The sequence below is a fragment of the Aeromicrobium erythreum genome, assembly GCF_001509405.1.
In the GTDB taxonomy this organism is placed as follows: domain Bacteria; phylum Actinomycetota; class Actinomycetes; order Propionibacteriales; family Nocardioidaceae; genus Aeromicrobium; species Aeromicrobium erythreum.
This window is the reverse complement of the sequence record NZ_CP011502.1, coordinates 1-224,790: the sequence shown is the minus strand read 5'-3', so window position 1 is coordinate 224,790 and position 224,790 is coordinate 1. Positions and strand designations below refer to the sequence as shown.

The 224,790-nt window shown below is 72.6% G+C and carries 212 protein-coding genes, 3 tRNA genes, 1 pseudogene and 1 riboswitch (1 of these 217 only partly in view); of the genes and pseudogenes, 79 read left to right on the top strand and 137 right to left on the bottom strand.

Going from position 1 to position 224,790, the window contains the following annotated elements:
* Positions 1-875, top strand: partial view of a PucR-like N-terminal domain-containing protein gene (locus Aeryth_RS01075; protein WP_144433622.1) — the 3' portion only. It extends 373 nt beyond the left edge of the window; the window shows 875 of its 1,248 coding nt (coding positions 374-1,248); the start codon falls outside the window, past its left edge; its stop codon occupies positions 873-875.
* A 170-nt stretch (positions 876-1,045) separates the two neighbouring features.
* Here the strand turns inward: Aeryth_RS01075 and Aeryth_RS01070 are convergent, their stop codons facing one another.
* The 5 genes from Aeryth_RS01070 to Aeryth_RS01050 form a co-directional block, all read right to left on the bottom strand.
* Positions 1,046-1,696, bottom strand: a complete 651-nt coding sequence (locus Aeryth_RS01070; protein ID WP_144433621.1) for a hypothetical protein — start codon at positions 1,694-1,696, stop codon at positions 1,046-1,048.
* An 89-nt stretch (positions 1,697-1,785) separates the two neighbouring features.
* Positions 1,786-2,433: a hypothetical protein gene (locus tag Aeryth_RS01065; protein WP_144433620.1), complete on the bottom strand. Its 648-nt coding sequence runs from the start codon at positions 2,431-2,433 to the stop codon at positions 1,786-1,788.
* A 71-nt stretch (positions 2,434-2,504) separates the two neighbouring features.
* A complete protein-coding gene (locus Aeryth_RS01060) occupies positions 2,505-3,152 on the bottom strand; it encodes a hypothetical protein (protein ID WP_067853494.1) in 648 nt (215 codons plus the stop codon).
* 82 nt (positions 3,153-3,234) lie between these two features.
* Positions 3,235-3,870 carry a hypothetical protein gene (locus Aeryth_RS01055; protein ID WP_067853491.1) on the bottom strand — a complete coding sequence of 212 codons (636 nt, stop codon included), beginning with the start codon at positions 3,868-3,870 and terminating at the stop codon, positions 3,235-3,237.
* 182 nt (positions 3,871-4,052) lie between these two features.
* Positions 4,053-4,688, bottom strand: a complete 636-nt coding sequence (locus tag Aeryth_RS01050) for a hypothetical protein (RefSeq protein ID WP_067853488.1) — start codon at positions 4,686-4,688, stop codon at positions 4,053-4,055.
* Positions 4,689-5,019: 331 nt separating this feature from the next.
* Here Aeryth_RS01050 and Aeryth_RS01045 point away from each other — a divergent pair, with 331 nt between their 5' ends.
* Positions 5,020-6,123 (top strand): hypothetical protein, encoded by a 1,104-nt coding sequence (locus Aeryth_RS01045; protein ID WP_144433619.1) that lies wholly within the window; start codon positions 5,020-5,022, stop codon positions 6,121-6,123.
* A 110-nt stretch (positions 6,124-6,233) separates the two neighbouring features.
* Here Aeryth_RS01045 and Aeryth_RS01040 read toward each other — a convergent pair whose 3' ends face one another.
* Both Aeryth_RS01040 and Aeryth_RS01035 read right to left on the bottom strand, forming a co-directional pair.
* Positions 6,234-6,704 carry a hypothetical protein gene (locus Aeryth_RS01040; RefSeq protein WP_067853482.1) on the bottom strand — a complete coding sequence of 157 codons (471 nt, stop codon included), beginning with the start codon at positions 6,702-6,704 and terminating at the stop codon, positions 6,234-6,236.
* 225 nt (positions 6,705-6,929) lie between these two features.
* Positions 6,930-10,751 carry an LPXTG cell wall anchor domain-containing protein gene (locus tag Aeryth_RS01035; protein WP_144433618.1) on the bottom strand — a complete coding sequence of 1,274 codons (3,822 nt, stop codon included), beginning with the start codon at positions 10,749-10,751 and terminating at the stop codon, positions 6,930-6,932.
* Between the two features lie 443 nt (positions 10,752-11,194).
* Between Aeryth_RS01035 and Aeryth_RS01030 the strand changes: the two genes are divergently transcribed.
* The 3 genes from Aeryth_RS01030 (at position 11,195) to Aeryth_RS17505 (ending at position 15,046) form a co-directional block, all read left to right on the top strand.
* Entirely contained in the window at positions 11,195-12,382 is a 1,188-nt protein-coding gene (locus Aeryth_RS01030) for a PucR-like N-terminal domain-containing protein (RefSeq protein WP_067853476.1), read from the top strand.
* Complete coding sequence (locus Aeryth_RS01025) at positions 12,379-13,818, top strand: HAD family hydrolase (RefSeq protein WP_067853473.1); 1,440 nt, start codon at positions 12,379-12,381, stop codon at positions 13,816-13,818. Before Aeryth_RS01030 ends, Aeryth_RS01025 begins: the two co-directional genes overlap by 4 nt.
* A 187-nt stretch (positions 13,819-14,005) precedes the next feature.
* Entirely contained in the window at positions 14,006-15,046 is a 1,041-nt protein-coding gene (locus Aeryth_RS17505; protein WP_067853470.1) for a helix-turn-helix domain-containing protein, read from the top strand.
* A 2-nt stretch (positions 15,047-15,048) separates the two neighbouring features.
* Here the strand turns inward: Aeryth_RS17505 and Aeryth_RS01015 are convergent, their stop codons facing one another.
* From Aeryth_RS01015 to dnaK, 4 genes are all read right to left on the bottom strand, one after another.
* Positions 15,049-15,444, bottom strand: coding sequence for a heat shock protein transcriptional repressor HspR (locus Aeryth_RS01015; protein WP_067853467.1), 396 nt, complete (start codon positions 15,442-15,444; stop codon positions 15,049-15,051).
* On the bottom strand, positions 15,441-16,580 hold the full coding sequence (gene dnaJ, locus Aeryth_RS01010; RefSeq protein WP_067853463.1) for a molecular chaperone DnaJ: 1,140 nt from the start codon (positions 16,578-16,580) through the stop codon (positions 15,441-15,443). Before dnaJ ends, Aeryth_RS01015 begins: the two co-directional genes overlap by 4 nt.
* Before the next feature lie 81 nt (positions 16,581-16,661).
* Entirely contained in the window at positions 16,662-17,267 is a 606-nt protein-coding gene (locus tag Aeryth_RS01005; protein WP_067853460.1) for a nucleotide exchange factor GrpE, read from the bottom strand.
* Positions 17,264-19,105 (bottom strand): molecular chaperone DnaK, encoded by a 1,842-nt coding sequence (gene dnaK / locus Aeryth_RS01000; RefSeq protein ID WP_067853457.1) that lies wholly within the window; start codon positions 19,103-19,105, stop codon positions 17,264-17,266. The genes Aeryth_RS01005 and dnaK overlap by 4 nt, the downstream gene beginning before the upstream one ends.
* A 256-nt stretch (positions 19,106-19,361) precedes the next feature.
* Here dnaK and Aeryth_RS00995 point away from each other — a divergent pair, with 256 nt between their 5' ends.
* The 3 genes from Aeryth_RS00995 (at position 19,362) to Aeryth_RS00985 (ending at position 22,516) form a co-directional block, all read left to right on the top strand.
* Positions 19,362-20,531 carry an HNH endonuclease gene (locus Aeryth_RS00995; protein ID WP_067853453.1) on the top strand — a complete coding sequence of 390 codons (1,170 nt, stop codon included), beginning with the start codon at positions 19,362-19,364 and terminating at the stop codon, positions 20,529-20,531.
* A 129-nt stretch (positions 20,532-20,660) separates the two neighbouring features.
* The gene (locus Aeryth_RS00990; RefSeq protein ID WP_144433617.1) at positions 20,661-21,854 is read left to right on the top strand and encodes a sensor histidine kinase; all 1,194 of its coding nucleotides are present in this window, start codon (positions 20,661-20,663) and stop codon (positions 21,852-21,854) included.
* On the top strand, positions 21,851-22,516 hold the full coding sequence (locus tag Aeryth_RS00985) for a response regulator (protein ID WP_083516161.1): 666 nt from the start codon (positions 21,851-21,853) through the stop codon (positions 22,514-22,516). Before Aeryth_RS00990 ends, Aeryth_RS00985 begins: the two co-directional genes overlap by 4 nt.
* A 19-nt stretch (positions 22,517-22,535) precedes the next feature.
* Here Aeryth_RS00985 and Aeryth_RS00980 read toward each other — a convergent pair whose 3' ends face one another.
* The gene (locus Aeryth_RS00980; protein ID WP_067853447.1) at positions 22,536-22,850 is read right to left on the bottom strand and encodes a hypothetical protein; all 315 of its coding nucleotides are present in this window, start codon (positions 22,848-22,850) and stop codon (positions 22,536-22,538) included.
* Positions 22,851-22,973: 123 nt separating this feature from the next.
* Between Aeryth_RS00980 and Aeryth_RS00975 the strand changes: the two genes are divergently transcribed.
* Both Aeryth_RS00975 and Aeryth_RS00970 read left to right on the top strand, forming a co-directional pair.
* Positions 22,974-23,744 carry an ABC transporter ATP-binding protein gene (locus tag Aeryth_RS00975; RefSeq protein ID WP_067853445.1) on the top strand — a complete coding sequence of 257 codons (771 nt, stop codon included), beginning with the start codon at positions 22,974-22,976 and terminating at the stop codon, positions 23,742-23,744.
* Entirely contained in the window at positions 23,741-26,170 is a 2,430-nt protein-coding gene (locus Aeryth_RS00970) for an FtsX-like permease family protein (RefSeq protein WP_144433616.1), read from the top strand. Before Aeryth_RS00975 ends, Aeryth_RS00970 begins: the two co-directional genes overlap by 4 nt.
* Positions 26,171-26,269: 99 nt before the next feature.
* Here the strand turns inward: Aeryth_RS00970 and Aeryth_RS00965 are convergent, their stop codons facing one another.
* The 5 genes from Aeryth_RS00965 to Aeryth_RS00945 form a co-directional block, all read right to left on the bottom strand.
* Positions 26,270-28,324: a vWA domain-containing protein gene (locus Aeryth_RS00965; protein WP_083516160.1), complete on the bottom strand. Its 2,055-nt coding sequence runs from the start codon at positions 28,322-28,324 to the stop codon at positions 26,270-26,272.
* Between the two features lie 4 nt (positions 28,325-28,328).
* Positions 28,329-29,756 carry a sigma 54-interacting transcriptional regulator gene (locus Aeryth_RS00960; protein ID WP_236749790.1) on the bottom strand — a complete coding sequence of 476 codons (1,428 nt, stop codon included), beginning with the start codon at positions 29,754-29,756 and terminating at the stop codon, positions 28,329-28,331.
* Positions 29,749-30,765 carry an aldo/keto reductase gene (locus tag Aeryth_RS00955; RefSeq protein ID WP_067853436.1) on the bottom strand — a complete coding sequence of 339 codons (1,017 nt, stop codon included), beginning with the start codon at positions 30,763-30,765 and terminating at the stop codon, positions 29,749-29,751. The genes Aeryth_RS00960 and Aeryth_RS00955 overlap by 8 nt, the downstream gene beginning before the upstream one ends.
* A gap of 98 nt (positions 30,766-30,863) precedes the next feature.
* Positions 30,864-31,280, bottom strand: a complete 417-nt coding sequence (locus Aeryth_RS00950) for a DUF6157 family protein (RefSeq protein WP_067853433.1) — start codon at positions 31,278-31,280, stop codon at positions 30,864-30,866.
* 31 nt (positions 31,281-31,311) lie between these two features.
* Positions 31,312-31,872, bottom strand: a complete 561-nt coding sequence (locus Aeryth_RS00945) for a TIGR03086 family metal-binding protein (protein ID WP_067853431.1) — start codon at positions 31,870-31,872, stop codon at positions 31,312-31,314.
* A gap of 47 nt (positions 31,873-31,919) precedes the next feature.
* Between Aeryth_RS00945 and Aeryth_RS00940 the strand changes: the two genes are divergently transcribed.
* The gene (locus tag Aeryth_RS00940; protein WP_067853428.1) at positions 31,920-32,450 is read left to right on the top strand and encodes a hypothetical protein; all 531 of its coding nucleotides are present in this window, start codon (positions 31,920-31,922) and stop codon (positions 32,448-32,450) included.
* 46 nt (positions 32,451-32,496) lie between these two features.
* Positions 32,497-33,117 (top strand): hypothetical protein, encoded by a 621-nt coding sequence (locus Aeryth_RS00935; protein WP_067853425.1) that lies wholly within the window; start codon positions 32,497-32,499, stop codon positions 33,115-33,117.
* Positions 33,118-33,120: 3 nt separating this feature from the next.
* Here Aeryth_RS00935 and trhO read toward each other — a convergent pair whose 3' ends face one another.
* Both trhO and Aeryth_RS00925 read right to left on the bottom strand, forming a co-directional pair.
* Entirely contained in the window at positions 33,121-34,002 is an 882-nt protein-coding gene (gene trhO / locus Aeryth_RS00930) for an oxygen-dependent tRNA uridine(34) hydroxylase TrhO (RefSeq protein WP_067853422.1), read from the bottom strand.
* A gap of 31 nt (positions 34,003-34,033) precedes the next feature.
* The gene (locus Aeryth_RS00925; RefSeq protein ID WP_067853420.1) at positions 34,034-34,555 is read right to left on the bottom strand and encodes a 2'-5' RNA ligase family protein; all 522 of its coding nucleotides are present in this window, start codon (positions 34,553-34,555) and stop codon (positions 34,034-34,036) included.
* Positions 34,556-34,580: 25 nt separating this feature from the next.
* Between Aeryth_RS00925 and Aeryth_RS00920 the strand changes: the two genes are divergently transcribed.
* Positions 34,581-35,999: an amidase gene (locus Aeryth_RS00920; RefSeq protein ID WP_236749789.1), complete on the top strand. Its 1,419-nt coding sequence runs from the start codon at positions 34,581-34,583 to the stop codon at positions 35,997-35,999.
* A gap of 106 nt (positions 36,000-36,105) precedes the next feature.
* On the opposite strand, the gene Aeryth_RS00915 is transcribed toward Aeryth_RS00920, so the two are convergent.
* Together Aeryth_RS00915 and map are read right to left on the bottom strand one after the other, a co-directional pair.
* Positions 36,106-39,114 (bottom strand): zinc-dependent metalloprotease family protein, encoded by a 3,009-nt coding sequence (locus Aeryth_RS00915; protein ID WP_067853417.1) that lies wholly within the window; start codon positions 39,112-39,114, stop codon positions 36,106-36,108.
* A 135-nt stretch (positions 39,115-39,249) separates the two neighbouring features.
* On the bottom strand, positions 39,250-40,020 hold the full coding sequence (gene map, locus Aeryth_RS00910; protein ID WP_067853414.1) for a type I methionyl aminopeptidase: 771 nt from the start codon (positions 40,018-40,020) through the stop codon (positions 39,250-39,252).
* Between the two features lie 154 nt (positions 40,021-40,174).
* Between map and Aeryth_RS00905 the strand changes: the two genes are divergently transcribed.
* Positions 40,175-42,292, top strand: coding sequence for a PhoX family protein (locus Aeryth_RS00905; RefSeq protein ID WP_202967694.1), 2,118 nt, complete (start codon positions 40,175-40,177; stop codon positions 42,290-42,292).
* Between the two features lie 152 nt (positions 42,293-42,444).
* On the top strand, positions 42,445-43,002 hold the full coding sequence (locus tag Aeryth_RS00900; protein WP_067853411.1) for a hypothetical protein: 558 nt from the start codon (positions 42,445-42,447) through the stop codon (positions 43,000-43,002).
* A 13-nt stretch (positions 43,003-43,015) separates the two neighbouring features.
* Here Aeryth_RS00900 and Aeryth_RS00895 read toward each other — a convergent pair whose 3' ends face one another.
* The 11 genes from Aeryth_RS00895 to Aeryth_RS00845 form a co-directional block, all read right to left on the bottom strand.
* Positions 43,016-43,399 (bottom strand): hypothetical protein, encoded by a 384-nt coding sequence (locus Aeryth_RS00895; RefSeq protein WP_067853408.1) that lies wholly within the window; start codon positions 43,397-43,399, stop codon positions 43,016-43,018.
* Between the two features lie 109 nt (positions 43,400-43,508).
* Positions 43,509-44,330 (bottom strand): SDR family oxidoreductase, encoded by an 822-nt coding sequence (locus Aeryth_RS00890; RefSeq protein WP_067853405.1) that lies wholly within the window; start codon positions 44,328-44,330, stop codon positions 43,509-43,511.
* 13 nt (positions 44,331-44,343) lie between these two features.
* On the bottom strand, positions 44,344-45,570 hold the full coding sequence (locus Aeryth_RS00885; protein ID WP_067853402.1) for an acyl-CoA dehydrogenase family protein: 1,227 nt from the start codon (positions 45,568-45,570) through the stop codon (positions 44,344-44,346).
* A gap of 1 nt (position 45,571) precedes the next feature.
* Complete coding sequence (locus tag Aeryth_RS00880; protein WP_067853399.1) at positions 45,572-46,030, bottom strand: MaoC family dehydratase; 459 nt, start codon at positions 46,028-46,030, stop codon at positions 45,572-45,574.
* A 94-nt stretch (positions 46,031-46,124) separates the two neighbouring features.
* Entirely contained in the window at positions 46,125-46,850 is a 726-nt protein-coding gene (locus Aeryth_RS00875) for a CbiQ family ECF transporter T component (protein WP_067853396.1), read from the bottom strand.
* Complete coding sequence (locus tag Aeryth_RS00870) at positions 46,847-48,184, bottom strand: ATP-binding cassette domain-containing protein (protein ID WP_417864585.1); 1,338 nt, start codon at positions 48,182-48,184, stop codon at positions 46,847-46,849. The genes Aeryth_RS00875 and Aeryth_RS00870 overlap by 4 nt, the downstream gene beginning before the upstream one ends.
* Before the next feature lie 110 nt (positions 48,185-48,294).
* A complete protein-coding gene (locus Aeryth_RS00865) occupies positions 48,295-48,930 on the bottom strand; it encodes an ECF transporter S component (RefSeq protein WP_067853390.1) in 636 nt (211 codons plus the stop codon).
* Positions 48,920-49,030: riboswitch (TPP riboswitch) on the bottom strand. (Overlaps the previous gene by 11 nt.)
* A gap of 9 nt (positions 49,031-49,039) precedes the next feature.
* The gene (locus Aeryth_RS00860) at positions 49,040-49,393 is read right to left on the bottom strand and encodes a hypothetical protein (protein WP_067853388.1); all 354 of its coding nucleotides are present in this window, start codon (positions 49,391-49,393) and stop codon (positions 49,040-49,042) included.
* Positions 49,394-49,597: 204 nt separating this feature from the next.
* A complete protein-coding gene (locus Aeryth_RS00855) occupies positions 49,598-53,269 on the bottom strand; it encodes an Ig-like domain repeat protein (RefSeq protein ID WP_067853385.1) in 3,672 nt (1,223 codons plus the stop codon).
* A 231-nt stretch (positions 53,270-53,500) separates the two neighbouring features.
* Entirely contained in the window at positions 53,501-53,899 is a 399-nt protein-coding gene (locus Aeryth_RS00850; protein ID WP_067853382.1) for an ankyrin repeat domain-containing protein, read from the bottom strand.
* Between the two features lie 124 nt (positions 53,900-54,023).
* Complete coding sequence (locus Aeryth_RS00845; protein ID WP_158509155.1) at positions 54,024-54,725, bottom strand: GAF and ANTAR domain-containing protein; 702 nt, start codon at positions 54,723-54,725, stop codon at positions 54,024-54,026.
* 78 nt (positions 54,726-54,803) lie between these two features.
* Between Aeryth_RS00845 and Aeryth_RS00840 the strand changes: the two genes are divergently transcribed.
* From Aeryth_RS00840 to Aeryth_RS00825, 4 genes are all read left to right on the top strand, one after another.
* Positions 54,804-55,454 (top strand): GOLPH3/VPS74 family protein, encoded by a 651-nt coding sequence (locus Aeryth_RS00840; RefSeq protein ID WP_067853376.1) that lies wholly within the window; start codon positions 54,804-54,806, stop codon positions 55,452-55,454.
* Between the two features lie 53 nt (positions 55,455-55,507).
* On the top strand, positions 55,508-56,053 hold the full coding sequence (locus tag Aeryth_RS00835; protein ID WP_067853374.1) for an NUDIX hydrolase family protein: 546 nt from the start codon (positions 55,508-55,510) through the stop codon (positions 56,051-56,053).
* Positions 56,054-56,102: 49 nt separating this feature from the next.
* A complete protein-coding gene (locus tag Aeryth_RS00830; protein WP_236749788.1) occupies positions 56,103-57,287 on the top strand; it encodes an MFS transporter in 1,185 nt (394 codons plus the stop codon).
* Positions 57,288-58,321: 1,034 nt separating this feature from the next.
* Positions 58,322-61,456, top strand: a complete 3,135-nt coding sequence (locus Aeryth_RS00825) for a heterodisulfide reductase-related iron-sulfur binding cluster (protein ID WP_067853371.1) — start codon at positions 58,322-58,324, stop codon at positions 61,454-61,456.
* Between the two features lie 63 nt (positions 61,457-61,519).
* On the opposite strand, the gene Aeryth_RS00820 is transcribed toward Aeryth_RS00825, so the two are convergent.
* The 11 genes from Aeryth_RS00820 to Aeryth_RS00770 form a co-directional block, all read right to left on the bottom strand.
* Positions 61,520-62,263, bottom strand: a complete 744-nt coding sequence (locus tag Aeryth_RS00820) for an MBL fold metallo-hydrolase (RefSeq protein ID WP_067853369.1) — start codon at positions 62,261-62,263, stop codon at positions 61,520-61,522.
* A gap of 87 nt (positions 62,264-62,350) precedes the next feature.
* The gene (locus Aeryth_RS00815; protein WP_144433615.1) at positions 62,351-63,103 is read right to left on the bottom strand and encodes a hypothetical protein; all 753 of its coding nucleotides are present in this window, start codon (positions 63,101-63,103) and stop codon (positions 62,351-62,353) included.
* Between the two features lie 31 nt (positions 63,104-63,134).
* Positions 63,135-63,467: a hypothetical protein gene (locus tag Aeryth_RS00810; protein ID WP_067853362.1), complete on the bottom strand. Its 333-nt coding sequence runs from the start codon at positions 63,465-63,467 to the stop codon at positions 63,135-63,137.
* 137 nt (positions 63,468-63,604) lie between these two features.
* Positions 63,605-64,507, bottom strand: coding sequence for a carbohydrate kinase family protein (locus tag Aeryth_RS00805; protein WP_067853359.1), 903 nt, complete (start codon positions 64,505-64,507; stop codon positions 63,605-63,607).
* 3 nt (positions 64,508-64,510) lie between these two features.
* Positions 64,511-65,419, bottom strand: a complete 909-nt coding sequence (locus tag Aeryth_RS00800; protein ID WP_067853356.1) for a pseudouridine-5'-phosphate glycosidase — start codon at positions 65,417-65,419, stop codon at positions 64,511-64,513.
* A gap of 19 nt (positions 65,420-65,438) precedes the next feature.
* A complete protein-coding gene (gene dcd / locus Aeryth_RS00795; protein WP_067853353.1) occupies positions 65,439-66,014 on the bottom strand; it encodes a dCTP deaminase in 576 nt (191 codons plus the stop codon).
* 17 nt (positions 66,015-66,031) lie between these two features.
* The gene (locus Aeryth_RS00790) at positions 66,032-66,454 is read right to left on the bottom strand and encodes a hypothetical protein (protein WP_144433614.1); all 423 of its coding nucleotides are present in this window, start codon (positions 66,452-66,454) and stop codon (positions 66,032-66,034) included.
* Positions 66,451-67,584, bottom strand: a complete 1,134-nt coding sequence (locus tag Aeryth_RS00785) for a molybdopterin-dependent oxidoreductase (RefSeq protein WP_067853347.1) — start codon at positions 67,582-67,584, stop codon at positions 66,451-66,453. The genes Aeryth_RS00790 and Aeryth_RS00785 overlap by 4 nt, the downstream gene beginning before the upstream one ends.
* A gap of 5 nt (positions 67,585-67,589) precedes the next feature.
* Entirely contained in the window at positions 67,590-68,225 is a 636-nt protein-coding gene (locus Aeryth_RS00780; protein ID WP_067853344.1) for a methyltransferase domain-containing protein, read from the bottom strand.
* Positions 68,222-68,917 carry a TIGR04282 family arsenosugar biosynthesis glycosyltransferase gene (locus Aeryth_RS00775; protein WP_067853341.1) on the bottom strand — a complete coding sequence of 232 codons (696 nt, stop codon included), beginning with the start codon at positions 68,915-68,917 and terminating at the stop codon, positions 68,222-68,224. The genes Aeryth_RS00780 and Aeryth_RS00775 overlap by 4 nt, the downstream gene beginning before the upstream one ends.
* Positions 68,914-69,582 (bottom strand): glycosyltransferase family 2 protein, encoded by a 669-nt coding sequence (locus tag Aeryth_RS00770; protein WP_067853338.1) that lies wholly within the window; start codon positions 69,580-69,582, stop codon positions 68,914-68,916. Before Aeryth_RS00770 ends, Aeryth_RS00775 begins: the two co-directional genes overlap by 4 nt.
* A gap of 84 nt (positions 69,583-69,666) precedes the next feature.
* Between Aeryth_RS00770 and Aeryth_RS00765 the strand changes: the two genes are divergently transcribed.
* Both Aeryth_RS00765 and Aeryth_RS18225 read left to right on the top strand, forming a co-directional pair.
* Entirely contained in the window at positions 69,667-70,611 is a 945-nt protein-coding gene (locus Aeryth_RS00765; protein WP_067853334.1) for a hypothetical protein, read from the top strand.
* Complete coding sequence (locus Aeryth_RS18225; protein WP_067853331.1) at positions 70,608-71,024, top strand: hypothetical protein; 417 nt, start codon at positions 70,608-70,610, stop codon at positions 71,022-71,024. The genes Aeryth_RS00765 and Aeryth_RS18225 overlap by 4 nt, the downstream gene beginning before the upstream one ends.
* Positions 71,025-71,050: 26 nt before the next feature.
* Here Aeryth_RS18225 and Aeryth_RS00755 read toward each other — a convergent pair whose 3' ends face one another.
* Genes Aeryth_RS00755 through arsB form a run of 4 tightly spaced genes read right to left on the bottom strand, consistent with a single transcriptional unit; the run spans position 71,051 to position 74,444 of the window.
* The gene (locus tag Aeryth_RS00755) at positions 71,051-72,106 is read right to left on the bottom strand and encodes an NAD-dependent epimerase/dehydratase family protein (protein ID WP_067853327.1); all 1,056 of its coding nucleotides are present in this window, start codon (positions 72,104-72,106) and stop codon (positions 71,051-71,053) included.
* Positions 72,103-72,909, bottom strand: a complete 807-nt coding sequence (locus Aeryth_RS00750; RefSeq protein WP_067853324.1) for an S-methyl-5'-thioadenosine phosphorylase — start codon at positions 72,907-72,909, stop codon at positions 72,103-72,105. Before Aeryth_RS00750 ends, Aeryth_RS00755 begins: the two co-directional genes overlap by 4 nt.
* A 48-nt stretch (positions 72,910-72,957) precedes the next feature.
* Positions 72,958-73,359 carry an arsenate reductase ArsC gene (locus Aeryth_RS00745; protein ID WP_067853321.1) on the bottom strand — a complete coding sequence of 134 codons (402 nt, stop codon included), beginning with the start codon at positions 73,357-73,359 and terminating at the stop codon, positions 72,958-72,960.
* Complete coding sequence (gene arsB, locus Aeryth_RS00740; RefSeq protein ID WP_067853318.1) at positions 73,356-74,444, bottom strand: ACR3 family arsenite efflux transporter; 1,089 nt, start codon at positions 74,442-74,444, stop codon at positions 73,356-73,358. The genes Aeryth_RS00745 and arsB overlap by 4 nt, the downstream gene beginning before the upstream one ends.
* 79 nt (positions 74,445-74,523) lie before the next feature.
* Here arsB and Aeryth_RS00735 point away from each other — a divergent pair, with 79 nt between their 5' ends.
* The gene (locus Aeryth_RS00735; RefSeq protein WP_067853315.1) at positions 74,524-74,889 is read left to right on the top strand and encodes an ArsR/SmtB family transcription factor; all 366 of its coding nucleotides are present in this window, start codon (positions 74,524-74,526) and stop codon (positions 74,887-74,889) included.
* Between the two features lie 3 nt (positions 74,890-74,892).
* On the opposite strand, the gene Aeryth_RS00730 is transcribed toward Aeryth_RS00735, so the two are convergent.
* Positions 74,893-76,398, bottom strand: coding sequence for a SulP family inorganic anion transporter (locus Aeryth_RS00730; RefSeq protein WP_067853312.1), 1,506 nt, complete (start codon positions 76,396-76,398; stop codon positions 74,893-74,895).
* Between the two features lie 172 nt (positions 76,399-76,570).
* Here Aeryth_RS00730 and Aeryth_RS00725 point away from each other — a divergent pair, with 172 nt between their 5' ends.
* Positions 76,571-76,966, top strand: a complete 396-nt coding sequence (locus Aeryth_RS00725) for a MerR family transcriptional regulator (RefSeq protein WP_067853309.1) — start codon at positions 76,571-76,573, stop codon at positions 76,964-76,966.
* A 319-nt stretch (positions 76,967-77,285) separates the two neighbouring features.
* On the opposite strand, the gene Aeryth_RS00720 is transcribed toward Aeryth_RS00725, so the two are convergent.
* The 7 genes from Aeryth_RS00720 to Aeryth_RS00690 all read right to left on the bottom strand — a co-directional run bounded on the left by Aeryth_RS00720 (position 77,286) and on the right by Aeryth_RS00690 (position 81,986).
* Positions 77,286-77,356 (bottom strand) — tRNA-Gly (locus tag Aeryth_RS00720).
* A gap of 108 nt (positions 77,357-77,464) precedes the next feature.
* Complete coding sequence (locus Aeryth_RS00715) at positions 77,465-77,803, bottom strand: P-II family nitrogen regulator (RefSeq protein ID WP_067853306.1); 339 nt, start codon at positions 77,801-77,803, stop codon at positions 77,465-77,467.
* 1 nt (position 77,804) lies between these two features.
* Positions 77,805-79,046: an ammonium transporter gene (locus Aeryth_RS00710; RefSeq protein ID WP_067853292.1), complete on the bottom strand. Its 1,242-nt coding sequence runs from the start codon at positions 79,044-79,046 to the stop codon at positions 77,805-77,807.
* An 87-nt stretch (positions 79,047-79,133) separates the two neighbouring features.
* The gene (locus Aeryth_RS00705; RefSeq protein WP_067861151.1) at positions 79,134-80,108 is read right to left on the bottom strand and encodes a heme-dependent oxidative N-demethylase family protein; all 975 of its coding nucleotides are present in this window, start codon (positions 80,106-80,108) and stop codon (positions 79,134-79,136) included.
* Positions 80,109-80,122: 14 nt separating this feature from the next.
* Positions 80,123-81,070 carry a PDR/VanB family oxidoreductase gene (locus Aeryth_RS00700; protein ID WP_067853289.1) on the bottom strand — a complete coding sequence of 316 codons (948 nt, stop codon included), beginning with the start codon at positions 81,068-81,070 and terminating at the stop codon, positions 80,123-80,125.
* Positions 81,067-81,606 (bottom strand): dimethylamine monooxygenase subunit DmmA family protein, encoded by a 540-nt coding sequence (locus Aeryth_RS00695; protein WP_067853287.1) that lies wholly within the window; start codon positions 81,604-81,606, stop codon positions 81,067-81,069. Before Aeryth_RS00695 ends, Aeryth_RS00700 begins: the two co-directional genes overlap by 4 nt.
* Complete coding sequence (locus Aeryth_RS00690; protein WP_067853284.1) at positions 81,603-81,986, bottom strand: cupin domain-containing protein; 384 nt, start codon at positions 81,984-81,986, stop codon at positions 81,603-81,605. Before Aeryth_RS00690 ends, Aeryth_RS00695 begins: the two co-directional genes overlap by 4 nt.
* 173 nt (positions 81,987-82,159) lie before the next feature.
* Between Aeryth_RS00690 and Aeryth_RS00685 the strand changes: the two genes are divergently transcribed.
* Both Aeryth_RS00685 and Aeryth_RS00680 read left to right on the top strand, forming a co-directional pair.
* The gene (locus Aeryth_RS00685) at positions 82,160-82,849 is read left to right on the top strand and encodes an SGNH/GDSL hydrolase family protein (RefSeq protein WP_067853283.1); all 690 of its coding nucleotides are present in this window, start codon (positions 82,160-82,162) and stop codon (positions 82,847-82,849) included.
* A 22-nt stretch (positions 82,850-82,871) separates the two neighbouring features.
* On the top strand, positions 82,872-83,624 hold the full coding sequence (locus Aeryth_RS00680) for an enoyl-CoA hydratase (RefSeq protein ID WP_067853280.1): 753 nt from the start codon (positions 82,872-82,874) through the stop codon (positions 83,622-83,624).
* A 121-nt stretch (positions 83,625-83,745) separates the two neighbouring features.
* On the opposite strand, the gene Aeryth_RS00675 is transcribed toward Aeryth_RS00680, so the two are convergent.
* Positions 83,746-84,642 carry a LysR family transcriptional regulator gene (locus tag Aeryth_RS00675; RefSeq protein ID WP_236749787.1) on the bottom strand — a complete coding sequence of 299 codons (897 nt, stop codon included), beginning with the start codon at positions 84,640-84,642 and terminating at the stop codon, positions 83,746-83,748.
* Between the two features lie 394 nt (positions 84,643-85,036).
* Between Aeryth_RS00675 and Aeryth_RS00670 the strand changes: the two genes are divergently transcribed.
* Together Aeryth_RS00670 and Aeryth_RS00665 are read left to right on the top strand one after the other, a co-directional pair.
* Positions 85,037-85,642, top strand: coding sequence for an HAD family hydrolase (locus Aeryth_RS00670; protein ID WP_236749786.1), 606 nt, complete (start codon positions 85,037-85,039; stop codon positions 85,640-85,642).
* 160 nt (positions 85,643-85,802) lie between these two features.
* Positions 85,803-87,680, top strand: a complete 1,878-nt coding sequence (locus Aeryth_RS00665; protein ID WP_067853273.1) for an acyl-CoA dehydrogenase — start codon at positions 85,803-85,805, stop codon at positions 87,678-87,680.
* A 70-nt stretch (positions 87,681-87,750) separates the two neighbouring features.
* Here Aeryth_RS00665 and Aeryth_RS00660 read toward each other — a convergent pair.
* Positions 87,751-88,005 (bottom strand): annotated as a pseudogene (locus Aeryth_RS00660) (EamA family transporter); the annotation flags it as partial.
* Positions 88,006-88,037: 32 nt separating this feature from the next.
* On the opposite strand from Aeryth_RS00660, the gene Aeryth_RS00655 reads away from it, so the two are divergent.
* The gene (locus tag Aeryth_RS00655; RefSeq protein ID WP_236749785.1) at positions 88,038-88,244 is read left to right on the top strand and encodes a type 2 periplasmic-binding domain-containing protein; all 207 of its coding nucleotides are present in this window, start codon (positions 88,038-88,040) and stop codon (positions 88,242-88,244) included.
* On the opposite strand, the gene Aeryth_RS00650 is transcribed toward Aeryth_RS00655, so the two are convergent.
* Entirely contained in the window at positions 88,234-88,644 is a 411-nt protein-coding gene (locus Aeryth_RS00650; RefSeq protein ID WP_067853265.1) for a DoxX family protein, read from the bottom strand. The two genes, Aeryth_RS00655 and Aeryth_RS00650, sit on opposite strands and share 11 nt — an antisense overlap.
* A gap of 125 nt (positions 88,645-88,769) precedes the next feature.
* On the opposite strand from Aeryth_RS00650, the gene Aeryth_RS00645 reads away from it, so the two are divergent.
* Both Aeryth_RS00645 and Aeryth_RS00640 read left to right on the top strand, forming a co-directional pair.
* The gene (locus Aeryth_RS00645; protein ID WP_067853262.1) at positions 88,770-89,285 is read left to right on the top strand and encodes a hypothetical protein; all 516 of its coding nucleotides are present in this window, start codon (positions 88,770-88,772) and stop codon (positions 89,283-89,285) included.
* Positions 89,286-90,080 (top strand): maleylpyruvate isomerase family mycothiol-dependent enzyme, encoded by a 795-nt coding sequence (locus Aeryth_RS00640; RefSeq protein WP_067853259.1) that lies wholly within the window; start codon positions 89,286-89,288, stop codon positions 90,078-90,080.
* Positions 90,081-90,090: 10 nt separating this feature from the next.
* On the opposite strand, the gene Aeryth_RS00635 is transcribed toward Aeryth_RS00640, so the two are convergent.
* A complete protein-coding gene (locus tag Aeryth_RS00635) occupies positions 90,091-90,894 on the bottom strand; it encodes a DUF4344 domain-containing metallopeptidase (protein WP_067853256.1) in 804 nt (267 codons plus the stop codon).
* Between the two features lie 52 nt (positions 90,895-90,946).
* On the opposite strand from Aeryth_RS00635, the gene Aeryth_RS00630 reads away from it, so the two are divergent.
* Positions 90,947-91,873: an oxidoreductase gene (locus Aeryth_RS00630; protein ID WP_067853253.1), complete on the top strand. Its 927-nt coding sequence runs from the start codon at positions 90,947-90,949 to the stop codon at positions 91,871-91,873.
* Between the two features lie 71 nt (positions 91,874-91,944).
* Here Aeryth_RS00630 and Aeryth_RS00625 read toward each other — a convergent pair whose 3' ends face one another.
* From Aeryth_RS00625 to Aeryth_RS00600, 6 genes are all read right to left on the bottom strand, one after another.
* Positions 91,945-93,240, bottom strand: a complete 1,296-nt coding sequence (locus tag Aeryth_RS00625; protein WP_067853250.1) for an MFS transporter — start codon at positions 93,238-93,240, stop codon at positions 91,945-91,947.
* 145 nt (positions 93,241-93,385) lie between these two features.
* The gene (locus Aeryth_RS00620; protein WP_144433612.1) at positions 93,386-94,177 is read right to left on the bottom strand and encodes an ABC transporter permease; all 792 of its coding nucleotides are present in this window, start codon (positions 94,175-94,177) and stop codon (positions 93,386-93,388) included.
* A complete protein-coding gene (locus Aeryth_RS00615) occupies positions 94,174-94,974 on the bottom strand; it encodes an ABC transporter permease (protein WP_067853244.1) in 801 nt (266 codons plus the stop codon). The genes Aeryth_RS00620 and Aeryth_RS00615 overlap by 4 nt, the downstream gene beginning before the upstream one ends.
* Positions 94,974-95,801, bottom strand: a complete 828-nt coding sequence (locus tag Aeryth_RS00610; RefSeq protein ID WP_067853241.1) for an ABC transporter ATP-binding protein — start codon at positions 95,799-95,801, stop codon at positions 94,974-94,976. The genes Aeryth_RS00615 and Aeryth_RS00610 overlap by 1 nt, the downstream gene beginning before the upstream one ends.
* A 7-nt stretch (positions 95,802-95,808) precedes the next feature.
* Positions 95,809-96,876, bottom strand: coding sequence for an ABC transporter substrate-binding protein (locus tag Aeryth_RS00605; protein WP_067853239.1), 1,068 nt, complete (start codon positions 96,874-96,876; stop codon positions 95,809-95,811).
* 122 nt (positions 96,877-96,998) lie between these two features.
* Positions 96,999-97,475, bottom strand: a complete 477-nt coding sequence (locus Aeryth_RS00600; RefSeq protein WP_067853236.1) for a nucleoside deaminase — start codon at positions 97,473-97,475, stop codon at positions 96,999-97,001.
* Between the two features lie 108 nt (positions 97,476-97,583).
* Here Aeryth_RS00600 and Aeryth_RS00595 point away from each other — a divergent pair, with 108 nt between their 5' ends.
* Positions 97,584-98,495, top strand: a complete 912-nt coding sequence (locus Aeryth_RS00595; protein ID WP_067853233.1) for an XdhC family protein — start codon at positions 97,584-97,586, stop codon at positions 98,493-98,495.
* 12 nt (positions 98,496-98,507) lie between these two features.
* Here Aeryth_RS00595 and Aeryth_RS00590 read toward each other — a convergent pair whose 3' ends face one another.
* The 11 genes from Aeryth_RS00590 to Aeryth_RS00540 form a co-directional block, all read right to left on the bottom strand.
* Positions 98,508-101,297 (bottom strand): molybdopterin-dependent oxidoreductase, encoded by a 2,790-nt coding sequence (locus Aeryth_RS00590; protein ID WP_067853230.1) that lies wholly within the window; start codon positions 101,295-101,297, stop codon positions 98,508-98,510.
* Positions 101,294-102,124, bottom strand: a complete 831-nt coding sequence (locus tag Aeryth_RS00585; protein ID WP_067853228.1) for an FAD binding domain-containing protein — start codon at positions 102,122-102,124, stop codon at positions 101,294-101,296. The genes Aeryth_RS00590 and Aeryth_RS00585 overlap by 4 nt, the downstream gene beginning before the upstream one ends.
* A 4-nt stretch (positions 102,125-102,128) precedes the next feature.
* Complete coding sequence (locus tag Aeryth_RS00580; RefSeq protein ID WP_067853225.1) at positions 102,129-102,992, bottom strand: MurR/RpiR family transcriptional regulator; 864 nt, start codon at positions 102,990-102,992, stop codon at positions 102,129-102,131.
* Positions 102,989-104,263, bottom strand: a complete 1,275-nt coding sequence (locus Aeryth_RS00575) for an allantoate amidohydrolase (RefSeq protein ID WP_067853222.1) — start codon at positions 104,261-104,263, stop codon at positions 102,989-102,991. Before Aeryth_RS00575 ends, Aeryth_RS00580 begins: the two co-directional genes overlap by 4 nt.
* Positions 104,260-105,459, bottom strand: coding sequence for a pyridoxal-phosphate-dependent aminotransferase family protein (locus Aeryth_RS00570; RefSeq protein WP_236749784.1), 1,200 nt, complete (start codon positions 105,457-105,459; stop codon positions 104,260-104,262). The genes Aeryth_RS00575 and Aeryth_RS00570 overlap by 4 nt, the downstream gene beginning before the upstream one ends.
* Positions 105,460-105,509: 50 nt before the next feature.
* The gene (allB, locus tag Aeryth_RS00565) at positions 105,510-106,847 is read right to left on the bottom strand and encodes an allantoinase AllB (RefSeq protein WP_067861147.1); all 1,338 of its coding nucleotides are present in this window, start codon (positions 106,845-106,847) and stop codon (positions 105,510-105,512) included.
* Positions 106,848-106,918: 71 nt separating this feature from the next.
* Positions 106,919-107,821: a factor-independent urate hydroxylase gene (gene pucL / locus Aeryth_RS00560; protein WP_067853216.1), complete on the bottom strand. Its 903-nt coding sequence runs from the start codon at positions 107,819-107,821 to the stop codon at positions 106,919-106,921.
* A gap of 2 nt (positions 107,822-107,823) precedes the next feature.
* Complete coding sequence (gene uraH / locus Aeryth_RS00555) at positions 107,824-108,129, bottom strand: hydroxyisourate hydrolase (RefSeq protein WP_067853213.1); 306 nt, start codon at positions 108,127-108,129, stop codon at positions 107,824-107,826.
* Positions 108,126-108,617, bottom strand: coding sequence for a 2-oxo-4-hydroxy-4-carboxy-5-ureidoimidazoline decarboxylase (gene uraD / locus Aeryth_RS00550; protein ID WP_067853211.1), 492 nt, complete (start codon positions 108,615-108,617; stop codon positions 108,126-108,128). Before uraD ends, uraH begins: the two co-directional genes overlap by 4 nt.
* A gap of 96 nt (positions 108,618-108,713) precedes the next feature.
* Entirely contained in the window at positions 108,714-110,240 is a 1,527-nt protein-coding gene (locus tag Aeryth_RS00545) for an AtzH-like domain-containing protein (RefSeq protein WP_067853208.1), read from the bottom strand.
* Entirely contained in the window at positions 110,237-111,331 is a 1,095-nt protein-coding gene (locus Aeryth_RS00540) for an acetamidase/formamidase family protein (protein WP_067853205.1), read from the bottom strand. Before Aeryth_RS00540 ends, Aeryth_RS00545 begins: the two co-directional genes overlap by 4 nt.
* 84 nt (positions 111,332-111,415) lie before the next feature.
* Between Aeryth_RS00540 and Aeryth_RS00535 the strand changes: the two genes are divergently transcribed.
* Positions 111,416-112,108 carry a YoaK family protein gene (locus tag Aeryth_RS00535; protein WP_067853202.1) on the top strand — a complete coding sequence of 231 codons (693 nt, stop codon included), beginning with the start codon at positions 111,416-111,418 and terminating at the stop codon, positions 112,106-112,108.
* Positions 112,109-112,118: 10 nt separating this feature from the next.
* Complete coding sequence (locus Aeryth_RS00530; RefSeq protein WP_067861146.1) at positions 112,119-112,754, top strand: DUF1684 domain-containing protein; 636 nt, start codon at positions 112,119-112,121, stop codon at positions 112,752-112,754.
* Between the two features lie 140 nt (positions 112,755-112,894).
* Here the strand turns inward: Aeryth_RS00530 and Aeryth_RS00525 are convergent, their stop codons facing one another.
* From Aeryth_RS00525 to pdhA, 3 genes are read right to left on the bottom strand one after another with little or no spacing between them, the layout of a single operon-like run.
* The gene (locus Aeryth_RS00525; protein WP_067853198.1) at positions 112,895-114,262 is read right to left on the bottom strand and encodes a dihydrolipoamide acetyltransferase family protein; all 1,368 of its coding nucleotides are present in this window, start codon (positions 114,260-114,262) and stop codon (positions 112,895-112,897) included.
* Positions 114,263-114,274: 12 nt separating this feature from the next.
* Positions 114,275-115,291, bottom strand: coding sequence for an alpha-ketoacid dehydrogenase subunit beta (locus tag Aeryth_RS00520; RefSeq protein ID WP_067853195.1), 1,017 nt, complete (start codon positions 115,289-115,291; stop codon positions 114,275-114,277).
* Positions 115,288-116,448: a pyruvate dehydrogenase (acetyl-transferring) E1 component subunit alpha gene (gene pdhA / locus Aeryth_RS00515; protein ID WP_067853193.1), complete on the bottom strand. Its 1,161-nt coding sequence runs from the start codon at positions 116,446-116,448 to the stop codon at positions 115,288-115,290. The genes Aeryth_RS00520 and pdhA overlap by 4 nt, the downstream gene beginning before the upstream one ends.
* 176 nt (positions 116,449-116,624) lie before the next feature.
* On the opposite strand from pdhA, the gene Aeryth_RS00510 reads away from it, so the two are divergent.
* Positions 116,625-118,355, top strand: a complete 1,731-nt coding sequence (locus Aeryth_RS00510; protein WP_067853189.1) for an NAD(P)/FAD-dependent oxidoreductase — start codon at positions 116,625-116,627, stop codon at positions 118,353-118,355.
* 385 nt (positions 118,356-118,740) lie between these two features.
* Here the strand turns inward: Aeryth_RS00510 and hisC are convergent, their stop codons facing one another.
* Entirely contained in the window at positions 118,741-119,811 is a 1,071-nt protein-coding gene (hisC, locus tag Aeryth_RS00505) for a histidinol-phosphate transaminase (protein ID WP_067853186.1), read from the bottom strand.
* A 77-nt stretch (positions 119,812-119,888) separates the two neighbouring features.
* Between hisC and Aeryth_RS00500 the strand changes: the two genes are divergently transcribed.
* The 10 genes from Aeryth_RS00500 to Aeryth_RS00455 all read left to right on the top strand — a co-directional run bounded on the left by Aeryth_RS00500 (position 119,889) and on the right by Aeryth_RS00455 (position 128,364).
* Positions 119,889-120,854, top strand: coding sequence for an EamA family transporter (locus Aeryth_RS00500; RefSeq protein ID WP_067853183.1), 966 nt, complete (start codon positions 119,889-119,891; stop codon positions 120,852-120,854).
* Between the two features lie 59 nt (positions 120,855-120,913).
* On the top strand, positions 120,914-121,297 hold the full coding sequence (locus tag Aeryth_RS00495) for a phage holin family protein (RefSeq protein ID WP_067853181.1): 384 nt from the start codon (positions 120,914-120,916) through the stop codon (positions 121,295-121,297).
* A 3-nt stretch (positions 121,298-121,300) separates the two neighbouring features.
* Positions 121,301-121,807, top strand: a complete 507-nt coding sequence (locus Aeryth_RS00490) for a low molecular weight protein-tyrosine-phosphatase (protein ID WP_144433611.1) — start codon at positions 121,301-121,303, stop codon at positions 121,805-121,807.
* Between the two features lie 10 nt (positions 121,808-121,817).
* Entirely contained in the window at positions 121,818-122,696 is an 879-nt protein-coding gene (locus tag Aeryth_RS00485; protein WP_067853178.1) for a fructosamine kinase family protein, read from the top strand.
* A 64-nt stretch (positions 122,697-122,760) separates the two neighbouring features.
* Positions 122,761-123,453 (top strand): response regulator transcription factor, encoded by a 693-nt coding sequence (locus tag Aeryth_RS00480; protein ID WP_067853175.1) that lies wholly within the window; start codon positions 122,761-122,763, stop codon positions 123,451-123,453.
* On the top strand, positions 123,453-124,892 hold the full coding sequence (locus Aeryth_RS00475) for a sensor histidine kinase (RefSeq protein WP_236749783.1): 1,440 nt from the start codon (positions 123,453-123,455) through the stop codon (positions 124,890-124,892). Before Aeryth_RS00480 ends, Aeryth_RS00475 begins: the two co-directional genes overlap by 1 nt.
* 97 nt (positions 124,893-124,989) lie before the next feature.
* Entirely contained in the window at positions 124,990-126,516 is a 1,527-nt protein-coding gene (locus Aeryth_RS00470) for a S1C family serine protease (protein WP_067853172.1), read from the top strand.
* 178 nt (positions 126,517-126,694) lie between these two features.
* On the top strand, positions 126,695-127,624 hold the full coding sequence (locus Aeryth_RS00465; protein WP_236749782.1) for a DMT family transporter: 930 nt from the start codon (positions 126,695-126,697) through the stop codon (positions 127,622-127,624).
* 18 nt (positions 127,625-127,642) lie between these two features.
* Positions 127,643-127,855, top strand: coding sequence for a hypervirulence associated TUDOR domain-containing protein (locus Aeryth_RS00460; RefSeq protein ID WP_067853169.1), 213 nt, complete (start codon positions 127,643-127,645; stop codon positions 127,853-127,855).
* Between the two features lie 89 nt (positions 127,856-127,944).
* A complete protein-coding gene (locus Aeryth_RS00455) occupies positions 127,945-128,364 on the top strand; it encodes a hypothetical protein (protein ID WP_067853166.1) in 420 nt (139 codons plus the stop codon).
* A gap of 136 nt (positions 128,365-128,500) precedes the next feature.
* Here the strand turns inward: Aeryth_RS00455 and Aeryth_RS00450 are convergent, their stop codons facing one another.
* Positions 128,501-130,405: a chorismate-binding protein gene (locus tag Aeryth_RS00450; RefSeq protein ID WP_067853163.1), complete on the bottom strand. Its 1,905-nt coding sequence runs from the start codon at positions 130,403-130,405 to the stop codon at positions 128,501-128,503.
* Positions 130,406-130,612: 207 nt separating this feature from the next.
* Here Aeryth_RS00450 and Aeryth_RS00445 point away from each other — a divergent pair, with 207 nt between their 5' ends.
* The 4 genes from Aeryth_RS00445 to Aeryth_RS00430 are packed head-to-tail and all read left to right on the top strand — an operon-like array spanning position 130,613 to position 133,415.
* On the top strand, positions 130,613-130,816 hold the full coding sequence (locus tag Aeryth_RS00445) for a ribbon-helix-helix protein, CopG family (RefSeq protein WP_067853160.1): 204 nt from the start codon (positions 130,613-130,615) through the stop codon (positions 130,814-130,816).
* Entirely contained in the window at positions 130,813-131,187 is a 375-nt protein-coding gene (locus Aeryth_RS00440; RefSeq protein ID WP_067853157.1) for a type II toxin-antitoxin system death-on-curing family toxin, read from the top strand. The genes Aeryth_RS00445 and Aeryth_RS00440 overlap by 4 nt, the downstream gene beginning before the upstream one ends.
* Entirely contained in the window at positions 131,184-132,410 is a 1,227-nt protein-coding gene (locus Aeryth_RS00435) for an ArgE/DapE family deacylase (RefSeq protein WP_067853153.1), read from the top strand. The genes Aeryth_RS00440 and Aeryth_RS00435 overlap by 4 nt, the downstream gene beginning before the upstream one ends.
* Before the next feature lie 36 nt (positions 132,411-132,446).
* Positions 132,447-133,415, top strand: a complete 969-nt coding sequence (locus tag Aeryth_RS00430; protein WP_067853150.1) for a TAXI family TRAP transporter solute-binding subunit — start codon at positions 132,447-132,449, stop codon at positions 133,413-133,415.
* On the opposite strand, the gene Aeryth_RS00425 is transcribed toward Aeryth_RS00430, so the two are convergent.
* The 8 genes from Aeryth_RS00425 to Aeryth_RS00390 all read right to left on the bottom strand — a co-directional run bounded on the left by Aeryth_RS00425 (position 133,345) and on the right by Aeryth_RS00390 (position 147,684).
* Entirely contained in the window at positions 133,345-134,739 is a 1,395-nt protein-coding gene (locus Aeryth_RS00425; protein ID WP_067853147.1) for a HAMP domain-containing sensor histidine kinase, read from the bottom strand. The genes Aeryth_RS00430 and Aeryth_RS00425 overlap by 71 nt on opposite strands.
* Positions 134,736-135,407, bottom strand: coding sequence for a response regulator transcription factor (locus Aeryth_RS00420; protein ID WP_083516152.1), 672 nt, complete (start codon positions 135,405-135,407; stop codon positions 134,736-134,738). Before Aeryth_RS00420 ends, Aeryth_RS00425 begins: the two co-directional genes overlap by 4 nt.
* Before the next feature lie 83 nt (positions 135,408-135,490).
* Positions 135,491-136,828 carry an MFS transporter gene (locus Aeryth_RS00415; RefSeq protein WP_067861141.1) on the bottom strand — a complete coding sequence of 446 codons (1,338 nt, stop codon included), beginning with the start codon at positions 136,826-136,828 and terminating at the stop codon, positions 135,491-135,493.
* A 140-nt stretch (positions 136,829-136,968) separates the two neighbouring features.
* A complete protein-coding gene (locus tag Aeryth_RS00410; protein WP_067853140.1) occupies positions 136,969-137,913 on the bottom strand; it encodes an aminoglycoside phosphotransferase family protein in 945 nt (314 codons plus the stop codon).
* Positions 137,910-139,517, bottom strand: coding sequence for a metallophosphoesterase family protein (locus tag Aeryth_RS00405; protein ID WP_067853137.1), 1,608 nt, complete (start codon positions 139,515-139,517; stop codon positions 137,910-137,912). Before Aeryth_RS00405 ends, Aeryth_RS00410 begins: the two co-directional genes overlap by 4 nt.
* 146 nt (positions 139,518-139,663) lie before the next feature.
* Entirely contained in the window at positions 139,664-141,769 is a 2,106-nt protein-coding gene (locus Aeryth_RS00400) for a HelD family protein (protein ID WP_067853134.1), read from the bottom strand.
* 105 nt (positions 141,770-141,874) lie between these two features.
* Positions 141,875-146,224: a carboxypeptidase regulatory-like domain-containing protein gene (locus Aeryth_RS00395; RefSeq protein ID WP_067853130.1), complete on the bottom strand. Its 4,350-nt coding sequence runs from the start codon at positions 146,222-146,224 to the stop codon at positions 141,875-141,877.
* A gap of 89 nt (positions 146,225-146,313) precedes the next feature.
* On the bottom strand, positions 146,314-147,684 hold the full coding sequence (locus tag Aeryth_RS00390) for an alpha/beta hydrolase family protein (protein ID WP_067853127.1): 1,371 nt from the start codon (positions 147,682-147,684) through the stop codon (positions 146,314-146,316).
* A gap of 59 nt (positions 147,685-147,743) precedes the next feature.
* Between Aeryth_RS00390 and Aeryth_RS00385 the strand changes: the two genes are divergently transcribed.
* Both Aeryth_RS00385 and Aeryth_RS00380 read left to right on the top strand, forming a co-directional pair.
* Positions 147,744-148,676: a fumarylacetoacetate hydrolase family protein gene (locus Aeryth_RS00385; protein WP_236749781.1), complete on the top strand. Its 933-nt coding sequence runs from the start codon at positions 147,744-147,746 to the stop codon at positions 148,674-148,676.
* Positions 148,673-149,323: a TetR/AcrR family transcriptional regulator gene (locus Aeryth_RS00380; protein WP_067853124.1), complete on the top strand. Its 651-nt coding sequence runs from the start codon at positions 148,673-148,675 to the stop codon at positions 149,321-149,323. The genes Aeryth_RS00385 and Aeryth_RS00380 overlap by 4 nt, the downstream gene beginning before the upstream one ends.
* Positions 149,324-149,329: 6 nt before the next feature.
* Here Aeryth_RS00380 and Aeryth_RS00375 read toward each other — a convergent pair whose 3' ends face one another.
* The gene (locus tag Aeryth_RS00375; RefSeq protein WP_067853122.1) at positions 149,330-149,953 is read right to left on the bottom strand and encodes a DUF4232 domain-containing protein; all 624 of its coding nucleotides are present in this window, start codon (positions 149,951-149,953) and stop codon (positions 149,330-149,332) included.
* Between the two features lie 175 nt (positions 149,954-150,128).
* Between Aeryth_RS00375 and Aeryth_RS00370 the strand changes: the two genes are divergently transcribed.
* A complete protein-coding gene (locus Aeryth_RS00370; protein WP_067853119.1) occupies positions 150,129-150,959 on the top strand; it encodes a hypothetical protein in 831 nt (276 codons plus the stop codon).
* A 13-nt stretch (positions 150,960-150,972) separates the two neighbouring features.
* Here the strand turns inward: Aeryth_RS00370 and Aeryth_RS00365 are convergent, their stop codons facing one another.
* The 6 genes from Aeryth_RS00365 to Aeryth_RS00340 form a co-directional block, all read right to left on the bottom strand.
* Positions 150,973-151,719, bottom strand: coding sequence for an enoyl-CoA hydratase-related protein (locus tag Aeryth_RS00365; RefSeq protein WP_067853117.1), 747 nt, complete (start codon positions 151,717-151,719; stop codon positions 150,973-150,975).
* A gap of 141 nt (positions 151,720-151,860) precedes the next feature.
* Entirely contained in the window at positions 151,861-153,024 is a 1,164-nt protein-coding gene (locus Aeryth_RS00360) for an acyl-CoA dehydrogenase family protein (RefSeq protein ID WP_067853114.1), read from the bottom strand.
* A complete protein-coding gene (locus Aeryth_RS00355; protein ID WP_067853111.1) occupies positions 153,021-154,955 on the bottom strand; it encodes an acetyl/propionyl/methylcrotonyl-CoA carboxylase subunit alpha in 1,935 nt (644 codons plus the stop codon). The genes Aeryth_RS00360 and Aeryth_RS00355 overlap by 4 nt, the downstream gene beginning before the upstream one ends.
* 307 nt (positions 154,956-155,262) lie before the next feature.
* Positions 155,263-156,852: an acyl-CoA carboxylase subunit beta gene (locus Aeryth_RS00350; RefSeq protein ID WP_417863925.1), complete on the bottom strand. Its 1,590-nt coding sequence runs from the start codon at positions 156,850-156,852 to the stop codon at positions 155,263-155,265.
* 10 nt (positions 156,853-156,862) lie between these two features.
* A complete protein-coding gene (locus Aeryth_RS00345; RefSeq protein WP_144433610.1) occupies positions 156,863-158,044 on the bottom strand; it encodes an acyl-CoA dehydrogenase family protein in 1,182 nt (393 codons plus the stop codon).
* Positions 158,041-159,789 carry an acyclic terpene utilization AtuA family protein gene (locus tag Aeryth_RS00340; protein WP_236749780.1) on the bottom strand — a complete coding sequence of 583 codons (1,749 nt, stop codon included), beginning with the start codon at positions 159,787-159,789 and terminating at the stop codon, positions 158,041-158,043. The genes Aeryth_RS00345 and Aeryth_RS00340 overlap by 4 nt, the downstream gene beginning before the upstream one ends.
* A gap of 88 nt (positions 159,790-159,877) precedes the next feature.
* On the opposite strand from Aeryth_RS00340, the gene Aeryth_RS00335 reads away from it, so the two are divergent.
* Positions 159,878-160,408, top strand: coding sequence for a putative immunity protein (locus Aeryth_RS00335; RefSeq protein ID WP_067853109.1), 531 nt, complete (start codon positions 159,878-159,880; stop codon positions 160,406-160,408).
* 230 nt (positions 160,409-160,638) lie between these two features.
* The gene (locus Aeryth_RS00330; protein ID WP_067853107.1) at positions 160,639-160,974 is read left to right on the top strand and encodes a hypothetical protein; all 336 of its coding nucleotides are present in this window, start codon (positions 160,639-160,641) and stop codon (positions 160,972-160,974) included.
* A gap of 22 nt (positions 160,975-160,996) precedes the next feature.
* Here Aeryth_RS00330 and Aeryth_RS00325 read toward each other — a convergent pair whose 3' ends face one another.
* Together Aeryth_RS00325 and Aeryth_RS00320 are read right to left on the bottom strand one after the other, a co-directional pair.
* Positions 160,997-161,806, bottom strand: coding sequence for a TIGR03084 family metal-binding protein (locus Aeryth_RS00325; protein ID WP_067853105.1), 810 nt, complete (start codon positions 161,804-161,806; stop codon positions 160,997-160,999).
* A gap of 1 nt (position 161,807) precedes the next feature.
* Positions 161,808-162,404, bottom strand: coding sequence for a TetR/AcrR family transcriptional regulator (locus Aeryth_RS00320; RefSeq protein WP_236749779.1), 597 nt, complete (start codon positions 162,402-162,404; stop codon positions 161,808-161,810).
* A 157-nt stretch (positions 162,405-162,561) separates the two neighbouring features.
* Between Aeryth_RS00320 and Aeryth_RS00315 the strand changes: the two genes are divergently transcribed.
* Together Aeryth_RS00315 and Aeryth_RS00310 are read left to right on the top strand one after the other, a co-directional pair.
* The gene (locus tag Aeryth_RS00315; RefSeq protein ID WP_067853102.1) at positions 162,562-164,337 is read left to right on the top strand and encodes a DUF3352 domain-containing protein; all 1,776 of its coding nucleotides are present in this window, start codon (positions 162,562-162,564) and stop codon (positions 164,335-164,337) included.
* A 39-nt stretch (positions 164,338-164,376) separates the two neighbouring features.
* Complete coding sequence (locus Aeryth_RS00310; protein WP_067853100.1) at positions 164,377-164,778, top strand: VOC family protein; 402 nt, start codon at positions 164,377-164,379, stop codon at positions 164,776-164,778.
* A 30-nt stretch (positions 164,779-164,808) separates the two neighbouring features.
* Here the strand turns inward: Aeryth_RS00310 and Aeryth_RS00305 are convergent, their stop codons facing one another.
* On the bottom strand, positions 164,809-165,174 hold the full coding sequence (locus Aeryth_RS00305) for a hypothetical protein (RefSeq protein WP_067853097.1): 366 nt from the start codon (positions 165,172-165,174) through the stop codon (positions 164,809-164,811).
* Positions 165,175-165,275: 101 nt separating this feature from the next.
* On the opposite strand from Aeryth_RS00305, the gene Aeryth_RS00300 reads away from it, so the two are divergent.
* Positions 165,276-166,301 (top strand): hypothetical protein, encoded by a 1,026-nt coding sequence (locus Aeryth_RS00300; RefSeq protein WP_067853093.1) that lies wholly within the window; start codon positions 165,276-165,278, stop codon positions 166,299-166,301.
* Positions 166,288-166,893 carry a class F sortase gene (locus tag Aeryth_RS00295; RefSeq protein WP_158509154.1) on the top strand — a complete coding sequence of 202 codons (606 nt, stop codon included), beginning with the start codon at positions 166,288-166,290 and terminating at the stop codon, positions 166,891-166,893. Before Aeryth_RS00300 ends, Aeryth_RS00295 begins: the two co-directional genes overlap by 14 nt.
* A gap of 31 nt (positions 166,894-166,924) precedes the next feature.
* On the opposite strand, the gene Aeryth_RS00290 is transcribed toward Aeryth_RS00295, so the two are convergent.
* From Aeryth_RS00290 to Aeryth_RS00280, 3 genes are all read right to left on the bottom strand, one after another.
* Positions 166,925-167,140 carry a hypothetical protein gene (locus tag Aeryth_RS00290; protein ID WP_067853088.1) on the bottom strand — a complete coding sequence of 72 codons (216 nt, stop codon included), beginning with the start codon at positions 167,138-167,140 and terminating at the stop codon, positions 166,925-166,927.
* Positions 167,141-167,258: 118 nt separating this feature from the next.
* On the bottom strand, positions 167,259-168,548 hold the full coding sequence (locus tag Aeryth_RS00285; protein ID WP_067853085.1) for an alpha/beta hydrolase: 1,290 nt from the start codon (positions 168,546-168,548) through the stop codon (positions 167,259-167,261).
* Positions 168,549-168,596: 48 nt separating this feature from the next.
* Complete coding sequence (locus Aeryth_RS00280) at positions 168,597-169,250, bottom strand: SIMPL domain-containing protein (protein WP_083516148.1); 654 nt, start codon at positions 169,248-169,250, stop codon at positions 168,597-168,599.
* Between the two features lie 126 nt (positions 169,251-169,376).
* Here Aeryth_RS00280 and Aeryth_RS00275 point away from each other — a divergent pair, with 126 nt between their 5' ends.
* Positions 169,377-170,696 carry an ATP-dependent 6-phosphofructokinase gene (locus tag Aeryth_RS00275; protein ID WP_067853081.1) on the top strand — a complete coding sequence of 440 codons (1,320 nt, stop codon included), beginning with the start codon at positions 169,377-169,379 and terminating at the stop codon, positions 170,694-170,696.
* Positions 170,697-171,303: 607 nt separating this feature from the next.
* Here Aeryth_RS00275 and Aeryth_RS00270 read toward each other — a convergent pair.
* Entirely contained in the window at positions 171,304-171,756 is a 453-nt protein-coding gene (locus Aeryth_RS00270) for a GNAT family N-acetyltransferase (RefSeq protein ID WP_067853078.1), read from the bottom strand.
* Between the two features lie 124 nt (positions 171,757-171,880).
* Between Aeryth_RS00270 and Aeryth_RS00265 the strand changes: the two genes are divergently transcribed.
* Both Aeryth_RS00265 and metX read left to right on the top strand, forming a co-directional pair.
* The gene (locus Aeryth_RS00265) at positions 171,881-173,170 is read left to right on the top strand and encodes a bifunctional o-acetylhomoserine/o-acetylserine sulfhydrylase (protein ID WP_067853075.1); all 1,290 of its coding nucleotides are present in this window, start codon (positions 171,881-171,883) and stop codon (positions 173,168-173,170) included.
* A complete protein-coding gene (metX, locus tag Aeryth_RS00260) occupies positions 173,167-174,282 on the top strand; it encodes a homoserine O-acetyltransferase MetX (protein WP_067853072.1) in 1,116 nt (371 codons plus the stop codon). Before Aeryth_RS00265 ends, metX begins: the two co-directional genes overlap by 4 nt.
* A 75-nt stretch (positions 174,283-174,357) precedes the next feature.
* On the opposite strand, the gene Aeryth_RS00255 is transcribed toward metX, so the two are convergent.
* Positions 174,358-175,053, bottom strand: coding sequence for a TetR/AcrR family transcriptional regulator (locus tag Aeryth_RS00255; RefSeq protein WP_067853069.1), 696 nt, complete (start codon positions 175,051-175,053; stop codon positions 174,358-174,360).
* A 131-nt stretch (positions 175,054-175,184) separates the two neighbouring features.
* On the opposite strand from Aeryth_RS00255, the gene Aeryth_RS00250 reads away from it, so the two are divergent.
* Positions 175,185-176,099 carry an NAD-dependent epimerase/dehydratase family protein gene (locus Aeryth_RS00250; RefSeq protein WP_067853067.1) on the top strand — a complete coding sequence of 305 codons (915 nt, stop codon included), beginning with the start codon at positions 175,185-175,187 and terminating at the stop codon, positions 176,097-176,099.
* Positions 176,100-176,144: 45 nt separating this feature from the next.
* On the opposite strand, the gene Aeryth_RS00245 is transcribed toward Aeryth_RS00250, so the two are convergent.
* The 4 genes from Aeryth_RS00245 to Aeryth_RS00230 all read right to left on the bottom strand — a co-directional run bounded on the left by Aeryth_RS00245 (position 176,145) and on the right by Aeryth_RS00230 (position 179,298).
* Positions 176,145-176,903: an SDR family oxidoreductase gene (locus Aeryth_RS00245; protein WP_083516146.1), complete on the bottom strand. Its 759-nt coding sequence runs from the start codon at positions 176,901-176,903 to the stop codon at positions 176,145-176,147.
* Position 176,904: 1 nt separating this feature from the next.
* Positions 176,905-177,720, bottom strand: a complete 816-nt coding sequence (locus Aeryth_RS00240) for an SDR family oxidoreductase (RefSeq protein ID WP_067853064.1) — start codon at positions 177,718-177,720, stop codon at positions 176,905-176,907.
* Between the two features lie 203 nt (positions 177,721-177,923).
* Positions 177,924-178,772, bottom strand: a complete 849-nt coding sequence (locus tag Aeryth_RS00235) for a rhomboid family intramembrane serine protease (protein WP_067853061.1) — start codon at positions 178,770-178,772, stop codon at positions 177,924-177,926.
* 1 nt (position 178,773) lies between these two features.
* Complete coding sequence (locus Aeryth_RS00230; protein ID WP_067853058.1) at positions 178,774-179,298, bottom strand: peptidylprolyl isomerase; 525 nt, start codon at positions 179,296-179,298, stop codon at positions 178,774-178,776.
* A gap of 118 nt (positions 179,299-179,416) precedes the next feature.
* On the opposite strand from Aeryth_RS00230, the gene Aeryth_RS18450 reads away from it, so the two are divergent.
* Positions 179,417-179,539, top strand: coding sequence for a hypothetical protein (locus tag Aeryth_RS18450; RefSeq protein WP_257721383.1), 123 nt, complete (start codon positions 179,417-179,419; stop codon positions 179,537-179,539).
* Positions 179,536-180,318 (top strand): enoyl-CoA hydratase/isomerase family protein, encoded by a 783-nt coding sequence (locus Aeryth_RS00225; RefSeq protein ID WP_067853057.1) that lies wholly within the window; start codon positions 179,536-179,538, stop codon positions 180,316-180,318. Before Aeryth_RS18450 ends, Aeryth_RS00225 begins: the two co-directional genes overlap by 4 nt.
* A 3-nt stretch (positions 180,319-180,321) precedes the next feature.
* Here Aeryth_RS00225 and Aeryth_RS00220 read toward each other — a convergent pair whose 3' ends face one another.
* The 5 genes from Aeryth_RS00220 to Aeryth_RS00200 form a co-directional block, all read right to left on the bottom strand.
* Entirely contained in the window at positions 180,322-180,660 is a 339-nt protein-coding gene (locus Aeryth_RS00220; RefSeq protein ID WP_067853056.1) for a DUF3817 domain-containing protein, read from the bottom strand.
* Positions 180,657-181,475: an SURF1 family protein gene (locus Aeryth_RS00215; RefSeq protein WP_067853053.1), complete on the bottom strand. Its 819-nt coding sequence runs from the start codon at positions 181,473-181,475 to the stop codon at positions 180,657-180,659. Before Aeryth_RS00215 ends, Aeryth_RS00220 begins: the two co-directional genes overlap by 4 nt.
* Before the next feature lie 2 nt (positions 181,476-181,477).
* Positions 181,478-182,752 carry a serine hydroxymethyltransferase gene (gene glyA, locus Aeryth_RS00210; protein ID WP_067853050.1) on the bottom strand — a complete coding sequence of 425 codons (1,275 nt, stop codon included), beginning with the start codon at positions 182,750-182,752 and terminating at the stop codon, positions 181,478-181,480.
* Between the two features lie 110 nt (positions 182,753-182,862).
* Positions 182,863-183,513 carry a response regulator gene (locus Aeryth_RS00205; RefSeq protein ID WP_067853047.1) on the bottom strand — a complete coding sequence of 217 codons (651 nt, stop codon included), beginning with the start codon at positions 183,511-183,513 and terminating at the stop codon, positions 182,863-182,865.
* A gap of 29 nt (positions 183,514-183,542) precedes the next feature.
* Positions 183,543-185,165: a sensor histidine kinase gene (locus Aeryth_RS00200; protein WP_067853046.1), complete on the bottom strand. Its 1,623-nt coding sequence runs from the start codon at positions 185,163-185,165 to the stop codon at positions 183,543-183,545.
* A 268-nt stretch (positions 185,166-185,433) separates the two neighbouring features.
* Between Aeryth_RS00200 and Aeryth_RS00195 the strand changes: the two genes are divergently transcribed.
* From Aeryth_RS00195 to Aeryth_RS00165, 7 genes are all read left to right on the top strand, one after another.
* Positions 185,434-186,993 carry an ABC transporter substrate-binding protein gene (locus tag Aeryth_RS00195; RefSeq protein ID WP_236749778.1) on the top strand — a complete coding sequence of 520 codons (1,560 nt, stop codon included), beginning with the start codon at positions 185,434-185,436 and terminating at the stop codon, positions 186,991-186,993.
* A gap of 84 nt (positions 186,994-187,077) precedes the next feature.
* Positions 187,078-188,172 (top strand): ABC transporter permease, encoded by a 1,095-nt coding sequence (locus tag Aeryth_RS00190; protein WP_083516144.1) that lies wholly within the window; start codon positions 187,078-187,080, stop codon positions 188,170-188,172.
* Positions 188,172-190,823 (top strand): ABC transporter ATP-binding protein/permease, encoded by a 2,652-nt coding sequence (locus tag Aeryth_RS18220; RefSeq protein WP_083516143.1) that lies wholly within the window; start codon positions 188,172-188,174, stop codon positions 190,821-190,823. The genes Aeryth_RS00190 and Aeryth_RS18220 overlap by 1 nt, the downstream gene beginning before the upstream one ends.
* Before the next feature lie 242 nt (positions 190,824-191,065).
* Positions 191,066-191,926 carry an oxygenase MpaB family protein gene (locus Aeryth_RS00180; protein ID WP_067853044.1) on the top strand — a complete coding sequence of 287 codons (861 nt, stop codon included), beginning with the start codon at positions 191,066-191,068 and terminating at the stop codon, positions 191,924-191,926.
* Between the two features lie 96 nt (positions 191,927-192,022).
* The gene (locus Aeryth_RS17500) at positions 192,023-192,436 is read left to right on the top strand and encodes a hypothetical protein (RefSeq protein WP_067853043.1); all 414 of its coding nucleotides are present in this window, start codon (positions 192,023-192,025) and stop codon (positions 192,434-192,436) included.
* Positions 192,433-192,822 carry a phage holin family protein gene (locus tag Aeryth_RS00170; protein ID WP_067853040.1) on the top strand — a complete coding sequence of 130 codons (390 nt, stop codon included), beginning with the start codon at positions 192,433-192,435 and terminating at the stop codon, positions 192,820-192,822. The genes Aeryth_RS17500 and Aeryth_RS00170 overlap by 4 nt, the downstream gene beginning before the upstream one ends.
* On the top strand, positions 192,819-193,022 hold the full coding sequence (locus Aeryth_RS00165) for a DUF3618 domain-containing protein (RefSeq protein ID WP_067853038.1): 204 nt from the start codon (positions 192,819-192,821) through the stop codon (positions 193,020-193,022). The genes Aeryth_RS00170 and Aeryth_RS00165 overlap by 4 nt, the downstream gene beginning before the upstream one ends.
* Positions 193,023-193,025: 3 nt before the next feature.
* Here Aeryth_RS00165 and Aeryth_RS00160 read toward each other — a convergent pair whose 3' ends face one another.
* Entirely contained in the window at positions 193,026-193,517 is a 492-nt protein-coding gene (locus Aeryth_RS00160) for an FBP domain-containing protein (protein WP_067853035.1), read from the bottom strand.
* Between the two features lie 81 nt (positions 193,518-193,598).
* On the opposite strand from Aeryth_RS00160, the gene Aeryth_RS00155 reads away from it, so the two are divergent.
* The gene (locus Aeryth_RS00155; protein WP_067853032.1) at positions 193,599-194,174 is read left to right on the top strand and encodes a TetR/AcrR family transcriptional regulator; all 576 of its coding nucleotides are present in this window, start codon (positions 193,599-193,601) and stop codon (positions 194,172-194,174) included.
* Positions 194,175-194,186: 12 nt separating this feature from the next.
* On the opposite strand, the gene Aeryth_RS00150 is transcribed toward Aeryth_RS00155, so the two are convergent.
* Positions 194,187-194,825 (bottom strand): MBL fold metallo-hydrolase, encoded by a 639-nt coding sequence (locus Aeryth_RS00150; RefSeq protein WP_067853031.1) that lies wholly within the window; start codon positions 194,823-194,825, stop codon positions 194,187-194,189.
* A complete protein-coding gene (locus Aeryth_RS00145; protein ID WP_067853030.1) occupies positions 194,825-195,913 on the bottom strand; it encodes an S-(hydroxymethyl)mycothiol dehydrogenase in 1,089 nt (362 codons plus the stop codon). The genes Aeryth_RS00150 and Aeryth_RS00145 overlap by 1 nt, the downstream gene beginning before the upstream one ends.
* 266 nt (positions 195,914-196,179) lie before the next feature.
* On the opposite strand from Aeryth_RS00145, the gene Aeryth_RS00135 reads away from it, so the two are divergent.
* The gene (locus tag Aeryth_RS00135; protein WP_067853026.1) at positions 196,180-196,644 is read left to right on the top strand and encodes a PGPGW domain-containing protein; all 465 of its coding nucleotides are present in this window, start codon (positions 196,180-196,182) and stop codon (positions 196,642-196,644) included.
* Positions 196,645-196,663: 19 nt separating this feature from the next.
* Here Aeryth_RS00135 and Aeryth_RS00130 read toward each other — a convergent pair whose 3' ends face one another.
* The gene (locus Aeryth_RS00130) at positions 196,664-197,008 is read right to left on the bottom strand and encodes a GNAT family N-acetyltransferase (RefSeq protein ID WP_067853024.1); all 345 of its coding nucleotides are present in this window, start codon (positions 197,006-197,008) and stop codon (positions 196,664-196,666) included.
* A 26-nt stretch (positions 197,009-197,034) separates the two neighbouring features.
* Positions 197,035-198,024, bottom strand: coding sequence for a pirin family protein (locus Aeryth_RS00125; protein WP_067853022.1), 990 nt, complete (start codon positions 198,022-198,024; stop codon positions 197,035-197,037).
* Between the two features lie 82 nt (positions 198,025-198,106).
* Here Aeryth_RS00125 and Aeryth_RS00120 point away from each other — a divergent pair, with 82 nt between their 5' ends.
* A complete protein-coding gene (locus tag Aeryth_RS00120; RefSeq protein ID WP_067853018.1) occupies positions 198,107-198,934 on the top strand; it encodes a DUF3152 domain-containing protein in 828 nt (275 codons plus the stop codon).
* 204 nt (positions 198,935-199,138) lie between these two features.
* Here Aeryth_RS00120 and Aeryth_RS00115 read toward each other — a convergent pair whose 3' ends face one another.
* Both Aeryth_RS00115 and Aeryth_RS17215 read right to left on the bottom strand, forming a co-directional pair.
* The gene (locus Aeryth_RS00115) at positions 199,139-200,053 is read right to left on the bottom strand and encodes a cation diffusion facilitator family transporter (RefSeq protein ID WP_067853017.1); all 915 of its coding nucleotides are present in this window, start codon (positions 200,051-200,053) and stop codon (positions 199,139-199,141) included.
* Positions 200,053-200,448: an ArsR/SmtB family transcription factor gene (locus tag Aeryth_RS17215; RefSeq protein ID WP_083516142.1), complete on the bottom strand. Its 396-nt coding sequence runs from the start codon at positions 200,446-200,448 to the stop codon at positions 200,053-200,055. Before Aeryth_RS17215 ends, Aeryth_RS00115 begins: the two co-directional genes overlap by 1 nt.
* 129 nt (positions 200,449-200,577) lie before the next feature.
* Between Aeryth_RS17215 and Aeryth_RS00105 the strand changes: the two genes are divergently transcribed.
* Positions 200,578-201,135, top strand: coding sequence for a copper resistance CopC family protein (locus Aeryth_RS00105; RefSeq protein WP_067853010.1), 558 nt, complete (start codon positions 200,578-200,580; stop codon positions 201,133-201,135).
* 21 nt (positions 201,136-201,156) lie between these two features.
* Here the strand turns inward: Aeryth_RS00105 and Aeryth_RS17495 are convergent, their stop codons facing one another.
* From Aeryth_RS17495 to Aeryth_RS00080, 5 genes are all read right to left on the bottom strand, one after another.
* Positions 201,157-201,765, bottom strand: coding sequence for a response regulator transcription factor (locus Aeryth_RS17495; protein WP_067853008.1), 609 nt, complete (start codon positions 201,763-201,765; stop codon positions 201,157-201,159).
* Positions 201,762-202,883, bottom strand: a complete 1,122-nt coding sequence (locus Aeryth_RS17490) for a sensor histidine kinase (protein ID WP_067853007.1) — start codon at positions 202,881-202,883, stop codon at positions 201,762-201,764. The genes Aeryth_RS17495 and Aeryth_RS17490 overlap by 4 nt, the downstream gene beginning before the upstream one ends.
* Positions 202,884-202,900: 17 nt before the next feature.
* A complete protein-coding gene (locus Aeryth_RS00090) occupies positions 202,901-203,716 on the bottom strand; it encodes an ABC transporter permease (RefSeq protein ID WP_067853006.1) in 816 nt (271 codons plus the stop codon).
* Positions 203,713-204,630, bottom strand: coding sequence for an ABC transporter ATP-binding protein (locus Aeryth_RS00085; protein WP_067852998.1), 918 nt, complete (start codon positions 204,628-204,630; stop codon positions 203,713-203,715). Before Aeryth_RS00085 ends, Aeryth_RS00090 begins: the two co-directional genes overlap by 4 nt.
* A gap of 88 nt (positions 204,631-204,718) precedes the next feature.
* A complete protein-coding gene (locus Aeryth_RS00080) occupies positions 204,719-206,602 on the bottom strand; it encodes a penicillin-binding transpeptidase domain-containing protein (protein ID WP_067852995.1) in 1,884 nt (627 codons plus the stop codon).
* A 106-nt stretch (positions 206,603-206,708) separates the two neighbouring features.
* Here Aeryth_RS00080 and Aeryth_RS00075 point away from each other — a divergent pair, with 106 nt between their 5' ends.
* From Aeryth_RS00075 to Aeryth_RS00065, 3 genes are all read left to right on the top strand, one after another.
* Positions 206,709-207,536, top strand: coding sequence for a COG4705 family protein (locus tag Aeryth_RS00075; RefSeq protein WP_202967693.1), 828 nt, complete (start codon positions 206,709-206,711; stop codon positions 207,534-207,536).
* 35 nt (positions 207,537-207,571) lie between these two features.
* Positions 207,572-208,045 (top strand): GNAT family N-acetyltransferase, encoded by a 474-nt coding sequence (locus Aeryth_RS00070; RefSeq protein WP_067852988.1) that lies wholly within the window; start codon positions 207,572-207,574, stop codon positions 208,043-208,045.
* A gap of 135 nt (positions 208,046-208,180) precedes the next feature.
* Positions 208,181-209,656, top strand: a complete 1,476-nt coding sequence (locus Aeryth_RS00065) for a M4 family metallopeptidase (protein WP_083516140.1) — start codon at positions 208,181-208,183, stop codon at positions 209,654-209,656.
* Between the two features lie 321 nt (positions 209,657-209,977).
* On the opposite strand, the gene Aeryth_RS18535 is transcribed toward Aeryth_RS00065, so the two are convergent.
* The 7 genes from Aeryth_RS18535 to gyrB form a co-directional block, all read right to left on the bottom strand.
* Positions 209,978-210,238 (bottom strand): AbrB/MazE/SpoVT family DNA-binding domain-containing protein, encoded by a 261-nt coding sequence (locus Aeryth_RS18535; RefSeq protein ID WP_083516139.1) that lies wholly within the window; start codon positions 210,236-210,238, stop codon positions 209,978-209,980.
* A gap of 159 nt (positions 210,239-210,397) precedes the next feature.
* Positions 210,398-211,150 carry a DUF3800 domain-containing protein gene (locus Aeryth_RS00060; protein ID WP_236749902.1) on the bottom strand — a complete coding sequence of 251 codons (753 nt, stop codon included), beginning with the start codon at positions 211,148-211,150 and terminating at the stop codon, positions 210,398-210,400.
* Between the two features lie 131 nt (positions 211,151-211,281).
* A tRNA-Ala gene (locus tag Aeryth_RS00055) sits at positions 211,282-211,354 on the bottom strand.
* A gap of 151 nt (positions 211,355-211,505) precedes the next feature.
* Positions 211,506-211,583: transfer RNA gene (locus Aeryth_RS00050), tRNA-Ile, on the bottom strand.
* A 73-nt stretch (positions 211,584-211,656) separates the two neighbouring features.
* A complete protein-coding gene (locus Aeryth_RS18215; protein ID WP_236749777.1) occupies positions 211,657-212,502 on the bottom strand; it encodes a DUF3566 domain-containing protein in 846 nt (281 codons plus the stop codon).
* Positions 212,499-215,117: a DNA gyrase subunit A gene (gene gyrA / locus Aeryth_RS00040; RefSeq protein WP_067852980.1), complete on the bottom strand. Its 2,619-nt coding sequence runs from the start codon at positions 215,115-215,117 to the stop codon at positions 212,499-212,501. The genes Aeryth_RS18215 and gyrA overlap by 4 nt, the downstream gene beginning before the upstream one ends.
* 55 nt (positions 215,118-215,172) lie before the next feature.
* Positions 215,173-217,203 (bottom strand): DNA topoisomerase (ATP-hydrolyzing) subunit B, encoded by a 2,031-nt coding sequence (gene gyrB / locus Aeryth_RS00035; protein ID WP_083516138.1) that lies wholly within the window; start codon positions 217,201-217,203, stop codon positions 215,173-215,175.
* A 220-nt stretch (positions 217,204-217,423) separates the two neighbouring features.
* Between gyrB and Aeryth_RS00030 the strand changes: the two genes are divergently transcribed.
* Positions 217,424-218,266 carry a phosphatase PAP2 family protein gene (locus tag Aeryth_RS00030; protein ID WP_067852978.1) on the top strand — a complete coding sequence of 281 codons (843 nt, stop codon included), beginning with the start codon at positions 217,424-217,426 and terminating at the stop codon, positions 218,264-218,266.
* Between the two features lie 656 nt (positions 218,267-218,922).
* Here the strand turns inward: Aeryth_RS00030 and Aeryth_RS00025 are convergent.
* The 5 genes from Aeryth_RS00025 to dnaA form a co-directional block, all read right to left on the bottom strand.
* On the bottom strand, positions 218,923-219,441 hold the full coding sequence (locus Aeryth_RS00025) for a DciA family protein (RefSeq protein WP_067852977.1): 519 nt from the start codon (positions 219,439-219,441) through the stop codon (positions 218,923-218,925).
* A gap of 1 nt (position 219,442) precedes the next feature.
* Positions 219,443-220,576, bottom strand: a complete 1,134-nt coding sequence (recF, locus tag Aeryth_RS00020) for a DNA replication/repair protein RecF (protein ID WP_067852976.1) — start codon at positions 220,574-220,576, stop codon at positions 219,443-219,445.
* Between the two features lie 3 nt (positions 220,577-220,579).
* On the bottom strand, positions 220,580-221,500 hold the full coding sequence (gnd, locus tag Aeryth_RS00015; RefSeq protein ID WP_067852974.1) for a phosphogluconate dehydrogenase (NAD(+)-dependent, decarboxylating): 921 nt from the start codon (positions 221,498-221,500) through the stop codon (positions 220,580-220,582).
* Between the two features lie 45 nt (positions 221,501-221,545).
* Entirely contained in the window at positions 221,546-222,688 is a 1,143-nt protein-coding gene (gene dnaN / locus Aeryth_RS00010; RefSeq protein ID WP_067852972.1) for a DNA polymerase III subunit beta, read from the bottom strand.
* Between the two features lie 451 nt (positions 222,689-223,139).
* Positions 223,140-224,687, bottom strand: coding sequence for a chromosomal replication initiator protein DnaA (gene dnaA / locus Aeryth_RS00005; RefSeq protein WP_067852969.1), 1,548 nt, complete (start codon positions 224,685-224,687; stop codon positions 223,140-223,142).
* Positions 224,688-224,790 lie beyond the last annotated feature (103 nt).

Sequence of the window (224,790 nt, the reverse complement as noted above, 5' to 3'; positions counted from 1 at the left end):
TCGCGACGCAGGAGTCGTGGACCGACCTGCAGCTCGCGGCGAGCGAGCTGGGCCAGTCGGCCGAGGTCGTCAGCGCCCTCGGCGCGGGCCTGCTCGCCTACCAAAAGCGGCTCTTCGAGCACGCCGTGCGCGGGTTCGCCCGGGCCAGCGCCCGCGCTCGCCGCGACCACGACGAGGGGCGCGCTGCGATGCTCGTCGGGCTGCTGCGCGGCACCTGTCTGTCGGAGCTGGTGATGCTGGCGGAGCGATGTTCCTGGACGCTCCCCGACGAGGTCGTCGTCGCGGTCACCCGCGACACCGAGGAGACGACGCGCCTGGCCAGCACCTGCACCGGGGCACTCTCCGGCGTGCAGCACGGCCGACTCATCGTCGTGGCCGCGCCGGACGTCACCCGCGCGCTGGCCCGCGAGGTCGCGGACCGCACCGGCGAGGCCGTGGCGCTCGCGTGGAGCGTCCCCCCGGCCCAGACCCACCTGGCGTGCCGCTGGGCGTCGCGCGGCCTGTCGCTGCTGCAGGAGGGCGTGATCTCGACCGCCGCTGACGGCCTGGTGGAGGTGGAGCAGCACCAGGACCTGCTGTGCACGCACGCCGATCCCGCCCTGCGGCGCCTGCTCGACGAGCGCGAGCTCGCGCCGCTGCTCGCCCAGACCCCGAAGCGACGCATGGCGCTCGCCGAGACGCTCCTGCTGTGGCTGCAGACGCACCACAGCGCTCCGGCCCTGGCGTCCGAGCTGGGCGTGCACGACCAGACGGTGCGTCACCGCCTGCGTCGCCTGCGCGACCTCTTCGGCTCGCGCCTGGAGGACCCCACCCAGACGGCGACGCTCCTCAACGCACTGGAGTCGAGCATGCTGCGGTGGCGCCGCGCGGTCTGACCGGCGGGGAAGGTGGCGCGGGCCCGGGAGGCTGTCGTCTCGGCAGATCGGAAGGCGTTCCCGAGCCCGCGCCACCTTCAGGATACCGATGCGTAGCAGCCTGGAAAGGCTTCGTCCACGAGCCGTCCCCTAGCGTCGGCCGCCTGCTCGCCTCTGCCTCGGCTCGAGTCTCACGAGACGCTGATGTTGATATCGCCGTCCGGCGAGGTGAGTTGAAGCCTCATCGAGAGATTGATGGGCTGACCGTTCCGCACTTGCCCCAGGCAGCCGACGACACCGGACGTCGTGAGATCACCGGTGAAGCCCCTCTCATCGATGGCCAGCTGCTGCGTGGCCTCGTTGAAGGAGGCGGCGGCGCGACCGCTCACGGTGATCGAGCAGACGGCGTTCCTCCAGGTGAGACTGAGGTGGTCCAGGTGACCCTCCACCACGTCCGCCGCTCCGGACGTCGCAGGTCCGTCGGCATGGAACTGCCACTCGCCAGCCGTCGTGGTGGCCATGGCTCCGCCGGGGAACGTGCAGCCCCGGAAGTCGAACGTGGGGAACCGCAGGATGTCCGTGACCGGGTACCCGGCCTGCGCCGTGGCCAGAGCCGAGGCCCGCACGGTCGCCGAGGTGCAGCCCCAGGTGAGTGTGGGGGACGCCCAGCCGACGGACATCGTCGTCGTGGCGGTGATGGGGTGAGCAGCTGTCGCTGAGTTCCCACCGACGGCGACGCGGTAGGCGTTACCGGTCGCGACTGCCGGGCCCACTCCGGCGGCGAGGGCGAGAGCTGCGGCAGCGGCACCGAGGGCTCGTCGCGAGATGCGCGTGATCGCCATGAGTCCTCCTGGACTGAAAGGGATGGTCGGTCGGTGTCGCTAGGAGGCCACCAGCGGAACATCAGGCATCGGCAGCCGGCCGCCCGACCTCACGACCCGCTGATGTTGACGGCGCCGTCGGGCGAGGTGAGCTGCAGGGTCGTTCTCAGGTCCATCGCCTGACCGACCTGGACCAAGCCCAGACATCCCGAGACGCGGGAGACTTTGAACGCGCCGGAACGTCCTGACTCATCGATGGTCAGCTTCTGCGTGCTCTCGTTCAGGGACGCCCGCACGGATCCACTCACCGTGAAGTTACATATGGAGACGCCACCACTGATGACGAAGTCTTCGATGCGACCGTGAACGACATCGCTGCTGCCCGACGTGGCCGGGCCTGTGACCCGGAAGGCCGCCGGGCTACTCAATGCAGTCGACATCGTACCGCCCATCCATGAGCATCCCTGAAACAGCAGGCCGCGCAGCTGGAGGACGTCTCCGACCGACGCTCCGGACTGCACCTCGGACACCGGACTCGCCGGAACGGTGCCGCTTTGGCATGTCCAGACGGCGATCTGCGTCTCCATCTCGACGTGGGCGGTTGCTGCGGTGAAGGGGTGAGACCCGTCGGCGATGGACCCGCCGACAGCGACGGTGACACTGTTCCCCGTCGCAGCCGCTGGGCCGATGCCGGCGGCAAGAGCAAGAAGGGCGCCAGCAGCAGCGAGTGCTCGTGGCGAGGTACGCGTGAACGTCATGAGTCCTCCTGGATCGAGAGTGATGGCGAGAGTTGGTTCGCGGTTCCGCGGTTCCGAGCAGCCGGTCGGTCTCAGGAACCGCTGATGTTGATGGCGCCGTCGGGCGAGGTGAGCTGCAGGGTCATGCTGAGGTTCATCGCCTGGCCCACCTGCACCAGTTGCAGACAGCCCCGGACCTGGGAGATGCGCAGGTTCCCCGTGAAGTCGGACTCTTCGATCGTCAGCTTTTGTGTGCTCTCATTGAGCGACGCTCTGACAGAACCGGTGGCCGTGAAGTCGCAGATGGAGTAGCTGCCCTTGATTGCAAAACCCTCGACGCGGCCGTGAACGACATCACTGCTCCCCGACGTAGCCGGCCCCGTGACCCGGAAGGTCGCGGGAGAGATCAGTGCAGTCGGCATCGTGCCGCCCGGCCACGAGCACCCCACGAACGCCATGGCACGCACGGTCAGCACGTCCAACACGGAGGTGCCGGAGCTGATCTCGGACACCGGACTCGCCGGAACTTGTGCTTGTTGGCATGTCCATCTGAAGGTCTGCGTCGCCATCTCGACGCGGGTCGACGCAGCGGTGACCGCGTGCGACCCCTCGGCGCTGGACCCGCCAACAGCGACGGTGACGCTGTTCCCCGCCGCAGTTGCCGGGCAGAACCCGACGGAGAGGGCGAGGGCGGCGGCAACAGCCAGGATGGTGCGGCGTGCGGTGCGTGGGACGGCCATGAGGACTCTCCTTCTCGAGCAGTTCCGGAGCAGGTCGGCCCCGCGTCGGACGTGACGCGGGGCCGATCTGGACGAAGCGCGACTACTCCGCGATGACGCCGTTCGTCACCGTGATGTCGACGGTGTTGCCCGAGCCGGGCACCAGGCTGTTGATCAGCGGGGTGTTGATGCCGCAGTTCTCGAACTTGCCGATCGTGTAGGTGCCGACGAGCTCGCCGCCGTTGATGAGGTCGAAGCCCTCGTCCGGGCGCGTGCCGACGGGAATGGTGACGGGCACCTTGGTCTGGCACTTCGAACCTGCGAACGTCGGGAAGCCGGCGACCTTGATGTTCGACAGCTTCACGTAGTAGGTCGCGGTGGAGCTGACCTGCGCCTGCGTCTGCGTCAGGTTGATGTTGCCCGTCAACGGAGCGGCCTCGACGAAGTCGACGTTCGCCTTGACGGGCAGGAACCCGGCGATCTTGAACTCGGTCGAGGTGCCGGGCAGAGGCAGCGAGCCGGTGAAGTCACCGGTGTCGATGTCGAGGTCGGTGCGCAGCGTGGTGGGGCCGAGCGCGACGTCGGAGTTCGTCTTCGCGATGTGCGACGTGCCCTGGGCGTCGTAGTTGATGGTGACGATCGTTGCGGCGTGTGCCGCCAGGGGGACGAGGGCGACGGCAGCGCCGGTGGCTGCCACGGCAGCGCGCTTGCGCCAACGGGCGGTGGGGGTGGTGGTCATGTGTGCTCCTTGGGAGGTGGGCGCCCCTGGACCGCTGCGCGGACCGCGACGCGAAGGTCGAGCCGTGAGTTCTCGGAGGTGCTGGTGGGAGGCGTCGAGCGCGTGCTCCACGCCCCGTGGGGATGCGGGTGGGGCCGAGGTTTGCTCGACCCCACCCGACGTCCCTGGCGAGTCCGTCAGGTTCAGCTGACGTTGATGGCGCCGTCGGGCGACGTCACCTGGAAGTTGCCGGTGAAGTTCGCGGACTGACCGTTCTGCACCTGGCCGAGGCAGCCGGTCACGTTCGAGACCTTCAGGTTGCCCGTGAAGCCGGTCTCGTTGACGTTGAGCTGCTGGTTGGCCTCGTTGAAGCTGCCGGTGGCGGAGCCGGTGACGGTGAACCGGCAGACGGCGTTCGAGACGACGGCAGTGATGTTCTCCACGTGGCCGCTCACGACGTCGGACGAGCCGCTGGTGGCGGCGCTCGTGCCGTGCAGCTTCCACGACCCGCTGGTGGTGACCGTGAGGCTTCCGCCGGGGCCCGTGCAGCCGCTGAAGTTGATCTTGTTGATCGCGGCGATGTCGACCACGCCGGTGCCCGAGGACACCGTCGACGCGGGCGAGGACGGGACGGCCGCGCTGGTGCAGCCCATGCTGAGCGTCGGGACGGCGAAGCTGAGCGATCCCGTCGACGCGGCGGTGATGTTGTGCGTGCCAGCGGCGGAGCTGCCGCCGACCGCGACGGTGTAGGAGTTGCCCGTGGCGAGCGCCGGACCAGCCGCCGCGACACCCGCCAGGGCGAGAGCGGCGGTGCCGATGGCTGCGTGCTTGATCTTCATGGTGTTCCTTCCGATCTGCCGATGAGGTCTTGTGACCGCGGTCACGACGTCAGTACGCACGGTGCCACGAACATTTGGCAAGCCTTCCGAGCTCGGCGGCACGCAACACCGCGAAAAACTGTCATGCAGGTGACAACGCATGGGCGACCTCCGCGAGAGCGGGGCGGCGCGCGTCGATCGGCACGATCCGAACGCGAAAGCTTTGCGCGGTCGATCCTGGTGGTCCTCGCATCACGGAAACTTGTCACGCACGTAACAACGGTTTCCCGAGATCTGAAGGTCGCCGAGGGGATCCTTGACGCTCGAACGCTGCGGGCCTCACGGTTGGTTCATGGGCCCCTGGCGACGAGTCGCGATCCTCACCGCGTGCACGGTCATTCTCGGTTTCGCGATGTCCGCCTCGGCCTGGTCGGACGACAGCGACGGCAAGGGCAGGTTCCCGGGGCTTCCGTTCCTTCCCTGCGCGACAGACATCAAGGGGGAAGGAACGAATACGCCAAGTCTCGGCTGCGACTTCACCGGACCAAACTTCGTGAACGACTACACGTGGTTGAACTTTCCCCAAGTAGGACTGGCTGGGTCTGTGCCGGCCAAGCAGTGGGCGAGGATCCCCATCTCGATGATGGCGACGAGTATCGACCTCTCCTCGGAACCCCGACCGGACGAAGGGATCCAGAACGAGTACTGGTACAAGGTCCAGGCCTTCTTCGTGTCGCCGGACGGCTCCCCCGACAACTACGGGGATTCTCCCGAGATCGTCGTTCGGACCGTGGCCTTCGGTTCCATTCCCACAGAGGTCACGCTCCAAGTACGTCAGAAGCGAGACGCGAAAGGTCTGCCGCGTCCTCTTGTCTTTCGTCCACACGACGTGATCAAGCGGATCGGGCCAGGGAACACGACGGAACACACCGTCTACCCGGCGACCCTGGAGGACAACATCGACGTGTCAGTCAAATCGCTCAAGGTCGACGGTTCGGACGTTCGCTTGATCGATCGATGCTCTACGGGAACCCGCTCGCGACTGACCGTGTCGTCCAAGCCACTGTCCGTCATCACACCCGATGACTGGGACACCAGCAAGGGCCTTACGAAACTGGAGGCAGAGTTCGATCCGACCGAGTACCAGTACGGTCTCTACGGCGGGACCCTCTCCGGATCGGTGGACATCGCGTCGTTCAGAGGATGCCGGACCAGCACGGGCGACGATGTAGCTCCTCTTCTCACGTCCGCGATCTCAGGAGCGGGCAATCCGGTCTCCGTGCGTATCGGAGCGGCGGGAGGGTGCACGTTCCAGGACGAGCAAGGCCGAAGCCTCCCAGTGCCTCCGGGTGTCACGAAACCCGACGAAGCATGTCCTGTCAGGGACCTCGACATGCCGAACAAGAAGATCGTCGTCATCCCCGAGCCGTTCGCCATGCCGACCTCAGCACCATAGATCGGCACAGGCACAAGACTCTGACCCGAGGCGGACCGCCGTTGTGACGACGAGGTACGAACGAGATCCTCTTCGATCTCTTTGCTCGCGGTCGAGCCGGCCCGATGCCTTCACCTCACCGTGACGGCACCGTCCGGCGACGCGAGGTCGAAGGTGACCTTCCAGTCGACCGCCCCACCCTCGCGGATCTGCCCCAGGCATCCGACGACACCGCTCTGACGCAGGCGCCCAGAGCGTCCTGTCTCGACGACCTCGAGTCGCTGTGTCGTCTCGTGGAACCGCACACGAGCCTCGCCGACGACCGAGAACCGGCAGGCCGCGTTCGCCTGGTCGATGCGCACCTGCCGCAGCACGCCGTCGACGACGTCGGCACCACCTGCCGTCGCGGGCCCCGTGAGGTCGAGCTGCCACGTGCCGACGTGGACATGGCTGATGACGCTCAGCGGGCCGCTGCACCCGGTGCTCGACCCGCCTGGCACGACGACGAACGCACTGGAGCTCGCGCCCGACCGGACCGTCAGGTCGAGCCGGGTGCTGGAGCACCCGGTGCTCAGGGAGGAACCACTCTGCGTCTCGTACACCCACTGTGGCGACGCGATGCTCGTCGCGGTGACAGGGTGGTCGGACCCTGAGTCGCTTCCTCCCACGGCTACCTCATGGCTCTGGGACCAGCCTGGGACGGCGACGCTCGCCGACGCCACCGGCACGGCCACTCACAGCAACCCTCTCGTGTGACGGTGACAAGTCCTCACGAAGGCAGGGGGCGGCGGACCGTCCGGCCCACCACCCCACCCCTGCGTCCTACGTCAGCCCACCCGGTGCCGAGGGCGGCGACGGGAGCGGTAGCCGATTGCGCCCACCCCGACGAGCAGCAGTGCCGCGCCCAGGCCGATGAGCTGCGCGTCGACCGAGCTGCCAGTGTCCGGGAGGCTCGCCGCGCCACCGGCGCCGACAGCCCCTGTGCCGGAGCCGCCCGTGCCGTCGACCACGGTGATCGCCTGCCACGCGAGCAGCGCGCCCGACGCGGCGTCGTACACGGCGATCCGGTGTCGTCCGAGGTCGACGCCCTGCGGGATACGCACCCGCACCGTGCCGTCGGCCGCCACCGTGTGGGTGCCGAGGTTGGTGGGGGTCGAGAACAGCATCACGACGACCTTGTCGCCGGAACGCTTGGGGCTCAGCTGGAGCGTGAGCACGTCGCCGCGCTCCACCGTCGTCGAGCCCTGCACGATGTCCGTCGACGGCTGGCCGGCCGCCGGAGGCTTCGGGTCGGTGCCGCCACCCGGCGGAGTCGTCGGCGGGGTCGTGGGCGGGGTCGACGTGTCGGCCGCAGCCACCTTCCGGCTCGAGGCGTCCGACGTCTTCTGCTCGTCGATGCCGTCGACCGAGCGGCTCGCCGTGGCGCGGAACGTGATCACCGCGCCCTCGAGATCGGCGGTGAGCGGCAGCTTCAGTCCGCCCTGGTCGAGCTTCTGCCCGTCGGCCCACCAGGAGCCGTCGACCGTCAGCTCACCACCGGTGAACGTCGCGGGGGTGGCCGTCAGTGTCTTGCCGACCTGCGCCGTGCCCGACAGCTTCGTCGCGGTCTTCACGGCCACCTGCGCCAGCACCGGCCCGACCTGGCCCTCGCTCACGGACTCCGCTGTGGCGTCGTCCTCGGCACGTTCGGCGACGCTGACGTAGCGGATCGAGGCTCCGACGTGCTCGGCCGTGAGCGTGAGGGTCGTGCCGGTCGCCGTGGTGCGCTTGCCGTCGACCATCCAGTAGCTGGTCACGCTGGCCTCCGGGTCGCTGAACGTGGCCGGCGAACCGGTCACCGTCTGGCCGACGATCCGCTTGCCCTCGACGGTGGCGGGCTTCGTGACCGTCAGGTCGACCGGCTTGGCGCGCACGCTGCGCGGCTCCGACGTCGCCTGCGCGAGGTTGGCGCCCGGCTCGGTCGCGCCGTCGCGCGACACCGTCTGGCGGACCGTGACCGGCTTCCCGACGAGGGCGTCGGTGAGCACCAGGGTCTTCTCGGTCGCACCGTCGATCGGCTGACCGTCGGCGAACCACTGGAACGCGACCGTCGCGTCGTCGTCGCTCGACGGGGCGGGCGACGCGATGAGCGTCTTGCCCACCACGGCGTCGCCCTCGATGACGGGCAGCCCCGTGATCGTGAGCGCGGCCTTCGTGACCGGGCCGACGCCCGTGAAGTCGAACGAGTAGGCCGGGAACGCCTCACCCGGACGGATCGCCTCGGCGCTGTAGTAGATCGTCGAGCCGACGTCGTCCTTGGTCAGCGTGTACGTGTCTCCCTCACCGACCACGGTCACGAAGTCGCGGTACCACTTGTGCGAGATCGTCACGTCGGGCGAGTCGTCGTTGAACACCGCAGGCTTCGCGACCTTCAACGTCGAACCCACCTCAGGCGTCCCCTCGACCGTCGGCGGGGAGACCTCAGCCAGCTTCACCCGGACGGTCAACGGATCCGAGACCGACTCCACCTCCACGTCGTCGGCGAAGTAGCCCACCGTCACGAACCGGACCTTCTTGCCCACCATGTCCTCGGTCAGCAACAGCTCCTTCGCATCCGGCGTCCCCTGACCCGCGACCTTCTCCTCATCGACCAGCCAGTACGCCTCACGATCCTCCGGCTCCTCCGAGAAGCTCGCGAACGTCCCCTTGAGCGACACGTCCGGCGCACCGAACCCCTCGATCGCCGACCCCTTCACCACGCTCGGCTTGGCCGCCGTGACCGGACCGATGCCCGTGAAGTCGAACGAGTACGCCGGGAACGCCTCACCCGGACGGATCGCCTCGGCGCTGTAGTAGATCGTCGAGCCCACGTCGTCCTTGGTCAGCGTGTACGTCTCACCCTCACCGACCACCGTCACGAAGTCGCGGTACCACTTGTGCGAGATCGTCACGTCGGCCGAGTCGTCGTTGAACACCGCAGGCTTCGCGACCTTCAACGTCGAACCCACCTCAGGCGTCCCCTCCACCGTCGCCGGGGAGACCTCAGCCAGCTTCACCCGGACGGTCAACGGATCCGAGACCGACTCCACCTCCACGTCGTCGGCGAAGTAGCCCACCGTCACGAACCGGACCTTCTTGCCCACCATGTCCTCGGTCAGCAACAGCTCCTTCGCATCCGGCGTCCCCTGACCCGCGACCTTCTCCTCATCGACCAACCAGTACGCCTCACGATCCTCCGGCTCCTCCGAGAAGCTCGCGAACGTCCCCTTCACCGACACGTCCGGCGCACCGAACCCCTCGATCGCCGACCCCTTCACCACGCTCGGGCCCTCGGCCTTCACCACGCTGATCGTCGAGGAGTCCGAGACCAGGGGGTCGCCGGCGTCCGGGAAGGCGGCGCTGGTGCGGAAGGCGATCGTGCTGCCCACCTGGGCCGAGGTCACCGCGAACGTCGGCTGGTCCTGCGTCCCGGCGACCGGCTTGCCGTCGACGAGCCACTGGGTGGTCACGTCGTCGGAGGCCGGGTCGAAGGTCGCAGCCTTGCCCGTGAGCGTGTCACCGGGACGCGCGGCGCCGTTTGTGGCACCGGAGACCTGGGACGGCGCCGTGACCTTCGGGCCCGCAGGGGCCGCCGTGTCGGCGACGATGACCGCGCTGTGGCCGGAGGCCGTGCCGACAGACACGAGGTTCGCCCCCGACAGCCGAGTCGGGAGCTTGCGCAGCTCGATCATGACGCCGGTGTCGGGGCTCCAGCCGTCGAACTCCCCGTCGCGCGTGAGGTACTGGCCGGCGCCGGTGTCGGCGACGGCGACGTGCGCGAGCGGCTTGGCCAGCAGCGCCGGAGTGGCACCGCCGCGTCGCACGGGACGGGTCGGGGCCAGCTGGTCGTTGATCCCGAGGTCGAGGAAGGCGCCCGACGTCGTCAGCGCGGTGGCCGTCGTCAGGCTCGCCACCTGCTTGCCCTGGGTCACCGGGTTCTCCGACGCCGTGACGGGTGCGGTCGAGCTGGACGGTGCCCACTGCAGCACCTTCTGGTCCTTCGTCAGCACGCGGACGATCGGTCCGGCCGCACCGGACAGGAAGCCGCCCCGGACCTCGGTGACCTCGGGCAGGCCGGCGGGCACGCTCCACCGCACGCCGCTGCGGCCGAAGGCCTCGACCGAACCGTCCTCGCAACGCACCACCGCGAAGTCGACGGTGCCGCCGACCGAGAGCTGGGTCGCCGGGCACAGGTCAGCGGGCGGCTGCGGTGCGGGCTGGTCGCCCCCGAACCGGTTCCACGTCGTCACGTCGCCGCTCGCCGTCACGACGCCGAGGACCGGCCCGCTGACGTCGACGTCACGGACCGTCGACCCGTCGAGACCGGCAGGCACCTGCAGGTTCGACGACCCGTAGAAGTGCACCTCCTGACGGTCCGTCAGCGCCACGACGTTGTCCACGTTCGTGACGGGCAGGACCTCGGTGAAGCGCTGGCCCGACGGCGCGGGGATGTCGGCGCGCTGGACGACGCTGCTTCCCCCTTCGGAGTCAGCCACCGCCGACCAGTGCGCGATCCGGTCGCCGCTGGTCGGCAGCGCCGCCTGGCTGGGGGCCGCCACGACCACCAGGCCGGCCACCGCCAACACACCTGCAGCGACCGCGGCGGTCGTCCGTCGAGATCCGAGCCTCATGGGTGTCCTTCCGTACCGACATCGGGGGGCACGACGTCCCTGGGTGCGGGACGACGCGGACGCAGCACAGTGCGCTGGGTCACATGTCTGGCCAGACCGTGTCGTACGCGGCGGGTCGACGTCGCGCGTTCGGAGCCGGTGACGGCAAATCGGTCCGGTTCTTGTCACCCGCATGACAAGAACCGGTCGGGCAGAGCTCGGTCGGTCGCCGCTGGCGCGCGTCGTGGGGCACAGTCCTCGACGGGGGCGCGGTCCGGAGCGGACCGTCCGAGCGACGACAGGAGGGCACGGCCCTGCGCACCACGTCCGCCCACGGCCCGACCGCGTCGCAGCGTCGGCGCATCGTTGACGTGCGCCCGACGGCGGGGTAGAACTCGGTGCAGCCACACGAGTCATCGGAACGGGGAGCCGACGATGGGACCTGGACCGCACGGATCCGCGCCATGACGCTGTCCGCGGACCGCCCCACGTCCGACCTCGTCGCCTCCCACGCCCGACGCCTGCGTCGCGAGGTGCCCGAGCTGGCCGCCTCGATCGTCGACGCCGTCTGCGCGCGCATCGCCTACTACGGCGAGTCGCCCCGCCACCCGATCGTGGTCGAGGCGGTCACCACCGCGCTCCACCGCTTCCTCGACGAGCTCGACGGCGCACCCCACCGCGACCGCGGCCTCGACGAGATGTTCCGCTCGGTCGGTCGCTGCGAGGCGCGCGCGAGCCGATCCCTCGACGACTTCCACCTGGCGCTCGGCACCGGCACGCGCACGGCGTGGTCACGGTTCCAGCACCTGACGGTCGACGGCACGACGCCTGCGGTCGTCTCCGACGGCCTGCTCGCGTTCGTCGACCACCTCGTCGCGCAGGTGGAGGCCGGACACACCGAGACCGTGCGTCAGCGCGAGGCCGACCCGAACCGCGCCCGCGCCGTGCTCGCCGAGCAGCTCCTCACCGGCACGGCCGAGCCCGGCAGCGACACGGTCTGGCGGATCCCGTCCTCGATCGTGCTCGCCGTGGCCGAGCTCGGGGGCGAACGGCGCGACCTCGGGGCGCTCTCCCGCGAAGCGCTGCTGGTCGGCCACGACGACACCGTCGTCGTCATGGTCGACGCCGCGAGCCGCGACTGCATGACGACGGCGCTCGTCGACGCGGGCGTCCCCCGCGCCGCCGTCGGCTGGGCCGTCGAGCCCGCCGACGTGCCCTCGGCGTTCCGCTGGGCGCGGCGGGCGCTCGAGCTGGTGCGTCGCGGGGTGATCCCCGACGCGCAGGTCGTCGACTGCCGGGCGCACCGTACGCAGATCTGGCTGCACGCCGAGCCGACGCTGCGCCAGCAGCTCGGGCAGGAGCTGCTGAGCCCGCTCCTCGCCGAGACCCCGAACTCCCGCGAGATCCTCTCCGAGACGCTGCTCGTCTGGCTCGAGACCCGCGACAGCGCCCCGGCGATCGCCGCGCGCCTCGGGGTGCATCCGCAGACGGTCCGCTACCGCTGGAAGCGCATCAACGAGCTGTTCGGCGAGGCGATGCACGACACCGAGTTCCTCGTGCAGCTGACGATGCTGCTCAAGGCGAGCGTGCCGCTCTGGAAGGCCGGCGACCAGAGCGACTTCGAACGCTTCCGGGCGGAGGACGCCCCGTGACCGCGGCACACGCAGCCACCGGCCTCTCCTCACGCGGCCCACACCGGTGCCTCGCGCTCACCTTCGTCCTCGGGGCGCTGCTCACCGCGTCGACCGTCAGCGTGTCGATGGTGCCCGACCTGCACTTCGACGGCTGGCGCTGGGTGCTGGCCGGTGTCGCCGTCCTCGCCGCCGCGCTGGCCGTGCCGGTGCACCGCGAGGCGGCGGCCGAGCTGGCCCGCCGACGCCTCGGTCCCGGCGTGCTCGGCAGCCTCGGCCTCGTCGTCGCCCTCGCCGCCACCGTCGTCGAGACGTTCGTCGACGCCACCCCGACGATGGCCGTCGCCGTCGTCGCGTCGGCGGCCCTGCTCAGCGTCGTGCTCCGCTGGCGCGGGCAGCAGAGCCTCGTCGACCTGCCCAGCGCGGTCACCGTCGTGGTCACCGTCGGCGCCGTCGCGGCCGGCGCGGGATGGGGCGTCGCCGACAGCCCCGAGCGCGGGCTCCTGGTCGCGGCGGCGGTGCTGGTCGCCGCCGGACCGGCCGCCGCACTCAGTGCCGGACCCGCTGCCCTGCGGTCTGCACGGGCCGGCGTCGCCCGCCGCGACATCGGGCTGCCGAGCCCGACCGCCGTCGCCGAGGTCGCTGCCGCCGACGTCGTCCTGCTCGACAAGGACGGCACCGTCACCACCGGGGGCCTCCGGGTCACGTCGGTCGACCCCGTCGAGCCCGACCACGACCGCAACCTGCGCTGGTTCGCCGGCGCCCTGCAGCACGAGCGCGACGACCGGGTCGCCCGGGCGATCTCCCGACTCTCCGGCCGCGGCCGGGTCACCGAGGTGCAGAGCCATGGCGACGCGGGCGTCTCAGGTCGGGTCGACCGGCACCCGGTGCGCGTCGGCGACCCGACGTGGCTCGGTCTCGAGCCACGACCCGGCACCTGGACGACCCTCGCCGTCGAGGTCGACGCGCGCGTGCTCGGCACGCTCACCGTCGGCGACGACGTCCGCCCCGACGCCGCCGAGGGCGTGCAGGCCCTGCGCGACCTCGGCCTCGACGTCGCCCTCCGCTCCGCCGACACCGACGCCCGCACCCGCGAGGTCGGGCTCCAGGTGGGCGTCGTCGACGCTGCGGGCGACGTCGACGCGGCCGGGCAGGAGGCCGACGTCGAGACCCGCTCCCGTGAGGGCCAGCGGGTGCTGCACGTCGCGCCGTCGACGACGCTGGCCGACGACCTCGGTCTGCCCGACCTCGACGTGCTGCGGGTCGCCACCGCGCTGCGCGCGTCCCGCTCCGCCGTCAGGGCGGCGCGACGTGGGCTCGTCGTGGCGCTGACGTGCAGCGCGGTCGCGGGCGCCCTCGCCGCCGGGGGCCTGCTGGGTCCCGGTCTCGCGAGCGTCGCGGCCGGGCTCTCCGCGGGCGTCACGGCCCTGTCGTCGGGGTCTCGTACGGTCTCCTGACTTGTCACCCGCGTGACAAGTTTCCGCCCGCTTCGGGTCGGTCGGACGAAGTGCGTTGACTCGACCCTGCGGCCCCTGTGACCGTGCACCCATGACGACGACGGGAGAGGTGCACCCATCCCTCCCGCACCACCCGTCGAACTCCCTCCCTGACGGGGCGGGGTTGCGTGGCCAGGTCGAGAGACTCGTGCGCGACTCCGTCCCGAACGGAGCGGTCGTCAGCGCTCGGCTCGCCGGCGCGTGCGTCGACGCGTTCCTCGCGCACGACGGCGACCCCCGGACCGCCGCACAGGCGGTGGCCGCCGAGTGCACGCACTTCGGCGAGCTGCAGACCGTGCACGGGCTGACCGACGACGACCTCACGGTCGCGCTGCGCGCCATCGGGCGGGGCCTGCGCCGCCACGTCATGCCGGTGCTGCTGCACCAGCTCGACCAGCTCGACTCCGAGGCGTTGTCGCGGTCGGTGCAGGAGTACCTGATGCGCATCCTCGGGCACATCCGCCAAGGCATGCAGACGATGCAGCGCTTCCACGCGCTCGCGCCGGAGCGGCGTCGTCACGCCCTGTCCCGCGCCGCGTTCGGCGCGGGAGACGTCCGGACCCTGCGTGGCTTCGCCCTGGCCTGCGGCCTCGACCCAGCCGTCCGCCTCACGCCGGTCGTGGCGACCGACCCCGACGCGGCCCTCGACCCCGCCCTGCGCGAGCACGAGGACGTCCTCGCAGGGACGGCACCCGGCGAGAGCGCCGTGCCCGCCACATGGACCAACGACCAGGTGCGCCGACGCAGCGGGGTCGACGTCGCGCGCGGGCCCGTCGTACCCCTCGTCGAGCTACCCGAGGCCGCCCGCCTGACCCGCACGACCGCCGCCGTCGCCGTCCCGGGCGCGCCGGTCACGCAGACCCGCGACGTCCTGACGCAGGTGATGGTGCACGGCTCGCCCCTGCTCGCCGACCTGCTCACCGGCTCACGCCTCGGACCGTTCCTCGAGCTGCCCGCGGTGCGCCGCGCAGCCCTGGGGCGCACCGTCCTGGACTGGCTGGGGCACGGCACGCCCGTCAACGTGCTCGCCCGCCAGACAGGCACGCCTGCGCAGACCATCCACACGCGTCTCGCCACCGCGAAGCGCATGCTCGACGACCCGTTGACCGACCCCGACCGCCGCCTCGAGCTGCTCGTCGCCCTGCGCCTCGCCGTCCCGGGCTGGGAGGCGGAGGTCCAGAGCGCCTAGCCTCAGCGGCTGGGGCGGCGCCAGACGGTGAGCTGGGTCTGCTGCGCCAGCACCGGCAGGTTCTGCACCGTGCCGAGCGCGTGGTGCGCGGCCGCGAGCTCCGTCTGGAGCTCGGCGACCTTCTGCTGGAGGGCCAGCACCTGGTTCTCGAGCGCGATCACGCGCTTCACGCCCTCGAGGCCCAGGCCCTCGGCGGTGAGGCGCGCGACGGTGCGCAGGAGCTCGACGTCGCGCAGCGAGTAGCGACGACCGCCGCCCCCGGTGCGACCGGCCTCGACGATGCCGAGCCGGTCGTAGGTGCGCAACGTCTGCGGGTGCAGCCCCGACAGCTCGGCCGCGACGCTGATGACGAACACCTTCGCGTCGGGACCCGGCGGGGTGAAGGGCATGTCGGTCATGCCGTCCCGACCTCCTCGAACAGGCCGTCACGCGGGGTGGCGGCGCCGCGCGCCTGACGCAGGGCCTCGACCGCCGCGCGCTGGGCGTCGTCGAGGTCGGTGGGTACCTGCACCTCCACGGTGACCAGCAGGTCGCCGCGGGTGCCGGCCTTCGTGGCCGCGCCCTTGCCCTTGGCGCGGAACGTCCGGCCCGACGGTGTGCCCGCCGGGACCTTCAGCCGCACCGGGGGGCCGTCGAGCGTCGGCACGCTGATCTGCGCGCCGAGGGCGGCCTCGTCGAACGCGACGGGCACCGTGATGGTCAGGTGGTCGCCCTTGCGTCCGAACATCGTGTGCGGCTCGACGTGGACGAGCAGGAACAGGTCGCCGTCGGGCGCACCGCCCTCGCCGCGTCCGCCCTTGCCCTTGAGCCGGATCTTCTGGCCGTCCTTCACCCCGGCCGGCACCCGCACCTGCAGGGTGCGGCTCGACGGGGCACGGCCCGTGCCGCGGCAGGTGGCGCACTCGTGCTCCACGACCAGGCCGCGACCGCGGCACTGCGAACACGGCTCGGTCATCGCGAAGACACCACCGGACGCGCTCGTCTGCATGCCGCTGCCCTGGCACTTCGTGCACACCTTCGGCACCGTGCCGGGCTTCGCGCCCGTGCCGTGGCAGGTCGGGCAGGCCTCGTCGCTCGTCATCCGCAGCGGGAGGGTCGCGCCCTCGACCGCCTGCTGGAACGTGATCGTCGCCTCGGTCTCGATGTCGTCACCGCGACGTCCCTGCGGCGGGCGACGACGTCCGCCGCGACCCCCGCCGCCGAAGATGCCACCGAGCAGGTCGCTCAGGTCGAAGTCCGTCGCGTTCTGACCGCCGTAGCCGCCGCCGGGCTGGCCGAAGCCACCCTTGAACTGCCCGAACAGCGTCCGCTGCTCGTCGTACTGCTTGCGCTTCTCGGGGCTCGACAGGACGGCGTACGCCTCGGAGACCTCCTTGAAGCGCTCCTCCGCGGCCTTGTTCCCCGGGTTGGAGTCGGGGTGGTTCTCCCGCGCGAGCCTGCGGTAGGACTTCTTGATCTCGTCGGTCGACGCGTCCTTGGACACGCCCAGCGTCTTGTAGAAGTCCTTGCTCGCCCAGTCACTCGGGTTGCTCACGGCTCACCCCTTCCTCTCGTGTCGCGATGGTCTCTGGTGGTGCGGGCGGGGCGGCGACCGTGGTCGCCGCCCCACCGCCGCTCACTCGTCGTCGGAGGTCTCGGCCGACGTGGCCGGCGCGTCGCCCTCGGCGGGCTCGACGACCCCGACCTGCGCGTGCCGCAGGACCTCGTCGCCGACCTTGTAGCCGGTGCGCACGACCGGGCCGACCGACGTGACGCTCACCTCGGCGGACTCGCCCGCCGCGAACAGCGCCTCGTGCAGCCGGGGGTCGAACGGGTCGCCCTCGGCACCGAACGCCTCCAGCTTGTGCGCCTTGAGCGCCTGCGTGAGCGCGTCGGCGACGGCCTTGAAGCCGCCCGAGAGCTCACCGTGCTGCTCCGCGCGGCCGATGTCGTCGAGCACCGTCAGCAGCGAGCGCAGCACCGCGGCCTCGCCCTGCTGGCGAGCCTGCGCGCGGTCGCGCTCGACCCGCTTGCGGTAGTTGACGTACTCGGCCTGCAGCCGCTGCAGGTCGGCGGTGCGCTCCGCGAGCTGCTGCTCGGCGGTCGGTTCGGTCGGCGCGTCGTCGGACGCAACCTCCTCGACGACCTCCTCCTCGCCCGTCGGCACCTCCACGGCCTCGTCGGCCACTCCCTCGCCGGAGGTCTCCGGGGAGGGGGTGGTGCCCTCGGGCTCGGACGTCACTTCTTCTCCTCGTCGTCGACGATCTCGGCGTCGACGACGTCGTCGTCGGAGTCGGTCGACTCACCGGCGGGAGCGTCGGTCCCAGCAGCCTGCTGCTCGGCGGCGGCCGCGGCGTACATCGCCTCGCCCATCTTCGAGCTCGACTCGCCGAGCTTGGTGACGGCTGCCTGGACGGCGTCGTTGTCGTCGCCCTCGAGCGCCGACTTCAGCGCGTCGACGTCGGCCTGGACCTGCGACTTCACGTCGTCGCCCACCTTGTCGCCGTTCTCGGCGATGAACTTCTCGGTGGTGTGGACGAGCGCCTCGGCCTGGTTGCGGGTCTCGACGGCCTCGCGACGCTTGCGGTCCTCCTCGGCGTACTGCTCGGCGTCCTTGACCATCTTGTCGATGTCGTCCTTCGACAGCGCGCTGCCGCCGGTGATCGTCATCGACTGCTCCTTGCCGGTGCCACGGTCCTTCGCGGACACGTTCACGATGCCGTTGGCGTCGATGTCGAACGTGACCTCGATCTGCGGCACGCCGCGGGGCGCGGGCGGCAGGCCCGTGAGCTCGAAGGTGGCCAGCAGCTGGTTGCCCGCGGCCATCTCGCGCTCGCCCTGGTAGACCTGGATCGCCACGGACGGCTGGTTGTCGTCGGCCGTCGTGAAGACCTCGCTGCGCTTGGTCGGGATCGTCGTGTTGCGCTCGATGAGCTTCGTCATGACGCCGCCCTTGGTCTCGATGCCGAGGCTCAGGGGGGTGACGTCGAGCAGGAGCACGTCCTTGACCTCGCCCTTGAGCACACCGGCCTGGAGCGCGGCGCCCACGGCGACGACCTCGTCGGGGTTGACGCCCTTGTTGGGCTCCTTGCCACCGGTGAGGCTCTTGACGAGCTCGCTCACGGCGGGCATGCGGGTGGAGCCACCCACGAGCACGACGTGGTCGATGTCGCCCACCGAGATGCCGGCGTCCTTCACGACGTTGTTGAACGGCGCCTTGGTGCGCTCGAGCAGGTCGCTCGTGATCTTCTCGAACTCGCTGCGGCTGAGCGTCTCGTCGAGGAAGACGGGGCTGCCGTCCTGCACCGTGATGTAGGGCAGGTTGATCGACGTCGACGACGAGCTGGACAGCTCGATCTTCGCGCGCTCGGCGGCCTCGCGGATACGGGGCATGGCCATCTTGTCCTTGGTCAGGTCGATGCCCGTCTTGGACTTGAAGGTGCTGACGATCCAGTCGACGACCGCGTTGTCCCAGTCGTCACCACCGAGGTTGTTGTCACCGCTGGTGGCCTTGACCTCGATGACGCCGTCGCCGATCTCGAGCAGGGACACGTCGAACGTGCCGCCGCCGAGGTCGAAGACGAGGATCGTCTGGTCGTCGCCCTTGTCGAGGCCGTACGCGAGCGCGGCCGCGGTGGGCTCGTTGATGATGCGGCTGACGTTCAGGCCCGCGATCTCGCCGGCCTCCTTGGTCGCCTGACGCTGGTGGTCGTTGAAGTACGCCGGCACGGTGATGACGGCGTCGGTGACCGACTCGCCCAGGTACGCCTCGGCGTCGCGCTTCAGCTTCTGCAGGATGAAGGCGCTGATCTGCTGCGGGTTGAACGACTTCCCGTCGATCTCCGTCTTCCAGTCGGTGCCCATGTGGCGCTTGACGGAGCGGATGGTGCGGTCGACGTTCGTGACGCCCTGGCGCTTGGCGACCTCGCCAGCCAGGACCTCGCCGTCCTTCGCGAAGGCGACGACGGACGGGGTGGTGCGAGCGCCCTCGGCGTTCGCGATGACGGTGGGCTCGCCACCCTCCAGGACGGCGACGACGGAGTTCGTCGTGCCGAGGTCGATTCCGACGGCACGTGCCATGGTGGTTCCTCCTGCTGATCGGGTGCTGCGGGGTTCTGGAAGCTCTGGGGTCGTTGCCGGATCGCTGGCAACTGACTTGAGTCTGATCTTATCAACCTCGTTCCAGGCCGCACTATTCCGGCATCGAGGAGCACAGTGACTCTCGCTGGCGGCGCCCGCGCCAGCGCGCGGCACGCGAGGGGAGAAGCCTGGAATCAGAGGGAAAAGACGCCTGTGCATACTGTCTTTTCGATCGTCTGTTCGGTATCCTTGGAGCATGTCCAGCACCGCACTCGCCGACCGGCTCGAGGCCGTCGCCGCCGAGCTGCGCGCCTACCCGACGCCCACCGATGCGCTGCGGCTGCTGCAGGGACTCTCGAACGCGATCGACGCGGAGAAGGTGGTCCTGGTCGCGGAGGTCGATGAGCACCGGGACTTCGAGGCCGAGGGTTGCTCGAGCCTGAAGAACTGGCTGCGTGACCAGCTCCACCTCGACGGCAGACAGGCGGGCCAGCTGGTCCGCTCCAGTCGGACCCTGCGGGACATGCCCGACCTGGAGTCACTCGCCGTCGAAGGTGCCGTCTCCCTGGACCACGTCGACGCGTTCACCTACGCCGCCAAGCACATCGACCCCATGGTCGTCGAGCAGTGCATGAACCCACTGCTCGACCTGGCCACCCACGCGGCACCCACGACCGTGCGTCAAGCCGTCAAGAAGTTGCGCGCCACCGCCCACCCCGACGACCTCGACGAGGCCTGGATCAAGGGCATGGACCGCCACGACCTCAAGGTCTCCGTCGTCGGCGACGGCGTCGCCGTCACCGGGTTCCTGCCCTTCGACACCGGCACCAAGCTCAAGACCCTCCTGCAGTCCCTCTCCGCACCCACCTGCGCCGAGGACGACCGACCCATCAGCATCCGCCGCGTCACCGCCCTCGACGCCCTGCTGTCCTCGGTACTCGCCTCCGGCCTGCCCCAGGACAAGGGCATGCGCCCCCACGTCACCCTCACCGCCGACCTCGAAGACCTCGCTCACAACCCCGAGACCGCCACCGCCGAGCTCGCCGGCTTCGGCACCATCGGCCCCACGCAGCTGCAGCAGATGCTCTGCGACGCCGACCTCACCCCCATCCTGACCGCCGGCAGACACGCCGTCCTCGACGTCGGCAGAACCCACCGCCTCGCCACACCCCACCAACGCAAGGCCGTCGTCAACCGACAAGGCGGCACCTGCGCCGGACCCGGCTGCCACGGACCCGTCGTCCACGTCCACCACATCCAGTACTGGTCCGACGGCGGACCCACCGACCTCGCCAACCTCATCGGGCTCTGCCCCAGATGCCATTCCGCGGTGCACCAAGGGTTCTTCACCATCGACCCCGACACCCACCAGACCCACCGCACCCTGCGCACCCAACGCACCAGCCGCCGCGCCCGAGCCGGCTGAGCCGCTGGCGGACGACCGGGTCGTTCGCTCGGACGCTACGCCCGCACGTCGACGTCTCGCACCTATCGCGCCCGAGGATCAGACCTGGGACTGACGCTGGGAACGTCGCCAGCGCCTAGGGTCGCAAGGGTGAGGACGGAGCAGGAACGACGCCCCTGGCGGCTGGGACCACAGGCGGTGCAGTGGTTCGACGCCGCGCTCGTCGTCGGGCTGCTCGGCCTCACGGCCGTGACGTTCCTCGTCGGGCAGCCGCTCCACGTCACCGCGCTCAGCGCCCTGCAGGTGGCGCCCCTCGCGTGGCGACGCAGCAGACCCGCCACGACCTTCGCCCTCGTCTGGCTGTTCAGCGGCGTGCAGGCCCTCGTCTACGACTACCCCGCCATCGGACAGCTCGCCTACCCCGTCGCCCTGTACTCCCTCGCACGCTTCGGCCGCTCGCGCGACGCCCTCGTCGGGCTCGTGCTCAGCCTCGTCGCCACCGGCGTCGCCGCCTGGGTGTGGGTGATGGCCGGACGCTACGACGACCCGCCGCCCGGGGTCGTCCAGCCCGACCTCTCGCTCACGACCTTCCTGCCGTACACGCTCACCGTGGGTGCCATCGTCATCGCCGCGTGGGCGCTCGGCACGCAGGGCCGCATCCGACGCGCCTACGAGGACGCCCTGCTCGAACGCGGCGAACGGATGGCGGAGGAGGCCGAGCAGCGGACCCGGTCGGCCGCAGCCGAGGAGCGCACCCGCGTCGCCCGCGAGATGCACGACGTCGTCGCCCACGGCATCACCGGCATGATCGTCCAAGCCGACGGCGCGCGCTACGCCGCCGAGCACGACCCCGACGTCGCCGTCCGCACCCTCGAGACCGTCGCCTCGACCGGGCGCGAGGCGCTCACCGAGATGCGCCGCCTGCTCGGACTCCTGCGAGGAACCTCCGACCCGGAGCTGGTCCCCCAGCCGGGTCTGGCCGACCTACCCCGTCTCCTGGCCGCCGACGTCGAGGCGGGACGGGTGCGCGCCACCCTCCCCGACCCGGCGCCGGCCGTGCCGGACGGCGTCGCGCTCACCGTCTTCCGCGTCGTGCAGGAGTCGCTCACCAACGTGCGCAAGCACGCCGGTGCCGGCGCCACCGCTGCCGTCGACGTCACGGTCGACGGTCCCGACGTGCTCGTCGAGGTGGTCGACGACGGGCACGGCGCCGCGCACACGTCGACGTCGGGCGGCCTCGGCCTGGTGGGCATGCGCGAGCGGGTGGCCGTGCACGGAGGCACGCTCAACGTGGGTCCGGCACCCGGCGGTGGGTGGCGGGTGCGTGCGAGGATCCCCCGGTGAGCGCCCCGATCCGCGTGCTGCTCGTGGACGACCAGCAGATGGTGCGTGCCGGCTTCCGGATGCTCGTCGACAGCCAGCCGGACCTCGAGGTGGTCGGCGAGGCGGGCGACGGTCAGGCCGCCCTCGACCTGCTCACGCAGGTCACGGCCGACGTCGTCCTCATGGACGTGCGCATGCCGGTGCTCGACGGCGTCGAGGCGACCCGCCGCATCCTGCACGGGGACGCGCCACCCCGGGTCATCGTGCTCACGACCTTCGACCTCGACGAGTACGCGTTCGCCGCGCTGCAGGCCGGTGCGTCGGCGTTCCTGCTGAAGGACGCCGCCCCGCCCGACCTGCTGGCCGCGATCCGCGCCGTGCAGGCGGGCGACGCCGTCGTCGCCCCGTCGACCACCCGCCGCCTGCTGGACCACTTCGTGCAGCCGTCCGGGTCGCGCGCCGTGGTGAGCGGGACGACCGCCCGCCGCCTCGCCGACGTCACCGACCGCGAGCGCGAGGTGCTCTCGCTCATCGCCCGCGGCCTCACCAACCCCGAGATCGCCGCCTCGCTGTTCCTGTCGGAGGCGACGGTCAAGACGCACGTCGGACGCCTGCTCGCCAAGACCGACTCCCGTGACCGCGTCCAGCTCGTGCTCCTCGCCCTGGAGGCGGGACTGGGCTAGTCAGGAGGCGGGATCGGAGCTAGGCGGTCAGTCCTGCCAGCTCCTCCTCGAGGCGGAGGATCTCCTCCGCGACCTTCGCGCGTTCCTGCCCCGCGGACCGGCGGAGCTGGAGGTCGACGACGGTCAGCACCTGGAGCTCGTCGAGCTGGAGGAGGTCCTCCAGCGCGGTCCTCGCCGCGTTCACCGAAGGAGCGTCGTGCACGACCTCGGCGACCTCCAGCCACCGACCGAGCGCGACCTCCACACCACGCAGGATGTGCACCTGGTCGCGGAGGCACTCGAGTCGCTCGGCGCGCTCCTCAGCCGGGTCGGGACGGCGGCGCAGGAACCTCATCCAGCCTCCTCCTCAGGCATCGTCCGAGGCTAGCGCAGCCGCCGCCGTCAGACCCAGGGATGACGTCAGGACCATCCCGCGCTCCGACGACCGGAGGGGGTCCGGATCCCTAGCGTCGTCGTCATGACGACCACCACCCACGCACCGGTCGCGACGGCCGCCTCGGCCCGCGACCTCACCAAGACCTACGGCACGGGCGCTGCCGCCGTGCACGCCCTCGACGGCGTCGACGTCGACCTCGCGCCCGGACGGTTCACGGCCGTCATGGGACCGTCGGGCTCCGGCAAGTCGACGCTCATGCACTGCCTCGCCGGGCTCGACCGGCCCACCCGCGGCACGGTCACGGTCGACGGCGTCGACCTCACGCGGCTCGACGACGACCGGCTCACGCGCTTTCGCCGCGACCACCTCGGCTTCGTGTTCCAGGCGTTCAACCTGCTGCCGATGCTGACGGCCCGCCAGAACATCCTGCTGCCGCTCGAGCTCGCGGGCCGCCGGGTCGACGCGAACGTGTGCGACGACCTCGACACCGTCGTGTCCGTCCTCGGGCTCGGCGACCGGCTCGGGCACCGGCCCAGCGAGCTGTCCGGCGGCCAGCAGCAGCGGGTGGCCATCGCCCGCGCGCTCGTCAGCCAGGCGTCGATCGTCTTCGCCGACGAGCCGACCGGGAACCTCGACAGCGCCGCGTCGGCGGAAGTGCTGGCCTACCTGCGCCGCTCCGTGCGCGAGCTCGGCCGCACCGTCGTGATGGTCACGCACGAGATCGACGCCGCCGCCTACGCCGACGACGTCGTCGTGCTCGCCGACGGCCGCATCCGCTCGCACCTCGTGAGCCCGTCGCGCGCCGAGCTGGTCTCCGTCCTCGCCGGCAGCAGCCACCGGGACGCGTCGTGAGGACCGTGCTGCGCGCGTCGCTGCGCACCCACACCCGCCGGTACGTCGCCGCGTTCGTGGCCGTCATGGTCGCCGTCGGCTTCGTCATCGCCACCAACGCCGTCGGCTCGGCCGCGAAGTCGGGCCTGTCGGGCGAGGTCGAGCGCGCGTACCGCGGTGCCGACCTCGTCGTCGGCCAGGACGGCGGGCTCGACCGCAGCCAGGTGGCACCGGTCGAGCGCGCCGCGGCGGACCAGGGGGCCACCGCGGACGTCGTGGGCTCGGCGTTCACCACCGTCACCCGCGACGGGACGTCGCTCGGCCAGGACGCGTCGGTGTCGACCGTCAGCCTCGAGCCCGAGCTGCGCCGCCAGACGATCGTGTCGGGACAGGCGCCCGCGGCCGACGGCCAGGCGCTCGTCGACCAGCGCACCGCGCAGGCGGACCGCATCCGAGTCGGCGACCGGCTCGTCATCGGGACGGACGGCGACCGGCGCACCGTGACCGTCGTCGGCGTCGCGAAGGCGACCAGCTACCTGTCGGCCGACGTGTACGTGCCGTGGTCGACGCTGTCGGCGCTGCCCGACGCGCTGGCCGACGCCGTCGTCGTCGACGCCTCGGGCGACCCGGCCGCCACGGCCGCGGCGCTCGCCCGTGCCACCGACGAGCCCGTCCGCACGCAGGGGGAGTACGTCGACGCCCGCGTGGTGGCGCTGAACCAGGGCTTCGACGCCATCGGCATCCTGCTCCTGCTGTTCGCGACGGTGGCCGGCTTCGTGGCCGTGCTCGTCATCGCCAACACGTTCACCATCCTGTTCGCCCAGCGCACGCGCGACCTCGCGCTGCTGCGCTGCGTGGGCGCGACCCGCCGGCAGGTGCTGCGCTCGGTGCGGGTCGAGTCCGTCGCGGTCGCGCTGCTCGCGTCGGCGCTCGGCGTCGTCGCCGGGGTCGGCGCAGGCTACGGCATCGTCGCCGCGGTGCGTGTCCTCAGCGACGCCAGCACGTTGGGCGCGGTCGCGCTGTCGCCCCTGTGGGTCGGGGGCGCCTTCGTCGGCGGGGTCGTGGTGACCGTGGCCGCAGCCTGGCTGCCCACCCGGCGCGTCGTGCGCGTGAGTCCGCTCGCGGCGCTCCGTCCCCACGATGCCGACGTGCTCAGCCGCGCCGGCGCCGCCCGGGTCGGTGTCGGCGTCGCCATGGTCGCCGCCGGAGCCGCAGCCCTCGCGGTCGCGGTGAGGACGTCGACGCTGCCGCCGCTGCTGGTCGGCGGCATGGTGACCTTCACGGGCGTGCTGCTGCTCGGGCCGGTCCTGGTCCCGGCGCTCCTGCGGCTGGCCGGACGCCTGCTCGGCGGGACCGGGCTGGCCACCCGGCTGGCGGCCGCCAACGCGGTCCGCAACCCGCGGCGCAGCGCCGCGACCACGGCGTCGCTGCTCGTCGGCGTCACGCTCGCCACGGCTGTCCTCACCGGCATGGCGAGCGCCCGCGGCGCCCTCGACGACGAGCTGGAGGTGCAGTACCCGGTCGACGTCGCGCTCACGGGCTCCTCGACCCTGCCCGACGACGCGCTCGACCGGGTCGGTCGACTCGACGGTGTCGCTCGGGCGAGCCTCGTGCCCGGGGTGCAAGCCGAGCTGCCGGGCGCGGGCGTCGTGCCGGTGCTGACCCCCAGCAGCGGGGTGCGCGAGCTGACCCGCGACCCGTCCACCGTCGAGCCGCCCCGCCTGACGGTCCTCATCCCCGGCACCGTCGCGACGACGATGGCCGACGGGATCCCCGAGCGGCTGCGGCTCACGCGCGACGGACGCAGCGTCGAGGTGGCCACGCGGGTCGTCGGGAGCGAGTGGGGCTCGGCCGTGGTGGCCGGACCGGGGGTCGTCGAGGCCCTCGGGGGTGACGCGACGCCGCAGGCCCTGTGGGTCCGCGCCGACGACGGAGCCGACACGGTGCGCCTCACGGGCGAGGTCGGTGCGGTGGCGCGGGAGCTCGACCTGGGCGTCTCGAGCACGCTGGACAGCCGCGCGTCGATCGAGAAGCAGCTCGACGTGCTCACCTGGGCGGTCCTCGGCCTCCTGGGGATCTCGGTGGCGATCGCGCTCGTCGGCATCGCGAACACCGTCGGGCTCTCGGTGCTCGAGCGGGGTCGGGAGCACGCGCTGCTGCGGGCGCTCGGCCTGACCCGTCGGGAGCTGCGTCGCATGCTCGCGGCCGAGGGACTGCTGCTCGCGCTGGTGGCCGCGGTGCTGGGCACCGTCGTCGGCGTCGCGTTCGGGTGGGTCGGCACCGTCTCGGTCGTGACGGCCGCGGTGCAGGACGTCCCGCTGGTGACGCCGTGGGGCGAGCTGGTTGCGGTGGTCGGCATCGCCGCCCTGGCCGGGCTGCTGGCCTGCGTCATCCCCGCCCGCCGGGCCGCGAAGGTCGCTCCTGCCGAGGGTCTCGTCCTCGACTGAGCCCTCGCACCCCGCTGAATGTGACGTTTCGGGCCCTGTTTCGGGGTTTTCGGGCCCCAAACGTCACAGTCAGCGGGGAGGGGGAGGGTCAGGGGCTGGTCAGCCGGCCCACCAGCCGCGGGAGGACCAGCCACCGTCGTCGCCCGGGCCGCTGCTGCCACCGCGGCGGGTGCCGAGGTAGGACTCGACGACGGCGACGCCGAGGTCGTCGAGCTCCGGCGCGACCACCGAGCCGTCGACCTGACGGGCCATCTGGTCGATGAAGCGGGCGAGCCCCGGGTCGTCGCCCAGGCGGAAGAACGTGGTGCGGGCGCCGAGCCGCATCGACGCCTCCAGCTCGCGCACCGACAGCGCGATGGTGACCGGGTGGGGCGGGTAGCTGAAGTACACCTCGCCCGAGGACTCCAGGTGCGACGTCGGCTCGCCGTCGGTGACGATGAGCAGCACCGGCTGGGCGTTGGGGTGCTTGCGGAAGTGCCGGTTGGCGAGCAGCAGCGCATGGTGCAGGTTGGTGCCCTTGGCGTACTGCGCGTCGAGCGCGGTGAGCTGCTCGATCTCCATCGTCTCGGCGTGCCGGCCGAAGGCGATCAGCTCGAGCGCGTCGCCGCGGAAGCGGGTGCTGACGAGCGTGTGCAGCGCGAGGGCGGTGCGCTTCATCGGCACCCAGCGGCCGTCCATCGCCATGGAGAACGACGTGTCGACGAGCAGCGCCACGCACGCCTGGGTGCGCTCCTCCGTCTCCTGCACCTCGACGTCGCCGATCTGCAGCCGCACGCCGTCGCGGGCCATCGACGCGGGCGACCCGCCCTCGCCGACCGTGCGGACGACGGCGTTGGTGACGGTGCGGGTGACGTCCCAGGGCTCCGTGTCGCCGAACTCCCAGGCGCGGGTGCCGCCGGACCGCTCCCCCGCGGCGCCCGACGCGCGCGTGTCGCGCTGGCCGCGACGGCCGGAGATGGCGCTCGCGACGTCGCGCAGCAGCGCCTTGCCCAGCTGTCGCATCGCCTTGGGCGTCAGGCGCAGCCGCCCGTCGGTACCGCGCTCCATGACGCCGGACTCGCGCAACGCCTGCTCCAGCTCCTTGAGGGTGCGCAGGTCGACGCCCGCGTCGTCGCCGAGCTGGCGCGACAAGGCCTCGAGGTCGACGTCGTCGAGGGTGGACCCCCGGTGCGACTGGGCGAGCTGCTCGGCGAGCGCGTCGAGGTCGGCGAGGTCCTGGAACACGCCGGTACCGTCGCCGAGCCCGAGGCCCTGGTCGCCGTCCATCGGCGTCGAGCCGCCCCAGTCCTCGCCGGGTCGCAGCGCCTGCAGGTTGCCGTCGAGCCGGTCGAGCGCCTCGGTGAGCTGCGGCGACCCGAACGCCTGGTTCGACAGCTGCATCAGCTCGCGCCGCTGCTCGGGCGTCATCGAGTTCATCATCCGCTGCGCCGCGGCCGACCGCTGCGCCAGGGCGTCGAGCAGCTCGTCGAGGTTCTGCGGACGTTCGGGGAAGTGCTGGCCGTGCTTGGCCATGAAGTCGTCGAAGTCGGCCTGCGTGTCGACGCCCTGCTGGCGCTTCTCGAGCAGGCCGTTGAGGTCGTCGAGCATCTCGTGGACGGCGGCGCGGTCGGCGTCGGTGGCGTTCTCGAGCGCGTCCTTCATGCCCGCGAACCGCTGGTCGAGCATCTCGCGACCGAGCAGGTCCTTGATGCGCTCGAAGTCCTCGCGTGCCTGCGAGCTCTGCCACTCATAGCCGTTCAGGTCGCGCACGGCGGCGGCGGGCGACGGGGACACGTTGTCGAGGGTCAGCTCGGCGAGGGCGCGGTCGCCGTCGTCGAGGTCGACGTCGCGGGCGAGCTGCTTGCGCTCCTCGAGGAGCGCGCGGTCGAGCAGCTCGCGCACCTCGCGCAGCGTGCCGTCGAGGGCGTGCTGGCCGACCAGCTCGCGACGCTTCTCGGCCACCCGCCGGGCGAGGTCGTCGAGGCCGCGCTGGTCGGCACCGCCGCGCCGCAGGAACTCCTGGAGCGCGTGGTCGGGCGAGTAGCCGGCCATGACGTCCTCGCCGATGGCGTCGAGCGCCTCACGGACGTCGACGGGCGGGGCCAGCGGATCCGGCCCGTCGACGTACGCGCCGTACCGGGAGGCACGGCTCAGGCGACGGTTCTGGCGACTCACGAGCTCACCCGTAGACCGTCTCGCCGCCGGCCGAGTCCTTGCTGATCCGCCGGGCCAGGAACAGACCCTCGAGTGCCAGCTCGATGGCACTGGCCCGCTCGCCGTCGTTGCCCCCGCCCTCGACGCCGACGCCCACGCGGTCGCAGACCTGGTCGTAGACGTCGGACTCGCCGAGCTGGGGGAGGCCGGCGAGGAAGTCGCGGGCGCTCACCTGCTCGCCGGTCGCCACGAGCGAGCCGCCCTCGAGCGCCTCCACGAGCACCCCGAAGTCGATGCCGGTGAACAGCCCGCGCACCGTCTCGGCGGTGGCCGTGCGCAGGAGGTGGTCGAGGACGAGGTCCTCGCGGCCCTCCTCGCCGGACTCGAACTCGATCTTGCCGCCGAGCACGTCGACGGCGGTCTCGAGGTCGACGGGTCGAGCGACGGCGTCGGGCTCGCCCTGGCGGGTGGCGCGGTGCAGGGCAGCGGCGGCGATGGTCTCGGCACCGGCGATCGCGAAGCGGGCGCTGACGCCGCTGCGCTGGTCGACCGCCGACGACTCGCGCAGCGCGCGCGTGAAGCGGGCGAGGACCTCGATCAGCTGGTCGGGCACGGTCGCGACGAGGTCGGCCTCCTGGCGGATGACGGCGATCTCGTCGACGAGCTGCGTCGGGTAGTGGGTGCGGATCTCGGCGCCGAACCGGTCCTTCAGCGGGGTGATGATGCGTCCGCGGTTGGTGTAGTCCTCGGGGTTGGCGCTGGCGACGACGAGCACGTCGAGCGGCAGCCGCAGCACGTACCCGCGGATCTGGATGTCGCGCTCCTCCATGACGTTGAGCATCGCGACCTGGATCCGCTCGGCGAGGTCGGGCAGCTCGTTGATGGCGACGATGCCGCCGTGGCTGCGCGGGATGAGCCCGAAGTGGATGGTCTCGGGGTCGCCGAGGCTGCGTCCTTCGGCGACCTTCATCGGGTCGACGTCGCCGATGAGGTCGGCGACGCTCGTGTCGGGCGTGGCCAGCTTCTCGGCGTAGCGCTCGTCGCGGTGGCGCCACCGGACCGGCAGGTCGTCGCCGAGCTCCTCGGCACGACGGATGCTGGCCACGGTGATCGGCGCGTACGGGTGCTCGCCGAGCTCCGAGCCGTCGATGACCGGGGTCCACTCGTCGAGCAGCCCGACCATGGTGCGCAGGAGGCGGGTCTTGCCCTGGCCGCGCTCGCCGAGGAGCACGACGTCGTGGCCGGCGATGAGCGCCCGCTCGAGCTGCGGGACCACGGTGTCCTCGAAGCCGTGCAGCCCGGGCCACGGGTCGCGGCCCTCGGCGAGCGCGGCGAGCAGGTTGTCGCGGATCTCCGTGCGCAGCGGCTTGTGCGCGTGTCCGCTGGCGCGCAGGGCGCCGACGGTGTCGATGGTCGGGCGTGGCGTGGTGGCAGCCATGGTGTCCTCAGGCATCGATGCTCGACAGGTCTCCGTAGCGGTCGCCGCGGACGGCGTCGCGGGGCACGGCCGTCTCGAGGTCCTCGACGACGTCGGACGTCAGCTCGACCTCCAGGGCGCCGTGGTTCTCCTCGAGGTAGGCCACCCGCTTGGTGCCGGGGATGGGCGCGACGCCGACGCCGTCGCGGCCTGAGCGGCTGAGCACCCAGGCGAGCGCGAGCTGGCCGGGCGTGCAGCCGAGCCGCTCGGCGATCTCGCGCACCTTGGCGACGAGCTGCAGGTTCGACTGCAGCGCCTCGCCCTGGAAGCGCGGGAAGTACGCGGTGGTCCGGGAGTCGGACTCCTCGAGGTCGGTCTCGGCGGTGATCGCGCCGGTCAGCAGCCCACGCCCGAGCGGCGAGTAGGGCACGAGACCGATGCCGAGCTCGCTGAGGACGCCCCAGATCTCGTCCTCGAGGTGACGCGTGAACAGGGAGTACTCGGTCTGCAGCGCGGTGATCGGGTGCACCGCGTGCGCGCGGCGGATGGTCTCGGCCGAGGCCTCCGAGAGGCCGAGGTGACGCACCTTGCCGGCCTGCACGAGCTCGGCCATCGCGCCGACGGTCTCCTCGATGGGGACGGTCTTGTCGACGCGGTGCTGGTAGTAGAGGTCGATGTGGTCGACGCCGAGACGCTGCAGCGACGCGTCGCACGCGGACCGCACGTACTCGGGCTTGCCGTTGACCCCGAGGCGGGTGCCGTCGGGCAGCCGCTCGTTGCCGAACTTGGTGGCCAGCTGCACGGCGTCGCGACCCTGGCTGCTGGAGGCGATGGCCGAGCCGACCAGCTGCTCGTTGGTGAAGGGGCCGTACATGTCGGCCGTGTCGAGGAAGGTGACGCCGAGGTCGAGCGCGCGGTGGATGGTGCGCGTTGCCTCGGACTCGTCGCGGGTGCCGTAGAACTCGCTCATGCCCATGCAGCCGAGCCCCAGCGGCGAGACGTCGAGCGGCGCGGTGGTGCCGAGCGTGGTGTGCGTCGTGGTCATGGGTCCAGTCAACTCCTGCCCGGCAAGGTTGCACCTCGGGACGACCAGCCGGTGGACGGCGGGCCCGGGCCACGGGGCTGGTCGGCGGGGCTGGGGCGTCAGGCCCGCGACGACCGCATGCCCTCGCGCTGCTGCAGGGCTGGGTCGGCGCGTAGCGCGGCGTACTCCGCCGACTCCACGGGCACGAGCGCGACCCGGCCCTGGGCGTCGTGGTGCACGCCCCAGCCGTACCGCTTGACGAGGGGCGAGGCGCGCAGGCAGGGCTGGCCCTTGGCGAAGAAGGTCTCGCGGTCGATGCCGCGTCGCTCGCCTTGCGAGAGGTAGACGACGTCGTCGGACGTGTACCGGTAGGGCGCGTCGGCCAGGAGGTCGTACTGCAGCCGCGCGACGCTCGGCGTGGCTCGTTCGGGCGGCACCTGCGCCGACGTCGCGGGACAGTCGGGCGCCACCGAGGTGAAGGTGTCGTGGTTGTTCGTGGTGTGCACGGCGTCCTCCCGGGGGCTCGCTGCCCTCATCGTGCACCCGCCCACCGACGGGAATCCACCCTCAGGCGCGAGGGGCCCAGGCGGGGTCGCGGCCGATGAAGCCGACGAACCGGTCCTGCACCGACGCGTCGTCGGGGACGGGAACGGCCGGGCCGTACTGGCCGGACCCGCGCAGCATGTCCTCGATGGGCGCCATGCCGGCGAGCATGGCGGCGCAGCGGTCGGGGTCGAGCTCGACGTCCTGCCCGCTGGTGCGGGCGAGGTCCCACGTGTGCATGAAGACGTCGGCCGTGTAGAACTGCGCGACCGCTTGGTCGAGCGGGTGCGTGCCGACGTGCGGGTGGGTGAAGGGTCGGTCGGCGTCGGGGGCGTCGAGGAGTGCCTGCACCGCGTCGGCGTGGTCGCGCCAGGCCTCGGCGGGGTCGGCCGGTCGCGGGTCGGCCGTCCCGAGCGCGACGCCGCCGGCGGCCAGGAACGCCGGCAACCAGGTGACCAGGTGCTCGACGACGTCGCGAGCGGCCCAGCCCTCGACCGGCGCGGGCGCGTCCCAGTCGGCCACCGCGTCGGCGACGGCGGTGAACCCGGCGGCGACGTGCCGGTGGTCGGCGGCTGGTGTGCTCATGGCGGCCCACGCTAGACCGTGGACGGGGTCGTGGCCATACTGCGGCCATGAGCCCCGACGACGTCGATCCGCTGCTGGCCGGGCGCGCCGGGCTGGGCTACGCCGAGCTGGACGACTGCGCGCGCCGGCTGCGTGACCTGCTGGTCACCACGGCCGAGCGGCAGATCGGCAGGCCGCTGCTGCACGAGTTCGCCATCGACGTCGACACCGACCCGGTCCTGCGGCTCAGCCCGCCCGACGGGTACCGCCGACCTGCGGCCGGTGCCGTGTCGGTGCGCGTCGTGGTGCAGTCGCGCACGTCGAGCGCGGCACGGCTCGGCCTGCGGGTCACCGTGTGGCCGGCGCTCGGCGGGGCCGACGTCGTCGACCTGCTGGTGGTGCGCGAGGGCGCCGCCGCGCCCGACGGTCACCTGCTCGAGGTGCGGGTCGACGAGGTGCACCCGGCGCCGACCGAGAGCCTGCAGCGACGGGTCAGCGACGTCGTGGCACGGCAGGTCGCGCTCGTCGTGAGCGACCTCAACATCGCGATGCAGCGCAACCTCGCCAACCCCGACTGGGACGGCGGCGAGCTCGGCTGAGGGCCTCACCGAGCGCAGTCCTGGACGGACGACTAGGTTGTCCGTCATGCGCCTCCTCGACCGCGCCCCCGTGCGCGCCCTCCTCGTCGCCGCCACCGCCACCGTCGTCCTGACCGCCTGCGGCGGCACCGACTCCGACTCCTCGGGCCCCTCGTCCTCCTCCGCCAGCTCCTCGACCGACGGGGGCGACTCCTCCGCCCCTGCCCCCACGGCCAAGCCCGCGGACGGCGACCGCGTCGAGGCCGACGGCTTCAGCTACGCGGTGCCCGAGGGCTGGAAGGAGAACAAGAACGGGGCAGGTGCCGCCCTGAGCCTCGCGATCGACGTGACCGACAAGGACGGCTTCGCCGACAACGTCAACGTCGTCTCCGACCCGACGATCGTCAACGTCAAGGGCAAGCAGCTCGAGGACGCGCTCGTCAAGGTGCTGAAGAACGCGAACGCCCAGGAGATCGAGGTGCGCGACCCGCTCACGATCGACGGCCAGGAGGCCGTGCACACCACCGCGCTGTTCAACCTCAACGGCAACGAGTACCGCGTCGAGCAGTACACGCTCGCCGTCGACGGCAAGGGCTACGTGATCACGTTCTCCCACAACAAGGACCTGTCGGAGGCCGACCGCGACGCCGTCGACCAGTCGATCCTCGCCAGCTGGTCCTGGGCCTGACGCTCAGCGACCGCAGACGGCCGACCCGGCCGTGCACGCAGGGCAGCGCACCATCTGCCGCACGCACGCCGGGTCGGCGCAGTCGACGACGTCGCGGCTCGGCGTGCCGCACGTGTCGCAGCGGCCCACGACCTTCGCGTCGGGGCTGAACTCGACCGTGGTGCGGGCGTCGAAGACGTACATCGACCCCTCCCAGAGCCCGGTGTCGCCATAGGCCTCGCCGTAGCGGTGGATGCCGCCGTCGAGCTGGTACACCCGCTGGAACCCGCGGCTGCGCATGAGCGGGGTGAGCACCTCGCAGCGGATGCCGCCCGTGCAGTACGTGACCACGGCTCGGTCCTTCAGGTCGTCGTAGGCGCCGGAGTCGAGCAGCTCGACGAACTCGCGCGTGGTCTCGACGTCGGGACGCACGGCGCCGGCGAAGCGCCCGACCTCGGACTCGATGCGGTTCCGGCCGTCGAAGAAGACCACGTCCTCCGCCTCGACCAGCGCATGCAGCGCCTCGGGGCTGAGGTGCTCGCCGCCGCCGACGACGCCGTGCGCGTCGACGGCCAGCTCGTCGGGCGCGCCGAACGTGACGACCTCCTCGCGCACCTTGACCGAGAGTCGCGGGAACAGCGCCGTCGTGACGCCGTCGTCGAGCGCGCGTCCCGCCGACCACTTCACGTCGGCACCGCGGAACGGCGCGTACTCGCGCAGGCCCCGGACGTAGCGCTTGAGCGCGTCGAGGTCGCCGCCGAGGGTCGCGTTGATGCCGTGGGAGGACACGATGACCCGGCCGCGCAGCCCCAGCGACCCGGCGAGGCTCAGCTGCCAGACGCGGATCGCGTCGGGGTCGGGCACGGGGGTGAAGACGTAGAACAGGATCACCTTCGGCACGGCCACGTCGACGATTGTCCCTGACGGGTCGCGCGGCTCAGAGCAGCCAGGTCTCCTGCGCCTCGGGGTCCCAGCGACGCACGCCGCCGACGCGGCCCTCGCGCTCTCGCCCGACGTCGTCCAGCGCCGCCAGCGCCGCGGGCAGCAGGCCGACGTCGAGGCGGTGCGCGAGCGTGACGTGCGGCGTCCACGCGTCGGGGCGCACGTGCGCGACGACGCCGGGCTCGTCGCCGACCACGTCGAGCAGCCGTGCGTGCAGGTCGAGCAAGCCGGCGGACACGACGACGGAACGAGCCAGGACGCAGCGTCCCGAGCGCCCGGGGAAGACCAGCACGCCGCCGAGTCGCAGGGCCGGGAGGTCTGCCGGCACGGCGCCGGCGAGGCGGGCGTCGACGTCGGCACCGATCCGCTCGGCGACGGCGAGCGTGACGTGCGGGGCGTTCGAGGATCCCGTGTGCCGGGCCTGGCTGGGGAGCCCCGCCTCGAGGAGCCGCGCCCACTCCTCGCGGACGCTCGCGTCGAGCACCGGGTCGAGCAGGGCCTCCACGGACTGCAGCACGGGCCCAGCGTGGCACGCTGGAGCGGTGACCGCGCTGCACGAGCTCGACGCCCACGCGATGGCCGACGCGATGGCGGCCGGCGAGACGACCTCGGTCGAGCTCGTCGAGCACCACCTCGCCCGCGTCGAGCAGCACGACGCGACGCTCGGCGCGTTCGTGACGGTCACCGCGGACGCCGCGCTGGAGGCCGCGCACGCCGCCGACGCCCGCCGACGCTCGACGTCGGCCCGCGACCTGCCGCCGTTCCTCGGCGTGCCCACGGCGTTCAAGGACCTCACCCCGACCGCGGGCGTGCGCACCACGCTCGGGTCGCGGCTCATGGCCGACCACGTGCCCGACGTCGACGCGCACGTCGTGACGCTCGTGCAGCTCGCGGGCTTCGTGAGCCTGGGCAAGACCAACACGCCCGAGATGGGGTTGTCGTCGTACACCGACAACGACGTGGTGGGCCCGGCCCGCACGCCGTGGGACCCGACGCGGACGGCGGGTGGGTCGTCCGGTGGCGCCGCTGCGGCCGTGGCCGCGGGACTCGTGCCGCTCGCGCAGGGCAGCGACGGTGGCGGTTCCATCCGCATCCCGTCGAGCTGCTGCGGCGTGTTCGGGTTCAAGCCGAGCCGTGGTCGGGTGAGCGCCGGGCCGACGGGGTCGGACTGGAGCGGCCTGTCCGGGGACGGCCCGGTCGCGCGCACGGTGCGCGACGCGGCCGCCCTGCTCGACGCGATGGCGCACCCCATGCCCGGCGACCTGCGTCCGCTGCCGGAGCCTGCCGAGCCTTTCGCCGCCTGGGCCGCGCGACGACCGGAGCGCCTGCGGATCGCGCGCTGGGTCGACCCCTACCTGCCCGGCGTGACGGCATCGGCGTCGTCGGTGCAGGCCTGGGAGCACGCGACCGACGTGCTGCGCTCCCTCGGTCACGAGGTCGTCGACGTCGAGAACCCGTTCCCGCCCGCGCTGGAGCCGCAGTTCAACGTCGTCTGGTCCAGCGGCATGGCGGCGGCGCCCATCCCTGACGCGGCGCTCGACCTGCTGCGCCCGACGACCCGCTACTGGCTGGAGCGGGGGCGCACGTACAGCGCGGCCGAGCTCGCGCGGGCGATCCAGTTCCTCGAGGCGACCACCCGCGATGTCGTGACGTCGATGGCCGGGTTCGACGCCTGGCTCACGCCGACCCTCGCGCTGCCGCCGCAGCCGGTCGCGTGGTTCACCGAGTCCGGCGACCCCGCCGAGGACCACCGTCGCGAGCTCGACTTCACGCCCTACACCGCCGTCTACAACATGGCGGGCGTCCCCGCCGCGAGCCTGCCGCTGTCCGTGGTCGACGGGCTGCCGGTGGGCGTGATGCTCGCCGGCCGCCCCGGCGAGGACGGTCCGCTGCTCTCCCTGTGCGCCCAGGTCGAGCAGGCGGACCCGTGGCACGACCGGCTCCCCCCGGGCGGTAGGTAGCCCGCGGAACCCGAGTGGGCGGTAGGTCTCCCGCGTCATCGACCGTCGATGACGCGCGCGACCTACCGCTGAGAGAGGTTCCGCGCGTCACCTACCGCCCAGGGGGTTAGCGGACGGGGCTCGTCCGGGCCGACGTCCGCGTGAGGGTGGCGTAGCCGCTCTTGCGGCCCGTCAACTGCACCGTGACCCGCTTGCCGCGCAGGCCACGCGGCACGACGAACGTCGACGCGGTGGCGCCCTTCACGACCGTGCCGTTCGCGAGCCAGCGGTAGGAGAACGTCGTCCCCGACGTCCACGTGCCGCGCACGACCGACAGGCGACGACCGACGACCACCGCGCCCGACACCTTCGGCGTCGACGCGGCGAGCGTGCCTGCTGCGACCGCGGCGGAGGGGGTGGAGGTGGCCCATGCCGTCTCGTAGCCGTCGCGCGTGCCGGTGACCCGCACCGAGATCCGGTCGCCGACCGTCGCTGCGCCCGGTGTGAACGTCCTGGTGGTGGCACCCGCCACGGGGTCCCCGTCGGCGAGCCACTGGTACGCGAACGTCGTGCCCGGCGCCCACGAGCCGACGTCGACACCGAGGGCCACCCCGACCTTGGCGGTGCCGGTGACCTTGGGGCGTCCGGCGACAGTGGCACCCGCCGCCACCGCGGCCGTCGGCTCCGACGTCGCCGACGCGGTGTCGTAGCCGCTCCGCTCGCCCGTGACCGTGACCGTGATCCGCGCACCGCGCTGCGCCGGGCCCGGCGTGAAGGTGTCGGTGGTGGCGCCCGCGACGGGCGAGCCGTCGGCCACCCACTGGTACGTGAGCATCGTGCCGGACGCCCACGTGCCGGGATCGACCTGCAGGGACCGGCCGACGACCGGGTCGCCCGAGATCGTCGGCGTCCCGGCCACCTGGGTGCCGGTGGCCACCCGGTCCGTCGGGGTCGAGGTCGCCGAGGCCGTGTCGTAGCCCGGCCGCGCGCCCGTGACGGTGACCGTGACCCGCGCGCCCTGCTGCATGGGGCCGGGCGTGAACGTGTGGCCCGTGGCTCCCGCGACCACCGCCCCGTCAGCCAGCCACTGGTAGGTGAAGGTCGTCCCCGGCGCCCACGCACCGACGTCGACGCCCAGCGGTACCCCGACCCGCGGCGTGCCTGTGACCGTGGGGGTGCCGGCCGACGTGGCACCCGCGGCGACCCGCTCCGTCGGCTGCGAGCTGCGCGACGTCGTCGTGTAGCCGTCCTTGGCGCCGGTCACGGTCAGCGTGATCGCGTCGTCCAGCTGCGCCGCGGCGGGGGTGAAGGTGCTCGCCGTCGCACCCGGCACGTCGACACCGTCGGCGGACCACTGGTACGTCAGCGTCGTGCCGGACGTCCAGGAGCCGACGCGTCCCGTGAGCGGGGAGCCGACCCGTGCCGACCCCTCCACCGTGGGCGTCGGCGCGTCGAGCACGCCGGGAGCCACCGCCGAGGTGGCGGCCGACTCCCGGGTCGCCGGGCGGTAGCCGCTGCGCGAGCCGGTGACCTGCACGGTGATCGTGCGGTCGAGCTGGTCCTTCGTCGGCACGAAGGTCGACGCGGTCGCACCCTGGACCGCCGTCCCGCCCGCCCGCCACTGGTAGGCGAACGTGGTGCCAGCCGTCCAGGTGCCGGGCTGCGCGGTCAGGGTGGCTCCCACCCGCGCGGTGCCCTCGACCACGGGCGTCGACGCCGAGAGGTCGGCGAGCACCGGACCGTTGGTGACGGTGACGGTGGCACTGTCGGCGCTGATCGAGTCGACGCGCACCGACACGTCGCCCGCCGTGTAGGTCTGGCCCGCCTGGCGCGACCCGTAGGCCACGGTGCCGTCGGCGCGTGGACGCAGCAGGGTGCTGCCGGAGGAACCCGTCGCGCGGGTGCTCACCGTGACGCCCCGGGGGTACTTGCGGGTGCCGCTCACGGACGCGTTCGGCTCGAGCCGGTAGTAGCTCCGGGCGTCGCGGCCGCCTCCCGACCGGTACTCGACCCAGTGGCTCGTGCCGTCCGGGGACCGCACCTCGACGCCGCGCAGCCCGGTGCTGCTGCCGCGCGCTGACAGGGTGCGGGTGACGGACGTCCCGGCCCCGACGAGCTCGACCTCGCCGGTGTCGAGGATGCCGAGCTGCGCGCGGTACTCGGTGTCGAGTGCCGGCGGGTCGAGGCTCTGGCCGGAGCTGATCGCGAGACCCATCGGGCTGTAGAGGTCCCAGTACTCGCCGCCCTGGCCGTCCTGGCTGTCGAGGTTGGCGTGGTTGAGGCCGAGGTTGTGCCCGACCTCGTGCGCGAACGTGGCCGTGAAGATCGACGCCGACTCCTTCTGCGTCGACGACCCGCCGTCGTCCATGCCACGCCCCACCGTGCCGACACCGACGCCGTTGCACGTGTCGTCGACGACGACCAGCAGGTGGTTGCCGGGCTGGTCGAACGTGCCGTCGGGGAACTGGCGGCCGGCCTCGCTCCACAGCGTCCACGGGTTGGCGAAGCCGCAGCGCTGCGTCGCGTCGAGCGCGCTGTCGTACCGGACGGTCGAGGCCGTGCCGAAGCTCGTGCCGGACTCCTCGCTCCACCAACGCGTGCCGCCGTCGACGCGCGCCTGGATGGTCGCGTCGGAGTCGACGGACGCGCCGCTGTTGCCGACCACGGCCACGTAGACCCGGTGCGGTGCCCGCGCGGCGGCTGCCTCGGCCGTGTCCACCTGCGCGGTGCGCACCTGCACGGGCTCGGTCGGGGTCCCGTCGAGCGCGGCGTCGAGCACCGGTCCGTCGACGAGCTCGGCCACCACGGGCGACCCGACGACGTCGGGGGCGTCGAGGTCGAGGTCGACCGGCACGTGCGTGCCGTCGGCGAGCACGAGGAGCGGCTGGCCGCCGGTGTGGTCGTGGCCGGCGTGCGGGTCGCCGCCGGGCGAGACCGGTGCTGCGGGCTCGCTCACGACCTCGCGCAGCACGCCGCGGACCCGCGTGGTCTCGGCGCCCGCGAGCGTCGGGTCGGTGTAGGTGACGTCGTCCCCCGACGTGCGCACCGTCGGCTCGGCCGCCTGCGCCGCCGACGGCACCGTCACGAGGACCGCGCCCACGAGCACGCCGACGACCACCGATGCACGACGACGCATCGCCGACCTCCACTCCCTCACCGACCGCCACCGGTCGGCGCTCCCGGACCCACCGTAGGCCGAAAGTCCCGGGACCGAGGGGCTTTCGGTCAGGGTGGCCGGCGGGTCCTCGCCCCTGGGGAAGAGCCCCCGGGGTCAGGCGCGAGCGGTGAGGATCACCGGGTCGCCGTCGGTGACGGCGATGGTGTGCTCGCTGTGCGCGCCGCGCGAGCCGTCGGCGCTGCGGATCGTCCAGCCGTCGGGGTCCATGACGATCTCGTCGGTCGACTGCAGGAACCACGGCTCGATGGCGACGACCAGGCCCGGGTCGAGGCGGACGCCGCGGCCGGGCCGGCCGTCGTTCGGCAGGTGCAGGTCGCCGTGCATGGTGCGCCCGACGCTGTGGCCGCCGAACTGGGTGTTGACCAGCAGGCCGTGCGACCGCGCGACCCCGCCGATCGCGGCGCTGATGTCGCCGAGCCGGTTGCCGGCGCGCGCCGCGTCGATCCCGGCCGCGAGCGCCTCCTCGGTGGCGGCGATGAGGGCGAGGTCCTCCTCGCGCGGCGTGCCCACCACGATGCTGACGGCGGAGTCGCCGACCCAGCCGTCGACCGAGCAGGCGAAGTCGAAGCTGACGAGGTCGCCGTCCTTCAGCCGGTAGCGGTGCGGCAGGCCGTGCAGGACGGCGTCGTTGACCGACGTGCACAGCACCTTGCCGAAGGGCCCGCGCCCGAAGGAGGGCGCGTAGTCGATGTAGCAGGACTCCGCACCGCGCTCGCGGATCATGCGGTGCGCGAGCGCGTCGAGGTCGAGCAGGTCGACCCCGACGTCGGCAGCGTCGACGAGCGCGGTCAGGACCTCGCCGACGAACTGTCCGGCGGCGCGCATCTCGTCGACCTGGGCGGGGGTGCGGAGCTCGATGGCCATGCCGCCGAGGGTAGTCCGCCCGGTCCACCCGTCCGCCGAGCAGGCCGTCACCTCGTGTTCACCGCAGGTCCACGTCGGCGTGGGCCGTCTTCCCTAGCGTCGGCACGTCGAGGGGGACGGCCCGACGTCCCCCGGCTCTGGAGGAACTCTTCTCGTGACGATCTCGCCCGAACGCCCCCTGCTCCCCGTCGTCCCGCTCGCCGGCGACGTCGAGGGCTGCTCCCCCACCGCCCCCTGTGCGTCCGGCCGCGCGGCCATGACGTGCCTCTACCGCTGCGGCGACGCGTGCTCGCACGACGCGCCCAACACGTCGTCGAACGAGACCTTCGCCGACGTCATGGCGCAGGTCGCCAGCCGCCGCGGCGTGCTGCGCGCCGGTGCCGTCATCGGAGCCGCCACGGCCGCCACCGCCGCGTTCGCCGGGCCGGTGGCCGCCGCCCCGGTCAGCCTGCCTGCCGCCCAGGGCGGTCCCGCGTCGACGACCGTGAAGAAGGGCCCGTTCGGTCTGCGCTTCCGGCCCGTCGCCCCGAACACCGCCGACGCCCTCACCGTGCCCGAGGGCTACACGCAGGACGTCGTCATCCGCTGGGGCGACCCGCTGTTCAAGGACTCGCCGCGCTGGTCGCCGACCACCCAGAGCGGTGCCGCCCAGCGCCGCCAGTTCGGCTTCAACAACGACTTCCTCGCCCTGCTGCCGCTCGCGCGCGGCACGCAGCTGCTCGTGGCCAACCACGAGTACACGACCGAGGAGATGATGTACCCCGGCTACGACCCGGCCAACCCGACCAAGGAGCAGGTCGAGACGTCCTGGGCCGCGCACGGCCTGTCCGTCGTCACCGTGCAGGAGACCCGCTCGGGCTCGCTGAAGCCGGTCGTCGGGCACCGCCTCAACCGTCGCTTCCACACGCAGTCGCGGTTCGTGCTGACCGGCCCCGTCGCCGGCCACGCGCTCGTGCGCACGAAGGCCGACCCGAAGGGTCGCACGGTGCTGGGCACGCTCAACAACTGCTCGGGCGGAACCACCCCGTGGGGCACGTGGCTGACGGCGGAGGAGAACTTCAACCAGTACTTCGCCAACGCCGCGCAGGTCAGCGACCCGACGACGGCGCAGCGCCTCGCCCGCTACGGCGTGTCCGGCAACGCCACGACCCGCCAGTGGGAGAAGTTCGACGAGCGCTTCGACCTGACCGTCGAGCCGAACGAGGTCAACCGCTTCGGCTGGATCGTCGAGATCGACCCCTACGACCCCACGTCGACGCCGCGCAAGCGCACCGCCCTCGGCCGCTTCAAGCACGAGGCCGCACAGCCGCGCATCACGAAGGACGGTCGCGTCGCGGTGTACATGGGCGACGACGAGCGCTTCGACTACCTCTACAAGTTCGTCTCGCGCGACAAGGTCAAGAAGGGCACCTCGCGCGCCGCGAAGCGTCACAACGACACGCTGCTCGACCACGGCACGCTCTACGTCGCCCGCCTGACCGGCGACTCCCCGTCGGCGCAGATCGACGGCTCCGGCACGCTGCCGAAGGACGGCGAGTTCGACGGCTCGGGCGCCTGGATCCCGCTCGTGAGCGGCGACCGCTCGTTCGTGCAGGGCTTCACCGCCGAGGAGGTGCTCCTGTTCACGCGCCTCGCCGCCGACCAGGTCGGCGCCACCAAGATGGACCGCCCGGAGGACGTCGAGCCGAGCCCCGTGAGCGGCAAGGTCTACGTCGCGCTCACGAACAACTCCAACCGCGGCGCGTCCGGCAAGGCCGGCCCCGACGAGGCCAACCCGCGCAAGGCCAACAAGAACGGCCACGTGCTGGAGCTGACGGAGCGTCGCAACGACAGCGCCTCGACGCGCTTCGAGTGGAACCTGCTGCTCGTCTGCGGCGACCCGAGCGACCCGTCGACGTACTTCGGCGGCTACGACAAGTCGCAGGTCTCGCCGATCTCCTGCCCCGACAACGTCGCGTTCGACCGGCACGGCAACCTGTGGATCTCCACGGACGGCAACGCGCTCGGCTCGAACGACGGCCTGTTCGGCGTGGCGGTGGAGGGTCGCGACCGCGGCCTGACCCGCCAGTTCCTCACGGTGCCGTTCGGTGCGGAGACCTGCGGCCCGGTCGTGCAGCGCAAGCGCGTCCTGGTGTGCGTCCAGCACCCGGGCGAGAAGGACGGCGCGACCGCGGACGCGCCGGCGTCCCACTGGCCCGACGGCGGCACCTCCCTGCCCCGCCCGGCCATCGCCCTCGTGCGACGCAAGGACGGCGGCGACATCGGCGCCTGACCTCCCACCCGCGCCGAGCACGACGCCCCGCCCAGGTCACGGGCGGGGCGTCGTCGCGTCGGGGTCCCTGCCCGTGGCACGCCCGACCGGCCGGCGGACTCGATCGTCGCGATCTTCCCCGGAGACGTCGCCGGCGATCTACCCTCCCGACCATGCGCGAGGACGAGCAGGCCCAGGATCACTTCCAGGACGTGGTGGAGGAGTTGGAGCGACGCGCACGCCGCATGCAGGTCACCGCGGTGCTCGTCGGCACCATCGGTGCGTTGCTCGTCGTCATCGCTGCCCTCTATGGCTGGGCCTCGACGCGTCAAGGAGCTTCGCTCCTCATCGAGAGCGACTACGACGCGCGCATGCTGGTCTTCGAGCTCGTCCGCATCGCAGCCGGAGCCGCCCTCCTCGGCGCCTTCGCCTGGGGAGTCTTGAACCTCGCCAGAGCTGCGCTCGACCAAAGCACCCGGTACGAGAAGCGTCTGATCGCGGGTCACTTCCTCGTGTATGTCCTGCGGAAGTTCGAGACCCAGGTGAAGGCCGGCGACATCGACCTGCAGGACGTCATGAACGTGTTCTCCGCGTGGAGCGACAGCGTCGACTCCGCCTTCACCCACGTGAAGTTCGGATCGAAGACGAACCAGGCACTCATCCTGCGCATGGCGAAGGATGGCGTCGAGGTCGCATCCGGAGGAGCATCGGCCCCCTCTGGCAGGGCGTGACAGGCGCGCTGGGTCAGCCGAGGCTGCGGCGAGCGGTCGACATCTGGTGGCAGACGACGGCGGCGACGAGCGCGGCCGTGCCGAGCGTCGCGAGGGCGTGCGCGCCGAGCAGGGCGCCCTCCGGCGCGGAGAAGACGGCCGACGTCAGCGCCGCGCCGCCGACCAGCGACGCGGCGGCCGCGGCGTGCACCAGCGGGGTGCGCTGCTCGGCGGTGACCGTCGCCCACGCCTGGTAGCAGATGCCGGCGACGACGAGGGCCGCCACGACCAGCAGGATGCGCCCCGGGAGGACGAAGCCGTCGGGCCACGGGACGTCGCCCAGCACGTCGGTGACGTAGAGCGCGAGCACGACGAGCTCGGCGAGGGCGGGCACCACGAGGCCGGGTCCGATCTTCATGGCCGCGACCCTACCCACCCCGCCCACCCTCCCCGCGTTTCGGACACTTCCGGGGCACTCTCGGGCGCCCCAACGACCCGCAAGTGTCCGAAACGTACGGATGGAGGGCTTAGGACTCGAGGGCGCGGCGGTAGCGCTGCATGCCGGCGACCCAGCGGTCGGGGTCGGACGCCTTCTGGGCCCACATGGTGGCGACCTCGGGGTGGGGCAGGGCCTGGAAGCGTCCGGCCTCGACCGCGTCGAGGATCGTGGCGGCGACGACGGTCGCGTCGAGCGGCTCGCCCGCCGACGTGACCGCCCGCATGCCGAGGCGGGCGTCGGCGTCGGTCGACGTCTCGCCCTCCTCGAGCATCGCGGTGCGCACGCCCATCGGGCAGGCCGTCGTCACCTGGACGCCACGGTCGCCGTAGGTGGCGGCCAGCCACTCCGCGAACCCGACGGCGGCGTGCTTGGTGACCGAGTAGGTGGGCGAGCCCAGCTGGGTCAGCAGCCCCGCCGCCGACGCGACGCTGACGAAGCAGCCCGCTGGGCCGTCCGTCGCGCCGCGCTCCAGCCACTGCGGCACGAGCGCCCGCGCCGCGGCCACGTGGGCCATGACGTTGACGTCCCACGACGCCGCCCAGTCCTGCGGCGACGCGTCGAGGCCGAAGCCCCGGAACACGCCGGCGTTCGCGACGTACAGGTCGACGGGGGTCGGCGACGTCTGCAGCACGGCGTCGACGCCGATCTCCGCCGTCACGTCGGCCGCCCGGTGCAGCACCCGCTCGCCGAACTCCTCGCCCAGCGCCGAGGACGCGTCGGAGAGCCGGTCGCCGTCGAGGTCAGCCAACACGACCGAGGCGGCACCGCGCTCGAGCAGCGCCCGCGCCACCGCGAGGCCGATGCCGCCGGCCGCGCCGGTGACGACGGCGGCCGCGCCCTCGACCTTCATCGTCGCCCCACCTTCATCCACGCACCGCGTACTTCTTCAGCTCGGCGCGGGCGAGCGAGGCCTTGTGCACCTCGTCGGGGCCGTCGGCGAAGCGCAGCGTGCGGATGCCGGCGAACATCTCCGCGAGCGGGAAGTCCTGGCTCAGGCCGCCGGCGCCGTGCACCTGGATGGCCTTGTCGAGGATCCACTCCACCGTCTGGGGCGTGGCGATCTTGATGGCCTGGATCTCCTTGTGGGCGCCGCGGTTGCCGACGGTGTCCATGAGCCAGGCGGTCTTCAGCGTCAGCAGGCGCAGCTGCTCGAGCCGCACGCGCGACTCGGCGATCCAGTCCTGCACGACGCCCTGCTGGGCGATCGGCTTGCCGAACGTCGTGCGGCTCAGCGCTCGCTCGCACATGTACTCGACGGCGCGCTCGGCGATGCCGATCGAGCGCATGCAGTGGTGGATCCGGCCGGGCCCGAGGCGGGCCTGGGCGATCGCGAAGCCCTCGCCCTCGCCTCCGATGAGGTTCGACGCGGGCACGCGGACGTCGGTGAACCGCAGCTCGGCGTGCCCGCCGTGGTCGCGGTCGTGGTAGCCGAAGACGTGCATGCCGCGCACGACCTCGAGGCCCGGGGTGTCGCGCGGGACGAGGATCATCGACTGCTGGCGGTGCCGCTCGGCCGACGGGTCGGTCTTGCCCATGACGATGAAGACCCGGCAGTTCGGGTTCATCGCGCCGGTGATCCACCACTTGCGACCGTTGATGACGTACTCGTCGCCGTCGCGGACGATCGAGAGCCCGATGTTGGTCGCGTCGGAGGAGGCGACGTCGGGCTCGGTCATCGCGAACGCCGAGCGGATCTGGCCGTCGAGCAGGGGACGCAGCCACTGCTCCTTCTGCTCGGGGGTGCCGAACATGGTCAGCACCTCCATGTTGCCCGTGTCGGGCGCGGCGCAGTTGAGGGCGGCGGGCGCGAGCTGGATGGAGCGGCCGGTGATCTCGGCGAGCGGCGCGTACTGCAGGTTCGTCAGGCCGCCCTCCTCCGGGTGGCCGGCCAGGAAGAAGTTCCACAGGCCGCGCTCACGCGCCTGCTCCTTGAGACCGTCGAGCACGGCCGGCGGGTCCCAGCGGTCCTCGGCGTAGAGGGTCTCGATCTGCTCCGCGGCCTCGGCCTCGGCCGGGTAGACGGCCTCGTCCATGAAGGCCTCGAGCTTGGCGATCAGCTCCGTGGTGGTCTCGTCGAAGGCGAAGTGCATGTCAGGCCGCCGCCATCACGTAAACGACCTCGGCGATGCAGACCGGCTTCTCGGCGCCCTCGCGCTCGACGACGAAGGTGATGACGGCCTGGGTGCCGATCGGGATGTCGCTGGTCTCCTTGAGCGTCGCCGTCGCGCGCAGCCGCGAGTCGACCGGGACCGGGTTCGGGAAGCGCACCTTGTTGGCGCCGTAGTTCACGCCCATCGCGAGGCCGTTGACGGCGTAGATGTTCTCGGAGAAGACCGGCAGGAGCGACAGCGTCAGGTAGCCGTGCGCGATGGTGCCGCCGAACGGCCCCGACGCGGCGCGCTCGGGGTCGACGTGGATCCACTGGTGGTCGCCGGTGGCGTCGGCGAAGGTGTTGATCTGCTCCTGCGTCACGGTCACCCAGTCGCTGGTGCCGAGCTCCTGCCCGGCGGCTGCCTTGAAGTCGTCGAGACTGTCGAACACGCGGGCCATGGGACTACCTCCGGGACAGGTCGCCCTCGGGCGACGACTAAGCGCTTGCTTAGTTCCGACCCTAGCCGCTCGCCAGCACGATGGCCAGGGGCGCTCAGGTGAACAGCAGCAGCGCCACCGGAACCCCGGCCAGCAGGACGCCCACCACGGCGACGGCCACGTCCAGGACCGACCACCCGGCCGGTTCGGCCCACGTGCGTTCCGAGGCTGCGGCGAAACCTCGTGCGTCGAGCGCCACCGCATGCCGTGAGGCGCCCCGCAGCGACGACACCAGCAGCGCGAACACCAGACCAGCGCCGTACCGGCACCGTGCCACAGGTCCGCCCGCCGCCGACGCTCCGCGAGCACGGCGCGCGCGGACGAGCTGCTGCCACGTGGCCATGAGCTCTGCCGCCTGCTGGAGCGCCGACGTGACCGCGACGACGGGACGAGCGGGCAGACGCAGGTCCTGCGCCAGGTGGTCGCCGAGGCGTGCCGGATCGACGAACGCGGCGACGACCGCCCCGGGCCAGGCGAGCACGACGATGCGCAGACCGGCGGTCAGCGCCACCACCTCGTCGCGGCCGCCGAGGCGCCACGTCGAGTAGGCGACGGTCAGCCCGGCGAAGACGGCAAGACCCAGGCAGAGCAGGGCGTACCTGATCGACGGCACGACAGCGAGCACGAAGACGGCGTACAGAGCGAGCGTCACGAGCGCGATCGGCAGCGTCCGCACGGCCAACGACCCCGGGACCGATGCGACCCCGACCACGACGAGCGCGAGCGGATTGACGCGTGGGAGCAGTGCACGAAGGCCGCTCGGGGCGGTGGTCACGCTCATCCCAGACGCCCCGAGTCGAGTCGGTGCACGTGGTCGGCGAGCGCCACGAGGTCGGCGTCGTGGGTGGCCGCCACCGCGACCGCTCCGGCATCCGCGGCGCAGCGCCACCATCCTGCGACGGCAGCCCAGGTCAGTCGGTCCTGCCCGACCGTCGGCTCGTCGAGCAGCACGCCGGCCGGCCGGTGCGCGAGCGCAGCGGCCAGGGCGAGGCGGCGTTGCTCACCACCGGAGAGTCGGTACGGGTTGCGGTCGGCCAGGTGTGCGAGACCGAGGTGGTCGAGCACGCCGTCGACGTCGACCGACCGGCCGAGCCGCTGCGACGTAAGGGCCACCTCGTCGCGCACGCGCAACGTCAGGATCCCGTGCTCAGGCGCTTGCGGCACCCAGCCGGACACCGCCGCGAGTGCCGAGGACGAAAGACGGTGGAGGTCGATCTCTCCACGACGCACCCGCCCCGCGGTCGGTCTCTGGAGTCCGGCGCAGGCGGCGAGCAAGGTCGACTTGCCCGCCCCGGACGGACCGACCAGCGCGTGCGCTGCTGCTGCGTCCAGCCACAGGTCGACGTCCTCGAGCGCCCGCGTGCGCGTGCTTCCCGACCAGGAACGTCGCACCAGCTCGACGAGGAGCGAGGACGTCACGACCGCGCACGGCGGATCGTGCGGAACGACGAGCTCCTCCGGTGGACGCAGCGGTGCGGGTGCCGGCAGACCTGGCATCCACACGCCCGCCGACCCCAGGCGTTCTCGGTGCTCGGAGACGAAGGTGCCGGGGTCGGTGTCGGCCACCACCGCGCCCGTCGCGTCGAGGACGACGACGCGCTCCACGAGGTCGAGCCACGGCTTCAGGCGGTGCTCGACCACGACGAGCGTCGCGCCCGAGGAGGCCACCACGTCGGCGACGGCCGTGCGCACGGCACCTGCCGAGGCGTCGTCGAGCATCGCCGTCGGCTCGTCGAGGAGCAGCAGGCCGGGACGCAGCGCGAGCGCGCCGGCCAGGGCGAGCCGCTGGAGCTCACCACCGGACAAGGCGTTCGTCGGGTGCTCTCGGCCCTGGTGCAGGCCGACCGCGGCCAGCGACGCGTCGACGCGGCGCCAGGTCTCCTCGCGGTCGAGCCCGAGGTTCTCCGGCCCGAAGGCGACGTCGCGGCCGAGCCGACCGGCCACAACGGCATCGCCGGGTCGCTGGGTGACGAGGCCGACGACGGACTGCGAGGCAGGACCGGCGTCGAGGTGGACGCCGCCGGCGACGTCGCCCGGGACGGACTCCCCGAGAGCCCCCGCGAGAGCGAGCAGCAGCGTCGACTTCCCGGCGCCGCTCGGCCCTGCCAGCAGCACCCGCTGCCCGGCGGGGATGTCGAGGTCGAGCCCGGCCACGACGGGACGGGGGCTGCCGACCGGCCGCCACCCGAACCCGTCGAGCCGAGCCGCGACGGGGCGGACGGCGGTCAGACCCGCACGTCCTCGCCCGCTGCCTCGCGACCGGCCCCGAACGAGTCGAGCGCACCCGTCTGCGCGAGAGAACGCACCAGCAGCCAGCTGAGCACACCGACGAGGGCGCCCGACGCGGCGAAGAAGCCGAGGTACGCGAGCTTGTACGCCATGTCCCAGTCGGGGTAGTAGAAGTACCACTCGTAGAAGCTCTCGACCACAGCAGCGAGCGCACCGGCGAGGATGGCCACCCCCACGCCGAAGCGTCGGTAGCGCCCCAGCGCGAAGGCGAGCTCGGCGCCCGCTCCCTGGGCGATCCCTGCCAGCACGACGGTGAACCCCCACTCGGTGCCGCCGAGCACGAACATGGAGACGGATGCGGCGAGGAGCTCGGTGCCGAAGGCCGCCCCTCGTCGCCGAACGATCAAGCCGCCCACGATGCCGGCCATGAGCCAAGGCCCGGCCAGCAGACCACTCAGAGGCGGGTAGCCGAGGGTGACTCCGAGATCGATGGCTCCGTAGAGCTTCCCCCAGGCCCAGAAGATGACACCGAACGCGAGACCGAGCGCGACGATCACCGCGAGGTCGATGGCGCGGTGCCAGAGGGCTCGACGACCCTCGGTGGACGGACGCGTGGATGCAGAACTACTCATCGTGACTCCCTTCGCCGGTGCTAACCGGAGCAGGTTCAAGGGTCTGCGGCTGTTCCGCACTCTCAGCGCCCTCTGCGGTGGCGCTCCCCTGTCGTTGGTGAGGTCCACCCTAGCGTCGTCGCGCCTCCGGCGGCGCGCCGAGCCAGGTGTTGGTCACGGCCGCCACGACACGCGCCGGCGTCGAGCATCGTCGCCGTGCGAGCTCGGCCTCCACTGCGTCGTCGAAGACCTCGAGGGAGTCCTCGGCGCCCAGCAGGAGGTGCACGGTCCGGCGCTCGTCGGGGCCGATCGGCGTGGTGGAGCGCAGGGGCCAGTCCTGGGCGAGGTTGCGCAGGTGCGGAGCGCCCTCGTGCGCCTGCTCCAGTCGCCGCCTCGCCTCCTCCTCCGTGCCGACGACGATCGCAGGCTCCAGCGTGTCCTCGTCGGGGCCCAGCTCGACGACCCACGCCTTCTGAGCAGTCACGAGCCGTCAGGTGTCGGCGCGCCACGGACTGGGTCGACCCTCGCTCCTACCACCATGGCCCTCCCCCTGCGCCCGTCGACGAACCCGCCCCGACCGTAGACCGACACCGTCGCGCGACGCCACGAGCAGCGTCGTCGATCGCACGGACGGACGACGGGCGCCCGGTCCGTGGTGGACCGGACGCCCGTCGGCGTGCTCAGCGCGTCAGCGGATGCGCACCCCCTTCGTCGCGCTGGTGCTACCCGTGAAGGAGCCGTCACCCACGTAGACCGTGCGGACGGACAGCGTGCCCTTCGTCCTCGGCGCCTTGAGCGTGGTCACGACCGTGCCGCCGGACAGACGCACCGTCTTGGCCCAGGTGAACGACTTGGCGCCAGGCGCCTTGACGTACACCCGCACCGAGCCCGACGGGTCGACGCCCGCCACGGTCGGCGAGACCGTCGCGCGCACCCGGTACGTCGCGCTCCGCTTGACCGACGACGTCGCGTTCGTGACCGTCGTCGACGCCCGCTTCACGACGGTGACGTCGGCCGTGGCCGTGCCGCTCGCCTCGACCTCGTCGGTGCCGTCGAAGGCCGCGCTCACCGTGTGCGAGCCGACCTTCAGCGTGGCCGGGAGCTCGAAGCGTCCCGTGCCCTGGGCGTCGAGCGTGACCGTCACGGGCGTCCCGGCGACGGTGACCGTCACCGTGCCCTCGTCGGCCCCGGCGACCGCCACGGCACCCTTCAGCGGGTCGCCGAAGGTGCTCTCGGCCGACGCCATGACCAGCGCGATCGTCGAGGCACCCTTGGTGAGGGTGAACGAGACCGCACCCGACTGCGACGCCTGCGCGGTCGCCGTCTTCGCGAGAGACGCGACCAGCTCGTGCGAGCCGGCCTTGAAGCCCGGCACCGCGAGGCTGGCCGTGCCGCCCTCGACCACCGACGAGCCGAGCACCGTGTCGCCGTCGGCGAAGGTGACGGTGCCGCCGTCGCCGCCGGTGACCGTGGCCGTGAGCGTCACGGGCTGGTTGATCGCCGGGAGCTCCGGGTCGATCGCCAGCGACGTGGACGTCTCGGTCAGCACCTCGAGCGAGCCCGTCGACGTGAGGCCGTAGCCCGCGCCGACGGCCTTGACGGTCGCCTCGCCGATCGCGGCGTCGGCCGGGACGGTCGCGCTGAGCACGGCCACCCCGGACGGGTCGGCGATGGCGGTGCCGAGCGTGCTCGAGCCGAGCGAGAACGTGACGCCCTCGCCGGACCGGTAGCCCGACGCGGTCAGCGTGACCGCACCACCCGGGGCGGGCGTGGGGTCGTCGACCGTGACGGCGCCGACCTCGGTCGAGCGCGCCAGCTCCTCGCACGGGTCGCCCTGCGCGCCGACCGGCGGCAGCGCCGTGGCCGAGCCGGTGACGCCGTCGTCCTCACGGACCGTGAGGTAACCGAACGCCTTGGCACCCATGACCGCCCCGGAGGTGTTGATCGCCGAGACCTTGACCGCGGTGCTCGCCGACGTCGACGCCAGGCTGTCGCCGAGGATCGACCCGGTGACGACCTTGCACGTCTCGCCGGGCGCGAAGGTGACCTTCTCCATCGCGATGCCGGCGCGGCCCGAGGCGGAGCCCAGGACGCTGACGTAGGCGACGACCGGCTTGGTCGCCGGCTGGGCGAGGTAGACGCCCACGTCGGCGGTACCGGCCGAGGCGCCCTCCTCGACGGCGGTCGCGAACACGTTGACGGTGTTCTCCTTCTTCACCGTCGGCGTCCCGAGGGAGGACGACTCCCACGCGAGGTCGGACAGGTACGCCGCCCCCGTGGTCGTCGCGTCGGCGCCCGTTGCCGCGGTCAGCCGCACCTCGCGCACGTCGGACACGTCGAGCCCGGCATCCTTCAGCGTCGAGGTCGCCACGTTCACCTGCTGCAGCACGATCTTCTTGAGCACCGTCGTCGTCGAGTCCGACGGCGCCGGCAGCCGCACGAGCGCGTACGGGTTGAGCGCCGAGACCTTCGACGACCACGTCGCGCCCGAGCCGTCCTTGACCGCCAGGGTCAGGTCGGTGCCGGTCACGACGGTCTCGTCGGCGGCCACCTTGAGCGACAGCCGGTCGAAGCCCGTCGCGTCGCGCTTGGCCTTCGGCACCGTCACCAGCACGGCTCCCGTGTCGCCGGTCCAGGTGAACCGGGTGACGGGCGTCGCAGGCACGTTGCCGCCGTTGCTGGCGGGCGTCCAGTGCGGCACCTGCGACGACGCGAGCGTCGAGCAGGCGGGGGCCGCGGCCGGGATGGTGCGACCGGTCAGGCTCGCGCACGGCTGCGCCGTGGCCAGGCCCGAGGTGCGCACGAGCGAGCTGGTCGACTCGAACGACGTCAGCGTCGAGCGCGCCGACGAGGGCGCGGTCGTGACGGTGCGGACGTCGGCGTTGCCGACGACCTCCGGGCGCGTGCCCGAGCCGTCGAACATCGGCAGGAACTGCTTCTCGTCACCGAGCGTCAGCCGGAACCAGCCGGCCATGTACGCCGTGCCCAGGTCGTACTGGGCGTCGGCCGACAGGCGGATCGACGTCGCGGCGACGGCCGGGACCGGACCACAGGTCTGGTTGGTCGACGTGGCGCCCCAGTCGTCGCTGACGCCGGCCGGGAACTTCCCGGGCGTCCAGACGGTGTTGAAGAAGTTGTGGTTCGCGCCCATGACCCAGGTGCCGGCCCGCAGCGCGTCGTCGTCGAACGCGTAGCGCGAGTCGTCGAGCATGTGCTGACCCTGCTGGTTCGACACGTCGCCGTCGCAGTACGGCAGGACGACGTTGAGCGGCACGTTCGGCACCGTCATGCGACCGAAGTCGACGGGCGCGAGCGGCAGGAGGCTCTTGATGCCGAACGGCTCGTCGAGCGCCGCGTTCAGCGTGGCCGCCGAGGTGATGCCCTCACCACCGCGCGAGTGACCCATGAGGCCCACGTCGGACAGGTCGAACCGGCCCTGCAGGTCGGCCGCGGTGAGCGGGTCCTGCAGCGCGTCGTCGAGGGTGACGTCGAGGTCGCGGGCGTCGTCGTGCAGCGTCACCGGCTGGCCGGCGTCGGCCTTGCGCAGCAGCGACAGGGTGTCGAGGACGAGCTGGCCGCGCGCCTGCGCGCCCTGGTCGGGCGAGCGCGGGTTGTCGTTGGCGTTCACGGCGTTGGCCGAGATCGAGATGACGGCATAGCCGTGGCTCGCGAGGGCCTGGCCCGTGCCGTCGTAGCCGGCGTAGCTCGGGATCGACAGCGGACGCGTGCCGGAGCACGGCCACGCCAGCGACGCGCTGGAGCTGCCCTCGGCGTAGCAGGTGGAGTGGCGCCCGTGCAGCAGCAGGACCACCGGGCGCTTCCCGCCCGTCTTGGGCAGGTAGAGCCGACCCTGCATCTCACCGCGCACGCCGCCGATGTTGGCGAGCGCGACCGACTGGGTGCCGAAGTCGTAGTCGGCCTGCGTGTACTCGTAGGTGCCCGTCGACGCGGGGTTCGCGTCGAGCGTCTCCAGGGTCGCTGGGTCGGCGAGGTCCTCGGGCTGCGCCACCTCTCCGGTGCGCTCGGCCTTCGCGGAGGCGCTGCGGCTCGCCCAGCCGGCCTCGACGCTGGACGCGTCGGCGACGGCGGGGTCGCTGGTCAGCACCGTGAGCGTGTCGCCCTTCGGCGACTCGGTGGCGATGCCGATGTCCTTGCCGTCGACGACGAGCGTCGGGGCGTCGTCCTTGACGGGCAGGGGGGTGTCGAGCTCGAGCGTGACGGCGTAGCCGCCCGGAGCGCGTTCGACGCTGAAGTCGGAGCCCGACGCCACGGTGGCGCCGATGGCGCTCGTGGTGCCCAGGGCTCCCAGGAAGGTCGCGGTCAAGGTGGCGGTCAGCAGACCGCCGGCGACCCGTCGCATGGATGCGTGCACAGGTGGTGTCTCCCTCGTGACGAGCGGCCGCGCCCAGGGGGTGGCACGGCTCGCGCGCCCAGCCTCGGCGGGTCGCGTTTCGCGCACGAAGCGTCCGCCGACCCCACGACGTTACGTTTGTTGCCGGAGCGAACAATTTCGTGACGATGTGAGGAAAACGCCCCGGACCGATGCAGAGGCTGCTACTCGTGGGGAGCGGGGACCGGTCGGCCGGCGGCGTCAGGCAGGGCCGACGAGGTCGGCGCGGCCGAACATCTCGGCGGTCTGGCGAGCCGTGGGGTGCCCGGCGTCGGGATCGGCGCCCGCGTCGAGGAGCACCCGCACGACGTCGTCCTCGCCCTTGAACACGGCACCGGCCAGCGGACTCTGCCCCCGGTCGTTCAGGGCGTCGACGCTCGCGCCGCGCTGCACCAGCGCGGCGACGGTGTCGGCGTGGCCGTGGTAGGCGGCGAGCATGAGCGCGGTGTTGCCCGACGCGTCGGTCAGGTCGGCGGGGACGCCGGCGTCCACATGAGCCGCGAGGCGCTCCGTGCGTCCCTCCCGGGCGTCGTCGAGCAGGGACTGCGCGAGCTCGACCGCGCGCGGGTCGAGGGGGGAGCCGTCGGAGGGAGCGCTCATGGCGCGACCGTAGGACGGCCGCGACGTCCGCGCATCCCGCTCCCGGTCGCGAGGGGACGGCCCCGGCAGCTTCTGGCCAAACCGCCGGGGTCGTCCGACCCTCGGATACCCGTTCGCCGCCGGTTCATGACGAGGTGTCGTCGCGGAGCGAGTCGAACCCCTTCAGGGCGACCTCCTCCGCGACCGCGCGCAGCTTGACGTTGCGGTCCTGGGAGAAGCGGACGAGCACGTCGAAGGCCTGCTCGGAGCGCAGGCCGAACCGCTCGACCAGCCGCCCCTTGGCCTGGCCGATGACGTCGCGGCTCGCGAGCGCCGACTCGAGGTTGTCGACGAGGTCGGCACCGCGCAACGCCACGGCCACGTGCGCCGCGAGCGCCAGACCCGCCTGGACGTCGTCGTGGTCGAACCCGTCGACGGTGTCGGAGTACATGTTGAGGCACCCGAACGTGTGCCCCGAGGTGAACAGCTGGACGCACAGCATCGAGCGGAAGCCGAGCCGATCGGCCGCGCTGGGCGACCACCGCGGCCAGCGCGGCTCCTCGCGCAGGTCGGCGGTACGGACCGTCTCGGACTCGTGGATCGACTGGACGCACGGGCCGTCCTGCAGCTCGACCTGCAGCGCGTCGGCCTGCTCGACCCAGTCGCCGGTCGACGCCTCGGTGGTCACGCGCCCGCCGGCGTGGACGATCGAGACCCCCGCCTCGTCGCACCCGCCCACCAGCTGCGGGGCGGACCTCACCGCCGCCACGACGGTGTCGCGGAACCCCGACTCCTCGCTCATCGAACGGGCGAGGTCGGCGAGCTTCTCCCACTCTCCCGCGGCCATCTTCATGACTGTTCCAGCCAGGAGGCAGCCTGGCAAGACCCCCTCGTCGCGGCGAGCAGGCGCACCTACGCTGGGGCCATGACCGTCGCGAAGGACCTCCTGCTGGTCGCGACCGACCCGCGCACGGGCCGCGTGCGGCTCGCGACGACGGCGACGGAGCCCGCGCTCGGGGGGGCCGCGCTGATCGACCTGGTGCTGCTCGGGCGACTGCGGCTGGTCGGCGCAGGACGCAAGACGCGCGTCGAGGTCGTCGACCGCACGCCCGTGGCCGACCCGCCGCTCCAGGCCGCCTTCGCGCGGGTCTGGCAGCAGGGACGGCTCACGCCGAAGAACACCATCTCCCGCCTCGGCCGCCGCCAGCGCAAGGTCCTGCTCGCCGACCTGGAGGCCGCCGGGGCGCTGCGCCGCCAGCGACGTCTGCTGCTCGAGCGGTACGACGTCGGCGACCCCGTGCACCGCGACGACCTGGTCACCCGGCTGCGCGCCGTGCTGCTGCAGGAGCAGCCCGCCGACGAGACGACCGGGCCGCTGGTGGGGCTGCTGCTCGCCACCGGCCACCTCGGCATCGTCGTGGACCGTCGCGACGTCAAGGCCGCCAAGGCCCGGGCGAAGGTCGTGGCCGAGGGCGACTGGGCCAGCGACGGTGTCCGCCAGGTGATCCAGGACGCGCAGAACGCCATGACCGCCGTCATCGGGACGAGCGCCGTCCTGGGCGCGATCAACACCTGACGCCGCGGACCTCGGCGACCCGGTCGCCGGGGACCATGAGGGAGGATGTGGCCATGGCGTCCGTCCGCACCCCCGACCCGAACCCCGGCTGGCTCTCCGAGATCGCCCTCGAGGAGACCCGCTCCCGGGTGCCGATCCTCTACGTGGAGGGCATCCCCGTCCGGGTCGACTCCCACGGTCGCGTCGAGCACGTCGGGCTGCTGCTCCGCGGCTCCGCCACCACCGGCGCGATGAGCCGCACCTTCGTCTCGGGTCGTGTCACCCACGGCGAGTCCGTGCGCGACGCGCTGCTGCGCAACCTCGAGAAGGACCTCGGGCCCACCGCCTTCCCGCAGCTGCCCTCCTCGATCGTCCCGTTCACGGTCGCCGAGTACTTCCCGCTCCCCGGCGTCGCGCCGCTGCACGACGCACGCCAGCACGCCGTCGCGCTCGTCTACGTCGTGCCCGTCACCGGCGAGTGCAACCCGCGCCAGGACGCCCTCGAGCTCACCTGGATGACGCCCCAGGAGGTGCTCAGCCCCCTCGTGCTCGACGAGATGGAGGGCGGCCGCGGCACCCTCGTGCGCCAGGCGCTGGCGTACCTCGGCGCGCTCGACTGACACCCGACCCGGTCGCGCGGCCCCGTCGGTCGGGGCCCACCATGGAGCGGTGGCGTCCCCGAACCGATGGCTGATGCTCGCGGTCGGCATGCTGGCGCAGGTCTCCGGCACGGTCGCCGCCAACGCGGCCGTCGCCCTCATCCCCTTCCTCACCCGCGACCGCGGTCTCACCCTCGGGCACGCCGGCGCGCTCGCGTCGGCGTCGCTGCTCGGCACCACCGTCTCGCTCGTGGCGTGGGGCGTCGTCGTCGACCGGTGGGGTGAACGGCTCACCCTCACCCTCGGTCTCGTCGTCACCACCGTGGGCAGCGCCGGTGCGGCGTTCGCGGACGGCTACCTCCCGCTCGCCGCATGCTGGTTCGTCGCGGGCGTCGGCGTCGCCAGCTCCAACGCCGCCAGCGGCCGGCTCGTCGTCGGCTGGTTCCCGCCGGAACGTCGCGGCACCGCCATGGGCATCCGACAGGCCGCGCTGCCGCTCGGGGTCGGGCTCGCTGCCGTCCTCGTCCCGACCCTCGTCGAGGCGACCGACCTGCGGACCACGCTGCTCACCATCGCCGCGATCAACGCCGCCACCCTCGTGGCCTGCGCGGCGCTGGTCGTCGACCCGCCCCGCCGGGCCCGCGCCGAGGCCCTGCGCGACGGCGAGACCGCCAGCCCGTACGCCGGCGACGCGTCGCTGCTGCGCATCCACGGGGCGTCGGCCCTGCTCGTCGTCCCTCAGTTCACCGTGTGGACGTTCATGCTGACCTGGCTGATCGCCGAGCGCGGGTGGTCCGCGCCGGCTGCCGGCGCGCTCGTGGCCGTCACCCAGCTGCTCGGGTCGGCGGGGCGCGTCGGCGTCGGGTGGTGGTCCGACCGGGTCGGCAGCCGCATGGGACCGATGCGCGTCGTCGCGCTCGCCGCCGCCGTGGCGATGCTGGCGCTCGGCCTGCTCGAGCCGACCCCGTTCGCGGTGGTGCTCGTCGTCGTCGCCAGCGTCGTCACCGTCGCCGACAACGGGCTGGCGTTCACGGCCGTGGCCGAACGAGCCGGGCCGTGGTGGTCGGGCAAGGCGCTCGGCGTGCAGAACACCGGCCAGTACCTCGTCAGCGCCGCCGTGCCGCCCGTGGTCGGCGTGCTCATCGCCGCTGCCGGGTACGGGTGGGCGTTCGGCCTCGTCGCCGTCCTTCCCCTCCTGGCCCTCCCCCTCGTCCCCACCGAGCGCCCCCGCCGCCCCGCCCCCGCTGTCGAGTAGCGGCGCCCACCGCTGGTCGAGTAGCGGCACGCGCGACGAAGGAGCGCCGTGCCGCGTATCGAGACCACCCGGCAACGGATCAGCGCGAACCAACCCCCAGCGACAGCCTGGAATGGTCTCGATACGTCTCCGCCAGCTCCTCCGTCGCAGCGTCGACTACTCGACCACCGATACCTCCCGCTGGTCGAGTAGCGGCACGCGCGACGAAGGAGCGCCGTGCCGCGTATCGAGACCGTCCGGCAACGGCCCAGCGCGAACCAACCCCCAGCGACAGCCTGGAATGGTCTCGATACGTCTCCGCCAGCTCCTTCGTCGCAGCGTCGACTACTCGACCAGCGAGACATTCCGCTGGTCGAGTAGCGGCACGCGCGACGAAGGAGCGCCGTGGCCGCGTATCGAGACCACCCGGCAACGGCCCCGCGCGGGCCAACCCCCAGCGACCGCTTGGAGTGGTCTCGATACGTCGCCGCACGCCTCGTCCCTCGGCGGAGGCGACTACTCGACCAGCGGTGGATTCCGCTGGTCGAGTAGCGGCCACGCGCGACGAAGGAGCGCCGTGGCCGCGTATCGAGACCACCCGGCAACGGCCCCGCGCGGACCGGCCCCAGCGACCGCTTGGAATGGTCTCGATACGCCACCGCCAGCTCCTTCGTCGCGGCGTCGACTACTCGACCAGCTAGACATTCCGCTGGTCGAGTAGCGGCACGCGCGACGAAGGAGCGCCGTGGCCGCGTATCGAGACCACCCGGCAACGGATCAGCGCGAACCAACCCCCAGCGACCGCCCAGAGTGGTCTCGATACGCCCAACCGGGCTCCTTCGTCGCCGCTCGGCCTACTCGACCAGCGTGGTCCGCGCGGTCTCGAACGGCTCACACCGGCGGACAGAGGTCCGCGTCGGGGGTTAGGCTGTACCTACCCACCGGTAACCGACCGCTGACCTGCAGGATCAGGGTGGCCTTACCCCGCGGACAAGAACGCGAGGGGCTAGTGTCACCTCCACTGTCACGGTCGTCGCACCAAGGATTGAGGCTCCATGCAGCTCGTCGCGATCATCGTCTCGCTGGCCGTTACGGCCATCACGATCCCCGTCACGGTCATCGCCGTGCGCCGCATGACCGCGGTCGTGCGCGCCGGTGGACCCGCACCCGGTCGCACCAACGACCCGGCCGCGCGCACGGTGAACATGCTGAAGGAGACGTTCGTCCACACCCGGATGCTCCAGTGGACCTGGGTCGGCATCCTCCACTGGTTCGCCTACGCGGCCTTCCTGGTGCTCAGCTCGGCCGTCGCCCAGGGCTTCGTCCAGCTGTTCGACCCCGAGTTCGTGTGGCCGCTCATCGGCCACTTCTTCCTCTACGAGTGGTTCAGCGAGTTCATCGGCCTGCTCGGCGCGCTCGCGATCATCCCGCTCGCGATCTACCGCCAGGTCAAGCACCCGCGCAAGCTCGGCCGGCAGAGCCGCTTCTTCGGCTCCCGCCAGGGCCAGGCGTACTTCGTCGAGTTCATGGTGTTCCTCGAGAGCATCGCGATCCTGTTCATCCGCGGCGCCGAGTACAACCTGCTCCAGGCCGAGGGCAGCAAGTACGCGAGCGGGTTCCACTTCCCGATCGCCCAGTTCTTCGGCAACCTCTACCCGACGGGTGAGGAGAACATCGAGACGCTGAAGACGATCATCGTCACCATCGCCATGATCAAGGTCGTCTCGGCCATGATCTGGCTGCTCGTCATCTCCACGAACCTGACGATGGGCGTCGCCTGGCACCGCTTCCTCGCGTGGCCGAACATCTGGTTCAAGCGCGAGTCCGACGGCGGCACGGCCCTCGGTGGTCTCAAGCCGATCCTCGTCAACGGGCAGCCGCTCGACCTGGAGAAGATGGAGGACCTCGAGGAGGAGGACTTCGAGAAGCTCGGCGTCGGCAAGGTCGAGGACTTCTCGTGGAAGGGTCTGCTCGACTTCACCACCTGCACCGAGTGCGGCCGCTGCCAGAGCCAGTGCCCCGCCTGGAACACCGAGAAGCCGCTCAGCCCCAAGCTGCTCATGATGGGCCTGCGCGAGCACGCCTACGCCAAGATCCCCGCGCTGTCGGTGCCGGAGGACGAGCGCACCGAGGAGCAGCAGAAGGAGGTCGAGCGTCCGCTCATCGGCGACGAGGAGATGTACGGCGTCATCGACCCCGACGTCCTGTGGTCGTGCACGAACTGTGGCGCCTGCGTGCAGCAGTGCCCCGTCGACATCGAGCACGTCGACCACATCGACGACATGCGCCGCTTCCAGGTGCTCGTCGAGAGCAACTTCCCGGCCGAGCTGAACAACATCTTCAAGGGCCTGGAGCGCAAGGGGAACCCGTGGGGCATGAACCCCAAGAACCGCCTCGACTGGACCAAGGGCCTCGACTTCGAGGTCAAGCAGGTCGGCGTCGACGTCGAGAGCCTCGACGAGGTCGAGTGGCTGTTCTGGGTGGGCTGCGCCGGTGCCTTCGAGGACCGTGCGAAGAAGACCACGCAGGCCGTGGCCGAGCTGCTGCACACCGCGGGCGTCGAGTTCGCGATCCTCGGTGACGGCGAGACCTGCACCGGTGACCCGGCGCGTCGCGCCGGCAACGAGATCGTCTTCATGCAGCTGGCCATGGAGAACTCCGAGGTGCTGAAGGAGACGAAGGCCAAGAAGGTCGTCTCGACCTGCGCGCACTGCTTCAACTCCCTCAAGAACGAGTACGCCGAGTTCGGCGTCGAGCTGGAGGTCGTCCACCACACGCAGCTGCTCAACCGCCTCGTGCGCGAGGGCAAGCTGAAGCCCGTCGCGCCGAAGGCGGGCGCTGCGGCGTCGGCCGAGCCGGAGAAGACGATCACCTACCACGACCCGTGCTTCCTCGGCCGCCACAACCAGGTGTACGAGGCGCCGCGCGAGCTGCTGAGCGTCATCCCCGGTGCGAAGTTCGCCGAGATGCCGCGCAACTCCGAGCGCTCCTTCTGCTGTGGCGCCGGTGGCGCGCGCATGTGGATGGAGGAGAACCTCGGCTCGCGGATCAACGTGAACCGCACCCAGGAGGCCGTGGCCACCGGCGCCGACCAGATCGCCGTGGGCTGCCCGTTCTGCCGGGTCATGCTGTCCGACGGCCTGACGGCCCAGCAGGCGGCCGGCGAGGCACGCGAGGAGGTCGAGGTGCTCGACGTCGCGCAGATGCTGCTCGCGGCCGTGAAGCGTCCTGAGGAGCCGACGGCCGAGGACGACGCCGCCGTGGTCGAGGAGGCCGAGAAGGCGACGGCTGCGGCTGCTGCCACCGAGGCCGAGCCCGACGCGAAGGACGAGGCCGACCCGGCGTCGATCAGCGCGACCGACGACGCCGCACCCGCTGCCGACGCCCACGAGGACCCGCAGGGCACCGACGAGCCGGCCGAGGCGCCGAAGGACGACCCCGCCCCGGCCTCCGCCGAGGCGGACGTCGAGGTGGCGGCGCAGCACAACATCGACGTCGACGAGAAGGGCGACGCCGCCGGTACCGGTGGCGACGCCGGCGAGGCGCCCGGCAACGAAGAGGTCGAGGCCTCCACCGCCGGCGCGTCCGACGACGAGCCCACGCCGGACCCGGAGCCCGAGCCGGGCGACGCCGTCGACCCCGAGGTCGAGTCGGTGCCCGAGGGCGGCGAGGAGTCGCCCGCCGAGGCCGACACCCCCGCGCCCGCCGAGGACGAGCCGGTCGACGGCGACGCCCGCGAGGAGGAGGCCGACGCGGCCGGTGCCGTCGAGGCCAGTGCCGTCGAGAGCGGGGCCACGTCGGACGAGGCCGGCGCCCCGACGCCGGACCCGGAGCCCGAGCCGGGCGACGCCGTCGACCCCGAGGTGGAGTCGGTGCCCGAGGGTGGCGAGGAGTCGCCCGCCGAGGCCGACACCCCCGCGCCCGCCGAGGACGAGCCGGTCGACGGCGACGCCCGCGAGGAGGAGGCCGACGCGGCCGGCGTCGACGACGCCGCCACCGAGCCGACGGCTCAGGCGTCGACGCCCGAGGAGTCCGCTGCGCCGTCGGAGGTCGTGGCGGTGGAGGATGCGCCGAACCCTGATCCCGAGTCCGACGACGTGGCGCCGCTGAGCGACGCGAACCCGTCGGGCCAGGGCGTCACGGAGGCGGCCACGGAGCTGGCGAAGGACGACGAGGAGCCGAAGGCCTGACGGTCGAGGTCACCTGAGCCGAGAGGGCGCCCGCACAGCGCGGGCGCCCTCTCGTCGTCTCGGCTACCGCTGGGGCGCGAGGGCGTGGTCGACGGCGTCGGTGGGGCGCCCCTGCCAGACCGGTCCGTGGCCGGGGGCGATCGTGTCGGCGTCGAGGTCGCGGAACCGCTCGAGGGAGCGGGCGGCGAGCGTGGGGTCGGCGGCGAAGAAGCCGGGCAGCTGCTGCGGACCTCGACGCGACGTGGTGGCGTGGGCGGTCACGATCGCGTCGCCCGTCACGAGCACGCCGGCGTCAGCCAGCAGGAACGCCGTGTGCCCGCTCGTGTGGCCCGGGGTGTGGACGGGGACGGGCCGGCCGGGCAGGTCGAGCGGACCCTCGCCCGTCCACGTCTGCGCGTGCGGCGCGGTCACGTGCGCCGTGCCGCCGGCCCGCGTGATGCGCGCGGCCCACAGCGCCGTGCGGGGTCGCCAGGCCCGGCGGGCGACGTCGAGCGGGGTGGCCGACTCGTGCCGCTCCCCGCGCACGTTCGCCAGCTCGTCCTCGTGCACCAGCACCGGCACGCCGTGCTCCTGCCACCACCGCTCGATGCTGCCGACGTGGTCGACGTGGGCGTGGGTCACGAGCACGGCGGCGACGTCGCCGGGCTCGCGGCCGAGCGCCCGCACCGACGCGTCGAGCCGGTCGGCGTCGCCGGGGTAGCCGGTGTCGATGACCGTCAGCGCGTCACCGTCCTGCAGGAGCAGCCAGTTGACGTCGGTCCCGGTGGCGAGGTGCACGCCGTCGGCGACCTGGATCGGGCTCGTCATGGCTCGATGCTCCCCCTGAGCGTGACGTTCGCGGGCCAGAAACGCCGGTCCGACCCCGCGAACGTCACGCTCAGCGGGGATGGGGGGTCAGGTGGCGCAGGGGGCGTCGCCCAGGGCGGCGAGGCCGGCGCGGTCGCCCGGGCCCCAGGAGGATCGGGGGCTGCTGGGGTGCATGAGCTCCCCGAGGTCGTCGACGTGGTCGAGCCCCAGCACGTGGGCGAGCTCGTGCATGAGCACGCCGGTCGCGACCTCGCCGCCGCTGCCGCCGTCGACGATGTCGGGCGTGTCGAGCATGACCTCGCCGGTCACGTACCGCCGCACCCCGTCGCGCTCGATCCACGTGCTGCCGCCGAGGCCGGCCACCCGACCTTCGAGCTCCTCGACCTCGTCGGCGTCGGTCCAGCTGACCTGCACCGGACGCCAGCCGTCGCCGTCCTCAGGGTCGTCGAGGTGCGTCTGGGGAGGGTCGTCGGTGCGGCCCACGACCCTGACGTCGAGCCCCGACGCCTCGCGCACCTCGGCGACGGCCCGCTCGAGCACCGCGTCGGCGTCGTCGGGCGCGAGCCGCTCGTTGACCACGACCCGCACGGGCGTGCACGGGTCGTACGCGACCGGGGTCTCACCGTCCGCCTGCGTCTGCAGGAACGCGTAGGACCCACCGCCCGGCACCGTGCGGATCTCGCCCTCCGACGCCACCCGACCGTCCGGGAACGTCACGCCGGTGCTCTCCGGGGCGACGACGATCCAGCCCATCAGCCCGCCCAGGAGCGCGACGAGCACGCCGACGGCGACGACGGCGCGTCGACGCGGGTCGTGCCGCCACCCCACCGATCCGCTCACGCGCCCAGCATGGCAGCCGCAGGCCCGCCGATCAGGCGGGCAGCAGCGGGAGCGCCTCGACCCCCGCCGAGAAGGAGAAGCCGTCGGGACCCTCGTGACGCTCCAGGACGCTGACGTACCAGGCGCCGGGGCCCGGCGCGGTGAGCGTGACCCGGTCGGGCGCGGTGGCATGGTCAGCCCACGTGGTCACGACGCCGTCGCGGGCGTCGCGGGCAGCCTCCGGCGAGCGGTAGTAGGCCAGGACGTAGACGCGGTGGTCCGCGGCGGCGACGTGGACGCTGCCGTCGAGGACACCGGCCGGACGCGCGCGACGCTCACGACGGGTGGCACGGTCGCCACGTCGTGGCGTCGGCACGATCGACACGGTGTCCTCCCTCTGGGGCCTACCCCTGGACGGCCCCACCTCGATACAACCGCACGGATGACGGGAACCGAAGCCGGTCAGGGATAAAACATCACTGAAGGTCCCGAAATGACTCGATCGGGCTACGGAATCAGTCGTCAGGTGCTAGACCGGGGACGCGCGCCGCGCACGGCGATGCACCGCTCGGCGACCGCCCGACCCGACTCGAGCGCGGCCCGCACGTCCCGCGGACCGGGCCGCAGCCAGCACGCCAGGAAGCCGGCGGCGAAGGCGTCGCCCGCGCCGGTCGTGTCGACCACCGCGGTCCGCGGTGCCGTCACCTGCTCACGGCGCTCCACCCCGTCGACGTCGCCGAGGAAGGCCGCGCCCATCGACCCGAGCGTCACCACGACGCCGCCGAAGCGGGTGGCGAGGTGGTCGAGGTCGATCTGGGGCCCGCGCGCGTCGACGAGCACCCGCGCCTCGTCGAGGTTCGGGAACGCGAGGTCGGCACCGTCGACCCAGTCGAGGAAGGTCGGGCCGCCGCACGCCCGCAGGAAGGAGACCGTGCTGGGGTCGACGCTGACGCCGGCGCCGCGCGCCCTGGCCTGCGCGACGAGTCCGAGCGCCGTCGAGCGGGTGCCCTCGTCGAAGAACGAGTAGCCGGTGAGGTGCAGCCACGTGACGCCGTCCCACACGTCAGCGCCCACGTCGTCGGGCGAGAGCCGACCGTTCGCGCCGCGGTCGACGAACATGGTCCGCTCGCCGGCGTCGTCGAGCTGCAGCAGGATGGTCGCCGTCGGCAGGTCCGGGTCGCCCGCCAGACGGGCGTCGACTCCGTGTGCCGCGAGGGCCGCGGTGTGCCGCTCGACGGCGTCGGCACCCACCCGGCCGACGAAGCGGGTGGGCACGCCCAGCTCGCCCAGCCACGCTGCGACGTTGGCCGCCGAGCCGCCGGGCGCCATGCGGATGGTCGCGGGGGTGTCGCTCGCGGGCGTGACCTCCGTCAGCGGTCGCACGCTGATGTCGTCGACCACGTCGCCGACGACGAGGACCGTCACGGGCTAGAGCTCCGCCCAGGCGGTGGCGATCTCGGCCGCGACCCGGATGTTGTTCTCGACGATGCGCAGGTTGACGGCGAGGCTGTCGCCCTCGGTGAGCTCGACGATCGTCGAGAGCAGGAACGGCGTCACCTCCTTGCCCTCGATGCCCTTCTCCTCGCAGCGGCGCAGGGCCTCGGCGAGGGCGCGGTCGTGCAGGTCGGGGTCGAGCTGCTGGTCGAACGGCAGCGGGTTCGCCACGACGATCGCCGTGCAGAGCTCGAGCTGCTCGCGCGCCTCCATGACCCCGGCGACGGCCTGACCGTCGGGCACCGTCCAGTCGAGCGGCTCGCCCGACGAGCGCAGCCAGAAGCTCGGGAACTCGTCGGTGCCGTAGCCGAGCACCGTGACGCCGAGGGTCTCGAGCCGCTCGAGGGTGGCGCCGATGTCGAGCACCGACTTGACGCCCGCGGACACGACCGTGATCGGCACCTCCGAGAGCGCCTTCAGGTCGTTGGACTCGTCGAAGGAGGTGTCCGCACCACGGTGCACACCACCGAGGCCGCCGGTCGCGAAGACCCGCACGCCTGCGTGGTCGGCGATGAACGACGTGGCCGCGACCGTGGTCGCGCCGCTGCCGCCCCGCGCCAGCACGACCGGGAGGTCGCGCATGCTCAGCTTCGGCACGTCCTCGGACGCGATCCGCTCGAGCTCGGCGTCGCTCAGGCCGGCCTTGAGCTGCCCGTCGAGCACGGCGATGGTCGCCGGCACGACGCCCGCGTCGCGCAGCTGCTGCTCGAAGCGGCGCGCGGCGGCGAGGTTGTCCGGCCGGGGCAGGCCGTGGGAGATGATCGTCGACTCCAGCGCCACGACCGGCCGGCCGGCGGCGAGGGCGTCGGAGACCTCGGGACTGATGGAGAGGGGTAGCGACATGCTGGCTCGTGCTTCGGGTCTAGATGCTCGTCTGGTGGAAGTTGGCGTGCGACCGCGACGCCGTCGGGCCGCGCTGGCCCTGGTACCGGGAGCCGTACGCGGCGGAGCCGTAGGGGTGCTCCGCGGCGGACGTCAGCCGGAAGAAGCAGAGCTGGCCGATCTTCATGCCTGGGTAGAGCTTGATCGGCAGCGTGGCGACGTTGGCCAGCTCCAGCGTCACGTGCCCGGAGAAGCCGGGGTCGATGAAGCCGGCCGTGGAGTGCGTGAGGAGCCCGAGGCGACCGAGGGACGACTTGCCCTCCAGGCGCGCCGCGACGTCGTCGGGCAGGGTGACGAGCTCGAACGTGGACCCGAGGACGAACTCGCCGGGGTGCAGCACGAAGGTCTCGTCGCCGGCCACCTCGACCGGGCGCGTCAGGTCGGACTGGTCGGCCGCCGGGTCGATGTGCGGGTACTTGTGGTTGTCGAAGACGCGGAAGAACTTGTCGAGCCGCACGTCGATGCTCGACGGCTGGATCATGGTGCGCTCGAACGGGTCCAGGCCCACCCGTCCCGCGTCGATCTCGGCCAGGATGTCGCGGTCGCTCAGCAGCACGGCAGCAACCTAACCCATCAGGAGGGCGCCGACGTACGGCGACGCTCCTGCCGGACGCCGACGACCACGAGCGCGCCGACGGCGAGCGCCACGAGGACCGTCGCGACCCCCCAGGCGAGTCCGTAGTCGCCGGTGAGCAGGGTCGGGTTGTCGGGCTTGCCGCCCTGCCCCGACAGCACGTTGGCGACCGCCACGGTCACGAGGGCCCAGCCGGCGAGCAGCAGCAGGGCCGGGGCGCGGGTCGACGGGGGCAGGACGCGGCCGAGCGCCAGACCCACGACGACGGTCAGCGGCGCCACGACGAGGTCGTGCACGAGCACGGCACCCCCCGCCCAGACGAGCACCGAGACCAGGCCGTCGGGCCGGTCGAGCAGCAGCAGGACGCCCCACACGATCGCGGCGACCCCGGGGAGCGCGAGGAGCAGACGGGCCACCCTCATGCGCGGACCTCCAGCGTCCGCACCCACTTGGTCTGCAGCACGCCGGGCCGGTTGGGCGCGATGATGCGGCACGGGAAGCCGTGGTCGAGGTCGAGCGGCTCGCCCTCGAGCTCGAGCGCGAGCAGCGTGCGGTGGTCCTCGACGAACACGGCGGGCAGCTCGCTGCGCGCGAAGGCGCCGCGGGTCTGCATCGACGTGACCCGCACCGTCGACGCCGCTGGCGCCCCGACCAGCTCGAGCAGGTCGCGCACGGCCACGCCCGTCCAGGTCGCGCTGCGGCTCCAGCCCTCCACACAGGCGATCGGCAGGCGGTGCGTGCGCTGCGGCAGGGCGGCGAGGTCGGCCCGGCTCAGCGTGACGCTGCGGTCGCCGTGCACGACCTCGAGCCGGAAGTCGGCGTCGGTGGCGGCCTCGACGGCGCCGGCGGCGCGGGCCGTGCGGTTGATCGGCAGCCCCTGCGGGCCCGTCCCGTCGCGCACCGCGAGCACCGACACGCGGCGCAGCCACGGCACGCTCTGCCCGACGGTGAGCACGGTCGCCACCGCCGACGCGCCGAGGGCGGTCGCCAGCACGGCGCGACGTCCGGGAGCACCGGAGCGCACGACGTCGTCCTCCGCCTCGGGCCCGAACGCCTGGCGGACCACCGGCAGCTTGACCGCCACGTGCACGAGGATGCTGCCGATCGCGATCCAGGCCACGGCCTCGTGCGCCGGGCGGAACGAGAACGACCACGGGTACCACTGCACGACGTTGAGCAGCCCGCTGACCAGCTGGAACAGGGCCGAGGCCACGAGGACGGCGATCGAGCCGCGCTCGAGGGCGTGCAGCGCGAGGCGGCGGACGCCGGCCGGCGGTCGCGCGAACAGCCGCGGGAACACCGACCACAGCTTCACCAGCAGCAGCGGCACGCAGGCGATCCCCGTGGCGACGTGCAGACCCTGCGTCCACCGGTAGAGCGACGCGGGCCGGGGCCCGATCGGGGCCCAGGACGGCGGGTCGTACTGCAGGTGGCTCCACATCCCGGTGAGGAAGCAGATGCCGAACGCCACGCCGAGCCAGGTGCCGACGCGGGCCGTGAGCCGTGGTCCCCGCGCGCGGGCCTCGAAGTCCTCGACCCGGGGCAGGCGCACGGTCCTCAGCCTCGGACCGGTCGGTGCAGCTCAGCCACCCAGCGGCCGTCGGCCTGCAACGTGCGGGTGTGGACGAGGTGGGCGCGGTCGGCCAGGTAGCTGACGGCGTCGAGGCCGACGACGGCCCACTCGAACGGCGCACCGAGGCGACCGTCGACCAGCAGCCGTCGGCTCTCCTGCAGGATCCCGCCGTTCTCGCGCACCTCGACGAGCACCGAGCCGCCGGGCGCGACGAGCTCGCCGACCCGGCGCAGCAGCCGCGCCGGTCGCCCGCCGATGCCGATGTTGCCGTCGGCGAGCAGCGCGTGCTGCCAGCGGCCCTCGCCGGGCAGCCGGTCGAACAGGTCGCGCCGGAGCACGACGGAACCACGCGCCTTCGCCAGGCCCAACGCCGCGCGCGACGTGTCGACGCCCAGGGCGTCGACACCGCGCAGCAGGAGGGCGTGCACGAGGCGCCCGGGGCCGCAGCCGAGGTCGAGGGTCGGTCCCGAGCAGGGGTCGACGAAGAGGGCGTGGTCGGCATCGTCGGCGTCCGCCGCCCACCGTTGGACCGCCAGGTGCTCCTCGACACCGGCGTCGTCGACGAACCGCGAGTCGTCGGACGTGAAGACTGCGTCGAACGTGGCGTCGTCCAGGCTCATGCCCCTGCTCCTGCCGTCGTGGACCGGTCCACCGCTGCGGCGAACCGCGACCCCGGGAGATCGCTGGCGACCGACTGCGCGTCGGGCCACTCGTCGACGTCGCACAGCGCGCGCAGCAGCTCGACGTCGCCGAGGGCCGCGCGGGTCAGCTCGCCGGTGTCGTCGCGCGACATCGGCACGTCGCGCAGGGCGTCGGCGCGTCGCGGGTCGGGCAGGCCGAGCAGCCACCAGCCGCCGTCGTCGGCCGGACCGAGCACCTGACGTCCCTCGACGACGGCGTTCCCGGCCGTGACGAGGTCGTCAGGGGCGACCTGGGGGGTGTCCATGCCGATCTGCACGGTGCCCCGACCGTGCACCCCCGCGTCGGCGTGGGCGTGGGCGAGGCGCTCACCGAAGTCGTCGCCGCGCTGGGGCACGACGATGGTGCGCTCGAGGGCGGCGCGGACGTCGTCCGCGCGGGCGGCGCTGGCGACCTCGCCGGTCATCGCCACCACGACGGGCCAGCCCGTGACCGCACGGGCGGCCTGGACGGCGTCGAGCGTGTCGAGCAGGGCGGCGGCGGCCACGTCGGCCGCGGCGTCGGGCCCAACCACACGGCCGAGCCGCGTCTTGGCGAGGCCGGGCACGGGTGCCTTCGCGACCACGAGCAGCACCGGGCCGGTCGACGGCGGCTCGAGCGGCGCGGGCGTCATCGGAGCACCTTCGCGAAGTCCTGGACGACCCGGGCGGTGCCCTTGACCGACCCCGACACCTTCGACCGCGTGCCGGCCGCGCGCGGTCGGTAGTCGACGTCGACCTCGCGGACCGTCCAGCCTGCGCGGGACGCCTTGACCATGAGTTCCAGCGGGTACCCGAAGCGACGGTCGCGCACGTCGAGGTCGAGGAGGTCCTGGCGACGACAGACCCGCATGGGCGCGAGGTCGTGGATGCCGAAGCCGCTCGAGCGTCGGATCCACGTGGCAAGCGCGAGCGTGCCGGCGCGGGCGTGCCACGGCCAGACGCCCCGGGCGACGGGACGACGTCGACCCACGGCCATGGTGACGCCCTCGGTGCGCACGGCGTCGAGCATCGGCAGGAGGTCGGCGAGCCGCATCGAGTCGTCGCCGTCGATCACGGCCACGTACTCGGCCTCGGCGGCCTCCACGCCGGCGTGGACCGCGGCGCCGTACCCGGGACGGGACTCGTGCACCACGACCGCGCCGAGCGAGCGGGCGACGTCGGCCGTGCCGTCGGTGGAGCCGTTGTCGACCACGACGACCCGCAGACCGGCGGGGACGTCGGCGAGGACGAGCGGCAGGGCCGCTGCCTCGTCGCGACACGGCACCACCACGTCGCACGTCACACCGGCATCGACCATCCCCCGAAACTACGGGCGATGGCTCGACCCCGCACGTCAACCGGCGGCCCTGCGGTGCGGTCATGGTCGGGCTAGCGTGGCGCCATGCAGGCCCGCCCCCGCCCGGCCGTCGTGTCGGCGCTCGTCGGACTCGTGCTCGTCGTCGCGGCCATGGTCGTGCCGCTGCTGCTCGACGACGACGTGCGCGTGCACTTCCCGCCGCTGCACGCCTGGTGGGGTCCGCGCTTCGACCCGCTCGTGCTCGTGGCGATCGCGGCCGGGGTGCTGCTGTGGTCGGCGCTGCCGCGTCTGTGCCTCGAGCTGCCCTGGCGGGTGGTGGTCGTGCTGACGACCTTCGCGGGGTGGCTCTGGACGTGCGCGCTCGGGCTGAGCGACGGCCGCTACGGGTTCGCGCGGGTGTACGGCCGCACGAGCGAGTACCCGCACGACGCGCAGACCGTGCGCGACGTCCCCGCGATGCTGCGGGAGTTCGTCGAGCGGATCCCGTCGTCGGCCCCCGACAACTGGCACACGCACGTGGCCGGGCACCCGCCGGGCGCGCTGCTCTCGTTCGTGCTGCTCGACCGGCTCGGCGTCCAGGACCCGTTCTGGATCGCGATGGTCGTCGTGACGGTGGGGGCGACGTCGGTGGCCGCCGTGCTGCTGACGCTCGACCTGCTCGGCAGCCGCGACCTGGCGCGCAGGGCCGCGCCGTGGCTCGCGCTCGCGCCGCTCGTGGTGTGGGCGGGGGTGAGCGCCGACTGGTACTTCGCGGCCGTGGCCGCGTGGGGCCTGTACCTGCTGGCACGCGCGGCGACGTCGCGCGGACCGCGAGGGGGGCCCAGGGCGTCGCTGCGGGGCTGCTGCTGGGCTGGTGCGTCTACCTCTCCTACGGCCTGGTGCTGCTCGGCGTCCTTGCTCTCACGGTGCTGTGGCTGGCGACCAGGACGAGCCGCACGGGTGCACGGGACACCTCGACCCCTGCACCGGGACCGACGCGGCTGGGCTGGTGGACCCTGCCGTGGGCACTGGGCGGCGCGCTCGCGGTGACGGCGGTCTTCTCGGCGTTCGGCTTCCACTGGTGGGAGGCGTACCCGGTGCTGCGTGAGCGCTACTACGACGGCATCGCGTCAGAGCGCTCCTACGGCTACTGGGTGTGGGCGAACATCGCGGCGTGGACGTGCACGGCGGGCCTGGCCGTGTGGGCCGCCTTCCCCGCCACCGCCGACGCTGTGAGACGCCGGGTGCCCCTCGCGGTGCTCGCTGCGGGCGGCCTCGCCACGATCGCGCTCGCGACGTTGTCGGGCATGAGCAAGGCGGAGGTCGAGCGGATCTGGCTGCCGTTCACGATCTGGGTCGTGGCGGTGCCCGCCCTGCTGCCCGACCGCTGGCAGCGCCCCCTGCTCGCGTCGCAGCTCGTGGTCGCGCTCCTCGCCCAGACCCTGCTCATCACCCGCTGGTGACGCCCACCCTCCCCTGACCGTGACGGTCAGCGACGCCGGAGCGGGTCGGTGGCCAGCCGGGCGATGCCGTCCTCGGGTGCGATCTCGGCCCGGAACCCGAGACCTTCGGCCGCCTTGTCGGGCGAGGCGAGGACGTGCCGGACGTCGAACACGCGGGCGTCGCCCGTGACCACGGGCTCCGGGCCGTCGACCGCGCGGGACAGCACCCGCGCCATGTCCCCGATCGTGAACGGCCGCCCCGACGCGACGTTGTAGGGCGTGACGCCCACGGGGTGCCCGGCCACCGTCTCGACGGCCAGCGCGTTCGCGAGCGCGACGTCGTCGACGTGCACGAAGTCGCGCACCTGCCGGCCGTCCTCGAAGACGCGCGGCGCCTCGCCGCGCTCCAGCGCCGACCGGAAGATCGCCGCCACGCCCGAGTAGGGGGTGTCCGCGGGCATGCCCGGGCCGTACACGTTGTGGTATCGCAGGGCCACCGCGCGGCCCGACTGCAGCGTGCACCACGCGTCGGCGAAGTACTCCTGGGCGATCTTCGAGGCCGCGTACGACGTGCGCGGACGGATCGGCGCGTCCTCGGTGACCCGGCGCCACGTGACGTCGCCGCCGCAGACGGGGCAGCGCGGGTCGAAGCGTCCGGCCGCCAGGTCGTCCTCCCGGCGCACCGCGGGGGGCACGTCGCCGTGCTCGGGGCAGTCGTAGCGGCCGTCGCCGTAGACGACCATCGACGACGCGAGCACCAACCGGTCGACCCCCACGCGGGCCATCGCCGCGAGGAGCCGGGCGGTGCCGAGGTCGTTGTGCGCCGCGTAGTCGGGAAGGTCCTGCGCGTCGACGCCGTTGCCGACCATCGCGGCCTGGTGGCACACGACGTCGATGCCGCCGAGGACGGCGTCGAGCTGCGCCTCGGTGGCGTCGCGCAGGTCGAGCAGGTGCACGTCGGCCGGCGCCGCGTCGCGGGCGCCCGGTCCGTGGGCCATCGGCAGGTAGGCGTCGAGACGGACCACCTCGTGCCCGCGCTCGGCGAGCCGCAGGTCGATGCGCGAGCCGATGAACCCGGCGGCGCCGGTGAGCAGGACCCTCACGGCAGCTCGAACGGCAGCGTCATGCCGTCGACGGACGAGCCGCACGCGCAGTCGCGCTCGCCGAGGGTGCCGACGACCGTCGCGAGCGTCGACTTGAGCGTGTCGGTGTGCTCGCGGAACACCTGGAAGACGGCCTCCATGCTCACGGCCTCGCCGTGACCACCAGCACCGTCGTCGACGCCTGCGTCGTGGTCGGTGACGAGCGCGACGGTGGCGTAGCAGAGGGCCAGCTCCCGGGCCAGGACCGCCTCGGGGTGCCCGGTCATGTTGACCACCGCCCAGCCCTGGTCGGCGTACCAGCGCGACTCGGCGCGCGTGGAGAAGCGCGGGCCCTCGATGACGACCATCGCGCCGCCGTCGGTGGGCTGCTGGTCGGCGAGGCCGTCGAGGAGGTGGCCGCGCAGCCGCTCGCAGTAGGGGTCGGCGAACGAGACGTGCACGGCGCCGGTGTCGTAGTAGGTCTGCAGGCGCCCGCTCGTGCGGTCGACGAGCTGGTCGGGCACGACGAAGCTGCCGGGACCGAGCTCGGGCCTCAACCCGCCGACGGCGCACGGCGCCAGCACCTGACGGACGCCGAGGGAACGCAGCGCCCAGAGGTTCGCGCGGTACGGCACCCGGTGTGCGGGATAGCGGTGGTCGGCGCCGTGCCGCGGCAGGAACGCGACCGTGCGGTCCCCGACCTGGCCGATCGAGACGGGCGCCGACGGCGGGCCGTAGGGCGTGTCCACGTCGACCTGCTCGGGGTCCTCCAGGAACGTGTAGAAGCCGGATCCGCCGATCACGGCGACGTCGGGGGTACTCATCCCCTCACCCTGGCAGCGCCGGGGGTCGGGCGCATCCCTGCGGCCCGCTCAGCGCAGCGAGGCGAGGAGCTCCTCGACACGGGTGCGGATCTCGTCGCGGATCGGCCTCACGGCGTCGATGCCCTGGCCCGCGGGGTCGTCGAGCACCCAGTCCTCGTACCGCCTGCCGACGTAGAAGGGGCACTCGTCGCCGCACCCCATGGTCACGACGACGTCGGCCGCGACGACGGCGTCGTCGGTGAGGACCTTCGGCTGCTGGCCGGCGATGTCGACGCCGAGCTCGGCCATGGCCTCGACGGCCACGGGGTTCACCTGGTCGGCCGGCGTGGATCCGGCCGAGAGCACCTCGACGTCGTCGCCGCCGAGCTCGCGCAGGAAGCCGGCGGCCATCTGGGAGCGTCCGGCGTTGTGCACGCAGACGAACAGGACGGTGGGACGGGCACGGCTCATCGGGGGGACTCCTCGGAGGGGTAGAAGCGACGCGCCCAGAGCGCGACGTGGACGAGACCCACCAGGACGGGGACCTCGACGAGCGGGCCGACGACGCCGGCGAGCGCCTGGCCTGAGGTCACCCCGAACGTGCCCACGGCGACTGCGATGGCGAGCTCGAAGTTGTTGCCCGCGGCGGTGAAGGCGACCGTCGTGCTCTTGGCGTACCCGAGGCGCAGCGCGCGTCCGAGCAGCATCCCGAGCGCGAACGTCAGGGCGAAGTAGACGAGCAGCGGCAGCGCGACGCGTGCGACGTCGAGCGGCCGGCTCGCAACCGCGTCGCCCTGCAGCGCGAACAGCACCACGATCGTGAACAGGAGGCCGTAGAGCGCCCAGGGGCCGAGCCGCGGGAGGAACCTCGACTCGTACCAGTCACGACCTCGCGCCCGCTCGCCGAGGGTCCGGGTGGCCCAGCCCGCGAGGAGCGGGACGCCGAGGAACACCACGACGCTGAGGGTGATCGCCGTGAACGAGAACTCCGCCGACGTGGTCTCGAGCCCGAGCCAGCCCGGCAGCACCTGCAGGTAGAACCAGCCGAGCGCCCCGAACGCGACGACCTGGAAGACGGAGTTGACGGCGACGAGCACGGCGGCCGCCTCGCGGTCGCCGCAGGCGAGGTCGTTCCAGATGAGCACCATCGCGATGCAGCGCGCGAGGCCGACGATCACGAGCCCGGTGCGCAGCTCCGGCAGGTCGGGCAGGAACAGCCACGCGAGCGCGAACATGAGGGCCGGTCCGACGACCCAGTTCAGGACGAGCGAGGCGGCGAGGAGCCGCCGGTCGCCGGTGACCCGCGACGTCTCGTCGTAGCGGACCTTCGCGAGCACCGGGTACATCATCACGAGCAGCCCGACCGCGATCGGCAGCGACACGGAGCCCACCGACACCGCCTCGAGCGCGGAGTCGAGCCCCTCGACGGTGCGGCCGAGGAGCAGCCCGAGCGCCATGGCCAGCACGATCCAGACGGGCAGCAGCCGGTCGAGCCGCGACAGCCGCTCCACCGGGGGTGCCGGGCTGGACGACGTGGTGCCGAGGCGCTGCTGCACGGCCGCTCCTTCGTCGAGACAGATAGATCGACGGACATCGATGGAGGGAGCGTAGCGGGTCCTGGGGCATACTCGCCGGGTGACCTCCTCGCCGCTTCCGACCACGGCCTCGGCCTGTGGCGGGACGCTGGCGTCGATGCCGCTCGAGCGCGAGGAGACGGTCGAGCTGGCCCGCACCTTCAAGGCGCTCGCCGACCCCAACCGCGTGCGGCTGCTGTCGCTCGTGGCGGCGCACGAGGGCGGCGAGGCCTGCGTCTGCGACATCACCGGCCCGGTCGGCCTCAGCCAGGCGACCGTCTCCCACCACCTCAAGGTGCTGGTGGAGGCGGGGCTCCTCTCCCGCGAGCAGCGCGGGACGTGGGCCTTCTACTCCGTCGTCCCGGGGGCGCTGGGGCGCGTCGCGCGACTGCTCGACGGAGTCGACGGGCGTGACGTACGGCTCTGACGCTCAGTGGCCACCGAGCCGACCGGTCAGGCGCTCGTGCCGCTCCGCGCTCGCCGGGTCGAGCCCGACGATGTCGACGTTCGAGCCACGCCGGGCGTACTTCGTCGTGATCGCGTCGAGCGCGGCCACCGTCGAGGCGTCCCAGACCCGCGCGTCCGAGAGGTCGACGACGACGCGCGCCGGGTCGTCGGCGTAGTCGAACCGCGTGTACAGCTCGTTGCTCGAGGCGAAGAACAGCTGCCCGGTGACACGGTAGGTGGCGGTCGTGGTGCCGTCGGCGTCGCTGGAGACGGTGCGCTCGACGTCGGTCAGGTGCGCGACGCGGCGGGCGAAGAGCGTCATGGCCGCCAGGACGCCCACGACGACGCCGATCGCCAGGTTGTGGGTGAGCACGGTGCCGAGCACGGTGACGAGCATGACCGCCGTCTCGCTGCGGGGCATGCGTCGCAACGTGGCCGGACGCACGGAGTGCCAGTCGAAGGTGCCGACCGACACCATCATCATGACGGCGACGAGCGCGGCCATGGGGATGAGGGCGACGACGTCGCCGAACCCGACGACCAGCACGAGCAGGAACACTCCCGCGAGGAACGTGGAGATCCGCGTGCGCGCACCCGAGACCTTCACGTTGATCATCGTCTGGCCGATCATGGCGCAGCCGCCCATACCCCCGAAGAAGCCGGTGATGACGTTGGCGGCTCCCTGGCCGACCGCCTCGCGCGTCTTGTCGGAGGGGGTGTCGGTGATGTCGTCGACGAGCTTGGCGGTGAGCAGCGACTCGAGCAGACCCACGACGGCCATCGCGAGGGCGTAGGGCGCGATGATGCGGAGGGTGTCGAGCGTCAGGGGGACGTCGGGGAGGAACCAGGACGGCAGGCTGTCGGGGAGGGTGCCCTGGTCGCCGACGTCGGGCACGGTGATCGACGCGAGCAGGGTGAAGCCGGTGAGCGCGATGATCGCGACCAGGGGTGCCGGGACCACGGCGTTGACGCGCGGGAAGCCGACGATGACGGCGATGCCGACCGCCACCATCGGGTAGACGAGCCACGGCACGTCGACGAGGTGCGTCAGCTGGGCTTGGAAGATGAGGATGGCAAGGGCGTTGACGAACCCGACCATGACCGATCGCGGGACGAACCGCATGAGCCGGGCGACGCCGACGAGCGCCAGCACCACCTGGATCGCGCCGCCCAGGAGCACGGTGGCGATCAGGTAGTCGTAGCCGTGCTCCCGCATCACCGGCGCGATGACGAGGGCGATCGCGCCGGTGGCGGCGGAGATCATCGCGGGACGGCCCCCGAGGAAGGAGATCGCGACGGCCATCGTGAACGACGCGAACAGCCCGACGCGGGGGTCGACGCCGGCGATGATCGAGAACGAGATCGCCTCCGGGATCAGCGCGAGCGCAACCACGAGCCCGGCGAGTACCTCGGTGCGCAGGACCCGGGGGCTGCGCAGGGCGGCGCGGACGGTGGTCGGCTCGTGGACCGGGACGGCGGTGGACGACATGGGGCTCCTGGGCGCGCGACGGTCGGCGCCTGGTCGGGGAGGTGGTGGGGAGGGCCCGGGCGCGGCGTGCGGCACCATGGGCGGGACGGCTCGTGCCGTCGAAGGTCTGCACTGAACCCTACCCTCACGTGAGGGTAGAGTTCGACGTCGCGAGCGGTGAGGATGGTCACGGATGACGGACGGCAGCGGTGACGCGTCGGCGTTCATGCAGATCGGCGAGGTCGCCGCACGGACCGAGCTGTCGCTGCGCAGCCTGCGCCACTGGGAGGAGGTCGGCCTCCTGCACCCGTCGGGCCGCACCGAGGGCGGCTTCCGGCTGTACACCGAGGACGACGTCGAGAAGATCCTCGTCATCCGCCGGATGAAGCCCCTCGGCTTCTCGATCGAGGAGATGAAGGCCGTGATGGCCGACCTCGAGGCCCTGCGGGGCACGGGATCACCGGACGACGCGCGCGCCCACCTGGCCCAGGTCCGCGCCGATGCCGTCGCCCGACGGGAGAAGCTCGAGCGCCAGCTCGCGATGGCCGACGAGTTCCTCGCGCTCCTCGAGCGCGAGTCCGACGGCTGATCGCGCCTCTCGGCGCGCGCCGGTTTGCGTGGGGCCCCACGCAAACCGGCACCAACCACGGGAATCTTGCGTGGGGGGGAGCCGGTTTCCGTGGGGGTGACGGCGCCGAGCCGACCGACAGGTGGCCACGCCTCGCGATGGAGCCGATGACGGGATCCCAAGACCGGCGGCTTCGCCGCGCAGGGGGCCCGACTCGATGACGCATCGGCAACAGAGCGCCTTCGGCGCGATGGAGCCGATGACGGGATCCCAAGTTCGGCGGCTTCGCCGCGCAGGGGGCCCGACTCGATTCCCGTCAGCGACTCCTCGCTGCGCTCGGAGCCGATGACGGGAATCGAACCCGCGTGTCTTGCTTGGGAAGCAAGCGCTCTGCCATTGAGCTACATCGGCCGGTGACGCCCAAGGTACCCGACCCTGGGCGCCGCAGGCGACGAGGGGAGCACGGCGTCGACCCCCGGGCGACGCCGCGCTCCTCACGCCCGACGGGCGCGCCGGCCGTCAGACGGCCGACTCACCGCGCTCCCCCGTCCGCACCCGGACGACCTCCACGAGGTCGGTCGCCCAGATCTTCCCGTCGCCGATCCTCCCGGTGCGGGCGGCCTCGGTCACCGCGTCGAGCACGGCCTCCAGGTCGGCGTCGGAGACCACCACGTCGACCCGCACCTTCGGCCGGAAATCCACCCGGTACTCCGCGCCGCGGTACACCTCCGCGTGGCCCTTCTGCGCACCATGGCCCGACACCTCCGTGACGGTGAGCCCCGCCATGCCGAGCCCGGTCAGCGCCTCCTTGACGTCGTCGAGCCGGTGCGGCTGGACGACGGCGGTCACGAGCTTCACGTCAGGTCCTCTCGAGGTCGTACGCCGACTCGGCGTGCTGCGTGAGGTCCATGCCCTCGAGCTCGTGCTCCTCCGGCGCCCGCAGGCCCATCACCCGGTCGAGCACGCGCGCGATGACGTACGTCGCGACGAACGCGTAGCCCGACACGACGACGATGCCCACGACCTCGCGCCAGACGATGTCCCAGCTGCCGCCGAGGAGGATGCCGCGGATGCCGGCCGGTGCGCCCTCGAAGCCGATGAGCACCACGCACAGCGAGCCGACGATGCCGCCGATCCCGTGCACCGCGAACGCGTCGAGCGACTCGTCGATCCCCAGCCGCGACTTCCACGTGACCGCCCACGCGACGACCGCGCCCGACGCGAACCCGACGAACAGCGCACCGAGCGCGTCGACGGCGTCCGCCGACGGGGTGATGCCGACGAGCCCGGCGATCACGCCCGAGCACATCCCGAGGGTGGTGGCGTGCCCGTCGCGCACCCGCTCGACGAGGCAGAACCCGATCATGCCGGTGCAGCCGGCGAGCAACGTCGACATGATCGCGAACTGGGCGAGGAAGTTCGCGCCGCCGGCCGTGCCGCCGTTGAAGCCGATCCAGCCCATCCACAGCATGCCGACGCCGACGAGGACGATCGGCAGGTTGTGGGGCCGCATCTGCACGGTGCGACGCTTGCCGAGCACGAGCGCCAGCGCGAGCGCCCCGAACCCGGCCGACATGTGCACGGCCGTGCCGCCCGCGTAGTCGTGCAGCTGGACGACGTTGCGCAGCCAGCCGCCCTTCGTGTCCTCGCCGTCGAACGCGAACACCTGGTGGCCCAGCGGGAGGTACACGAGCGTGAGCCACACGCCCGAGAACACGAGCCACGCGGAGAACTTCATGCGTCCGACGGCCGCCGACGCGACGATCGCGACCGTGATCGCGGCGAACAGCACGTAGAAGGAGAACCAGTAGGGGTCGATGATCGACCCGTCACCGGGATCGTCGTAGATGCCCGTCCAGCCCAGGTGCTGCAGCGGGTCGCCGATCACGCGCCAGCCGCCGAGGCTGTCGCCGACGACCACGCCGTGGCCGTAGAGCACGTACAGGACGGACACGACGGCGAGCGTGCTCATGCACATCATCAGCATGTTCAGGGCGTTCCTCGGCCCGACCATGCCTCCGTAGAACAGCGCGATGCCGGGGAACATGATCAGGACGACGGCGAATGCGGCGAGCATCCACGCCACGTCGGCTGCGGTCATCGACAGACCTCCTCGGGTGGGGGGTGGTGACGACGCCCCGGGCGGGACGTCGCGCCGGACCGGGGGGTCGGTCCGGGGTCGGGGGGTTCAGGGCGCGTGCGCGTGCAGCCAGTCGACGGCGCGGTCGCGGTAGCCGGCGATGCCCTTGTAGTCGGCGATGTCGTCGGGGAGGTCGGCCAGCACGGCCGCCGTGGTGGCCCGCCACGGCTCCACACGTGCGAGCTCCTCGAACGGCAGCAGGTAGGTGCGGATGAGGAACAGCACCGCGCCGGACTCCTCGAGGCGCACCAGGTGCTGCACCTCGGTGCGCAGGTGCACCTCGCGGCCGAACGTCACGTCGTCGACGGTCAGCATGCGCGGCCGGTCCGGCCCCCACTCGGGGTACCGCTCGGTCGACACGTCGAGCCGGCGTCCGACGGTGAGCGTCCAGTTCGTCCGCCGGTACGGCGCGCCCGGCTGGAGCCGCATGATGAACTCGCGGGCGCGGGTGATGACGCCGGTCTCGCGCAGGCGCGGCACGGGGCCGTGGATCTCCAGGAACGACATGCCGACGTCGAAGCCGAACGACCAGTCGGCGGCGAACGTCACCAGGCCGGCGTCGCCCCACAGGTCGCCGTCGCGCTGGTCGAGCAGCACGAGATCCTCCTGCACCTGGGAGGCGACGTAGCGCAGCGGCTCGTCGGGCAGCGTCGACGGCTGCGCGTACGTGAACGGCTGCTCGACGTCGAAGAGGCGGTTGGTCCAGACGTACGACGGTCCGTCGCCGTCGAGGCTCATGACGTCGGGGTAGGCGGCGGCCAGCTCGCGCATGAGCGTGAGCATCGTGTCCCAGCAGGCGGGCGCCATGTGGTCGAGCACCGCGTAGCGGCTGGGGTCGCGCTCGAGGACGGCGGCGCGCTCGTCGAGCTCGCGGTGGTACTCGCCGTCGACGTCGACGAGGCTCGCGCCCCACTGCCCGGCGGGGGTGCTGACGACGCGCGGTGCCGGCTCGACGTTCGTGGAGTAGCGGTAGCGGTCGGTGGGGAACGGGAAGGGGAAGCCGGCGACGAGGGCGCGGTCCACGCTGGGCTGGGTGGTCACAGGTCGAGCTCCAGTCGGTCGTCGGCGGCCCGCGACACGCAGCACAGGAGCGTGTCGGCGGCGGCCTTCTCGGCGTCGGTGAGGACGAGGTCGCGGTGCAGCGGCGTGCCGGCGGCCACGGGCACCCGGCACTCGCCGCAGACGCCCTGGCGGCACAGGTTCGGCACCGACAGCCCGGCGCCCTCGAGCGCGTCGAGCAGGCTCGTGCCCGACGGGACGGGCACGGTGCGGCCCGACGCCCGGAGGACGGCCTCGAAGGGCTCGCCGGGGTCGAGGTCGTCGACGCCGAAGTGCTCCACGTGGATGCGCTCGTCGGGCCAGCCGAGACGTCGGGCGGCCAGCGTGACGGTGTCCATGAACCCGGCCGGGCCGCACGTGTAGAGGTGGGTGCCGACCGGCTGGTCGGCGAGGCGGCGCTGGAGGTGGTCGCCGAGGGTGGTCCGGTCGGTGAGGCAGGTGAGGGCGTCGCCGGCGAGGTCGCGCAGGTCGTCGAGGTGGGCCGCCGCGCCGGGTCGGTGCGCGTACAGCACCTCGACGTCGCGTCCCCACCGCACCGCGCTGCGCAGGTGCGACAGGATCGGGGTGACCCCGATGCCGCCGGCCACGAGCAGGTGCCGACGCGCGGCGAGCACGGGCGGGAACGCCGAGCGGGGCGGCGTCACCTCCACCCGGTCGCCGGTGGTCAGGGCGTGCACCCAGCGCGAGCCGCCGCGGCCGGCGTCGAGGCGCAGCACCGAGATCGTGTAGGCGCGCGGGGCGACGGAGTCGCCGGTCAGGGAGTACGCGTTGCCGGGGGCGCCGGGAGGTCCGCACGTCACGACGACGTGACTGCCGGGCGTGAACCCGGGCAGGGCCCCTCCGTCGGGCCGGACGAGCCGCACCGACCGGACGCCGGGCACGGTGTCGTCGACGGCGGCCACGACGAGGTCGAGGGCCGCGCTCACGCCCCCTCCTCCCACTGCCCCGTCTCCCACCGTTCCGCGTCGACCTGGAAGCCGAGGAAGGTCCCCTGCCGGCGGGAGACGTGGTGGTGCACGACGAGCCGTCGCTCGCACCCGGTGCAGGCGACGACGCCCCCGACGTGCGTGGGGGCCCAGGTGACGGCAGCGCAGTGGGCGCACGCGACGGGCAGCTCCTCGGTGCTCGTGGTGGCCACCGCGAGCTCGGCGTCGACGAGGCCGCCGGCGAGGCCGTGGGCGCGCAGCGGCAGGACCGCCGTCAGCGGACCGGCCACCAGGAGTCGCCAGCCGACCCGCGCCTCGGCGAGCTCGGCGTCGACGACGGCCAGCGCCTCGTCGGTGTCGTCGGCGGCGTGCAGACGTCCGGGCGCGACGGCCTCGTCGAGCCACGTCGTCGCGACGTCGACGGCGTCGGGTCCGACGGCCACGGCCGTGCACGCCGTGGCCGTGGGGTCGCACGGCGGCGTCGACGGTCGGACCGCCCACGCCGGGACGCTGGTGAGCTCGAGGGCTGGGTTCACAGCAGGCTCGCGTCGCGGTGCCCGGTGTAGAAGGCGAGGGCGCGGTCGGGCGTGCTGAACCCGATGCGCGAGCCCCGCGGGAAGAAGATCGCGTCGTGACGGCGTGCGACGAGCTCCTGCCCGGTGTCGAGGTTGACGAGGTGGAGCTCGCCCTCGAGCACGACCTTCATCTCGTCGTAGTCGTAGACGTACTCGAGCGGCGCGTCGGTGTGCAGCAGCTCGAAGTACCCGGAGCACATGACGCTGTCGTCGGGGTTCTCGTAGACGTCGCCGATGAAGCCGAGCGTGCTGCCGACGTTCATGGGAGGCAGCCCGACGTGGCCGTCCGCGGTCACGCGGAAAGGTGGGACGGACGTGGCGGTCTGCGTGTCGGCGGTCATGACACCCTCCGGATCGTTGATTCTTGCGACGAAACTTTGTTGCCTACGATGAAACACAGTCGGTGTTTCGTCGGCATGACCTGCGCGAAAACCTCTGGTCTCCGAGGTCTGCTGGAGCCGTGAGCCCGCTCACGCGACCTGCGCGACCACGGGCCCGTTGGTTCACTGGGCGCGTGACGACGTTCGAGTACTCCAACCTCAGCGGACGACCGCCCGGCCCGGTGGTCTCCAAGCTGGCGCTGGTCCTGCCCGGCGTCCGCAGCGTGATGGAGCAGGTCGAGCCCTACGCGCGCTGGTGGGAGGACGCGAACCGTCGCGCACTCGGCTCCGGTCGTCCGCTGTGGGTCGCGCTCGGCGACTCGATGACCCAGGGCATCGGCGCGAGCGCGCCCGACCGCGGCTGGGTGGGCCAGCTGGCCGGCGACCCGCCGTCGGCCCTGCGCGACGTCGCGGTGCTCAACCTGTCGTTCAACGGCGCGCGCGTGCTCGACGTCCTGGACCGCCAGCTCCCCGCCCTCGAGCAGGTGCGTGCCCTCGGGCACGAGGTCGCGCTGGTGACCCTGCTCATCGGCAACAACGACCTCATGAGCCCGCGCTGGAGCCGCCGCCTGCCGGCCGCGACCGAGCAGCTGCTCGACGCCGTCCCGCGCGGCACGGTCGTGGCGACGCAGCCGGGCCTGCAGCGTTCGGCCGTCGCCTTCAACCGGGTCGTCGACGCCCGGGCCCGCCGCGGCGAGATCCGCGTGGCCGACTTCCGCGTGCCGCACATGCGCGACTGGCGGGGACGTCTCGCCGAGGACCGCTTCCACCCCAACGACCGCGGGTACGCCGGCATGGCCGAGGTCGTGCGACGCGCCCTGTAGCGCCGGCCGCTACCGTGCCCGCATGTCCTTCGTGCTGCTGCAGTCCGACGGTCCGCTGCGGACCATCACGCTGAACGACCCGGAGCGGCTCAACGCCCTCGACTGGCCCCTGCTCGACGAGCTGCGCGACGCGGTGGCCACCGTGGCGGCCGACGAGCACGCCCGCGCGCTGCTCGTGACCGGCGCGGGACGCGCGTTCTGCTCCGGCGCGAACGTGACCAACCTGTTCGGCGACCGCACGCGGCCCGTCGACGAGCTGCGCGAGCACCTCATGAAGGTCTACGCGTCGTTCCTGCCGATCCGCGACCTCGCCATCCCCACCATCGCGGCCGTGCACGGACCGGCCGTCGGCGCCGGCCTCAACATCGCGCTCGCCTGCGACGTCATCGTCGCCGGACCCCGCGCCGGGTTCGGCCCAACGTTCACGCAGATCGGCCTGCACCCCGGCGGCGGCTGCACGTGGATGCTGACGCAGCGGATCGGCTCGGCCAACACTGCTGCCGCGCTGTACGCCAGCGACGTCATCACCGCCGACGACGCCCTGCGTCTCGGCATCGCCCAGGAGATCGCCGACGACGCCCAGACCCGCGCCCGCGACGTCGCGCTCGGCTGGTGCGAGCGCAACCCGACGCTCATGGCGCACGTCAAGCAGTCGCTGCGCGTCGCGGCGACGTCGGACGCGGCCACGTCGCTCGACGTCGAGGCGCAGTTCCAGGCGGAGTCGCTGTCGAGCCCGGAGTTCGAGCGCTTCGCCGCGCGGTTCGCGAAGGACTGACGGTCGGGGATGGATTCCCAGGTCGACCTGGGAATCCCAGCCGCGCACGGCTTGCTCTCCGTGCTTGGCTGAGATTCCCGTGCGCGGTGGGGGATTCCCAGGTCGACCTGGGAATCTCCGCTCACGCGGCGCCGTGGGCGTCGGCGACGAGGCGCGCCTCCTCGCGGAGGGCCTGGACGACGAGGCGGACGGAAGGGCGCTCGAACCGGTCGGGGCGCAGGACGGCGGAGATCTCGCGGCGGGCGCGGACGCCGAGCAGGGGGCGGGTCACCAGGCCGTTGCCGTGCTCGCGCGTCGTGAAGCGCGGCAGGATCGCGAGGCCGTGCCCGCCCGCGACCATCGCCTCGACGACACCGTTGTCGGCGAAGCGCTGCGCGACCTGCACGGGCTGGCCGGTCGCGACCACCACCTGCTCGAGGACCCGGTCGAAGGGGTAGCCGGGCGGGACGCCGATCCAGGTCTCGTCGACGACGTCGCGCGGCGACAGGTTCGCCTTGCGGGCGAGCGGGTGGTCCTGCGGCAGCGCGACGTCGAGCGGCTCGCTCATCAGCGGCACGACCTGCAGGCCGCGGTCGTGCCAGGCGGCCGACGTCGTGGGCGAGTCCGACAGCACCACGTCGTGGTCGGCCGTCAGGTCGCCGACGGCGTCGGGGTCCTCGGTGTCGGTGCACACCAGCTCGACGTCGGGCCGCTCGGCCATCCTGGTCAGCAGCCCGGGCAGCAGCATCTCCCCACCCGTCGGGAAGGTCACCAGCGTGACCCGCCCGGCCGGCTGCTCCATGAACGCGCGCCACTCGCCCTCGGCCCGCTCGATGGCCACTGCGATGTCGGTGGCCGCGCGGGCCAGCGCACGCCCCGCCTCGGTCAGCGCGACGCCCCGCCCGGCCGGCTCGACGAGGGGGTAGCCGGCCTCCTTCTCCAACGTCTTGAGCTGCTGCGACACCGCCGACGGTGTGACCCTCATCGCATCGGCGACGGCGCCCACGGAGCCGCGCTCCGCCAATTCCCTGAGAACCATGAGTCGCCGCACATCCATGTAGTGATGCTACACGTTACGTGTAGTTCTCTTCGCTTGTCCTTGACAGTCGAGAGCGTGACCATGGATGTGTCAGCTCGTCCCCACCCCCCTCGAGGAGGCCCCCCATGATCGCTCTCGCCGTGCTCGGCGCCGTCGTCGTCACCGTCGGTGTCACCAAGTCCGCCTACCTCGTCTCGCGCGACGGGTACGGCCGGATCCCGACCATCCAGCGCTTCTGAGACCCGCCGTCGGTCCCCGCGACCGACGGCCCCCGACCCGGCCAGGTCCCGACGCCCCGGCCGGGTCACCCGCCGCCCGGCGCGACCACCGGGCCCACGCACGCCGCCACCGACGCTCCCCCGACGCCGGTGGCGGCGTTCGTTAGTCTCGGCCCGTGACCCGCCTCGTCGTCGGCTTCGACCTCGACATGACGCTCGTCGACTCCCGGCCTGGCATCGGCGCCACCTACCGGGCCCTCGCGGAGGAGACCGGGACGTTCATCGACGTCGACCTCGTCACCTCCCGCCTCGGACCGCCCCTCGAGGCCGAGCTCGCGCACTGGTTCGAGCCCGAGCAGGTCCCCGAGGTCGCCGACCGCTACCGCGCGCTCTACCCCGACCTGGCGATCCCGCGCGTGGCGCTGCTCCCCGGCGCGCGCGAGGCCGTGCAGGCCGTGCTCGACGCCGGCGGTGAGGCCTTCGTCGTCACCGGCAAGAACGGGCGCAACGCCGCCCTGCACCTCGAGCACCTCGCGATCGACCTCGACGTCGTCGGCGAGGTGTGGCGCGAGGGCAAGGCCGACGTGTTCCGCGCCCGTGGCGTCACTGCCTACGTCGGCGACCACGTGCACGACATGGAGGCGTGCCGCTCGGCCGACGTCGTCGGGGTCGCCGTGCCGACCGGTCCGTGCAGCCCCGACGAGCTGCGCGCGGCGGGCGCCGATCACGTCGTCGACGACCTGCACGGCGTCGTCGGGCTCGTCCCCCACCTGTCCCGCTGACCGGCGCACGGAGGTCGGTCGACCCGCGTGACGCACGAGTCGGCCCCCGGGACTTGTGTCGGGCCCCTCATCTGCGGATACTTGAAGTTACCTGCCGGTAGCACCCGTCGGTAACACGTGTGCACCGGACACCGCACCCCCGATCCAGGAACAGGCAGTCATGAGCCACTACAAGAGCAACCTGCGCGACGTCGAGTTCAACCTCTTCGAGCTGTTCGGACGCCAGGACGTCCTCGGCACCGGTGCGTTCGAGGAGCTCGACCTCGACACCGCGAAGAGCATCCTCGCCGAGACCGAGCGGCTGGCCCGCGAGGACCTCGCCCCCTCCTTCGAGGACTCCGACCGCAACCCGCCCGTCTACGACCCCAAGGCGATGACGGTCACCATGAACCCCGCCTTCGCCAAGAGCTACAAGGCCTGGATGGACGCCGAGTGGTGGCGTCTGCAGGTCCCCGAGGAGCTCGGCGGCCAGAAGGCCCCCTCCTCGCTCATCTGGGCGATCGGTGAGTTCGTGCTCGGCGCGAACCCGCCCATCTGGATGTACTCCGCCGGCCCGGCCTTCGCGCGCATCGTGTTCGAGAACGGCACCGAGCGCGACAAGAAGATCGCCGAGTTCATGACCAACCGCCAGTGGGGCGCCACGATGGTGCTCACCGAGCCCGACGCGGGCTCCGACGTCGGCGCGGGCCGCACCAAGGCCTACCCGAACGAGGACGGCTCCTGGAACATCGAGGGCGTCAAGCGCTTCATCACCTCGGCCGAGCACGACATGAGCGAGAACATCATGCACCTCGTCCTCGCGCGTCCCCAGGGCGTCGAGGGCGTCGGCGGCCCCGGCACGAAGGGCCTCTCGCTGTTCCTCGTCCCGAAGATCCATTTCGACCACGAGACCGGCGAGCTCACCGGCGAGCGCAACGGCGCCTACGTCACCAACGTCGAGAAGAAGATGGGCATCAAGGTCTCCACCACGTGCGAGGTCACCTTCGGCGACCCGTCGACCGGTGGCGGCGAGCCGGCCAAGGGCTGGCTGCTCGGCGAGGTGCACGACGGCATCAACCAGATGTTCCGCGTCATCGAGAACGCCCGCATGATGGTGGGCGCCAAGGCCATCGCGACCCTGTCGTCGGGCTACCTCAACGCGCTCGAGTACGCCAAGGAGCGCGTCCAGGGCGCCGACCTCACGCAGGCCGCCGACAAGACCGCGCCGCGCGTGACCATCACGCACCACCCCGACGTCCGCCGCTCGCTCATGACCCAGAAGGCCTTCGCCGAGGGCCTGCGCTCGCTCGTGTTCTACACGACGACCTGGCAGGACGCGATCATGCAGAAGGCGGAGTCCGGCGAGGACGCGTCGCTCGAGGAGTCGGTCAACGACCTCCTGCTCCCCATCGTCAAGGGCTACGGCTCGGAGCGCTCCTGGGTGCTGCTGGGCACCGAGTCGCTGCAGACGTTCGGCGGCTCGGGCTTCCTGCAGGACTACCCGATCGAGCAGTACGTGCGTGACGCCAAGATCGACACGCTCTACGAGGGCACGACCGCCATCCAGGGCCAGGACCTCTTCTTCCGCAAGATCGTGAAGGACAAGGGCCGCGCCATCGGCTACCTCGCCGAGCAGGTGGGCGAGTTCGTGAAGAGCGAGGCCGGCAACGGTCGCCTCAAGGTCGAGCGCGAGCTGCTCGCGACCGGCCTCGACGACGCCCAGGCGATCCTCGGTGCCGCGTTCACCGACCTCATGGCCAGCAACCCGGCCGACGAGAAGGGCGACCTGAAGAACCTCTACAAGGTCGGCCTGAACACGACGCGTCTGGTCTACGTGCTCGGCGACCTCGTGGTCTCCTGGCTGCTGCTGCGCGGCGCCGAGGTGGCGCTGGCCAAGCTCGACGAGGGCGCGACGGGCTCGGAGAAGGCGTTCTACGAGGGCAAGATCGCGGCGGCGTCGTTCTTCGCGCGCACCGTGCTCCCCCGCCTGACCGCCGAGCGCGCGATGGCCGAGAACGTCGACGCCAGCATCATGGAGCTCGACGAGGCGGCCTTCTGAGCCGTCGGCACCGACCACCACGACGAAGCCCCCGCCCGGGACCGGGCGGGGGCTTCGTCGTGGGTGCGGCTCAGACCGAGGGCACGGGCGCCCGGCCACCCGACCGGGTCGCGCCCACGCCCGCCGCGACCACGCAGGCCAGGCCCAGCACGGCGCCCGCGTCCGGCACCTGGTCGAGCACGACGAGCCCGACGACCAGGGCGATCGCCGGCTCCAGGCACATCAGCGTCCCGAAGGCGGCGGTCGTGAGCCGCCGCAGCGCCAGCATCTCCAGCGCGAACGGGACCACGGGCACGAGCAGCGCGAGTCCCACGAGAGCACCTGTCCGACAGCCTCGACCTCGTCGAGGACCTGGTGGTGGCGGGCCTCGGCGTCGGGATGCTGCCGCTCTGGCGCCGTCCGCGCGACGGCGTGACGGTGGTCCCGTTCCACGACCCCGGCGTCACGATGCGCGCGCACGTCTGGACGCGCCGAGGGCGAGCGACGTGGCCGCCGCTCGCCCTCGTGCTGGAGCGTCTCCTGGACGCCCCGAGCGTCTCTCAGCCCCGCGTCGTCACCAGTTGATGAGCGCGCCGGTGAGCGTGTAGGGCGCGAAGTCGGTCGACAGCAGCACGAACAGCGCCAGCGCACCGCCGGCCAGGGCGACGTTCTTGTTGAAGGCAACCATCTCCATCTGCTTGGCCTGGGCGTCGCTCTCCTTCCAGAACGCGTGCATCAGCACAGCCGTGACGAGCAGCAGGATCGCGAGGCCGAGGGCGCCGACGTCGCCCCAGATGCCGAGCAGCACCGAGACGCCGCCGGCGAGCAGCGCGACGCCGCTGACCTGCACGAGCACCTTGGCGTTGGACAGACCGCGCGACTCGGCGTAGCCGGCCATCGCGCCGGTCGCCGTCAGGTGACCGATGCCCGAGCCGATGACGAGGTAGGCGAAGAGGATGCGGGAGATGAGGAAGACCCCGTCCATGGGAGCTCGTTGAGAAAGGTGAAGGTTCAACTAGCGGGGTCCAGCGTTCTCCTTCCGCCGCCCGCGGTCAAGCCGTCGCGCGTGGCCGACCTGACCGGCACCGTGCCGTGTGCCAGAGTGAGCGGGTGCGTCTGACCAGCCCGCTGTGGTACCTCGCGGCGTTCCTGCTCGCGATCGGCGGATGGATGGCCTCGGCCGTCGTCGCGGCCGGCGCGTGGGACCACGTCCGCGACGCGACGCTGCAGAACCTGACCGAGCGAGTCGACGCCAAGGGCGCCTCGCTCGCCGTCTTCACCGACGTCCGCCAGCCCGAGCGCGACGTCACGTGCACCGCCACCGGGCCCGCCAAGGGTGCCGAGCCGGTGACGCTCGAGGACGCCCCGATCGACCTGCGCGTCCCGCAGGACGGCTCCACCTGGTACCTCATCGCGTTCGAGCGTGAGGGATCGGACCAGGTCGCGGTCCGCTGCACGCCGAAGGACCGCGCCGCCGACGCCGCGACCTACCGGGTGGCCGTCGCCGACGGCTTCCTCGACCGCACCCGCAACGGCGCGGGCATCGCCTGGATCGCCGCTGCCGTCGCCGTCGCGCTCGCGCTGGCGACCTGGTGGACCCGACGCAAGCGCACCCTGGAGGACTGAATGCTGCAGACCTACGTCGACGCCTGGCTGGCCAGCGTCCGCGACACGATCGCCCTGCTCGAGGAGCTCGACGACGCGGCATGGTCGACGCCCACCGACCTGCCGGGCTGGACGGTCGCCGACGTCGCCGCCCACCTGGCGCACCTCGAGGCCGTCACCGCGGGGCACGTGGTCGACGAGGCCCCCACCACGGCGTCGGCCGGCGGCATCGCGTCGGTGTACACGGAGGCCGGGGTGGAGTCGCGGCGCGGCCTCACGCGCGAGCAGGTGCTGGACGAGCTGCGCCGCAGCGTCGACGTCCGCGCGGAGCGGCTCGGCGGCGCGCTGCCCGACGACCCCACGGCCCGCGCCGAGCACACGCCCGCCGGTGTCGGTTGGACGTGGGACACGATGCTGCGCAACCGCACCGTCGACGTCTGGTGCCACGAGCAGGACGTGCGCCGCGCGGTCGACCGGCCGGGCAACCTCGACTCGGCGGGCGCGCACGTCACGACGCACACGTTCGCCGCCGCCATGCCGTTCGTGCTCGGCAAGAAGGTCGGCGCCACGGCCGGCACGTCAGTCCTCTGGGACCTCACCGGCCCGATCGCCCTGCAGGTGGGCGCGACGGTCGGCGACGACGGCCGCGCCCGCCCCGGCGTGCCGGACTCCCCCACCGCCACCCTCACCCTGACGTCCGACGCCTTCGCCGTGCTGGCCGCAGGACGTCGCCGCCCGGGCGCGGTCGAGGTCGCGGTGAGCGGCGACACCGACCTCGCCCACCGCGTCCTCGAGCAGATGGCCGTCACCTTCTGACCGCTGCCGGTCAGGAGCGCAGCGCACCCGCCTCGGCCAGCAGGTCGCGCCAGCCGACGCGCAGCCGGTCCCACTCGTCGGTGCACTGGTCGGCCCGGTCCTGCGTGAGCGGGTCGTCGTCGACCAGCCCGGACCACGTGTCGGGGTCCGAGCCGTACAGGTAGCAGAGGTAGTTCACGGCGCGGGCGGCGTCGGACGTGTGCTCGTCGGTCGGGTCGGCCTCGTACGCCGCCGCGAGCAGCTGGTACTCGTACGCCGACGACAGCAGCGCGCCGGTCGCCTCGTCGTCACCGGCCTCGGCGAGGCGCCACGCCGCGAACTGGTCGGCGACGTCCTCCTCGCGACCCGTGAACGGCAGGTCGAGCATGTCGATCACCGCGTGCCCCGCCTCGTGGAAGAACGTCTCGCGCCAGATGCCCTCGAGGGTGGCGTCGACGTCGTCGGCCCCGGCCTCCTCCAGCTCGGCGTCGCTGTCGCGCACGTCCTGCAGGCACAGCTCGATCCGACCCTCGCCGGCCAGGTACCCCGTGCCGTCCTTGCAGGTCGTCACCTCGACGACGAGGGGGCTCGGCAGGCTGACCGTCGCGCGCAGGTCGCGGGCGGCGTCCTCGAGGACGCCGCTGGCGCGCACCCGGTCCTGCCAGCCCTGCCAGCGGTCGGCGACGTCGGGGTACGTGACGCTCACGCGTGCGCCGCGGGCGGCGTCGCCCTGAGCCGCCTCGGGGCGGGCGTCGCCGGGCGCGGCGAGCAGCCCGACCGTGAACCCGCCCAGGGCGGCGAGGGCGACGGTCGCGACGACGATGATCCTGCGCACGTCCGGATCATAGGATCGGCGCTGCGTGCCCGGGGCCGATACGGTTCGACCCATGAGCTGGAGCACGCAGGACATCCCCGACCTGGGCGGGAAGCGGGCCGTCGTCACCGGTGTCACCGGAGGGCTCGGGTTCCACACCGCTCTCGAGCTGGGGCGGGCCGGCGCGGGCCTGACCGTCACCGCGCGGAACCCGCAGAAGGCCGACGACACGCTCGCCCGGCTGCGCGAGGAGCTGCCCGACGTCGATGTCGAGGTGCTCTCCCTCGACCTGGCCGACCTCGCCGACGTGCGCCGGGCGACCGAGGAGCTGGGCTCGCGGCACGACCGGGTCGACGTGCTCGTGAACAACGCCGGCATCATGATCCCGCCGTACAGCACGACCGCCGACGGCTTCGAGCTGCAGATCGGCACGAACCACGTCGGTCACTTCGCGTGGACGGCGCAGGTGTGGCCGCTGCTCGCCGACGACGCCCGCGTCGTGTCCGTGTCGTCGCTCGCGCACCTGCAGGCCAAGGGGATCGACCTGCGCTCGCTGACCCCGGAGGGCTCGCCGCGCACGTACCGCCGGTGGGTGTCCTACGCGGAGTCCAAGCTCGCGAACCTCTCGTTCGCGCTCGAGCTCGACCGTCGCCTGAAGTCCGCGGGGAAGGCCGTCGTCAGCACGGCCGCGCACCCGGGCTTCGCCCGCACCGAGCTGCAGAAGACCGGCGTGGCGATGGGCAACCCGTTCCTCGGCACGGTCGTGCAGCAGGTGTCGGCACTGGCGAGCCAGTCGGCCGCCGCGGGAGCGCTGCCGAGCCTGCGGGCCGCGACCGACCCGACCTTCACCGGCGGGGAGTACGTGGGCCCGGCGTCGCTCGGCGGTACCCGCGGCGCCCCGGTGATCGCGGGCATGACGCGCTGGGCGCGCGACGAGCAGCTCGCCCGCGACCTCTGGGCGGCGACGGAGCAGGCCACCGGCGTCACTTTCGAGGTCTGAGCGGCGCGACCGTCCTCGGCACTGGATCCGTGCGGTCCGCGACGCCCCGCTCTCGTGCCTGAGTGGTCGGGTCAGGCCAGCCGACCGCGCCAGTGCTCGCGCGCGTCGGGGTCCTCGGCGAGCAGCTGCGCGCGCGTGCGGCGGCGGTAGCGCCAGATCTGGGTGAGGCCGACCGCCCAGAGGACGTACTGCACCGACATCGCCCACCGGAACGCTCCGGGCGCGTAGTCGGTGCTGGCCCCGGGCGTGCGCCAGTCGAGCACGAGCCCGATGGCCACGACGAGCAGCAGCGACGCCACGAAGCCACCCTGGTTGATGATCCCCGTGGCCGCACCGAGGCGGTCGGGCGGGTTGAAGGAGCGGCCGAGGTCGAACCCGACCATCGACGCGGGGCCGCCGACGCCGACGACCACGACCAGCAGCACGAGCAGCCAGCTCGGGGCGGTGCCGGGCCACGCGAGCACCACCGTCCAGACGGCGACGATGGAGCCGACGATGCCCAGCACGATCGTCGAGCGGTGCCACGGGTCGCGCGTGATGGCCCACGCGAGCACGGGCCCCGCGACCATGACGGCGAGCACGAGGATGGTCAGCAGGGCGCCCGCCTGCGCCGACGTGCGACCTTCGCCGCGCACGAAGAAGGGGTAGCCCCACAGCAGGCCGAGGGTCGTCGCGCTGAACTGGGTCGTGAAGTGGACCCAGAAGCCGAGCCGTGTGCCGGGGTGGCGCCACGACGCGGCCAGGCTGCTGCGGACCGTCGTCCACGACAGGGGCGCCCCGAGCACGCGAGGCGAGCCGGGCTCGTCGTGCACGACGACGAGCAGCACGACCAGCAGCACCAGCCCGAGCGAGGCGGCCGCGAGGTAGGTGGGCGTCCAGCCGAGCTCACGCAGCGCCCACGTCATCGGCACGGCGGCGACGAGCGCGCCGAGCTGGCCGAGGACGCCGGTGAGCTGGGTGACGAGCGGGATGCGTCGCGACGGGAACCAGGTGGTGACGAGCCGCAGCACGCACACGAAGGTCATCGCGTCGCCGAGCCCGACGAAGACGCGCGCCACCAGCGCCACGGCGAAGGTGTCGGCGAGCGCGAACGCCGCCTGGGCGAGGGTCAGCACGACCACGCCGATGGTGAGGATGCGGCGCGGCCCGAACCGGTCGAGCAGGAGCCCGACGGGGATCTGCATGCCGGCGTAGACGACGAGCTGCAGCATGACGAACGTCGACAGCTGTGCGGCGGAGATGCCGAACCGCTCCGTCGCGGCCAGCCCGGCGACCGCCAGTGACGAGCGGTGGAACACGGCGAGGAAGTACAGCGAGAGGCCGGTGAGCCAGACGGCGACCGGCCCTCGTCTCGTCGTCGCGCTCACTCGCCCCAGTATGCGCCTGGCCGTCGAGTGCACGTTTGCGTGGGGCCCCACCCAAACCAGCTCCCCCCACCGCAAACATCGGCCCGAACCGCACGTTTGCGTGGGGCCCCACGCAAACGAGCAGGCGCGGCGGGGGGGGAGGGGGTCAGGCGCGGCCGGCGTTGCGGCCGTACCGCGCCAGCACGAAGGTCTCGGCCAGCTGCGCGAGGGCGTAGCCGATCACGGAGACGAGCGTGACCACGACGACGAGCGACCAGAGCTTGTCGTACTGGTAGAGCGCGAGCGCCTGGTTGACCGCCTTGCCGACGCTGTCGGTCGTCGTGAAGTACTCGGCGATCAGCGCGCCGGTGATGGCGCCGGGCACCGAGATCCGGATGGCGGCGAAGATCGACGGCAGCGCCGTCGGGAACGCGACCCGACGCATGACGTCCCACGACGAGCCGCCGTAGACGGTCACCACGTCGTGCATCTGCGGCGTCACCGACCGCAGCCCGTACGCGATGTTCACGAGCGCCGGGAACAGCACGACGATGCCGCTCATCACCGCGACGCACCAGAACCCGTTGCCGAACAGCAGGGTGATGATCGGTGCGAGCGCCACGAGCGGCACGGTGCGCACGATCATGACGACCGGCATGGTGGCCGCCTCGACGCCCGACCACAGCACCATGACCGTCGCGAGCACGAACGCGGCGCTCAGGCCGGCGACGAAGCCGATCCCGGCGTCGATGACGGTCTGGCCGAGCGCGCCGAGCACCTCGGCGCGGTTCGCGGCGGCGTCGTCCTCGGTGAACAGGTAGGCGATGACGTCCTGCGGCAGCCGGGTGGTGAGGTCGCTGACGCCCGTGAGGGTGACGAGCGCGTACCAGGCGCCGATCGTCGCGGCCAGCACGACGAGGATGGTGAGCAGGGGCCGGGCGACGGCGAGGACCCTCATGAGGCCGCTCCCCGCGACCACGGCGCCACGACGCGACCGAGCAGCCCGAGCAGGGCGTACGCCAGGCCCGACACGAGCGCGCAGCCGATGCCGAGCGACCACGCGAGCGCGGTCTCCCGGTTGTTCTGGCTGAGGATGAGCGACGGTCCGACGCCGATCTCGAGGTGCCGGTCGAAGTACTCGCCCAGCAGCGCCCCGAGGAAGGCCGCCGGTGCCGCGATCTGCAGCGTCGTGAACAGCGCCGGCAGCGCAGCGACGACCCGCACGCGCAGCAGCTGCTGCAGGCGGCTCCCGCCGTAGACCTCGACGACGTCGAGCGTCGCCTGGTCGGCCGCGCGGAACCCGAGCACGGCGCCGACGACGGTCGTGAAGAACACCGAGACGGCCGCGAGGTCGATGGCCGTCGCGGACAGTCCGCCCTTCTCGGGGATCTCGTGCACCGTGATGAGGATCGGCGCGAGCACCACGATGGGCAGGCAGTAGGTGATGACGGCGAGCTGCATGACGATGGGCTCGATGAACGGCACGAGCAGCACGAGCACGGCGACGGTCAGCGCGAGGGCGACGCCGACGAGGTAGCCGTACAGCGACTCCTCGAGCGTGATCGAGAAGACGGTGCGGTAGTAGTCGAAGCCGCGGTCGGCGAAGGTCGACAGCACCTCGCCCGGCGTCGGCACCTGGAAGCGCGCGAGCACGGTCGCCGCGACGAGCCACCAGAGCGCGACGGTGCCCACGAGGCCCGCCGCGCCGATCCCGAGCGTTTTCGTGCGCTCGGGCGAGAGCGACAGGGTGCTCATCACTCGACCGCCGCCCCGCCGGCGCCGAACAGCAGCTCCGAGGCCTGGTCGTGCAGTGCGTGGAACTCCGGCGTGCGCATCATCTCCGGCACGCGCGGGCGCGGCAGGTCGACGTCGATGACCTCCTTGATGCGGCCGGGTCGCGGGCTCATGACCGCCACCTGGTCCGACAGGAAGATCGCCTCGGAGATGCCGTGCGTGACCATGAGCGTGGTCGCGGGCTTCTCGGTCCAGATCCGCAGCAGCTCGACGTTCAGCCGCTGGCGGGTCATGTCGTCGAGCGCGCCGAACGGCTCGTCGAGCAGCAGGACCGACGGCTTCACCACGAGCGAGCGGGCGATCGACACGCGCTGACGCATGCCTCCTGAGAGCTGCGCGGGCTTGGCCTTCTCGAAGCCCTCCAGGCCGACGAGCGCGATGAGCTCCTTGACCAGGGCGTCGTCGGGCTGCTCGCCCGAGACCTGGAACGGCAGGCGGATGTTGGACTCCACCGACCGCCACGGCAGCAGGGCCGAGTCCTGGAAGGCGATGCCGAGCTCGTGGTCGCGGCGCAGCTCGGTGGGCGACTTGCCGTCGACGGTCGCGCGTCCGCTGGTCGGCTTCTCGAGGCCGGCCAGGATGCGCAGGATCGTCGACTTGCCGCAGCCCGACGGGCCGAGCAGCGACAGGAAGCTGCCCTTGTCCGTGTGCAGGGTGGCGTCCGTGAGGGCGACCACCTCCTTGCGTCCGACGGAGAACGTCTTCGACAGGTCCTGGATGTGCAGGCCGGTGCCGGCGGTGGGGACCGTCAGGGCCCCACCGCCGGCCGGCGTCGTCAGGTTGCTCACGCGGTCCTCACTGGACGAGCTCGGGCTTCTCCTTGAGCAGCTCGTTGAGCGGCTCGAGGTCGAAGAGGTCGTCGGCGGAGATGTCGATGCCGGCCGCCTTGAGCGACGTCAGGTTGGCCTGCACGAGGTCGTCGCTGATCGTGAAGATGCCGTTCTTGGCGGTCTCGTCGGTGTTGACGAGCAGCTCGCACTGCTGCTTGGCCTGGGCGATCTCCTTGTCGAGCTCCAGCGGCGGGTCGATGTCCTTGCCGTAGGTGTCGACGGCGAGCTTCGCGCCCTTCTCGTACCCGGCCTCGCCGTCGCAGGCGTCCTTCCAGCCCTTGATCTCGGCCTCGAGGAACGCCTTGACGTAGTCGGGCTTCTTCTTCAGCGTCTCGTCGGTCGTGATGATGCTCTCGGCGACGAACGGCAGGTTGTTGTCGGCGAAGGAGAGGTCGACGGTGTCGAAGCCGTGGCTCTTGACCAGCAGCGACTCGTTGGTGACGTAGGCGACGAGGCCGTCGATCTGCTTGTCCTCCAGCGGGGCGACGTCGAAGCCGTTCGGGACGATCTCGACGTCCTTCTCGTCGATGTCGTTCGCGGCGAGGAAGGCCTTGAAGAGGCTGAGGTTCGGGTCCTGGACGCCGATCTTCTTGCCGATGAGGTCCTGCGGCGTCTTGATGTTGCCCTGGTCGGCCAGCGACAGGATCGAGAACGGGTTCTTCTGGTACGTCGCACCGATGATCTTGAGGGGGAAGTCGGAGTTGGTGATCGCCGAGGCCGTCGAGACGGCGTTGCTGAGGCCGAAGTCGGCCTTGCCGGTGGCGACGATCTCCTCCTGGGCGACCGGTCCGGCCAGGAAGGTGGCCTTCCCGAGCCCGGCGTCCTTGTAGTAGCCGGCGCTGTCGGCGATGAACTCGCCCGCGAACTCGGCGTTCTTGATCCAGGAGAACTGGACGGTCACGTCTCCGAGGCCGTCGCCCGACGACTCGTCCGCGGAGTCAGAGCTCGAGCCGCACGCGGACAGGGCGAGGGCGGCGGCCGAGAGCACCGCGGCGACACGCGCGGTGGTTCCTCGGCGGATGGACTGGTTCATGACTGTGGCACTCCCTGGCTCGAGCAGCGTGCGCTGCTGACGATGAAACCCCCGTTACAGACCGAGACGTTAGGAGCGTCGCGTTCCGCTCCCGACGCATCGGCATTACGCCTGCGTAAATCTCAGTAGGCCGTCCGCGCGGCGTGGCTGAGCCACGCGTCGAAGGGCGACGACGCGTCGGCCGTGCGGGTCGCCTGGACCGTCGTGCCCCACGTCGCACGGTCGCGCGAGAAGAGCTCGTAGAACTCGCGGTCGTCGAACCCGCCGCGGGCCGCGTCGTCGCGGTCGGCGGCGAACACGACCCGGTCGACACGCGACCACAGCGACGTCGCCAGGCACATCGGGCACGGCTCGCAGGAGGAGTACAACGTCAGTCCTGCCAGGGAGAAGTCGCCGATCGCCCGGCACGCGGCGCGGATGGCGACGACCTCGGCGTGGGCGCTCGGGTCGAGGTCGCGGGTGACCCGGTTCTGTCCCGTGGCGACCAGCTCGTCACCCTTCACGAGCACCGCCCCGAAGGGTCCGCCACCCTCGGCCACGTTCTGCGTGGCGAGGTCGACGGCCAGTGCCAGCCACGTCGCGTCCTGCTCGTCGCTCATCGTCGACTCCCTCTCTCGTGCTCCTGCCGGGGATCGTCGCAAGAGGGTGTTTCGTGAGCGTTTCTCCACCGTCCCCGCGATGAAACACTTGTCCCGCAGGCTGGGTCCGTGCTCGACATCGCCCCCACGCTCCGCACCTGGACGACCGAGGGTCGTCGCGTCGCCGTCGCCACCCTGGTGGCCGTGCACGGCAGCGCGCCGCGCGCGGTGGGCGCGGCCATGGCGGTCGACGACACCGGACGCGTGGTCGGCAGCATCTCCGGCGGGTGCGTCGAGGGTGCCCTCGTCGCCGAGTGCGAGGAGGTCCTCGCGGGAGGGCCCACGCGACGGCGGACCTACTCCGCAGGCGACTGGCTGGAGCCCGGCCTGATGTGCGGCGGGACGATCGAGGTGCTCGTGTGCGACCTCGCGTCGCTCGACGCGGAGCAGTGGCACCAGGTCGAGTGCGCGGCGGGCGGGAGGTCCGCGACCCTGACGCTCGCCGGCACCAGCATCTCGGTCCAGCGGCCGCCGAAGCTCGTGGTGGTCGGAGCCGTGGAGTTCGCCGTGGCGCTGTGCGCGCTCGCGTCGCGCGCCGGCTTCGCCGTCACCGTCCTCGACCACCGCGCGACCTTCGCGACGAAGGAGCGCTTCCCCGACGCGACGGCGGTCGTCGTGGCCGACCTCGCGGACTGGTGCGCGACGCGCACGTGGTCGCCCGAGGACGCCGTGTGCGTGCTCGGGCACGACCTCGACCGCGACACGGTCGTGCTCGCGTCGGCCCTGGAGGGCGGGGCCGGCTACGTCGGCGCGATGGGCTCGCGCACCACGCACGAACGACGCGTGCGCGCCCTCGACGGCGTCGACGTCAGCCGTCTGCGCTCCCCCCTCGGGCTCGACCTCGGCGGCTCGGGCCCCGAGCACACCGCCGTGGCGATCCTGGCGGAGGTGCTGGCCGTCCGCCACGGCGGCTCGGCGCAGCCGCTCTCGGCCACGACCGGACCGATCCACCGGTCCCCCGCGCGCCTCGACCCGGCCTGAGGGCCGGCCGACCTAGCCCCGGCGCTGCCGACTCGGTGGTGCGTCGGACCCGGTCTGCGCGAGCCGCCAGACCCGGTCTCGACTCATCGGCAGCGTGCGGGGACGTGCGCCGAGCGCGTCGGTGATCGCGTTGGCGAGGGCCGGGGCCACCGGGTTGTACGGTGCCTCGCTCATCGACTTCGCGCCACGCGGGCCGAGCTCGTCGTGGGTGTCGGCGAAGAGCACCTCGGTCGTGGGCACGTCGGCCATCTGCGGCACGCGGTAGGAACGGAAGGTGCGCGTCACGACGTGTCCGTCCTCCACGACCACCTCCTCCTGCAGGGCCGAGCCGATCGCCTGCGCGACACCGCCCTCCACCTGGCCCCGGAGCTGCTCGGGGTTGATCACGACGCCCGCGTCGGCGGCGTGCACCGACTGCAGCACCCGCACCTCGCCCGACGTCGGGTCGACCGCCACCCGGAAGCCGTGGACGTTGAAGGCCACCGAGCGTGGGCTCCCGTCGTGGGTGCCCTCCGCCGACAGCCCGTCGGGCACGACCTCGCGGAAGCTCAGGAGCGACCCGTCGGGCAGGCGCACGCCGTCGCGCTCGAGCGTGCAGTGGCCGCGGGCGACGCCGGCCGCACGGGCGGCGAGCGTGAGCAGCTCGGCGTGCAGCCGCTCGGCCGCCACGTGCACCGCCTTGCCCGCGACGACGGAGCCGGCCGAGCCGTAGGCGCCGGTGTCGTAGCCCGACGTCGCCGTGTCGCTCTGGCGCACCCGGACGCGGTCGGGCGTCGTGGCCAGCTCGGTCGCCGCGAGCTGGACGTGCACCGTCGTGGTGCCGTTGCCGAACTCGGCGGTGCCGACGGAGACGGTGTAGCGGCCGTCGGCGTCGACCGCCACCGCCACGTCGGTGAAGTGCCCGCGCGGCGGGATGGTGGCGATCATCGCCATCGCGACGCCGCGTCCCGTCGGCCAGCCCTCGGGAGCGTCGTCGCCGCGACCCGACGCGAGCGCGGCGTCGACGAGGTCGAGGCACTGGTCGAGCCCGTAGGAGCCGTACTCGAGGTCGTCCTCCTCCAGCGCCGTGACCACGAACGGGTCGCCGGGCACGACGGCGTTGCGACGTCGCAGCTCGGCGGGGTCCAGCCCGAGCTCGGCGGCGAGGTCGTCCATGGCCGACTCGATGCCGAACATGACCTGCCCGAGGCCGTAGCCGCGGAAGGCGCCCGACGGGAGCTGGTGGGTGTAGACGGCCTCGGCGTCGACCCGCTTGTTGGGGCAGCGGTACTGCGCGACCGACTCGTGGCAGCCGTGGAACATGACGCCGACGGCGTGGTTGCCGTAGGCGCCGGTGTCGGACAGCACGTCGAGCTTGAGCGCCGTCAGGTGCCCGTCGGCGTCGGCGCCGAGCGTGACGCCGACCCGCATGGGGTGGCGGCACGGCACGATCGTGAACTGGTCCTCGCGGCTCAGCTCGTACTGCACGGGGCGTCCGGTGCGCAGGACGGCCAGCCCGATGACGTCCTCGACGAGCATCTCCTGCTTGCCGCCGAACCCGCCGCCGACCCGGGCGGCGAGCACCCGCACCCGCTCGCGCGGCAGGGAGAGCACGTGGGCGAGCTCGTCGCGCACCAGGAACGGCACCTGCGTGCTGGTGCGCACCACGAGGGTGCCATCGTCGGCCAGCCAGCCGCGGCCGCCGTGCGTCTCGAGCTGGGCGTGCGAGACCCGCGACGTCTGCCACGTGCCCGACACGACGGCGTGGGCCGAGGCCAGCGCCGCCTCGACGTCGCCGTGCTCGTCGTGCAGCTGGGCGACGACGTTGCGGGTGGGCTCGGCGATGCGCGAGACGACCGGGTCCTTGTCGCCGTGCACGAGCGGCGCCCCTGGCCGACGCGCCGCGTCGGGGTCGAGGACCGCGGGCAGCACCTCGTACTCCACGTCGACGAGCCGGCAGGCCTCCTGCGCGGTGGCGACGGTCTCGGCCACGACCACCGCGACGCGCTGGCCGGCGAACCGCAGGACGGGGTCGAGCATGCGCGTGTCGTCGGGGTCGTCGAGCCGGCTCTGGTGCCGGCCGGTGGAGTAGAGGACGTCGGGGGCGTCGTGGTGGGTGAGGACCAGGTGGACGCCCTCCAGCGCCTCCGCCCGTGACGTGTCGATCGAGGCGATGCGCGCGTGCGGGTGCGGGCTGCCGAGCACCGCGACGTGGAGCAGGTCCGCCGGCGCCTCCAGGTCGAGGGTGAAGGGCTCCTGCCCGGCCACGACGCGGCGGGCCGCCGGCGCGGCGACCGAGGCGCCGAACGCCTCCCCCGCCGGGGCCTCGCCGACGTTGGCCGTGCCGGCGAGGGCGTCGCGGACCGAGCGGTAGCCGGTGCAGCGGCACAGGTTGCCCTTCATCGAGCGGCAGAGGTCGTCGTGCGCGAGCCCCTCGGGCAGCGTCGACGCGGTGACGACCATGCCCGCCGTGCAGAACCCGCACTGGAACCCGGCCGCGTCGACGAAGCGCTGCTGCACGGGGTGCAGGTCGTCGGGCGTCCCCAGGCCGGACGCCGTCGTCACCTCGCGACCGGCGGCCCGCACGGCCGGGAAGACGCACGAGTGCGTCGGGTCGCCGTCGACCAGGACGGTGCAGGCACCGCAGTCGCCGGCGTCGCAGCCCTTCTTGACGTCGAGGCGGTCGTGGTCGCGCAGGTAGGTGCGCAGGCACTGGCCCGGCGTCGGGGCCGTGGTGACGCTCGCGCCGTTGACCCGCACCTCGAACGTCCCTCTCTCGACGGGACCTGCCTCGACGGGACCTGTCTCGACGGGACTGCTCATGCCAGCTCCTCCACGACCTCGAGCGCGCAGCGCAGGGTCTGCGCGGCGCGCCAGTCGGGCGCGCCGTGCGGGTCGTCGTACCAGCGCTCGATCGTGCTCACCGCGGTCGCGACGTCGGACTCCGTGGGAGCCGGGCCGAGGTCGAGCACGTGGGGGCGGTGGGTCGAGGCGGTCACGCTGACGTGCACGCCGCCGTCCGGCTCGCGCCGGCCGACCAGCACCGCGCCCGAGCGGCCCATGGGGGTGAGCGCCGCGCGCCGGAAGGCCGTCGTCGACGCGAGCGACGCACGCGGCACCTCGAACGCACGCACGAGCTCGCCCGGGTCCAGCGACGTCCGGCGCACGTCGGTCACGAGCGACGCGACCGGCACCCGACGCTCGCCACCGGGCCCCCACACGACGGCGTCGGCGCCGAGGCCGGTCAGCAGCGAGGTGGCGCCGCCGGCCGGCAGCGCCAGGCACACGTTGCCGCCGACGGTGGCGCGCCGGGAGACCTTGCTCGACATCACGAGCGCCTCGACGCACGGCCGCGCCACCGCGAGGCCCGGCAGCCCGGACCGCTCGGCGTGCGTGACGAGGTCGAGGAGGGAGCACGTGGCCCCGATCGTCAGCCCAGTCGTCAGCCCGGTCGTGGGGCCGTCCGCTGCTCCGGCGTCGAGCTCCCAGTCGGGCCAGCCCAGCGCCAGGAGGTCGACGAGGCCGGTGGTCGTCACCTGCGGCTCGGAGAACAGCCACGTGCCGCCGGCCAGCCAGGTCTCGCCAGGTGCGAGGACCAGGTCGTCCGGGCCGGTGGGCAGACGGAAGGTCTCGACGGTGTGCAGGTCCACGGCCTCAGTCCTCGATCTCGCCGAGCGCGCGGTAGGCCGCCGCGATCGCGGCCACCCGCTGGCCCGCCGCCGGGCCGAGCGCGTCGAGGACGCGCGACGACAGCGCCGCGACGACGCTCATCGCCGCCGCGTAGCTGTCGAACGCGGCCTGCGTCGAGGCGCCGCACTCGATCCACACGTCGCCCGGCGACGCGAGCCGGCGGCCCGACGGGTCGGCCATGAGCACGACCCGGGCGCCCTGGGACCTGACGAGGTCGAGCAGCGCGGCGATCTCGGGCGGGCGGCGACGGAACGCGACCACGACCACGACGTCGTCGGCGCCCAGACCGACCACCTCGTCGGACAGCGACTGCCCCGGCGACGGCGCGACCCCGACGCCGGTCCGCGCCTGCGTCAGCTGCTGGGTCAGGTGCAGCGCGACAGGGTAGCTGTTGCGCATCCCGACGACCGTCACCGTCGCGGCACCGGCCAGCAGCGCCGCCGCCTGCTCGATCGCACCCTCGGCCGCGGTGAGCACGCGGTGCAGGTGCTCGACCTCGGTCTCCAGGTGGCGCGCGACGCTCGGCGGCGCCCCCACCGGCACCGGCAGGCCCGCGTTGCGCAGGACGAGCAGCTGGTCGCGGACCTGCGTGAAGTCCTCGTAGTCGAGCCGGCGGAACAGCCGGCTCATCGTCGCCTTGGAGACACCGGCCAGGTCGGCGAGCTCCGACGCGCGGTACATGGCGAGGTCGTGCAGGTGCTCGAGCAGCACGTCGGCCGCGCGGCGCTCCTGCGGGGCGAGGTCGGCGTACTTCTCGGTGATGCGCACCTCGATCGGCCGCGCCTCCTCGCGGGGAGCCCCTGACGGGTCCAGGGCGGTGGTGCTCATGAGGCTGCGACCTTCGCCGCGACCTCGAGGACGGCGGCCTCGAAGGCGTCGAGCCCGCGCGCGACGTCGATCTCGCGGACGTCCTCGTCGGGGTGGTGGCTCACGCCGTCGTGGCAGCGTACGAACAACATGGCCACGTCGGTGACGGCCCCGACGGCCATGCCGTCGTGGCCGGCGCGGCTCCACAGCCCCATCGGGGTGGTGTCGCCCGTGCCCACGATGCCGCTGACGACGGCGTCGGTGAGCCAGGGCGCGCACGGCATCGCGGGCGCCCGGTGCGTCTCGGTGACCCGCAGCCCCAGCCCCCGCGCGGCGCACAGCCGCTGCAGCTCGGCCTCCAGGTCCTCCCACATCGCGTCGCGGGCGGCGTCGGTGGGCGCGCGCAGGTCGAGGCTGACCTCGACGTGCCCCGCGATCACGTTGACCGCGCCCGGGCGGGCCTCGATCCGGCCCGTCGTGGCGATGCAGCCCGACGGGCGGACCATGCGCTCGATCGCCGTGATGCACTCCGCGGCGCCGACCATGGCGTCCTTGCGGCGGTCGTAGGGCGTCCCGCCGGCGTGGCGGGCCTCGCCCTCCACCTCCAGGACGAAGCGCCGCGCGCCGGCGATGGTGGTCACGTACCCGAGCGAGGCGTCGGCCTCCTCGAGGTAGGGGCCCTGCTCGATGTGCGCCTCGAGGTAGCCCACGAGCTCATCCGGACGCCGCGCGGCGGTGCCGACGGCGCGCGGGTCGAGCCCGAACTCCTCGAACGCGGTCCGCAGCGTCATGCCGCCCGCGTCGCAGAGGTCCCACCACGCGGGGTCCCACGTGCCGGCGGCCGCGCAGCTGCCCAGCAGCGCCTTGCCGAACCGCGTGCCCTCCTCGTCGCTGAACCCGACCACCTCCAGGGCGAACGGCAGGTCGTCCACCCGGTCGCCGAGCCGCTCGGCGACCGCGATGCCCATGAGCACGCCGAGCATGCCGTCGTAGGAGCCGGCGTCGGGGACGGTGTCGAGGTGAGAGCCGAGCAGCAGGGCGGGCAGCCCCGGCTCGCGGCCCTCGCGTCGGCCGTACTGGTTGCCGGCCGCGTCCTGGCGCGGAGCGAGGCCGGCGCGCGTCATCCACCGGGCCACGACCCGGTTGACCGCCGCGTGCTCCGGCGACAGGTAGACGCGTTCCAGGTGCTCGGGGTGGGAGGAGTAGAGGTCCAGCTCGGCGCACCGGGCCAGCACCTCGGCCGCCGAGCCGACCGCGGCGCCGCTCGTGGGCAGGTCCGTCGGGGCGCTCACGCGTAGACCTCCTGCGCAGCGCCGACGCCACCGCCGGCTGTCACGGCGACACCACCGGACCGCAGCACCTGCTCCAGCGCGGCCAACGTGACGAGCACGGCGTCCTTGCGGGCGTTGTAGCCCATCGTGCCGATCCTCCAGACCTTGCCGTGCAGAGGTCCGAAGGAGGTGCCGATCTCGATGCCGAAGTCCTCGAGCATCACCGCCCGCGCGGCGTCGCCGTCGACGCCGTCGGGGATGTGCACCGCGACGACGTTGCTCATCTTGTGGTCGACGTCGCCGAAGACCTCCAGACCGAGCCCACGCACCCCGGCGAGCATCGCGGCGCCGTGCAGACGGTGCCGCTCGACGGCGGCGTCCATCCCCTCCTCCACGAGCAGCCGCGCGCACTCGCGCGCGCCGTAGAGCATCGTCGTCGCCTCGGTGTGGTGGTTGAGCCGGCGCGGACCCCAGTAGTCCATGATCATCGCGAGGTCGAGGTAGTTCGAGGCGATGCGCACGCCCCGCGCGACGTCGCGCTCCTCGGCGATGCCCGCCTCGACGTGCCGCCGACCGTCGATGACGTCGACGGCACGCGGCGAGATCGTGATCGGCGACGAGCCGGACGGACCACCCAGGCACTTCTGCAGGCTGGCGGTCGCGACGTCGATCCCCCACGCGTCGGTCTCGAACGGGTTGCCGCCGAGGGAGGCGGTGGCGTCGCAGTACAGCAGCACGTCGTGCCGTCGGCAGATCTCGCCGAGGTCGGCCAGGGGCTGGCACATGGTCGTGGAGGTGTCGCCCTGCACGACCGCGAGCACCTTCGGCCGGACCTCGACGATCGCCGCCTCGACCTGCTCGGGCGCGAACACGGTGCCCCAGTCGGTCTCGATCGTGTGCACCTCGGCCCCGCACCGCTCGCCGATCTCGGCGAGCAGGTGGCCGAACCGTCCGAAGACCGGCACGAGCACCCGGTCGCCGGGCTCCAGGAGCGAGACGAGGGCCGCCTCGATGCCGGCGCGCGACGTGCCGTCGACGAGGAAGGTCTGCTCGTTCGCCGTCGCGAACACCTCGCGGTACAGACCCATGACCTCCACCATGTAGCCGGTCATGGCCGGGTCGTACTGGCCGACGAGCTGGGCCGACATCGCGCGCAGCACGCGCGGGTCGGCGGTGATCGGACCGGGTCCCATCAGCAGGCGGGGCGGGGGGTTCACGGGAGCGGTGTCCATGGGTCCTTCCATCGGTGGTGCGACAAGGTGCGGGGTCACGACGACGGCCTCTCGAGCTGCCGGCCGTGGCGGTGGTAGACCTGGTCGACGTCGACCAGCTCACCTCGCACGACGGTGCTGACCACGCGGCCTGCGAGGCGCAGCCCGTCGTAGGCGGAGATCGGGTTCCTGTGGGCCAGCCGTGCCGCCTCGACGTGCAGCTCGACGGCGGGGTCGTACACCGCGAGGTCGGCGTCGGCGCCGACGGCGATGCGTCCCTTGCGCGACAGTCCGACGAGGTCGGCGGTGCTCGTCGACATCCAGCGGCTCAGTCGCTCGAGCGGGATGCCGCGCAGCCGCGCCTCGTGCGCCAGGACGGCGAACCCGACCTGCAGGCCCGACACGCCGCCCCACGCCTGCTGCAGGTCGCCGTCGCCCTTCAGCTTCTCCTCGACGGTCGACGGCGAGTGGTCGCTGACGATGCAGTCGACCAGCCCCTCCTGGAGGGCCTGCCAGAGCGCCTCGCGGTTGCCGGCGTCGCGGATCGGGGGGCAGCACTTGAACTCCGGCGCCGCGTCGGGGATCGTCTCGGCGCTGAAGGTGAGGTAGTGCGGGCAGGTCTCGACGGTCAGCGGGAGACCCTCGGCCCGCGCGTCGGCGATCAGGTCGATCGCCCGCGCGCTGCTCAGGTGCAGCACGTGCACCCGCGCCCCTGTCTCCCGGGCGCCGTCGACGACCTGGCGGATGGCCGACACCTCCGACGCGTCGGGCCGCGAGAGCACGAAGTCGCGGTACGCGCGGCTGCCGGGCGCCGGCGTGCTGTCGAGGATCGCGGCGTCCTCGGCGTGCACGATCATGAGCGCGTCGAGCCGGGCGACCTCCGCGAGCGCGGCGTCGAACTCGGCGCGGTCCAGCGGCGGGAACTCCTCGACGCCCGACGGGCTGAGGAAGCACTTGAAGCCGAACACGCCGGCGTCCCACAGCGGTTCGAGGTCGGCGACGTTGCCCGGCACCGCGCCGCCCCAGAAGCCGACGTCGACCGCGAGCTGGCCCTGGGCCGCCGCGCGCTTGGCGGCCAGGCCCTCGAGCGTCGTGGTCGGGGGCACGGAGTTGAGCGGCATGTCGACGAGCGTGGTCACGCCACCGAGGACGGCGGCCCGGGTGGCCGAGCTGAAGCCCTCCCACTCCGTGCGGCCCGGCTCGTTGACGTGCACGTGCGTGTCGACGACGCCGGGCACCACGTAGGCGGTGTCGGGGACGCGGTGGACCTCGCCGGCCGGGACGTCGTCGAGGGGTCCGACGGCCGTGACCCGTCCGTCGTCGAGCGTCAGGGTCGCGGGACGGAACTGCCCGTTGACGAGCACCTGCTGGGCCTGGATCGCGTCGAGTCGCATCGGCGTGGTCAGCCCCTCGCCGCGGTCGCTCGTGCGGTCATCGTCGTGCTCGCTCTCGTGTGTCGGTGCGCTCAGCAGAAGCCAGGCACGGTGGCCCACGCCTGCGGGGCCTGCGGTGCGCCCTCGCGCTGGACGGTGGCCTGGATCAGCCCGTAGGGGCGGTCGGCGGCGAAGAAGACCTCGTTCGGGTTGTCGAGCCCGAACGGCTCGAGGTCGACGAGGAAGTGGTGCTTGTTGGGGCACGACAGCCTGATCTCGGCGACGTCGTCGAACTGCTCGAGGACGGCGCGGCCCATCGCGAAGATCGTCTGCTGCAGGGCGAGGGAGTGCACGCTCGCGAACGTCTCGAGCAGCACGGCCTTGATCGCCTCGTAGCGCGCGTTCCAGTCGACGTCGGTGCTCGTGTAGCGCCACCACGCAGTGACCGACGTGGCGAGGATGCGGTCGGTGGTCTCGCGCAGCGTCGTGTACCGGTCGCGGGGGAACCCGTGGAACTCCGAGCCGGTCGACTTGAGCACCGTCGCGTCCTTGAACCCGGCCAGCACCCACGTCTGGTCGCCGTCCTTCTGCACGACGGTGGTGCGGACCTCCCGGCCGGTGCGGACGAAGGAGTGGTCGTGCGGCCGGCCGTCGACCGCGATCCGCTCCCACGCGTAGAGCTCGGCCTCCCAGCGTCCGCCGCAGACCCAGTCGAAGCTGGTGACGAAGTGCTCGCCGAGGGTGAGCAGGAACTGCTCGGGCGAGCCGATGCCGTGCTGCTGCGCGAACGCGTAGACCGTGTTCTTCTGCGTGTCGGTGGCCACGACCTGGCTGTTGTCGCCCTCGACGTGGCACGCCACGAAGTCGCCGCGCAGCTGCGAGGTGACGTTGAGGTCCTCGATCTCGTGCCGATCGGTGTCGCGGGTGATCCGCACCAGCCGGTTCTCGGCCTTCCCGTACTGGTTCGGTCCCAGCACGATGTCGCCCGTCGCCATGGTCAGCTCCCTCGATAGGTGGTGTAGGCGAACGGGCTCAGCAGCAGCGCCACGTGGTGGTGCTCCTGGCCCGTCCCGGCCTCGAACGCGACGCGCACGACGGGGTAGAAGGTGCTGCGGTCCTGGTCGGCGAACCAGGGGCCGGTCGCGAAGACGAGCTCGTGGACCCCGAGGTCGACGGGGTCGTCGAACCGGATCCGGCCGTCGGCGTCGGTGGTCGCGGTGACCGAGTCGTCGAGCGAGACGACCAGGCCGGCCGCCGGGCGACCGAGCGCGGCGTCGAGCACGTGGGTGGAGAGGGTGGTCATGCGAACGTGTCCTCCAGCCGCAGCAGGGCGATCTCGCGGAGCTGGCCTGCGGTGACCGCCAGCTCCGTCTCGGGGTCGTGCGTGAGCCGCTGCTCGAGCAGGGCGAGGATCTCCTCGGCGCTGCGACCGGCCGCGCGCACGAGGAAGATCCGGTCGAACCGCTCCTCGTAGGCCGCGTTGCCCGCCGCGAGCCGTGCCGCGGTGTCGACGCTGGCGTCGACGCCGGACTGCTCGCGGCCGGAGAGCTCGGCGCTGCGACCCGTGCCGACGTGCCGCTCCCCGATGCGCGGGTGGTCGGCGAGCGCGGCCTCGACCTGCGCACCCGTCCAGCCCGCGGCCAGCGCGTCGGCCCGTGCCACGAGCGCCTCGACGCTCCCGTAGGGGCGACCCGCGACGAGGGCGTCGACCCACGCGCCGACGTCGGCGCACGCGCGCAGCACGGCAGCGGCCTTCTCGGCGTCGGCCGTGTCGAACGTCGTGATGTCCACGTGGTCCCTCCCTCGTCCCGAGGAACGCTAGGACCATCGTGTTACGGCGCGTGCAACCCGCGTTTCATCCGGGTAACGGCCCCCGCGGACTCGCCGTCAGGCGTGGAGCGGACCCGTCACGAGGTCGAGCAGGTCGAGGTCGCGGCGGGGCGGGCCCACGAGGCAGACGCCGCACGGCAGGCCGTCGGACGTGGTGAGCGGGACGCTGACCGCCGGCAGCCCGCCGAGCCCGGCCACGCAGGTCAGGCGCAGGGTGGCCGCACGCACCTCGCCGAGGTCGGCACCCAGCTCCGGCGCCACCGTCGGGGCTGACGGCAGCACGACGACCCGGTCGCCGACGAGCCGACGCACCGCGTCGCGCGCGCGGGCGGCGTCGTCGGCGGCCTGCACGGCGGTGTCGTGGTCGATCTCGGCGGCCGCCTCGAACCGGCTGCGCACGTCGGCGCCCAGGGAGTCCAGGCGGGTGCGCAGCCACCAACCGTGGCTCTGCCAGGCCTGCGCCGCCTGGTGCACCCGGAAGACCTCCGGCCACGTCTCCGGCAGGTCCCAGGACTCCTCGACGACGGTGCCGCCGTCGCCGCCCCAGCCCGTGCCGCCGCGCGGACCAGCGCCGAGGAACCCCTCGACCGCCGCCCGCACGTCGGGCGACGCGAGGGCGAGCAGCTCGGGCACCACCACGACGTCGCGCAACGGACGCGGCGCCGCGGCGGGCAGCAGCACGGAGCCGACCCGGCGCAGCAGGCCGGCGTCGCGGGTCATCCACCCGACCGTGTCGAACGACGGGGCGAGCGGCATCAGCCCTGCGGTCGGCACGCTTCCGTGCGTCGGCCGCATGCCGTACAGACCCTGGTAGGCGGCCGGGACCCGGATCGAGCCGCCGGTGTCGGTGCCCAGCCCGATCGTCGCGTGGCCGAGCGCGACGGCCGACGCCGATCCCGACGACGACCCGCCCGAGATGCGTCCGGGCGCCTGCGCGTTGGGCGGGGTGCCGAAGTGCGCGTTCGTGCCGGCCAGGCTGTAGGCGAACTCGTCGGTGCGGGCGATGCCGCGCACCGACGCGCCGGCTCCCAGCAGGGTCTGCACGGCCCACGCGTGGCTCGACTCCACGGGCGCGTTCGCGGCCCAGGTCGGGTTGCCGGCGCCGACCGGTTGCCCGGCCACGGCGAACAGGTCCTTCACCGCGACGCTCTCGCCCGACAGCGGGCCGGTCCCGGGTCGCACGAGCGGGTCGCCGACGGCCCGCCACACCCGGGTGTCGACCGCGGGCGCCGGCACCGCGACGTGGGCGGCCGTGACCTGCCAGCCCACCTCGGTCCGCTCCCACAGCTGGGTCTGCTGGCCGCGGCCGCCACGCTCCGGGGCGGTGACCGCGACGACGAGCGCGTGCGTCGCGTCGACGACCCGCACGTGCACCTCGGCGATCGTGCGCCGCGGCGCGCCCCCGCGCGACCCGCGGAACCGGCTGATCGTCTCGTGGCCCACGAGCACCCCGGCGGCGTCGCCGCGCAGCGTGTCGGGACGGTCGGCGAAGAGCGCGTCGAGCGTCTCGAGGTCGTCGGACATCAGCGCCGTCTCGTACGCCCAGAACGCCTCGAGCAGCCCCTCGGGAGCGTCGTCGCTCATGCGAAGTCCGCCAGCCGGATCCGGGCGTGCACGCCCTTGACCACGTCGACCACCTGGCTGATGTCGAAGTCGGTGGCTGCGCTCAGGTACGCGTACGCGTGCCGCGGGTCCATCCCGTAGCGCGCCTGCAGCAGGCCGATCGCCGCACGCACGCAGTTCTGCGTCGCGACGTCGAGGTCGGGGTCGAGGCCCGTCGGCACGAGGTACTCGCGGGTGCGGGCCAGCGGGCCCACCAGCTCGCCGAACTGCGCCACGGCCTCCTCGCGGGGCACGACGTCGAGCCGCACCGTCGCCCGCAGCGACGCCTCCATGGCGGTGAGTGCGACCTCCCCGCCACCCTGCGCGAAGTGCGGGTCGCCGACGTAGGCCAGCGCGCCGGCCACCTGCACGGGCAGGTAGAGCGTCGCGCCCGCGGTGAGCAGGTTGATGTCGAGGTTGCCGCCGTGTGCACCGGGCGGCACGGTGTGCGGCCGCTCGTCGCCGGCCACCGCGACGCCCATGATGCCGAGGAACGGCGCGAGCGGGAACCGGACGGTGCGCTCGTCCTGCGGTCCGTACGTCATCACCCCGGTGTCGCCCTCGGCGCGGGCGAACACGCTGAAGACGTCGCCGTCGAGCGGGTACTCGCCGGGCAGCGCGCCCCTCCCGTGCCGGTTCGACACGACGCCGTACGGCACCCGCTGCTGCGCGTCGACGAGGGTCATGGCCAGCAGGTCGCCCGGCCTCGCGCCACGGACCTCGATCGGTCCGGTGACCACGTGCGGACCGTCGACCCCGAACGTCCGCGCGTAGCCCGAGGCGGCGAGCGCCACGGCGTCGTCGAGCACGTCGACGCCGTGCGGCTCGAAGAACGCACGCGGGTCGCGACCTTGGTCCTCCAGGATCCCCTCGTGGCTGATCGTGTCGACCACGACCTCCTCGCCCGGCTCGACGGACAGCACGGCGCGGTCGGTGGCGCAGGGCAGCCGGCCCCACAGCACGTGGTCGCCCGTCGACGGCAGGTAGGTCGCGTCGGACGGGACGCCGGTGCCCGTGTGGAGGGGTGCGGAGTCGAGCGGCGTGCTGCGTGGGAGGCCCTGGCGGGTGGTCATGGACGGACACCCTAGAGACCTCATGTCACGGACTCGTGACATCCCGGCCACGGCGCCGCGCCACCCCGCCGTCAGACTCTGGGGATGCTGCGCCGCATCACGTCCGACCGGATGAACCTCGTCCTCATGCTCGCCCTCACCTTCTCGACGGGGGTGATCGACGCCGTCGGCTACCTCGGTCTCGACCGCGTGTTCACCGGCAACATGACCGGCAACGTCGTGATCCTCGGCATGGCCGTCGTCGGTGCCGACGACCTCCCGATCCTCGGACCCGCGCTCGCCCTCGTCGGGTTCCTGGCGGGCGCGGCGCTCGGCGGCCGGGTGCTGAAGGGCGCGCGGACGGGCTGGTCGGCACGCACCACCACGCTGATCGCCTGCGTCGGTGCGTCGATCCTCGCGCTCGGCGTCGTGCTGTTCGTGGTCGGCGACGACGTGGGCCACGCGGGCCAGGTCGTCATCACGACGCTGCTCGGTGCGGCGATGGGCCTGCAGGCCGCGACCGCGCGGTTCATCGCCGTCAAGGACGTCACCACCGTGGTCGTCACGTCGACCATCACGGGTCTGGCCGCCGACTCGGTGCTCGGCAACGGCAAGGGTGGCGGGTCGGGTCGGCGCGTGGCGGCGGTGGTGCTGATCCTCGCGGGCGCGGCGGCGGGTGCCCTGCTGCTGCGCTGGCACCTGGGGGCCGGTCTGCTGCTCGCGGCCGCGGTCACGCTGGTCGTGTGCCTGGTGGGGGCGCTGCACGCGCGAGCTGCGGTCCCCGCGTCCGCGCCGTAGCTTGGGCGGTGTGCTGCTGACCTTGGTCGACTGGCGGGTGCGCGTGGCCGCGCTCTACGAGCAGGTCCGCGCGGACCCGGACCCCGAACGGGGGCACGCGACGTGGCGGCAGGGTCGCGACGAGCTGTTCCGCAACCACCCGCAGTCGCCGCTGCCGGCGCGTGACCCGCTGCGCGAGACCGGCCTGCCGTACTGGCCCTACGACCCGGCGTGGCGGTTCGAGCTCCCGCTCCTGCCCGCACCGACCGACGCGTGGGACCCCGACGAGCGCGTCGTCGACGGAGGCGGTGACGGCGACGTCACGATGCTGCGGACCGGGCAGCTGGCGCTCCCGTCGGGCTCGACGCTCGACGTGTGGACGCTGCAGCAGTACGCCGGCGGCATCTTCGTGCCCCTGCGTGACGCGACGTCGGGTCGCGCCGATGGCGCCGCGTCGTACGGCGCGGGCCGCTACCTGCTCGACACCGCGAAGGGGTCGTGGCTCGGCGGCCGGCCGACTCCCCAGGGTGGACACACCGTCGTGCTCGACCTCAACTTCGCCTACCACCCGTCGTGCCGCTACGACGACCGCTGGCGCTGCCCCCTCGCGTCGCCGGGCAACACGATCACCGACGTCGTCGAGGCGGGCGAGCGCCTCCCCGCCTGACCCCCCACCACCCGACCGGTCGAGCCTGTTTGCGTGGGGCCCCACGCAAACAGGCTCCCCCCACCGCAACCATGCGCCCGAACTGCGCGTTTGCGTGGGGCCCCACGCAAACGCGCACCGTCTGCGCGGGCGAGATGCGGTCAGAAGGTGAGGGCGAGGGCGGGGTCGCGCAGGATCGACGCCACGTCGGCGAGGAAGCGCGAGCCCTGCTGGCCGTCGACGACCCGGTGGTCGAAGCTCACCGCGAGCGTCGTGACCCACCGCGGCTCGATCCGCTCGGCACCTCCGGCATCCGGTCCGACCACCCAGGGACGCCGGTCGATCTGCCCGACGCACAGGATGCCCGTCTCGCCCGGGTTGAGGATGGGCGTGCCCGCGTCGACGCCGAACACGCCGACGTTGGTGATCGTGAACGTGCCGCCGCTCATCTGCGCGGGCTGGGTGCGGCCGGCGCGGGCGGTGGCCGTCAGGTCGGCCAGCGCCTCCCCGAGCTCCAGCAGGCTCATCCGGTCGGCACCCGGGATGTTCGGCACCACGAGCCCACGGTCGGTGGCCGCGGCGACGCCCAGGTTCACCGACCCCTTCAGCACGATCTCCTGCGCGGCCTCGTCCCAGCTGGCGTTCAGCTCGGGCGTGCGCGACAGCGCCAGGCACACGGCCTTCGCGACGACGAGCGTCGGCGACACCTTCACGCCCGCGAACCGACGGTCGGCCTTGAGCCGCTCGACGAGCTCCATCGTCGCGCTCACGTCGAGCGTGACCCACTCGGTGACGTGCGGTGCACTGAACGCCGAGCTGACCATGGCCTGCGCGGTGGCCTTGCGCACGCCCTTGACCGGGATGCGCGTGTCACCCTCCACCGACCGCACCGGCGCGGCAGCGGGCGCCGCGACCGTGGGACGTCGGCCGGCGATGAACGCCTCGACGTCGGCGCGTGTGACCACCGGACCGTCGCACGGCACGTCGAGCAGGTCGACACCGTGGTCCTTCGCCAGCTTGCGCACCGGCGGCTTCGCCAGGGCCCGCACGTCACGCGGGCGCGGCTCGGACTCCGTCGGCCGCTCCAGCGTGGTCACCCCACCGGACGGTTCAGCGGCCTGCACGGACGCGTCGCCCTTGCGCCGACGTCGGCGCGTCGAGGCGGTGCGCACGCCGTAGCCGACCAGCACGGGCTCGCGCTTCTCCCCGGCCGACGGGTCCGCCGGCCCCTCGTCGTCCGCCGGCTCGTCGGCCTCGACCAGCGACGACGCGTCGTCGGGGACGACCGGCCCCGTCGGCCCGCCGATCGCGATGATCGGGGTGCCCACCGGCACGGTCGTGCCCTCCGGCACCAGCAGCGCCGTCACCTCGCCCGCGAACGGGCTGGGCAGCTCCACGACCGACTTCGCGGTCTCGATGTCGACGATCGTCTGGTTGACCTCGACCACGTCGCCGACGGCCACGTGCCACGTGAGCACCTCGGCCTCGGTCAGTCCCTCGCCCACGTCGGGCAGCCTGAACTCGCTCATCAGCTCATCCCCTCAGAACGCCATCGCGCGGTCGACGGCGTCGAGCACACGGTCGAGGTCGGGCAGGAACTCCTCCTCCACCCGACTGGGCGGGTAGGGCAGGTCGTAGCCGGTGACGCGCAGCACCGGCGCCTCGAGGGAGTAGAAGCACTCCTCCTGCACGCGGGCGGCGATCTCGGCGCCGAGGCCGAGCGTGCGCGACGCCTCGTGCACGACGACCGCGCGACCGGTGCGGCGCACGGACTCGTGCACGGGCCCGAGGTCGAGCGGGCTGAGGGTGCGCAGGTCGATCACCTCGAGGTCGACGCCGTCCTCCGCGGCCGCCTCCGCCGACTCCAGGCACGTGCGGACCATCGGCCCGTAGGCGAGCAGGGTGGCGTGGCGACCGTCGCGCACCACCTGCGACGCGTGCAGCGGCGTCGACTCCTGGCCCACCGGCCCCGCGTCCCAGTAGCGACGCTTGGGCTCCATGAACACGACCGGGTCGTCGCTCGCGATCGCCTGCTGGATCATCCAGTACGCGTCGTGGGCGTTCGACGGGCTCACCACGCGCAGCCCCGCCGTCAGGCAGAACTGCGCCTCCGGGCTCTCCGAGTGGTGCTCGACCGCGCCGATGCCGCCGCCGAACGGGATGCGGATGACGGCCGGCATCCGCACGACGCCCTGGCTGCGGGCGTGCAGCTTGGCGACCTGGCTGACGATCTGGTCGTAGGCGGGGTAGACGAAGCCGTCGAACTGGATCTCCACCACCGGCCGATAGCCGCGCAGCATCATGCCGACGGCGGCCCCGACGATGCCCGACTCGCCCAGCGGCGTGTCGATGACCCGGTCGTCACCGAAGTCCTTCTGCAGGCCCTCCGTCACCCGGAAGACGCCGCCGAGCGGGCCGACGTCCTCCCCCATGACGACGACCTTCGGGTCGGCCTCCATGGCGGCCCGCAGACCGGCGTTGATCGCCTTGCCGAGGCTGAGCCGCTGGCCCACCGCCGACGTGCGCTCGCTCGTGGCGGTGCTGGCGCTGGTGCTCATGCCGCACCACCCTCGGTGTCGAAGGAGTCGCGGTACGCGAGGTACTCGGCCTTCTGCGCGGCCAGCTCGGGGTGCGCGTCGGCGTAGACGCCGTCGAACAGCGCTCCGAGGTCGGGCTCGGGCAGGGACCGGCAGGCCTCGCGCAGGTGGGCGCCGAGGTCGTCGGCCTCCGTCTGCAGGTCGGTGAAGAACGACTCGGGCGTGTCGAGCTCGCGCAGGTGGCGCTCCACCCGGGCCAGAGGGTCGCGGTGCCGCCACGCCTCGACCTCCGCCGTGTCGCGGTAGCGGGTCGGGTCGTCGGACGTCGTGTGCGCACCCATGCGGTAGGTGACCGCCTCGACGAGCGTCGGACCCTCGCCGTCGCGGGCCCGCTGCAGCGCGGCCTGCGTGACCGCGTGCACGGCGAGCACGTCGTTGCCGTCGACGCGCACGCCGCCGAAGCCGTAGCCCGCGGCGCGCTGCACGAGCGGGGTGCGGCTCTGGCGCGCGAGCGGCACCGAGATGGCCCAGTGGTTGTTCTGGCAGAAGAACACGACGGGCGCGTTGAACGACGACGCCCACACGAACGCCTCGTGCACGTCGCCCTGGCTGCTGGCCCCGTCGCCGAAGTACGCGAGGGCGGCGGCGTCGCGCGCCGGGTCGCCCGTGCCGACGGCGCCGTCGCGCTGCAGCGCCATGGCGTAGCCGGTGGCGTGCATGGTCTGCGCGCCGATGATGATGCTGTAGAGCGCCATGCCGGTCTCGGCGGGGTCCCAGCCGCCGAGCTCCACGCCGCGGAACAGACCGAGCAGCCTGGCCGGATCGATGCCGCGGCACCAGGCGACGCCGTGCTCGCGGTAGGTCGGGAACGCGAAGTCCTGCGTACGGAGCGCGCGGCCCGAGCCGACCTGGGCGGCCTCCTGGCCCAGGCACTGCGCCCACAGGCCGAGCTCGCCGTGACGCTGCAGCGCGTGCGCCTCGTGGTCGATCCGCCGGACGAGGAGGAGGTCGCGGTACAGCGACCGGATGCTCTCGTCGTCGCCGTCGAAGGCGTAGCGCTCGTGCTCGACACGCCGTCCCTCGGGCGTCAGGAGCTGGACGAGCTCGGTGTCGACGGTGGCCGGCGTGGTCACCGGCCGCACCGTCTCGGGGCCGGGGGTGTGCACGGGTACGGTCATGCGCTGTTCCTCTCGCGTCCGGCGTGGGGTCTCCACGGCGGTGGGGCGGTACGGGACCGATGGCCTGCAGTGGTGGCGCAGACGTCCTGGTCGGGGGCGTGACCGCAGTCACACCTGTCGTCACCGTAGCCGGTCGCAGGGACGACGCCAAGTGCGCGGCTTCCTACACTGGCTCCGTGGACCACCCGGTGATCGTCCTGGCGAGCGACGAGCACGCCTCCCACCTCGACGACGAGTTCCGTCGCTACCACCGCGACTACGACGTCCGCGTCGTGCGCACGTGCGCCGACGCGACCGCGCTGCTCGAGCGGCTGTGCGCCGCCGACCGGCAGATCGCCCTGCTCGTGCAGGACGCCGGCCTCCCCGACGCCGACGTCTGGACGTCGTTCGCCGCGTGGCGGCGCGTCGTCCCGACGGCCCGCCGGCTCGTGACGGTGCCCTGGGAGCGGTTCCTCGAGGAGGGCGCCCGCCTGCGCCCGGGTCTGGCACACGGGAAGTTCGACGCCTTCCTGCTCATGCCCCGCGGCCTGCGCGACGAGGAGTTCCACGCCGCCGTCGTCGAGCTGCTGTCGGACTGGGGCTCCACCGTGGCGCGACCCGAGGTCGAGACCATCCGGCTCGTGTCGAGGCCGGGCAACCCGCTCACCGCGGCCGTCCGCGACTTCGCCCACCGGATGGGTATCCCCGCGGGCGTCCACCACCCCGACAGCGACGTCGGCCGCGAGATCCTGGCCGAGCTCGCCACCACGCGCCAGGAGTCGGGCACGGCCGAGGCGCCGGGCGAGCCGGTGGTGGCGAGCGTCTACCGCGCGCCGTTCGTGGCGACGTCGGTGCGCGAGGTCGCGCAGGCCCTGAACGGCTCCAGCGGGGAGACGGTGCTGACCGACGTGGTCGACGTCGCCGTCGTCGGTGCCGGGCCAGCCGGTCTCGCCACCGCCGTGTACGCGGCCAGCGAGGGCCTCAGCACCGTCGTGCTGGAGGCCGAGGCGGTCGGCGGCCAGGCCGGCACGAGCTCGATGATCCGCAACTACCTCGGCTTCCCGCGAGGCGTGTCGGGCATGCGGCTCGCGCAGCGCGCCCGCAACCAAGCAGTCCGCTTCGGCGCACGCTTCCTCACCGGCTGGGAGGTCGACGCGCTGCAGCCGTGCGACGCGTCGCTGGCCCACGACGAGCGCGAGCACGTGCTCACCACACCCGGCGGCGGGCACGTGCGGGCGCGCTCCGTCGTCATCGCGACGGGTGTCGCCTACCGCCACCTGGGCGTCGCGTCGGTCGAGGAGCTCGTGGGTCGCGGCGTGTACTACGGGTCCGCGATGACGGCGGCCCCGGAGGTCGAGGGCCAGCCCGTCGTCGTGGTCGGCGGCGGCAACTCCGCCGGCCAGGCGGCGATCCACCTCGCCCGCTTCGCGTCGTCGGTGACGATCGTGGTCCGCCGCGACCTCACCGAGACGATGTCGCAGTACCTCATCGACGAGCTGCGCTGGAACGAGCGCGTCCACGTGCGGGTCGGCGTCGAGGTGGTCGACGGCGGCGGCGCGGGCCTGCTCGAGTGGCTCGACCTGCGCACGAACGCGTCGGGCGAGGTCGAGCGCGTGCCGGCCGCGGGCCTGTTCCTCCTGCTCGGCGCCCGGCCGACCTGCGGCTGGCTGCCCCCGACGGTCGCGCGCGACCCGCGCGGCTTCGTGCTCACCGGCCGCGACGTGCCCAAGGAGGCCTGGCTCGGCCCGGGCGGCGTGCCCGGCCCGTGGGCCTCCGACGCGATCGTCCCGCCCGACACCCTGGCCACCACCGCACCCGGCGTGTTCGCCGTGGGCGACATCCGCTCCGGCTCCATGAAGCGCGTCGCCTCCGCCAGCGGCGAGGGCGCGTCGGTCGTGCCGTTGATCCACGCCTGGCTGGCGCCCTGATCCTGGGGTGGGGTCTCGGCCTGCGGCTGCGTGGGCTGCGGTGGGTCTCGACCTGCGTCCCGAGAAGCCCCGACCGGCGGTGGGCGCGGGGCGGCTCCGCTCCCGGGGCTCCACTCCCCTTGGCGGTGGGTTCTCCACCGCATGGGGCGCGCGACCCCTCCGGCGGTGGGTTCTCCACCGTCCCAGCGCCGAGAAGGTGGGATTCTCACCGCTGAGGGGGCGCGGTGGGCTCTCCACCGTGCGATCGGTGGATCATCAACCGCAGGAGCGGCTCTGCGGTTGCTCAGCCACCGATCCGCGCCCACAGCGCCCAGCGGTGGATCCTCAACCTGAAGAGCACTCCTGCGGTTGCCCCGCCACCGATGGGCAGCCGCAGGCCCAGACGCTACCGTCCCGTCAGGTGGCGCGCGGCGACGTCGAGGAGGCGCTCGTTGGCCGACGTCGTGCCGACGCTGACCCGCACGCCGCCGCCGTCCGCCACCGCGCCCGGGAAGGGGCGGACCGCGACGGGCCAGAAGGCCTCGGCGAGCTGCGGGCCCTGGTCCGACGGCAGCCACACGAAGTTCGCCTGGCTGTCGGGCAGGGTCCAGCCCTGGGCGCGCAGGCCCTCCAGCAGCAGCGCGCGACCCTGCACGACCTCCTCGACGCGGGCGGCGAGCTCGTCGGCGGCGTCCAGCGACGCCACCGCGGCAGCCTGCGCGACGTCGCTGACGCTGAACGGGGGCGTCGCCTTGCGGACGGCCGCGGCGACGTCGGGGTGGCCGACGAGGTAGCCGACGCGCAGCCCCGCGAGCCCGTAGGCCTTCGAGAAGGTGCGCAGCACCAGCACGTTGTCGAAGCGGGCCTGCAGGTCGAGGCCCCGCGCGGCGTCGGGGTCGCGGACGAACTCGACGTACGCCTCGTCGACCACCACGAGCACCGACGACGGCAGGGCGGCGACGAACCGCTCCAGCTCGTCGTGCCGCACCACGGGACCGGTCGGGTTGTTGGGCGTGCACACCACGACCACGCGCGTGCGGTCGGTGACGGCGGCGGCCATCGCGTCGAGGTCGTGGGTGTGGTCGGCACGCAGCGGCACCGTCACGTGCGTGGCGCCCGTGACGGTGACGGCGATCGGGTACGCCTCGAACGAGCGCCACGCCGTCACGACCTCGTCGCCCGGGCCGCAGTACGCGTCGAGCAGCGAGAACAGCACCGCCACCGAGCCGGTGCCGGCGGCGAACGTGTCCTCCGGGCGCGACAGGTGCCGCGACAGCGCCGCGTGCAGCCGCGCGACCCCGGCGTCGGGGTAGCGGTTGATGCGCGCCAGCTCGGCCGCGGCCCGCTCCACGACGCCCGGCAGGGGCGGGAACGGGTTCTCGTTGCTCGACAGCTTCAGCTCGTCGTGCTCCGCGGGCCGACCGGCCTTGTACCCGGGGATCGCGTCGAACACGGGACGGGGCGAGGGGACGGTCATGGGCCCGAGCGTAAGCCCCCCGCCTCCCGGCTCGACCCGCCGACGTCCCCGGCACCGCAGGCCACGATGATGCTGCCGTGAGCCTCTCCGAGCAGCGTGTCGTGCGGTCGCCCCTGGTCGGGTACGCGCTCGTCCTCACGGCCGCCGTCCTGTTCGGCCTCAACGCGGGCGCGTCGCGCATCCCCCTGCGCTCCGGCACCGACGAGGCGACGTTCACGACCGTCCGCATCACGGCCGCCCTCGTCGTGCTGGTGGTCGTCGCGCTCGTGGTCGACCGGCGCGCGCTGCGCCTGCCGACGCTGCGCCGCCTCCCCCTGCTCCTGGGCCTCGGCGTGCTGGGCATCGCGGGGCTCCAGGGCTTCTACAACGTCGCCATCAACCGCCTGCCGCTCGGCATCGCCCTGCTGCTGGAGTACACGGGCCCCGTCCTGGTCGTGCTGTGGGTGCGGTTCGCCCGACGCCGTCCCGTGCACGCACGGATGTGGCCGGCGCTGGGCCTCACCCTCGCCGGGCTGGCCGTCGTGAGCCAGGTGTGGTCCGGGCTCGCGTTCGACGGCCTCGGCGTCGCCGCGGCGCTGCTGGCGGCGGTCTGCTTCGCGAGCTACTTCCTGCTCGGCGAGGACGACGGGGTGTCCGCGGACCCGCTCCACCACATCGTCTGGGCGTTCGCCCTCGCCGCCGTCCTCATGAACGTCGTCGCACCCGTGTGGCGGGCCGACGCGCTCGGCGCCGACGCCTCGATGCTCGGCCGGCTCGACGACCTCACCGTCCCGGCCTGGGCGGCGATGGCGTGGATCGTGCTGCTCGGCACCGTCACCCCGTTCTTCCTCCTGCTGCTCGCCCTGCGGGCCCTCCCGGCGACCGTGGTCAGCGTCGTCGCGATGCTCGAGCCGGTGGTCGCGTCGCTCGTCGGGTGGGGCTGGTACGCCGAGTCGCTCACGGCGGTGCAGCTCGGCGGCGTCGCCATGGTGCTCCTCGGCATCGTGCTGGCGCAGACCGCACGGCGCGACCCGCACCCCGACGAGCTGCCACCGCTCACCTGACGCGGAACGCGTTCCGGCGCACGTCGCGCCGACGTCGCGCACGCTGCCATGATCGACGCATGCTCTCCCGACTTCTGACCTCCTGGGTGCTCGGTGCCGCGGCCCTCGCGACCGCCGCGTGGCTGCTCGGCACGCACATGAGCATCGGCACCGCGACCGACACGACCTCCGAACGGCTCATCACGCTGGCGGTGGTCGCCGCGATCTTCGCCGTCGTCAACACGTTCGTCGCCCCGGTGATCAAGCTGCTCTCGCTGCCCTTCATCATCCTCACCCTGGGCCTGCTGCTGGTCGTCATCAACGCCGTCCTGCTGCTCCTGACGTCGCGCATCGCCGACGCCCTGAACGCGCCGTTCTTCATCGACGGCTTCGGCTGGGCCGTGCTGGCCTCGATCGTCATCTCCGTCGTCAACGCCGTGCTCGGCTCGTTCGCGGAGGACTGAGCCGTGGCCGACGCACCCCTGCGCCTCGAGGTGACCTGCCTGGGCAACATCTGCCGCTCGCCGATGGCCCACGTCGTGCTCGAGCAGCGACTCGCCGACGCCGGGCTCGCCGACGACGTCGTCGTCACCTCCTCCGGCACGGGCGGCTGGCACGAGGGCGAGGCGATGGACGAGCGCGCGGCCGCCGCCCTGCGCGACGCGGGCTACGACCCGAGCCGGCACCGGGCGCGCACCTTCACGCGCGACACCTACGCCGAGACCGACCTGATGCTCGCGATGGACGCCAGCAACCTCGCCGACATGACCGACCTCGCCCCGACCGTCGCCGACGCCGGCCGCGTGCGGATGTTCCGGTCCTTCGACCCGGAGGCCACCGAGGGCGACGAGGAGGTCGACGACCCCTGGTACGGCGGGCCGGAGGGCTTCCAGCGCGTGCTGGCCGTCGTGGAGCGCACCAGCGACGCGATCGTCGCCGCCGTGCCCCGGCTCCGCGCCGAGGCCACGGGGTAACCTCGCGGCCATGGCACGGATGACGGGGACGGCAGCGCGCGCGGAGGCGCTCATCGGGCACGGGGTGGTCGCGACGACCCCCGTGGCGGGTGGCGACATCTGCACGACCACGCGGCTGCGCCTCAGCGACGGACGCGTCGCGGTCATCAAGACCCGCCCCCAGGCACCGGCCGGCTTCTTCGCCCGCGAGGCCGCCGGACTGCGCTGGCTCGCCGAGGTCGAGGGCGGCGCGAAGGTGCCCGAGCTGCTCGGTGCCGACGACGACTGCGTCGTGCTGGCCTGGGTCGAGCCCGGCAAGCCCACCGTGGAGGCCGCCGAGCGGTTCGGCCAGGCGCTGGCGCGCACCCACGCGGCGGGCGCGCCGACCTTCGGCGCCGACGTCGACGGCTACATCGGCCTCGCCCCGCTGCCGAACCGGCCGCTCGAGACCTGGCCGGAGTTCTACGCGTCGCGGCGCGTCATGCCCTACGTGCGGGCCGCCGTGCAGCGCCGGGCGCTCACCGCGGAGCAGGCCGCCACCATCGAGCGCACGATGAGCCGCATCCACGACGTCGCCGGGCCTGCCGAGCCACCCGCCCGCATCCACGGCGACCTGTGGTCGGGCAACGTCGTCTGGGGCACCGACGGCGACGCCTGGCTCATCGACCCCGCCGCCCACGGCGGCCACCGCGAGACAGACCTCGCCATGCTGGCGCTGTTCGGCCTGCCGCACCTGCAGCGCGTGCTGGAGTCCTACGACGACGCAGCACCACTGGCCGACGGTTGGCGCGGCCGTGTGCCGCTGCACCAGCTGCACCCCCTGCTCGTGCACGCCGTGCTGTTCGGCGGCACCTACGGCGCCCGCGCGGCCGCCGCCGCGAAGGCCGCGCTCGAGCCGCCGGCCGACTGACACCGCCGCGCGCGTCGGGCCACGCTCTCAGCGCACGCACAGGGGCGTTCGGCACACTGGGGCCATGCGCATCCTGGTGGTCGACGACGACCGCGCCGTCCGCGACTCGCTGCGGCGCTCCCTGGAGTTCAACGGGTACACGGTCGAGCTGGCGTCCGACGGGGCCGAGGCGCTCGCCGTCGTGCCCCGCACCGACCCCGACATCATCGTCATGGACGTGATGATGCCCCGGCTCGACGGCCTCGAGGCCACCCGCGCGCTGCGCAGCGCCGGCAACGACGTGCCCATCCTCGTCCTCACCGCGCGCGACGCCGTGAGCGACCGGGTCGACGGGCTCGACGCCGGCGCCGACGACTACCTCACCAAGCCGTTCGCGCTCGACGAGCTGCTGGCACGGGTGCGCGCGCTGATGCGGCGCTCCGCCCGCCAGGCCGCGCTCGAGGCCGACGAGCAGCCGCTGGAGTTCGCCGACCTGACGCTGGACCCCGTGACCCGCGACGTCACCCGCGGTGGCCGGGCCATCTCGCTCACGCGCACGGAGTTCGCGCTGCTCGAGCTGTTCATGCAGCGACCCAAGCGCGTGCTCGAGCGCTCGTTCATCCTCGAGGAGGTGTGGGGCTTCGACTTCCCCACCACCGCCAACTCCCTCGAGGTGTACGTCGGCTACGTCCGACGCAAGCTCGAGGCCGAGGGCGAGCCGCGGCTCCTGCACACCGTCCGCGGCGTCGGGTACGTGCTGCGCGAGACGCCGCCCTGATGAGCGAGCCGGACCGGACGGACGCCCCTGACGGGCGTCCGGGGGTCATGGACGCCGCTCGCCGGCGTATCCACCCCTTCACGGCGCGCGCCTCGCTCGCGCTGCGCGTCGCGCTGCTCACCACCGGCGCGGTCGCCGCGGTGCTGGCCGTGGCGAGCGCGACGGTCTACATCACCGTGCGCGCCGAGCTCGAGGACTCCCTCGACGCCTCGCTGATCAAGCGGGCCGACGCCGCGGTCGCGGCCGGCTACTCGCCGTCGACGATGTCGACGGCCGACACCGACCTGCTCGCCGTCTTCGGCATCCGCTTCATCTCGGTCGAGGGCGGGCGCATCTTCACCCGGCAGACGCAGACGAACGTGCCCTTCGACGAGCGCGAGATCCAGGTGTCGCTGGGCGAGGAGAAGACGTCGCAGCGGACGGCGCGCATCGCCGGCGTGCCCTACCGGATCGTCGCGGTGCAGGCCGGTCCCGGGCAGGCGCTGGTGCTGGCGCAGTCGATGGAGTCGACGCAGCGGTCGCTGGAACGGCTGAAGGTGATCCTCCTGCTCACCAGCGCGGTCGGCATCCTCGTCGCGGGCGTGGCCGGATGGGTGGTCGCCACCAACGGTCTGCGGCCGGTCCGCCGGCTCACCGCCGCGACCGAGCGGGTCGCCCGCACGGCGCAGCTGGAGCCGATCGAGGTCACCGGCTCCGAGCACGACGAGCTCGCCCGCCTGACCTCCTCGTTCAACCAGATGATGCTGGCGCTCGACGCGTCGCAGCAGCGTCAGCGCCAGCTCGTGGCCGACGCGGGGCACGAGCTGCGCACCCCGCTCACGAGCCTGCGCACCAACATCGAGCTGCTCGGCCAGGCCACGGAGCGCTCCGACCGCGAGCTCAGCATCGAGCAGCGGCGCGAGATCATGGACGACGTCCGCGCCCAGCTCGGCGAGCTCACGACGCTCGTCGGCGACCTCGTGGAGCTCGCCCGCGACGAGCCACTGCACCGCGCGCCCGAGCCCCTCGACCTCGTCGACGTGGTCGAGCAGGCTGTCGAGCGGGTGCGCCCGCGGGCCGGTGGTCTCGTGCTCGACGTGCGGCTGGAGCACTGGGACGTCATCGGCGAGGCGCACGTGCTCGAGCGGGCCGTGACCAACCTGCTCGACAACGCGGTGAAGTGGAGCCCCGAGGGCGGGACGGTCACCGTGCGACTGCGCGACGGCGTCCTCACGGTCCGCGACGAGGGTCCCGGCATCGCGGCGGAGGACCTGCCGCACGTCTTCGAGCGGTTCTTCCGCTCCACCGAGGCGCGCACGATGCCCGGCTCGGGCCTCGGGCTGTCGATCGTGCACCAGGCCGCCGTGCGCCACGGCGGGTCGGTGCGCGCGGAGTCGCCCCCGTCGGGCGGCACGGTCGTCACCTTCGAGCTGCCGGCGGCGGACGCCTCCCCCGCCTGAGCCACACCGACTGGCGTGCCAGGACGGACGCAGGGTTCTTCCGTGCCTCACACGTGCCGCTCAGCGGGGTCTCAGCGATCGGGGAGAATGTTGTCCCATGACCGACCAGAACGATCCCTTCGCCGATCGCCCGTACACGCCGCCGACGCAGCGCGGTGACGGCGACGCCTCCTCCCCCGGTGCGGAGGGGACCTCCGAGCAGGCCCCGCAGGGGGCCGCGGACCACACGCCGTCCGGCACCCCGGCCGACCACGAGCCCACGGTGCAGACCCCGGTCGGTGAGCACCCCCACCCCACCGTCGAGCAGCCGGCAGCGGCCCGCCCCGACGAGCAGCCGACGACACCGCAGCCGGCCGCCACCCCCGTCCCCCCGGAGTACGCGCACCGCTACGAGGCACCTGCCGCCCCCCAGGCCGCTGCCCCGGCCGGCGAGCCGACGGTCGTGCTCCCCGGCGGTGGCGCCGGCGCGGTGCCTCCGGCGTTCGTCGCCCAGGAGGCGGCGCCCGCGCCCAAGCCGCGCCGCAGGGGCACGCGCCTCGTGGCCGCGGCCGCGGCGGTCGTCCTGCTGGGCGCCGCCGGCGGTGCCGGCGGGTCCGCGCTGTACGACCAGCTCAGCGGCGACTCCGGCACCAGCCCGGTGGTCAGCTCGCTCGACTCCGACAGCGGCAGCGGCGACGCGCAGGCCACGAGCGGCCAGGTCGAGAAGGTCGCGAAGGCCGTGCTCCCGTCGGTCGTGCAGATCAACGTCGCGGGTGGCAGCGAGGCCGGCTCCGGCACGGGCATCATCATCAGCAGCAACGGCAACATCCTCACGAACAACCACGTCGTCGAGGCGGCCGCGCAGCAGGGCACCATCACGGTGGCCTTCAGCGACGGCACCACGTCGTCGGCCCAGATCGTCGGCCGCGACCCCAAGACCGACCTCGCCGTCGTGAAGGTCGACCGCACCGGCCTGACGCCCGCGACGTTCGGCAAGTCCTCCGACCTCGCGGTCGGCGAGGAGGTCGTCGCGATCGGCTCGCCGTTCGGCCTCGAGAGCACCGTGACCAGCGGCATCGTCAGCGCGCTCAACCGGCCCGTCTCGTCCTCCGACGGCACCGGCCAGAACACGACGGTGTTCCCCGCGGTCCAGACCGACGCGGCCATCAACCCCGGCAACTCCGGCGGGCCGCTCGTCGACCTCGAGGGCCGGGTCGTGGGCATCAACTCCGCGATCCGCTCGGGCGGCACGACGTCGGCCAGCGCCGGCTCGATCGGCCTCGGCTTCGCCATCCCGATCGACCTCGCCAAGAGCGTCGCGGACCAGCTGGTCAAGGGTGAGCAGGTCGAGCACGCGCTCATCGGCGTGACCGTCCGGCCCGCCGTCTCCAACGACGAGATCACCGGCATCGGCGCCGAGATCACCGAGGTCAACCCCGACAGCCCCGGCGCGAAGGCGGGCCTGGAGCGCGGCGACATCGTCACCGCCATCAACAACCAGCCCGTGGGCAGCTCCGACGCCCTCGTGGCCGGCATCCGCGGCTACCGTCCGGGCGAGCAGGTGACGCTGACCTACCTGCGCGACGGCAAGAAGGCCGAGACCCAGGTGACGCTGGCCTCCGACGGCGGAGCCACGGCCGACTGACCTCGGCCCACCGACCGGCGGCACCCCCCGGCCGCCCCGACCTCCCTGGACGCCCGGCACCGGCGTCCGGGGAGGTCTTCTCCTTCCTGGCCGGACGTCCGCGGCGGCGGCAGGATCTGGCAGGACGATGTCCGGATCCCGCGCGACACGGGCCGCGCCGCGGTCCTAGCGTGGTGCGGTGACCAGCTCCCCCACCGCGCCCCCCGCACCGTCGACGTCGACCGAGCGCGACTGGTCGCTCGCGGCGATGGGCGTCACGGTGCTGCTGTGGGCGTCGGCGTTCGTCGGCATCCGCGCGGTCGCCGACGTCTTCGAGCCGGGCCCGCTGAGCCTCGGCCGCCTGCTCGTCGGCGCGCTCGCGCTGGTGGTCCTGGCCCGACCATGGCGGCACCGCCTCCCGCACGGGCGGACGCTGGCGCTCGTCGTGGTCTACGGCGTGCTCTGGTTCGGCGCGTACAACGTGGCGCTGAACGCGGGCGAGACGTACCTCGACGCCGGGACCGCGGCGCTCGTGGTGAACATCGGCCCGATCCTCATCGCGCTGCTCGCCGGCATCGTGCTCAAGGAGGGCTTCCCGCGACCCCTCGTCGTCGGCATGGCGGTGGCGTTCGCCGGCGTCGTGCTCATCGCCACCAGCACCCGCCACGACACGTCGGTGCAGACGGCGAGCACGACCGGCGTGCTGCTGTGCGTGCTCGCGGCCGTCCTGTACGCGGTCGGCGCGCTCACCCAGAAGCCCACGCTGCGGACCGTCGCGCCGGCGATGTCGGTGTGGATGGCGTGCACCATCGGCGCCGTCGTCTGCCTGCCGTTCGCGCCGGCCCTCGTCGACCAGGTGGGGTCGGCGTCGGCGGGCGACGTCGCGTGGCTCGTGTACCTGGGCGTCTTCCCGACCGCCATCGGGTTCACGACGTGGTCGTACGCCCTGCGCCGGCTGTCCGCGGGACAGGTCGCGTCGACGACCTACCTCGTGCCGGCCGTGGCGACGCTGATCTCCTGGGTGCTGCTCGGCGAGGTGCCGGCGCCGCTCGCCTTCGTCGGCGGGGCGCTGTGCCTGCTCGGCGTGGCCATCACCCGGCTGCGACGTCGAGGTGCGGCGACGTCGTGACGACCGCAGGGTGGGGGCATGACGAACATCAAGGTCGGTGACCGGGTCAGCTGGGACAGCCCCCAGGGACGTACGCAGGGCAAGGTCGTGGAGCGCAAGACCAAGGACTTCCAGCTCGACGGCCAGCAGTGGCGGGCCAGCGAGGACGAGCCCAAGCTCGTCGTCGAGAGCGAGAAGACCGGCGCCAAGGCGGCCCACGAGCCGTCGGCGCTGAACAAGCTCAAGAGCTGAGTCCGCCGGGTCCGCAGACCCACCGGTCCACGGCGAGGTCACGCAGCACGTCGGAGCGAGGACGACCACGGCCCTGTCACCATCGGGGCATGAAGACGTCGCTGCGACTCCTCCTGCTGCTGCCCCTCCTCGTGCTCGGAGCATGCTCGGACGTCGGGTCCGCCGTCGACGACGTCGCGTCGTCGGCCGGCACCCGGGCCGGGTGCGAGGTCGCCGGCCGGGCCGTGGACGAGGGCCGCGGACTGGTCGACCGGGTCGGTCAGGAGATCAGCGGCGACGCCGCCGGCGTGCGCCGTGAGCTTGCCGCAGCCGGCACCGCGATCGAGGCCGCCGCACCCACGCTGACAGGCGAGGTCCGCGCCCTGGTCGACCGGGCCGCGGCGGCGCTGTCGACCCTGCGCGACGAGGCCGAGTCGGCCGCTGCCGGCAGCGCCGTCGACGAACGGGCCGTCCAGGCTGCACAGTCGGAGTACGACCGCGCCTCCGACCAGCTCCGGTCCCTCTGCTGAGCCCTCGACCCGCGCCGCACGATCCGCCCGCGCCTCGGTGGGGGTTCAGGTCTCCCACGTGACCTCAGGAGACCCGCGTCGGTGGCAGGACGTTTCGTGTCATCGACGCTGGATCTCCAGGGTTCGCGGGAAACAGTCAGCCCAGGAGGTCGAGGACGAGGTCGCGCAGGATCGCGAACCCGCGCTGGGTGAGCACCGACTCGGCGTGGAACTGGATGCCGTGGAAGTGCGGACCGGCCACGTGGTGGATGTCGCCGGTCGCCTCCTCGCGCTCGACCGTGACGCCCGGGGGCAGCCCCGCGGCACCGACGCGCGCGACGAACGTGTTGTAGAAGCCGACCGTCTCGGGTCGCCCGAGCACGTCGAGGCGCGCCTGCGTGCCCTGGAAGACGATGTCCTTGAACCCGAGCTCGAGGCCGAGGTTGCGGCTCAGCACCTGGTGGCCGAGGCACACGGCGAGGAACGGCTGCTCCGACGCCAGCAGGCCGACGACCACGTCGTCGACGACGGCGATCTTCGCGTCGCCGACGTCGCGCGGGTCGCCGGGGCCGGGACCGACCACCACGAGGTCGTACTCCTCGAGCGAGCGGCCGGAGCCGACCCAGTCGGCGTACGTGTCGTGGCGGACGACGTCGGTGGTCATGCCCAGCACGCCGAAGACGTGCGACAGCATGTTGACGAAGTCGTCCTCGCCGTCGACGACCACGACGCGACGGCCCTGCAGCGACGGCTCCGGCGCGGCGCCGGACTGGTCGGACAGCCAGAACTGGCTCAGCCGCGCGTTGCGCTCCCCGAGCGCGATCAGCACGTCGTCCTCACGCGTGAACGCGTCGAAGCCCTCGACCGGCCCGGACGCAGGGGTGGGGGCGTCGACCAAGCCGAACGCGCTGAGCACGCCCGACGCCTTCGCCCAGGTCTCGGCCGTCTCGTAGTCGGGGTCGGAGTCGCGCACCAGCGTCGCGCCGGCCGTGACCTTGAGGTTGCCGTCGAGGTCGACGTCGGCGGTCCGGATGAGGATGGGGGCGTCGGCACGCTGCGAGCCCTGGGCGTCGCGGCCGACGAGCGCGGCCACCGACGCGTAGTAGCCGCGGCCGTGCTCCTCGTACTGCTCGATGAGCCGGCACGCGTTCTCGACCGGGCTGCCGGTGACGGTCGCCGCGAACATCGAGTCGCGCAGCACGTCGCGCACGTCGCGGTCGGTGCGACCGGCCAGCAGGTACTCGGTGTGCACGAGGTGGCTCATCGGCTTGAGGTACGGGCCCAGGACGAGGCCACCCTCGTGGCAGATGTCGCACATCATCTTGAGCTCCTCGTCGACGACCATGAAGAGCTCGTAGATCTCCTTCTCGTCGCGCAGGAACTCCAGCAGGGCCGACGTCTTCTCGGCGTGCGTGGTGAGGCCCTTGGTGCGGAACGTGCCGCTGATCGGGTTCATCCGCACCTGGCCGGCCTCGACGCTCACGTGCCGCTCGGGGCTCGCGCCGACGAGGTAGCGGTCGCCGGTGAAGATGAGGAAGGTCCAGAAGGCGCCACGCTCCCGCTCGAGCAGGCGGCGGAAGACGGCGAGCGCGGCGTCGTGGCCCCAGTCGGCGATCTTCGCGCGGTAGTGGCGGCCGACGACGAGGTTCGCGCCCTCGCCCCGGCCGATCTCGTCGTCGATGATCTGGCGCACCATCGACGCGTAGTCGGCGTCGGAGGTCTCGAACCCGCCGCGGTCCTCCAGCTCGACGCCGCCGTCGGGCAGCGTCGGGAGGAGGTCGGCGAGCGGCAGCTCGTGCAGCACGTCGGCGCGGACGACGCGCAACGGCGTGCCGTCGTCGTGCGCGGCGAACCCGCGCTCGCGCGCCTGGCGGAACGGCACGAGCACCAGGTGGTCCCAGGTGGGTCCGTCGGAGGGGACCCCGGCCGCGAGCGGGACGTCGGCGAGGTTCTCGACGTCCTCGTAGGCGCCGCCGACCAGGGTCACCGTGTCGCTGTCGCGCACCCGGATGAGGGCGAACGCGGGCTGCTGCTGGAGCTCGCTGACGAGCGGGTGGGTCATGGGTGAGTCCTTCGGGTCGCCTCGGCCGCGCCGGGACGGAGAACGCCCAGACCACTCGGCTGAGGGGTCTGGGCGTGGGGTCGCGTGACAGGCCTCCTCTACGAGAGAGGACGCCACCAGCGGATGACCAGGGTGTGGTCGCAGCGCGATGTCACGGTCGCAGCCTAGCGCCTTGAGCGAGTGATACCACCCGGATACCATCGACTCATGGCCATGACGTTGCGACTCACCGACGAGCAGGACGCCGCGCTCACGCAGCTGGCAAGCGCCCAGGGCATCAGCAAGAACGAGGCGGCGGCGCGCGCCATCCAGCGTCAGCTCGAGGAGAGCGAGCAGGAACGCGACTTCGTGGCTGCCCTGGACGACACGATCGGCCGCTACCCCAGCACCATCCGGCGCCTCGGGGAATGACGCGGTTCCTCACGCTGACGCAGGCGCTGAGGGCCGCCGAGGCTGTCATGGGCGAGACGCCGTTGGTCCGCGATATCGGCCTGGTCGAGTCGGCGCTCGCGCGTCCGCGGACGTCGGTGCTCGGGCAGGACGCCTATCCATCCCTCGACCAGAAGGCTGCGGCGATGCTGCAGTCCCTAGCGACGAACCATCCGCTGGTGGACGGGAACAAGCGTATGGCCTTCGCGTGCACGTCGGTGTTCCTCACCATGAACGGCGCACCACTCACCCTCGACGACGAGAACCAGGCGTACGACCTGGTGATTGCCGTCGCGACCAGCGAGCTCCGTGACGTCCACGAGATCGCCCGAGCCCTTCGGGAGGGCATGTGACCGACCCCGCGACCAGTGTGGACATCGACGCCGACCTGATCCGCCGCGACCTCGCGCAGCTCGTCAGCTACCCCAGCGTGGGCGGCAGCGAGTCGGAGGCGTCCGTGCAGCGCTGGTGCGCCGCGACGTTGCAGGGCCTCGGGCTCGACGTCGACCTGTGGCAGCTCGACCTCGAGGAGCTGCGCGCCGACCCCGACTACCCGGGCGAGGAGGTCGAGCGTGAGGAGGCGTGGGGCTGCGTCGGGACCGGTGGCGGTCCGGGCACGCCGCGCCTCGTGCTGAACGGGCACGTCGACGTCGTGCCGCCGGGCGACGCCGCCTGGTGGACGGCCCACGACCCGTGGTTCCTGCACGAGGCCGACGGCCGCTGGTACGGGCGCGGCACGTGCGACATGAAGGGCGGCGTGGTGGCGATCCTCGCCGCGGTCCGCGCGGTCGGTGACCGGCTGACGAGGCCGTTCGCGGTGCACCTCGTGGTGGGCGAGGAGGACGGCGGCCTGGGGACGTTCGCGACGCTGCGTCGCGGTCACACCGGACGGGCGTGCCTGATCGCCGAGCCGACGGCCGGCACGGTGGTGAGCGCGAACGCCGGGTCGCTCACGTTCCGCCTGGAGGTGCGGGGCAAGGCCACGCACGGGTCGCGGGCAGGGCACGGCGTCAGCGCGGTCGAGCTGTTCGAGCAGGTGCACGCGGCGCTGCGCCGCCTCGACGCGGAGCGGAACGTCGACCCGCCGGCGCCGTTCACGGACCGGCCGTGGCCGTTGTCGGTGGGCGTCGTGCAGGCGGGCGACTGGGCGAGCACGGTGCCCGACCTGCTCGTCGCCGAGGGCCGCTTCGGGGTGCGACCCGGCGAGTCGTTCGCCGACGCGACGGCGGTGTTCGAGGCGGCGGTCGCGGCGGTCGACCACCCGTGGCTGCGTGAGCACCCGCCCGTCGTCACCTGGCCGGGTGGGCGTTTCGCGGCGGGAGCGCTGCCCGACGGCCACCCCTTCGGCGCGAGCGTCCGCGACGCAGTGGTCGCGGGTGGTGGCGACGAGCCCCCGTTCGTGGGCGCGCCGTACGGCTCCGACCTGCGCCAGTACGCGGCCGCCGGCATCCCGACGGTGCAGTACGGCCCGGGGAACATCGAGGACGCGCACGCGGTCGACGAGTCGGTGCCGATCGACGAGGTCGTGCTCAGCGCCCGCGCCTACGCGCACCTGCTGCTGCGCCACTGCGGCTGACCCACGTCCCGCCGGCCGACCTGCGATGCTGGGCCGGTGATCCTCTCGCGACGGCGGCTGCTCGTGGGCGCGGGCGCCCTCGCCGCGCTCGTCGGCTGCGCGACGGACGACCCGTTCCGCGACGCCCGGGGTCGGCTGCGGATCGCCACGGGCAACCGGGGGGCCGTGTTCGACCGGTACGGTGCGGCGCTGGCCCGTGAGACCACGGTGGTCATGCCCGACGTCGACGCCACGGAGGTGCTGAGCCGCGGGTCGGTGGACAACGCGCGGCTGCTCGTGGAGGGTCGCGCCGACGTCGGCTTCTGCCTGGGCGACACGGCGCGCCTGGCGTTCGACGGGGAGCCGCCGTTCGACCGGCCCGCCGGCCTGGTGGCGGTGGGCCGGCTGTACGACAGCTTCCTGCAGGTCGTCGTGCCGCGGGACTCCGCGGTCCGGACCGTGCAGGACCTGGACGGTCGACGTGTCGCGGCGGGACAGGTCGGGTCGGGCACCCGGCTGGTGGTCGAGCGCTGCCTCGCCGCCGCCGGGCTCAGGACGGACGCGGTCGACGTGGAGGACCTCTCCCTCGGCGACTCCGTCGCCGCGATGGAGACGGGGCGCGTCGACGCGCTCGCCTTCGTGAGCGGCTTCCCGGTGCCCGCCCTCGTCGAGCTCGGCCGGCGGCAGGCCCTGCGGGCCCTCGACCTGGGCGACCTCGTCGGTGTCCTGGCCGCGCGTCCGGGCGGCGAGGAGTACGTGGCAGGTCCCCTGCCCGCCGCCCCGTACCGGCTGCCCGAGCCGGTACGGACGGTGAGCGTGAAGACCTACCTGCTGGCTCGACCGAACCTGGCCGACGACCTCGTCGGCGGGTTCGCGTCCGTCGTCTTCGACCGCCAGGAGTCACTCGTGCGACGGGTGCCCGACGTCCGCCAGCCGACGCTCGCGGCGGCGATGTTCACCCAGCCGATCCCGTTGCACCCTGGCGCCGAGGCCTTCCTGCGGCGTCGGCTCGACCGGGGAGCGTGACCTCGACCGCGAGGCCCGGAAGAGCCGCCCGACGACGGGTGGAGCCGCCGGCGTCGCGCACCCGGAGCTCCAGGATCGAGAGCCCGAGCCCGGTGCCGGCCACGTCGGCGTGCCGGTCCAGCCGGTGGAAGCGCCGTCCCACCTCGGCCGCCTCCTGCGGCGTCACCCCCGCCCCGTGGTCGCGCACCAACAGCCGGACCGTCCCTGAATCGGCAGTGAGCTCGACCTCCACGTCGGCGTCCGGCGCGTACTTCGCGGCGTTGTCGAGCAGCACGTCGACGACCGTGGGGACGAGATCCTCCTCCAGCACCGCCGGCACGACCCCGTCGGGGACGCGGGCCCGCAGGTGCGTCCCGAAGAGCGGTTGCCAGAGCTCCACGCGGCTGCGCACCTGGGCGGCCACGTCGACGTCGACGGGCTCCCGGTCGAGGCTGCCCACCCGGCTGATGGCGATGACGTCCTCCAGCGACTGCGCCATCCGCTCGGTCTCCGCGAGCACCGGCACCACCGACTCGTCCTCGCGGGCGAGCCGCTCCAGACGCAGCCGGATGGCCGTCAACGGGTTCGCCAGCTGGTGCGACACGTCGGCGACCAGGTCGCGCTGCTGCTGCCGCGCCTGCTCGACGTCGTCGACCATCTGGTTGAACGCCTGGACCAGCCGGCGCAGCTCCGGCGGCCCCTCCACCGGGCCGACGGCGGACGCCCGACCCCGGCCGAGCGCGTGGACGCGGTCCTCGAGCTGCTCGACGGGTCGCACGATCCAGCGCACCAGCGGGACGCCGACCAGCCATCCGAGCAGCACCAGGAACAGGAGCGCGGCGAGCGAGACCAGTCCCATCACGCGCGCGACGTCGGCGCGCGGTCCGGAGGTGTCCTCCACCATGACGACGGCACCCAGCACCTGCGCGTCGCGCCCCACCGGCGTGGCCACCACCAGGTCGTCGTCGGCCCACGGCCACAGGGGACCGGGAGCGGTGGTCGGGGTGCCGGCCAGCGCGACTCGGACGGCGGTGGGCAGGCCCGGCACGCCCTCCGGCAACGGTGCACCGCCACCGCCGACGACGCTGCCGTCCGTGCCCACCACCCAGGTCCGGGTGCTGCCGACCACCTCGTCGAAGCGGGCCAGGTCGCCCGCCAGGTCGGGCAGCCGCACGCCCGTGGAGCCGTCGTCCGCGAGCGAGGCGAAGCGGGTGGCCGCCGCGAGCCGCTGCTGGTGCAGGTCGACGGCGCGGCTCTCGGCGTACGAGCGCAGCAGCGGGACGGTCAGGAGCACGAGCACGGCCACCGCGAGGGACACGCTGAGGACCAGCAGACGACGCCTCACGCCACGCCGCCGGGGCGAGCGAGCCGGTAGCCGACGCCGCGCACCGTGTCGATCACCACCCGCTCGGACAGCTTGGAACGCAGCGCCGCCACGTGCACGTCGAGCGTCCGGGACGCTCCCACCCAGGTGGTGTCCCACACCTCCTCCATCAGGGCGGCCCGCGTGACCGGCTCGTCCGGCGTACGGGCCAGCGCGCGGAGCAGCTCGCACTCCTTGGCCGTCAGGTCGACGGACGCGCCGTCGGGGAAGTGGACCCGTCGCGCCTCGACGTCGACCTCCAGGCCCGCGTCGACCCTCGGCGGGCGGCTCACCGGGCCGTGCGTGCGGCGCAGGACGGCGTCGACCCTCGCCAGCAGCACGTCGGTGCTGTACGGCTTGGTGACGTAGTCGTCGACGCCCGCGCGCAGTGCCGCCACGACGGCGCCCTCGTGACGGCGGGCGGTGAGGGCGACCACCGGGACGTCGGAGCGTGCGCGCACCTGCTGGCAGACCCAGAGCCCGTCACGGTCCGGCAGGCCCATGTCGAGCAGGACGAGGTCGGCGTCGTCGACCAGGGGCATGGCCTCCTGCGCCGTCGGCGCGTGCCGCACCGTCCAGCCGCGGTCACGCAGCACCTGCGTCAGCGCGGCCGCCACGCCCGCGTCGTCCTCGACGATCACCACTCGCACCGCACGTCCTCCCGTCGACCCGATGGTGCCACGACGCGGACGAGCGGACCCCGACGCCGGGGCCCGCTCGTCCGACGTGGAGGTCAGCGCGTGCTGACGACCTCCCGGTCGCGGGCCACCTGCTCGGTGTCCAGGTAGGTGACCGAGCGGTTGCGCAGCGCGAACACGTACACCAGCAGGGAGACGCCGATCGCGATCGTGACGTAGACGGCGAACGCCCCCAGGGCATCGCGGCTGATCGCGGCCTCGTAGACCAGCGGAGCCGTGCCGCCGAACATCGAGTTCGCCAGCGCGTACCCCAGGCCGACGCCCAGCGCCCGGATGTGGGCCGGGAAGAGCTCCGCCTTCACGACGGCGTTGATCGACGTGTACCCGGTGAGCAGCACGTACGTCCCGGCCAGCATCAGGAACGACGCCATCGGTGTGGTCACCGTGGGCAGGACCGTGAGGAACGTGTAGGTCCAGAGCACACCACCGATGCCGAAGGCGACCAGCAGCGGCTTGCGACCGACCCGGTCGCTCAGCAGGCCGCCGAGCGGCTGGATGAGCATGAGCAGGACGAGCGCGGCGAAGTTGATCCACGTGCCGGTCATGCCCTCGTCGGCGTACGTCGACTTGATGATGAGCGGCCCGTTGACGCTGTAGGTGTAGAAGGCGATCGTGCCGCCCAGCGTGATCAGGAAGCACAGCAGCAGCTGCTTCGGGTAGGTCGTGAGGAGCTCGACCATGGAGCCCGAGCGACGCTCCTCGCCGGTCTCGACGAGCGACTCGTCCATGCTGCGACGCAACCAGAAGACGACGACCGCACCGACCGCGCCGATGAGGAACGCGACGCGCCAGCCCCAGGCGGCGATCTGCTCGTCGGTGAGCAGCGCCTGCTGGACCAGCAGCGTCAGCTGGGCGAGCACGTGGCCGCCGACGAGCGTCACGTACTGGAAGGAGGAGAAGAACCCGCGCAGCCCCGGCGCCGCGGCCTCGGACATGTACGTCGCCGACGTGCCGTACTCACCGCCCGTGGCGAAGCCCTGCAGGAGACGGCAGAGCACGAGCATGACGACCGCGCCGCCTCCGATCGTCTCGGCGGTGGGCGTGACCGCGATGAGCAGCGATGCCCCGGCCATGATCGAGATGCTCAGGACGAGCGCCGGACGTCGGCCGTGCCGGTCCGCGTACCGGCCGAAGAACCACGAGCCGATCGGGCGCATCACGAAGGTGACCGCGAAGATCGCCATCGTGTAGATGCCCGCGTTCGGCTCGCCCTCCGCGAAGAAGCTGCTCGACAGGTAGCTCGCGAACACGGTGTAGACGTAGACGTCGTACCACTCGACCAGGTTGCCGAGGGAGCCCCGGACCGTGTTGAACACGGCGCGACGGATGCCCGGTGCGTCCTCCTGCTGGGTCTGCGGTGTCTTCTGGCTCATGGTGGTCACCTCGTGGCCCGCGGGGTGGGACGTCGCGGGAGGGGCCCTGACTCGCCGCGACCCCTGACGCTAGGTGTGACCGCCACCACGTGGCACCCGTCACGCCCGAGGCTTTACACAGGCTTTGCACTCGCCACGGCTCAGTCCTGGACGGCCTTCGCGATCGTGACGCAGCGGGTGGTCCACGAGCGGTCGGCGTCGTCGAGGGGCCGGCCCGCCTCCTGCGCGTCCTGCAGGGTCCAGAGCGCGTTGAGCATCATCCGCACGACCACCCAGTCGCGCACCCGGTGCTCGTCGAGCCCGGCGACGTCGACCACGGTGTGGAAGCGGCGGCGCACGGCGAAGCGGACGTCGCGGGCCGACGCGACCTCGTCCCACCGGTTCCACAGCAGCGGGGCGGGCTCGTAGGCCGGGTCGCCGCTGATCCCCTTCGGGTCGATCACGAGCCACGGCGTGCCATCCCCGCCTGAACCCTCCGCGCGACGGCTGGCGAGGACGTTGGCGTCGTGGAGGTCGGCGTGGATGGTCAGCCCGTCGGTGCCGGGGTCGCTCGCGAACGCGCGGCCCAGCGAGACGGCCTGCTGCACGAGCCGGCGCGGGGCGGGCACCACGTCCTGCGCGGCGGCCAGCTGCTCGGTCCACCGCACCACCAGCGTCGAGAGCGGCACCAGACGACGCGGGGCGGTCACGTGCAGGGTCGCGTAGAGCCCGGCCACCACCTCGCACGCGTCGAGCACCGGCAGCGACGACAGGGCCGTCGGACCGGCACGCTCCAGCAGCAGCGCTCCACGGGCCGGGTCGGCACGCAGCAGCCGCACGGCTCCGCGCCCGTCCCACGTGGTCAGCGTCAGGTGCTCGTGGCGGGACTCCTCGTCGACGTGTCCGACCTTCAGCACGGCCTCGACGCCACGCTCGGTGAGCACCGGCAGCACCAGCGCGACCTCGCCGTGCACCGGGTCGCCCGTCACCCGCAGGGACCACTCGGCGAGGAGGTCGTCGACCGTGCGTGGCAGGGCGTCGACGAACGCTGCCCAGCGCGGACCCCGTCGAGCGAACGCCGCGACCGCGGCCGGCACCTGGATCACGGCTGGACGGGAGCCTCCGGGTCCTGGTCCTCGGCCGTCGGGTCCTCGGTGGGGTCCGGGTCGGCGGGCGAGGGCGAGGAGGTGAGCGGCAGCTCGGTGTAGTCGCCGACGTCGATGACGCCGGCGGGCGTGAACGTGACCACCTGCAGCCCGACCGGCGCACCGTCGGCGTCGAAGGTGACGATCGTGACCTGGGCGTCGCGCCGCAGGCTGCTGCCGAGGGCGATCGGCAGGACCGCGCCGCCGGTCGTGCCGGTCGTCAGCCGGGTGGTCGACCGGCCGTCGGGACCGGCGATCGCCCGCGGGCCCACCTGGTAGTGCAGGTGCCCGGTGAGCACGAGGTCGACGCAGCCGCTGGCCGCGACCTTGCGTCCCGACGCCCACGAGTGGACGGCGAGCACGCCGACCCGCTCGCCGCGCTCGTCGGCGTCGCACGCGGTCGACGTGAGCTCCTCGTCCTGGTCGTCGAGGGCGGTGTCGCGGGTCTTCGCGTCCTCGGTGTAGCCGGTGAGGGTCGTGCCGCGCGGGTCGGTGTCGCCGAGGAAGCGGACGCCATCGACCTCGACGGGATCGCCGTCGAGCACGGTGAACCCGGCTTTCTCCTGGTCCTTCGTCGTGCGGCGGGAGTCGTGGTTGCCGCCGATGGAGACGACGTCGAAGCCCTTGAACGCACGGGCGAGGGAGTTGATGCTGAACGTCTCCCACGCGCCGCCCTGGGAGGTGTCGTCGCCGAGGTCGATCAGGAGGCGGGCCTTCGCGCGGTCGGCGATGTTGCGGGCGACCGGGTCCATGCCGATGTTGTCGTGGCGGTCGGTGACGACGAGCGCCGTCGTCTCGCCGTCCTCGGGCTCGCGGACGCGCACCTGCGTCGCCTGCTCCTCGAGCGCGCCGTAGAAGCTGACGGAGTCGCGGTAGAGGTACAGCGCACCCTCCACGAGCGCGCGGCTGCTCGTGGTGGCGCTGCCCTGGGCCAGCTGCAGCCGGTCGAGCACCGGGTCGGCGGGCAGCTCGGGGAACACCTCGCGCGCCGCGGTCCACGTCTGCGCCGGCTCGGCGTCCTGACGCTCGGGCAGGCTGACCAGCACCAGCGCGCCGACCACGACGACGACGGTGGCGACCCCGCCCGCCACCTGCCCGCGCGACGGCTGCACCATCTCGCGGCGGATCCGACGCCGACGGTCGGCACCGACCGCACGCCAGCCGAGCACGAGGACGGTGACCGTGAGGACGCCGACACCCAGACCGCGCAGGGCCGCCTCGGCCGCCATGTCGGTGACGGCGGCCGTCACCTCGCGCACCTCGCCGCTCGGCTGGGCGGCGATGGCGGCGTCGCGCTGCAGCAGCTCCTCCAGGCCCACCGCGTCGGAGTCGCCGAGCCGGACGTTCACGCCGACGCCGAGCGGCGCGTCGACCGGGACGCGCACCTCCGGCAGCAGCGGTCCGAAGTCGATCGTCGCGTGCCCGTCGACCTGGGGGCTGACGACAGCCTGGTGCGCACCGATGGTCAGGTGCCGCTCGCTGTGCAGGAACGTCGACGTCGCCACCGGTAGTCCCGTGAGGACGGCGGCAGCGAGCAGGACGAGGCCGACCGCGATCTTGCGCACCCGTCCACCCTAGAAGGCATCACGCCTGTCCCACCGCCCAGCCCGAGGTCCCCGCGTTCTGTGGACTTCGCGACGGTTTCTCGCACAGGAACCGTCACCAGCTCCACGAAACGCGGGGAGGGGCGCTGGGGCGGGGCGGGGTGCGGTCAGGAGACGCGCGAGAGCCAGGTCTGGGTGGTGCCGACGGTGGTGAGGAGCTGGGTGGCGCGGGTGAGGACGACGTAGAACGTCCGCCAGCCGGCCTCGGACTCCGCGATGATCGCGTCGGGCTCGACCACGACCACCGCGTCGAACTCCAGGCCCTTGGTGTCGAGACCGTCGAGCACCCGCAGGCGGTCGTGGGCGGCGAGCCGGTCGGCCAGACGGGCCCGCAGCCGCGGCAGGTCGGCGCGGGCGGCGACCACCGCGACCGTGCCCTCGACCCGCTCGAGCATCGTGTCGGCCTCGGCCTCGACGGCGTCGAGCAGCGCGGCGTCGGCGACCCACTCGTGCCGCGGCGCCTCGCCCGTGCGGCGCACGGCCTCCGCGAGGTCGGCACCCGGGATCGCGACCTGCGCGACGTCGGCCGCGAGGTCGTAGATCTCGGCGGAGTTGCGGTAGTTCGTCGAGAGCCGGAACCGGTGCTCGACCTTGCCCTCCAGCGCCGCCACGCGGGCCTGCTCGGCCTCGTCGGCGTGCGGCCACGACGACTGCGCGAGGTCGCCGACGATCGTCCAGCTGGCGTAGCGACCGCGGCGCCCGAGCATGCGCCACTGCATCGGCGAGAGGTCCTGCGCCTCGTCGACCAGCACGTGCGCGTACCCGTCGTCGTCGATGCTCGTGGTGGAGCGCAGCTCGTTCTCGACCTCGCGCTCACGTCGCTCGAAGCTCATCAGCTGGCGCGGCACGTCGTCGTCGCGCTCGTCGTCGGGCGGCACCTCGCCCAGCAGGTAGCGCAGCTCGTCGATGAGGGGGACGTCCTCGATGGCGGGGACGCCAGAGGACCACGACGTCACCATCGCGTCGAGCTCCTCGCGGGAGAAGGCGCCGTTGGCGAGCTCGCCGACCCGCTTGGGCAGGGTGCGCCAGAGCTCGACGGCGTCGACCGGCGGCCACCACGCCTCGACGAAGTCGACGTACCGGTGGTCGGTGGTGAGCTCGTCGAGGAAGCCCTCCTCGCCCTTCTCGAGCGCCCGCTCGCCCGACACCTGCTGCCACAGCGCCCGCGCCACGGCAGCCGGCGCCTTCGGGTAGGCGCGGTTGCGGGGCAGGTTCGAGAGCAGCCCTCGGCGGATGTTCGCGAGCTTCTTGGCGTCGAGGACGAGCACGTCGTCCTTGTAGAAGTAGCGGAACGACGTCGGCTCGCCGGGCTGCGGCGAGGTGGCCAGGCGCCGGAGCACGGGCAGCATGCGCGACGAGCCCTTGGCCGCGGCGGCGACCGGCTCGTCGTGCTCACGCGCGCCGACGCCGTCGACGACCTCGCCGAGCGAGCGCAGCGTCACCGCGGTCTCGCCGAGGCTCGGCAGCACCCGCTCGATGTAGCTCATGAACACCGACGACGGGCCGACGACGAGCACGCCACCGGACTCGAAGCGTCGGCGGTCGGTGTACAGCAGGTAGGCCGCACGGTGCAGCGCCACGACGGTCTTGCCGGTGCCGGGGCCGCCGCCGATGATCGTCGCGCCGCGGCTGGGAGCGCGGATGGCCTCGTCCTGCTCCTTCTGGATCGTGGCGACGACGGAGTGCATGGTGCTGTCGCGGGCCCGCGAGAGGCTGGCGAGCAGCGCGCCCTCGCCGACGACGACCATGTCCTCGGGGGCGTTCTCCGCGTCGAGCAGGTCGTCCTCGACCCCGACGACGGTCTTGCCCGAGCTGCGCAGGACGCGACGTCGGACGACGCCGGTGGGGTCCTGGGCGGTGGCCTGGTAGAACAACGCCGCCGCCGGCGCACGCCAGTCGACGAGCAGGATCTCGCGTTCGGCGTCGCGGACACCGATCCGGCCGATGTACCGGGCCTCGCCGCCCTGCAGGTCGAGCCGGCCGAACACGAGCCCGTCGTGCGCGGCGTTGAGCGCCGACAGGCGGCGGGTGGCCTGGAAGACCATCGCGTCGCGCTCGACCAGACCGCCCTCGTTGCCGACGTGCCCGCGGGCGAAGCCCTCGGTGACGAGCGACTGCGCCACCTTGGTGGACTCGTCGAGGCGACCGTAGACGACGTCGACGTACGCCTGCTCCGCTGCGATCTCTGCGGCGGCCTGCTGCTCGGAGGACACGCCTCTCCTCGGCTCTCGTGGGTCGTTCTGCGAACTCCCCATGGTACCCGCCGCCCGCCCACGAAAACCCCACCGGCCCAGGGTCCGTGGGACGCCCGTCCGTCGTCAGCGCACGGTGACCCGACGGTGGGTCGAGCGCGCCTCGACCTTCGCGTCGCCCCGGTACTCCACCGTGTAGGTGCGCGCGCCCTTGGCCTGCCGGGTCACCGTGACGACGGCGCGGCGGGCCCCGCGGTACGTGGTCAGGGTCGCGCTGCGCAGGGTGCGCGAGCCGAGCCGGACGCGCACGGTCCCCGTGGGGGTGGCGCCGGCGGCGCGCACCACGACGGTGAAGGTCGCCGTCCCACGACCTCCGGTGCTGGTGACGGCCAGGGTGGGCTGCGCCTTGACGGTGCGCGACGCCGACGTGCGCGACGCGGTGGCGTGCCCGGGCCGTGTGGCGGTGACCCGGACCGTGAGCGGACGTCCGAGGTCGGCGGTACCGGCGCGGTACGTCGGCTTGGTCGCCCCGGCGACAGCCCTGCCCGACCGCAGCCACTGGTACCCGAACGACGTCGCGCCGGTCGTGGGGTCGCCGGCGTCCCACGTGCCGGGCGAGGCCGTGAGCGTCGAGCCGGGTCGGGCGGTGCCGGTGACGGTCGGCGCGGTGCGGGCGGTCAGGGCGGCGGGAGCGACGGTGCGCGCGGCCGACGTGGTGGTCACGGGCTGCTGTCCGTCGACCCGCCCGACCACCTGGAGCGCCACGGCGCTGCCGACGTCGTCGAGCCCGAGCCGGTACGTGGTGCCCGTCGCGCCGTCGACCGGTCGGCCGTCGCGCAGCCACTGCCGGGTCGTCGTGCCCGGCGTGCGGCTCCAGACGGGCTCGGTGCTGCCGAGGGTCGATCCGGTCGTCGCGTCGCCGGTGATCACGGGGGGCGTGGTCGCCGTCAGCGGCGGGTCGGTCACGGTCCGCGGCTGCGAGACCACGGTGAGCGAGGTGTAGCCGGGGGCCGAGGCGGTCACGCGCAGGGCGAGCGCGTGACCCACGTCGGCGGCCGTGGGCACGTGCTCGCTGCCGGTGGCACCGTCGACGACGACGCCGTCGCGCAGCCACTGCCGGGCGAACGTCACGTCGGCCGGCGACCACGTCCCGCTGGACGCCGTGGTGCGGGTGCCGACCACGGGGTCGCTCGTGAGGACGGGCGGGGAGGTCGACACGAGCGTCCCCGGCGCGACCGTGGCGGGCGTGCTGACCGCGAGGGCGGAGCGGTACCCCGCCCGCGAGGCGACCACGCGCACCGCGACCGCGCGTCCGACGTCGACGGCGCCCGGCACGTAGCTGCGACCGGTGGCGCCGGTCACGGGCGTGCCGTCGCGCAGCCACTGGTAGGCCACGTCGGTCGCGGCGGGCGTCCAGGTGCCGGGGTCGGCGGTGAGGGTCCCGCCGACGACGGCCCGTCCCGTGACGGTGGGGGCGGCGACCGGCCGCAGGGTGCCGAGCTCCGAGCCGACGACCACGTCGACGCCCGGCGTGAGCGACCCGGCGACGACCTCGACGTCGGCAGCCGAGGAGAACGCAGCGCCGCCGCCGTGGTGGGTCGTGCGGAACGGCTCCTGCCGCTCGACGACCCGGACCCGGTACCGGCCGGGCGGCAGCTCGACCTGGTACGCCCCGTAGCCGGGGGTCGTGCGCTCCTGCTCGACCCAGCGCCCGGCGTCGGTGTCGAAGCGGAGGAAGATCGCCTCCAGCTCCGGCGGCGCGTCGGCGAGCACCGCGGCGTCGCTGATGCTGCCCGTGACTCCCGTGGCGGCGGCGAGCGTGGCGTCGACGTCGGCGACGTCGGTGGACGCCACCCGGACCACGCGGGCTGTTCCGAGGTCTGGGCCACCGGCGAAGGTCGTCGCGTACCCGAGCGGCAGCCCGTGGAAGCCGACGCGGTAGACGCCGGGCGGCACGGCGAGCGCGTACCTGCCGTCGGTGCCGGAGACCGCGCGGCCGACCACGACGGCGGTGTCGTCGCGGGGGTCGTAGCGCCAGGCGCGCACCTCCACGCCGGCGGCCGGGCGGGCGTCGGGCCCTGCGAGCCGGCCGGTGACGGCGCGCTGGTCGGCCAGCGTCACCGTCCGGGTGGTGGTGCCGGTCGCGAGCGCGAGGGACGACAGCGTCCAGCGGACGTCGCCGTCGAGCACCACCTCGACCGTGTAGGTGCCGGCGGGGGCGGCGAGTCCGTAGGCGCCGGTGCCGTCCGTGGTGGTCTCGGCCACGACGTCTCCCCCGGCGCCCGAGGCGTCCAGCGGGCGGACGAGACGGACCACCGCGTCGCCCACGCCGGCACCGGACGTCGTCTGGACCCGACCGCCGAGGCGCGGGTTTGCGGCGAGGGTGACGTCGCGGCCGGTGAGCGTCGCGCCGTCGGCCACGACCACCCGCGTCGCCGACGCCCACGTGCTGGCGCCGGCGAGGTACTCGCCCCGGTGGTCGCCCGAGGGGTCCTCGAACGCGAGCACGTACCGCCCTGCGTCGACCTGCACCTCGTAGCGGCCGGCGGAGTCGGTGCGTGCCGAGGTGACGGGCACCAGGTCGTCGCTGCCGCCCTGCAGCACGCGGACGTCGACCCCTGCGAGCGGTCCCGACGGGCCTCTCACGGTGCCCTGGACGCGGGCGCTGACCGTCTCGAGCCGGACGTCGCGGCTGACGAGCGACCCGGCGACGACGACCGACGGCGCGGCGCCGACGGTGGCGGAGCCGGGGCCGAAGGTCGTGCGATGACGGTCCGCCGAGAAGCCCAGGCGGTAGGTCCCGTCGGGCAGGAGCAGCCGGTACCGGCCGTCGGCGGCCGTGGTGGTCTCGTCGAGCACGACCCACTCGCCGTCGCGCAGCACCGAGGCGCTCACGCGGGCGTCGGCGAGCGCGCCGCCCGTCGCGGTGGTGACGGTGCCGCGGACGCCGGAGCGCGACCGGGCCGCCAGGACGGTGTCGCGCGCGAGCACGTCGGCGTCACCGACCGTGACCGTGCGCGCCGCCGCGAGCGAGGCGGCGTCGTCCCAGAACTCGCCTGCGAGGTCGTCGGTGCCCTCGACCTGCAGGCGGTAGTCGCCGGGGACGACGGGGGCGGACCAGCGGCCGGAGGCGTCGGTCGAGACGCGGTCGGCGACGACCCAGCGGGTCTGGCCGGCGACGACGCGGGGCGCGTGAACGACGACGTCGGTGCGCACCGGCGACCCGTCCGGCCCCGTGACCCGGCCCCTGATCGCGAGGGCGGGCGCGAGGTCGACGGTGCCGACGTCGCCGCCGCGCTGGCCGACGAGGAGCGGGTCGTCGACGACGCTGCGCGTCCACGTGCGGTAGCCGCGGGCGCGGACCTCCACCCCGTACGCGCCCGGGGCGAGCGGCACGCCGAACACGCCGTCGGGCCCGGTCCGGTCGCGTGCGACCTCGTCGCCTGAGGCGTCGAGCGCGACGACGTCGGCGTCCTCGACCGGCTCGCCCGACGCGTCGCGCACCAGGCCGCGGGCCGTGGGCAGCACGGCGAGGTCGGCGTCGAGGACCACCGGGGCCGAGCCGAGGTCGACCGGCGTGGCGTCGGAGCGTCGGGTCTGGTCGGCCCAGAACTCGGGCCGGTACCGGGCGTCGCCGGCGAACCGGAAGCTGTAGCGACCCGCCACCAGGCGCACCGACCAGCGACCCTGGGCGTCACCGGTGACGGTCTCCTGCTCGCTCCACAGTCCCGTGGCGGCGTCGCGGACGAGGACGGTGACCTCGGGGCGACGCACGGCCGCGCCCCCGGCCGTCACCCGTCCCGAGGCGACGGGCAGCGGGGTGAGCGTGACGTCGCGCCCGGGCACGTCGGCGGTCGTCACCGTGACCGGGTCCGACGCAGCCAGGGTGGCGCGGTCGTTCCAGTACTCGACGACGTGGTCGGGGCTCTCGAACGCGAACCGGTAGCTGCCGGACGGCAGCGGCACGGCCCACGTGCCGTCGGCGGCGGTCGTGACCACGCGGACGGAGTCGGTCTCGTTGGCACTCGCGTAGGCACGCACCTCGGCTCCGGCGACGGGCTCACCGCCCGAGCGGACGGTGCCGGAGACGACGGGGTACGGAGCGAGGCGCGCCACGACCCCGGTACGGCCCGACGTGCCGACCGTCAGGGCGGTCGAGGCGGCGAGCGTGGTCTGGTCGTCCCAGAACTCCGGCTTCCACCAGCCCTCGGGGTCGACGTACCCGACCGCGTAGGTCCCCGGCTCCACCTGCACCGACCACGCCCCGGTGCTGTCGGTCGTCGTCTCCTGCACGGCGACGCCCGCACGCGTCGTGACAGCCACCTCGATGCCCGAGAGGCCGGCGCCGGACGTGCCGACGACGCTCCCGGACAACGCCACGGGCGCGGCGTGCGCGGGCGCGACACCGAGCAGCGTGGCCAGCACCGAGACGACGAGCAGCACGCAGCCGCGCGCCGCAGCGCGTGAAGCACCCATGCGATCTCCCTTTTCGCACCAGGCGGACGAGCCTCCAGCATGAGCGGTCGGCGGCCGTGGCGCAGCGGAATCGCGAAGGTGGTCGTGCGTCAGTCGCCCCCGGCCGGAGCCGGCGCGTCAACGGGCGGAGCCAGGTGCCGCACGAGCCACTGCTGGGACGCGTCGAGCCAGTCGCGGTAGTGGCCCATCGCGCAGTGGTCGTCGTCGGGGTAGAGCAGGAGGCTCGCGCCCGGCGCCTGCTCGGCGAGGTCGATCGAGTCCTGCGTGCTCAGCAACGTGTCGTGGTCGCCGTTGACGACCAGCAGCGGCACGCGGACGTCGCGGTAGCGGCGGCGTAGCGACAGGGTGCGGAGCCGGTGGCTCATGGTGAGCAGGGCACGTGAACCGGTGACGGCCTTGAGCGCCTCGAGGATCACCTGCGGCAGACCGATCGCGTTGCCGGGCAGGAACGTGCGGTTGGTCGGCGCGCCGCAGGCGACCGCACAGGTGAGCCGCGGCTCGACCACCGCGAGCCGCGCGGCCCAGTAGCCGCCGAAGCTGACACCGACGACCCCGAGCCGCGTGCCCTCCACCCGCGGGTCGCGGACGAGGTGGTCGACGACGGCGCCGTACACGTCCTCCGAGGCCGGCGACATGGGCTGCCCGTAGGCGTAGCTGCCCGGCATCTCCATGACGAACGTGGCGAGCCCGCTCTCCCGGTAGCGCAGCAGTGGCAGGAGCAGCTCCTGCACCGTCCCCTCGAGCCCGTTCGTCACGAGCACGACGGGCCGCGGCCCCCCGTCCCTCGGGGTGACGAGGTAGCCGCGCACGACGTCGCCGTCCACCGGGACGTCGACCGGCCGGACGTCGACGCCGAGACGTGGGGTCACCACCGGCACGAGCGCGTCGAACAGGCGACGGCTCCGCCAGTACGCGCGCATCCGGCCCGGCGTGTGGCCCGGGAACGCCGCCACCTGCTCGAGGGTGAGGGCCTTGACCCAGGCGTCGAGCGCGGTGAACGCGTCGAGCACCTCGGGCCGGCCGGTCCCGACCACGCGCGACACGTCGTCCGGCGTCGGCTGCGGACCGTGGTCGGCCATCAGCACCGCGGCGTCCTCGAGCGTCCCGAGCGCCACGTCGGGCAGGACCACCTCGCCCGACGTGGCCGCGGAGACGAGCCGACCGGACAGGTCGGTCCCCGCGACGCGGCCCAGCGCCGACTCCGCGACCGTCAGCTGCTCGGCGGCGAGGCGGTGCCAGTACGTCGTCCACCCGCGGTCGCCGAAGGTCCGGCACCGTGCAAGGTGAGTCGCGACGACCGCCGGGTCGAGCCCGCCCATGTTGCTGTAGCGGAGCACGAACAGGGCCGGCAGGAACGGGGCCGTCCCGGTGAACCGCGCCGCGAGGCCCGTGGTGCGTGTCGCGGCACAGGTGGTCACCAGCAGACGACGGACGAACGAGGCGGATCCGGAGGACGACATGGCTGCTCCTGTGACGACTGGTCGGCACTGTAGCCGCTGAGGTACCTTCTGCGGAACAGGTGTTCCGGAAGGTGGTGGCGACCGTGCAGGTCCGACGGATCCGCGTCGATGGACAGGTGCGCACGCAACGACGCACCGACGGCGCGTGGGAGCCGGCCGACGCCAGCCTCACGCCCTGGGACGTCCTCGGGCGCGCGTGGGACGACCCAGCGCCGGAGGACGCAGCACCGGACGACCCTGGCACGCTGCTGCCGTTCCAGCCGCTCTCCTTCCGCGACTACATGCTCTTCGAGCAGCACACCATCGACGCGTCGCGCGGGCTCGTGAGGCGCTTCCACCCCGCGCAGTACCGCGCCGCCCGCGCCGTGGAGCTCCTGACCCGCCGTCCGTTCCCGGCTTTCCGCCCCCACCGGCTGCTGCAGGAGCAGCCGATCTACTACCTCGGCAACCACCTGACCTTCGTGCCCAGCGGCACCGAGATCAGGCCGCCGTCGTACTCGAGCGCGCTCGACTACGAGCTCGAGCTGGGGTTCGTGCTCGCCCGGCCGCTGCTCGACGCGACGCCGGAGGAGGCGACCGCCGCGATCGGCGGCTTCGTGCTGGTCAACGACCTGAGCGCGCGCGACGTCCAGCGTCGAGAGATGGCCAGCGGGTTCGGGCCCCAGAAGTCCAAGCACTTCGCCAGCTCGATGTCGGAGGTGCTCGTGACCGCCGAGGCGGTCCTGCCCCATGTCGACGCGCTGCAGGGACGGGTCGTCGTCAACGGCGAGGTGGTCGCGGAGGTCTCGACGGCCGGGATGCGCTGGAGCCTCGGCGAGGTGCTCGCGCACGCGTCGCGCAGCGAGCGGCTGCTGCCGGGCGAGCTGTTCGCCACCGGCACGCTCCCGGGTGGCAGCGGCATGGAGACGGGTCGCTGGATCGGCCCGGGCGACGAGCTCGAGCTCGTCCTCGACGGGGTGGGCCGCGTCGAGCACCGCGTGCTCCCGGCATGAGCCGCACGTCGACCGACGCCTCGCCGGCCCCGCGTCGCCGACCGCGGGAGGAGCTGCGCGAGGTCCTGCTCGACGTCGCCGAGCGGTCGTTCGCGCGCTCCGGGTACGCGGGGGTCGGGGTCCGCGAGATCACCCGCGACGCCGGTGTCCGCACCGCCACGGTCAGCGAGGTCTTCGGGGGCAAGCGCGAGCTGTTCCGCGCGGTGCTGCTGCGCCGGGTGGAGCCGCTGAACGCCGCGCGTCGGGTCCGGCTGGCGGGGGCGACGTCGCTGGACGACGTGGTCCGGGCGTTCACCGAGCCCATGCTCGAGCAGGCAGGCCGGCCCGGATGGGCGGACTACTTCCGGTTCGTGGCGCAGCTGTCGGTCTCGGCCCTGCCCGAGCAGGTTCTCGTGGCCGAGGAGTACAACGCGATCGCGGCGACGTTCGTCGGTCGGCTCCAGGACCTCTACCCCGACGCCCGACCGGAGGCCGTGCTCGACGCCTACCTGCTGCTGGTCACCTCGAGCCTGCAGCTGTTCGCCGGTCCCGGCCGGTTCGAGTACCTCACCGAGGGCGCGCCCGCCGCGCCCGACCTCGCGACGCGCCACGACTGGCTCGTGCAGTTCGTCTCGGGCGGCCTCGACACGCTGCTGCGCGGCGTGTGAGCGCCGTCAGCCCCGCAGCACCACGGGCCGGACGGTGAGCTGCTGCGCCGACGTCTGCGCGCAGGCCTTCGTCGGCAGCGGCACGAAGACGGCGTCGCGCTGGTTGGGCGGGTAGACGCGCAGGCCGCGCACCGGCGTCGTCGTACACGGAGCGAAGTTCCCGGCCTCGGCCACCTGCAGCAGGGCCTCCGCGCTCGCGCCGGGCGCGAGGGACACGACGGCCGGCGTGCCCTGACGCGCGGCGGGCGCACCCACCTGACGACCCTGCGAGCCCGTGACGAAGGAGACCCCGGGCCATCCGGTCATCAGGCAGGTCGTGCCGCCGGTGTTGCGCAGCAGCACGTCGTCGAACGTGCTGCCGGCGGCGGCGCCGTTCGGGTCGGGGCGCACCGTCACGCGCAGGTCCGCGGTGGTGCACGTCGGGGCCGACGACGTGGACGGCGAGGAGGTCGGGGTCGGCGTCGCGGACGCGGACGACCCCGTGGTGGATGGCGCGGTCGTGGAGGACGGGGCGGTGGAGGTCGGGGAGGGGCGCCCGGACCCGACGGACGGGTCGGAGGCGTCGTGCGAGGAGCAACCGGCCGTCAGCAGGAGCAGCGCCCCGGCGACGACGAGAGGCAGAGTCTTCATGCTCTCGACGCTACGACCGAGCCGACGGTCTGCCGAGGCCTGCGAGACGACTCTTCGCGTCTTCTTCCTCTTCCGTCGCCGGGTCGAACGGCCCCAAAGCGAGGCGGTTTCCCAGAAGTCGGCTCGCCAAGCTCGGTGCGGGTCTAGCCTGCGAGGGCACCCCCTGGAGGCCCCCATGATCCGTCGACCCGAGCAGCGTCGATCAGCGCACCGTCGTCCCACGAACCGGACCGTCCTCGCAGCACTCGCCCTCGTCGCCGGCAGCGTCGCCCTCGCCGCGCCCGCCGAGGCCGCGACCTACGGCGTCACGCTCACCGCGAGCCACGCCCAGCGCGACGTCGGCCAGAAGCTCACGCTCAGCGGCAAGGTCAGCGGCGCGAAGGCGGCCGGCAAGAAGCTCGCCGTCCAGCGCCGTGTCGGCACGGGCGCGTGGAGGACCATCGCCACGCCGCGCACCACGAAGACCCGGACCTTCGCCTCCCGCGTCACCGTCAGCCGCACCGGCACGCAGCAGTACCGCGTCGTCGCCCCGGCCGCCGGCTCCACGCAGCGCGGCGTCAGCCCGGCCCGCACCGTGACGGGCTGGACGTGGCTCGACCTCTACGACGAGTCGTACTACTCCTCCGGCGGCGTCCAGCGCGGCTGGGTCGGGACCGTCAACGGCGGCACGCCGCCGCGGGAGACGCTCGGGCTGTACAGCAGCGACGGGAACGCCGGCAGCCACGGGTTCGTGGGGTGGCGCTCCGAGGGCCAGTGCGACCGCGTCACCGCCGCGATCGGCCTGTCCGACGGCGACTCGACGGCGAAGTACGTCCGGCTCGAGGCCGGCGGACCTGCGCAGCTCCTGGAGGTGCAGCCCAGCGAGATCACGAAGGTCGACGTGCCGCTCGTCGACGACGCGGGCTTCTCGCTGCGACGGTTCGAGGGGTCGGGTGGCGGCTACGTGGTCGTCGAGTCGCCCCGGGCGCACTGCCGGGTCGACCGGATGCCGATCGCCTACGACTGACCGGCCCTGTCGGTCAGCGCTTGCGCTGCAGGAACGCCGTCATCGCCTCGCGTGCCTCGTCGCTGCCGAACAGGCGGGCCGACTGGGCGGCGACGTCGTCGCCGAGCGCGTCGATCCGGGCGACAAGGTCGTGGTTGAGCAGTCGCTTCGTCTCCCGCAGGCCCTGCGGGTAGCCCTGCACGAGGTCTGCGAGCACGGCGGCGACCGCGGCGGCGAGGTCGGCGTCGGGCACGGCGCGGGTGACGAGGCCAGCGGCCTGCGCCTCGCGCGCGTCGAACTGACGGCCGGTGAGGAACAGCTCGGCCGCGGCACGGTCGGTGAAGCGTTCGAGCAGCGTGAGGGAGATGACCGCCGGCGCCAGGGCGAGCCGCACCTCCGAGAGCGCGAACGTGACCGACTCGGCCGCGACCACGACGTCGGCGGCCCCGACGATGCCGAGCCCGCCCGCCCGCACGGGCCCCGCGAGCTCGACCACCACGGGCGTGCCGGCGGTCGCGATCTGGCGCTGGAGCGCCACGATCGCCCGCGCGCCCTCCTCCATCCCGCCGCTCGCCGCCTCGGACAGGTCGGCGCCGGAGCAGAACACCCGGTGCGCCGACCGCACCAGCACCGCCCGCACGTCCGCGTCGGCGTCCGCCTGCGCGAGCCGGTCGGCCAGCTCCGTCACCAGCTGACGACTCAACGCGTTCCGGTTGTGCTCGCTGTCGAGCGTCACCGTCGCGACCCCGTCGGCGACGTCCAGGTGCACCAGCTCTGCCATGACCAGCTCCTCAGCTCTCGTGGGCGCCAGAGATTCCCAGGTCGACCTGGGAATCCCAGCGAAGCACGGAGTGCTTTCCGTGCAAACGTCAGAAAATCGTGCCTCGCTGGGAGATTCCCAGGTGGACCTGGGAATCTCCGCTCAGTAGGACTTCGGCAGCCCCAGCGAGAACTGGGCGACGAAGTTGAGTGCCATCTCCTTCGACACCGGCGCGATGTTGCTGAGCCGGGAGGAGGCGACGGCCTGGACGAGACCGTACTCCAGCGCCAGGCCGTTGCCGCCGTGCGTCTGGATGGCCTGGTCGACGGCCTTCGCCGCCGCCTCGCCGGCCGCGACCTTGGCCATGTTGGCGGCCTCGCCGGCGCCCATGAGGTCGCCGGCGGCGTAGAGCGCGGCGGCCTTCTGGGTGAGCAGGCGGGCCATCTCGACGTCGATGTGCAGCCGGGCGAGGGGGTGGCTGATGGCCTGGTGCGCGCCGATCGGCTTGCCCCACACCTCGCGCTCCTTGGCGTAGGCGACGGCCTTGCGGATCGCCCAGCGAGCCGTTCCGGTGGCCATCGAGGCGGCCATGATGCGCTCGGGGTTGAGGCCCGCGAACAGCTGCTCGAGGCCGGCGTCCTCCTGGCCGACGAGTGCGTCGGCGGCCACGCGCACGTCGTCGAAGAACAGCGTGAACTGCTTCTCCGGGCTCACGACGCCCATCTCGATCTGCTGCTTCGTGAATCCGTCGGCGTCGGTCGGCACCATGAACAGCGCCGGCTTCAGCTTGCCGGTCCGGGCGTCGGAGTACCGGGCGACGACGAGCAGGTGACTCGCCTCGTCGACGCCGGAGATGTACGTCTTGGTGCCGTTCAGCACCCAGCTGCCGTCCTCGGCCTTCTCGGCGTGCGTGACGATGTTGTGGGAGTTGGAGCCGGCGTCGGGCTCGGTGATGGAGAAGGCGTACGTGGCAGTGCCGTCGGCCAGGCCGGGCAGCCAGCGCTCCTTCTGCTCCTGCGTGCCGTACTGCGCGATGGTGGTGCCGACGATCGCCGGGCTCACCACCATGAGCAGCAGCGGGCAGCCCGCCGTCGCCAGCTCCTCGCACACCGCCGCGAGGTCGCCGATGTCGCCGCCCCCGCCCCCAAACTCCTCGGGGATCGACACGCCGAGGTAGCCCAGACGTCCCGCCTCCGCCCACAGCTCGGTGGTCTTGCGGCCCTCGGCGGCGGCCTCGTGGAAGTACTTCTCCCCGTACTTCGCGCCGAGCGACGCGACGGCCTTGCGGAGCTCGCGCCGCTCCTCGGACTCGGTGAACTGGCTCATGCTGGATCCCCTTCGATGACGGCCAGGACGGCCCCGGACTCGACCTGCTGGCCCGCCGTCACGGCGAGCTCCGCGACCACGCCGTCGGTCGGCGCGGTGATGGTGTGCTGCATCTTCATGGCCTCCAGGACGACGACCACGTCGCCCTTCTCGACCTGCTGACCGGCCTCCACGCCGACCTTCACGACGCTCGCCGGCATCGGCGCGAGGAGCGAGCCCTCCGCCAACACGTCGGCGGGGTCGACGAACGTGGGGACGACGTCGAACGACAGCGACCCGGCGGGGCCGTCGACGTCGACCGTCTCCTCGCCGACCGCGACGCGGTAGGCCTCCGTGACCCCGTCGACGGCGAGCACCACCCGCTCGGGCTCGACGGAGACGACGTCGGCGAGGTCGCTGACCAGCCTGCCGCCCTCGGCCCGGTACTCGACGACGAGCTCGTCGTCGCCGAGACGCAGCCGACGGGTGCGCGGCTGGCTGGGCACGTTGCGGAACGCGGTCGGGATGCGGGAGAGGACCGGCGACGACGTGGACGCCGACCGTGCCTGCGCGAGCGCCGCCGCGAGGGCCGAGCGTCGGACGGCGTCGTCGTCGAGCAGCGGACGGGTCCAGGCCTCGATCCGCTCCCCGAGCAGCGCGGTGTGCACGCGCCCGGCGGCGAACTCCTCGTCGGCGAGGGCCCCGCGCAGCAGCCCGAGGTTCGTCGTCAGGCCGTGCACGCGCGTGCGACGCAGGGCGTCGTCGAGCCGGCGCACCGCCTGGGCGCGGTCGGCGCCGTGCGCCACGACCTTGGCGATCATCGCATCGTAGAAGTGGGTGACGACCGAGCCGGACTCCACGGCGGAGTCGGTGCGCAGGCCCGGGCCTTCGGGCACCTCGAAGGTGCGCAGGGTGCCGGTCTGCGGCGCGTAGTCGTCGGCCGGGTCCTCGGCGTAGAGGCGTACCTCGACGGCGTGGCCGCTGGGCCCGGCAGGCCGCTCGGCGGGCAGCGGGTGGCCCTCCGCGACGGAGAGCTGCAGCGCGACGAGGTCGACGCCGAACACCTCCTCGGTCACGGGGTGCTCCACCTGCAGGCGGGTGTTCATCTCCAGGAAGTAGACGCGGCCGTCGTCGGCGTGGCCGTCGGCCACGAGGAACTCGACCGTGCCGGCACCGACGTACCCGACCGCCTCGGCGGCGTTTCGCGCCGCGTCGTGCAGGGTGCGGCGCACGGGGTCGCTCAGGTTCGGCGCGGGGGCCTCCTCGACGACCTTCTGGTGACGTCGCTGGAGGGAGCAGTCGCGGTCGCCGAGGATCCAGGTGGTGCCGTGGGTGTCGGCCAGCACCTGCACCTCGACGTGGCGGGCGGTCGGCAGGTAGGGCTCGACGAACACGGTGTCGTCGCCGAACGCCGACGCCGCCTCCGCGGCGGCCGCAGTCAGCTCGCCCTCGAGGTCCTCCGCGCGCTCGACGACGCGCATGCCGCGCCCGCCGCCGCCGGCCGACGCCTTCACGAGCAGCGGGAAGTCCTCGGGGCGTGCGGTCGCGGGATCGACGCTGAGGATCGGCACGCCCGCGTCGGCCATGAGCTCCTTGGCGCGGATCTTGCTGCCCATCGCGTCGATCGACTCGGGCGTCGGGCCGATCCACGTGAGACCGGCGTCGGCGACGGCGCGCGCGAATCCGGCGTTCTCCGACAGGAAGCCGTAGCCGGGGTGGACGGCGTCGGCGCCGGCGCGGCGGGCCGCGTCGACGACGAGGTCGGCGCGCAGATAGGTCTCGCCGGGCGCGTTCCCCTCGAGCCGGACGGCGACGTCGGCCTCGGCCACGAACGGTGCGGAGGCGTCGGCGTCGGAGTGCACGGCGACGGTGCGGATGCCGAGGTCGCGGCAGGTGCGGAACACCCGCCGCGCGATCTCCCCCCGGTTCGCCACCAGGACGGTGCGGATCATGAGGAGGTCCTTTCGATCGTCAGCAGGAGCGCTGATCCGGCCAGGGTGGTCTCGATACGCCCGGAGCACGCTCCTGCGGCCCCCGCAAGCGGGAGGTGCCCCCAGCGGCTCCGCGCTACTCGACCAGCGACACGGTTCCGCTGGTCGAGTAGGCACGACGGCGAGCGCCAGCGAGCTGGTCGTGACGTATCGAGACCACTCGGCAACGGATCAGCGTGGAGCGAGTCCCAGCGTCGGCTCGGGGTGGTCTCGATACGCCTCCCCTCGCTGGCGCTCGTGGAGGCACTCGACCAGCGGCGTGCGCGCGTCACAGGCGGAACACCCCGTAGCCGCGGGCGCCCTCGACGGGGGCGGTGTGGATGGCCGACAGGCAGATGCCGAGGATCGCGCGGGTGTCGCGGGGGTCGATGACGCCGTCGTCGTAGCCCATGCCCGACGTGAAGTAGGCGAGCGACTGCTCCTCGATCTGCTGCTCGACGTAGTCCTTGACGCCCCGGAAGCCCTCGGCGTCGAACGGCTGTCCCTTCGACTCCGCCGACTGGCGGGCGACGATCTCCATGACGCCCGCGAGCTGCGCGGGGCCCATCACGGCCGACTTCGCACCGACCCAGCTGAACATGAAGCGCGGGTCGTAGGCGCGTCCGCTCATGCCGTAGTGCCCGGCGCCGTAGGAGGCGCCCATGACGACCGACAGGTGCGGGACCTTGGAGTTGGAGACGGCGTTGATCATCTGGGCGCCGTGCTTGATGATGCCGCCCTGCTCATACTCCGCACCGACCATGTAGCCGGTCGTGTTGTGCAGGAACAGCAGGGGCGTGTCGGTCTGGTTGGCCAGCTGGATGAACTGCGCGGCCTTCTGCGCCTCGGCGCTGAACAGCACCCCTTGCGCGTTCGCGAGGATGCCGATCGGGTAGCCGTGCAGCTGCGCGTAGCCGGTGACGAGGCTCGAGCCGTAGAGCGGCTTGAACTCGTCGAACTCGCTGCCGTCGACGAGCCGGGCGATGACCTCGCGCGGGTCGAAGGGGATCTTCAGGTCGGTGGGGACGATGCCGAGCAGGTCCTCGCCGTCGAGGACCGGCTCGGCGTAGTCGGCGCGCGGGGTCGCGCCCTTCTTGCGCCAGTTGAGCCGGCGCACGACCTGGCGGCCGAGCCGGATCGCGTCGTGCTCGTCGACGGCGAGGTAGTCGGCCAGGCCCGACGTCTTCGCGTGCATCGACGCACCGCCGAGCGACTCGTCGTCGGACTCCTCGCCGGTGGCCATCTTCACGAGCGGCGGTCCACCGAGGAACACCTTGGCGCCACCGTCGACCATGATCACGTAGTCGCTCATGCCGGGGATGTACGCGCCGCCGGCGGTGGAGTTGCCGAAGACGAGCGCGACGGTCGGACGTCGGTCCTCGCTGGCGCGGGTGATGTTGCGAAAGCTCGCGCCACCCGGGATGAAGATGTCCTTCTGCGTGGGCAGGTCGGCGCCGCCGGACTCGACGAGGTTGATCGTCGGGAGGCCGTTCTCCTCGGCCACCTGCGCGGCGCGGAAGCCCTTCTTGACGGTGACCGGGTTCGACGAGCCACCCTTCACCGTGGGGTCGTTGGCGACGATCATGCACTCGACGCCCTCGACGACGCCGATGCCGGTGATGATCGAGCCGCCGACGGTGAAGTCGGTGCCCCAGCCGGCGAGCGCGCCGAGCTCGAGGAACGGGGTGTCGGGGTCGACGAGCAGCTCGATGCGCTCGCGGGCGGTCAGCTTGCCGCGCGCGTGGTGCCGCGCGACGTACTTCTCCCCTCCCCCGGCGAGCGCCTTCGCGTGCTGCTCGGCGAGGTCGGCGACGCGCTCCAGCATCTGGGCGCGGTTGTCGGCGTAGGCGGCCGACGTCGGGTCGATGGTGGTCTTCACGGCATGCCTCTCAGTAGCCCAGCAGCTTCGCGGACAGGTCCTTCATCACCTCGGTGGCGCCGCCGCCGATGCCGAGGATGCGGGCGTCGCGGTAGTGGCGGTCGATCTCGGACTCGCGCATGTAGCCCATGCCGCCGAAGACCTGCACGGCCTCGTGCACCACGTGCTCGACGGCGGCGACGGCGACGTTCTTGGCGGTGACGGCGTCGAGGATGAGCGACGGGTCGGTCTTGGGCGTCTCCAGCGAGCGGACCAGCGCCTGCCGGGTCAGGGCCCGCGCGGCCGACGTGCGGGCGTGCATCTCGACGAGCTTGTGGCGGATCACCTGGCGCGCGATGAGCGGCTTGCCGAACGTGTCGCGCTCGCGGGCGTACGCCACGGCGAGGTCGAGTGCCCGCTGGGCGGTGCCGTACGCCTGCACGGCCAGCCCGAGCCGCTCGCCGACGAACTGCTGCATGACGAGGTAGAAGCCGCCGTTCTCCTCGCCGACGAGGTTCTCGACGGGCACGCGGACGTCGTCGAAGGCGAGCTCAGCGGTGTCGGAGCAGTGCCAGCCCATCTTGCGCAGGCTCCTGCTCACCGTGAAACCGGGCGTGTCCTTGTCGATGACGAGCAGCGAGATCCCGGCGTGACCGTCCCCGCCGGTGCGGACGGCGGTCGTGACGAAGTCGGCCCGCACGCCCGAGGTGATGAACGTCTTCGCGCCGTTGACGACGTAGTGGTCGCCGTCGCGCACCGCGCGGGTGCGGATGTTCGCGACGTCAGAGCCGCCGCTGGGCTCGGTGACGCCGAGCGAGCCGATCTTCTCCCCCGCCAGCGTCGGCCGGACGTACAGGTCGACGAGCCGCGAGCCACCGGCGCCCGACGACGCCGCGTCGATGATGTGCGGCAGGGCGATGGAGTGCGTGAACAGGCTGGCCTGCAGACCGGTGGAGCCGCCGGCCGCGAGCATCGCCTCGGTGACGACGCACGCGTCGACGGCGTCGCCGCCGGCACCGCCGACCTCCTCGGGGTACCCGACGGCGAGGAAGCCGGCCTTCGCGGTGGCCGCGTGCAGCTCGCGCGGGAGCTGGCCGTCGTCCTCCCACTGCGGCAGGTGCGGCACGATCTCGCGGGTGGTGAACTGCTCGACGGCGGTGCGCAGGGCCTGCCGCTCGGGGGTCGCGAACAGGTCGCTGTGGGAGGTGGTCACGGGCGTCGTCCTTCGAGGAGTCGGGTGGGCACTGCGGTCACGCGGGCGCGCAGCCACTCACCGACCGCCTTGGCCTGCGGGTCGAGCCGGGTCGACGACGACACGCCCTCTCCCAGCAGGCCGTGGACGACGACGTTGACGCCGCCGAGGTTCGGCAGCGGGTGCACGTCGACGTCGAGGTCGGCGGCCTCGGGCAGCATCCCCTGCACCCAGCCGGCGTTGACGATGCCGACGAGCCACGCGACGGCGTCGGCGCGGCGCGGGTGGTCGGCGGGGATCCAGAGCCCGACGTTCGCGTCGCCGCCCTTGTCGCCGGAGCGCGCGTGCACGAGCTCGCCGAGCGGCCGGGGCTGGCTCGCGCCGAGGTCGGGAGCGGCGGTCACGTCAGCCGGCTCCACCGCGACGTCGGCGGTCGTGGCGGGTGGGGCCACGTCCTCACGTCGGCCGTCGGCGTGCACGACGACGTGCGGGACCTCCGACTGCGGCACGTACGCCGGGCGGTACACGCCGTACGGCGTGCCGCGCCCGGGCGGGGCGGTGAGCGTGAAGCCCGGGTACGACGCGAGCGCGACGTTGACGAACGCGTCGCTGAACGCGCGGCCGACCGGCTCGGGCCGGCTGCTCTTGGCGGCGCACCGCAGGTAGGACGTGGCCGAGGCCTGGGTGGGCGGGTCGTAGACGTCGGTGCGGTCGAGGGTCCACACGAGCTCGTCCGGCGGGTCGTCCTGCAGCGCCGCCTCCACCTCCCGACGCACCCACGCGGCCTTCGCCTCGATGTCGAGGCCGGTGAGGAGCAGGTCGACGCCGTTGCGGAACCCGCCGAGCAGGTTGAGGCAGACCTTCGTGGTGGCGGGCGGCGGCGTGCCGCGGACGCCGCTGATGCGGACCCGGTCGGGGCCCTCCTGCGTCAGGGCGAGGGTGTCGAGGTGCGCGACGACGTCGGGGTTGAGGTAGGCCGGACCCTGCACCTCGTAGAGCAGCTGTGCGGTGACGGTGTCGACGGTGACGGCTCCGCCGGTCTCCGTCGTGCCGGTGCTCGCGTGCTTGGTGATGACGCTGCTGCCGTCGGCGTCGACCTCCGCGACGGGGAAGCCGAGCGGACGCCAGGTGTCGAGGTCGCGGAAGCCGCTGAAGTTGCCGCCGGTGGCCTGCGTGCCGCACTCGATCACGTGGCCGGCGACCAGGGCGCCGGCGAGCGCGTCGAGGTCGTCGCGGCCCCAGCCGTGCGCGTGGATGGCCGGACCCATGACGACCGAGGCGTCGGTGACACGGCCGGTGACGACGACGTCGGCGCCGGCGTCGAGCGCTGCGGCGATGCCGAACGCCCCGAGGTAGGCGTTGGCGGTGAGCAGGCTGCCTCCGCCGACGTCGCTCAGGCCGAGCTCGGCCGCCCGCGGCAGCAGGTCGTCACCCTCCACGTGCGCGACCTGCACGTCGATCCCCTGCTCCTGCGCCAGCTCGCGGATGCGTGCGGCGAGGCCGGCCGGGTTGAGGCCGCCGGCGTTGGCGACGACCTTCACGCCCTTCTCGCGGGCGAGCGCGAGTCCGTCCTGCAGCTGGCGCAGGAAGGTCTTCGCGTAGCCGGCCTCGGGGTCCTTCATCCGGTCCTTGCCGAGGATGAGCATGGTCAGCTCGGCCAGGTAGTCGCCGGTGAGGTAGTCGAGCTCGCCGCCCTCCAGCATCTCCCGGAACGCGGTAGGCCGGTCGCCGTAGTAGCCGGAGCAGTTGCCGATGCGGACGGTCACCTCGGCAGCATCGCACCGGACGTTACAAACAGTCAAGCCTGCTTGTTTGTTCTTGGACGGTCCGCCGACTACCCGGCACCATGAGGGCATGCCCACACCGCCCGGTCTCGACCTCACCGTCGAGGAGCTGCGCGCCGTGGTGCGGTTCGCGGCTGCCTGCGCTGCCGACGTCCTGCCCGTCTTCGAGTCGGCCGTCGACGACGACGCGCGTCCGCGAGAGGCGCTCGACGCCGCGCGGGCCTTCGCCGACGGTGCCGCGCGCTCGAACCGTCAGCGCACGACCGCCTTCGCCGCCCACCGGGCCGCCCGGGACGCACCCGACGAGGTGGCCCGTCTCGCTGCACTGGCCTGCGCGGACGCGGCGGGCGCGGCCTACCTGCACCCGCTCGCCCAGGCGACCCAGGTCGGGCACGTCCTGCGGTCGGCAGCCTGCGTGGCACGAGTCGCCGAGCTACGCGGCGAGGACGTCGGGGTCGTGCGGGCCACACTGGCCGAGCGCGCCGCGCCTCCTGTGCCCGCGGTGCTGCGCCGTTACCCCCGGCCTCGGCGCGGTCGCACCCGGCTGGAGGAGCTGCTCGTCGTCCTGGACACGGCAGTGCGCGGCAGCGACGCGCGCTGACCTGCCGCATCCACGTGCGAGCGGTCCGCGCTACGCGTTCTCCTCCTCGCGGCTACTGAGTTCTCGGTCGGGCCCGTCTGACCTCGCCTCGACGCGCGCAGGGTGGGACGAACTGCAGCGGCACCGGGACCGTTGCGCCCTCCTCGGAGCAGGGAGCCACCGATGACACCTCACATGACCAGTGGCCCGTCGATCGACCAGGCCGCCCGCACAGGCGGCGGCGACCAGTCATGAGCAGCCTGGTCAACGAGCAGCCGGCGCCCACCACGGGCGGCGTGCCGCTCCCGCAGCCGCGTCCCGTGTGGGTGGGCTGCCTGTGGCAGCACGACGACGGGCCGATGAAGGAGACCGTGCCGGCGTGGGCCACGCACCGGTCGGGAAAGCTGATCCTCTGCGACTTCTGGGACCCGAGGACCGGCGACGAGCGAGCCCACTGGATGGAGGCGTCGTTCGTGCGACCTCGCCCGATCCGCACCCGCACCCCGCAGCTGCGACGGCACCCGGCGGCGGCACCGAGCCCCCGCACCGTCGTGCCGGGCACGCCGCGACCACGGTCGCAGGAGTGACGCAGGCGCCTGCGCTCGGGCCTCAGCGCTCCGAGAGCCGCTTCGGGTCGGCACCGGGGAGTCCGGCGAAGGCCTGCGCGACGTCGAGCCAGTGGTCGGCGTCCGCGCCGTCGGCCCGGACGTCGACGTCGTCGCGGTGACGTCGACGCGTCGCGAGCAGGGCGAAGTCCCACGCGTCGCCCGTGACCCGCTGCTCCGCGCCCTCCTCGCCCCACGTCCACGTCTCGCCCGACGGCGCCGCGAGCTCGACCCGCACCTCGCTCGTCGGCGGCTCCTCGCCGCGCATCACGTAGGCGAAGCCGCGGGTGCGGACGCCGAGGTGGCAGACGTGCCGGACGCGGTCGGTCCGGGGCACCTCGATGCCGAACGTCTCGGCGACGTCGTGCGCGTGCGCCCACGTCTCCATGAACCGGGCCGACGCCATCGACGTCGGGCTCATCGGCGGACCGAACCACGGGACGCGCTCCCCGTCCGGCACGGCGCGCAGCGCGTCGGCGAGGGCGTCGCGACCGGCGCGCCAGGCGTCGAGGAGCATCGGCACGGGCTTCGCGGCCCACGTGTCGGCCGCGGTGTCGACGTACCCCGTCGGGTCCTGCGCCGCCTCCTTCAGCAGCGCGCCGAACGCCTCCGCGTCGGTGACCGCCGCGAGCGACGTCTCGTCGGTCCAGGCGAGGTGGCCGACCTGGTGGGCGACGGTCCAGCCCTCGGGTGTCGTGACGGCACCCCACTCCTGGATCGGCAGGTCGGCGACCCAGCCGTCGAGCTGGTCCCCCTCGGCGGCGAGGTCGGCGAGCACCTGCTCGAGGCGTTCCCGTGGGCTCGTGGATGACATGTCAGCGCTCCAGTCCGGTGTCGAGGGTGACGGCCCACGCGTCGAGCACGGCGGCCCGGCGTCGGCTGTCGTCGGTGAGGGTGCCGGCGAGGCCGAGCCCGCGCAGCAGGTCGAGCGTGGCCTGGACGAGCTCGCGGTTGCGGCCTCGCTGCTCGTCGACGTCGAGCAGCTCGAGGGCGTACGCGTGCGTCTCCCGACCCACGCGACGCTCGAGCGGTGCGACGGCCTCGCGCAGGTCGGGGTCGGTGCGGGCGGCCACCCACAGCTCGAGCGCGGCGAAGAAGACGGGCGACGTGAACTGCTCGGCCAGCACGTCGAGCACCGCGCGCGTGCGCCCGACGTCGGGCAGCGTGCGCACCGTGTCGGCCATCGCGTGCCGTCGACGCTCGGTGAGGTGCTCCACCGCCCCGACGACCAGCGCCTGCTTGCTCGGGAAGTGGTGGAGCTGGGCGCCGCGGCTCACCCCGGCGCGCTGCGAGACGACCGTGGTCGACGTGCCCGACCAGCCGAGCTCCACGAGGCACTCGACGGTCGCCTCCATGAGCCGCAGCCGCATGGCCGCGGTGCGCTCGGCCTGCGGCGTCCGGGTCGTCGTCACGAGAGCATCATGGGCGCAGGTCGCACAAACAGGCAAGTCTGACGGTTAGTTCGGCGGTCGCCCCACGTGGCACACGTCTCGTACGTCCTGCCCACTTCTGATTCGCAGCGGGGTCGAGGATCGGTACGCTGCGACGCACCCATTCTTCGGAGGACCCATGAGCGACGAGACGCCCACCAGCCCCCCGCCCCCGCCCGCACCCGACGGACCGGCGACCCCTGACGCCACCGTCGAGCAGCCCGCCGCACCCGAGGCCGCGTCGGCCGCCGGCGGCGGGAACGGCAAGAAGATCGCGCTCGGCATCGGCGCGGTCGTCGCCGTGGCTGCCGTCGGCGGAGGCGCCTACGCCTGGACCCAGCTGTCCGGCGGCGGCACCCAGCCCCACAACGTGCTCCCGGCCGACACCATCGCCTACGTCCGGCTCGACCTCGACCCGTCGGCCAGCCAGAAGATCGACCTCTTCCGGCTCGCACGCCGCGTGCCCGAGCTGTCGCAGGAGCTCGGCATCAAGGACGAGGGCGACGACCTGCGCAAGATCGTGCTGGAGGACGCGCTGAAGGGCTGTGACGACGTCGACTACGCCAAGGACGTCGAGCCGTGGCTCGGCGAGCGCGTCGGCCTGGGCGTCGGCCCGAACCTGCAGGACGAGGAGGAGTCGCTGCGGATCGCCGTGCAGGTCACGGACGAGACGGCCGCGAAGGCCGGCATCGGCAAGCTCTTCGGGTGCAGCGGCGAGGAGTTCGGCATCGGCTTCCTCGACGGCTACGCCATCGTGACGCCCACCCAGAAGAGCGCCGACGCTGCGGTGAAGGCCGCGTCGTCGGAGTCGCTCGCCGACGACGCCGACTTCGCACGCGACCAGGACGCGCTCGACGAGCAGGGCGTCCTGTCCGGGTGGGTCGACGTCAAGGACGGTCTCGCGGCGATCAAGAAGGCCGGCATCGACGACGTGCTCGGCCCGGACGCCGCCCAGCTGGAGACGCTCGCCGACGAGACCAGCAGCCTGGCGTTCGCGCTCTCCGCCTCGTCGACGTCGCTCACCCTCGACGCCGTCGCCCACGAGGGCGACAAGCCGACGAAGCTGCCGCAGGTCCGCGGCCTCGGCGCCCTGCCCGAGGACACCGTGGTCGGGCTGACCGTCCCTGGCGGCGGCAAGGCCGTCGAGGAGAACTGGGACGAGATCAAGACCAGCCTGGGCGACCTGCTCAGCCTGCGGGACTTCTTCACGGTGCCCGGTCTCGGCTCGCCCAGTCCGCAGCCGGAGTTCGACGCCGAGGCGTACGCGGCCGATCCCGAGGGCTACGAGGAGGAGTACCTCGCCCAGCTGCAGCAGCAGACGGCCCCGCCGTCGGCGAGCAGCGCCGACGTCGACGCGACGCTCGAGGAGATCGAGAAGACCCTCGACGTCACGCTGCCCGACGACCTCGTGACGCTCCTCGGCGACGCCTTCTCGGTCTACGTGGGTCGCGAGGGCCTCGAGGACATCGCCGGACCGCAGGGTCCTGCCGACCCGGCCGACGTGGCCGTGGGTCTCGTGACGGAGGGCGACGAGGCGAAGGCTGCCGACCTCGCCGACCGCCTCACGGCGTCGCTGCAGCGTCTGGCCGGCGTCGAGCTCGCCACGTCGACGGGCGACGACGCGGACTCGATCGCGACCTCGCCGAAGGTCGCGAAGGAGCTCGTCGAGGACGGCGACCTCGCCGGCACCGACCTCTTCTCCTCGGTGATCGACGGCGACGGCGAGGCCGGCGGCCTCTTCGTCGACGTCGGCGCGATCCTCGACGCCGTCGCCAAGGCCGAGCCCGCTGTCGAGCAGGACGACGTGTTCACCAGCCTGCGCAACATCGCGGCCGTCGGCTTCAGCAGCACGAGCCCGCAGGACGGCTACACCGGGTTCTCGGCGTCGGTCGCGTTCACCGAGCGGAAGCAGTAGTCCTCGACACCCGGGTGGAGGTGTGGGAGGAATGACGGCATGACGTCGTTCGTCTCCCACACCTCCGTCGACTGCTCCGACGCGTACGAGCTCAGCGAGTTCTGGAAGCTGGTGCTCGGCTACGTCGACGTCGCCGACGACCCCAACGAGCCCGGCCACGAGGAGTGCATGATCCTCGACCCCGAGACCGGCCACCAGCTGCTGTTCATCGAGGTGCCCGAGACCAAGACGGTGAAGAACCGCCTGCACCTCGACCTGCGCCCCCGGACTGGCACCCGCGACGCCGAGGTGGCTCGGCTGGTCGCGGCCGGCGCCACGCAGGTCGCCGACCGGCGCGGCATCCACGGCCCGGGGTCGGGCTGGGTCGTGCTGGCCGACCCCGAGGGCAACGAGTTCTGCGTCCTGCGCTCCCCCGAGGAGCTCGCCGGCGAGACGGCCTGACGCAGCCCGGCCTCCGCGCCCGCGGGTGGGCTAGGTGCGGGCGTCGAGCGCCCGGCGCAGCAGGGGGCGCCACCGCGGCTGGTCCACGGTCGTGAGGGCCAGGCCGGCCGTGACCACGACCGCCACGACCCACGCACCGACCAACATGACGGTGACCCCTTCGTGCACCGCGCGCGGCAGGAGCGTGACGGTGCCGAGCACCACCGCGACACCGACGAGGCCGGCCAGCGACAGGTCGATCGCGCGACCCACGGCATCGGTCCAGCTCGCGTCGCGGCGGACCCCGAACCACGCCGCCACCCCGAGCAGCAGCACCAGGCTCAGCAGGTCGATGCCGCGCGCGAGGGCCACCAGGGGCAGCAGCACGATGACGGCCTGGAGCGGACGGGGGCGCACGGGCGTCATCCTGCCAGCAGGATCTTCCTGAAGAATTGGCCAAGAATCGCGCCGATGTGATCGGATGGCCTCACCGTCCCCCGATCGAAGTGAGCCGACCCATGCGCCGACTCGTCCTGTCCCTCCTCCTGGCACCTCTGCTGTGCCTCGTCGGTCTCGCCGCCCCGGCGTCCGCCGCGCCGGTGATCCAGGAGTTCACCGTCAACGGCTCCTCGACCGACCTGACGCTGCAGCCCGGTGAGGAGCTCGACGTCGTCTGGGACGTCACCAGCACCGAGACGCCCACCGTGACCGCCACGGGCACCGGCTGGTCGGGCACGCTCGACCCGTCCGGCACGCAGCGCGTCGCCGGTCCGGAGGCCGGTGAGTCGCTCACGTTCGGCTTGGAGACCACCGACTCCACCGGCACCACGTCGGCCACGACGATCACGGTCACCGCGCAGGACGAGCCCGACGGCGTCACGCCGCCGCCCGTCGTCGTCCAGGGCTGCACCGTCGTCGTGCCGCGCTCGGACTCCTTCGATTACGGGCTCGCCTACTTCGGCGACACCGAGAACACCGAGCCCATCGAGGCCGGCACCTACCGAGCCTCGGCGCTGACGTCCGGCGGGTTCCTCGATGTCACGATCGTCGCCGAGCCGCGCGCCGACGTCACCGTGGCCGACGGCGCCGTCACCACCTGGGACGTCCCGAGCGGCGAGGACTGCGAGAGCGAGCTGTTCACGGTGAGCACCGCGCCCTGCAGCTTCACGGTGCGCAACATCGCCGGCAGACCGATCGAGTTCCTCTACGGCGACGGCTTCGCCGAGCGCGCCGACGGCCAGCTCACGCTGGCGCCCGGCCAGCAGCGCACCGTGAAGACCCCGCGCGCCGCCCTGCTGGCCGTCGGCATCGCTGGCGACGAGGAGGACCCGGAGCTGCAGACTCTCGGCTTCGAGGTCCCCCAGACCGGCTGCGACGGCGGTGCCGTGGGCGCCGGCGGAAGCGCCTGGCCGTTCCCGAACAACGCCCCGGCTGCCGGCGTGACGGTCGCCGAGCACGACGGCACCCCGGCCTGGCTGCCGGTCGGCCTCCTGGTCGTCCTCGGTGTGGCCGCCGGCGCCGCGCGCGGCCGTGCGTCGCGCTGATCCACGCCTCCTGGCCGCCGCCGCGCTCCTCGTGGGCGTGGCGGCGGTCGTCGCGTTCCTGCTGACCCGCGGCGAGGACGTCGAGCAGCGCCCGGCTGCCGCAGCGACGTCGCCGTCCGCCTCCCGGGCGCCGTCGGACCAGCCGAGCGGCTTCACCCCGGCACGGGTGCGCATCCCGTCCATCGACGTCGACGCCCCGGTGGTCGGGCTCGGCACGGGCGACGACGGCGCCCAGGAGGTGCCCGAGCGGCTCGACGTCACGGGCTGGTGGCGCGACGGAGCGCAGGTCGACGGCCCCGGTAGCGCAGCGATCGTCGGACACACCGCCTCACGCGGCGCGGCCGTCTTCGACCGGCTCGGCGAGCTCGCCGCGGGCGACCGCGTCAGCGTCGACGGGCGGCGCGACGGCGAGCGCGCGGCGTTCGTCGTCCGCGCAGTGCGCACGGTGCCCGTCGAGCAGTTCCGCCGCATCGCGCAGGCCGTGTACCGCACGTCGGGCCCGACCAGCCTCGTCCTCATGACGTGCGGCGACTACGACGGCAGCGACTTCCGCTCGACCGTCGTGGTCGTGGCGACCCCCGTCCGGTCCTGAGCCCGTCGGACCTCGTCCGGGTCGCCGTCGGTCAGCCGACGAGGGCGGCGACCCCCCGCACGACCATCACCACGAGCAGGACCTTCGCGACGAGCCGGACGGTCCGGTGTGCGCGGCGGAAGCCCAGGAGGGTGAGCGCGAGCACGAGCGCGCTGAGGAACGGGTTGACCCACAGGAGCGCGAACCCGATCAGCCCGGCGGCGTAGGCGCTGTCAGGATGGTGCCGTGCGAGCGAGCTGCTCACCATGTCTCGTGCCTCCCGTCGGTGTCCGCACGCCCAGCCAAGCGCACCTGACGACCCGCGTCCCAGGAATGGGCCGAACTGCCGATGCGGAGAGAACGACGACCGCGCGGCTGAGCCGGGCTCAGCCCGCGCCGAAGAACCAGCGGCGGCGTCCCTCGCCGACCAGCTCGCCGTCGAGCACTGCGTCGTCGGTGCGGGTCGCGGGCTCCTCAGGCACGACCTCGCCGACCACGGGCTCCTCGTGCGTCGGGTCGTCGTGTCGCCGCGGGTCGGCCTCGGTGGAGGTCACCGACTCCTCACCCACCGACCGGCGGGCGAAGTCGGCGGCGAGCCGCAGCGCCTGACGGCTCTCGGGCAGCGTGTCGGCGAGCACCGGGAAGGCGTGCACCTGGCCCCGCCAGAGGTGCGTCTCGACGGTCACGCCGCGCTCGGACAGCAACAGCGCCATCGCCTCCACCTCGGGCCGCAGCATCTCGTCCTCCACCGCGACGAAGAACGTCGGCGACGTGATGTGGTCGGCCGCGTCGAGCGGCGAGACCTCACCCTCGATGGCCGAGCCCTCGGGCAGCCAGCGCTCGCGGATCACCGCGACGCGCCCGATCGGCAGGTAGGCGTCGCGCACCCGGGCCACGCGTGCCACGCCCTCCTTGTCGATGCGGTCGGGGTCGAGGCTCAGCAGCGGCGAGAAGGTCAGCAGGGCGGCCGGCGCGGGCAGCCCCCGGCGGTTCGCCAGCTCGGCGATCTTCATGGTCAGGTAGCCGCCCGCGGAGTCGCCCGCCACGACGATCTTGTCGGGCTGGTCGCTCATCTCCACGAGCGCCGCGTAGGCGCGGATGGCGTCGTCGACCGAGTCCGCCACCGAGCCCTCGGGCAGCTGCACGTACTCGACGGAGATCACCGTCGCGCCCGTGTAGAGGGCGAGCCGCTCGCAGATCCGGCGGTGCGTCTCGATGCCGCAGGAGAAGAACCCACCGCCGTGCAGGTAGAGCAGCGTCATCTCGCTGGTCGGGCCGTAGCGGTGCGTCATCGACTCCACGTGCACGCCGTCGAGCTCGAAGGAGACCGGCTCGACGAAGCGCGACCGCGGACCGCGGGCCGAGAGCTTGTCGAGGGAGCGCAGCGTCGTGAGGGTCCGGTCGTTGAGCGGCGCGAGGCGCAGCAGCGGCTTGAAGACCAGCCGGGTGGTGCGACCAAGGACCCGGCTCTTGAGGCTGACGTCCTCGTGCACCACGGCCTCGTCGTAGACCACCCGCATGGGTCGGTGCCGCAGCGGCAGCCCCTGGCGGGCCCGCTGCGTCACGACGGCGACGCGGGGTCGCGGACGCACCGGGGCGGCGGTACTGGCGTCGCTGTCGGAGCCGACGCCGGGGAGCAGCGCCCTCAGACGACGCAGGACGGAACGCACGGACATACCGTCACCATACTCCCGGTATGCGCAGGTCAGGCGGCCGTGAGCAGGTCAGTCGGCCTGGAAGCGCGCGTCGACCTCGACCCGGACCACGACGTCCTCCGGCACCAGGGCGAGTCCCGAACGGTCGGCGCCGGCGTCCAGTCGGTGCGTCACCGCACCGACGACCACCGCGTCGCCGCGACCGTCGAGCATGCCCGGGTCGGCGAGCTGCAGCGCCACCACCCGACCACGGCGCACGGCGTCGGCGTACGTCTGCGCCTTGGTCACCGCGTCGTCGACGGCGGCCTTGCGGACTTCCGCCTCCAGCACCCGTCGGCTGCGGACGCCGAGGTCCCACTCGATCGGCAGCACCTCCACCCCGGCCACGCCGGCCCAGTGGTCGAGGAAGCCGTTCATGCGCTCGAAGTCGACGAACTCGGCCCGCAGCTGCACCGAGGCCGTGTGCACGACCTCCTCCGACCGTCGGTCACCGACCCAGGGGCGGCTGCCGTGGACCGTCACCTGGTCGCTGGACCACGTGTCGACCGCGCCCAGGGCGGCGAGGTCGCGCAGGTGTCCCGCGAGCGGCTCCTGCAGCGCCGCCGCCCGGTCGCGGACGTCGGCCCGGTCGGTCCCCTCCACGACGGCCTCGAGCCGCACGAGGGCGCGCTCGGCCGGATGACGCGCCTCGGCCACGCCGCGCACGGTGATCTGCACTCCCATCCGGACATTCTCCCCACGATCGCCGACGCGCGCGGACTTTCGCCCCAACCGGATGCGGTCGACCGGCCTGCGAGCGGCTCGTCGAGGACCCCGCACCTGAGGGATCCCTCACCCTAGGATGAGGACATGGTGACGCTCGCCGACCTCCAGGTCCGCTCCCTCGGTCCGTGCACGGTGCCCTCACCTCTGTCGCACTACGTCGGCGGCCGCGCGACCAACGAGTACTACGTGGGCGAGGACGACCGCGTGCTGTTCGACGACACCGTCGAGCTGATCCAGCGTCGCGGGCTGCCGCTGGAGGAGCTGCCGACCTTCGAGACCGGCGGTCCCCGTGCCCGCCTGTTCTTCGACCCCGGCTCCGTGCGGGTCGGCGTCGTGACCTGCGGTGGCCTGTGCCCCGGCCTGAACGACGTCATCCGGGCGATCGTTATGGAGCTGCACGAGCACTACGGCGTGCGCGACGTCGTCGGGTTCCGCAACGGGTACGCCGGGCTGGTGCCGGGTCTCGGGCTCGAGCCGGTCGCGCTGACCCCCGACTTCGTCGCCAACATCCACGAGCGCGGCGGCACCGTGCTCGGCTCCTCCCGCGGCGCGCAGGACGTCGGCGTCGTCGTCGACACCCTGCAGGCCCGCGGCATCGACATCCTCTTCGTCATCGGCGGCGACGGGTCGATGCGCGGCGCCCACCGCATCGCCGAGGAGGCGACCGCACGGGGCGCCGACATCGCCGTCGTCGGGGTGCCGAAGACGATCGACAACGACATCCCGCACATCGGGCAGAGCTTCGGCTTCCAGACGGCCTACTCGCGGGCGGCGCAGTCGATCAAGGCCGCCAAGATCGAGGCCGAGGCGTCGCTGAACGGCGTCGGGCTGGTCAAGGTGATGGGTCGCCACGCCGGGTTCATCGCCTGCTACTCCGCCCTGGCCGGCCACGACGCCGACTTCGTCCTCATCCCCGAGGTGCCGTTCGCGCTCGACGGCGACAACGGCCTGCTGGAGCACGTCCGGCGCAAGGTCGCCGCGCAGGGTCACGCCGTCCTGGTGGTGGCCGAGGGTGCCGGTCAGGAGCACCTGCCGCACGACGGCGCCACCGACGCGTCCGGCAACGCCCGCCTGGCCGACATCGGTCGCCTGCTGCGCGAGCGGATCACCGACGACTTCACGTCGCGCGGCGAGGAGGTGCTGTTCCGCTACTTCGACCCCGGCTACTTCATCCGCTCGGTGCCGGCGGAGCCGTCGGACTCGGTGTACTGCTCGCGCCTCGCGCAGACCGCCGTGCACGCGGCCATGGCCGGCCGCACCGACATGGTCGTCGGACGCCGCCGCCACCGGTTCGTGCACGTGCCGATCAGCTACGTGACCCACCGCCCCCACCACGTCTCCCCCGACGGCGACCTCTGGCTCAGCGTCCTCGAGTCGACCGCCCAGCCCTTCGACATGCGCTGACCACCCCAGCGCGACCACCCGGCAACGGCTCAGCGCGACCCGACCCCCAGCGACGGCTTGGAGTGGTCTCGATACACCTCCCCTCGCTGGCGCTCGTGGAGGCACTCGACCAGCGGCGCGTTCCGCTGGTCGAGTAGCAGCGACGGCGAGCGCCAGCGAGCTCGTCGGTGCGTATCGAGACCACCCGGCAACGGCCCAGCGCGAACCGGCTCCCAGCGACGGCCTGGAGTGGTCTCGATACACCTCCCCTCGCTGGCGCTCGTGGAGGCACTCGACCAGCGGCGCGTTCCGCTGGTCGAGTAGCAGGGACGAGCTTGCGAGGTCCCTGCGTATCGAGACCACTCGGCAACGGTTCAGCGCGGGCCAGCCCCCAGCGAAACCTTGGAGTGGTCTCGATACGCCTCCCCTCGCTGGCGCTCGTGGAGGCACTCGACCAGCGAAAGGTTTCGCTGGTCGAGTAGCAGGGACGAGCTTGCGAGGTCCCTGCGTATCGAGACCACTCGGCAACGGTTCAGCGAGGGCCAGCCCCCAGCGAAACCTTGGAGTGGTCTCGATACGCCTCCCCCCGCTGGCGCTCGTGGAGGCACTCGACCAGCGGAGGGTTCCGCTACTCGACCGGCGGGCGGGGGCGGCGGGTGTAGCCGAGCTCGACGGGGTGGGGTGGGTACTCGCTGGTGCCGGTGCGACCGTCGGGGCGCCAGCCGTGCCGCTCGTAGAACCGGCGGGCGCGGACGTTCTCCTCGAGCACCCAGAGCCGCTCGACGTGCGCGGGGACCTGCGCGAGGACGGCGTCGGCGAGTCCCGTCCCGCGGTGGCGGGCGACGACGCCGAGGTGCAGGAGCGTCGTCCTGTCGTGGGCGAGGTACCCGACTCCCACCCCGTCGACCACCACGACGAAGGCCGCGACGCTGGTCGCCGCGACGCGCTCGGCCCAGCGGTCGCGGACGGCGGCCCAGGGGTACGGCGGGGCGAACACGTGCGCGAGCGCGTCGGTGTTCGCGGCCTGCTCGATCGAGGCCAGCAGGCCCTCGTCACCCTCGGCGGCCGGTCGCAGATCCATCCGTCGATCCTCGCACGTCCCGGATCCTGAGACGTCTTCTCGGTCCCCGGACCCCGTGCCACGGTGGAGACCCACCCCGCGACACCCCGCTCGCGACACCCGCCGCGACAGCTGAGGAGACACCATGAGTGACCAGTGGTCGTTCGAGACCAAGCAGATCCACGCCGGCCAGACGCCCGACCCGACCACCGGTGCCCGCGCGCTGCCGATCTACCAGACGACGTCGTACCAGTTCCGCGACACCCAGCACGCCGCCGACCTGTTCAGCCTGGCGGAGCCGGGCAACATCTACACACGCATCATGAACCCGACGCAGGACACCGTCGAGCAGCGGCTGGCCGAGCTCGAGGGCGGTGTCGGCGCGCTGCTGTTCGCGTCGGGCCAGGCGGCCACGACCGGCGCGCTGACCAACGTCGCCGAGGCCGGCGACCACATCGTCGCGTCGGCCAGCCTCTACGGCGGCACCGACTCGCTGCTGCGCCACACGTTCCCGAAGCTCGGTATCCAGGTGACGTTCGTCGAGGACAACAACAACCCCGACGCCTGGCGCGCCGCGGTGCAGGAGAACACCAAGGCGTTCTTCGGCGAGACCATCGGCAACCCGAAGGGCGACGTGCTCGACCTGGAGGCCATCTCGACCGTGGCGAAGGAGGTGGGTGTGCCGTTCCTCGTCGACAACACCGTGGCGACGCCCTACCTGCTCAACCCGCTCAAGCACGGTGTCGACACGGTCATCCACTCGGCCACGAAGTACATCGGTGGGCACGGCACGGCCATCGCCGGGGTCGTCATCGACGGCGGGACCTTCGACTACGGCGCCCACGGCGACAAGTACCCCGGCTTCACCCAGCCCGACGCCAGCTACCACGGGCTCGTGTTCGCGGAGGCGCTCGGGCCGGCGGCCTTCATCGCCAAGCTGCGCGTGCAGTACCTGCGCAACGTCGGCCCGGCCATCGCACCGTTCAACGCGTTCCTCATCGCGCAGGGCCTCGAGACGCTCAGCCTGCGCGTGGAGCGTCACGTCGAGAACACCCGCCAGGTCGCGGAGTGGCTGTCGGCCCGCGACGACGTCGCGACGGTGACGTGGGCGTCGCTCGAGGGCAACCCCTACAAGGAGCTCGCCGACAAGTACGTCCCGCGGGGCGCCGGCGCCGTCCTGACCTTCGAGCTGCCCGGTGGGATCGACGCCGGCCGACGGTTCATCGACGCGCTCGAGCTGTTCAGCCACGTCGCGAACATCGGTGACGTGCGGTCACTGGCCATCCACCCGGCCAGCACGACGCACTCGCAGGGCACGCCCGAGGAGCACGCCGCCACCGGCGTCACCCCCGGTCTGGTGCGCCTCGCGGTGGGCCTGGAGGGCATCGACGACATCCTCGCCGACCTCGAGGCGGGACTGCGCGCGGCCAAGTGACCTCACCGCACCTGACCAGCCAGGATCTCCCTTCCGTCACCGGCGCGTGGCGGGAGGGAGATCCTGTCGGTTCCCGACGCTTCGCCGACGTCGGCGACGTCGCGCTCGAGAGCGGGTCGGTGCTGCCCGGCGTCCGCCTCGCCTACGAGACGTGGGGGACGCCGGGCCGCGACGCGGTGCTGGTGCTGCACGCGCTGACGGGCGACAGCCACGTGGTCGGCCCGACCGGACCGGGGCACGCCAGCCCGGGCTGGTGGGACACGCTCGTCGGTCCCGGCCTGCCGATCGACACCGACCGCTTCCTCGTGGTCTGCGCCAACATCCTGGGCGGCTGCCAGGGATCGACGGGTCCCGCCTCGCTCGCCCCGGACGGTCGCCCGTGGGGCAGCCGCTTCCCCGACCTGACGGTCCGCGACCAGGTCGCCGCGGAGGTGCTGCTGGCCGACGCCCTGGGCATCGAGCGCTGGTACGCCGTCGTGGGCGGCTCGGCCGGCGGCATGCGCGGTCTGGAGTGGGCGGTCGGGCACCCGTCGCGGGTGGAGCGGTTGTTCCTGCTGGCGACGTCGGCGCAGGCGTCGGCCGAGCAGCTCGCCCTGTCGTCGGTGCAGCAGGCGGCGATCACGACCGACCCGCACTTCCACGGCGGCGACTACTACGCCGAGCGTCGCGGCCCGACGAACGGGCTCGACCTCGCGCGACGGGTGGCGCACGTGGCGTACCGCAGCGAGCCCGAGCTCCAGCAGCGCTTCGGCCGCGAGCGCGAGCCCGACGGTCGGTTCAGCGTCGCGTCGTACCTGGAGCACCATGGCACGAAGCTCACCCGCCGCTTCGACGCCGGCTCCTACCTGGCCCTGACGCGGGCGATGGACTCCCACGACGTCGGGCGCGGCCGTGGCGGGGTCGCCGCGGCGCTCGGCCGTGTGACGGCACGGACGGTCGTCGCGGGGATCGACTCCGACCGCCTCTACCCGCTGCACCAGCAGCGGGAGCTGGCCGACCTGGTGCCGGGTGCGGACGGGCTCGACGTCGTGCACTCGGTGCACGGGCACGACGGGTTCCTCGTCGAGCAGGAGCAGGTCGGCGCCCTCGCCCGACGCGCCCTCGCCGAGTAGTCCCCACGATTCGGTACGTCATCGCCCCTCTCGGGGCGAGAAGTGGGCGATGACGTGACGAATCGTGGGGGGTGATCAGGGTGTGGGGAGGCCGACCGTGCCGGCGAGGGTCGCGACGTGGACGTCGAGGAACGCGGCGGGGTCGTGCAGGGTGTCGGGCCCGTACTGGCCGAACACCTCGAAGGCCACGGCGCCGACGAGGGCCGACCAGAGGCCGAGCGCGCGGGCGAGGTTCGTCACGGGCAGCGCCAGCGCGTACTCGGTGCGGATCCGCTCGAGGTCGGTGCGCAGGCTGCGCGGCAGCGACCCGTCGACCTCGCGCAGGTCGCCCCGTCGGTGTGCGTCCTCCAGCACCGTGAGCAGCGCGACGACGACCCTGGTGCCCGGTTCGACCGTCGCGTCCGGGGGTGCCGCGTAGCCCGGCACGGGCGTGCCGTGCAGCAGCGCGAACCGCGACGGCTCGCGCAGCGCCCACGACCGCATGGCCTGGGCCGCGGCCTGCAGGCGACGGACGGAGGTACGCCGTGACGACGCCGCCACCGCCGCCTCGACCTCGGCGCCCAGCTCGTCGTACGCGTCGACGATCAGGAGGGTCAGCAGCGCGTCACGGTCCTTGACGTACCGGTACACGGCCGACGACACCAGGCCGAGCTCCCGCGCGACGGCTCGCAGCGACAGCTCCGCCGGCGTCGTGGTCGCGAGCTGCTCTCGGCCGATGCGGACGATGTCGCGCAGGGTCTGCTCGCGGGCGACCTGACGGGGCGTGGGCACGGTGCCACCCTACCGTCCACGACATCGACATGTCGATACAGAGAACAGTGCTCTTGACAGCGCGGCGGTACGCGCGCACCCTGGACGCACAACCACCAGAGAGCAGTGCTCTCTCAACGTCAGGAGTCACCATGAGTATCTTGGTCATCGGCGCTGGTCAGATCGGCCCGCACGTCGCCACCCTCCTCGCCGAGCGCGGCGAGGCGGTCACCGTCGCCACCCGGTCCGGGTCGGGTCCCGAGCACCCGCTCGTCACCCGCACCCGCCTCGACGCCACCGACGCCTCCGCGCTCGACCGCGCCTTCGCCGACGTCGACGTCGTGCACCTCTGCGTGCACGCGTCGGCCTACCGTCCCGACGTCTGGGGACGGGAGCTGCCCCCGCTGGAGCGGGCCGTGCTGGCCGCCGCGGAGCGCCACGGCGTGCACGTGGTCTACCCGGAGAGCGTCTACGCGTTCGACACCAACGCGCCGCTCGGCACCGACCTCAGGGTCGCGCCGCGCTCCGCCCTCGGCCGCATCCGCGCCACCCTGCTGGAACGTCGAGCTGCGTCGACGGCGCGCACCACGAGCGTCGTGGCCTCCGACTTCTACGGCCCCGGCGCGGCGATGGCGCACGGCGGCGACCGGATGGTCGGGCCCGCGGCGTCGGGCCGGACGGTGCGCCCGCTCGGCCGCGTCGACCTCCCGCACGCCTGGACCTACCTGCCCGACCTCGCCGCCGCCATGGTCGCGGCGGCCGACGCCACCGCAGGGCCCGACGTCGTGCTCGCACCGGTCGTGCACGCGTCGCAGCACGAGCTGGCACTGGCCTACGCCCGCGCCGCCGGCCGCGACGACGTCCGCGTGCGGGCCGTGCCGGCCTGGGCGCTGCGAGCCGTCGGCGTCGTCAACGCCGACGTCCGGGCGATGGCCGAGATGTCCTACCTCTTCACCGAGCCGCTGCTCGTCGACGAGGGCGCGACGATCATGCCGGCCACTCCCCTCGACGTCGCCGCCGCAGCCGTCGTCGACCCGGCGTCGCGGAGCACCGTCGCCCGTCCCTGAGCACCGAGGGGGCGATGGCGGTCCACGACGGGACGAGCGTCAGGGTCAGACGAGCTTGCGGACCACGCCGCGCGGCGCGTACCGCAGGACCTGGCCGAGGGGGCCCCACGGCCAGCCGGGCGTGGCGGCGGTGTCGACCTCCTTCTGGATGGCCTTCACCATCGAGCGCACCCCCGTGGGGGTGTCGACCATGAGTCGCTGCTCCTGCTCGACCTGCTCGTTCATCTCCGAGGCGATGTAGCCCGGGAACAGCGTCGTCACGGCGATGTCGAGCCCGCGGCGACCGACGAGGTCCATCCGGATGCCCTCCGCGAGGTGGGCGACCGCTGCCTTGGTCGCGGCGTACGCCGTCATCGAGCCGGGCATGCCGCGCATGGCCGACATCGAGGAGATGACGACGAGGTGGCCGGCCTTGCGCTCGTAGAAGTGCGCCATGGCGGCCTCGCACTGCGCCATCGCCGCGACGACGTTGGTCTCGACGGTCTCGCGGTTCGCAGCGAACGCGCCGGTGCCGATGCGTCCGCCCTTGCCGAGCCCGGCGTTGACGACGACGCGGTCGAGCCCGCCGAGGTCCTGGATGGCCCGGGCGAAGACGTCGAAGACCTGCTCGTGGTCGTTCACGTCGAGCGCGTGCACGACCACCTGGACGTCGGGGTGCGCCGCCGCGATCTCCGCGGCGAGGGCCTCGAGCCGGTCGACGCGCCGCGCGGTCAGCGCCAGGGAGTGACCCTGTGCCGCCAGCTGGCGAGCCATCTCGGCGCCGAGTCCCGAGCTGGCACCGGTGATGAGCACGTTCGTGCGCACGTCAGTCCCTCCGGCCCATGCGCACGGCCGCCTTGGCCATCTCGCGGTAGTACAGCGGCCGCAGGAACCGCTTGGCGGCGTAGGCCAGCTTGCCCTCGCGGTCGGTCAGGACGATGTGCCGGCCCTTCTCGACCTCGGCGATGACGATGGCGGCGATGTCGGCCGCGGTGCGCTTGGAGCCGTCGATGAGCTTGGCCGCCGACTTCTGCGCCGACTCGTCCTTGCCGCGCAGCGAGGAGGTCAGATTGGTCTTGAAGAAGGTGGGGCAGACGACGCTGACCTGGATGCCCGAGGGCTTGAGCTCGTGGAACAGGGTCTCGCTGAGCGCGACGACGCCGGCCTTGACGGAGTTGTACTCGCTCATGCGCGGCGGGTGGATGAGCCCGGCCGCCGACGCGGTGTTGACGATCGTGCCCCGACCCTGCTGCTTCAGCAGCGGGACGAACGTGCGGCAGCCGCGCACGACGCCGAGCAGGTTGATGTCGACGATCCACTGCCACTGGTCCATCTCCGACAGCTCGATCCGGCCACCCGCCGCGACGCCCGCGTTGTTGAAGAGCACGTCGAGCCCGTCCCACGTCTCGACGACGTGGTCTCGCACGGTGCTCCAGTCGACGTCGGACGTCACGTCGAGGGTCCGGTAGGACACCTCGGGGTGGGCGGCCGCGAGCGCCTGCAGCACCTCCGGGACCTCGGCGTGGACGTCGGTGGCGAGCACGCGACACCCCTGCTCGGCCAGCTGGGTGACGAGGGCGAGGCCCAGCCCGGAGGCCGCGCCGGTGACGAGCACGCGCGTGCCCGGGACGAAGATCGACATGCTCAGATACTAACGGTATCCGAAACTCGTCGTCCACGACCCGGCCCGCCGGGCCCCCACGGTGCACAGGTGTGGACGGCCCTGTGCACGAGTTACACCCGTGTTGTTCACAGGTGTGGACACGCCTGTGCGCGAGTTACACGTGTGTTGTTCACAGCTGTGGGCAATGCTGGGGAGAACGACAGACGTGTGATTCAGCGCACTCAGCCCAGCAGCTGCTGGGAGCGCACCAGCACCGCGACCACCACGGCCGCCCACACGAGGGCGAAGGCCGCCACCTGCACGAGCGTGCGGCGCGTCCGCGGCCCGTAGGCGAACACCGCGCCCAGCAGCACGCCGGCCACGAAGCCGCCGAGGTGGCCCTGCCAGCTGATCGGGCCGAGGAAGCCGATGGCCACGTTGACCGCCAGCAGCGCGAGCAGGCCGCGCACGTCCTCGCGTGCCCGGAGCATGAACAGCAGCGCCATGCCGAACAGGCCGAACACCGCACCCGACGCGCCCGCCGTCCCGCTGAACGGCGCCGACAGCCACATGACGAAGACGCCGGAGACCACGGCGGTGGTGAGGTAGGCGGCGATGAAGCGCACCGTGCCCAACTTCCGCTCGACGAGCGGGCCGAACAGGTAGAGCGCGTACATGTTGAAGAGGATGTGCAGCGTCCCGAGGTGCAGGAACGCCGACGTGAGCAGCCGCCACCACTGACCGTCGGCCACGCCGACCGGGAACATCGCGCCCTGCTGGTACAGCGGGCTGCGCAGGTCGCCGGTGAGCAGCTGTAGGACGTACACGACGACGTTGATCCCGATGATCACCAGCGAGACCGCACCCTCGCGGGTCTGCAGCGCACCGCCGGCGACCGTGCGTGGCAGGCGCACCGACTTCGCGCCGCGGTTGACGCACTCCGGGCACTGGAAGCCGACGGACGCCTCGTTCATGTCCTGCGTGCAGATGGGGCGCTCGCACCGCTGGCAGCTGATGAGCGCCTCGCGGTCCGGGTGGCGGTAGCACCGGGGCGCGCCGTCGGGGCGCGACCCCGGTGCCGTTCCGGTCATGTCAGCCGCGGTCGATGGTGACCTTCTCGATCACCACGGGCTCGACGGGACGGTCGAAGCCGTCCGTCGGCACCGCGGCGATCGCGTCGATCACCTTCTGGCCGGCCTCGTCGGCGACCTCGCCGAAGATGGTGTGCTTGCGGTTCAGCCAGTCCGTCGGGACGACCGTGATGAAGAACTGCGAGCCGTTGGTGCCCGGTCCCGCGTTGGCCATCGCCAGCAGGTAGGGCTTGTCGAAGCGCAGGTCGGGGTGGAACTCGTCCTCGAACGTGTAGCCGGGGCCACCCGTGCCGGTGCCGAGCGGGTCGCCGCCCTGGATCATGAAGTTGCTGATGATGCGGTGGAACGTGATGCCGTCGAAGAACGGGCGCGTGGCGACCTGGCCGGTGGCGGGGTCGAGCCACTCCTTCGTGCCCTCGGCGAGGCCGACGAAGTTCTCGACGGTCTTGGGGGCGTGGTCGGGGAACAGCCGGACCACGACGTCGCCGTGGTTGGTGTGCAGGGTGGCGCTCAGCGGGGAAGACACGTCAGTCCTTCGGGGGGATCGTGCGGGACGGGACCTTGACATCTTCCCACGACCCGACAACTGCGGCCGGTCGACGCACCGCGACGCGAGACGGCCTGCCGCCCGCTAGCGTGGGCCCATGCGAGAGCACCCCGTCCGACTGGTCCTGGCCCTGCTCGCCGTCGTCGCCGGCATCGTCGTCGCGCGGAACCTCACCGCCGACCGCGGTGGCGTGTACGACCCGGCCGAGGCGGGCCGGTGAGCGCGCCCCGCGTCGACGTCACGCGCGTCGACGACGTCGCCGTCGTGACGTTCAGCGCCCCACCGGTGAACCTGTACTCCCTCGAGCTGCACGACGCGTTCGACACCGCGCTCGACGCGGTCGAGGCCGACCTGCCCCGAGCGGTCCTGGTCCGAGCCGAGGGCAAGCTGGTCTCCGGCGGGGTCGACGTCGCCCAGTTCCACGCCCGGAAGACGCAGGAGGACACCAAGGACCTCTACGACCGGATGCTCGAGCTGCCCGACCGCATCGCGGCGCTCGACGTCCCGACGTTCTTCGCGGCCCACGCGCTGACGCTCACCTGGGCGCTGGAGGTCGCGCTCGCCTGCGACGTCGTGCTTGCCAGCGAGAAGGCGAAGTTCGGCCTCGTGGAGCGGGTCATCGGCCTGACCCCGACGATGGGCGGCACGCAGCGTCTCGCGCAGCGTGCGGGCGTCGGCCGGGCCAAGGAGGTCGTGCTCACGGGCGAGCTGTTCGACGCCGCGACCTTCGAGCGCTGGAACGTGGTCAACCGGGTCCTCCCGGTCGACGGGTTCGACGACGCGGTGCTCGACGTCGTGCGGCAGGTCGCGGTGGGTCCGACGCAGGCGTTCGGCGCGGCCAAGCGGATCCTGCGCGCCTACGAGACCGGCGGCGTGCCCGGCGCGAACGAGGTGACGACGCAGATCGCGTCGGCGCTGTTCGCGACCGAGGACCTGCAGCACGGCATGGAGTCGTTCCTGCAGGACGGCCCCGGTCGGGCCAGCTTCACCGGCCGCTGAGGCTCAGCGGGGCGCGGCGAGGCCGTCGTGCTCGGCGCGCAGCACCCGCGTGGTGCGGCGCTCGGCCCAGAAGCTGACGAACGGGATCGTGGCGAGCAGCATCGTCGTGATCGTGAACGTCGGCGACCAGCGGTGCCGGCTGGCCAGGATCGCGACCAGCACGAGCAACGCCATGAACAGGAAGCCGTGCACCTGGTCGATGACGAGGAAGACGTCCTGGTGACGGTTCCACCAGGAGCCCTCGTCGGTGAAGATCTTGCCGAAGAACCCGGCGAACACGACGAGCAGGTTCACGCCCACGACCCAGGCGAGCACCCGGTAGGCGACAGCGATGCGACTCACGGGGTCAGGCTATCGACGGGGTGGTCGTCGGCCTGACGCGCCGTCGTGTGTCGCTCCCGCGCCTCCTCGACCTGGTCGCGACACATCCGCCACCACAGCGCGACGGCGAACACCGCGAAGACCCACCACTGCAGCGCGTACGCGAGGTTCTTGAGCCCGACCGTCCACGACACGTCGGGGTCGGGCGGGTCGACGGGCGCGCCGAAGCCGGGGGTGGGGTCGCCCGATCCGGCGAACGCGGTCCACTCCTGCACGAGCCCGTATCCCGACCACAGCCGGTAGGGCAGCTCGTTGACCAGCGACGGCGTCGTGATCGAGGTCGTGACGCGGTCGGCGTCGAGGGGCAGGCCGCCGCCCTGGCTCGGCTGCAGCACCACGCCGAGGTTGACGTCACCGGACGGCACCGGCGGCAGCGCGCCCGGGGCGTCGCTCGAGCCGCGCACGACGAGGAGGGCGCCGTCGGACCCGTCGACCAGGAACGGCGCCACGAGCCAGGTGCGACCGCCACTGATCTCGCCGCGGACCCACACCTGCTGGTCGGCGGGGGCGAACCGTCCCTGCACCGTGACCCGGCGGTCCTGCAGGTCTGCTGCGAACGGACGTCCGAGACCCCAGACCTGCTCGATCGGCGCCGGCGCGGCGGCGGCCGACTCTCGCACGGCGTCGCCCTGGCGCGACTCGTACGCGCCGAGCTGCCAGAACCCGCCGGCCACGCACAGCGCGACGGCGACGACCGCGAACAGGTGCAGCGGCGTGAGCCGCAGCCACAGTCGCGCCGTCGACGGCGGGCTGGTGGCTGCGGCGGGCTCGGGCACGGTCAGGAGGTGAACGGCGTGAGGTGCGGGTACAGCGGGAACCGCTCGGCGAGGGCGGTGGTGCGCTTGCGCAGGCCCTCGACGTCGAGGTCGCCGGGCGTGAGCGCCTCGGCGATGACGTCGGCGACCTCACGGAACTCCTCGGCGCCGAAGCCGCGGGTGGCCAGCGCGGGCGTGCCGATGCGCAGGCCCGACGTGACCATCGGCGGACGCGGGTCGTTCGGCACCGCGTTGCGGTTGACGGTGATGCCGACCTCGTGGAGGCGGTCCTCGGCCTGCTGGCCGTCGAGCTCGCTGTCGCGCAGGTCGACGAGGACGAGGTGCACGTCGGTGCCGCCGGACAGCACCTGGATGCCGGCCTTGCGGGCGTCGTCGGCGAGCAGACGCTCGGCGAGGATCTGCGCGCCCTCGATGGTGCGCTGCTGACGGTCCTTGAACTCCGGCTCGAGCGCCATCTTGAACGCGACGGCCTTGGCGGCGATGACGTGCTCGAGCGGACCGCCCTGCTGGCCCGGGAAGACCGCGGACTGCAGCTTCTTGACCATCTCGGGGTCGTTGGACAGGATCACACCGCCGCGGGGCCCACCGAGCGTCTTGTGCGTGGTGCTGGACACGACGTGCGCGTGCGGCAGCGGCGACGGGTGCAGGCCGGCGGCCACGAGACCGGCGAAGTGCGCCATGTCGACCCACAGGTAGGCGCCGACCTCGTCGGCGATCGCGCGGAAGGCGGCGAAGTCGAGCTGGCGCGGGTAGGCGGACCAGCCGGCGATGATGACCTTGGGGCTGTGCTCACGGGCGAGCGTGCGCACCTCCTCCATGTCGACCAGGCCGGAGTCGTCGACGTGGTACGGGACCACGTTGTAGAGGCGCCCGGAGAAGTTGATCTTCATGCCGTGCGTCAGGTGCCCGCCGTTGGCGAGGTCCAGACCCATGATCGTGTCGTCCTTGCGCGCGATGGCGTGCAGGACGGCGGCGTTGGCGCTGGCGCCCGAGTGCGGCTGGACGTTCGCGTACTCGGCGTCGAACAGCTGCTTCAACCGGTCGATCGCGATCTGCTCGACCTCGTCGACGACCTCGCAGCCGCCGTAGTAGCGCTTGCCCGGGTAGCCCTCGGCGTACTTGTTGGTGAGGACGCTGCCCTGCGCCTCGAGCGCCGCGACCGGCGCGAAGTTCTCCGACGCGATCATCTCGAGCGTCGTCTGCTGACGGGCGAGCTCGGCGTCGAGGAGACGCGCGACGTCGGGGTCGAACGAGGCGAGCGACTGGTTGTGGTCCATGGGTACCAGGGTAGTCGGCCGTCCCCTCCCCGCGTTCTGTTGGGTTGATGACGGTTTCTGGGCGAGAAACCGTCGCCAACCCCACGAAACGGGGGGACCGCGGGTGGGGGTCAGGCGTCGCCGGCGAGCCCGTGCTTCTCGGCGAGCACGGCGGCCTGGGTGCGGCGCTGCAGGCCGAGCTTGGAGAGCAGCTGGGAGACGTAGTTCTTGACCGTCTTCTCGGCGAGGTACATCTCGGCGGCGATCTGGCGGTTGGTCATGCCCTGGCCGATGAGCGAGAGGATCTTGCGCTCCTGCGGGGTCAGCTCGGCGAGCGGGTCCTTCGGCGCGGGCGCGTTGCGGATGCGCTCGAGCACCTGCGCCGTGACCGCCGGGTCGAGCAGCGAGCCGCCGGCCGCGACCTGGCGCACGGCCTGGACGAGGTCGTTGCCGCGGATCTGCTTGAGCGCGTAGCCGGCGGCGCCGGCCATGATCGCCGAGAAGAGGGCCTCGTCGTCGTCGAAGGAGGTCAGGATGATGACGTTGACCTCGGGGTGGGCGGCCCGCACGTCGCGGCAGACCTCGATGCCCGACCCGTCGGGCAGACGCGCGTCGAGGACGGCGACGTCGGGGAGCAGGCGCGGGATCGACGCGAGCGCGTCGGCGGCCGTGCCGGCCTCACCCACGACCACGAGACCCTCCTGCGCCTCCAGGAGGTCGCGGATGCCGCGGCGCACGATCTCGTGGTCGTCGAGCAGGAAGATCCGGATCGGCTCGGACATGACAGGTTCACTACCTTCCGTCGCGGACGTCACGACATCTCCTGGGGGACGCTCCAGCGTATCTGCAGTCCGCCGTGCGAGGGCTCGGAGAACTCGCAGGTCCCTCCGAGGTTCTGCGCCCGGTGGCGCATGTTGCGCAGCCCGTTGCCGAAGGGCTGCTCGGGGTCGAGACCCAGCCCGTCGTCGGTGACGGTGAGCACGATGCCGTCGGTGACGTCGAGGTCGATGGTCACCTCGCCGGCGTGGGAGTGCCGCACGATGTTCGACAGCATCTCCTTCAGCACGGCGGTGAGCTGTTCGGCGACGATGTCGGGCACGACGCTCTCGACGGGGCCGTGCGTGTCGACGACCGGGCGGTAGCCGAGCATCCGCTCCGCCTCGCCGACGATCGCGTCGATCTCGAGGCGCAGGTTGGCGGGCACGGACGGCGAGCTGAGGTCGAAGATCGTGCGCCGGATCTCCTTGATGGTCTGGTCGAGGCCGTCGACGGCGTCGGACAGCCGCTCGCCGACCTGCGGCGTCACCGAGGAGGAGATGCTGTCGAGCGACAGGCCGATCGCGAACAGCCGCTGGATGACGAGGTCGTGCAGGTCGCGGCCGATCCGCTCACGGTCCTCGAGGATGGCGAGCTTCGCCTGCGACTCGCGCGCCCGGACCACCTGCATGACGAGCGCCGCCTGCTGGGTGAAGCCGTACGGCAGCTCGGGGTCCAGGCTCCACGACGACGGCGGCTGCTCGGCGAACCAGCCCATGACGATCACGGCGGTCCCGTCGTCGAAGTGCAGCGGGTGCGCCTGCACGGCCTGCAGGCCCGGGAAGGCCGCCAACGTCTCGTCGTCGATGCGGGTGTCGTCGAGGACGTCGTCGAGCACGACCGGGGCGTGCGTGCGGACGACCTCGCGCAGGAACGGGATGTCGACGTGGTGCCCGCTCGGGTCGGGCTCGATGCCGGTGGAGGCCGCCACGACGAACTGGTGCTCCTCGGTCGGCACGACGAGAGCGGCGGCGCCGGCCTCGGACACCTCGCAGATGCGGTCGACGATGAGCTGGCTGGTGGCCTGGCGCGAGATGGGCCGCAGGAGCGCGTTGGCCACCTCCGTGGTGGCCCTCAGCCAGCGACGCTGCCGCTCGCTCTCCTCGTAGAGGCGCACGTTCTCGATGACGACACCGGCGGCCGCCGCGATGGTGACGGCGACCTCCTGGTCCTCCGCGGTGAAGCCGCCGCCGCCGATCTTGTCGGTGAGGTAGAGGTTGCCGAAGACGGTGTCGTGCACCCGGATGGGCACGCCGAGGAACGACGTCATGGTGGGGTGGAGGTTCGGGAAGCCGATGCTCTCGGGGTGGTCGCCGAGGTGCTCGAGCCGGACGGGCTCGGGGTGGTCGATCACGAGGCCCAGCAGTCCCTTGCCCTCCGGCAGGCGGCCGATGAGGTCCTGGTGCTCCTGGTCCAGGCCGTGCACGGCGAAGGTGCCCATGCGGTGCGACGACGGCGAGTCGAGCACGCCGAGGAAGCCGTAGGTGGCGCCGACCAGCTCGCTCGCGGAGTCGACGATGCGCTGCAGCACGTTGTCGAAGGACAGGTCCTGGGACAGCCCGACCACCGCGTCGAGCAGGTGGCTCTGACGCTCGGCCCCGACTCCGGACTCACGCATGGACGACTCCCTCCCGAGCGAGGATAGGGGCGGGACCGGCTTCGTGGGGCGAGTTGACGAGAACCGGATGGACACGAGAGACACGAGTCACGACGACGCGGACCATGACGTCGGACGCCGCGGTCGTCACCGAAACGCAACCTGTGGAGGGCTTCTCGTCACCGTCGGACGCGGCTAGCGTGCCAGCACACGACGCCCGGGCCCTCGACGGCCCGGTCACACCTGCTCAGGAAGGCAGCGCATGCACATCCATCGGGGGGCGGCCGCCGTGGCTGCCACGACTCTCGCCGGCCTGGCGCTCGCGGCGTGCGGCGCCGGGAACACCGGCGACACGGACGCCGGCATCCTCGTCGGCACCACCGACAAGGTCGTCTCGATCGACCCGGCCGGCTCGTACGACAACGGCTCCACGCAGGTCCAGACGCAGGCCTACCAGTACCTGATGAACTTCCCCGCGGGGAGCACGGACCTGACGCCCGACGCCGCGGAGTCCTGTGACTTCGAGACGCCCACGGAGTACGTCTGCACCGTGAAGGACGGCCTGACGTTCGCGAACGGCAACGAGCTGACCGCGTCCGACGTCGCCTTCTCCTTCCAGCGGATCGTCGACATCAACGACCCCAACGGCCCGGCCTCGCTGCTCGGCGCCATGAAGAAGGTCGAGGCGCGCGACGACTCGACGGTCGTGTTCACGCTCGCCGCGCCGAACGACGTCACGTTCCCGCAGGTGCTCGCGACGTCGGCGGGACCGATCGTCGACGAGGAGACCTACCCGGCCGACAAGGTGCTCGACGACGACGCCGCCGCCGTGAAGGCGCAGGGCTTCTCCGGTCCGTACACGATCGGCAGCTACAAGAAGAACGAGCTGGCCGAGTTCACGCGCAACAAGGACTACGACGGTGCGTTCGGCACGCCGAAGAACGACGCCGTGACGCTGACCTACTACGCCGACGCCAACAACCTGAAGCTCGACGTCCAGAACGGCAAGATCGACGTCGCGTGGCGCTCGCTGACGCCCACCGACATCGCCAGCCTGGAGAAGGCCGACGGCGTCACCGTCCACAAGGGCGACGGCGGCGAGCTGCGCTACATCGTCTTCAACCTCAAGACCATGCCCGGTGACGACGACGCCCAGAAGACGGCGATCCGCCAGGCCGTCGCGAGCTCGATCGACCGTGACGAGCTGTCCGAGCAGGTCTACAAGGGCACCTACACGCCGGCCTACTCGGCGGTGCCGGAGGGCCAGACGGCGGCCACCGAGCCGTTCAAGGAGCTCTACGGCGAGAAGCCCGACGTCGACAAGGCGAAGGCGTTCCTCGACGAGGCCGGCGTGGCCACCCCGGTCGAGCTGAACCTGCAGTACAACCCCGACCACTACGGCTCGAACTCCGACCAGGAGTACGCGATGGTCAAGCGTCAGCTCGAGGCGACGAAGCTGTTCACGGTGGACCTGCAGTCGACGGAGTGGACGACGTACTCCGAGGAGCGGGTCAAGGACGCCTACCCGATGTACCAGCTCGGCTGGTTCCCGGACTTCCCGGACCCGGACAACTACCTGACGCCGTTCTTCGCGCCGAACAACTTCCTCCAGTCGCACTACGAGGACACGACGACGACGAAGCTGCTCGACACCGAGCGCACCGAGTCCGACGCCACGGCCCGGGCGAAGACGCTCGGCGAGGTGCAGGAGCGGGTGGCGCAGCAGGTGCCGATCCTGCCGCTGCTGACCGGCTCGCAGGTGGCGGTCTCCGGCGACGACGTCGAGGGCGTGGACGACACGCTCGACGCGTCGTTCAAGTTCCGCTTCGCGTCCCTGTCGAAGGGCTGACGCAGGAGGAGGGGGTGGGTCCGACGGACCCACCCCCTCTCGCGTGCCCACCCGTCCGACCTCCCTTCACTCCTGAGGAGCCGCATGTCCTCCGCCGAGGTGCTCGCTGCCGGCGAGCCGCCCACCCCCGTCCCGGCCGCGCCGTCGGGCTCGCGCCGGGGCCTGCCCCCGCTGGCGCGCTACCTGCTCGTCCGGCTGGCGCTCGTCGTCCCGATGATCTGGGTGCTCGTCACCCTCGTGTTCGTGCTGCTGCGGGTGATCGGCGACCCGATCACGGCCGCGCAGGGCGGGCGGCTGACGCCCGAGCAGATCGCCGAGCGCAAGGCCGAGGCCGGGCTCGACCGCCCGCTCCTGGTGCAGTACTGGGAGTACCTGTCGGGTCTGCTGCACGGTGACTTCGGTCGGTCCCTGACCGACAACCAGCCGATCTCGGAGGTGCTGCGCGTCAACGGCGCGGCGACCCTGGAGCTGTCGTTCTACGCGCTCGTCGTCGCGTTCGCCGTCGGCGTGCCGCTCGGCCGGCTGGCAGCGCGCTACCGCGACCGGCTGCCCGACGTGACCCTGCGGCTGTTCGCGATCGTGGCGTACGCCGCGCCGGTGTTCTTCGTCGGGCTGCTGCTGAAGCTGGCGTTCACGCCGTTCGGCTGGCCGTCGTCGGGTCGGGCGTCGACCTCGACGCTGCTGACGCTCGAGCAGGTGCGACCGCGCACGAACATCCTGCTCGTCGACGCGATCCTGTGGGGCGACCCGCGGTACGTGCTGGAGGTGCTGCAGTACGCGCTGCTGCCCGCGCTCGCGCTGGGCCTGCTGACCGGTGGCGTGTTCCTGCGCCTGGTGCGCATCAACCTGCTGCAGACGATGCGCGCCGAGTACGTGACGTCGGCGCGGGCCCGTGGCATGGCCGAGGGTCGCGTGATCCGCAAGGTCGCGTTCCGCAACGCCCTCGTGCCCGTGGTGACGGTGATGGGCATGCAGGTCGCGATGCTGCTGGCGGGTGCGGTGCTGACGGAGACCACCTTCGAGTGGAAGGGCATCGGCTACGCGCTCGCGGAGTACCTGAAGGCCCGCGACTTCCTGGCGGTGCAGGGCATCGTCACGGTGATCGCGCTCGTGGTGTGCGTGGCGAGCTTCCTGATCGACGTGATCGTCGCGCTCGTCGACCCGAGGGTGCGGTTCTGATGGCGCGCGCAGGAGTGCAGCGTCTCGTGCCGGGTGTCGTGCGGCAGAGCCACGGTCTGCAGCGGTTCATGCTGCTGCTGGGCTTCGGCCTGGTGCTGCTGTTCGTCGTCGTCGCCGTGTTCGCACCGTGGATCGCCCCCTACGGCTTCGACGCCGACCGCACCACCGACGGCGTCGTGTTCGGCGCACAGCAGGCACCGTCGTCGGCGCACTGGTTCGGGACGACCGTCGGCGGCACCGACGTGTTCTCGCGGGTCGTGTACGGCACGCGGACGGCGATGATCGTCATCGCCCTGGCCGTGGTGCTCTCGAGCGTCGTGGGCGTGCCGCTCGGGCTCGTGTCGGGCTACCTCGGCGGCTGGCTCGACCGCGTGCTCGTGCTCGTCATGGACGCCCTCTACGCATTCCCGTCGCTGCTGCTCGCCATCGTCGTCTCGATCGTGCTCTCGGGCGGGTCGAGCGGAGCGTTCGGCGGCATCATGTCGGCGGCGATCTCGATCACCGTGATCTTCGTGCCGCAGTACTTCCGCGTCATCCGCAACGCGACGCTGTCGGTGAAGACCGAGCCGTACGTCGACGCGGCACGCGTCGTAGGAGTGCGGACCCCCCGCATCATGTTCCGGCACGTGTTCAGCAACGTGGCCCAGAACCTGCCGATCATCGGCACGCTCAACGCGTCGGAGGCCATCCTCACGCTGGCGGGTCTGGGCTTCCTCGGGTTCGGCATCGAGCCGTCGGCGGCGGCGGAGTGGGGCTACGACCTGAACAAGGCGTTGCCGGACGCGACGAACGGCATCTGGTGGACCGGCGTCTTCCCCGGCCTGGCGATCGTGCTGGTCGTGCTCGGCGTGACGCTGGTGGGCGAGAGCCTCAACGACGTGCTCAACCCGCTGCTGCGCACGCGCGCGGGCGACGGGACCGAGAGCGAGATCCAGCTCGACGACGACGCCGCAGCGACGGTCGCCGAGGACGTGCCGGCGGACGTGCGCCGTGCGGCGGTGCTGTCGTTGTCGGACCTGTCGGTCTCGTTCAGCACCGACGGCGGGCGGGTGCGTGCCGTGCGGGACCTGTCGTTCGACGTGGCGCCGGGCGAGGTGCTGGCCGTGGTGGGCGAGTCGGGCTCGGGCAAGTCGGTGACGGCTCGCGCCGTCCTCGGGCTGCTGCCCTCGACCGCGACGGTCGAGGGGTCGGCGGTGCTGCGGTCGGGCGAGAACCCGGGCAGCTCCTCCGTGCGCGACCGTGAGCTGGTCGGGCGGAGCCAGCGGGAGCTGCGCTCGGTGCGTGGCGACGAGGTGTCGATGGTCTTCCAGGAGCCGTCGACGGCGCTCGACCCGGTGCGCACGGTCGGCTGGCAGATCGTGCAGGGCATCCGCGCGCACCGATCGGTGAGCGCGAAGGAGGCGCGGGCGCGGGCGGTGGAGCTGCTGGAGCTGGTCGGGCTGCCCGACCCGGAGCAGCGGGTCGACTACTACCCGCACCAGCTGTCGGGCGGGCAGAAGCAGCGGGTGGTGATCGCGATGGCGATCGCGTGCGACCCGGACGTGATCGTGGCCGACGAGCCGACGACGGCGCTCGACGTGACGGTGCAGGCGCAGATCCTCGACCTGCTGCTGAGCCTGCGCGACCGGTTGGGGACGGCGATCGTGCTGATCACCCACAACATGGGCGTGGTGGCCGACGTGGCCGATCGGGTGGTGGTGATGTACCGCGGCCGTCTCGTGGAGACGGCGCCGGTGGACCGGCTGTTCGCGGAACCGCGGCACCCGTACACGCGGGCCCTGCTCGACGCGGTGCCGCATCTCGGCCGCGAGGACGGCCCGGAGCCGGTCGACCTGTCGAGCGAGGTGGTGCTCGACGTCGACGACCTCGTCGTCGAGTTCGCCGGACGGCTCGGGCAGCCGGCGTTCACGGCGGTCGACCACGTGTCGCTGCAGGTACGGCGCGGCGAGGTGCTCGGCCTCGTCGGGGAGTCGGGGTCGGGCAAGTCGACGATCGGTCGCACGGCAGTCGGGCTGCAGCAGCCGACCAGCGGCACGGTCTCGGTGTCGGGGACGGTCGTGTCGGGACTGTCGGACGCACGGCTGCGGCCGTTGCGCTCGCGCTTCGGGTTCGTCTTCCAGGACCCGGCGTCGTCGTTGAACCCGCGGATGAGCATCGGCGACTGCATCGCCGAGCCGCTGCGGGTGCAGACGGATCTGTCGGCGGCGCAGGTCGACGCGAAGGTGGCGTCGCTGCTGGAGTCGGTGCAGCTACCGGCGTCGTACGCGGCGCGGTTCGGTCACGAGCTGTCCGGTGGTCAGCGCCAGCGGATCAGCCTGGCCCGCGCGATCGCGCTCGACCCGGACCTGCTCATCGCGGACGAGCCGACGTCGGCGCTCGACGTCTCGGTGCAGGCCACGGTGCTCGAGCTGTTCGCCGAGCTCCAGCAGCGGGTCGGGTTCGCGTGCCTGTTCATCAGCCACGACCTGGCCGTCGTCGACTCGCTCGCGAACCGGGTGGCGGTGCTGCAGCACGGTCGGCTGGTGGAGCAGGGGTCGCGCGAGGACGTCCTGCGGCGCCCACAGGAGGCGTACACGCAGCGCCTCATCGCCGCCGTCCCGGTGCCCGACCCGGCCGAGCAGCGTCGCCGGCGCGCCGCCCCCACCCCCTGACGCCGTGGGAGATTCCCAGGTCGACCTGGGAATCTCCCACCCAGGCACGGTTTCCCGTGATTAGCCCGGAGAGCTTTCCGGGCCTATCGAAGATTTCCGTGCATGGCTGACGTGCAAGGAGATTCCCAGGTCGACCTGGGAATCTCTCACCGCGCACGGTTTCCTGCGGTTCGCCCGGGGAGCTTTCCGGGCCTAGCGGAGATTCCCGTGCGAACTTCGTCAGCTCGGCGAGACTGGAGGGCATGGACCTCGACGTGCGGGACCGGCTGGGGCGGATGATCTTCGCCCGCGTGGCGGGCGACGAGGGCCCGGCCCGGCGCGAGCGGATCATGTTCGCTCCCGGACCGCGCCGGTTCGGGCCGGACTCGGCGATCGCGACGGTGCACGGCGACGCGTCGATGTTCGTGGGCGGCATCCGGGCGCTGCTGCTGCAGTCGCTGCACCCGCTGGCGATGGCGGCGGTCGACCAGAACTCGGGCTTCCGGGGCGACCCGTGGGGTCGGCTGCAGCGCACGAGCGGGTTCCTCGCCGTGACCACGTTCGGGACCGACGCCGACGCGACGCGCGCCATTCGAGGCGTGCGTGCCGTGCACGAGACGATCACCGGGGTGGCGCCGGACGGCCGCCCCTACCGCGCGTCGGACCCGCAGCTGCTGCGGTGGGTGCACGTCGCCGAGGTCGACAGCTTCCTGCGGGCGCACGACCGGTACGGCCGACGTCCGCTGGACACCGCCGGCCGCGACGCGTACGTGGCCGAGGCGGCCGTGGTGGCCCGCGAGCTCGGGGCGAGCGACGTGCCCACGACGGTCGCGGAGCTCGATGCGGCGCTCGCCGCATTCCGTCCGGAGCTCGCGAGCACGGCGGCGGCACGGCGCACGGCGCGCTACCTGCTGGTGCACCCGCCGGTGCCGCTCGCCGTACGCGTGCCGTACGGCGTGCTCGCGGCGGCGGCCGTCGGTCTCATGCCGCGCTGGACGCGCTGGCCGTTGCGTCTGCCGTACCTGCCCGTCGCCGAGGCGAGCGCCGTGCGGATCGGGGGCGAGGTCGTCACGCGGTCGATCCGTTGGGCCATGACGCCGCCGGAGCGTCCGCCGGCTTCGTGATCCCTCCCTGCGGTTGCGGGACGTGGCGACTCCCGGGATGCTGTGGACCTCTGTGTGTTCCACCATGGGGGAGTCGTCTGCGAAGGGGAACCTGACGTGAACAAGCTGTTCATCGCGGCTGCCGGCGTCGCCGGCTACGTGCTCGGCACGCGCGCCGGCCGCGAGCGCTACGACCAGATCCGCACCCAGACCCAGAAGGTCTGGAACTCACCGACCGTCCAGAGCGGTGTCGACCACGCGGCCGACGCTGCCAAGAGCGCCGCCAGCGCAGCCGGCTCGGCCGCCGCCGACGCGGCCTCGTCCGCCGCCAGCGCCGCAGGCTCCAAGGTCGCCGACGTCGTCAAGGGCCACGGCTCCGACGACGCTCGCGTCTCGACCGACCCGGCCGACGCCTCCTACGACGTCGACGCCGCCCTCGCGGAGGCCGACACCGAGGTCACGTCGACGCGACCGGCCAACAACCCGCCGACCGCCGCCGACCTCGCCGAGCCGCGCACGAGGCGCCTGTGACCTCCCCGTCGGACGAGTCGACCGGACGGCTCATCGCGCAGGCCACCGAGGACATCTCGACGCTGATCCGCGCCGAGATGCAGCTCGCCAAGGACGACCTCGCCCAGGCGGGCAAGCGCGTCGGCGTCGGCGCGGGACTCTTCGGAGCCGCGGGCGTCATCGCCCTGTACGGGCTGGGCGTGCTGATCAGCGCCGCCGTGCTCGGCCTGGCGAACGTCACCGACCCGTGGCTCGCCGCGCTCATCGTGGCCGTCGTGCTGTTCGCGGTCGCGGGAGTCGCCGCCCTCGTCGGCAAGCGGAACGTCACGAAGGTGACCCAGGCGCCGGCCGCCAGGGTCGAGAGCGTGCAGGCCGACGTGGCCGCCGCGAAGGGAGACCACCCATGAGCGACCGCGCCCGCCTCGAGGCCGAGATCGACGCGACCCGCGAGCACCTCGCCGAGACCGTCGACGCGCTCGGCGACAAGCTCGACGTCAAGGGACGGGCCCAGGAGGCCGTCGCCGAGGCCGACAAGGGTCGGATCGCGATCCTTGTCGGCGCCGCCGTGGCGGCCGTCGTCGGCATCGTGCTCCTGCGTCGCGGCTGAGGCTCAGCCCGCCCGCACCCGGTCGACGAACTCCAGCACGCGACGACGCAGGTCGTCGACGCGCAGGTCCGGCGCGCCGGTGACCGACTTCTCGTGCGCCTTGAGCGGCCGGCGCACCCGCGTCCAGCAGGCGAGGTCACCGCAGACGTACTGGCCGACCGTGTCGCCGGCGCGTCCGCGCGGCCCGGCACGGCGCGCCACCACCAGACGTGCGGTCGACGTGCCGTCGTCGGTGCGGCACCAGTCGCACAGCGTGGTGCGTGCCGGTCCTGTCGAGTCGGCCAACCGCAGCTCCACGCCAACCGGCTCGGCGACGATCTCCTCGCCCAGCACGACGTAGGCGCGCAGCGGCGCCTTCGGGTCGATCCAGCCGAGGTAGTCGCGCTCGTCGAGGCGGTCCGGCGGCCACGGCGCGGGCAGCGTCATCGTCGCGATCCTGCTCCGCGAGCTGTTCACGATGCTGGCGCGCACCTGGCGCGGGTCGAGCGGCTGCATGGTCCCTCCTCGCGTCGTGACTTTGCCTAATGCTGTTAGGCATCAACCTAACATACTCAGGCGTGCTGGTAGGGTCGTGCCGTGCCCCGAGCCGGACTCTCCACCGCCGCCGTCCTGACCGCGGCGGCCGACCTCGCCGATCGCGAAGGCCTCGACGCGGTGACCCCCTCGGCCGTCGCCCGGTCGGTCGGCGTGCGGACACCCAGCCTCTACGCCCACGTGGCGGGCGCCGAGGCCCTGCGGGAGGGCGTGACGACCCTGGCGCTCGACGAGCTCGCCGACCGGGTGGGGGCGGCCCTCGCCGGCCGGTCCGGCCGCGACGCGCTGCAGGCGCTCGCCGATACCTACCGGACGTACGCGACCGAGCACCCCGGTCGGTACGCCGCGACCCGACGTGCGGTCGACGCCGACTCGCCCGCCCTCGCCGCCGGCCGCCGCCACACGGACCTGGTGACGGCGGTGCTGCGCGGCTACCCCGTGCCCGAGCGCGAGCGGGTGCACGCCGTCCGGCTCGTCGGCTCGACGGTGCACGGTTTCACCGCGCTGCAGGCCTCCGGGGCGTTCGAGCACAGCAACCCCGAGGCCGACGTCAGCTGGCGGCGAGCCGTCGACGCCCTCGACGTCGCGCTCCGGCACTGGCCGGAGGACGGCGCCTGACCGGCCGACGTGTCAGTGCCCCCGGTCGATCCACTCCTGCAGGTGCGGTGCCTCGTCGCCGATGCGCGTGTCGTCGCCGTGCCCGGTGTGCACCACGGTGTCGTCGGGCAGCGTCAGCAGGTGGTCGCGGATGGACGCGACGATCGTCTCGAAGCTGGAGTAGCTGCGGCCCGTCGCGCCCGGGCCGCCCTGGAACAGGGTGTCGCCGCTGAACAGGACCCCGAGGTCCTCGGCGTAGAGGCACGTGCTTCCGGGCGAGTGGCCCGGGGTCGCGATGGCTCGCAGGGTGCTGCCGGCGACCGAGAAGGTGGTGCCGTCGACGAGGTCGTGGTCGGGCTTGACCTCCCGGCCGTGCTCGGCCTCCCAGAGCATGGTGTCGGCGGGCGGGAACCAGATCGGTGCGCCGGTGAGCTCGCGCAGCCGCACCGAGGCGTTGAGGTGGTCGTTGTGCCCGTGCGTGAGCACGATGGCCAGCACCGAGCGACCGTCGACGGCCGCGGCGATGGCGTCGGCGTCGTGCGGGGCGTCGACCACCACGACCTCGCTGTCGTCGCCGACCAGCCACACGTTGTTGTCGACGTCCCAGCTGCCGCCGTCGAGCTCGAACTGGCCCGACGTGACGACCTTCTGCACCCGTGCTGCTGGCGCCATCAGATCATCACCACCGAGCGGAGGACGTCGCCGCGATGCATCTTGTCGAACGCCGCCTCGACGTCGTCGATGCCGATGCGCTCGGTGACGAAGGCGTCGAGGTCGAGACGACCCTGGCGGTAGAGGTCGACCAGCATCGGGAAGTCGCGGCTCGGCAGGCAGTCGCCGTACCAGCTCGACTTGAGCGAGCCGCCGCGCCCGAACACGTCGATGAGCGGCACCTCGGGGATCTTCATGTCAGGGGTGGGCACGCCGACCAGGACGACGGTGCCAGCGAGGTCGCGGGCGTAGAACGCCTGCTCCCACGTCTCGGGGCGCCCGACGGCCTCGATGACGACGTCGGCGCCGAAGGTGTCGGTGAGCTCCTGGATGGTCTCGACCACGTCGTCCTTCGAGGCGTCGACGACGTGCGTGGCGCCCAGCGCCTTCGCCTGCTCGAGCTTGCGCGGGTCGAGGTCGACGGCGATGATCTTGGCCGCGCCGGCGAGCCTCGCGCCGGCCACCGCGGCGATGCCCACGCCGCCGCAGCCGATCACCGCGACCGAGTCGCCGCGACCCACGCCGCCGGTGTTGATGGCGGCGCCGATGCCGGCCATCACGCCGCAGCCGAGCAGGCCGACGGCGGCTGGGTCGGCCTCGGGGTCGACCTTCGTGCACTGCCCAGCGGCGACGAGGGTCTTCTCGGCGAAGGCGCCGATGCCGAGCGCGGGGGAGAGCTCCGTGCCGTCGACGAGCGTCATCTTCTGCTCAGCGTTGAAGGTGGCGAAGCAGTACTGCGGGCGTCCGCGTCGGCACGCGCGACAGTCGCCGCACACGGCCCGCCAGTTGAGGACGACGAAGTCGCCCGGCGCCACCTCGGTGACGCCCTCGCCCACGGACTCCACGACACCGGCCGCCTCGTGCCCGAGCAGGAACGGGAACTCGTCGTTGATGCCACCCTCGCGGTAGTGCAGGTCGGTGTGGCAGACGCCGCAGGCCTGGACCGCGACCACCGCCTCGCCGGGGCCCGGGTCGGGGACGACGATGTCCTCGACGGTGACGGGCGCACCCTTGCTGCGGGCGACGACGGCCTTGACGGTCTGCGGCATGCGGTCCTCCTGGTGCTGACGTGCGGACACCACGACGCTATCGGGTCGCGCGGACACCTGCTCGGGGTGCGGACGGGCGCGGCTGGACCTACCGTTCAGGCACCGACGCGACCCGCGCGTCCGGCGAAGGGGCCCACCATGCGCATCCTCCTGATCATCCTCGTCATCCTGGCGATCATCTACGTCGCGCAGCTGGTCCTGAAGAAGCGTTGACCGATGTTTCCCCTCGCTCGGTAGGCTCTGGCGACCGACGACGAGAGGACGACATGGGCGTCATCCACCACGGCAAGACCATCGCGCTGGAGATCCTCGGCTGGGTCATGGTCCTGCTCGGCATCGCCGCCATCTTCCTGCCCGGGCCGGGACTGCTCCTGTTGTTCGGCGGGCTCGCCCTGCTGTCCCAGCGCTACGAGTGGGCACGGCGTCGCGTGGAGCCGGTCAAGGACGCCGCCCTGCGCACGGCCGCCCAGGGCGTGCAGACGTGGCCGCGCATCCTCGCCTCGCTGGCCGGCGTGGTCTGGCTGGTCGGCCTCGGCGTCGTGTGGGGCCTGCAGCCTCCCGCGCCCGACTGGTGGCCGCTGCGCGACTCGTGGTGGCTGCTGGGCGGCTGGGGCACGGGGGCCACGCTCATCGTGTCGGGGCTGATCGCCCTGGCGACCATCGTCTACAGCTTCCGTCGCTTCCGCGGCCGCTCGATGGACGACGTGCGCCGCGAGATCGCCGAGACCTGAGCGTCGACCGACCGGCCGGTCAGGCGGGCCAGTCGACGAGGTCGTCGAACCTGCCCTCGTGCTTGCGGAGCCAGCTCGCGACGTAGGGGCAGTGCGGGACGATCCGCAGGTCCGACGCGCGGACGTCGTCGAGTGCGTAGGCGACGAGCACCGGCGCGAGGCCGCGTCCGCCGTACGCCTCGTCGACCTCGGTGTGCAGGAAGTGGCGCTGCGCGCCCGCGCCGTTCCCCTCCAGGTCGCGGTAGTCGGCGTGGCCGATGACGGTGCCGTCGTCGAGGAGCTCGTAGCGCTGTTGCTCGGGGGCGTGGCGGACGACGACCACGCGTCCCTCGTCGTCGCGGTGCTCGGTGGGGGGCAGGCTCATCGAGGGTCCTCTCGTCGGGTGCGCGGTCAGCCGCGCGGTCGGATGCGGGCGTTCGGGAGGGCGGGTGCCGGCAGCGGGGCCTCCGGGTCGCCCTCGGGCAGCCCGAACGGTCCGTCGGAGCCGTCGCCGGCCTGCTTGCCGTCGATCTCGGCCTGCCAGGCCGCGCGGTACTCGACGACGTCGTCGTGGCTGCGGCCGACGAAGTTCCACCACATGACGATCTGCTCCCCGAACGGCGGCCCGCCGATGAGCAGGACCCGGCTGTCCTCGGTCGCCCGCAGGGTGATGCGGTCGCGACCCGGCGCCAGGTAGCCGAGCTCGTCCTTCGCGACGGGGTCGGCGTCGGCCAGGACGGCGCCGGTGTCGACGAGCACGCCGTGCTCGAAGGTCGGGTCGACGTCGAGCTCGAGGACGGTGCCGCGGTCGAGGCGCAGCTCCGCGCCGAGCAGCGGCGTGTGCGTGACGACGGGGGAGGTCGATCCGAGCAGGCTGCCGAGGAAGACCTGCGCCGACCACGCGCCCTCCGCGGTGCGGCCGTCGACGGTCGGCGGCGCGTAGTGCTCGAAGGTCTTCTCGACGAAGCGGGCGTGCTGCGGCAGCGCCACCCAGAGCTGGGCGCCGTGCAGCACGGTGGTGTCGGCGGTGGACCGCTCGGAGTGACTGATCCCGCGTCCGGACGTCATGAGGTTCAGCTCGCCGGGCCGCACGTCGGCGTGGAAGCCGGCGCTGTCGCGGTGCTCGACGGTGCCCGAGAACAGCCAGCTGACGGTCTGCAGCCCGGTGTGCGGGTGTGGCGGCACGTCCATGCCGCCGGTCTCGGACACGTCGTCGGGACCGTAGTGGTCGAGGAAGCACCAGGCGCCCACGAGCGACCGCTCGCGCTGGGGGAGCGTGCGCCGGACCGTCATCGCGCGGGGTCCGCCGAGCGGCACGTCGCGCGGCGTGAGCACCTGCAGACCGGCCGGCGCGTCCGCGCCGCAGACCATCTCGTCGGGCGAGGTCTCGGTGTTGCTCATGGTGGTCCGGCCCTCCTGCTGCGGTGGCTGGCCACCCTGCGGCAGCCGACGCGGCCAGCGTATCCCCGCGTAGGCTGGACGGGTGACGCAGCGTGATCCCGGACCCCCGCGTCGCCCCCACCCTGACGCGGCCGGGCGGCACCGGGTCTCGCGTGCCCGCACCGTGCGTCGCGGACGCGTGGCCGCACTCGCCGCGTCGCTGCTCGTGACGCTCGTCGTGGTGGTGCTCTCGGCGGTCCGGCCGTCGCCCGAGGAGCGGGTGGCGACCGAGGACACCGCGTCGACCTGGGGTCTCGAGGCCGCGCTGCCCACCGTCACCCCGTCGGCGACGCCGTCGCCCTCCCCGCGCTCGTCGCAGGGCGCGCGCCGCACGGCCGAGGTGGAGCCCACGACGTTCCCGCAGACCGGGGCCGGCACGTTCCGCACGGCAGCCGTCGTCGACGTGGCCGGCTCGGGCGGCGGCCGCGACCGCACCTACACCGTCGAGGTCGAGAAGGGCCTGCTGCAGGACCGGGCGACGTTCGCGCGCGACGTCGCCCGCGTGCTGGGGCACGAGCGCGGCTGGCGCACCGACGGCTGGTCGTTCACGCAGGTGGCACGGGACCCCGACGTGCGCGTCATGCTCGCGAGCCCCGACACGGTCGACCGGCTGTGCGCGCCGTTGCTCACGCGCGGCGAGGTGTCGTGCCGCAGCGGCGACCGGGTGGTGCTCAACGTCAAGCGGTGGGTCCGCGGCGTGACCTACTACGGCGACGACCTGACCGGCTACCGCACCTACCTCGTCAACCACGAGGTCGGGCACGCGCTCGGCAAGTACCACGTCGGGTGCCCCGCGCCGGGCGCGAAGGCGCCCGTGATGCTGCAGCAGAGCAAGGGCCTCCAGGGCTGCGTCAAGAACCCCTGGCCCTGACCACGACACCGGGCCCGTCGGAAGGCGTCGGGCCCGGTGGGCGTCGGACGGTGCAGTTGGGAGTCTCGTCCACGATCCCGAGTGCGAGACCACACCGTCCGACGTCTCGACCGTCGCACGGCGTGCCGCACCCACCGGACAGCCCGGCGCAGACATCCGTACTTCGGCGCCTCGTTTGCGTAGACCTCGATGCCGGCGCTGCGGTCACCAGTCGACGCTGTGGCACTCCGGCGCGCGGCACCCCTCGACCTGGAGGGTGGCGTGCTCGACGTGGTGCCGCTCGCGGAGCACCGAGCGCGCGTCGGCGAGCACACGGTCGAGCGCGGCCGGGCCGGTGCTCGCGCCGGCGGCCACCAGGTGGGCCGTCGCGACGTTCATGCCCGAGGTGAGCACCCAGACGTGGAGGTCGTGCACGTCGTCGACCCCCTCGACGGCGCGCAGGTCGGCGACGACGGCGTCGACGTCCATGCCGTCGGGCACGTGCTGGCCAAGGACGGCGAGCACCTGGCGCGCCAGCACCACCGCGCGGACGGCGACGAACACGCCGATCGCCAGCGCCACCACGGTGTCCCACCACGCGGAGCCGGTCGTCGCGACCAGCACGCCGGCGACGACGACCCCGACCGAGCCGGCGGCGTCGGCCACGACTTCGAGGTAGGCGCCGCGCACGACGAGCGACTCACCCGCGCCCGCGTTCAGCAGCACGAGCGAGACGACGTTGACGAGGAGACCGAGGACGCCGACGACGATCATCGGGCCGGTCTGCACGTCGACCTGCGAGCCGATCCGCGAGACCGCCTCGACGACGACGTAGACCGAGACGCCGAGCATGACGAGCACGGCGAACCCGGACGCGAAGACCTCGGCACGGTAGGAGCCGAAGGTGCGTCGTCCGGTGCGGTCGGTGCGGGTGGCGATGCGCGTGGCGGCCAGCGCGGCGCCGAGCGTGACGACGTCGGCGGCCATGTGGCCGGCGTCGGAGAGCAGCGCCAGCGACGACGCGAGCAGCCCGTACACGAGCTCGACGACGAAGAAGGCGGCGACGAGCGCGAACACCACCGCGAGCCGTCCCCGGTGGCGCTGGCTGGCGGGTCCGCCGTGACCGTGACCGTGGCCCATCAGCCGACCTCCTCCGGCGCGGCGAGCCCGACCAGCCGGGCCCCGGTGGCGAGCAGCTCGTCCGTGGCCTCGGGGTGCGCGAGCCGGTAGTAGGAGGAGCGGCCCTCGTGGCGGACGTCGAGCAGGCCGCAGTCGCGCAGGCAGGCGACGTGCGCCGAGACGGTCGACTGCGCCAGTCCGAGGTGGGCGGTGAGCTCGACCACCCGGTGCTCGCCGAGCTGCAGGTGGCGCAGGATGCGCAGCCGACCGGGGTCGGCCAGGCCGTGGAACAGGCGGGCGGCGACGACCGAGCCGTCGGCCCCCGTGAGCTCGGGGTGACGGTGCCCCTCGTGCTCGCGCGGTGCGTCGTGCCCGCGGGCGCGGTGGCCGTCGCCACTGTGGTGATTGATCGCCATTCGTCGATGATAACGCTGAGGGACGCTGCTGGCGAGACCCCCGCCGGCGCGCGCGGGCACTCAGGCGACGGCTACTACGATGCGTCGTAGCCGTCGACCGCATCCTGCGGTCGCCCCAGGAGGTCTCCCGTGCGCTCGTTCGTCCTCGGTCTCGTCGCGACCGTCGCCCTGCTCGCCGCCCCGTCGCCCGCCCTGGCCCACGCGTCGGTCGAGTCGTCGGACCCGCAGGACGGCGCCGCGCTGACGGCCCTGCCCGAGACGGTGTCGATCACGCTCAGCGAGGACGTGGGCAGCGGCGCGGTGCTGCGCGTGCTGAGCTCCTCGGGCACGCGTCTGGACGACGGCGACGTGACCGTGGCCGGACGTCGCGTGCTCGTGGGGGTCCGGCCGGGCGAGGCCGCCGCCGGCTCCTACCGGGTCGTCTACCGCGTCGTGTCGGCCGACGGGCACCCCGTCAGCGGCGAGATCCCCTTCACCGTCAAGCCCTCGACCGACGGCGCCGGTACCTCGGGCTCCGACTCCGCGCCGGGCTCCCAGGACGACGTGACCGTGACCGACGTCGAGGACGACCCTTCCCAGAAGTGGGCGCCGCTGTGGGTGATGGGCTTCCTCGTCATCTCCTCCGGCCTGCTGATCTACATCGTCAAGGCCGGGCTCACGTCGTCGGCCAAGGAGGACGAGGACTGACGCGCGCCGCGTCGGTCGCCGTCAGAGCCAGCCGTTGGCCTCGGCCACGCGCACCGCGGCGGCACGGTTCTCGCCCCCGGTCTTGCCGATCGCGGCCGACAGGTGGTTGCGGACCGTGCCCTGCGACAGGTGGAGGCGTTGCGCGACGACCGCCACGCTCGCACCGTCGCGGGCGGCGCGCAGCACGTCGGTCTCCCGCTCGGTGAGCGGTGAGTCGCCGGTGACGAGGCTGTCCGCGGCCAGGGTCGGGTCGACGACGCGCAGGCCCGCGTGCACCCGGCGCACGGCGTCGGCGAGCTGCGTGGCGGGCACGTCCTTCACGACGAACCCCGATGCACCGGCCTGCAGGGCCCGCCGCAGGTAGCCCGGCCGGCCGAACGTGGTGACGACCAGCACCCGCGTCCCGAGGCCCGCCGCCACCACCGCGCGCGTGGCCTCGATGCCGTCCAGGCCCGGCATCTCGATGTCGAGCAGCGCGACGTCGGGGCGGAGCTCCCGGACGGCGTCGAGCACGTCGGCACCGGAGCCGACCTCCGCGACGACCTCGAGGTCGTGCTCCAGCGACAGCAGCGCGGCGAGCGCACCGCGGACGAGCGCCTGGTCGTCGGCGAGCAGCAGACGGATGGTCACGACGCCTCCCGTCCCACGCGCAGGCTGAGCCCGGGGTCGAGCGAGCGCACGACGACGGTCGCGCCCACCGCTGCGGCGCGTTCTCGCAGGCCGGCCAGCCCGTGGCCGCCGTCGGACCCGCCCTCGTCCCACCCGCGCCCGTCGTCGCGCACCTCCACCGCTCGGGCGTCCACCGTGACGGTGCACCGACGCGCAGCGGCGTGGCGCACGACGTTCGTGACCCCCTCGCGGACCGTCCACGCGAAGAGGTCGCGCAGGTCGGTGGGGACGTCGTCGACCGTGCCCGGCAGCGACGCCTCGACGTCCGCCGCGGCCAGCGCCGTGCGGGCCCGGGCGATCTCGCCCGGCAGGGTGATCTCGCGGTAGCCCTCCACCGCGCGACGGACGTCGGCGAGCGCGTCGCGGCCGAGCCGCTCCAGGTCGCCCACCTCGGCGAGCGCTCTGGCCCGGTCGGCGTCGTCGCCGGACTCGAGCAGCCGACGGGCCAGCTCGGCCTTGACGGTGATGACGGTCAGCGAGTGGCCGAGGATGTCGTGCAGGTCGCGGGCGAAGCGCGTGCGCTCGTTCTCCACGGCCAGCTCGGCGTTCTCGGCCTGCGCGAGGAGCAGCTGGGCGTTGCGGCTGATCAGGGCACGGACACCGAAGATCGCGACCGAGCCGGCGAGGACGGCGAAGGCGAGCCCGGCCTGGCTGCCCCAGTCCTCGAGCGCTCCGAGTCCGAGAGACCCGACCACCGCGAGCACGACGAGGGCGGCCGCCACGACCAGTCGGAAGAGCAGGACCGCGGAGATCGCGACGTAGACGACGCATGCCGTCCCGACCTCGCCGAGCAGGGCCACGTCGGCGGCGCACAGCACGACCAGCCCGACGAACAGACCGAGTGCGCGCGCCGGCGGCGGCGTCCGGTCGGCCATCCAGCGCTCCCGACGCGCCTGCCACCAGATGAGCATGTAGAGCGCGGCGAACAGGACGGTCACGACCAGTCCGCCGATCCCGGCCGCCTCGTCGCGGCGCGCCCACGCCGCGAGCAGAGGGTCGCCGAGGAAGAACAGCCAGATCAGCGCGAACCACGGACCGTAGCGTCCGGCGGGGACGGCGACGGTCCGTGGCGCGCTCATGTCGGGCAGCGTACGGCTCACCCGCGGGCCGTGTCCTTGCTCATCCGCCAGGCCGCGCCGGCGACGAACACGACCAGCCACGCGACGGCGTTGACGACCGCGTACCAGGGCAGCTCGCCCGTGAGCGGGGCGCGGCTGATCTCCGCCACGCCGAACATCGGGGTGACCGACGCGACGTGCCACAGCGTCGTGCCCTCGGTGATGGGGATGAACAGGTTGCCGAGGAAGGCGAACAGCGCGAGCCCGGGCCCGAGCAGCTGCATGGCGTTCTCGCCGGGCACGACGTAGCCGACGAACAGGCCGAGCGCCGCGAAGACGAAGGAGCAGAGCAGGGCCAGCAGCGCGCAGGCCAGCCACCGGCCGGCCGGAAGGTCGGCCCGACCCTGCAGCAGCGCCGCGCCGTTGACGACCGCGACCGCCAGGGCGCCGAGCACCAGTGCGCAGGCCGCCTTCATGGCGATGTAGGCGAGCGGGTGCAGCGGCGTCAGGCGCAGCTGCCGCGACCAGCCGACCGACCGCTCGAGCGCGACCGACGAGCCCGCCGACGCGGTGGTCAGCGCGGCGCCGTAGAGCGCCATCGAGACCATGACGTAGGCCGCCACGTTGCCGTGACCCACCCGCTCGTCGCTGCCGCTGCTGCCCGCGAAGGCGAAGTACAGCGCCGCGGGGAACAGCAGCGAGAAGAAGACGGTGCGTCGGTTGCGCAGCATCCGGCGCAGCTCGAGCGACAGGAGGACCCGGTTGAAGCCTCCGAGGCGAGGGGCCCGGCGGGTGCCGGGGGTGGCCCCGTCGACCGGGGTGACGGTCTTGACCGGGGTGGCGGGGGTGCTCATGCGGGGGTCCTCTCGTCGGTGCCGGTGAGGCTGAGGAACGCGTCCTCCAGGCCCCGTCCGACGATCTCCAGGTCGTGCGCGGTGGTGCGGGTGAGCAGGTGACGCGCCACGGCGTCGGAGTCGGTGGCGTGCACGACGACGCTGCTGCCCCGCACGTCGACGCCCTCCACGCCCGCGAGGGCAGCGATGTCGGCCACCGTCGCGTCGTCGACGTCGGGGCAGGTCGCTCGTACGGTGCGGCCCACGGCCCGGGACTTGATCTCGGCAGCCGTCCCGTCGGCGACGATGCGACCGCCGCTGACGAGCACGATCCGGTCGGCGTAGGCATCGGCCTCCTCGAGGTAGTGGGTCGCGAACATGACGGTGCGACCGTGCCGCGCGTCGTCACGGATCGCGCTCCAGAAGGTCCGGCGCCCCTCGACGTCCATGCCGGTGGTGGGCTCGTCGAGCAGCAGCAGGTCGGGGTCGCTGAGCAGGGCGAGCGCGAACCGCAGGCGCTGCTGCTCACCACCGGAGCACAGCCCGACCCGGCGGTCCGCGAGCGCCGTCAACCCGGCGCGCGCGAGCACGTCGTCGACGTCGCGCACGTGGGTGAAGAGGCTGCGCACGTAGCGGACGGTCTCGGCAACCGTCAGGTCCTTCAGCAGCCCGCCGCTCTGCATGACCGCGGCGACCCGACCCTGGGCGACGGCCTCGCGCGGGTCGAGGCCGAGCACCTGGACGGTGCCGGAGGTGGGTCGACCGAGGCCGAGGACCATGTCGAGGGTCGTGGTCTTCCCGGCACCGTTGGGGCCGAGGAAGGCCACCACCTCACCGGGGCGGACGACGAGGTCGATGCCGCGCACGGCCTCGACGTCGCCGAAGGAGCGACGCACCTGCTGCAGGCGCACCGCGTCGGGTCTGGTCTGGTTCATGCCTCGAGCATGGCCCGCACGGCGAGTCCGGCCCCGGATCGCGCGTCACGACCTCGCCGTGACGGATGTCAGGGGTCGTCCCATCGGGTCAACGGCGCAGGAACCGCTCGAGCAGCGGGCCGGCGGTGGTCGAGCCGGACTCGCCGTCCGCCACGAGCACGGCGACGGCGAGGTCGCCCTGCGTCGCGATCATCCAGGCGTGCGTGCGGGGCGGCTGGTCGTCGCCGTACTCGGCGGTTCCCGTCTTGGCCCCCACCGGGCCGCCCGGCAGGTCGCGCAGGAACGCACCGCTGCCGTCGGTGACGACCGCCCGCATCAGTCCGGACAGGCTCGTGGCCTGCGCCCGGGTCACCGGCTCCTCGGGCTCCGGCGCCTCCTTCGCCCGGCGGTCGGGCAGGAGCACCGGGGTCACCGTGCCGCCGTGGGCGACGGAGGCGGCGACCAGGGCCATGGCCAGCGGGGAGGCCTCCACCCGGCCCTGGCCGATGACCGAGGCGGCGCGCTCGGTGCCGTCGGCCTGCGTCGGCACCTGCCCGAGGAAGGCAGGCATCCCGAGGTCGACGTCGCGGCCCAGCCCGAGCCCGGCTGCCGCGGCCGCGAGCTCCTCCTGCGACGCCCGATCCCGCTCGGCGATCATGGCCGTGTTGCAGGACTGCGCGAAGGCGGTCCGCAGGGGCACGTCGCCGAGCGCCGAAGCGGGGTAGTCGGAGTAGTTCGTGAACCGTCGGCCGTCCACCGTCAGGGTGGGGGTGCACGGCACCTGGCTGTCCGGGGTGAGGCCCGAGCGCAGGAGGGCCAGCGCCGTTGCGACCTTGAAGGTCGAGCCCGGTGCGTACCGGCCCGTCAACGCTGTGTCGGCGCCGTCTCCGCCGGGGCCGCTGGAGACCGCCAGCAGCGCACCCGTCGACGGCCGGATCGCGACGATCGCGCTGGCCGGGCCGACGTCGGCGAGGATCCGGTCCGCCGCGCCCTGCAGGTCGGGGTCGAGCGTGGTGCGCAGCGGCTTCCCGGCCTTCGGGTCGCTGGAGAAGAGTCGCCGGGACTCGGTGTCCGGGTCGTCGTCGACGGCCAGCACCTCCACGCCGGGGGTGCCGCGCAGCTGCTCGTCGTAGCGCGCCTGCAACCCCGACAGCCCCACCGGGTCGCCCGGGCGGACGGCACCGTCGGACGCCTCGACGACCTCTGCGGTGGCCTCGCCGACGGTTCCGAGCAGCGGCTGCCCGAACGCCCGCGTCGGGGCCAGCGGCAGGGTGCCCTCGACGGCCAGCGACCCGGGGATCGCGGCGAGCTCCTGCCGGGTGGGCACGTCACCGTCGGCACGCAGGACGAGTCCCTCGACGAACGCCTGGTCGCCGGCCGCCTCGACCCGCTGGCGGTAGGCCCCGGGGTCGATGCCGAGCCGTCGCGCCAGCCGCTCGGCCGACGCTCCGGCAGCATCGGGGTCGACGTCGGTCTTGTCGATCCCGACCCGCACGACCGGTCGTGCGGTGACGAGGACGGCGTCGTCGGCCCCGAGCACGTCGCCTCGCTCTGCCGGCGTCGTGCGCACGCCGAGCGTCTCACCCTCCTCGACGGGCGCCACGACGGACGGCTCCCAGCGCACGCGCCAGGCCCCGTCCTGCTCCACGAGGGTCGCAGCGGTGTCGTACGTCCAGGTGGCCCCGCCGATGGTCCACCGGTGCCGGAGCTCGGCGGTGGTGACGCCGTCGTCCTCCTCCACCGACGTCACCCGCACCCGTTGCGTCCCGCCGACGTCGCCGACGACCCGTTCGAGGTCGGCCTGGTTGCGGGTCCCGTCGCCCGTCGTCGGCACCGACGTGACGTCGCCCTTCGACAGTCCCTCGGCGAGCGTCCGGGCCGCGTCGTCGGGGTCGGGGCCGCCGAGGCTGCACCCGGCCAGGACGCCTGCGGCCAGCAGCGGTGCGGCACCCGCGACGACGACGCGGACACGGGCGGGGCGACGCAGACGCATGACGGCAGTAGACCAGCCCGGGCCGCACGGTCGACGACGGCGCGCGGCAGCCTGCGCCGCGCCCTGTTCAGGTTGTCGGCAGGTTCGCGTCCCTACGGTCCCACCCATGACGACGCGAACCTTCGCCGCTTCCAAGGTCCCCTCCGTCCTGGCGACGTTCTGGGTGGTGAAGCTGCTCACCACCGGCATCGGCGAGACCGGGTCGGACTACCTGGGCACGGTGAGCATCGCGCTCGCCGCAGCCATCGGCATCGGCGGCTTCGCCGTGGCGCTGTGGACGCAGCTGCGGGCAGACCGGTACCACCCGGTCCGCTACTGGACCACGGTCCTCGCCGTCGCGGTGTTCGGCACGATGATCGCCGACGGTCCGCACGTCGTCCTCGGCACGCCCTACTGGGTCGACTCGCTGGTCTACCTCGCGCTGCTCAGCGCGGTGCTCGCGTGGTGGCGGCGCAGCGAGGGCACGATCTCGGTCCACTCGATCACGACGGCCCGACGCGAACGCTTCTACTGGGGCGTCGTGCTGCTGACGTTCGGCCTCGGCACCGCGCTCGGCGACGCAGCCGCCGTCGACGCCGGCCTCGGCTTCGTCTGGTCGATCCTCGTCTTCGGGGCCGCCATCCTCGTGCCCTGGGGCCTGTGGCGCGCGGGCCTGAACCCGACCATCACGTTCTGGTCGGCCTACGTGATGACGCGCCCGCTCGGCGCGTCGGTGGCCGACTGGCTCGGCAAGGGGACGAAGGACGGCGGGGTCGGCTGGGGCACCGGGTCCGTGACGCTCGCCGGTCTCGTGCTGTTCGCCGGGCTCGTCACCTACCTGACCCTCACCCACCGCGACGTCGACCGGGAGACGGTCGACCCTGAGTCGGTCGACCCTGGGGCGGGCGACACCCCCGTCGGCGACATCCCGCGCGACGCCCTCCCGCAGCGGTGATCTTCGGGGCCCCGCGCTGCTCGTAGCATCGACGTGTGTCCCCCTCCGTGCGCCTGGTGCCGATGACCGCCGAGCAGTTCCCTGCCTACCGCGAGCTGGCCGAGCGGGAGTACGCGGAGAACATCGTGGCGGCAGGGATGATGCCCGAGACCGAGGCCCGGCGCAAGGCCGCCGACGACTTCGCGAGCTCCCTGCCCGACGGCGTCGACACCGCGGACCACGAGCTCTGGACCGCGCGGGACGGCGACCTCGAGGTCGGCATGCTGTGGCTCGGGTTCACCGAGAGGTCGGACGGGCTGGTCGCCTTCGGGTACGACTTCCTGGTCACCTCCGGCCGACGCCGTCAGGGCTACGGCCGGGCCATCATGGAGGCGGCCGAGCAGGTCTGTCGCGACCGCGGGGTGGTCGAGGTCGGGCTGTCGGTCTTCGGGTTCAACTCCGGCGCCCGGGCGTTGTACGAGCAGATGGGGTTCGAGGTCACCATCCTCCAGATGCGCAAGCGTCTCTGAGTCACTGCGCCGCGGAGCGGTCGCCGGACGTGTCGGCCAGCACAGGTCGAGAACGTCGACCTTCGCCAGGCCGGAGTCCTAGAGTGTCGCCAGCGGTGCCGGGACACGCCCGGCACCCACAGTTCGGGGGAACTCATGACACGAAAGATGATGGGCTGCGTCGCGGCCCTCGTGACCGCGACGACAGCAGCAGGGATCGTCGGTCTCGGGAGCACGAGTGCGTCGGCACGCGGCGAGGCGCCGACGGTGGCCGCCGCCGACTCCTACGCCCGGCAGCACGGTGCACCGCGAGCGGACCTGCGTCTGGACCGCACCGTCCAGGTGCCGGGCGGCAGCGTCGCGCACTTCCAGCAGTACCTCGCCGGCAAGCCGGTGATCGGTGCCGAGGTCGTCGTCCAGCTCGACGCCCGCGGGAAGATCCACGGCACCACCGGCGCCGTCACGTCGGCGCCGCGCAGCGTCACGGCGGCACCCGCACGCACCGAGGCGAGCGCCGAGAGGACGGCCAAGGCGTCGCTGCGCAAGGCCGGCGCCCCGGAGGTCGACGCGACCGCAGCGGCCGCCACCGACCTCGCCTGGTACGACGCGGGCCTGTTCAAGGGCGCGGCGTCGAAGGGGGCCGTGACGCTCGTGCACGACGTCGAGGTGACGCCGACCGCGGTCGACGCCGTCGGCGGTCGGGTGCTCGTCGACGCGAACGACGGCACGCCGGTCTACACCGAGACCACGCAGCGTGACGCGACCAACCGCCGCGTGTGCGACGCCCGCAACCAGTACGTCACCAACCTCGACTGCCCGAGCCCGGTGCGGACCGAGGGGTCCGCGGCGAGCAGCGTCTCGGAGGTCAACGTGGCCTACGACCAGCTCGGCGCGACGTCGTCGTTCTACACCAGCCGGTTCGGGTACGACCTGTCGACGCAGATCGGTGGCGGAGCGCTTCGCGCGACCGTGCGCGCGTGCTACCGCGACTCCGGCGGCGACTACGGCTGCCCGATGGAGAACGCGTTCTGGACGGGACGCAGCATGGTCTTCGGCCAGGGTTTCGCCTCGGCCGACGACGTGGTCTCCCACGAGCTGACGCACGGTGTCATCCAGAACACCGCGGACCTGGTGTACTCCTACGAGCCCGGGGCCATCAACGAGTCGATGGCCGACGTGTTCGGCGAGTTCGAGGACCTCGACAACGGCACCGGGAACGACACGTCCTCGGCGCGGTGGCTGCTCGGTGAGGACCTGCCGATCGGCGCGATCCGCGACATGAAGACCCCGGAGCGCGGCAGCCAGCCGTCGAGCTACCGCGGCCAGTACTGGCAGAGCGGCTCGAGCGACAACGGCGGTGTCCACACCAACTCGGGCGTGGGCAACAAGGCGGCGTACCTCATCACCGACGGCGGGACGTTCAACGGCCAGACCATCACGGGTCTCGGCCAGGCCAAGGCCGAGCAGCTCTACTGGCGCACGCTCAACGCACTGACGAGCTCGTCGAACTACGCCCAGCTCGGCCAGACGCTGAAGTCCTCCTGCTCGGCCCTCGCCTCGGGCGGGACCGCCGGGTTCACGTCGACCGACTGCCAGCAGGTGAGCAAGGTCGTGACCGCGACGCGGATGTAGGCAGACGGCTGAGGGGATCGCCCGTACCGCCCGCGCGGTGCGGGCGATCCGTCGGACGCTCGCGATAGGACGCACGCCACGCGAACACAGCAGGGCGAGACCCTACGCCCCGTCTCACCCATCCGCGTGGATACCGCTTCGACCGCATAGCCCAGCGGCAACCCGCACGACATCACCCGGCCGGGCTCTAACTAAGCGACTCAAGCAGCCTACGGAGCTCGGCGTTTCCATTTCTTGGGCGGCAAACTCACCTTCGCGGCCGCGGAGCATGAGTTCGGTCGCGACGCACTCAGCCGCCGGTCCAAGTCATCCGGGACTTACCTATCGATCAACTCTTCTGTCGATCGAGCCTTCGTGTCCAGATCCATCCCCGGATCGACCAGACCGTTCCAACAACTCTCCAGCGCTGTATCGCCGTTCAACCACCTCAACCGGAAGCAGAAGAATCACACTCGGATCGTCATCACTCACGCGGACAAAAAACTCGTCGCCCGCGCTGATGTGCAACTGACGCGCGACCTTGGCCGGCAGACGGACCTGAAGATTCGAACTCACCGCGATGGGTCCATGGAGCGCCGCCATCCGCCGACCGTAGAAGAGTTTTAGAAATTTAACAACACGCGGGCACGCTGCCGCCTCGAGTCGTCAGTGCACAGTACGTTCGAGTCAAGTGCTGACCTGGAGCTCGTGCTCCAGCTAGGCACTTCCCCGCCCCCCGGCTCGCGCCGGGGGGCCCAACTTCTATCTGAGCACGATGCCCGGCGCCGCTCGTGGACGGAGCTTCGCCACAGCGGTATGGGTAGCTGAACCGATCTCACTCCACGTGCTTGGAGGGCAGACAGCAGCGATCGTCGGTCCGGGCGAGATCACCGACCGGAAGCCAGCGTAGGCAACGAGATCAGCCATCTGTATGAAGTACGACTGGTCTGATCGACGAGCGATCGGGTCATCGACGAGGCGCGGTGCGGCGCCCAGAATCGGCCCCGTCCCGAAAGCACTACCGGCAGTAAGGTGGCGGCGAGCTCGACGCACCCATCGTCTGACGGCGTCGTTTTCGCCTTCGTCGTGCGTGATCATGAACGAGCACTTCTCATAGGTGCTCGTTCGCTCGAGCCGCTGCAGCACGGTCTCCCATCCGAGATCGAAGATCTCGGAGTTTGAGGTCGCTCGCCGCGAACGCTTGTCAACGACAACGGCAAACGCGCGGGAAGGCAGGCGCGGAAGTTCACGCAAGTGAGCTCGGAAGATGATGCGTCGCTGCGCCGGCGACAGTCCAAGGTCCCGAAACGGTCCCGAGTTTCGGAGCAGGTAGTTTGCCTTGATCTCTGCACGCATCGGCACACCGAAGGTGTCCCGAAGGCGCCGGCGAAAAGAGATCATCTCGTCGAAGGCGTCGTTCCAGCGGTCGACGTCGATGAGAACAACGCCGAGGGTGTAAGTGTGAGAGGACCCGACGGACAAGCCGGTGTCCCCGGACTCATCGACGTAGGCCATCAGCACCGATTCAGGTTCTCATCGCCGCGAAGAATCTTCGTGCAGCCGCGCCGCGGGACGAATCACAGTTCACGGGATGAACGCTCCGGACTACACCTAGCGGATCGAGTGACCTACTCCTCTAGGGAGAGTGGAGCTGAGGGGACTCGAACCCCTAACCCCCTGCTTGCAAAGCAGGTGCGCTACCAATTGCGCCACAGCCCCTCGCGGGATCAGACCGAGTCGGTGGCCTGCTCCCAGGTGGTGCGGGTGGCGGCGGTCCCGTCGTCGCGACGAGCCACGGCCCACAGCACCCCGAGCGCGGCGAGGACGACCGCGAGAAGCTTCTTCATCGCCGTCCTCCTCGGGCGTCCGGTGGTGGGCCTAGCTGGACTTGAACCAGCGACCTCTTCCTTATCAGGGAAGCGCTCTAACCGAGCTGAGCTATAGGCCCGCAACAGCGATGAACTCTACCCCACGCCCCGGTGAGCGGGCGAACCGGGGGCAGCACCGCCGCAGTTCGCGGATCAGTGATCCGTGAACGTCACCTCGATGCCGCCCAGCAGCTGGGCGGCGAGGTTGTACAGGTGCGCGGCGATCGTGGCGATCGCCGTCATCAGCACGACGTTGACCGCACTGAAGATCAGGGTGAGGCCGACCAGGCGACCCAGGCCGAGGTAGTCGGTGAGGTCGAAGCTGCCGGCGCTGTCGGACAGCACGTTGGAGACCGTGCCGTTCAGCTGGTCCCAGATGCCGGTGAGATCGAGGACCACCCAGAAGATGGTGACCGCGACGACCGAGACGATCATGAGGGCGACCGAGACGACGAACGCCAGACGGGTGACCGACCACGGCTCGACGTGCGTCAGCCGCAGCCGTGCCTGACGACCGGACGCCGACGCCGCTGCCGGCGAGGCCGAGGCGGCCGGAGCCTTCGGCTCGTCCTTGACGGCAGGGATGACCGCGGTGCTGTCGGGCGACTGCGACGTGGTGCCGGCGTAGTCGGCAGCCGTCGGGGTCTTCTCGCGCGCAGCCGCGCCCTTCTTGGCGGGAGCGGACTTCTTGGCCGGGTCGGGGCGGCCGGCCGGGCTCGGCGCAGCCTTCTTCGCTGTGCTCGGGCCGTCGGTGGAGGGCTTGGACGCCGCAGGCTTCGCGGCCGAGCCGCTCCCGGACGTCGAGCCGGTCGGACGACCACGCCCCGAGGCGGGGCGGGCCGGACCGGCAGGACGGCGGTTCGCGCCGCCCTGCGTTGCGTCCTTGCCGCCGCCGACGGGCTTGCCGTCACGGTCGAGGCGCGGGATCTGCTGCGTCCGCGCGGCGTCACCGGCGCCCGAGCTGGGTGCCCGGTCCTGAGGCTTCTGCTGGTCGCTCACTCGTCGTGCCCCTCGTCAGTCGTGTCAGTGACCTCGGTGCCCGCGTCGTCGGGCGTCACCGGGTCCACCGTACCGGCCGGGGCGTCGTCGGCCTCGCTGTCAGGCTCCGCCGCGCCGCTCAGGTCGGTGTTCCGTGCGATCGTGACCACCCGGTCGTCACCCTTGAACTTGACGAAGGTGACGCCCATCGTGCCGCGACCCTTGGCCGGCACGCCCGCGACCTGGCTGCGCGTGACCTGGCCTCCAGCGGTGACGGAGATGACGTCGTCGGAGTCCTTCAGCACCAGTCCGCCGACGAGCTCGCCGCGGGCCTCGGTGATCTGCATGGCCTTGATGCCCAGGCCGCCGCGACCCTGCAGGCGGTACTCGTCGATCGAGGTCTTCTTGGCGTAGCCGCCGTCGGTGACGGTGAAGACGTAGAGGCGGTCCTCCTCGGGCACGTCCTCGAGGGCGACGTCTGCGTGCTCGTGCCGGATGACCGTCATGGACAGCAGGGCGTCGTCGTCGCGGAACTTCATGCCGGTGACGCCGGACGTCGCGCGACCCATGGGCCGCAGCTGGTCGTCGTCGGACCGGAACCGGATGGCCTGCGCCTTCTTGCTGATGAGCAGGAGGTCGTCGTCGGGTCCGGCGATGTCGGCGCCGATGAGGGCGTCGTCCTCGTCGCGGAAGTTGATCGCGATGACACCGGCTTGGCGCGGGCTGTTGTAGTCGGCCAACCGCGTCTTCTTCACCAGGCCCTTGCGGGTGGCGAGGACCAGGTAGGGCGCCTGGTCGTAGTCGCGGATGGCGAGGACCTGCGCGATCTCCTCGTCGGGCTGGAAGCTCAGCAGCCCGGCGACGTGACCGCCCTTGGCGTCGCGTCCGGCCTCGGGCAGCTGGTAGGCCTTGGTGCGGTACACGCGGCCGGCCGTCGTGAAGAACAGGATCCAGTGGTGCGCCGTGGTGGGGAACAGGTGCTCGACGAAGTCGCCGTCGCGCAGCTGCGCGCCGCGCACCCCCTTGCCGCCGCGACCCTGCACCCGGTACTGGTCGGTGCGGGTGCGCTTGGCGTAGCCGCCGCGGGTGATGGTGACCACGACGTCCTCGTCGGGGATGAGGTCCTCCATCGAGAGGTCGCCGTCACCGGGGACGATCGGCGTGCGGCGGTCGTCGCCGTACTTGTCGACGATCTCGGCCAGCTCCTCGCTGACGATGGCCCGCTGACGCTCCTCGCTGGCCAGGATGGCCTTGAAGTCGGCGATCTTGGCCTCGAGCTCGGCCAGGTTGTCGATGATCTTCTGCCGCTCGAGGGCGGCGAGGCGGCGCAGCTGCATGTCGAGGATGGCGCGTGCCTGCAGCTCGTCGATCTCGAGCAGCGCGATCAGGCCGTCGCGCGCCTCCTCGACGGTGGGGCTGCGGCGGATGAGTGCGATGACCTCGTCGAGCGCGTCGAGCGCCTTCACGAGACCACGCAGGATGTGGGCCTCGGCCTCGGCCTTCTTGAGACGGTAGGCGGTGCGTCGCTGGATGACCTCGATCTGGTGGGCGATCCAGTGCGACACGAACCCGTCGAGGGTGAGGGTGCGCGGGACGTCGTCGACGAGCGCCAGCATGTTGGCGCTGAAGTTCGACTGCAGGTCGGTGTGCTTGTAGAGGTTGTTGAGCACCACCCGGGCCACGGCGTCGCGACGCAGCTCGATGACGATGCGCATGCCGGCACGGTCGGACGACTCGTTGCGCAGGTCGGAGATGCCCTGCACACGGCCGGCGTTGACCAGGTCGGCGATCTTGCGCATGAGTGCGTCGGGGTTCACCTGGTAGGGCAGCTCGGTCACGACGAGCTGGATGCGGCCCTTCGTGTCCTCCTCGATGTTGACCACGGCACGCATCTGCACCGAGCCGCGGCCCGTGCGGTACATGTCCTCGATGCCGCGCGTGCCCACGATGAGGCCGTGGGTCGGGAAGTCGGGACCCTTGACCCGCTCGATGAGCGCCTCGAGCAGCTCGGCCTTGCCGGCGTCGGGGTGGGCGAGCGCCCACTGGACGCCGTCGGCCACCTCGCGCAGGTTGTGCGGCGGGATGTTGGTGGCCATGCCGACCGCGATGCCGGCCGAGCCGTTGACGAGCAGGTTCGGGATGCGCGCGGGCAGCACCGTCGGCTCGGAGGAGCGGCCGTCGTAGTTGGGCTTGAAGTCGACGGTGTCCTCGTCGATGTCGCGCACCATCTCCATGGCGATCGGCGCGAGCTTGCACTCGGTGTACCGCATGGCGGCCGCCGGGTCGTCGCCGACGGAGCCGAAGTTGCCCTGGCTGGCGATCATGGGCGCCCGCATGACCCACGGCTGCGCGAGCCGGACGAGGGTGTCGTAGATCGCCGTGTCTCCGTGCGGGTGGTACTGACCCATCACGTCACCGACGATGCGGCTGCACTTGGAGAAGCCGCGGTCGGGACGGTATCCGCCGTCGAACATCGCGTAGAGCACGCGCCGGTGCACCGGCTTGAGCCCGTCGCGCACGTCGGGCAGGGCCCGCGACACGATGACGCTCATCGCGTAGTCGATGTAGGACCGCTGCATCTCGTCCTGCAGCTCGACGGGCTCGATGCGGTCGCGCTCGATGGGGGTGTCGGTCATGTGTCGGTTCTCGTTTCAGGAAGGCGTCGCGGGAGCGGGCTGGCGGCCGGACGGCCTAGATGTCGAGGAAGCGGACGTCCTTGGCGTTGCGCTGGATGAAGCTGCGACGCTGCTCGACGTCCTCGCCCATGAGGATCGTGAAGATCTCGTCGGCCATGGCGGCGTCGGCGAGGGTGACCTGGCGCAGCACGCGCGCGTCGGGGTCCATGGTGGTCTCCCACAGCTCGCCGGCGTTCATCTCGCCCAGACCCTTGAACCGCTGCACCGGCGCCTCCTTGGGAAGGCGGTAGCCGGCCTCGTCGCCGGCCGCGAGCAGCGCGTCGCGCTCGCGGTCGGAGTAGGCGAGCTCGTGGGCGTGGTTGGTCCACTTGATCTTGTACAGCGGCGGCTGCGCGAGGTAGACGTGGCCGTTGTCGATCAGCGGCTTCATGAAGCGGAACAGCAGCGTGAGCAGCAGGGTGGAGATGTGCTGGCCGTCGACGTCGGCGTCGGCCATGAGCACGATCTTGTGGTACCGCAGCTTGGCGATGTCGAAGTCGTCGTGGACGCCCGTGCCGAGCGCGCTGATGATCGCCTGGACCTCGGCGTTCTGCAGGATCTTGTCGATCCGCGCCTTCTCGACGTTGAGGATCTTGCCGCGCAGCGGGAGGATCGCCTGCGTGCCCGGGTCGCGGCCGTTCTTGGCCGAGCCGCCGGCGGAGTTGCCCTCGACGACGAACAGCTCGCACTTCTCGGGGTCGCGGCTCGAGCAGTCGGCCAGCTTGCCGGGGAGGCCACCGCCGCCCAGGAAGCCCTTGCGGTTGCGGGCGAGGTCGCGGGCCTTGCGCGCGGCGAGCCGGGCGGAGGCGGCGTCGATGGCCTTGCGGATGACGACCTTGCCCTCGGCCGGGTTCCGCTCCAGCCAGGCGGCGAGCTCGTCGTTGACGACCTTCTGGACGAAGCTGCGTGCCTCGGAGTTGCCGAGCTTCGTCTTCGTCTGGCCCTCGAACTGCGGCTCGGCGAGCTTGATGGAGATGATCGCGGTGAGACCCTCGCGGATGTCCTCGCCCGACAGCTCCTCCTTGCCCTTGAGCAGGTTGTTGGTGTCGGCGAACCGCTTGACGGTCGTGGTGAGCGCGGTGCGGAAGCCCTCCTCGTGGGTGCCGCCCTCGTGCGTGTTGATCGTGTTGGCGAACGTGTGTACCGACTCGCTGAAGGAGTCGTTCCACTGCATCGCCAGCTCGAGGGAGAGGCCGTTCTCCTCGTCGTCGCGCTCGATGGAGATGACGTCGTTGTGGATCGGCGAGCGGGTGCCGACGTTGATGTGGTGCACGTAGTCGACGAGTCCGCCGTCGTAGCGGAAGCGCACCTCGCGCTCGAGGTCGTCGGCGCCGTCCTCGTCGTCGCTGCCGAGGTCGCGCTCGTCGCGCAGGTGGATCTCCAGGCCCTTGTTGAGGAACGCCATCTCGCGGAAGCGGCTCTTGAGGGTGTCGAAGGAGTAGTCCGTCGTCTCGAAGATGTCGGCGTTGGCGTAGAAGGTCTGCGTCGTGCCGGTCTCGTCGGTCGCCTCGCCCTGTTCGAGCTCGCCGGTGGGCACGCCGTTGTCGAACGTCTGGCGCCAGACGAAGCCGTCGCGCTTGATGACCGTGTGCATCGTGGTGCTCAGCGCGTTGACGACGGAGATGCCGACGCCGTGCAGACCGCCGGACACCTTGTAGCCGCCACCACCGAACTTGCCGCCCGCGTGCAGCGACGTCATGACGAGCGTGACGGCCGGGATCTTCTCCGTCGGGTGCATGTCGACGGGGATGCCGCGACCGTCGTCGACCACGCGTACGCCGCCGTCGTCCTGCAGCACGACCTCGATGTGGGTGGCGTGGCCCGCGAGCGCCTCGTCGACGGAGTTGTCGACGACCTCGTAGACGAGGTGGTGCAGACCGCGCTCGCCCGTGGAGCCGATGTACATGCCGGGACGCTTGCGGACGGCCTCGAGACCTTCGAGCACCTGGATGTTGCTCGCGTCGTACGAACCCTCGACCTGGGAGCGGGAGACCAGCTCCTCCGCGATGGGCTCGGGCGTGGTCTCGTCGTCAGGAGAGGTGGTCACTGTTCCAGTATACGGGCGATTGTGTGGCTCCCAGCGCACCTGCCCTCGTGTCACCGCGGGCCCGGCGGGTCCAGAGTGGTGCTGAGCGGGCTCGCAGCCCCTCCAGGAGCGCCGCGCGGGGTGGGGCCCCATGCCCCGATCGTCCCCGGGGGGCGTTCGGGCGTCTGAGGCCCGTTGGCGCGCCGCGACGCAGTTGACCCTGTCCGTCATCGTAGGAGGCATGACCCTCGTGGACCCCGACGTCGCTCCCGCGCCGGCGCGATCGACCCGCCGGACGGGCTCGAGCGTGCGCGGCACCGCCGCCGTCGTGGCCCTCGGCGCGACGCTCGCGTGCACGGTGCTGGCGTGGTTCGTGCTGCGCACCCCGCTCGGTCAGCGCCTCGACGAGCGCGCGATGAACACCGTGGTCGCCGGCCGCGACACGCAGCTGCAGGTGCTGAGCGTGCTGGGCTACGTCTCCATCGGCGCGATCGTCGTCGTGGCGCTCGCGTGCGTCGTCGTGGCGCTCGTCCGCGGTCGCGCCGCGCTCGCTCTCGGTGCCCTGACCGTGATCGCGGGCGCCAACGTGACCACCCAGGTCCTCAAGCACGCCCTGCTGACGCGGGCCGACGTCGTCGACGGGGTCGTCGCCCCCGTCAACAGCTTCCCGAGCGGCCACACCACCGTCGTGGCCGCCGGGGTCGGCGCGCTGTGCCTCGTGTCGCCGCGCTGGATGCGGCCCCTCGTCGTGCCGTTCGGTGCGTTCGCCGTGACCCTCACCGGCGCGTCCACGGTCGTGGCCGGGTGGCACCGACCCTCCGACGTCGTCGGCGCCGTGCTCGTGACGACCGCCTGGACCGCCGTCGTCTCGTGGGTCCTCGGTCGCCAGCACGTCGCCGTCCGCGGCACCTGGCTGCTCGCCCTCGTCGGCGCCGTCGCCGCGATCGGCGCCCTCGTCGCCATCGGCGTTCGCCCCTCCTACGGCTGGGACGGCTTCACCGACGCCGCCCTCGTCCTCGGCGCCCTCGGCGTCACCCTCGGCCTCGGCGTCGCTGCGGGGAACCGGGCGACGCCGACGTCGTAGGGGTCGGGTCGCGCCCTCGCTGGGGGCTCGTGCGCTGCCTGCGGGGGTCGTGACCTTGCTGGCGCGCTGCCGCAGGGGGTCGTGACCTTGGTGGTGCGCTGCCGCAGGGGGTCGTGACCTGCTGGTGCGCTGCCTCGGCTGGTGCTGGCGGTGGTCTCCGAGAGGGCCTCGACCGGCAGCGGGCCCGACCACGGTTTCGGGTCTCGGGGTCTGGCTTGAGCCCCGTGGGTGACGCACGCTTCTTCGTTTCTGCGTTCTCGGGCCACGATTCTGCGTTTGCGCGTCCTATCGGTGGATCTGCAACCGCAAGAGCGCTTCTGCGGTTGAGAATCCACCGATAGCGGGCTGTCGGCGCGAAAGTCTCTGCGTTCGCGCGCCCGAGTCCGAACGCTTCTGCGTTCACGACGGGATCCCGTAGGCAACGCAGAATCCTTGTCCCCCCGCACACGAACGCAGAAGCTTGCGTCCACCCCAGCACCAACCCGCAGCCCGAGACCCCAGACCAGCGCGCCCGCCCGCCGCCCGGTCGAGGCCCTTTCGGAGACCAGATACAGCGAAGGCCGAGACAGCGCACCAGCGGGTCGAGACCTCCTGCGGCAGCGCACCAGCTAGAAGAGGCCCCCATCAGCAGCGCACCAGCAGCCCAAGCCCGGCGATCAGCCGTACGTGTCCCGCGGCCCGCGACCCTTGACCGACCGGGGGCCGCGCTTCCAGGAGGGGGCTTGGGGGCCGCGGACGTCGATGCGGAGGACGGCGCCGTCGCCGAGCTCCTCGTTGAGGCGGGCGACGAGGCGAGGGGCGAGCAGGCGGAGCTGGGTGGCCCAGGCCGTCGAGTCAGTGGTCACGTGCAGGACCGCGTCCTCGTACCCGTCGACGGTCGAGTGTCGGGCGACCTCGGGGCCGACGATGGAGGACCAGTCGGTGAACACGCGCTGCGCCGACAGCCGGTCGTCCCAACCCTGCTGGCGCACGAGTGCACCGAGGGCGTCGGCGACGGTGGTCGGGTCCTCCCGACTCTTGCGCCGGCGGGGGGTGGAGCCGTCGGTACGTCGACGACGGGGACGCAGCGGTGCGCCCGTCCCGCGGTAGCTGTCGGCGATCTCGCGGGCCAGGCCGAGTGGGTCGTCGGAGCCGGGCGGCTCGGTGCCGTCGTCGTCGGGTGGGGTGCCGGACACCTCAGGCCTCCGTGACCTTGCCGGCGTGCACGTCGAAGCGGTGGCCGGCGAGCGCAGCGGGCACGTCGTCGGCGACGGCCGCCGTGACGAGCACCTGCTCGGCGTCGCCCACGAGCTCGGCGAGCTGCTCGCGGCGACCCTCGTCGAGCTCGGCGAAGACGTCGTCGAGGATCAGCACCGGGTCGTCGCCGTCGTCGTCGCGCAGGAGGGTGAACGACGCGAGACGCAGCGCGAGGGCCAGCGACCACGACTCGCCGTGGCTGGCGTACCCCTTCGCGGGAAGGTCGCCGATGACCAGCTCCACCTCGTCGCGGTGCGGCCCGACCAGCGTGACCGCCCGGTCGAGCTCGTCGCGCCGCCGCTCCTCGATCCCGGCGAGCAGGGCCTCCCGCACCCCGGCCGGGCTCTCGTCGTCGCTGACGACCGAGCCCCGGTAGGTGGCGGTCACGTCGCGACGGTCCGGGGCGGCGCGCGTGGCGACCGTCCGGTAGGACTCGACGAGGAACGGGGCGAGGTCGTGCAGCAACGCGATGCGGGCGGCGACGATCTCCCCGCCCAACGTGGCGAGCTTGTCGTCCCAGATGTCGAGAGTCGACAAATCTACTTGTCGGTTTGTGTACCTACCGGAGCGCGCCGACTTCAGCAGCGTGTTGCGCTGTCGCAGCACGCGCTCGTAGTCGGCCTTGACGCCCGCGAGCCGCGGTGTCCGCAACACGAGCAGACCGTCGAGGAAGCGCCGACGGTCCGACGGGTCGCCCTTGACGAGCGCGAGGTCCTCGGGCGAGAAGGTCACCGTGCGCAGCACCCCGACCAGGTCGCGGGCGCGCGGCAGCGCGGCCCGGTTCACCCGGGCGCGGTTGGCCCGGCCCGGCGTGATCTCGAGCTCGAGCAGCGCCGTGCGATCACCCCGCACGACCTCGGCCCGCACGACCGCGCGCTCCGCACCCGCCCGCACGAGCGGGGTGTCGGAGGAGACGCGGTGCGAGTCGAGCCGGGACAGGTAGTCGATGGCCTCGACCAGGTTCGTCTTGCCCTGGCCGTTCGCCCCGACGAACGCGGACGGCCCGGGCTCCAGCACGATCTCGACCTCGGGGTAGGACCGGAAGTCGTGCAGCGAGAGACGGGCGACGCGCATCCGTCAGGAGGGGTCGGCGTCGAGGTCGGCCGGCGAGTGCCCGGTCTCCTCGGCCGCCTGCACGGCGTGCCCGCCGAACTGCTGACGCATCGCCGCGACCGCCTGCATGGCGGGCGACTCGTCCTGGCGCGAGACGAACCGCGCGAACAGCGACGCTGCGATCGTCGGCGCCGGGACGGCGTGGTCGATCGCGGCCTCGACGGTCCAGCGACCTTCGCCGGAGTCCTCGGCGTAGCCGCGGATCTTCGAGAGACCGGGATCGTCCTGGAGCGCCTTGACGAGCAGGTCGAGCAGCCACGAGCGGACGACGGTGCCGACCCGCCAGGAGTCGAAGACGTCGGTGACGTTCTCGACGAGCTCGGCCTTCTCGAGCAGCTCGAAGCCCTCGGCGTAGGCCTGCATCATCGCGTACTCGATGCCGTTGTGGACCATCTTGGAGAAGTGGCCCGCGCCCACCCGACCGGCGTGCACGAACCCCGACTCGCCCTCGGGCTTGAGGACGTCGAAGACCGGCTGGACCTTCGCGATGTCGTGGGCGTCGCCACCGGCCATCAGCGCGTAGCCGTTCTCCAGGCCCCAGACGCCACCACTCACGCCGCAGTCGACGAAGCCGATGCCCTTCTCGGCGGCCAGGGCCGCGTGCTTCTCGTCGTCGGTCCAGCGGGAATTGCCGCCGTCGACGATCACGTCGCCCTCGCCGAGCAGCTCGAGGAGGTCCTCGACCGTGGCACGGGTGATGTCGCCCGCGGGCACCATCACCCACACGACCTTGGGCGAGGGCAGCTCCTCGACGAGAGCCTGCAGCGAGTCGACGTCGGTGACGTCGGGGTTGCGGTCGTAGCCGGTGACGGTGATGCCGCCGCTGCGCAGACGGGTGCGCATGTTGCCGCCCATCTTGCCGAGTCCGACGAGTCCGAGATGCATGGAGGTCCCTCCAGGTGACGACGTTGGTGCGGTGCGGCGGGCGGGTCAGCCCTGGAGCCGCACCGGCATGATCAGGTAGCGGAACGCGCCGTCGGGCGCGTCACCGATCTCGCGGACGCCGGAGATGGCGGCCGGCTTGGTGTGCTGGGTGAACGCGAGGTGCACGACGGGGTCGGACATGACGCCGAGACCCTCGAGCAGGTAGCCGGGGTTGAAGCCGATCGAGATGTCGGCCCCGTCGATCGTGGCCTCGATCGACTCCGACGCCTGCGCGTCGTCGCCGCTGCCGGCCTCGAGCAGCACCTGGCCGTCGGAGAACGTCAGGCGGACGGGCGTGTTGCGCTCGGCGACGAGCGAGACGCGCTTGACGGCGTCGACCAGGTCGGACGTGCGCACGTGCGCGACGGTCTCGGACTGCGCCTGGAAGAGCTGGCGCACCCGCGGGAAGTCGCCCTCGAGCAGGCGGGTCGTGGTGCGACGGGTGCCGTTGCCGACCGTGCCCTCGAAGCCGATGAGACCGTCACCGGTCTCGCCGGAGGAGATCGCGATGGTGATGTCGGAGCCGGAGACCAGGGAGCGCGCCGTCTCGCCGAGCACGCGTGCGGGCACGAGCGCGTGGCCGGAGGCGTCGCTGGCCTCGGGCGACCACTGCAGCTCGCGCAGGCTGGCGCGGAAGCGGTCGGTGGCCATGAGCGAGATCGTCGAGCCGTCGATCTCGAGCCGGACGCCGGTGAGCAGCGGCAGCATCTCGTCGCGGCCGGCGGCAGCGCTCGCCTGCGCGACGGCCGTGGCGAACTCGTCCGCCTTGATCGTGCCCGACGACGTCGGCATCTGCGGCAGCTGCGGGTACTCCTCCACGGGCATCGTGGACAGGCTGAACCGCGCGCTCCCGCACGAGACCTGGACCTTGGTGCCGTCGAGGCTGACGTCGATCGGCTTCGACGGCAGCGACTTGACGATCTCCGACAGCAGGCGGCCCGACACGAGGGCTCGGCCGTCGTCGGCGACCTCGGCCGGCAGCGTCGCGCGGGTGGAGGTCTCGTAGTCGAACCCGGACAGCGTCAGGCCGTCGCCGGCGGTCTCGATGAGGAGCCCGGCGAGGACGGGCACGCTCGGCCGGGTGGGCAGGCTGCGTGCGGTCCACGCCACGGCGTCGGCGAACGTGTCGCGATCGATGCGGAATCTCACGAATCGAGGCCTTTCGGGCATGAGAAGACTAGGACTGCATCCTGCCACGGACACGGTGTGAAGCGTAGGTCGGGCGAGGCGTCCTGAGGACGTCGTCCTGCTCGTCCACACCCAGGCCGTCCCGTCACTCTTGCGGGGGATCCGGACATGTAACTCCCTCGTCGTCGTCGTAGGCGGTGTGGATCCCGTGGACAACCGGCGTCGGCCCAGGTCAGGCGGCGTGTCGGCCCGTGGACGACGGTGTGGGCGTGTCGTGGACGCACCCCAGGCGGCTGTGCACGTCCGTGCGTCGTTCACACCTCGTTCACACGTCGGTCGCGTCTGTCCACCTGAGGTCGAGACTTTCCCACAGTGTCGTCCCCAGGTGTGCATGAAGCCCGCGGGCACCACGCGACGAGGCCGACGTCCCTCGGACGTCGGCCTGGTGGCGGCGGCAGGTGCCGCGCGGGGGTCAGTTCTGACGGGCCTGCTGCTTGATGCGGTTCGTCAGCTCCGTGACCTGGTTGTAGACGGCGTGCTTCTCGGCCATGAGCTTGCGGATCTTGCGGTCGGCGTGCATGACCGTGGTGTGGTCGCGTCCGCCGAAGTCGGCGCCGATCTTGGGCAGCGACATGTCGGTCAGCTCGCGGCACAGGTACATCGCGATCTGGCGGGCGAGGACGAGGTCGCGGCTGCGGTTCGTGCCGCACAGCTCCTCGATGGTGAACTCGGAGTAGGCGGCGGTCTGCGCCAGGATGACGCCGGCCGTGATCTCCGGCTCCTCGCCCTCGGCGACGAGGTCCTTCAGCACGATCTGCGCCAGCTGGAGGTCGACGGTCGCGCCCTGCAGGTTCGCGAACGCCGTGGCGCGGATGAGCGCACCCTCGAGCTCACGGATGTTGGTCTGCACCTTGCTCGCGATGAACTCGAGCACGTCGGCCGGTGCGGTGAGCTTCTCGATCGCGGCCTTCTTGCGCAGGATGGCGATGCGGGTCTCGAGGTCCGGCGGCAGCATCTCGGTCTGCAGGCCCCACTCGAACCGGTTGCGCAGCCGCTCCTCGAGCGTGCGCAGGTTCTTCGGGGGCCGGTCCGACGTCATGACGATCTGCTTGTTGGCGTTGTGCAGCGCGTTGAACGTGTGGAAGAACTCCGTCTGCGTCGACTCCTTGTTCTCGAGGAACTGGATGTCGTCGACAAGCAGCACGTCGATCTCGCGGTACTTCTGTCGCAGCGCGGCGGTGCGGTTCTCACGGATGGCGTTGATGACGTCGTTCGTGAACTCCTCGCTGTTGACGTAGCGCACGCGCGAGGAGGGGTAGAGGTTCAGGACGTAGTGGCCGATGGCGTGCAGCAGGTGCGTCTTGCCGAGTCCGGAGTCGCCGTGGATGACCAGCGGGTTGTACGCCTTGCCGGGCGCCTCGGCGGCCGCGACCGCGGCGGCGTGGGCGAAGCGGTTCGACGAGCCGATGACGAAGTTCTCGAACAGGTACCGCGCGTTGAGCCTGGCTTCGTGGGCGCTGGTCCGACGCTGCACGGGGTCGGGCTCCTGGGCCCAGCTCGGGACGAACTCGTCGACGTCGATGTCGTCACCCTCCTCCTCGGGCGCCGGGGGCACCACGGAAAGTGGATGTGTCGACTTGTCGTCATTCTGGGGTCCTGGCCCCTGCGGTGCCGTGTTCTGCGGTCCTGCAGGGTGCGGGCGGTCGTCGGCCTGCGGCGTCGCGGACGACGGGCGGTCCCGCGAGCGGTCGGCGAGCGACGGCTCGATGGTGACGACGAGGCGGACCTGCTCGCCGAGGTGCGACGACAGCGCGTGCTCCAGGGCAGGGCGGACGCGCGACTCCAGCTGCGCACGGCTCAGGTCGTCGGGCACGCCGACGATGAAGATCCCCGGGTGCCGGCTGATCGGCTCGGCGCTGTAGACCCAGACGCGGGCGCCGTTCGACAGGGTCGAGACGGCGTGGTCCCACGCCGTGGAGAGCTCGACGTCGTCCGAGGTCTGCCCTGAGGCGTCGGTCATGCAGGTCTCCCGAGGGGTCGCGTGGTCCACAGAGTTGTCCACACGGTGTGCATCCAGCTACCCGCTGGTCCTGCGCTGTGGAAAAAGGCGCAGAGCGGCGACG

What these genes read in the sequence shown, in the direction of transcription:
- Aeryth_RS01070 (WP_144433621.1), bottom strand. Translation starts at nt 1,696, where the DNA reads ATGGCGATCACGCGCATCTCGCGACGAGCCCTCGGTGCCGCTGCCGCA.
- Aeryth_RS01065 (WP_144433620.1), bottom strand. Translation starts at nt 2,433, where the DNA reads ATGACGTTCACGCGTACCTCGCCACGAGCACTCGCTGCTGCTGGCGCC.
- Aeryth_RS01060 (WP_067853494.1), bottom strand. Translation starts at nt 3,152, where the DNA reads ATGGCCGTCCCACGCACCGCACGCCGCACCATCCTGGCTGTTGCCGCC.
- Aeryth_RS01055 (WP_067853491.1), bottom strand. Translation starts at nt 3,870, where the DNA reads ATGACCACCACCCCCACCGCCCGTTGGCGCAAGCGCGCTGCCGTGGCA.
- Aeryth_RS01050 (WP_067853488.1), bottom strand. Translation starts at nt 4,688, where the DNA reads ATGAAGATCAAGCACGCAGCCATCGGCACCGCCGCTCTCGCCCTGGCG.
- Aeryth_RS01045 (WP_144433619.1), top strand. Translation starts at nt 5,020, where the DNA reads ATGGGCCCCTGGCGACGAGTCGCGATCCTCACCGCGTGCACGGTCATT.
- Aeryth_RS01035 (WP_144433618.1), bottom strand. Translation starts at nt 10,751, where the DNA reads ATGAGGCTCGGATCTCGACGGACGACCGCCGCGGTCGCTGCAGGTGTG.
- Aeryth_RS01030 (WP_067853476.1), top strand. Translation starts at nt 11,195, where the DNA reads ATGACGCTGTCCGCGGACCGCCCCACGTCCGACCTCGTCGCCTCCCAC.
- Aeryth_RS01015 (WP_067853467.1), bottom strand. Translation starts at nt 15,444, where the DNA reads ATGACCGACATGCCCTTCACCCCGCCGGGTCCCGACGCGAAGGTGTTC.
- dnaK (WP_067853457.1), bottom strand. Translation starts at nt 19,105, where the DNA reads ATGGCACGTGCCGTCGGAATCGACCTCGGCACGACGAACTCCGTCGTC.
- Aeryth_RS00995 (WP_067853453.1), top strand. Translation starts at nt 19,362, where the DNA reads ATGTCCAGCACCGCACTCGCCGACCGGCTCGAGGCCGTCGCCGCCGAG.
- Aeryth_RS00980 (WP_067853447.1), bottom strand. Translation starts at nt 22,850, where the DNA reads ATGAGGTTCCTGCGCCGCCGTCCCGACCCGGCTGAGGAGCGCGCCGAG.
- Aeryth_RS00975 (WP_067853445.1), top strand. Translation starts at nt 22,974, where the DNA reads ATGACGACCACCACCCACGCACCGGTCGCGACGGCCGCCTCGGCCCGC.
- Aeryth_RS00960 (WP_236749790.1), bottom strand. Translation starts at nt 29,756, where the DNA reads ATGCCTGAGGACACCATGGCTGCCACCACGCCACGCCCGACCATCGAC.
- Aeryth_RS00955 (WP_067853436.1), bottom strand. Translation starts at nt 30,765, where the DNA reads ATGACCACGACGCACACCACGCTCGGCACCACCGCGCCGCTCGACGTC.
- Aeryth_RS00950 (WP_067853433.1), bottom strand. Translation starts at nt 31,280, where the DNA reads ATGAGGGCAGCGAGCCCCCGGGAGGACGCCGTGCACACCACGAACAAC.
- Aeryth_RS00945 (WP_067853431.1), bottom strand. Translation starts at nt 31,872, where the DNA reads ATGAGCACACCAGCCGCCGACCACCGGCACGTCGCCGCCGGGTTCACC.
- Aeryth_RS00940 (WP_067853428.1), top strand. Translation starts at nt 31,920, where the DNA reads ATGAGCCCCGACGACGTCGATCCGCTGCTGGCCGGGCGCGCCGGGCTG.
- Aeryth_RS00935 (WP_067853425.1), top strand. Translation starts at nt 32,497, where the DNA reads ATGCGCCTCCTCGACCGCGCCCCCGTGCGCGCCCTCCTCGTCGCCGCC.
- Aeryth_RS00915 (WP_067853417.1), bottom strand. Translation starts at nt 39,114, where the DNA reads ATGCGTCGTCGTGCATCGGTGGTCGTCGGCGTGCTCGTGGGCGCGGTC.
- map (WP_067853414.1), bottom strand. Translation starts at nt 40,020, where the DNA reads ATGGCCATCGAGCTCCGCACCCCCGCCCAGGTCGACGAGATGCGCGCC.
- Aeryth_RS00900 (WP_067853411.1), top strand. Translation starts at nt 42,445, where the DNA reads ATGCGCGAGGACGAGCAGGCCCAGGATCACTTCCAGGACGTGGTGGAG.
- Aeryth_RS00895 (WP_067853408.1), bottom strand. Translation starts at nt 43,399, where the DNA reads ATGAAGATCGGACCCGGCCTCGTGGTGCCCGCCCTCGCCGAGCTCGTC.
- Aeryth_RS00890 (WP_067853405.1), bottom strand. Translation starts at nt 44,330, where the DNA reads ATGAAGGTCGAGGGCGCGGCCGCCGTCGTCACCGGCGCGGCCGGCGGC.
- Aeryth_RS00885 (WP_067853402.1), bottom strand. Translation starts at nt 45,570, where the DNA reads ATGCACTTCGCCTTCGACGAGACCACCACGGAGCTGATCGCCAAGCTC.
- Aeryth_RS00880 (WP_067853399.1), bottom strand. Translation starts at nt 46,030, where the DNA reads ATGGCCCGCGTGTTCGACAGTCTCGACGACTTCAAGGCAGCCGCCGGG.
- Aeryth_RS00875 (WP_067853396.1), bottom strand. Translation starts at nt 46,850, where the DNA reads ATGAGCGTGACCACCGCCCCGAGCGGCCTTCGTGCACTGCTCCCACGC.
- Aeryth_RS00865 (WP_067853390.1), bottom strand. Translation starts at nt 48,930, where the DNA reads ATGAGTAGTTCTGCATCCACGCGTCCGTCCACCGAGGGTCGTCGAGCC.
- Aeryth_RS00855 (WP_067853385.1), bottom strand. Translation starts at nt 53,269, where the DNA reads ATGCGACGGGTCGCCGGCGGTCTGCTGACCGCCACCTTGACCGCGACC.
- Aeryth_RS00850 (WP_067853382.1), bottom strand. Translation starts at nt 53,899, where the DNA reads ATGAGCGCTCCCTCCGACGGCTCCCCCCTCGACCCGCGCGCGGTCGAG.
- Aeryth_RS00845 (WP_158509155.1), bottom strand. Translation starts at nt 54,725, where the DNA reads ATGGCCGCGGGAGAGTGGGAGAAGCTCGCCGACCTCGCCCGTTCGATG.
- Aeryth_RS00840 (WP_067853376.1), top strand. Translation starts at nt 54,804, where the DNA reads ATGACCGTCGCGAAGGACCTCCTGCTGGTCGCGACCGACCCGCGCACG.
- Aeryth_RS00835 (WP_067853374.1), top strand. Translation starts at nt 55,508, where the DNA reads ATGGCGTCCGTCCGCACCCCCGACCCGAACCCCGGCTGGCTCTCCGAG.
- Aeryth_RS00825 (WP_067853371.1), top strand. Translation starts at nt 58,322, where the DNA reads ATGCAGCTCGTCGCGATCATCGTCTCGCTGGCCGTTACGGCCATCACG.
- Aeryth_RS00820 (WP_067853369.1), bottom strand. Translation starts at nt 62,263, where the DNA reads ATGACGAGCCCGATCCAGGTCGCCGACGGCGTGCACCTCGCCACCGGG.
- Aeryth_RS00800 (WP_067853356.1), bottom strand. Translation starts at nt 65,419, where the DNA reads ATGTCGCTACCCCTCTCCATCAGTCCCGAGGTCTCCGACGCCCTCGCC.
- Aeryth_RS00790 (WP_144433614.1), bottom strand. Translation starts at nt 66,454, where the DNA reads ATGAGGGTGGCCCGTCTGCTCCTCGCGCTCCCCGGGGTCGCCGCGATC.
- Aeryth_RS00780 (WP_067853344.1), bottom strand. Translation starts at nt 68,225, where the DNA reads ATGAGCCTGGACGACGCCACGTTCGACGCAGTCTTCACGTCCGACGAC.
- Aeryth_RS00775 (WP_067853341.1), bottom strand. Translation starts at nt 68,917, where the DNA reads ATGACGCCCGCGCCGCTCGAGCCGCCGTCGACCGGCCCGGTGCTGCTC.
- Aeryth_RS00770 (WP_067853338.1), bottom strand. Translation starts at nt 69,582, where the DNA reads ATGGTCGATGCCGGTGTGACGTGCGACGTGGTGGTGCCGTGTCGCGAC.
- Aeryth_RS00765 (WP_067853334.1), top strand. Translation starts at nt 69,667, where the DNA reads ATGCAGGCCCGCCCCCGCCCGGCCGTCGTGTCGGCGCTCGTCGGACTC.
- Aeryth_RS00750 (WP_067853324.1), bottom strand. Translation starts at nt 72,909, where the DNA reads ATGAGTACCCCCGACGTCGCCGTGATCGGCGGATCCGGCTTCTACACG.
- Aeryth_RS00745 (WP_067853321.1), bottom strand. Translation starts at nt 73,359, where the DNA reads ATGAGCCGTGCCCGTCCCACCGTCCTGTTCGTCTGCGTGCACAACGCC.
- Aeryth_RS00730 (WP_067853312.1), bottom strand. Translation starts at nt 76,398, where the DNA reads ATGTCGTCCACCGCCGTCCCGGTCCACGAGCCGACCACCGTCCGCGCC.
- Aeryth_RS00725 (WP_067853309.1), top strand. Translation starts at nt 76,571, where the DNA reads ATGACGGACGGCAGCGGTGACGCGTCGGCGTTCATGCAGATCGGCGAG.
- Aeryth_RS00710 (WP_067853292.1), bottom strand. Translation starts at nt 79,046, where the DNA reads ATGACCGCAGCCGACGTGGCGTGGATGCTCGCCGCATTCGCCGTCGTC.
- Aeryth_RS00690 (WP_067853284.1), bottom strand. Translation starts at nt 81,986, where the DNA reads ATGACCGCCGACACGCAGACCGCCACGTCCGTCCCACCTTTCCGCGTG.
- Aeryth_RS00680 (WP_067853280.1), top strand. Translation starts at nt 82,872, where the DNA reads ATGTCCTTCGTGCTGCTGCAGTCCGACGGTCCGCTGCGGACCATCACG.
- Aeryth_RS00675 (WP_236749787.1), bottom strand. Translation starts at nt 84,642, where the DNA reads ATGGTTCTCAGGGAATTGGCGGAGCGCGGCTCCGTGGGCGCCGTCGCC.
- Aeryth_RS00665 (WP_067853273.1), top strand. Translation starts at nt 85,803, where the DNA reads ATGAGCCACTACAAGAGCAACCTGCGCGACGTCGAGTTCAACCTCTTC.
- Aeryth_RS00650 (WP_067853265.1), bottom strand. Translation starts at nt 88,644, where the DNA reads ATGGACGGGGTCTTCCTCATCTCCCGCATCCTCTTCGCCTACCTCGTC.
- Aeryth_RS00640 (WP_067853259.1), top strand. Translation starts at nt 89,286, where the DNA reads ATGCTGCAGACCTACGTCGACGCCTGGCTGGCCAGCGTCCGCGACACG.
- Aeryth_RS00630 (WP_067853253.1), top strand. Translation starts at nt 90,947, where the DNA reads ATGAGCTGGAGCACGCAGGACATCCCCGACCTGGGCGGGAAGCGGGCC.
- Aeryth_RS00620 (WP_144433612.1), bottom strand. Translation starts at nt 94,177, where the DNA reads ATGAGGGTCCTCGCCGTCGCCCGGCCCCTGCTCACCATCCTCGTCGTG.
- Aeryth_RS00615 (WP_067853244.1), bottom strand. Translation starts at nt 94,974, where the DNA reads ATGAGCACCCTGTCGCTCTCGCCCGAGCGCACGAAAACGCTCGGGATC.
- Aeryth_RS00605 (WP_067853239.1), bottom strand. Translation starts at nt 96,876, where the DNA reads ATGAACCAGTCCATCCGCCGAGGAACCACCGCGCGTGTCGCCGCGGTG.
- Aeryth_RS00600 (WP_067853236.1), bottom strand. Translation starts at nt 97,475, where the DNA reads ATGAGCGACGAGCAGGACGCGACGTGGCTGGCACTGGCCGTCGACCTC.
- Aeryth_RS00590 (WP_067853230.1), bottom strand. Translation starts at nt 101,297, where the DNA reads ATGAGCAGTCCCGTCGAGACAGGTCCCGTCGAGGCAGGTCCCGTCGAG.
- Aeryth_RS00580 (WP_067853225.1), bottom strand. Translation starts at nt 102,992, where the DNA reads ATGAGCACCACCGCCCTGGACCCGTCAGGGGCTCCCCGCGAGGAGGCG.
- allB (WP_067861147.1), bottom strand. Translation starts at nt 106,847, where the DNA reads ATGCGACTCGACGCGATCCAGGCCCAGCAGGTGCTCGTCAACGGGCAG.
- pucL (WP_067853216.1), bottom strand. Translation starts at nt 107,821, where the DNA reads ATGGCGACGGGCGACATCGTGCTGGGACCGAACCAGTACGGGAAGGCC.
- uraH (WP_067853213.1), bottom strand. Translation starts at nt 108,129, where the DNA reads ATGACCACCCTCTCCACCCACGTGCTCGACGCCGCGCTCGGTCGCCCG.
- Aeryth_RS00545 (WP_067853208.1), bottom strand. Translation starts at nt 110,240, where the DNA reads ATGAGCGACGACGCTCCCGAGGGGCTGCTCGAGGCGTTCTGGGCGTAC.
- Aeryth_RS00540 (WP_067853205.1), bottom strand. Translation starts at nt 111,331, where the DNA reads ATGACCACCCGCCAGGGCCTCCCACGCAGCACGCCGCTCGACTCCGCA.
- Aeryth_RS00535 (WP_067853202.1), top strand. Translation starts at nt 111,416, where the DNA reads ATGCTGCGCCGCATCACGTCCGACCGGATGAACCTCGTCCTCATGCTC.
- Aeryth_RS00525 (WP_067853198.1), bottom strand. Translation starts at nt 114,262, where the DNA reads ATGAGCGAGTTCAGGCTGCCCGACGTGGGCGAGGGACTGACCGAGGCC.
- Aeryth_RS00520 (WP_067853195.1), bottom strand. Translation starts at nt 115,291, where the DNA reads ATGAGCACCAGCGCCAGCACCGCCACGAGCGAGCGCACGTCGGCGGTG.
- pdhA (WP_067853193.1), bottom strand. Translation starts at nt 116,448, where the DNA reads ATGACCGTACCCGTGCACACCCCCGGCCCCGAGACGGTGCGGCCGGTG.
- hisC (WP_067853186.1), bottom strand. Translation starts at nt 119,811, where the DNA reads ATGACCGTCCCCTCGCCCCGTCCCGTGTTCGACGCGATCCCCGGGTAC.
- Aeryth_RS00495 (WP_067853181.1), top strand. Translation starts at nt 120,914, where the DNA reads ATGCTCTCCCGACTTCTGACCTCCTGGGTGCTCGGTGCCGCGGCCCTC.
- Aeryth_RS00485 (WP_067853178.1), top strand. Translation starts at nt 121,818, where the DNA reads ATGGCACGGATGACGGGGACGGCAGCGCGCGCGGAGGCGCTCATCGGG.
- Aeryth_RS00480 (WP_067853175.1), top strand. Translation starts at nt 122,761, where the DNA reads ATGCGCATCCTGGTGGTCGACGACGACCGCGCCGTCCGCGACTCGCTG.
- Aeryth_RS00475 (WP_236749783.1), top strand. Translation starts at nt 123,453, where the DNA reads ATGAGCGAGCCGGACCGGACGGACGCCCCTGACGGGCGTCCGGGGGTC.
- Aeryth_RS00470 (WP_067853172.1), top strand. Translation starts at nt 124,990, where the DNA reads ATGACCGACCAGAACGATCCCTTCGCCGATCGCCCGTACACGCCGCCG.
- Aeryth_RS00460 (WP_067853169.1), top strand. Translation starts at nt 127,643, where the DNA reads ATGACGAACATCAAGGTCGGTGACCGGGTCAGCTGGGACAGCCCCCAG.
- Aeryth_RS00455 (WP_067853166.1), top strand. Translation starts at nt 127,945, where the DNA reads ATGAAGACGTCGCTGCGACTCCTCCTGCTGCTGCCCCTCCTCGTGCTC.
- Aeryth_RS00450 (WP_067853163.1), bottom strand. Translation starts at nt 130,405, where the DNA reads ATGACCCACCCGCTCGTCAGCGAGCTCCAGCAGCAGCCCGCGTTCGCC.
- Aeryth_RS00445 (WP_067853160.1), top strand. Translation starts at nt 130,613, where the DNA reads ATGGCCATGACGTTGCGACTCACCGACGAGCAGGACGCCGCGCTCACG.
- Aeryth_RS00440 (WP_067853157.1), top strand. Translation starts at nt 130,813, where the DNA reads ATGACGCGGTTCCTCACGCTGACGCAGGCGCTGAGGGCCGCCGAGGCT.
- Aeryth_RS00415 (WP_067861141.1), bottom strand. Translation starts at nt 136,828, where the DNA reads ATGAGCCAGAAGACACCGCAGACCCAGCAGGAGGACGCACCGGGCATC.
- Aeryth_RS00395 (WP_067853130.1), bottom strand. Translation starts at nt 146,224, where the DNA reads ATGGGTGCTTCACGCGCTGCGGCGCGCGGCTGCGTGCTGCTCGTCGTC.
- Aeryth_RS00390 (WP_067853127.1), bottom strand. Translation starts at nt 147,684, where the DNA reads ATGTCGTCCTCCGGATCCGCCTCGTTCGTCCGTCGTCTGCTGGTGACC.
- Aeryth_RS00380 (WP_067853124.1), top strand. Translation starts at nt 148,673, where the DNA reads ATGAGCCGCACGTCGACCGACGCCTCGCCGGCCCCGCGTCGCCGACCG.
- Aeryth_RS00375 (WP_067853122.1), bottom strand. Translation starts at nt 149,953, where the DNA reads ATGAAGACTCTGCCTCTCGTCGTCGCCGGGGCGCTGCTCCTGCTGACG.
- Aeryth_RS00370 (WP_067853119.1), top strand. Translation starts at nt 150,129, where the DNA reads ATGATCCGTCGACCCGAGCAGCGTCGATCAGCGCACCGTCGTCCCACG.
- Aeryth_RS00365 (WP_067853117.1), bottom strand. Translation starts at nt 151,719, where the DNA reads ATGGCAGAGCTGGTGCACCTGGACGTCGCCGACGGGGTCGCGACGGTG.
- Aeryth_RS00360 (WP_067853114.1), bottom strand. Translation starts at nt 153,024, where the DNA reads ATGAGCCAGTTCACCGAGTCCGAGGAGCGGCGCGAGCTCCGCAAGGCC.
- Aeryth_RS00355 (WP_067853111.1), bottom strand. Translation starts at nt 154,955, where the DNA reads ATGATCCGCACCGTCCTGGTGGCGAACCGGGGGGAGATCGCGCGGCGG.
- Aeryth_RS00335 (WP_067853109.1), top strand. Translation starts at nt 159,878, where the DNA reads ATGCCCACACCGCCCGGTCTCGACCTCACCGTCGAGGAGCTGCGCGCC.
- Aeryth_RS00330 (WP_067853107.1), top strand. Translation starts at nt 160,639, where the DNA reads ATGAGCAGCCTGGTCAACGAGCAGCCGGCGCCCACCACGGGCGGCGTG.
- Aeryth_RS00325 (WP_067853105.1), bottom strand. Translation starts at nt 161,806, where the DNA reads ATGTCATCCACGAGCCCACGGGAACGCCTCGAGCAGGTGCTCGCCGAC.
- Aeryth_RS00315 (WP_067853102.1), top strand. Translation starts at nt 162,562, where the DNA reads ATGAGCGACGAGACGCCCACCAGCCCCCCGCCCCCGCCCGCACCCGAC.
- Aeryth_RS00310 (WP_067853100.1), top strand. Translation starts at nt 164,377, where the DNA reads ATGACGTCGTTCGTCTCCCACACCTCCGTCGACTGCTCCGACGCGTAC.
- Aeryth_RS00300 (WP_067853093.1), top strand. Translation starts at nt 165,276, where the DNA reads ATGCGCCGACTCGTCCTGTCCCTCCTCCTGGCACCTCTGCTGTGCCTC.
- Aeryth_RS00290 (WP_067853088.1), bottom strand. Translation starts at nt 167,140, where the DNA reads ATGGTGAGCAGCTCGCTCGCACGGCACCATCCTGACAGCGCCTACGCC.
- Aeryth_RS00285 (WP_067853085.1), bottom strand. Translation starts at nt 168,548, where the DNA reads ATGTCCGTGCGTTCCGTCCTGCGTCGTCTGAGGGCGCTGCTCCCCGGC.
- Aeryth_RS00280 (WP_083516148.1), bottom strand. Translation starts at nt 169,250, where the DNA reads ATGGGAGTGCAGATCACCGTGCGCGGCGTGGCCGAGGCGCGTCATCCG.
- Aeryth_RS00275 (WP_067853081.1), top strand. Translation starts at nt 169,377, where the DNA reads ATGGTGACGCTCGCCGACCTCCAGGTCCGCTCCCTCGGTCCGTGCACG.
- Aeryth_RS00270 (WP_067853078.1), bottom strand. Translation starts at nt 171,756, where the DNA reads ATGGATCTGCGACCGGCCGCCGAGGGTGACGAGGGCCTGCTGGCCTCG.
- Aeryth_RS00265 (WP_067853075.1), top strand. Translation starts at nt 171,881, where the DNA reads ATGAGTGACCAGTGGTCGTTCGAGACCAAGCAGATCCACGCCGGCCAG.
- Aeryth_RS00250 (WP_067853067.1), top strand. Translation starts at nt 175,185, where the DNA reads ATGAGTATCTTGGTCATCGGCGCTGGTCAGATCGGCCCGCACGTCGCC.
- Aeryth_RS00240 (WP_067853064.1), bottom strand. Translation starts at nt 177,720, where the DNA reads ATGTCGATCTTCGTCCCGGGCACGCGCGTGCTCGTCACCGGCGCGGCC.
- Aeryth_RS00235 (WP_067853061.1), bottom strand. Translation starts at nt 178,772, where the DNA reads ATGACCGGAACGGCACCGGGGTCGCGCCCCGACGGCGCGCCCCGGTGC.
- Aeryth_RS18450 (WP_257721383.1), top strand. Translation starts at nt 179,417, where the DNA reads ATGCGAGAGCACCCCGTCCGACTGGTCCTGGCCCTGCTCGCCGTCGTC.
- glyA (WP_067853050.1), bottom strand. Translation starts at nt 182,752, where the DNA reads ATGGACCACAACCAGTCGCTCGCCTCGTTCGACCCCGACGTCGCGCGT.
- Aeryth_RS00205 (WP_067853047.1), bottom strand. Translation starts at nt 183,513, where the DNA reads ATGTCCGAGCCGATCCGGATCTTCCTGCTCGACGACCACGAGATCGTG.
- Aeryth_RS00200 (WP_067853046.1), bottom strand. Translation starts at nt 185,165, where the DNA reads ATGCGTGAGTCCGGAGTCGGGGCCGAGCGTCAGAGCCACCTGCTCGAC.
- Aeryth_RS00190 (WP_083516144.1), top strand. Translation starts at nt 187,078, where the DNA reads ATGTCCTCCGCCGAGGTGCTCGCTGCCGGCGAGCCGCCCACCCCCGTC.
- Aeryth_RS18220 (WP_083516143.1), top strand. Translation starts at nt 188,172, where the DNA reads ATGGCGCGCGCAGGAGTGCAGCGTCTCGTGCCGGGTGTCGTGCGGCAG.
- Aeryth_RS00180 (WP_067853044.1), top strand. Translation starts at nt 191,066, where the DNA reads ATGGACCTCGACGTGCGGGACCGGCTGGGGCGGATGATCTTCGCCCGC.
- Aeryth_RS00165 (WP_067853038.1), top strand. Translation starts at nt 192,819, where the DNA reads ATGAGCGACCGCGCCCGCCTCGAGGCCGAGATCGACGCGACCCGCGAG.
- Aeryth_RS00160 (WP_067853035.1), bottom strand. Translation starts at nt 193,517, where the DNA reads ATGCAGCCGCTCGACCCGCGCCAGGTGCGCGCCAGCATCGTGAACAGC.
- Aeryth_RS00150 (WP_067853031.1), bottom strand. Translation starts at nt 194,825, where the DNA reads ATGGCGCCAGCAGCACGGGTGCAGAAGGTCGTCACGTCGGGCCAGTTC.
- Aeryth_RS00145 (WP_067853030.1), bottom strand. Translation starts at nt 195,913, where the DNA reads ATGCCGCAGACCGTCAAGGCCGTCGTCGCCCGCAGCAAGGGTGCGCCC.
- Aeryth_RS00135 (WP_067853026.1), top strand. Translation starts at nt 196,180, where the DNA reads ATGGGCGTCATCCACCACGGCAAGACCATCGCGCTGGAGATCCTCGGC.
- Aeryth_RS00130 (WP_067853024.1), bottom strand. Translation starts at nt 197,008, where the DNA reads ATGAGCCTGCCCCCCACCGAGCACCGCGACGACGAGGGACGCGTGGTC.
- Aeryth_RS00125 (WP_067853022.1), bottom strand. Translation starts at nt 198,024, where the DNA reads ATGAGCAACACCGAGACCTCGCCCGACGAGATGGTCTGCGGCGCGGAC.
- Aeryth_RS00115 (WP_067853017.1), bottom strand. Translation starts at nt 200,053, where the DNA reads ATGGGCCACGGTCACGGTCACGGCGGACCCGCCAGCCAGCGCCACCGG.
- Aeryth_RS17215 (WP_083516142.1), bottom strand. Translation starts at nt 200,448, where the DNA reads ATGGCGATCAATCACCACAGTGGCGACGGCCACCGCGCCCGCGGGCAC.
- Aeryth_RS17490 (WP_067853007.1), bottom strand. Translation starts at nt 202,883, where the DNA reads ATGAGCGCGCCACGGACCGTCGCCGTCCCCGCCGGACGCTACGGTCCG.
- Aeryth_RS00090 (WP_067853006.1), bottom strand. Translation starts at nt 203,716, where the DNA reads ATGAGCACCCCCGCCACCCCGGTCAAGACCGTCACCCCGGTCGACGGG.
- Aeryth_RS00085 (WP_067852998.1), bottom strand. Translation starts at nt 204,630, where the DNA reads ATGAACCAGACCAGACCCGACGCGGTGCGCCTGCAGCAGGTGCGTCGC.
- Aeryth_RS00080 (WP_067852995.1), bottom strand. Translation starts at nt 206,602, where the DNA reads ATGCGTCTGCGTCGCCCCGCCCGTGTCCGCGTCGTCGTCGCGGGTGCC.
- Aeryth_RS00075 (WP_202967693.1), top strand. Translation starts at nt 206,709, where the DNA reads ATGACGACGCGAACCTTCGCCGCTTCCAAGGTCCCCTCCGTCCTGGCG.
- Aeryth_RS00065 (WP_083516140.1), top strand. Translation starts at nt 208,181, where the DNA reads ATGACACGAAAGATGATGGGCTGCGTCGCGGCCCTCGTGACCGCGACG.
- Aeryth_RS18535 (WP_083516139.1), bottom strand. Translation starts at nt 210,238, where the DNA reads ATGGCGGCGCTCCATGGACCCATCGCGGTGAGTTCGAATCTTCAGGTC.
- Aeryth_RS00060 (WP_236749902.1), bottom strand. Translation starts at nt 211,150, where the DNA reads ATGGCCTACGTCGATGAGTCCGGGGACACCGGCTTGTCCGTCGGGTCC.
- gyrA (WP_067852980.1), bottom strand. Translation starts at nt 215,117, where the DNA reads ATGACCGACACCCCCATCGAGCGCGACCGCATCGAGCCCGTCGAGCTG.
- Aeryth_RS00030 (WP_067852978.1), top strand. Translation starts at nt 217,424, where the DNA reads ATGACCCTCGTGGACCCCGACGTCGCTCCCGCGCCGGCGCGATCGACC.
- recF (WP_067852976.1), bottom strand. Translation starts at nt 220,576, where the DNA reads ATGCGCGTCGCCCGTCTCTCGCTGCACGACTTCCGGTCCTACCCCGAG.
- gnd (WP_067852974.1), bottom strand. Translation starts at nt 221,500, where the DNA reads ATGCATCTCGGACTCGTCGGACTCGGCAAGATGGGCGGCAACATGCGC.
- dnaA (WP_067852969.1), bottom strand. Translation starts at nt 224,687, where the DNA reads ATGACCGACGCCTCAGGGCAGACCTCGGACGACGTCGAGCTCTCCACG.